We start from the raw sequence: 230,686 nt of genomic DNA, 5'->3' as shown, positions 1-230,686 counted from the left end.
TACGCCGGACGGCAGGTGTCTATGTGCGTCAGGCGACCGGCGTCACGCCCCAAACGTTGTGACGCCGGACACCGGCCGGCCGGAAAAGGGCGTCACAGACCGGGGAATCGGGTGCTACGGTCGCCGGCAACAGCGACGACGGAGCCGAGTAGCCCCCGACCCGCCAGTGCAGAGAGCCGCCGGTGCTGAGAGGCGGTCTGGCACCGGGGCGCGAAGACCCTCCCGAGCTGCGGGAAGAACGGCCGCGGGTCACCCGCGCCCAGTAGAGCCCGCCCGGCTGGCCCCGGTCATCAGGCGACGAACGAGGCCCCCGCTCCGGCGGGGGCGAAGGTGTGGTGGCACCGCGAGGTTCCCGCTCGCCCACACCTCCCTGGGGCTGATGCGACGCTTTCGCCACCCCAGGGCGGCGACGGCGTGGCGATCGACCGAGGAGCAGTCCGCCATGCAACGAACCCTGTCCCAGCAACTGCCCGCCAGAATCGGCACGACAGTGCGGATCGCCGGCTGGGTGCACCGCCGCCGACTGCTCAAGTCGGTGGCCTTCCTGATCGTGCGGGACGCCACCGGCCTGGCCCAGGTGGTCGTCACCGACCCGGCCGTCCGCGCCGAGCTGGAGAAACTCACCGAGGAGACGGTCGTCGAGGTCACCGCGACGGCCACCGCGAACGGCACGGCGCCCGCCGGGGTCGAGCTGACCGACCCGACGGTACGTCTCCTCGGGCCGCCCGCCGTGCCGCCACCGTTCGACCTGTACCGGCCGGCGCTCACCGCGAGCCTGCCCACCCAGCTCGACAACGCTCCCACCGCGCTGCGGCACCCCACCCGGTCGGCCGCGCTGCGGATCTCGGCGGCCGCGGTGTCCGGGTTCCGGACCGCACTCGACGCCCAGGACTTCGTGGAGGTCCACACGCCGAAGGTGGTCAGCTCCAGCACCGAGAGCGGGGCGAACGTGTTCTCGCTGGACTGGTTTGGCCGACCCGCGTACCTGGCCCAGTCGCCGCAGTTCTACAAGCAACTGATGGTCGGCGTCTTCGAACGTGTCTACGAGGTGGGGCCGGTCTTCCGGGCCGAACCGCACGACACCGTCCGGCACCTCGCCCAGTACACGTCGCTCGACGCGGAGTTGGGCTTCATCGCCGACCACCGGGACGTGATGCGGGTGCTGCGCGACACGGTGGCCGGGATGCTGGACGCGGTGAGCGGGCGGGCCGGCAGCGCCCTGGCGACGCTCGGCGTCACGCCGCCGCAGGTGCCGGCGGAGATCCCGGCGGTGCACTTCACCGAGGCGCTGACGATCGCCGAGGCGCCCGCCGACGAGCCGGACCTCGCGCCGGCCCACGAACGGGCGCTGGGCGAGTGGGCACTGCGCGAACACGGGTCGGACTTCCTCTTCGTCACCGGCTATCCGATGGCGAAGCGGCCCTTCTACACCCACCCGGACCCGGCGCGGCCCGCGTACTCGAACGGTTTTGACCTGCTCTTTCGGGGTCTGGAGCTGGTTACCGGCGGGCAGCGGCTGCACCGGCACGCCGACTACCTGGCGGCCTTGGCGGCCCGGGGTGAGCCGGTCGAGCCGTACGTCGGCTACCTGGACGCGTTCCGGCACGGCATGCCACCGCACGGTGGCTTCGCCATCGGCCTGGAACGGTTCGTGGCCCGGCTGGTCGGCGCGGCAAACATCCGGGAGGTCACCGCGTTCCCGCGTGACCTGCACCGACTGACGCCGTGAGCGAGGCGGCCCCCGGCGTCGCCGCCCGGGGGCCGCCGCTCAGACCTTGATGAGGGTGGAGAGCCGGCGCTCGACCACCGGCAGCACGTCGGCGACGCTGATCGGGCGGCCCAGCTCGGCGGTGAGCGAGGTGACGCCCGCGTCCCGGATGCCGCACGGCACGATCCGGTCGAAGTACGTCAGGTCGCAGTCGCAGTTGATCGAGAAGCCGTGCAGGGTGACGCCCCGGGCCACCCGGATGCCGATGGCCGCCACCTTGCGGGCCGGCCCCTGGTCGTCCTCGGGCACCCAGACGCCGCTGCGCCCCTCGACCCGGCCGGCGGTCAGCCCGAACTCGGCGCACACGTCGATGAGCAGCTCTTCGGTTCGGCGCACGTAGGCGACCACGTCCACCGGGTCGGGCAGGCGCAGGATCGGGTAACCGACGAGCTGACCCGGCCCATGCCAGGTGATCTTGCCGCCACGGTCCACGTCGACGACCGGAGTGCCGTCCATGGGCCGGTCCCACGGTTCGGTGCGCTTGCCCGCGGTGTAGACGCTCGGGTGCTCCAGCAGCAGCACCGTGTCGCCGCGCTCGCCAGCCACCACCGACTCGTGCAGGCGCCGCTGCTCGTCCCAGGCGGCCTGGTAGTCGAGCAGGCCGGCGCGGACGGCCGTCAGGCCGGGGGTCGTCGTCGTCACGGCAACAAGCCTAGTCCCGTCAGAGGCGATCATCCCTGGTGAGCCGCCTCACCAGGGATCTCGTCGTGGCCTATCGATCCGCAGGCGGGATGCGCCAGAGCCAGACGTCGTCGACCCGTTGCGGCTCGCCGAACAGGGCGGTGCCGGTACGCAGCAGCGCCTTCTCGTCGACCTCGAACTTCGCGCCGTGCACCTCGTCGGCGAGCACCACCGTCTCGATGCGCCAGTGCCGCAGGTCCGACTGGACCTCCCGGATCGTCCCGTCGGTGACGATGGGGACCAGCCCGGTGCGGCCGGCCTGGTCCATCAACGCGCTCAACGTGCGCGGCACCGGACCGATCCGGCCCCGCCCGTCCGGCCCGCCGGGGCCGAGGAAGAAGCCGCCCGGGATGGCGAACTCGCCCTGGCGGTGCGACAACGCGTACGCCTGCCAGCGCTGGCCGTCAGGGTAGATGTCCACAGTCAGCGGCACCGGGGTCAGCACCCCGTCGGGCGACACGTAGTCCCGCCACGTCCCGGAGGTGATGAAGCGCGGGATCGGCTCCCGCTCGTCGGTCAGCAGTGGGGTGGGCAGCAGCGGCACCAGGGCCACCGCGAACCCGAGCACCCAGGCCAGCTCAGTGGGGCGGTACCGGGGTGGCGCGGCGCGCAGCTGGTCGACGACGTACGCCAGCAACAGCCCGACCACCGGCGCGACCACCAGCGCCAGCCGGGCCGGCAGCGCGGCGTTCACCACCGGCAGTTGTCCGACCAGGTCGAACGGCATGGGTAGATCGGTGCGTCGGCCGTCGACCTTGGCGACCGGCCCGAAGGAGAGCACCGTGAAGATCAGCGCGAGCGCGCCCAGGGCCCAGAGGGTGGCCCGGCGGTGCCTGTCGGCCCGCCGCCAGAGCACGACGAAACAGATCACTGTGAGCACCAGCAGCGGGATGCCGAAGAACGAGTTCTCCTCCGTCGGGTTCGGCGCCAGCGAGGTGCCCAACCCGGCCTCGCCGGCCAGCGAGCGGCGCGGGAAGGCAGCGAACGCCGCGATGTCCTCCGAGTGGATCACCGGGTCGAAGCCGGTGCCGTGGAACCGTTGTGGCCCGGCGAAGTGCAACCACAGGGGGTACGACAGCAGCACGCCGGCGACCACTGCGGTCACCCCGAGCCCGCGCAGGAAGGTGGGCAGCGCGGCGCGGGCCTCCACCCGGTTGGCCGGGTGCAGCGCCCAGATGGCGACGAACACCCCCAGCGCCAGCGCGGTGAAGAAGAGCCCTTCGGCGGCGATCGAGAAGGCCACAGCGACCAGCACGCCGAGGATCACCCCGTCCCGAAGCCAGTGCCCGGCGCGGCGTAGCGCGAACAGCCGCCAGATCAGCAGCGGCACCAGCCAACCGGCGGTCCAGTTCAGGTGCGCGTTGGCGTGCGACACCATGCCCGGGGAGTAGGCGATGAACAGGGCACCGACCCCGGCGGCCAGCTGGCTGTGGACCAGGTGTCGGGAGAGCAGCCAGTACCAGACCAGCGCGGTGGCGAGCAGGTTCAGGGTGAGGATCACCAGGAACGTCGCCGGCGGCCCGATCAGGTACGTGAGCGGCGCGAAGACCACCGCGTACACGGTGATCGTCGTGTTGACCGCGAGGTTCACACCGTCCGGGACGTTGATCAGGTAGGTGAAGAGCGGGTTGTCCCAGTGGGTGACCGCGTGCCCACCGAAGGCCAACAGCCATTCGAAGAGCGCCTGGTCGCTGGAGTTGACGGTGATGGTGCGGCCGTTCGGGTCCCGCCACAGCCCACTGGTCACCCAGACGGCGAGCGCGAGCGCCACCAGCACGACGATCAGGTCGGCCCGGCGGTCCCGGACGGTGCGCGGCGGCGACACGGGTGCGGGCCCGGTGGCCAGCGACGGGGAGGACGGCACGCAGCGGACGTTACCAACCGGACCTGGACGGGCCGGTCAGACCTGCAAGGACGGGACCGTTGGGGACGGAATCGGTCCGCCACGGCGACGGTCTGACGTACACAGCGTCCGTCGTGAATGTGTGAGTGTGCCCCATGTCATAGCTGCGACACATCGTCGTAACGTCACGGCAACTCGACAGTGACCCAGTTCACAGTCTGCCCCTCAGGAGGCCGCCGTGCGCCGCTCCTCGTCCACCCTCACCCGGCTGCTCGGTGCGGTCGCCGGCCTCGCCCTCGCCGTCGCGGGCGCGGTCGCCGTCGCCGCACCCGCTCAGGCCGCCACCCTCACCCAGGTCACCGGGTTCGGCTCCAACCCCGGCAACCTCGCCATGTACGCCTATCGGCCGGACGGCCTGCCGGCCAACTCCCCAGCCGTCGTCCTGCTGCACGGCTGCACCCAGAACGCCTCCGGCTACTTCGCCAACTCCGGCTGGCAGAAGTACGCCGACCAGTGGAAGTTCGCCCTGATCGTCGCCCAGCAACCCTCCGGCAACAACGCCAACTCCTGCTTCAACTTCTTCGAGGCGGGGGACACCACACGAGGCCAGGGTGAGGCGCTGTCGATCAAGCAGATGGTCGACCACGCCAAGACGAATTACGGGGTCAACGGCTCCCGGGTCTACGTCAGCGGGCTCTCCGCGGGCGGGGCGATGAGCGCTGTCATGCTGGCCACCTACCCGGACGTCTTCGCCGCCGGATCGATCATCGCGGGGATCCCGTACCGCTGCGCCACCAGCATGGTCAACGCGTTCAGCTGCATGAACCCGGGTGCGGACAAGACCCCGGCCGCGTGGGGCGACCTGGTCCGCGGCGCGTACTCCGGCTACACCGGCCCGCGCCCCCGGGTGGCCATCTGGCACGGCACCTCGGACTACACGGTCACCCCGCTCAACGGCACCGAGTCCCGCGACCAGTGGACCAACGTGCGCGGCGTGTCGCAGACCCCGACCAGCACCTCGTCGCTGCCCGGCAACACCAACCTCGAGGTGTACGGCAACGACGACGTGCGCCTCTACCGGATCTCCGGGATGGGCCACGGCACCCCGGTCGACCCGGGCTCGGCGGCCGAGCAGTGCGGCACCGCTGGCGCGTACTTCCTGGACACCATCTGCTCGACGTACCGTGACGCGCTCTTCTTCGGTCTGAACGGCGGCGGGACCAACCCGACCCCGACCCCGACGGCCACCCCCACGCCGACCCCGACGGCCACTCCGACCACACCGCCGACCTGTGTGACGGCCAGCAACTACGCGCACGTGGCGGCCGGTCGCGCGTACCAGTCCGGCGGCTACGCCTACGCCAACGGCTCCAACCAGCGGATGGGCTTGTACAACACCTTCTACACCAGCGCCCTCAAGCAGACCGCCCCCAACCACTGGGTGGTCGGCTGCTGAGTCCCACCCTCCTTGCCCGTGTTGATCAAGAGGTTTGCGTCATCCGGAAGCCGGAATCTGACGCAAACCTCTTGATCAACGGGGTTGTCGGCGGGGGCTCAGGTTGGGCGGGCAGGACCGGAGCTAGCGGATCCAGCGCGTCGCTGCGGACCACGAACCGGGTCACCCCCCAGCGCCGTTCGTGTTCGGCGACCGCCGTGACGATCTCGTCCACAGTGCCGATCAGTACGAACGGGGTGGCCAGTAGTTCGGCGGCCGTCATGCCGTTGCGGCGGGCCTGTTCCGCGGCGGCAGCCTCCGCGTCGTCGGTGACCAGCACCGTCTGCACCAGCGCCTCCAGCGCCGGCGGGTCGGTTCGGCCGGCCGCGCCGGCGGCCACGCAGGCCACCTGGGCCTCGATCTGGTCGGCCCGCCAGCGCGCCTCATGCTGGTGGCCGTCGGCGAGGGTACGTCCGAACCCGGTCAGCCCGACCACGTCGGCGTGCGCGCCGGCCCAGCGCAGCAGCGTCGAGTTCGCCGTACCCATCGTCAGCGGGATCCGGTCCTGCACCGGCCGGGGTTCGCGCAGCACCGCCTCGCGCATCGTCAGCTCGGCCGAGTCGACGGTGACCGAGGCGCCGTCGAGCAGGGCGCGGACCGCCTCGGCGACGGCCACGCAACGGCGGACCCGGCCGGCCACGTCGGGGCGTTCCCGGCCCACCGCGCGCCACTCCGCCGGGGTGTGACCGGCGCCGACGCCGAGCCGGGCCCGACCGCCGGAGATCAGATCGAGGGTGGCCACGTCGGCCGCGAGCAGCATCGGTTCCCGTACGCCGAGGTTCGACACGTACGAGCCGAGCCCGATCGTCGAGGTGACCGGGGCGGCGGCGGCCAGCGCCACGAACGGTGACGTCACGTCGCCGGGGTGGTCCGCGGCGAGCAGAGCGTCGAAGCCGACGCTCTCGGCCCGACGGGCCAGCTCGGCCCAGCTCGCCGCGTCGGTCGGGGTGGCCTGGAGGGAGAAGGTCGCCATCGGTCCAGCATCGGCCCACGCTGGCCCACCGGCGACCCGCCGACAGCCGATTCTGCCAAGGGCCGAACCACCCCCGGGCGAACCCTGTCGATCATGAAGTTGTTGTTACGACACGCCGAGGCGAACGGCAAAAACTTCATGATCAACGCGAACGGGGGCGGGGGTGTGGGGTTAGGGGTTAGGGGGTTGGGGTTAGGGCTGTTTGGAGGGCTTGGGGGAGGGTGGGGTGCTGGTAGGGGTAGGCGGCTCTCGCCAGGACTCCGGGGAGGACTCGGGTGCTGGTGAGGGCCTCGTGGGAGAAGCCGCCGAGGACCACCTTGAGCGCCAGCGCGGGGATCGGGATGATCGCCGGCCGGTGTAGTTGCCGGGCCAGCTCGCGGGTGAACTCGGCGTTGGTGACCGGGTTCGGCCCCACCACGTTGACCGGGCCGGCGATGTCGTCGCGGTCGAGCAGGAAGCGTGTCGCGTCCAGCCAGTCGGCCATCGAGATCCACGGCAGCCACTGCCGGCCACTGCCCAGCCGGCCGGCGATGCCCAGCTTGAACGGCAGCAGTTGTGGCTTCAGTAGCCCGCCCTCGCGGTGCAGCGGCAGACCGGTACGCAGCCGGACCACGCGTACCCCGGCGTCCTCGGCCGGCCGGGTCGCGGCCTCCCACACCCGGCAGACGTCGGCCAGGAAGCCCTCGCCGGCCGGCGCGTCCTCCTCGACCGCGCGGTCGCCCGTGTTGCCGTACCAGCCGACGGCCGATGAGTTGAGCAGCACCCGGGGTCGGTCCGCGGCGGGGAGCCCGGCGATGGTGGTCGCCAGCGTGGTGGTGGTGTCCACCCGACTGGTGCGGATCAACCGCCGGTAGTCGTCGTTCCAGCGTTTGTCGCCGACACCCGCGCCGGCCAGGTTGACCACGGCGTCGGCCTCGGCGACCACGGCCGGGTCGAGCTGCCCGGCAGCAGGGTCCCACCGCCGCTCCTGCGGCCCGCCCGGCGCTCGACGGACCAACCGGGTGACCTCGTGCCCGTCGCTGACGAGCAGGTCGGCCAGCCGGGTGCCAAGGAAGCCGGACGCGCCGGCCAGAAGGATCCGCATACCCCCATCTTCGTCCAGAACGCCACCGGTGGATGCGTGGGGCTGCCAAAGGTGGGGGCGTTTCGGCGAACGAACGTGCGCGGAACCCTTGTGCGGCCTGAAAGCGCAGGTCAACGGCTGTTCCGGGTACCGAAAAAGGCTGTCGCGCGCATTCGGTGCCGGTCGCGTTTCCGCAGGTCAGAGCGAACGTGAATGCAATGTTCGCGATTGCTTCCGGCATCGATCTGGCTGACCATGAGCCATCCGAGAGCGCCCCGGAATGGCGGGGTCGGCTCGCCGTGCCCACCGTCGGGCGATCCCTGAGGAGGAACCATGCCGATCCTGGTGACGGGAGCGACCGGGACCGTCGGAGGCAGCCTGGTCCGGCAACTGGTGGCCGCCGGCCACGACGTACGCGCACTGACCCGCGATCCCACCTCGCCGGCGGCCACCGCGCTGCCCGGCCAGGTGGAGGTGATGGCCGGCGACTTCGCCAGGCCCCACACGCTGGTCCCGGCGCTGCGCGGCGTGACGCGGATGCATTTGGTCGCGATGGACGGGTACGGGCCGCTGAGCACCGGTGCGGAGATTCTGGAGCTGGCCCGTGAGGCCGGCGTCCACCGGGTCACCCACCTCGGCCACAACGATCCGAGCCGGGCCGACGACGACCCGCTCGAGGCGCCCCACCGGCCGCTGCACCGGGCCGTCGAGAACTCGGGCCTGGAATGGACGCACGTCTTCCCGGGCGAGTTCATGGCGAACACCCGCGAGTGGGCGGCCGGCATCCGCGCCGAGGTGGTGGTGCGGGCGCCGTTCGGGGACTGGAACAGCGCGCTGGTCCACGAGGCGGACATCGCCGCGGTCATCGTGGCCGCGCTGACCGAGGACGGCCACGCCGGCCGGGTGTACCAACCTACGGGGCCCGAGCCGGTCCGTCGCCGGGACGCGGTCCGGATGATCGGCGAGGCGATCGGCCGTCCGGTGCGCTTCGACGAACTGACCCCGGAGCAGGCCCGCGAGCACTGGAAGGACCACTATCCCGTTGAGGTGATCGAGTGGTTCCTGGAGATGGGGCGCTATCTCGACGGCAACGCCTGGGTCGCCCCGGACGTCGAGCAGGTGACCGGACGCCCCGGGCGCACGTTCCGGCAGTGGGCCGCCGAGCACGCTGACGACTTCCGGTGACAACGCCCGGGGCGTGGACCGGCCCGGCGGTCAGGCCGCGTGGGCCGGGCGCAGGTCGGCGAGCAGTCGCTCCACCTCGGCGTACGACTCGGGGCTCAGCGGGCCACGCTCCAGGGTGGCCAGGTTCTCGTCGGCCTGGGCCACCGTGCGCAGGCCGGGAATCGGCACGGTACGGGGGCTGCGCGCCAGCAGCCAGCCGAGCGCGCCCTGTGCGAGGGTGCGCCCGTCGGCGGTGAGCGCAGCGCGGACCTGATCGACCCGGGCCGCCCAGCGCGGTGTCGGCCGGCCGTCGGTGAACCATTCCAGCCACTCCGGTGCCCGTCCGCGCACGTCGTCCGCCCCGACCGCCCGGGTCGACCCGGTGAGCAGCCCCATCGCCAGCGGACCACGGTTGAGGCTGGCCAGGTCGTGCTTGTCGCAGACCGCCAGCACCGCCGCGTTGTCGCGCAGCACCGACTCGTCGTGCTGGATCGCTGCGCAGTGCGGGCCGGCGGCCGCGAACGCCTCCGCCGAGGCCGGGTCGTCGGTGCTCCAGCCGTACGCCCGGATCTTGCCCTGGTCGACCAGGGCCTCCAGGGTGTCGACCAGATCGAGCGCGGCGGGCACCGGCAGTGCGTTGATGTGCAGTTGATAGAGGTCGACGTAGTCGGTGCCGAGGCGGCGGAGCGAGTCTTCCAGGCTGCGCACCGCGAAGGCCGGGCCGGCGTCGGTGCCAAGCGCCCGCCGGGTGCTCTCCTCGCTGACGTTGCCGAACTTGGTGGCGATCACCACGCTGTCCCGTCGCCCGGCCACTGCTCGACCGAGGATCCGCTCGCTGTGTCCGGCACCGTAGTTGCTGGCGGTGTCGAACAGCGTCACCCCGAGATCGAGCGCCCGGTGGATGGTGCGGATCGACTCGTCGTCGTCCACCTCACCCCAGCCGAACGGCTGCCCGTCGTCACCCCACAGCGGGCCGCCGATGGCCCAGCACCCCATTCCGATCGCGCTCACAGTGATGCCGCTGCGTCCCAGCGTCCGTGTCGTCGTCATGGTCACCAGCCTCCAACCTGGAGCGCGCTCCAGGTCAAGCACTAGCATCTCGCGACATGAGCGGTTACGCCCCCTCGGAGGCCGCCCGCCGCAGCGGCTTCAGCCTGGACACCCTGCGGTACTACGAGAAGATCGGCCTGCTCGCGGACGTGGAGCGTACGGCGGGCGGACAGCGGGTCTTCACCGACGACGACCTCGGCTGGCTGGTGCTGTTCCGCTGCCTGCGCGACACCGGGATGCCGATCGCGCAGATGCGCCGCTACGCGCAACTGGCCCGCGATGGTGAGCACACCACCGACGAGCGGCACGAGTTGCTGTGCCACCACGCGGCGCGGGTCGAGGAGCAGATGCGCCTGCTCCAGCGCCAGTACGACCACCTGCGGGAGAAGATCCGCTTCTACGAGCGACTGCCCGGCACGGCACCGGGGTCGGAGCCCGGCTAGGGCCTGTTTCATGAGAACTGGCCGGCCTGCGGCGGGCCCGAACGACGACCGGCGGCGTTGCGGTTTCGTCCGGATACCACACCGGTATCCGAACGAAACCGCGCCTTGCCGGATCGCCGCCCGGACTCCGCCTCGGCTCGACCGCCCTGTTGAAATAGGCCCTAGGAGGGACCGGGCGCGGTCAGGCCGAGTAGTTCCTCGGTGGTACCGGTTCGACCGGTGAGCGCGTTCAGGGCGGTGACCAGCCGCTTCTCCTCGTAGCGGAAGTGCGACTCCAGCAGGGCGGCCAGCCCGCCCAGTTCGGCGCGCACCTGGTCGACCGGCACCGCCGCGTCGCCGCCCAGCAGTGCCTCGACCCGTTCCAGGATTCCCGCCACCACCTCGTGATCGGTGATCAGGTTGTCGATGACCGGGCGCAGCTCGGGGGCTTCCTCGGCCAGCAACCGGAACGCGCCCGCGTCCTCACCGCTGTGGTGTCGGCCCAGCGCGGCGCAGAAGGTCAGGCAGTGTGCCCGCAGGTCCCGGGACGGGCTGTCGAGGCTTGCCTGGAGCCGGGCCAGTTCCGCGCTGAGCCAGAGGTGAATCTCGATCATCTGATTGCCGACGGCGGCGAGCCGGCCGGCCGGTGAACCGGTTGGGTGCACGTTTCGTCCCATGCTGTCCCCGCGCCTCCATGCCCACGGCGGCCTTCGGGCCGGGTGCACTGCGACGCTGCGCCGAAGTCTAGGGCCGGCCGGTCATGCCGACAAACCCGGGAAACGCCGCGGTCACGGCGTGGTCGGTTCGTCGGTCTCCCGGACGTCGTGCCAGCGCGCCCGCCAGGCGGCCTCATGGGCCTCGTGGCTGGTCCGCTCCTGGAAGACGGCGGCCCGCAGGGCGTGCCGGGATTGCGCCATCACCATCACCTCCACGGCCACCAGCGCCACGCAGATCACTGTCGCGAGGGTGAGCGCGCCCAGCGCTGGCAGGTGCTGGCCGACCGGAAGGGCCGCCGTGAGCACCACTATGACGCCGACGCGGGTCCACGTGACGGTGTGCAGGGTGCGTAGCTGGAAGAGCAGGTTGACGGCGAAATAACAGATCAACCCGCCGAAGAGCATCGGCACCGCCGGCCCTTCGACCTTCTCGGCGATCCCGCCGGCCGGGTCGGTGATCTTGTGCAGGACCTCCTCGTTGCCAATCGAGAAGAGGATCACCCCGGCGATCATCGGCAGGTAGAGATACGCGTACGCGTCGCGGGCCATCGCCACCCGGGGAGCGCCCTCCGCCGCGTGCAGGGCGATCCGGGCGGCCGGCCCGATGAAGTCGAAGTGCGCCCACCAGAGGGCTGCGGTGACCACGATGCCGAGCGCGGCGGCGGCCACCGCCGGCCAGGTGACCGGCTTGCCGAGCAGGTTGCCGCCGACGCCCGTCGAGATGATCGACTCGCCCAGCGCGATGATCAGGATGAGGTCGTAGCGCTCGGTCCAGTGCTCGGCGCTGGTCACCCCCCAGCCCCAGGTCCCGACGATGAAGCCGGTGGCGTACTGCACCACCACCACGGTGATCCACAGCCCGTCGCGGACCAGGGCGGCGCGGTCGGGGTCGCTGATCTGGGGCGGGATGAGCGCGGCGGCCAGCAGCAGCACGATGCTCACCGCCAGCTCCGGCGCGAACCGCCGCAGCTGCCGCCGCTCCTGCGGGCTGTCCCGCACCACATGCTGATAGAGGATCATGTGTACGGCCCGGACCACGACGTAGCTGATGGCCACCAGCATCGGGCCGGCGGCGCTCCCCTTCGGGTCGTTGAACGCCTGCGGCAGCGCCAGCGCGAACGCGAACAGGGCGACCATCGCGATCACCATGAGCACCGGGACGTAGCCCTCGCCGAGCCGGACCCGGGTGGCGACCAGGCTGTGCACCACCCAGATCCACCAGAGCACGGCGAGCACCAGGCCGGCGTGCACCAGTTGCCGACCGGAGATGTTCGCGGCGGTGGCCCGGGTGATGATGAAGAACGAGAAGACGAAGACCAGGTCGAAGAAGACCTCGAACTTGTCCACCCGGGCGCCCGGGGCGATCGGGACGGCCGGTCCCAACTGTCCACCCCGCCGGTAGCCGCCCACGATCCCACTCTGGCAGCGTCCGGGCTGCTCGGAGGCCCGAACGGCGATGGCGGCGGGGCCCCGCGTTACCTCCGGCCCGGGTCGGGGAAACAGCGGGGCCACGGCCTCTCGCAGCGGGCCGGTCGGTCCGCCCACCCCGGACAAGGATGGACAATGACGACCAACAACCCGATCACCACTTCGTTCGCCCATCACTCCACGGCCATGGACGTGATCCGGGGCGTGGACCTCGTCGGGCGGCGGGCGATCGTCACCGGCGGGTCCTCCGGGATCGGCGTGGAGACCGCCCGCGCCCTGGCCAGCGCCGGCGCGGAGGTGACCCTGGCCGTTCGCAACCCCGACGCGGGTCAGCAGGCCGCCAACGACATCACCGCCACCACCGGCAACGACCGCGTCCTGGTCGCCCCGCTCGACCTCGCCGACCAGGGTTCGGTCGCCGACTTCGTGGCCAACTGGGACGGCCCGCTGCACATCCTGGTCAACAACGCCGGCATCATGGCCGCACCCCTGTCCCGCACCCCGCAGGGTTGGGAGATGCAGTTCGCCACCAACCACCTGGGGCACTTCGCGCTCGCCACCGGGCTGCGCCCGGCACTCGCCGCCGGCGACGGGGCCAGGATCGTCTCGGTCAGCTCCGCCGCCCACCTGCGCTCACCGGTGGTCTTCGAGGACATCCAGTACGACAAGCGGGAGTACGAGCCGTGGCAGGCGTACGGGCAGTCCAAGACGGCCAACGTGCTGTTCGCCGTGGAGGCCACCCGGCGCTGGGCCGACGACGGCATCCTCACCAACTCGCTGATGCCCGGCGCGATCCGGACCAACCTCCAGCGCTACGTGAGCGAGGAGGAGTTGGACCGGCTGCGGGCCGGCAACGCGGCGTCCTGGAAGACGGTCGAGCAGGGTGCCGCCACCTCAGTGCTGGTCGCCGCCTCGCCGCTGCTCGACGGCGTGGGCGGGCGCTACTTCGAGGACTGTCAGCAGGCCGCCCCCGCCCAGCCCGGTGGGCGGACGGGTGTCGCCGACTACGCGCTGGACCCGGATGCCGCCGAGCGGCTCTGGAAGGTCTCGACCGCGCTGCTCAAGAGCTGAGGACCGCAGACGAGAGGGCGCCCCGGTCGACGACCGGGGCGCCCTCTCGGCGTTAGCGGGCAGATCAGGCCAGGCCCAGCTCCGAATCGAAGTTGCCGGCCTCCAGCCGCTCCTTGACCGCGGTCAGGAAGCGGGCCGCGTCGGCGCCGTCGATCAGCCGGTGGTCGTAGGACATGGCCAGGTAGACCATCGACCGGACCGCGATGACCTCGCCCAGCTCCGGATCGTTGACAACGACCGGACGCTTCACCACGGCACCCGTGCCGAGCATCGCCGACTGCGGCGACGGCACGATCGGAGTGTCGAACAGCGCGCCCCGGCTGCCCGTGTTGGTCAGCGTGAAGGTCGCCCCGGCCATCTCGTCCGGGGTGATCTTGTTGGCCCGGGTGCGCTCGGCCAGGTCGGCGATCCGCTTGGCGATGCCGCCCATGTTGAGGTCACCGGCGTTGTGGATGACCGGCACGAGCAGCCCACGCTCGGTGTCCACGGCGATGCCGAGGTGCTCGGCGGCCGGGTAGGTGATCGTGCCGCCGTCCAGGTCCATGCTGGCCTGGATGATCGGGTGGGTCTGCAGCGCCTCGATGGCAGCGAGGGCGAAGAAGGGCAGGAAGGACAACTTCACGCCGTGCTTGGCCTGGAACGAGTCCTTCGCCTGAACCCGCAGCTTGGCGACCTTGGTGACGTCGACCTCGACGACGGTGGTCAGCTGCGCCGTCTCGTGCAGCGACTGCTGCATCCGCTTGGCGATCGTCGCCCGGATCCGCGGCAGCTTCTCCGTGGTGCCCCGCTTGGAACTCGGCTGGGGCTTCGCGGCCGGCTTGGCCGGGGGCGCGGCGGCGGCGGGAGCGGCAGCCGGAGCCGGAGCGGCCTTGGCGGCCTTCGCCTTCTCGGCGGCCTCCAGCACGTCCTGCTTGCGGATCCGACCACCCACGCCGGTGCCGTTGAGCGCGGACAGGTCGACGCCGTGCTCACTGGCCAGCTTGCGCACCAGCGGGGTCACGTAACCGGCGGCCTCCTCGCCGGCACCCGGCGCCGGGGCGGACGGGCGGGCCGGCGCCGAAGTCGACGCGGCCGGCTGCGCGGCCTGCTCGGTCTTCGCCGGCTGCGCCGAGCTCTCGGTCTCCGCGGCGGGCTCGCTGTACGAGGCGCCCTGCGTCGGCTCCTCGACCTTCGGCTCCGGCTTCGGCTCGGCCTTCGGCGCCGGCTTGGCCTCCGCCTTCGGCTCGGGCTTCGGCTCGGGCTGTGCCGGGGCGGGGGCACCGCCGGCAGCGCCGATGATCGCCAGGTCGGCGCCGACCGCGGCGGTCTCGTCCTCGGCGACCTTGATCTCCAGCACCGTGCCGGCGACCGGCGACGGGATCTCGGTGTCCACCTTGTCGGTGGAGACCTCCAGCAGCGGCTCGTCGACCTCGATGGTCTCGCCGACCTGCTTCAGCCAGCGGGTGACGGTACCCTCGGTGACGCTCTCGCCCAGGGCGGGCATCTTCACCGCGGTGCCCTCGCCCGACGAGGCGGCGGCCGGAGCCGGCGCCTCTGCCGGGGCCTCGTCCTGGGCCACCTCGTCGGCGGTGCCCTCGGCGGCGGCCGTCGGCTCGGCGGCCGGCTCGACCGACTCGGCCGGGGCCTGCTCCTGCGGGGCGGCCTCGCCACCGCCGGTCGACTCGCCCTCACCGGCGATGACGGCCAGCTCGCTGCCGACCTCGGCGGTCTCGTCCTCGCCGACCACGATCCGGCTCAGCACGCCGGCAGCGGGTGACGGGATCTCGGTGTCGACCTTGTCGGTGGAGACCTCGAGCAGGGGCTCGTCGACCTCGACCGTGTCGCCCTCCTGCTTGAGCCAGCGAGTGACGGTGCCCTCGGTGACGCTCTCGCCGAGCCGGGGCATGGTGACCGATACCGGCATTTTCTGAGACTCCTTCATTCCCCTGGTGGGATCTTCGCCCGTCGCCGGACGCCGCGGTTGTGGATGATCAGGCGTGCGCGTGCAGCGGCTTGCCGGCGAGGGCCAGGTGCGCCTCGCCCAGGGCCTCGTTCTGGGTGGGGTGGGCGTGCACGAGCTGGGCGACCTCCGCCGGGTAGGCCTCCCAGTTGTAGATGAGCTGCGCCTCACCGATCAGCTCACCCACCCGGGCGCCGATCATGTGTACGCCGACCACCGGGCCGTCCTCGACCCGGACCAGCTTCACGAAGCCGGTGGTCTTGAGGATCTGGCTCTTACCGTTGCCACCCAGGTTGTAGTTGTACGTCTTGACCTTGTCGGCGCCGTACTGCTCCTTGGCCTTGGCCTCGGTGAGACCCACCGACGCCAGCTCCGGGTCGCAGTAGGTGACGCGCGGGATGCCGACCTCGTCGATCACGGCGGGGGTCTGCCCGGCGATCTCCTCGGCCACGAAGATGCCCTGCTGGAAGCCCCGGTGCGCGAGCTGGAGGCCGGGCACGATGTCGCCGACCGCGTAGACGTTCGGCACGCTGGTGCGCAGCCGCTCGTCGGTCAGCACGTAGCCGCGGTCCATCTTGACGCCCTGCTCCTCGTACCCGAGGTTGGCGGTGTTCGGGCCGCGACCCACGGCGACCAGCAGCAGCTCGGCCTCGACGGTCTCGCCGCCGGAGATGGTCAGCTTGACGCCGCTCTCGGTCTTCTCGACCTTCTCGAACGGCTTGCCGACCTTGAAGTTGATCTTCCGCTTGCGGAACGCCCGCTCCAGCGCCTTGGACGACTCCTCGTCCTCGGCGGCGACCAGTCGGGGCAGCGCCTCGACGATCGTCACGTCGACGCCGAAGGACTTCCACACGCTGGCGAACTCGACGCCGATCACGCCGCCCCCGAGCACGATCACCGACGACGGCACCCGGTCCATCGTGAGAGCGTGGTCGCTGGTGATGATCCGCTCGCCGTCGACATCCAGGCCGGGCAGGCTCTTCGCGTACGAGCCGGAGGCCAGGACGATGTTGCGGCCGGTGTAGCGCTTGCCGTCCACCTCGACCACGTTCTTGCCGACCAGCTTGCCGGCGCCCTCGACGATCGTGATGCCCTTGTTGCCCTTCAACATGCCCTGCAGGCCCTTGTACAGGCGGGCGATCACGCCGTCCTTGTACGAGTTGACCCCGGCCATGTCGATGCCGATCAGCTCGGCCTTCACACCGAACTGCTCCGACTCGCGGGCCTGGTCGGCGATCTCGGCGGCGTGCAGCAGGGCCTTCGTCGGGATGCAGCCGTTGTGCAGACAGGTGCCGCCGAGTTTGCCCTTCTCGACCAGCGCGACCTTCAGGCCCAGCTGGACGGCGCGCAGCGCGGTCGCGTAGCCGCCGCTGCCACCTCCGAGAATGACAATGTCGAAGGTCGCTTCGTTCGGCTCGCTCACGTCCAACTCCCAGGTCGCGTCGCTGCATCGGGGGTCACAGAGGTGTAACAGGGACACACCCCACCTCGGTCATCTTGTCACCACTGGGCACAGGGTGCGTACCGAGGTGCCCAACGACACGTCATCGACACGTACCCTTGGCACCGTCGTCGATGACGCAACGTGGGGGAGAGATCCGGTGGGCTTGTTCCGGCGCCGCAAACAGGCGGCTGTGCCGAGCCATGACCGCGCCGCCAGTCGCGGCGATCTGGACCATTTGGAGAACTTCATCCGGAGTCGGCGCGGCGTCGAGGCGTACATCGAACCCCGTACGACGGTGACGGAGACCACCGTCATCCTGATCGCCGACGACGGGGAGTGGACCCGTCGGCGCATCGACGGCCCGGACGGCGCCCGGCGCTTCGCGTACCGGATGGGCATCCCGGTGTACGACGTCCGGCTGATGGGCTACCCACAGCGGATGCGCGACTTCAACGAGCGCCGCAAACGTCGCCCCGAGCGACACTGAGCAACGCGAAAGGGGCCCCCTGCTCAGGAGGCCCCTTCCGCATGTCCGTCAGCCGTTGGCGGCGACATCCTCGACGAGCTGCACCAGCGTGCGGACCGGAACGCCGGTGCCGCCCTTGGTCCAGTAGCCGGTCGGCTCGCCCGAGTGGTAGCCCGGACCGGCGATGTCGATGTGCGCCCAGGCCACGTCGTCGGTCACGAACTCGCGCAGGAACACGCCGCCCTGCAGCATGTGACCGGCCCGGTCCATCCCGGCGTTGACCTGCGAGATGTCCGCCACATCCGACTCCATGCCCTTACGGACGTCGTCGGGCAGCGGCATCGGCCAGGCCGGCTCGCCGACGGCGTCGCCGACCACCTTCACCCGGTCGCACAACTGCGGGGTGCCCATCACGCCGGCCATCCGCTTGCCCAGCGCGATGACCTGGCCACCGGTCAGCGTCGAGGTCTCGAACAGGTAGTCGGTGCCGTCCGCGCAGGCGCGGGCGATGGCGTCGCCCAGGATCATCCGGCCCTCGGCGTCGGTGTTGAGCACCTCGACCCGCTTGCCGTTGAACATGGTGATCACGTCGCCCGGCCGGTAGCTGGTGCCCGACGGCATGTTCTCCGCCATCGGCAGGTACGCGCTGACCGCCACCGTCGGCTTCAGCGCGGCGATCGCCAGCATGGCCGCGCCCACCGCGGCGGCGCCCGCCATGTCGGACTTCATCTCCCACATGCCCTGCGCCGGCTTGATCGAGATGCCGCCGGTGTCGAAGGTGATGCCCTTGCCGACCAGCGCTACCCGCTTGCCGTTGCCGCCGTCCTGCGGGGTGTAGGTCAGCTTCACCAGCCGCGGCGGAGCCTCCGAGCCCTGCCCGACCGCGACGATGCCGCCGTACCCGCCGGCGGCCAGCGCCGCCTCGTCCAGCACCTCGACGCCGAGGCCCGCCTCGCGCGCCGCGCTGGCTACCGCGTCGGCGAACGACGGCGGACGCAGCTCGTTCGGCGCCGTGTTCACCCAGTCCCGGCTGAGCCGGACCGCGCCCGCCACCGCCTGCGCCCGGGCGACCTCCGCCTGGGCTCCCGCGTCACTGGCGTCCGGCACCGCGATGAGCACCTCGGCCACCGGCTCGCGCCGGGTCGGCTGGGGCCGGGTCTTGTAACCGGCGAACCGGTACCCGCCGAGCAGCGCGCCCTCGGCGACCGCGCGCAGCTCGGCCGACGCGTCCGCGTCGTCCGGCAGCGGCAGCGCCAACGCGACCCGGGGTGCGCCGGCCAGGGCCCGGATCGCCGAACCGGCGGCCCGGCGCAGCGTCTCCGGGGCCGGGGCGGCGCCCGACGGCTCCGGGCCGAGCCCGACCGCGGTGACCAGCGGGGCGGTCACGGTGCCCAGCGTGGCCAGCTTGATGACCTCACCCGGCCCGCCGGTCGCGCCGAGCAGCGCGAGGGTCTCGGTCAGCTTGCCGTCGAACGCGGCCGCGATGCTCTCCGCGCCGCTGGCGAGCAGCAGGGTGCCGGCGAGGCCGCTGGTGGCGCCCTGCTCTCCGGTCTGGCTGTGCACGCCGATCACGATCGCGTCGACGGCGAGCTCGGCCGGGTCGGTGTCGACCAGGCTCAGGTTGGTGGTGCGGGGTGAAGTCACTGAAGCTACTCCGGGCGGGCCGGGCCGGTCGCGGCGTCGCGTACCAGCGGTGAAGGTCTCCGGCGGAACCTACCCGCCGGACGTCATGGCTGTCCCGCCGACAGCGCCAGCGGGCTCCCGCCGATGCTAACCAGCGACGTTGCCCCCGGTAAGTTGCCACCCATGACCGACGTGACCTCCGACGCCGCCGCGACCCGGCTGCGCCGTTCCCCGCTGCACGAGCGGCACACCGCCGCCGGAGCCAAGTTCGCCCCCTTCGGGGGCTGGGAGATGCCCCTGGAGTACGCCGGCGGCGGAGTGCTCAAGGAGCACACCGCCGTGCGTACGGCGGTCGGGGTCTTCGACGTGTCACACCTGGGCAAGGCCCGGGTGAGCGGCCCCGGCGCGGCCGACTTCGTGAACTCCTGCCTCAGCAACGACCTGGGCCGGATCGGCCCGGGCCGGGCGCAGTACACGCTCTGCTGCGACGACGCCAGCGGTGGCGTGGTGGACGACATCATCGCCTACCTGTACGCCGACGACCACGTCTTCCTCATCCCGAACGCGGCGAACACCGCCGAGGTGGTGCGCCGGTTGCGCGCCGCCGCTCCCGAGCAGGTGACAGTCACCGACGAGCACGAGGCGTACGCGGTGCTGGCCGTGCAGGGCCCCCGCTCGGCCGAGTTGCTGGCCGCCCTGGACCTGCCCACCGAACACGGCTACATGAGCTTCTCCGCAGCCAGCCTGGCCGGGGTGGAGCTGACCGTCTGCCGTACTGGCTACACGGGTGAGCTGGGCTACGAGCTGGTGGTGCCGGCGGAGCACGCGGTCGCCGTCTGGGATGCGCTCTTCGCCGCCGGCGCCGCGTTCGAGCTGCGCGCCTGCGGGCTGGCCGCCCGGGACACGCTGCGCACCGAGATGGGGTACCCGCTGCACGGGCAGGACCTCTCCCTGGACATCAGCCCGGTGCAGGCCCGCTCCGGCTGGGCCGTCGGCTGGGACAAGCCGGCCTTCTGGGGCCGCGACACGCTGCTCGCCGAGAAGGCCGCCGGCCCCCGGCGTACGCTGCGCGGCCTGGTGGCAGTCGACCGGGCCATCCCCCGCCCCGGCATGACGCTGCACGTGGGTGACACCCAGGTGGGTGTGGTGACCAGCGGCACCTTCTCCCCAACCCGCAAACAGGGCATAGCGCTGGCCCTGCTGAACACCAACGCCAACCTCACCGACGGCGACGAGGTAGAGGTCGACATCCGAGGCCGCCGAGCCCCCCTGAAGCTGACGAAACCCCCCTTCGTAACCCCCTCAGTGAAGTAACCCCACCGCCTTGCCCCGGTGATCAAGAGGTTTGCGTCAAGTTCGGACGAGATTCTGACGCAAACCTCTTGATCAACTAGGCCAGGGGGTTAGCGGGAGGGGGTTGGGGGTTCGCCTGAGTCCAGGACCGCTTGGGTCCAGCCGCCCTCTATGACGCCTGTGGCATCCAGGACGGCCCAGTCGACAACGTCGGACGCCTCCACGACCACTGGGGCGCCGATGCGCACGCTCTCGTCGGTGTTGGCGTCGCTGGCGCTCACGCCGACGATGCGTTCCGGGGTCTCCCACGAGGTGACGCCCGCCCAGACGTACTCCGGCCCGTCGTCTCCGGGCAGGCCGTACTTCACCACCAGTTGCGACTCGGCGGGGAGCTGGCCGGCGACGAACCGGGCCCGCGCGTCATCCAGCGCGGCCCGGGCGGTGGCGACCGCACGGCTCATCGCGTCACCGGAGCGGGCGTAGCGCACGTCCGGCTGGATCCCGGAGAACAGTGTCGCGCAGGCGGCGGCGTAGTAGCGCCCGTCCGGGCCGGGGTGCCCGGCAGGCGGACGCAGGCTGAGGAACGAGTCGGCCTCCGGGTCGGTCGCCGGGTCCAGTTCGAGGCGGAGCAGCACCGGAGCGGTGGCGCCGTGCTGCTCCGGGTTGCCGTACGCCACCGCGATGTCGTGCCCGGTGACAGTGGCCAGCACCGGGAGCTGCACGAACGCCGGCACCTCCTCGCCGGTGAGCCCGTCGGTCCAGTCCCGCAGCAGTCGGCGGGCCGCCCCGGTCATCACCGCACCCCAGGCGCGGGTGAGGTGGTCGGGCACCCCCTGGGTCTGCAACTCCAGCAGACCGAAGCGGCGCAGCCCCTTGGTGGTGAACCACAGGCCCTCGTTGTCCGAGGAGTACGGCACCAGCACCCAGTCGACAAGTCGGATGCGGCCCTGCTCGTCGGGGAGGGAGCGCAGCGCGGTCGCCGGGTCGAGGAACTGGAGGCCGAAGACGTCCACCACGTCGCTGTCGACGGATTCCGCCACGGCAGCCGCGACCGCCCGGGCGGCCCACTCGTGCGCGGGTGGCCAACCGGGCCGGTACTCGGCCTGTACGACCACCAGGTGCGTCGCCGCCGCCAGCCGGTCCAGCTGCTCCTTGGTGGCACCGAACGCGGTGAGCAGGTCCGGTGGCAGCTCGGGGAACTCGGCGATAGGCCGGGTGTCGACGCTCATCAGCGGGCTGTCGAGCATCTGCCGGGCCAGCCCGTGCACCGGCTCGGCCAGCCGGCCGGTCAGGGCCGCCACCGCTGTCTTCGCACTGACCTTCGGTAGCCCCGCCATCGGCACCAGGTAGGTCGCGCTGAGCGACTCCGGCACCGGTACGGGCAGGAAGTCGTCCGTGATGAGCATTGTGGGATCCCCCGGTGGCCGCGCCGGTGTTGTCGAGCCGAACGCTACCCGGCCCGCCGGGCCCGGTTCAGCCGGACAGCACCAGACCCAGGTAGACCAGCGTGGTGACCACCTCGACGGTCGCCCCGAGGACGTCGCCGGTGATCCCGCCGAGGCGGCGTACCACGTGGTTGAGCAGCGGTAGCGCGACGGCGATCGCGGCGACGACGGCCAGCGGCCCCTGCCACGGTCGGTCCGGCACCGCGGGCACCGCCAGCAGCACGACGGCGACCGCGCCGGCGGCCACCGCCACCGGGCCGACCGTGCCGGCGACGAGCGCGCCCAGCCCGTCGGGCCGGGCCGCCGGCACGCCCCGCCGGCAGGCCACAGTGACACCGAGCCGCCCGGCCGCGGTCGCCGCTACCACCGCCGCGAGGCACGCCGGCCAGGACCGACCGGCGAGGTCGGCGAGCGCCGCGGCCTGCACCAGGAGTACGACCACCAGGGCGACCACTCCGAACGGGCCGACGTCCGGCTTCTTCATGATCTCCAGGGCGGCAGCGCCCCGCCGGTACGAGCCGAGCGCGTCCACTGTGTCGGCCAGCCCGTCCAGGTGCAGCCCTCGGCTGAGCAGTGCGGCGACGCCGACTGTCACACCGGCCGCCACCAGCGGTGGGGCGAGCGCCCCGGCCAGCAGCAGCACACCGGCCAGCACTGCGCCGAGCAGCGCGCCGACCACCGGGGCGAGGGCCATCGCCGTGCCGGCGACCGGGCGGTCGATGCGCCCGGCCCGCACCGGCAGCGTGGTGAACGTGGTGACCGCCAGCCGGGCCCCCGCGAGCAGCCGTGGCTCAGCCGGCACGCCAGCCCGACGCCGGCTGCTCGTCCGCCCCGGTGCTGGCCGGGCCCGGCCCGGCCGGCTCCGGCTCGGCGAAGTCGGGCTCGGTCGAGTCGGGCTCGGTGAGATCCGGGTCGGCGTAGCTCGGGTCGGTGGACTCCGGCTCGTCGGCGACCGGTTCGGTGTCGTCGGTGCCGGCCAGCGACGGGTGCACCGGCAGCGCGGCGGACAGCGCCAACACCGAGCGCAGCAGCGGCAGCGCGACGAGCGCGTTCGCGCCCTCGCCGAGATCCATCCGCAGGTCGAGCAGCGGGGTGAGGCCCAGCACGTCGGCGGCGAGTCGTACGGCCGGGTGCCCGCCGTGGTCGGCCAGCAGGCACCAGTGCCGGGCCTGCCCGGCCAGGTCGCGGCTCACCATGCCGGCGGCCAACCCGACCGGCCCGTCGAGCAGTACCGGCACCCGGCGGGCGGTGGCGCCGAGCAGCACGCCGGTGGCCACCGCCACGTCGCCGCCGCCCAGCTCGGCCAGGATGTCCTTGGCGCCGCGCGACGAGCGTCTGGTGCGGTGCAGCGCGTCGCGCACCGCCGCGCAGCGGATCATCCACGCCGCGTCGTCGATCTCGCCGGAGTCGGTGATCACCCGGCCCAACACGGCGGGCGGCTCCGCGCCCGCTGTCGCCGCGAGCACCGCCGCGGCCGCCGCCTCGGTGCCGGCGCCGCACGCGCCGAGCACCAGCAGTTGTACGCCGGCGTCGGCGGCCTGCTCGGCCAACCGCCAGCCGTAGCGCAGCGCGGACTCCACCTGCTCCGGCGCGAGGGCCGGTTGGTCTTCGATCGGCGCGGAGGCAGGAGTGTCCACCACCTGGAGACTCGCGCCGCTTTCGGCGGCCAGCCGCGCCAACGCGCCCTGGCCGGCGCGGGCCTGCGCGGCGCGGCGCGCCGACTCACCGGCGACGGTGCCGGCCGCCGCCCCGCCGGCGTGGTCGCCGTGCAGCAGCAGCACCCGCACCGAGCCCCAGGGGGCGGGGGTCGAGGTGCCCTGGGTGGTGGCGGCGAAGCCCACCACCCGGTCCAGCACGCCCAGCCCGGCGCCCTGTACGTCAAGGGTGGTCAGCCGGTCGACCGCCTGCGGGCCGGCGTACTCGTCGGGCATCGGCAGCTCCATGCCGGGCTGAATGACCAGCCCGGTGGACACCATCGGCAGCGCCATTGTCGGCGCGGCCCACGGGTTGCCCGGCTCCGCGGTCGGGGCGGCCGGTGGCGTGGGGGTCAGCACGTCGGGCAGCTGAACCTCGGGGGTGGGCTCGGCGTCGGCCAGGCTGGCCACGATCGGTGCGGTGGCGGCGGCCGTCGGCGCGGTCACTGTGGCGGGAACGGACGGTTCGGTAGCGGTGGCGGCCGGCTTGAGCCAGACCGGCTGACCGGCGACGACCAGTACGACCGCGTCGCAGGCGTCGGCGACCGCGCGGTTGGCCGCGCCCAACGCGTCGGTGAACGCCCGGCCTAGCGGGGTGGTCGGCACCAGCGACAGCCCCACCTCAGGGCTCACCAGCACCACCCGCGCGGCACACCCGCGGATCGCCTCGGCCAACTCGGCGATGGTGGCTACGTCGTCGGCGGGCTGGTGATCCGGGTCGAGCAGCACCGTCACCCAGCCGCCCAGGTCGTCGACGAGCAGCATCTCGTTGGGCTCGGCGGACTCCAGCACGTCGGCCAGCCGGCGTGGGTCCTCCGTGGTCTCCTCGGTGGTCCAGCTGCCCGGCCGTCGGGCCCGATGCGCCGCCAGCCGGGTCGCCCACTCGGTGTCCTCCGGGTCGCCCTCGGGCGCGGTGGCGACGTAGCGGACCACCGGCGCGTCGGTGACCAGGGACTCGGCGAACTCGGACTTGCCGGACCGGATACCGCCGAGCACCAGGACCGTGTTCCACCCGTCTACGGACATGCCCGTACCTTAAGGCCGCCCAGGGTTGTGGTGCCTGCCGGCCCGTCGTTCAGTCGCAGTGTTCGAACCCGCTGCCGTAACTGACCCCGCCGGTGGAGCCGCCCCACTTGACGCACGTCCCAGCGGCGGTGGCCCGCACCGGTCCGGCGTAGTAGTCGAAGGACCCGCTGTCGGTGCTGCGTGCCCGCCCCTGCACCTCCAGGTACGCCGAGGCGGCCGACTTCGCACCGACCGCGGCGTCCTTGAGGGTCACCACGCAGTTGGTGCCGTTGCCCGAGTGGTACAGCAGGAAGACCCGGCCCTTGCGCTGCCCGTCCCCGCCGGTCAGCGTCGCCGAGTCGATCACCTGGTAGCCGCTGCCGCACGCCTGTGCGGCCGTGTACGGGTTGGGCCGGCTCGACGGGGTGCGGGTGGGCGTCGGTCGGCTGCTGGCCGTACCGGTCGGTGTGCTGCCCGGCGTCGTGGTGCGCGGGTCCGGCGCGTTGGTCGGCGCGTCGGGCTGTCCGCCGGAGACGGTCGGTGCGGCGGACGCGGTGCGGCTGGTACTCGGCGCGCCGCTCGGTGCGGGTCCCGAGGTGCTCGCACCTCCGTCGTCGAGTGCGCCGCCGTCCGGGGCCGCCGCCGACTCGCCGGCCAGCGCGGGTGGATGGTCCGCCCCACCCGGCTCCCCGTCGGGTCGTAGGGCCGCCACGGCCACCGCGATCAGTGCCAGGAGAGCGACAGCGCCGACGCCGACCAGCAGTTGCCGGCGTCGGCCGGACGACCCCGTCCGCAACACGTCCTCCCGGGTCGACCCCGGCCCGCTCACCGGCGAGGCCGCGAAGCCGGCCGGCGTGCGCACGGCGGCAGCCCCGACCGGCGCGGGCTGCCCGACCGGCGTCGGTCCGGCCGAGAGCGGCGGTGCGGCCGGCGGCACGGGGGCCGGTGCGGCCGGCGGCACGGGGGCCGGTGCGGCCGGCGGCACGGGGGCCGGTGCGGCCTGCGGGGCGGGGGGTGTGGCGGCTGGCGTGACCGGAACGGCCGCGGGCGTCCCCGGGGTGGGGGCGGCCAGCGCCCACGGTGGGCGGGCCGAGACCGGAATGCTGGCCAGTGTCGCGTCGCGGGCGTCGGCGGCGGCAGCGGCCAACTCGGCGGCGCTGCCGAACCGGTCCTCCGGACGCTTGGCCAGCGCGCGGCTCACCACGGCGGCGACCGCCGGTGGGGTGTCCGCCGGCAGCGGCGCCGGGTCCTCCTGCGCGTGCCGCAGCGCCACCGCGAGGGGGTTGTCACCGTGGAAGGGCGGCTGCCCGGCAAGGCAGAAGTACGCCACAGCGCCGAGCGCGTAGATGTCGGTGGCGGCCGAGACCGGCTGCCCGGTGGCCTGCTCGGGAGACATGTACGAGGCGGTGCCGAGCACCATGTTCGCGGCGGTGAGCCCAGCCATGGCGCGGGACCGGGCGATGCCGAAGTCGACGAGCACCACGGTGCCGTCGGCCTTGACCAGCAGGTTGCCCGGCTTCACGTCCCGGTGCACGATGCCGGCGAGGTGGGCGGTGTGCAGCGCGTCGGCGGCCTGGGCCAGCACCGACATGGCGGTGGCCGGGTCCAGCCGCCCGACCGCGCGCACTCGGGCGGACAGCGGCTCGCCGTCGACGTACTCCATCACCAGGTAGTCGACCTGGCTGCCGTCGTCGAGCGCGGCCTGCCCCACGTCGTGCACCGGCACCACTCCGGGGTGCCGCAGCGCGGCCAGCATCCGCGCCTCGGCCCGGAAGCGGGCGGTGAACTCCGGATCGGCGACCAGCGACGGCAGCAGAACCTTCACGGCGACCTCGCGTTCCAGCAGCACGTCAGTGCCGCGCCAGACCGCGCCCATCCCACCCGTCGCCACCCGCTCGCCCAGCCGGTATCGGTCGCCGAGCAGCACTCCCCGTGTCAGCACCGAGCCACCGTACCGGCCGGCGTCGATTGGATTGATCCACCCCGTGGGGCTCTGCCGGGGCGAGCGAGCGGCCGTTGCGCGTCGGGCCGACTACGCTGGCGAGGGTTCGTCCCACGGGGACTTCAGCGGCGAGGGGAGACGCGGCATGGCGTGGAGCTGGCGGTACGAGGGCACGGACGGCAAGACGGTCGAGGGGCCGGCGGAGTCGTTCAGCAGCCAGGCCGACGCCGAATCCTGGATCGGTCAGACCTGGCGGGAGCTCGCGGCGTCCGGCGTCACCTCGGTCGCGCTCGTCGAGGACGACCGGGTGGAGTACCGGATGAGCCTGCTGCCCACGGCCGAGTGATGGCCTACGACCGCCCGGGCGGTGACGGGCTGGTCCTCGGCGTGCCCAAGGCGGCGTTCCGGCCCAGCCCGGTCTTCCTCGGCCTGGTCGCGCTCTTCGCGGTCAGCGGGGTGCTGACCTGGAACGGGTACGGCAGCGTCCGGTTCAACGTGTTCCTCTTCGTGGTGTCCGGCTGGCTGGTGTCGCTCTGCCTGCACGAGTACGCCCACGCGGTGGTGGCCTACCGGGCCGGCGACCGGGACATCGCCCATCGCGGTTACCTGACGCTCAACCCGTTGAAGTACACCCACCCGTTGCTGTCGATAGTGCTGCCGGTGGTGGTGGTGCTGCTCGGCGGCATCGGCCTGCCCGGTGGCGCGGTCTGGGTGGACCGGCACGCCATCCCGGGTCGACTGCGGCACACCCTGGTCAGCCTCGCCGGCCCGGCGACAAACGTGCTGTTCACGCTGGTGTTGGTGGCGGCGGTGCGGCTCGGCACCCAGTCGGGTGGTCCGGTGGAGTTCTGGGCCGGGGTGGCGCTGCTCGCCTTCCTCCAGCTCACCGCGAGCTTCCTGAACCTGCTGCCGGTGCCTGGCCTGGACGGCGGCAACATGATCCAGCCGTGGCTCAACCCGCAGTGGCGCAAGATGTACGACCTGTTCGCGCCGTACGGCTTCATCCTGCTCTTCGCGCTGCTGTGGAACCCGCGCATCGGCGGCTGGTTCTTCTACGCTGTCTTCGCGGTCGGTGACCTGCTCGGTCTGCCGTCGTGGCTCTACGCCACCGGCCTGGAGCTGATTCGCTTCTGGCGGTGATCGGCGACCGGGCAGAGTTGACCTGAATCGGCTACCAGACGGACCTGACCTGACCCGGCCCGGTCGGCGCGAGGGTTTCGCGCCGGCCGGGCCGGAACGGCGTCAGGGACGCTGCGCGGGGGACTCGGTCTTCGCCGGGTCCCGCTCGGTGACCGGCCCGACGATGTCGTCGATCGCCTTGAGCAGGTCGGCGTCGAGCTTCACCCCGGCCGCCTTCACGTTGTCGTGCACCTGCTCGGGGCGGGACGCGCCGATGATCGCCGACGAGACGTTCGGGTTCTGCAGGACCCACGCCACGGCGAGCTGGGCCATGCTCAGCCCGGCCTGCTCGGCGATTGGCTTGAGCTGCTGCACCCGGGTGAGCACGTCGTCGTTCATGAACCGCGAGATGAAGCCCGCACCGGACTTCTCGTCGGTGGCGCGGGAACCGGCCGGCGGCGGCTGCCCCGGCAGGTACTTGCCGGAGAGCACACCCTGCGCCATCGGCGACCAGACGATCTGCCCGATGCCCAGCTCCTCACTGGCCGGCACCACCTCGGTCTCGATGACCCGCCAGAGCATCGAGTACTGAGGTTGGTTGGAGACCAGCGGGATGTGCAGCTCCCGGGCGAGCGGGTGCGCGGCGCGCAGCTGCTCGGCGGTCCACTCGGAGACCCCGATGTAGTGCGCCTTGCCGGAGTGGACGACGTCGGCGAACGCCTCCATCGTCTCCTCCAGCGGCGTGCTGTAGTCGTACCGGTGGGCCTGGTAGAGGTCCACGTAGTCGGTACGCAGCCGGCGCAGCGAGCCGTTGATCGACTCCATGATGTGCTTGCGGGACAGGCCACGGTCGTTGCGGCCCGGACCGGTCGGCCAGTAGACCTTGGTGAAGATCTCCAGGCCCTCCCGGCGCTCGTTCTCCAGCGCCCGGCCGAGCACGTCCTCTGCTCGGGTGCCGGCGTACACGTCGGCGGTGTCGAAGGTCGTGATCCCCGCGTCGAGTGCGGCCCGGACGCAGGCGAACGCGGCGTCCTCCTCGACCTGCGACCCGTGGGTGATCCAGTTGCCGTACGAGATCTCGCTGACCATCAGGCCGGAACGGCCCAGGTGTCGGAATTCCATGTACCGACCCTAACTCCAGTGGATCAAGACTGACGACCGGTGACTCAGAGCACCGGGTTGGCGTCGGTGAGTAGCCGGTCGATCTCCTCCAGCACCTCGGCGCGATCGCGGTGCACCGGATCGATGAGCGGCACGCCGCGCCGGTCCAGCGCGCCCCACCGCCCGTTGTCGCTCTCGATCAGGAACGCCACGGGGTGGATGACCAGCATCGGGTGCGCCGGCGGTACCAGCACCGTGCCGGTGCGGTCCACCACGCCCCGCCGTCCCGCGACGTCGACCACGGCGAGCCCCTCGTCGGTGAAACCGTCGATCTGCTGGCCGTCGGCCAACTCGGTGACGAAGCCGTGGTAGCGGGTGGGCACGATGACCCGACCGGTCCGGTCGACAGCCCCCCACCCCTCGCGCCGCACCGCGGCCAGCCCACGCCGGAACGGACGTACCTCGGCGAAGTTGGGCGCGACCTGCACCGCCCCGGTCGCGTCGATCGCCGTCCAACCCCCCTCGCCGACCACCCAGGCCAGGCCGTCGCTGAACGGCTGTGCGGCCCGGAAGGACGGCGGGATCACCGTCGTACCGAGCAGGTTGATCAGCGACCAGCGGTCGGTGTCCGGCCGGCGGACCCAGGCCAACCCGTCGTGGAAGGGCTGCGCCTCGGCGTACCGGGCGGGGACGACCACATCGCCGTCCTGGCTGGTGTAACCCCACAGCGACCCGTCCCGGTCCGGCAACGGGGGTCGGTCCCGGTCGAGCACCTCGTCCCGACCCCGGGGGTACGCCCCGAAACCATCGGCCTCGGCCCGGACGGTGACCGCGTCGAGGGCCACCCGGACCCGGTCCAACAGTTCGGCGTCGCCCGCGCCGCGCAGGTCGAGCGCCTTCTCGAAGTGTTCGCAGGCCTCCATGAGTCGTCCCTGGTCGTAACACGACCGCCCGGCGTGCTCGTGCAGCGCGGCGCGCAGCCGGTCGGGCAACTCGACCGAGTTGGCCTGGGCGAAGAGTTGGTCGGCCTCGGCGAAGTCGCCGCGCCAGCGCAGCACGTGGGCCAGCCGGGCCTGGGCCAGCGCCGTCCGGCGCAGCTCGCCGGTGGCCTCGGCGTAGGTGAGGGCGAGCCGACCGTCGGCCAGCGCGTCGTCCAGGTCGCCGAGAATCCGCGAGGCCACCGCCCGCAGGCTGAGCAGCCGGGCCCGGGCCCGGTTGTCGACCGCCGATCCCAACTTCTCGGTCAGCCGCCGCCGGATGGCCCGCAGGTCGTCCGGCTCCGTCAGTTCCTCGCGCAGGGTGACCGGGTCCAACCGCCACCGGTACGCGGCCAGCACCTGCTCCGGGTCGCCCGGATCGGCCAGCGACGGGCGGGTCAGCACCGGCGGTGCCTCGTCGGGTGGCGCGGACACCGGCCCGTTTTCCCCGTCCGAGCCGATCCTCGGGCCGGGCACGGCCGACGCGGGTGGCCCGGAGGTCGGCACTACCGACGCTGGTGGCCCGGATGTTGGCACGAGCGACGCTGGCGGCCCGGACGTCGGCACCACCGACGCTGGTGGCCCGGAGACGGGCGCTGCGGTGGGCGGTGGTGTCGAGGCCGGTGGCGCGGAGACGGGCGCCGGCGGTGCGGAGACCGGGGCTACGGGGTACGGCTGCGCCGGCGCGGGTGGCGCGGAGACGGGCGCTACGGAGTACGGCTGCGCCGAGGCGGGTGGTGCGGACACCGGGGCTGCGGTCGGCGCTGGCGGCGCGGAGATGGGCGCGATGGGGATGGGTGGCGCGGAGACGGGCGCTGCGGCGAGCGCTGGCGGCGCGGAGACGGGCGCTGGCGGCGCGGAGACGGATGCCGCGGGCGGTGCCGACACCGGCGGTGCCGGAGGAGCGGAGACCGGCGTGACCGAGGCGGGCGGCGCGGAGACGGGCGGGCTCGCGTCGTCCGCAGACCTGACGTGCGGTGCCGCGTCGCTCCGCCACTCGTCGATTCGCGGACCATCCGCCGGGTCCGCGTTCGGATCGTCTATCGCGTCCGTCGGCTCGTCGGGTGTCGCGAGTTCGTCCGTCGGGGCGTGCTCGACCGGATAGGTGTCGTCGCTGGGCGAAGCGGTGAAGGGCTGCTGGCCGGCCTCACCCTCGGCTTCGAGGTCGGGTTCGGTCCGCTGATCGGGCATCGCGACGACAGGTGCGCCAGAGACGGGCTGGTCGCCGTGCAACGTTCCCGTGTCGACAGCGGGCCGCGGATCGTCGTCCAGGTCGTCCGCCCAGATCCGAGGGGCACCGGAGACGGGGTGGGCGGGCGGTGCGGAGACCGGGTCGAACGCGTCGTCTGCTGTCGACCCGCTGGCCTGCTCGTCGGTCACGTCGAGGTGGGTGTCGGCCGCAGACGCCGACGTCTGCGCGTCCGGTTCGATCGGTGTCGCGGAGAGGTCGGGGTCGCCGGTCATCGACTCGTCGTCGACCGGGTCGACGGACCGCTGGTCGGTCGCGGGCTCGGCCTGGTCGGATTCGGCGGGCTGAGCGGGGCTGAACCACGCTTCCGGCCCGCGCGTGCCCGGAACGTCGTCCGGCTCGTGAACGGGCCCCACCGGCTCTTCCGAGGGCGGCGGGGGTACGTAGCGGCGCGGCGTGCCGGGGGCCGGCGGGAGCACCGGCGCCGGTGGCTGCGACGCCGCCGGAGCCGGAACCGCGGGCGTCGGGTCGGCCGGGGTCGGGTCGGGGCGGGTCGCCGGTGGCGGCGGTGCCTGCCAGGTGGGTGGCGGGGCCACCGACGGGCGCGCGTCCGCCGTCGGGGCCAGTCGCTCCGGCGAGTACGGGCGCTGCTGCGCGGCCGGGCGTTCCGGCGCGGCCGGGCGATCGGCGGGGTGCGGCCGCTCCCCGTGGGGCGAGCGGTCCGGGGAGGTCGGGCGGCGGTCGGTCGGTGGGGTGCCGGCCAACGGGTCGCCGACCCGACGGCGGTCCGGGCCCGGCTCCTCGCCGCGCCGCTGGTCCACCGGACGGTCCCCGCTGTCCGGGCCGGGGTAACGCGGCGGCGGGGCGGGATGCGCGCCAGACGCCGGCGGCGGTTCGGCCAGCGGCCGGCGTCCCGATGCTGGCTCGGCAGCCGAGCGCTCGTCGGCGCCGGGCGGGTCCACGGGCGCTGGCAGGTACTCCAGCCGCAGGCGCGCGGCGGGCGGCCCCGAGACGGGCCGGTCGGAGGCGGGGGAGACCGGGGCGGCTGACACCGGCCGGTCCCAGCCGCGGGTGGCGGGGGAGTCGGACGCTGGTGACACCGGCCGATCCGGCGAGGCGGGGGAGACCGGGACGGCCGACAGCGGTCGGTCCCAACCGGGCGAGACGGGGGCCGACGACACCGGTCGCTCCGGGGAGACCGGTGGGACCGGCATGGCACGGCTGGGCGCGGGCGGCGCCGAGGCGGCCGGGCGTACCGGTCGATCGTCGTACCGCGCCGGGGTGGCCGCCGGTCGCTCGTCGGGCCGGGACGGCGTGGTCGTCGGCCGTTCGGACCGGGCGGCCGGCCGCGACGCGATGCCCGGCTCTGCGCCGCGGTACGGGTCCGCGGTGCGGTGCGGATCGGGACCGCGGTGCGGATCGGGACTGCGGTGCGGATCGGGACTGCGGTGCGGGTCAGAACCACGGTGCGGATCGGGATCGCGGTGCGGATCGGTGCGTTGCGGGTCCGCGGTGCGGTGGTGGTCTCCGGTGCGGGGTGGATCGGTGCGGTGCCCCGGTTCCCGGGTGCGGTCCGGGGTGCGGTCCTGGCGCACCGGACCCGGTGCTGGCCAGGGCAGACTGCCGTCCGAGCGCTGGCCCGGCTGTGGCCGGGGCTCGCGGTACGCGTCCTCACGAGGCGCGTCCTCGCGGTACCCGTTGTCGCGGTAGGTGTCCGGGCGGGCCTGCTCGCGGGGCCGCCGATCCGGGTACGCCTCGGCGCGGGCCGCCGCCTCACGGGGCTGCTGCCGGTGCGGGTCGGTGTCGGGCCGTCGCCGGTCGTCGTCGAGGCGGGGCTGGTCGGGCAGGTCCGGCTCGGGGCGACGCCGTCGTCCCCCGTTGGGGGAGGGTGCGGCCCCGATCCCCTCGTCCGGGCGGTAGCGCGGCTCTGGGCGGCGCGGGTCGTCGGCGGCCCGGTCCGGGTACCCGTCGGCGCGGTATCGCGCGCGGCCGTCCACGGGTGCCCACGGGTCGACCCCGTCGGCGACGCGGCCGTCGTGGTCGCGGGTCGGTCGGACGCCGTACCCGTCGCCGGTGTGCCGTTCGTAACCTGCGGCCGGTCGTTCCGGTGCGCCGCGCCGACGTGGTGTGTCGTCCGACTCGGGCACCCAGCCGGGTTCGGGCCGGGGCGCGGGGGAGACCGGCGGAGAGCCCCGGTAACCCCGATCCCGCTCGGTGGGCTCCTGCCGGGGACGGCGGCTGTCGTACCGCTCGGGGGTGGGCTGGTCCCGGTGCCAGGCGGCTTCCCGCGCCGGCCCCCGCTCGTCGGCGGGGCGCCGGTCGGACCAGGCGGTACGTCGGTCCGACTCGGGCGAGCGGCGGTCGTCGCGGCGGGGTGGCTCGGGCAGCGGACGACGGTACGGCTCGTGGTCGTAGTGGCGGGAGTCGGCGTTGTCGGGCCGGCCGTAGGTGTCCGCCGAGAGCTCGTCGCTGCGGAGTCGGCTGTAGGCCGATGCCTCACCCGGCTCGTCGTCCACCCAGGAACGGCCGTGCGGTGCCTGTTCGGCCGGTGGTTCGTCGGACCAGGACCGGCCGAGGTAGGTGCCGTCCGGGCGGGTGGGCGCCAGCGGCGGCACCTCGGCGCGACCGGACACCGTCGCGCGGCCGCGCGGTGGCGGCTGGTGCGGCATGCCGATGTCGCCGGCGTACCGCTGGCCGGGGAACTGGGGGTGCCACTCGGTGGTCGGCTCGACCACCCAGGACGGTTCGTTCGGGTCTGACCACCGGTCGGTGTAGCGGCCGTTCATCCGTCGAGCCCGTCGCCACACCCGGCCGCTGGGCCGATTCTCGCCGGGGGTGAGGTGTCCGCAGCCGTCGTCGGGTGACCGCTGGGCGTCCGGTCGCCGCCTGCCACGCCCCGGTGGCCGGCTCGCGTCCGCTCGCTCACGCGTTGTCACCTCGTTGCAAATTGTCGCGCTGGGGCCGCCCGTGCCGGTCAGATCGCTGCTCCGGCAGGCCGTGGCTGCGGATGGAGGGTAACGGCGTGGGCTCGCTCACCGCCACTGTGGCGCCGCCCACCGGCGCAAACGTTATCCCATTGGTTTCGGACATTTGGTCCTATAAGCGAATCTGCTGTCCGACCATACCGCACTCGACGGCAACCCGGCTGCGGCGGGATCGCCGTCCTCGTTCAGGGGTGCTCCATGATGAGGACGGCGAACGTACCGGGAGCGAGCGCCTCGTAACGGTGCGGGGCGTCGCCGGGGAACGTGGCGTAGTCACCGGGTTCGAGGTCGACAGGTGCCGCCTCGGGCCCCACCCGCAGCCGGCCGGCAGCGACCACCACGTGCTCGATGCTGCGCGGGGTGTGTCCGTGCCCGGCTCGGACCGCGCCCGGCTCCAACCTGATCAGGTAGACGTCCCGGCGCAGGTGCGCCGCACCGGCGCTGAGCAGCGTTCCGCTGAAGTCGGCCCGTTCCGAGCGCACGCGCGGCCCGTCCCCGGCGCGGATGACCCGTACGCCGTCGTCGACGGGCTCCACCAGCCGGCTGAACGGCACACCGAGTGCGACGCCCAGCGCCCAGAGCGTCTCCACACTCGGGTTTCCGGTGCCCGACTCCAGCTGGGAGAGGGTCGACTTGGCCACCCCCGCCCGGCGGGCCAGCTCGGTCAGCGAGATGCCGACCCGTTCCCGCTCCCGGCGCAGAGCCGCGGCGATGGTGGCCAGGGGAGCAGCCGGTTCCGAAGGCATGCCTTCGCTCCATTGGTCAAATGTTCGGTCTGTCGAACAACGACCCGTTCAGCATGATGAACGCACGACGAGATCCGCGCAGTTACGGCGAAACTGCTGCCTCGGAGATGTCTGAGGCAGCAGTTTCGCTGATGTCGCGCGGATCTTGGAGATGCGGGAGTGGAGCCGGGGGTCAGACCTTGTCGCCCAGTTTGACCTGGGGCGCCGGAGCGCGCATCCGGCGGAAGGTGATCGACCGCATGACCGCGTAGAGGAAGAGCGAGCCCATCCGCTGGTCGGTCTTCGGGAAGCGTTCCCGGACCAGCTTGCTGATCTTGCGGCAGATCAGCACCGAGTCGACGACCACACCCAGCGCCAGCGCGCCCCAGAGCACGTTGGAGATCAGTCGGACCAGCGGCGGCATGGCGGCGTTCGACCCGACCAGCACGATCAGCGCGCCGCCGAAGAACCAGGTGCCGACGGTACGCCGGGAGTCGACCACGTTGCGGGCCAGCAGCCGCTCCGGGCCACGGTCGCGGGGGCCACCCTCACGGCGGAACTCCGACGCCGCCTCGGCGCGCAGTTGACGGCGACGCTCCCGCTCCTCCTCCTTGGTGAGGGGGCGAGTGGGGCCGGCCGGGCGACGGCCGACGGTCGGCCGCTTGGGCGTCTCCCGACCCTTGGCCGGGGTGTAACCCCGGGAACGCTCAGCGGTCTCCTCGGGGGTCACCGAGGTGACGGCCTCGTCGACGAGGTCGGTGGACTTGCGGCGAAAGAGCGACGGCACGCGGCAAGGGTAGCCAACGGTCCGCGCCCTGTGCACATCGCGGTACAGCGGCCGACGGCTCCAGGTCGCAGCGCGACCTGGAGCCGTCGTATCCGAACGATGAGTGACCGAGGTTACGGACGCTCGGCGTGCGCGCCCAGGTCGGCGAGCTTCGCCTCGAAGTCCTCGTAGCCCCGGTTGATCAGATCCACGCCGTACACCCGGGAGGTGCCCTCGGCCGCGAGCGCGGCGATCAGGTGGCTGAACCCGGCCCGCAGATCCGGGATCACCAGGTCGGCGGCGTGCAGCTTGCTCGGCCCGGCGATCACCGCGGAGTGCTTGAAGTTACGCCGGCCGAAGCGGCACGGGGTGCCGCCGAGGCAGTCCCGGTAGACCTGGATGTTGGCGCCCATCGAGTTGAGGGCCTCGGTGTAGCCCAGCCGCTGCTCGTAGACCGTCTCGTGGACGATCGACAGGCCACGGGCCTGGGTCAGCGCCACGACCAGCGGCTGCTGCCAGTCGGTCATGAAACCGGGGTGCACGTCGGTCTCCAGCGCCACAGCGTTCAGCTCGCCACCCGGGTGCCAGAAGCGGATGCCGCCCTCCTGGCCGGGGTCGCCCAGCTTCGGCGCGCGGGCGTCGGTGACCTCGTACTCGCCGCCGACCGAGCGGAAGATGTTCAGGAAGGTCATCATGTCGGCCTGCTGCGCGCCCAGCACCTCGACGTGACCACGGGTCGCCAGGGCGGCGGCCGCCCAGCTCGCCGCCTCGATCCGGTCCGGGATCGGCCGGTGGGTGTAGCCGTGCAGCTTGGGCACGCCCTGGATCTCGATCACCCGGTCGGTGTGGACCTTGATGATCGCGCCCATCTTCTGCAGGATGCAGATCAGGTCGATGATCTCCGGCTCCACGGCGGCGTTGCGCAGCTCGGTGACGCCCTCGGCCATCACGGCGGTCAGCAGCACCTGCTCGGTGGCGCCGACGCTCGGGTACGGCAGGGCGAACTTGGTGCCGTGCAGCCCGTTCGGCGCGGACAGGTGCAGACCCTCGGGCCGCTTCTCGACAGTGGCGCCGAACTCGCGCAGCGCCTGGAGGTGGAAGTCGATCGGGCGCGGGCCGATGTGGCAGCCACCCAGATCCGGGATGAACGCGTGCCCGAGGCGGTGCAGCAGCGGGCCGCAGAACAGGATCGGGATCCGGCTGGAACCGGCGTGCACGTTGATCTGGTCGGTGCTGGCGCTCTCCACGTTCGCCGGGTCGAAGACGAGCTCGCCGTCCTCGGTGCCGTCGGTGACCTTGACGCCGTGCAGGCCGAGCAGACCTCGCACCACCTCGACATCGCGGATCTTGGGCACGTCGAACAGCCGGCTCGGGCTGTCGCCGAGCAACGCGGCAACCATCGCCTTCGATACCAGGTTCTTCGCGCCGCGCACGCGGATCCGCCCTTCGAGCGGAGTACCTCCGTGCACAACCAGGACGTCGTCGGTCAACGCAACCTCCAGCGCGTCGGTGCTGCCGTGTTGATGGTGGGGAGCCTGAACGTTGTCGCTACCCCGGATGCGGCCATGTCGAAACGGCCCGCGTGTGTCGTCGCTTGGGCAGCATAGCCCTCGGTGACGAAAAAGGACTCGGTCACATCGGCGTGTGTGGCATTAATCGGTGATCCGGCACTTTTGCGTACCAAGAGCGCTACGGATCGTGATCAGGACACCGTCGGCGGCGGAGTGTCCGCGCCGGGCAGCGCGAGCATCTGATCAAGCGCGACCCGCGCGTGGTGCGCGGTGTCGGTGTCGACAGTGATCTGGTTGACGACCCGGCCCGCGACCAGCTCCTCCAGGGCCCAGACCAGGTGCGGCAGATCGATCCGGTTCATCGTCGAGCAGTAGCAGACGGCCTTGTCCAGGAACATGATCTGCTTGTCCGGGTGCGCCAGCGCGAGCCGGCGCACCAGGTTCAACTCGGTGCCGAGCGCCCACGCCGAGCCGGCCGGGGCCGCCTCGATGGTCTTGATGATGTACTCGGTGGACCCGACGTGGTCGGAGGCCGTGACCACCTCGTGCCGGCACTCCGGGTGGACCAGGACGTTGACCCCGGGCACCCGCTCCCGTACGTCGTTGACGCTCTCCAGGGTGAACCGGCCGTGCACCGAGCAGTGCCCCCGCCACAGGATCATCTTGGCGTCGCGCAGCTGTTCCGGGGTGAGCCCGCCACCGGGCTTGTGCGGGTCGTAGAGCACGCAGTCGTCCAGCGACAGGCCCATCTCCAACACCGCGGTGTTACGGCCCAGGTGCTGATCCGGCAGGAAGAGCACCTTCGACCCCTGCTCGAAGGCCCAGTCCAGGGCGCGCTTGGCGTTGGACGAGGTGCAGACCACGCCGCCGTTGCGGCCCACGAAGCCCTTGATGTCGGCCGAGGAGTTCATGTACGTCACCGGCACTGTGTCGCCGGCGATGCCCAGCTCGGTCAGCGTGTCCCACGCGGCCTCGACCTGGCCCAGCACCGCCATGTCCGCCATCGAGCAACCCGCCGCGAGGTCGGGCAGGATCACCCGCTGGGTGCCGGTGGTGAGGATGTCGGCGCTCTCGGCCATGAAGTGCACGCCGCAGAAGACGATGTACTCCGCGTCCGGGCGGGCCGCGGCCTCCCGGGCCAGCTTGAACGAGTCACCCGTCACGTCGGCGAACTGGATCACCTCGTCGCGCTGGTAGTGGTGCCCCAGCACGAAGACCTTGCTGCCCAGCTTCGCCTTCGCGGCGGTGGCGCGGGCCACCAGATCCGGATCGCTGGGCGCCGGTAGGTCGCCCGGACACTCGACGCCGCGCTCGGTGTCGGGGTCGCTGCCCCGGCCGAGCAGCAGCAGAGCCGTCGCCGTGTTGGAGGGTTCCACCCAGGTCGAAGTCACGTAGCCCATGGTCCCACAGCGCGAGCGCGACGCAGCCTCGCTCGGTGTGGGCTGCCACACTGCTCGGCATGCGCGTGCTGCTCTGCCCGGACAAGTTCGCCGGCACCCTGTCCGCACCGGAGGTGGCCGCCGCCGTCGCCGCCGGTTGGCGCACCGTCACCGACGGAGACGATCTGCTGATCCGGCCCCTCGCCGACGGCGGACCGGGCTTCGTGGAGGTGCTCGCCGAGGCCCTCGGCGGCCGGCGGGTGCAGGTGCCGACCGTCGATCCGCTGGGCCGTCCGGCGGCCGGTGAGATCCTGCTCACCGCCGACGGCGCGACCGCCTACCTGGAGAGCGCGCAGGCGTGTGGTCTGCATTTGCTCTCCGCGGCCGAGCGCGACCCGAAGGCCACCACCTCGTACGGGCTGGGTCTGCTGGTGACCGCCGCTGTGGAGAGCGGTGCCCGCACCGTGGTGATCGGGCTGGGCGGCTCCGGCACCAACGACGCCGGCGCCGGAATGCTCGCCGCGCTGGGCGTGACCCCCCTCGACCAGGGTGGCGCCGCGCTGCCGTACGGCGGGGCCGCGCTCGCCGCGGTCGACGCGTTGGACGGCGCGCCCCGGCTACGCGGCGTCCGGCTGGTAGCGGCCACCGACGTGGACAACCCCCTGCTCGGCCTGCACGGGGCCAGCAACGTGTTCGGGCCGCAGAAGGGCGCCGACCGCGCCGACGTGTTGCTGCTCGACGCGGCCCTGGAGCGTTTCGCGGCGGTGCTGGAACGGGACCTGGCCGGCTGCCCGGCGGGGCTCGGCGCGCTGCCCGGGGGCGGGGCCGCCGGTGGCATCGGCGCGGCGCTCCTCGCCCTGGGCGGCGACTGCGAGTCGGGGATCGGCCTGGTCACCCGCGCCACCCGACTCGACACCGCGCTGGACACCGCCGACCTGGTGATCACCGGTGAGGGGTCGTTCGACCACCAGTCGTTGCGCGGCAAGGTCGTCGCCGGGGTGGCAGGCGCCGCCCGTGACCGGGGAGTGCCCTGCGTGGTGGTGGCCGGGCAGGTGAGCACCGGTCGGCGGGAGGCCGCCTCGGCCGGGGTGACCGACGCGTACAGCCTGGTGGAGCACTTCGGCGGCGAGGAGGGCGGCGGGCTCGACGCGGCGCTGAGCCGGCCCGCGGAGGGGCTGCGCGAGCTGGGCGCCCGACTGGCCCGGCAGTGGAGCCGCTGAGCCTCCCGACCGCCCGTCAGTCCGCCCCGACCGAGGGCCTACCTGCGGCGGGGGTCACGCCACGCGGGTGAGCCCGGCCAAGGCGGCGTACGATCGGGTGAGGACCACAACCGGGAATCACTGGACGACGCGCGACGTTGGCCAGTGCGTCCGGACCCAAACCGCGCAGGGAGACTTCCACGTGACCACGCCAGCGCAGACCGAGTCGACCGAGGCCAAGGCCCCTACTTCCGTCGTCCTCACCGACGTCGCGGCGCAGAAGGTCAAGGCCCTGATCGAGCAGGAGGGCCGCGACGACCTGCGGCTCCGCGTCGCCGTGCAGCCGGGCGGCTGCTCCGGCCTGCGGTACCAGCTCTTCTTCGACGAGCGTTCGCTCGACGGTGACGTCGTGACCGACTTCGGTGGTGTCGAGGTCGTCGTCGACCGGATGAGCGCCCCGTACCTTTCCGGCGCGACGATCGACTTCGCCGACCGGATCGACGCCCAGGGCTTCACCATCGACAACCCCAACGCGGGCAGCTCCTGCGCCTGCGGTGACTCGTTCAACTGAGTCACACCACACACCAGCGACGATGGGGCCGTTCTTCGGGACGGCCCCATCGGCGTATTTGTCGGCGGTCGCACCCGTCCGGGAGCGGTCCCGAAGGGGGTCGTGGCGGCCTGATTGCCGTTGTCCGACCGAGCGGTGACCATCGGGTTGCCGTCCCGGTAGGCTGACCGCGCCCTGCTCCCGACCCCGAGGGTTGACATGAAGATCGCCGTCACCGGCTCGATCGCCACCGATCACCTGATGAGCTTCCCCGGTCGCTTCGCCGACCAGCTCATCGCCGATCAACTGCACAAGGTGTCCCTCTCCTTCCTGGTGGACGACCTGGTGCTCCGCCGTGGCGGGGTGGCGGCGAACATCTCCTTCGGGATGGGTCAGCTCGGGCTGCGCCCGGTGCTGCTCGGGGCGGTCGGCGCCGACTTCGCCGACTACCGCTCCTGGCTGGAGCGCCACGGCGTGGACTGCGACTCGGTGCACATCAGCGAGGTGGCGCACACCGCCCGCTTCGTCTGCACCACCGACACCGACATGTGCCAGATCGCGTCGTTCTACGCCGGTGCGATGAGCGAGGCCCGCAACATCGAGCTGGCCCCGGTCGCCGACCGGCTGGGTGGTTTGGACCTGGTGCTGGTCGGCGCGAACGACCCCGAGGCGATGCTGCGCCACTCGGCCGAGTGCCGCACCCGCGGGTACGCCTTCGCCGCCGACCCGTCCCAGCAGCTCGCCCGGATGCCCGGCGAGGACGTGGTGGCGCTGATCGAGGGCGCCGAGTACCTGATGACCAACGACTACGAGAAGTCGCTGCTGCAGAGCAAGGCGCAGCTCAGCGACGACCAACTGCTGGACCTGGTCAAGGTGCGGGTCACCACGCTGGGCAAGCACGGTGTGGAGATCGCCGGGCGCGGCATCGACCCGATCCACGTACCGATCGCGCGGGAGATCCGCGCGGTCGACCCGACCGGCGTCGGCGACGGCTTCCGGGCCGGCTTCTTCACCGCGCTCTCCTGGGGTCTCGGCCTGGAACGCGCCGCCCAGGTCGGCTCGCTGCTGGCCACGCTGGTCCTGGAGACCGTCGGCACCCAGGAGTACGACGTCCGCCGCGACCTGTTCGTCAAGCGGCTCGCCGAGTCCTACGGCGACACCGCAGCGGAAGAGGTCCGCCCCCACCTCCTCCCGGCGTAACCCCGCCCCCACCCTGGCGATCTTGCACTTTCTGTCGCCGTCTTGCGGCTTCTGCACCCCTTTGTCCACGCAGAAACTGCAAGATCGCGGGGGTGGCCGGGGTAGCGCCGGGGTAGCGCCGGGTTAGTGGGCGCGGCGGATGTCGTGGGCGGGGCCGTCTGGGCCGTTGACGGACCCTAGGAACTCCTGGCCGCGCATCCGGCACCAGGCGGGGATGTCGACCGCCGCCGCCGGGTCGTCGGCCAGCACCCGGACCACAGTGCCGACCGGCACCTCGGGCATCCGTCGTGCCGCCGCGATCACCGGCAGCGGACAGCGCTGCCCCCGGCAGTCGATCACCTCGTCCGGCGTCGTCACAGCCCCACGACCCCGGCCTCGGCCCGCAGCCCGGCGACGATCCCCGGCAGTTCGGTCAGGAACCGTTCCACGTCCGCCTCGGTCGTCTCCCGGTGCAGGCTGACCCGCACGTTGCCGTGCGAGAGCACCCCCATCGCCTCCAGCACGTGCGACGGACGCAACGTGGACGAGGTGCAGGACGAGCCGGACGACACGGCGAAGCCCCGCCGGTCCAGGGCGTGCAGCAGCGCCTCCCCGTCGACGTACAGGCAGGAGAAGGTCACCAGGTGGGGGAGCCGGAGCACCGGGTCGCCGACCACCTCCACGTCGGGCACCTCCGCCGCTACCCGCTCCCGGATCCGGTCCACCAGGGCGGCCAATCGGGTCGCCTCGGCCGCCGCGTCGGCCGCCGCCGCCCGCAGGCTCGCCGCCGCCGCCACGACCGCGGGCAGGTTCACCACTCCGGGGGTACGTCCGCTCTCCCGCTCGTCGGCCGGCCAGGGTGACTCCCAGCGAACGCCTTTTCGGACCGCCAGCACCCCCACGCCGGGTGGCCCACCCCACTTGTGGGCGCTCGCCGTGAGCACCGACCAGCCGGCCGGCAGGGGCACCCGGCCCACCGACTGCGCCGCGTCCACGTACAGCGGCACACCCACGTCGGCGCACGCGGCCGCCGCCTCGGCGACGGGCTGCACCGTCCCCACCTCGTGACTGGCGGTAATCAACGCGGCCAGCGCGACCCCCGGGGTCCGAACGGCTGTCGACCACGCGGTCAGGTCCAGCCGGCCCAACCGGTCGACCGGCACCGCGGTGGCCGTCCCGCCCGCGTTGACGTGCCGTTCCGCCGCGTGCAGCACCGCCGAGTGCTCGATCGCCGAGTGCACCAGCGTCGACCCGACCCGGCGCCGCCCCACCAGGCCGCCGAGCACCGCGCCGTGGGCTGCGGTCGTACCACTGGGGGTGAAGGAGACCTCGTCGGCGCGGACGCCGAGCGTCAGCGCGGTGGCCTCGCGGGCGGCGTCGAGTAGTTGCCGGGCCCGGCGGGCCTGCGTGTACAGCTTGCCCGGGTCGGCCCAGCCGTCGTCGAGGGCGGCCAGCAGGGCCTGCCGCGCGACCGGGTGCATCGGCGCGGCGGTCGCCGCGTCCAGGTAGACCGGGGATGCGCTCACAGACCTGCCTTCGTTCGCGGTCGCGGGGCTCGCGACCCCGGCTCGCTCCTCGCGCTCACAGACCAAACGCTATCGCGGCGGTATGCCTAGGATCCCCCCGATGGGGGTCGGACAGTGACCCCACCACGGCCGAGTCCGTCATGGTCGAGTAATCTGCGACCGTCGGTGACGCCTTTGCCGCGGGTGCTGAGGAAAGACGCACCGCGGCGCGCTAGGGAGGCAGGACCAGGTGGTCGCAAGGAGTTCGGAGGTACGGCCGTCGGCCGTACGGCACAGCGCTTCCCCAGGGGTTGGTGGACGCCGGGGGCGTGGTGCTGGTCGCCTGGCCGGGCTCGGTCTCGGTGGCGTGGCGTTGCTGGTTCTGCTCACGGGCTGTGACGTGGGTCAGACGTTCCACGGCTTCGGCTGGCCGCAGGGCGGCATCTCGCCGGAGTCCAAGCGGATGTACGACCTGTGGATCGCCTCCTGCATCGCCGCGCTCGCGGTCGGCGTCTTCGTGTGGGGCCTGATCTTCTGGTGCGTCGTGCGCTACCGCAAGCGTGGCAACGCGCTGCCGGTGCAGACCCGCTACAACATGCCGATGGAGTTCCTCTACACCATCGCGCCGATCCTGATCGTCTCCGTGCTCTTCTACTACACGGCGATCGTGCAGACCGACGTCGACAAGTTGTCGAAGAACCCGGACGTCACTGTCGAGGTCGTCGCGTTCAAGTGGAACTGGCAGTTCAACTACCGGGACGGCCAGGGCACTGAAGCCCGCACCACCGCGTCGACGCTCGGCACCAGTGAGGTCATCCCGGTGCTGGTGCTGCCGACCAACCGGTCCATCCGGTTCGAGGAGACCAGCCGCGACGTCATCCACTCGTTCTGGGTGCCCGAGCTGCTCTTCAAGCGGGACGTCATGCCGGGCAAGATCCGCAACGTGTTCGAGGTCTCGAGCCTGGACGCCGAGGGCGCCTACGTCGGGCGCTGCGCCGAACTGTGCGGCAGCTACCACGCGTTCATGAACTTCGAGCTGCGGGTGGTCTCGCCGGAGAAGTACGACCAGTTCCTCGCGGCCAAGCAGAGCGGCAAGTCGACCCAGGATGCGCTGTCCGCGATCGGTGAGCAGCCGTACGCGACGACCACGCAGCCGTTCGACACGCGGCGGACGCAGGACAACTTCAACCCGGACGACGTTCCGGCCCGCACGGGAAGCTGAGGCAGCCGCATGAAGACCGAGTGGCGTATCTTCCTGATCATCGCCGGGTTCCTCTTCGGCGCCACCATCCTCTACGGCGCCTGGACGAACGGTGCGTCGGGCGGCATCGAGTGGGTCGGCACCGTCGCCCTGCTGCTGTCGTTCCTGCTCTGCTCGATGTGCGGTGGCTTCTTCTGGTTCGTCTCCCGCCGCATCGACCTGCGCCCGGAGGACCGCCCGGACGCCGAGATCGCCGACGGCGCCGGTGAGGTCGGCTTCTTCAGCCCGGGCAGCTACTGGCCGTTCGGTCTGGCGCTGGCCGCCGCGATCGCCGCGCTCGGCATGGTGTTCTGGCAGTACTGGCTGATCGGCGCCGGTCTGCTGGCCGTCGTCTTCTCCGCCTGTGGGCTCCTGTTCGAGTACTACAGCGGCACCCGGCGTACCGCCGAGCACTGATCCGCCCGGTCGCCGTCGCGACCGACCCGGCACGACGAAGGCCCGTTCCCCGGAAGGGGAGCGGGCCTTCGGTCATGTTCCACCCCGCCGAGAGTGGCGCGGCGGTCAGGCGGCGCGGCGGGCGGGCTGGCGTCGGCGGGTGGCCAGCCGGGTGACCGGGAAGGCGAACGTGCCGACCACGATTGCGGCGCCGCAGTCGGTGCAGATCAGCTCTGGACAGTCGGTGCCGTGGCTGTCGACGCAGGGCGGCGCCTCGAACAGCGCCACGCCCTCGCAGACGTCGCAGTAGAGCTCGCGATGCGACACGGGCGTCTCCTCTCGGATACCAGGCGGACCGCCCCCGGATGCGACAACGACGCACCGACGGCAGCAGAGAACTACTCACCTGTAGTTTCCCAGACGGGTCCGACAAATCTCCGCGCACGGTCGCCCCCTGGTCGGCATCCGCGCGACGTCCACGAATCCGCCCGCGGACGACGCCGGCGATTCGGGTGGTGGTGAGGTCAGGCGGCGGCGGTCTCGATCCAGCGGTCCAGGGTCGCGGCGGCCGCGCCGGAGTCGATCGACTCGGCCGCGCGGGCCAGGCCGGCGCGGAGCGCCTCGGTCAGGTCGCCGTCCAGCGGGCCCTGGGTGGCCAGCGCCGCCGCCGCGTTGACCAGGACCGCGTCCCGGACCGGGCCCGTCTCGCCGGCCAGCAGGCGACGGGCCACGCCAGCGTTGTACGCGGCGTCACCGCCCCGCAGATCGGCGAGGGTGGACCGGGGTACCCCCAGGTCGGTCGCGTCCAGCACGACCTCGCGTACGGTGCCGCCCTGGGCCGCCCAGATTCGGGTGGGCGCGGCGGTGGTGAACTCGTCCAGCCCGTCCTCGCCGCGCATCACGATCGCCGAGTCGCCACGGGCCGCGAACACGCTGGCCATCACCGGGGCCATCCGCAGGTCGAAGCAGCCGACCGCGCCGGCCCGGGGGCGGGCCGGGTTGGTCAGCGGGCCGAGGAAGTTGAAGAAGGTGGGCACGCCCACCTCGCGGCGGACCGGGCCGGCGTGCCGCATCCCGGGGTGGAAGCGGGCCGCGAAGCAGAACCCGATGCCGGCCTCCTCGACACAGCGGGCAACCTGCTCCGGCCCGAGATCGAGCGGGATGCCGAGGAACTCCAGCAGGTCGGCGGTGCCGCACAGGGAGGAGGCGGCCCGGTTGCCGTGCTTCACGACACGGACGCCCGTGCCGGCGACCACCAGCGCCGTCATCGTGGAGATGTTCACCGTGTGGGCGAGGTCACCGCCGGTGCCGACCACGTCGAGCGCGGTACGGCGCAGCTCCTCGGGGAGCGCCACCGGGACCGCGCGTCCGAGCATCGCCTCCACCAGGCCGGCCAGCTCAGCGGGGGTCTCCCCCTTGGCCCGCAGCGCCACGGCGAAGGCGGCGATCTGCGCCGCGCTCGCCGAGCCGGTCATGATCTCGTCCATCGCCCAGGCGGTGTCGGCGGTGGAGAGTTCGTCACCGCGCAGCAGCGCGTTGAGCAGGTGCGGCCAGGTCCGATCGCCCATGGCGGGCCTCCCGAGCATGCGAAGTGCGGGTGGGCTGGAACCGGCGCCGAGGAGATCCGGCGCCGTGGGGGTGCCGGAGGAGCGTGGGACGTCAGGCGGGTGCGTGCGTCCGCAGCAGCTCGGCCACCGTGCCGCCGGTGGTCACCGGGTCGAGCGGGTGCACCAGCGTCGCGTCGACCTCGGCGTACGCGGCGAGCCATCGGTCGGCGGCGCGGGCGATCACCAGGCAGGTCGGGGGAGCGTCGTCCCGGTCGTCCTTGACCTGCCGCGCGATGCCGATGCCGCCGCCCGGGCTGGCCTCACCGTCGAGCAGCAGCAGGTCGATCTCGTAGTCGTCGACCAGCCGGATCGTCTCCGCGTAGGTCGACGCCTCGACGAACTCGATCTGCAGACCGGGAGCGGGCCGGGTGCCGACGGCCATCCGCATCCGATCACGGACCTGCGGGTCGTCGCTGTAGAGCAACACGGTGCAAAGACGATCGGTCATGCCGGAACTCCCACCTCGTAGCTGCCCGCAGATCGTACCGGTCGGCGTGACGTAGCCGACATCCCGCCCGGCGTCGCGCGTCGGGGCGTACCGTCCGGGCAGCTCAGGCGGGCGCGGCGTCGGCGGCGCGTTCGCGGGCCTCCTGGCGGTCCAGCTCGCGGTCCACCCGGCGGGCCTCCCGTTCGGACTGCTTGACCCACTGCACCACCAGCACCGCGAGCATCGTCACACTGACGAACTCGCCACCGGCCCAGAGGATGCCGCCGGCGACCACCTGGTCCTGCCACGGGTCGACCCAACCGAGGTTGAGCGACGGGTACCAGTCACCGCCGAAGAGCGTGCTGCTCTGCATGATGGTGAGGCCGAGCACTGTGTGGAACGGCACGGAGAGCAGCATCAGCAGCGCACGCGCCGGGTACGGCCAGCGGCCGGGCAGCGGGTCGAGGCCGAGCAGCGGCCAGAAGAACACGCAGCCGGTCATGATGAAGTGCGCGTGCACCAGCTCGTGCGCCCAGGCGTGTTCGAGGGTGTAGCGGTACAGATCACTGAAGTACAGCACGAACGGGTTGACCACGAAGATGGCGAACGCCACCAGCGGGAAGCTGTAGACCCGGGCGACGCGGCTGTGCACGATCGCGAGCAGGCGCTTGCGTGGCGCGACCGGCAGGGTGCGCAGGGCCAGGGTCATCGGCGCGCCCAGCGCCAGGAAGATCGGCGCCACCATGGAGAGCACCATGTGCTGGATCATGTGCACGGACAGCAGCGCGGTGTCGTAGGCGTGCAGCCCGCTGACCGTGACGAGCGCGATGCCGCCCAGGCCGGGGCCGAGGAAGAACACGGTTCGGGCGATCGGCCAACGGTCGCCCCGTAGGCGTAGCCGGTACACGCCGTAGAGGTACAGGCCGGCGGCGAGCACCAGGCCGAGGGCCAGCCAGCTGTCCAGCCGGGTCTCGGTCAGCACCGCGCCGACGGTGAACGGCGGCGGGGCCGAGGTGGCGGCGAAGATCGGATCGACGTGCAGCACGCTTTTCAGGCTAGGCCAGGCGAACCGGACCCTGACGCTCGGGCCACGGAAGGCGCGGGTTTGCCACCCCGCTGATCGGCGGCCCCGGTCAGGGGCAATAATGACGGCGTGACTGCGGCCCCAGCCATTGACAAGAGCCGGATCCACTCTCTGACCCGACCAAACATGGTCAGCGTCGGGACGATCGTGTGGCTCTCCAGCGAACTCATGTTCTTCGCGGCGCTGTTCGCGATGTACTTCTCCATCCGCGCGGCTGCGCCGGAGCAATGGGAGAAGCACACCGAGGCGCTGAACATCCCGTACGCGACCACCTTCACGGTGATCCTGGTGCTGTCCTCGGTGACGTGCCAGCTCGGCGTCTTCGCGGCGGAGAAGGGTGACGTGCACGCGCTGCGGCGCTGGTTCACCGTCACCTTCGTGATGGGCCTGATCTTCGTCCTCGGCCAGCTGAACGAGTACCGGCACCTGGTCGCCGACGGCATCAAGATCAACGAAGACGGGTACGGGTCGGTGTTCTACCTGACCACCGGCTTCCATGGCCTGCACGTGACCGGTGGTCTGATCGCCTTCATCATCTTCATGGTCCGTACGACCATGGGCCGGTTTACTCCGGCGCAGGCGACGTCGGCGATCGTCGTGTCGTACTACTGGCACTTCGTCGACGTCGTGTGGATCGGGCTGTACGCCATGATCTACTGGCTCCAGTGATCTTGCGCGTCACATTCCGCGCTGCTGCTCCGTCCCCTGAGACAGGTCCAACCGGTTAAGGACACCGCTCATGACTTCTGACAACGACCGCCGACGCGGTCTGCTCGCGCGGTTGCGCGAGCGGCCCGCCGCGCGCAGCAGGGGCCGCCGCCGGCTGGGCGCCGCGGTCCGGCTGATCGCCGCGCTGATGCTCGCCGGTGGCGCGTACACCGTCTTCGCCCCGGGCGCCCAGGCGCAGGACAACCCGCAGCTGACCGGCGCCGCCGCCGAGGGCAAGGCGCTGTTCGACGTGAGCTGCGTGACCTGCCACGGCCGCAACGCCCAGGGCGTCGAGGGCCGCGGGCCGAGCCTGATCGGCGTCGGCGCGGCGTCGGTCGAGTTCCAGGTCAGCTCCGGGCGGATGCCGCTGGCCCGCCAGGAGGCCCAGGCGCACCGCAAGCCCCCGGTCTTCACCGACGAGCAGACCCGTCAGCTGGCCCAGTACGTCCAGGAGCTCGGCGGCGGCCCGGTCGTGCCCGAGGGCGACGACCTCCGCGAGGACGGCAACATCGCCGCCGGCGGTGAGCTGTTCCGGATCAACTGCTCGCAGTGCCACGCCTTCGGTGGCGGCGGTGGTGCGCTCTCCTCGGGCAAGTTCGCCCCGAGCCTGCACCCCGCGACCGACCGCCAGATCTACGCGGCGATGTTGAGCGGCCCGCAGAACATGCCGGTGTTCGGCGACAACCAGCTCCGGCCGGAGCAGAAGGCCGACATCATCGCCTACATCCAGGAGACGCTGAAGCACGACCAGGACCCGGGTGGGTTGAACCTCGGGCGGTACGGCCCGTCCACCGAGGGCCTGGCGATCTTCCTGGTTGGCATCGTGGCGCTCGTCTTCGCTAGCCTGTGGATTGCGGGTAAGTCGTGATCGAGCAGGCCATCCGATTCAGTGCTGTGGTGCCGCTCGGCGCCACCCGTAGCGAGGTGACGGCATGAGCACCCACCCCGAGCACCGGGCCTCACAGGGTCCGGAGCCGCTCGATGTGAACGACCCCAAGCTGACCCGGTTCGACATCGTTCGTGAGGGCGCGCGTCGGGACGACATCGAGATCGTCCACTACGAGCCACAGGTGCTGCCGGGCACCAAGGCCGAGCGTCGGCTGACCCGGGTGGTCGCCGGTTTCTTCCTGATCACCGGCCTGGCCGCGACCGCGTTCCTGGCCATCTACATCTGGTGGCCCTGGCAGTACGAGGCGGGCCGGGGCGGCGACAAGTTCTACACCCCGCTGCTCGGCTTCACCCTCGGCGTGGCGCTGCTCGCCGTCGGCTTCGGCATCCTGACCTGGGGCAAGAAGCTGCTGCCCAAGGAGGTCTCGATCCAGGACCGGCACGAGGGCCAGGTGGACTCCGACGGCCGCACCATCACCGGCCAGACCATGCTCTACATGGCGGACGAGCTGGGCGTGAAGCGTCGTCCTCTGCTCGGCATCTCGCTGTTGGCCGGTCTCGCGCCGGTCGCCGCGGTCGCCGCGGCGCCGCTGGTCGGCGGCCTGATCTCGCAGCCGCACAAGAACAACCAGATGTTCACCACCGGGTTCGGCACGTCCGAGGGCGGCGAGCGGATCCGCCTGGTCCGCGAGGACGGCCGTCCGGTCCGCCCGGCGGACGTCAGCACCGGTGGCCAGATCACCGTCTTCCCCGGCATCGACCATGGTGTGAGCAACAAGCACGCCGACTCGCCGACGCTGCTGATCCACCTCCGCGACTCGGACGCACAGGAATCGCGCCGGGCCAACGAGAAGATCGGCCATGGCGACTACATGTGGGGCAACTACGCGGCGTTCTCCAAGATCTGCACGCACGCGGGATGCCCGGCCAGCCTGTACGAGCAGCAGACCAACCGGCTGCTCTGCCCGTGCCACCAGTCCCAGTTCCTGATCACCGACAACGCCCGGCCAGTCTTCGGCCCCGCCAGCCGGCGGCTGCCGCAGCTGCCGATCGAGGTGGACTCCGAGGGCTTCTTCGTGGCGAAGTCCGACTACACCGAGACCGTCGGGCCTGATTTCTGGGAGCGGCCATGAAGCGTCGAAAGTTTGACCTTGCGGCGACGCCGGGCAAGGCCGCGGTGGGAGTGGACGACCGCTTCCAGGTGGCCACCCCGCTGCGCAGGCTGCTGAACAAGGTCTTCCCGGACCACTGGTCCTTCCTGCTCGGCGAGATCGCGCTGTTCTCGTTCATCGTGCTGTTGCTGACCGGTGTGTTCCTCACCTTCTTCTACGAGCCGGCGATGACCGAGGTGGTCTACGACGGCAGCTTCGCACCGCTGCAGGGCACCCCGATGTCCGCCGCGTACGCCTCCAGCCTGGACATCTCGTTCGACGTCCGCGGCGGTCTGGTGATGCGGCAGATGCACCACTGGGCGGCGCTGCTGTTCATGGCCGCGATCGTCGTGCACATGCTGCGGGTCTTCTTCACCGGCGCCTTCCGCAAGCCGCGCGAGACCAACTGGATCATCGGCTCGCTGCTGTTCTGGGTCGGCTTCCTGGCCGGCTTCACCGGCTACTCGCTGCCGGACGACGGCCTGTCCGGCACCGGCCTGCGGATCGCCTCGGCGATCATGCTGTCCATCCCGGTGATCGGCTCCTGGGTCACCTCGTCGGTCTTCGCCGGCGAATTCCCTGGCACGATCATCATCAGCCGGTTCTTCATCGCCCACGTGCTGCTCATCCCGGGTCTGCTGGTCGCGCTGATCAGCGTCCACCTGGGTCTGGTCTTCAAGCAGAAGCACACGCAGTGGCCCGGCCCCGGCCGGACCAACAACAACGTGGTCGGCGAGCGGATGTTCCCGCGGTACGCGCTGAAGCAGGGCGGCTTCTTCATGGTCGTCTTCGGCGTCATCGCGCTGATGGGCGGTCTGTTCCAGATCAACCCGATCTGGTTGTTCGGCCCGTACGAGGCGTGGGTGGTCTCGGCCGCCAGCCAGCCCGACTGGTACGTCATGTTCCTCGACGGGTCGACCCGACTCATGCCGGCCTGGGAAATCAACATCCCGCTCGGCGACGGGTACGTCATCCCGCCGCTGTTCTGGCCGACTGTCGTGCTGCCCGGCATCCTGGTGGGCCTGTCGACGATGTACCCGTTCCTGGAAGCCCGGCATCTCAAGGACCGCAAGAGCCACAACCTGCTCGAGCGTCCCCGGGACGCTCCGGCCCGGACCGCCGTCGGCGCCATGGCCGTCTCGTTCTACATCGTGCTGACGCTCTCCGGCGCCAACGACGTGATCGCGGACAAGTTCCAGATCAGCCTGAACGCGATGACCTGGGCGGGCCGCATCGGCCTGCTGGTGGTCCCGCCGCTGGCGTACTACGTCACCTACCGGCTCTGCCTGGGTCTGCAGCAGCACGACCGGGAGGTGCTCGCGCACGGCGTGGAGACCGGCATCATCCGGCGCATGCCGGACGGTCGGTTCGTCGAGGTGCACCAGCCGCTCAGCGCGTCCAACGGGCACGCTGACGGTCACGGCCAGCTGGACTACGTCGGCTGGGTAGTGCCGAAGAAGATGAACCGGCTGGGGGCCCTCGGCCCGGCCATCCGGGGCTTCTTCTACCCGATCGAGAAGCCGGTCGAGGCACCGGTCTCGCCGGGGCACCCGCCGGTCGAGGCCCGACCCGAGCGCGAGGAGATCGGCAGCGGCGAAAGCCGCCGCTGACCGCCCAGTTACACGGTTACGGAGCGCCCGCCGGATTCCGGCGGGCGCTCCGTCGTATCCACACCCCCCGACCCATCCGACCAGGAGTCGGACGCCCCTGATGGGACCGGTCGACCCCGCGCGACGGGCGATCGCAGGAATAACCGCGGTGAGCCGGGTATCCGTGCGGTCCAACGTCTCAAGGGGGGGAAGCATGTTGGGTATCAAACGCCTCGGCCTGTTGGCCGCGCTGGTACTTGTCGGTGTCGCGCCGGCTGCGGCCGCGCAGGCCGCGGCACAGCCGTCAACGCAGGACACCCAGTACCTGCAGGCGGTACACCAGGTCAACCTGTTCGAGATCACCGCTGGTGACCTGGCTCAGCAGAAGGGTCAGGACCAGGGGGTCAAGGACCTGGGCGCGATGCTGAAGACCGACCACACCCAGCTGGACCAGACGGTGCAGCAGACCGCGTCGCAGCTCGGGGTGGAACTGCCGAACGAGCCCAGTGCCGATCAGCAGGCGGTCATCGACAAGCTGAACAACGCCAGCGGCACGGAGTTCGACCGGCTCTGGGTGACCAGTGAGCTGGCCGGCCACGTCCAGGCCATCCAGGCCACCCAGACGGAGATCTCGCAGGGCTCCGAGCAGTCGGTGGTCCAGTTGGCGCAGACGGCGCTTCCGACGCTGCAGACGCACTACGACGAGTTGGTGGCGCTCGCCAACAAGCTGGGCATCCCGGTTCCGCAGACCAGCGCCAGCGGTACGCCCAGCCCGGGCGGCACCGGCACTGAGTCCCCGGCTCCGGGCGGCACTGTCACCGAGTCGCCGGCTCCGGGCGGCACCGGCACCGAGTCGCCGGCTCCCGGCGGCGGCAGCACCGAGGTACCGGCTCCCAGCGAGAGCTGACGTAGCCACAGCAGACGGCCGGTCCACCCTCGTGGTGGGCCGGCCGCCCTGTGCGCGCTACGCGCCGCCGTGGGGCCCGGCGCGTGCCCCGCAACGGCGAGCGGGTCAGTCGGCGCTGGCCAGACCGATCGCGAACGCCTCCTCCAGGTCGTGCTGCGAGTACGCCCGGAAGGCGATGTGGGACTCGGTGTTGAGCACGCCCGGGACCTTGGAGATGCTGCCCGCGATGACCTGGGCGATCTGGTCGAACTCGCGGACCCGGACGATGGCGATGAGGTCGACGTGCCCGGCCACCGAGTAGACCTCGCTGACACCGGGAAGGTTGGCCAGGTTCTCCGCCACCTCGGGGATCGCATCGGTGGCGCAGTCGATCAGCACGATCGCGGTGATCACGGGGCATTTCTCCGTTCGTCGGCGTCGTCGCCCATGCTAGATGTTCCGCCCCCGGACCGGAGGCGGGAGCCGTCAGGGCTCAGCCCTGGGCGGGGCAGGGCACGGTCAGGTCGTTCCCGGCCCGGATCACGTTCCGCAGCCGCTCGTCGGCCCGTACGGTCGCGCCCGGCCACACCACGGTGCGGAACACGTCACCGTCCACCCGCGCGCCCGCGCCGACGACCGACTCCACACAGTGGCCGGTCACCGTCGCGGACTCCTCGACGAGAACGCCGCCGGCCGCGGCGTGCAGGTTGGCCGACAGGTAGTCGGCCGGGGTGCCGGTGTCGAAGAAGGTGCCCGGGTACGGCACCACCGTCAGAGCGCTCGCGGCCTCGGCCGGACGCCACACGGCGCGAACCAGGTCCGAGAAGACGACAGGCAGGTCCCGGACCAGCCGCCAGGGCAGCAGCGAGAACCCGGTGAAGCAGTGCCCGGCGAAGGTGCCCGGCGCCGCCGGGTCCGCGGCGGGCTGGCCGAGCAGGCGTACGGTGTGCCCGTCCCAGCCGTCGAGCAGGGCGGCCACGTCCGGGCCCGGGGGAGCAGCCGGGTCGGCGAGGTACGCGTCGGCGTTGCCGACCAGCACCGGCCGCCCGTCGATCCAGTCCCGCAGGTTGGCCACCCCGCCCGCGGTGCCCAGCGGGTCGCCCGGCTCCACCGACAGGTGTGCGCGGTCGCCGACGTGCGCCACCACCTGATCGCCGAGGTAGCAGGCGTTCACCGCCACCCGATCGGGACCGGTCAGGCCCAGGCCGGCCAGCCGCGCCAACGCCCGATCCAGCAGGGCGACGTTGCCTACCGGGCAGAGCGCCTTGGGCAGCCGTTCGGTGAGCGGGCGAAGCCGCGTGCCCTCGCCGGCGGCCAGCACCACCGCGCACAGCTCCGCCGGCACCCCGGCCGCCCCGGTCACGGGGTGTCGTCGGGCACCGGCGGCGGGAACTGCCCGGCCAACGGCCCAATGTCGTAGTAGGCGAGCAGCCGGGCCGTCGGCCAGGTCAGCTTGGGCAGGTCGTCCAGGGGGTGCCAGGCGGCCTCGAACACCTCCCCGCCGTCGACGGTCAGCTCGGTGCTGGACGCCGGAACCTCGGCCTCGAAGACCATGTCCACCCAGCCCTTGGCGTGCACGATCGCGTTCGGCACCGCCGGGCGCAGCCGCGACGGTGGGAGCCGGACGCCGGACTCCTCGAACAGCTCACGGGCCGCGCCCACCACCGGGGCCTCACCCCGATTGAGCAGGCCGGCGGGGAGTGACCAACCCTTGCCGGGCGGCTGGCGCAGCATCAGCAACCGACCCGCGCCCGTCGCCTCGGTGTCCCGGACCAGGGTCACCGCGCCAACGATGTACTTGGGCACGGCCAGCCGGACCAGCTGCCGACGCACCGGCAGCGGCAGCCGGTAGAAGGCCTGGTAGAAGAGGGCCCGACCGGTGGCGCGGGAGCGGGGGATCATGACTCCAGGCTAGTGGTCACGAATGTCCTTCGGTCGCGCTGGGGCCTGGCGGGTCACTGTCGATGGTCGACCAGGTCGATGAGCTGGCGGACCACGGTGTCCGGTTCGATCACCCGGTCGAAGACCGCTACCAACAGGGTCTCCAGGTCGGGGTAGCCCAACTCCTCCGAAAGGCGCAGCAGTGGCAGGTCACTGGCGAGGCCCCGGTTGTGCTGGCGCAGGGCGAGCCCGATGGTGGCCCGACCGAGGCGTACCTTGTCGCTGATCGTGATGCCGGGCTCGGTGTGCTCGGCGAACCACCTGTTGATCTGCATCTGCGCGTGCGGCGACTTGACGAAGGTCAGCCACTCCCGCCGGGGGCCGCGCGGCGCCACACCGGCCTCGAAGCCGTTGTCGCCGTCGTTCTCGGTGAAGATCTCCACCACGTCGCCCTCGTCCAGCTCCGAACTGAGCGGGGCCAGCCGACCGTTGATGCGTGCGGCGAGGCAGTGGTCGCCCCGGTCGTTGCCCAGCTCGTACGCGAGATCGACAGGCGTGGCACCGGCCGGCAGCACGACCTGCCGTCCGTCGGCGAACACCTGGATCTGCCCCTCGGCCAGGTCGCAGCGCAGCGACTCGTAGAACTGTGCCGGATCGGCGGCGTCCGGCTCCCAGTCGAGCACCCGGCGCAGCCAGTCCAACTGTTCGGCACGGGCCGCGGCGGTGCTGCCGGAGCGGGGGAACCGGAAGTCGGCAGCGATGCCGTACTCGGCCGAACGGTGCATCTCCTCGGTGCGGATCAGCACCTCCACCGTGCGGTCCTGAGGGCCGCAGACGCTGGTGTGCAGCGAACGGTAGAGGTTGTTCTTCGGTGAGGCGATGAAGTCCTTGAAACGGCCGGGCACCGGTCGCCAGGTGCCGTGGATCGCGCCCAGCGCCGCGTAACAGTCGGTGGCCGGGCCGTCGACCACCACCACGATGCGGGGCAGGTCGTACGGGGCGGTGTGGCCGCCGGCGATGGTGTCCTTCCAGATCGAGTAGAGGTGCCGGGGACGGGGGCTGACCTCGGCGTCGACCCGGCTGCGGCGCAGCGCCACCCGGGTCCGGGTGACGACCGAGTCGAGGTAGGAATCCCAGCCCGGCCGATCGTGCACGTGCCGGGCCAGCCGGGCGTGCTCGTCGGGCTCGAGGTGCAGCAGCACCACGTCGTCCAGCTCGCGTTTGAGCGTCTGGATGCCCAGCCGATCACAGAGCGGGACCAGTACCTCCTGGGTCTTGCGGGCGATCCGTTCCCGCGACGACGCGGAGCGCACTCCGAGCGTCCGCATGTTGTGCAGCCGGTCGGCCAGCTTGATGATCAGCACCCGGACGTCCTTGGCGGCCGCGACGATCATCTTGCGGACCGTCTCCGCCTCGGCGGCCTTGCCGTAGAACGCCTTGTCGAACTTGGTCACCCCGTCGACCAGGTGGGCCACCTCGCCGCCGAAGTCCTCGGAGAGCGCCTGGAGGGTGTAGCGAGTGTCCTCCACGGTGTCGTGCAGCAGCGCCGCGACCAGGGTGGTGGTGTCCATCCCCAGCTCGGCGCAGATCTGCGCCACCGCGAGGGGATGGGTGATGTACGGTTCCCCGCTCTTGCGGAACTGCCCGCGGTGCATGTTTTCCGCGATCGTGTAGGCACGGCGCAACACCGCGGGGTCGGTGCCGGCGTGGATGCCCCGGTGGGTGCGGACCAGTTGGGTGACCGGGTCCGAGTCGGTGGTCGGCCAGCTGAGCAGCGACCGCAGCCGGCGGGCGAGCGGCAGCTCACCCGGCTGTGTCGGCAGGGCGCCCCCCAGGGCGGCGCCGTGTCCGGCGTCGACGTCCACGAGGGACACCTCCTCACCCCGGCTCCGCACCGCCGGGACCCGGCGGGGGAGCAGGCCCACGAATCGGGCAGGACTGCACTTCTCTAACAGCCTAAGCGAGTCGACGTAGTCCGATCGGTCAGTTGGTCATGAGCGTTCGGTCGAGAGTTGGTGGGACGCGCCGCTCTCGGCCTTCGCCAGCAGGTCACGGAAGCGGCCCGCGCCACTCGCCGGAGAGGACCAACCGGAGGACATCTCGACGAGTCGGGTCTCCGGTCGCTCCAACCAGGACAGGATCCGCTCGGACTCCTCGGCGGTGGCGGCCGGCACCGGACCGTGCCCACCCGACACCGTCTCGGCGGTGGCCCGGATCGTGGTCAACGTGGGACGGGGGTGCACGCCCGGCGGGGACACCCCCGCGCCGGCCAGTCTGCCGTGCCGGACCAGCGCCAACTCCCAGCCGCCCCGGGCGGCCGGCCGGGCCGCGGCCAACTCGACGATCCCGGTCAGCGCGGCCAGCCGCTGCATCCGCACTGTGGCCCGCAGCACGGCGGCCAGCCGGAACCGCACCACGGCGGCCTCCTCGTAGCGCTGGTCGCGGGAGAGCACGTCGATCCGTGCGAGCAGCGCGTCCACCACCGGCTGCGGATCGCTGGCCGTCGCGGTGCGGAAGGGCGCGGCGGCCCTGTCGTCGTACTCCTCGGGCGTGATCTTGTGTTCGCAGGGCGCCGGGCAGCGACCCAGCTCGGCCAGCGCGCAGGCTGGCGTGACGGTGCGTAGGGAGAGCCGGTGCGTGCACTGGCGCAGCGGCACCGCGTCGTGGAAACCGGCGGCGGCCAGCTCGGCGGCCCGCCGGGAAGTGAACGGCCCGAGGTACGCGGTGTCGGTGGGGGAGAGGTCGCGGACGATCGACAGCCGAGGGTACGGACCGTCGGTCAGCTTGAGCCAGACCATTCGTTCCGGGTATTTGGAGCGGCGGTTGTACGGCGGGGCGTGCGCGGCGATCAACCGCAGCTCACGGACCTCAGCCTCCAACGAGTGGGCGCACTCCACCGCCTCCACCCGCTCGGCCGCGCCCAGCATCTCGGAGATCCGGGCGCGCTTCTCGCCGGCGGTGAAGTAGCTGCGCACCCGGGTGGCGATGTCGACCGAGGTGCCCACGTAGAGCGGCCGGTCGTCGGCGGCCCGGAAGATGTAGACGCCGGGGACCTTGGGCAGCCCTTCGGCCAGGTGCCGTTTGCGGCGCTGGGTCGGGGAGACAGCGCGGGCGAACTCGATGGCGTCGCCGACAGTGTCCACCCGGTGCCCGCCGAGCCGACCGATCAGCCCGTGCAGCACGTCGACAGTGGCCTTCGCGTCGTCCAACGCCCGGTGGGTGGGCTGGGTGGCGGTGCGGAAGTAGGCGGCCAGGGTGCCAAGCTTGCGGTTGGGCACCTCGTCGCGGGTCAGCACCCGGCGGGCGAGTGCCGCCGTGTCCAGGACCCGGGGGTTGGGCCAGCGGTAGCCGTGCTTGGCGCAGGCGGCCTTGAGGAAGCCCACGTCGTACGGGGCGTTGTGAGCCACCAGCACCGCGTCGTCGATGAACTCCAGGAAGCTCGGCAGCACCTGCTCGATCGGTGGCGCCGGCACCAGCATGGCCTGGGTGATGCCGGTCAGCACCGTGATGAACGGCGGAATCGGCTGGCCCGGGTTGACCAGGGTCGCCAGCACCCCCAACTGCTCGCCACCGCGCACCTTGACCGCGCCGATCTCGGTGATGCCGCCGCCGTCCGGCGCGCCGCCGGTGGTCTCCAGGTCGACCACCACGAACGTCGTCGCGTAGAGCGGCAGCGCCGGGTCCACCCCGCCCACCGCCGGGTCGAGACCGGCCAGTGACTCCTGGACGTACTCCGCCTGTGCCATCGGCGGCACGCTAGCGCCCCGGTCCGACACTCCCGTCGCAGCCGTCCCATCCGTCACCATGGGGCTAGGATGAGAGATCGGCTCACTCACCGGGCGGTGGGCCCGGTCGCGGTGGGAGACTTGCCACATGCCCCTCACCGAGCCGTACGACGACCACCTCCCGCAGGAGGATCCGGTCGCGCTCGACGGGGCCCTGGGCAACCCGGACGACAACGTAGTCACCGACACATCTGGCGCATCAGGCCCGACGACGACTGGTGACGGCCCCGCCGCCGAGCCGGAGCCGACCCTGCCCGAGCCGGTCCGGCAGCGGATCGTGACGCTGACCGCCGCGGTGCTGCCCACCCTTCCCACCGACGAGGTCCCGGTGCCGTTGCGCCGGGTGGCCAAGTTCGCCCCCAACCGACGCGCCCGACTCGGCGCGCCGGTCATCGCCGCCCAGCTGACCGCCGACCCGCTGTTCCGGCAGCGGGTCACCGCACGGGTCCTGGCCGACGCCGGCGACCTCGGCGCGGCAGTGGTCGAGGGCACCGCACCGGCCGCCGCCGACCCGGTCGAGGTGGCCGCGCTGGCCTACCTGGCCCGGCCCCGTGGCTGGCGGGAGCTGATCGACGCCAGCGGCGCGGCAGTGCGCGCCGAGGCGGACAGCGCGGTCGTCGCCGAGTTGGTCCGCGAGGCCGAGCAGCGGGCCACCCGGGCCGAGCACGACCGCGCGGTGGCCCGGGTCGAGGCCGAGAAGCTCCGCGACGAGTTGGCCCGCGTCCGCGAGGAGCTGGGTCAGCTCCGCGAGGAGTCCCGACAGGTGGCCCGCACCCTGCGGGAGACCCAGGCCCGCGAGCGGAAGGCCACCGAACTGCTGGCCACCGAGCGAGGCCGGGCCGCCCGCGCCAGCGCCGACGTGGACGCCGAACTCCGCCGCGCCCGGGCCCGGCTGGCCGAGGCCGAGGCCGCCGCCGGGGTGGCCCGGGCCAGCGCCAAGGAGGCCCGCTCGGTCGACGACGCCCGGCTCTGGCTGCTCCTGGAGACCATCGGCCAGGCCGCCGTCGGGCTGCGCCGGGAGCTGGCGCTCGACCCGGTGGACAAACTCCCCGCCGACTTCGTCGCCGACGCGTTCGCCGAGCAGCCGGGCACCGCCCCGGCCGGCCCCGCCGCCCGCGCCCGCGACACCGACGACCCGGCCCGGCTCGACCAGTTGCTCGCCCTGCCCCGGGCGCACCTGGTGGTGGACGGCTACAACGTCACCAAGCGTGGCTTCGGCGAGATGTCCCTGGAGCAGCAGCGCAAGCGCCTGATCACCGGGCTGGGCGGGATCGCCGCGCAGACCGGCGACGAGGTCACTGTGGTCTTCGACGGCGCCGAGCGGATGCACGGGCTGCCGCCCGCGCCGCGCGGCGTACGGGTGCTCTTCTCCCGCAAGGGTGAGACCGCCGACGAGCTGATCCGGCGACTGGTCCGTGCCGAGCCGGCGGGCCGGCCGGTGGTAGTGGTCTCGTCGGACCGCGAGGTCGCCGACGGGGTACGCCGGCACGGCGCCTACCCGCTGGGCGCGGACTCGCTGCTACGGCGGCTCGCCCGCTCCTGACCGCAGCGGGCCGACCCGTCGACGGGCCGGGTCCCGGCGAGGGTTGGTGAGCCCGGCCGGCGCGCCCCACGTCGCGCTGTGCCTCAACCTGTCCCACCCCGGCGCTAGCATCGCCGCGACCGCCGAGGGATGGGAGTCGCCATGGCACAGGACGACGTCAAGGACTTCGTCGACCGGGACCTGCGAGGTGCCCGGTTCAACAGGTCGACGCTGGCCGGTGCGGTGATGCGCGGCGTCGATGTGGATGCTCTGGACATCGACGCGCCGTGGCTGGCCGAGGGCACGTTCCTGATCAACGGCGTCGATGTCGTGCCGCTGGTCGAGGCCGAACTCAACAGGCGGTTTCCCGGTCGCGACCTCCGGCACGCCGACAATCCGGACGACCTCCGGGTGGCGTGGGCGGCACTCGAACGGGCCTGGGCGGCGGCGGTCGACCGGGCCGTGTCCATGCCCGAGGGTGCTGTCGACGTCTCGATCGACGGGGAGTGGTCGTTCGCGCAGACACTGCGCCACCTCGCGTTCGCCGCCGACACCTGGTTGGGCAAGTCGATCCTGCGCCTGCCGCAGCCCTTCCACCCGCTCGGGCAACCCCATGCCGAGTACGAGACGGAGGGCTTCGACGTGTCGATCTTCGCCGTCGAGCAGCCGACGTTCGCCGCGACCCTCGAGCTGCGGGCCGAGCGGCAGGCGATGGTGCGCGACTTTCTCGTGGCCGTCACACCGGAGCTGCTCGCCGAGACTCGGCCGGCCGCCTGGTGGCCCGAGAAGCAGGTGTCGGTCCTGCACTGCCTTCACGTCATCGTCGGCGAGGAGTGGCAGCACCTCCGCTTCGCCCTGCGTGACCTCGACGCGCAGGGCTGAGACCTCGCCCCAACGGCCGCTCGCCCCAACGGCCGCTCGGCGGCTCTGCGCCTCGGCGGCTCCGGTGCGCCGACGCTCCGGCGTTCGACCGCTCGGCATGGCCGGCGCTCGGGGCGGCCGCCGGTCAGGTGGTCGGCAGTCGCCGGGCCAGCTCACGACGCAGTGTGTCGGGGCCCGGCGTCATCCAGTTGAGCCGGACGACCAGCTCGTAGGGGCCGCGTCCGGGCGTCGACCACTGCCCGGGTCGCATGGGGGGCCGGGTCTGCTCCGGGTCGCGTGGCGTGACCACCAGCCGCGGATCCAGGCGGCCTCGGACCTGGGCGCTGGTCATGTTGACCCAGTCGATGCTGAGCCCGGTGCCGTTCGGTCCGGTCAGGTGCAGCGTCTCGTCGGTCAGCCGCAGCGGCAGACGAGGCTGCCGGCGCAGTTGCCAGTTGAGGACGAGCGCGACGACGGCGCCGATCCAGCCGAACCGCAGCGGTGCCTGCCACCAGGGCTCGTCGAACAGCGCCGCGTAGGCGGCCAGCAGAGCCGCGGCGCCCAGCACAGCGACGACCTTGGCGCGGCGGTGTCGGCGAGGGGAGTACCGGAAGTCCACGACGGACGAAGCATCGAGGTCGGCCACCGTCGCCCAGTGCCCGGGTGGCCGGTCGGCCAAACGACGCCCCTCCGTCGGTTGATCGGCATGAGTTCGTCGGGTTCCTCGGTGTCGGGGTTCCGGCCGGGTGGGATACCCCGATATCGCTGATCTGGAGTGGATCTAGCCCTGAAACGGGCGGTCGGACGGGGTTCCTGTCGTACCCGGTGGTTAGTGTCGATGTCACCGACGGTGCTCGGTCGGCGACGAAAGGGCGTCGACCGAGTGCCGAGAGCCGATCAGGAGGCACGATGCTCATCGACTGCGACGGGTGCGCGAAGCGGGCCGACGGCTGTTCCGGCTGCCCGCTGACCGCCCTGTTCGACGAGACGTCCCCGGCGGCCGGGTTGGTCGCCGCCGAGGTCGAAGCCATCGAGGTGTTTGCCCGGGCTGGCTTCGACGTGGAGGTGCTGGCCGCGCCCGCGCGCCCGGAGGCAGCTCGCCGTCGTGCCACCCGCCGCGTCGCCTGAGCGCGGCACCGCGCCCGGAAGCGGGCTTCTCGCGGGCCATAGGATGAGCGGTCACGGCAGGAGGAGCGGCGCGATGAACGGGGAACAACGGGCGGTGACGCGGTGACCCCGCGCGGCTGGGCGCTGCTGACCCTGGCCGGGCTCACCCTCGCGCTGGTCGTGCTGGCCGCGCTGCTCATCCCGTGGCACCGCCCGCCGGCACCCCGGGCCGACCAACTCGCCGCGCTACGCGACCTTCCGGCCGAGCAGGTGGCCAGGGGGCGGGAGTTCCGGGCCGCGCTGCGTCCCGGTGGCTATGCCGCACTCGCCGTCGGGCTGCTGATCGCCCTCGCGCTCGGGTTGACCCCGCTGGGCAGTCGCCTGGTCGAGCTGGTGGGCCGGCCGTTCGGTGGGCACTGGGCAGCACAGGCTGTGCTCGGCGGGCTGGCGGTGGTGCTCGTCGCCGACCTGGTGACGCTCCCGTTCGCCGCCTGGCGGCAGAGCGTGCTCACCCGCTACGGCTTGAGCACCAACGGCTGGAGCGGCTGGGCGGTCGACCTGCTCAAGTCGTACGCCGTCAGCGCGGTGATCGGCGCGGTGGCGCTGTTCGGCTTCTACGCGGTCATCCGGCTCGCGCCGCGCTGGTGGTGGGCGTTCGGTGCGGCCGGCGCGGCGGTGCTGGTGGTGCTGCTGTCGTTCGTGCTGCCGGTGCTGGTGGAGCCGGTGTTCAACCGGTTCACCCCGATGGAGCAGGGCCCGTTGCGCACCGAGCTGATGAGCATGGCCGCCCGCGACGGGGTGCCGGTGCGTGACGTGCTGGTCGCCGATGCCTCCCGGCGCACCAGGGCGGTCAACGCGTACGTCTCCGGTCTCGGGCCGACCCGACGGGTGGTCGTCTACGACACCCTGCTGCGGGAGGCGACCCCGGCCGAGGTGACCGCCGTCGTGGCGCACGAGTTGGGGCACGCGAAGGGCTCCGACGTGGCGGCCGGCACGCTGACCGGGGCGCTGGGCGCCGCGGCCGCCGTGGTGGCGCTCTACCTGCTCGGCTCGTGGGGGCCACTGCTGCGGCTGGCCGGTGTCGACTCGGTGGCCCAACCGCGTGCGTTCCCACTGCTGGTCGCCCTGGTCACGGTGGCCGGGCTGGTTGCCGCTCCGGTGCAGGCGCTGATGTCCCGACGGGTGGAGGCGCGGGCCGACGCGCACGCGCTCGCGCTCACCAACGACCCGGAGTCCTTCGAGTCGATGCAGCGCCGGCTCGGCTCGGTCAACCTCGGCGACCCCGACCCGCCCCGCTGGGAATACCTCTATTCGGCCTCACATCCGTCGACAGTGGAGCGGATGGCCGCCGCCCGCGCGTACGCCCGGGAGGCCGGCCGATGAACCGCACCCTGCTGATCACCAATGACTTTCCGCCCCGCCCGGGTGGGATCCAGTCGTTCGTGCACAACCTCGCGGTCCGTCAACCGGCCGGCTCGGTGGTCGTCTACGCGTCGAGCTGGCGCGGGGCCGCGAAGTTCGACGCCGACCAGCCGTTCGAGGTGATCCGGGAGCGTACCCGGGTGTTGTTGCCGACCCCGTTGATCGCCCGCAGGGCGGCCCGGTTGGCTCGCTCGTACGACTGCGACACCGTGTGGTTCGGCGCGGCGGCCCCGTTGGGCCTGCTCGCGGCCGGCCTGCGGCGTCGGGCCGGCATCCGCCGGGTGGTGGCGCAGACCCACGGGCACGAGGTCGGTTGGGCGGCGGTGCCGGCCGCCCGGCCGGCGCTGCGGCGCATCGGTCGGGGTGTGGACGTGACCACCTATCTCGGCGAGTACACCCGCAGCCGGTTGGCCCGGGTGCTGGACGGGGTGACCGAGCTGCGCCGCCTCGCGCCCGGGGTCGACGTGGACACCTACCACCCGAGCGTGGACGGTGAACAGGTCCGGGCCCGGCTGGGGTTGACCGACCGGCCGGTGGTCGTCTGTGTGTCCCGGCTGGTGCCGCGCAAGGGTCAGGACACCCTGATCCGGGCCCTGCCGGAGATCCGCCGCCAGGTGCCCGACGCGGCGCTGCTGATCGTCGGTGGCGGGCCGTACCGGGCGACCCTGGAGAAGCTGGCCCGCCAGACCGGTGTGGAACGAGATGTGGTGTTCACCGGCACCGTGCCGTCGGTGGAGTTGCCGGCGCACTACGCGGCCGGTGACGTCTACGCGATGCCGTGCCGCACCCGCAACCGCGGCCTCGACGTCGAAGGGCTGGGCATCGTCTACCTGGAGGCATCCGCGACCGGCCTGCCGGTGGTGGCCGGTGATTCCGGCGGCGCGCCGGACGCGGTCCGGGAGGGGGAGACCGGCTACGTCGTCCGCGGTCGGGACGTCGCCCAGCTTGCCGACCGGGTCGCCCGGCTGCTCGCCGACCGGGACCTGGCCCGTCAGCTGGGCGCGGCTGGCCGGGCGTGGGTGGAACGGGAGTGGCGCTGGGAGGCGCAGGCGGAACGCATGGCGGCACTGCTCGCCGGCTGATCGCCGCCGTCGTTCAGCTCTCCCGGGCGGGCGCGTAGTGCGGCACGTACTCCTGGCCGGTGAGTTTCTGGATCGCCGCCATCACCTCGTCGGTGACCGTCCGGATGTCGCGTGGCCCGTTGATCCGCTCGGCGACCGGGATCGGCGGGCCGAACCGCAGGGCGATCGGGTGTCGACGGGGCAGCCGCGCGTCGACAGGCAGCACCTCGGCGGTGCCGGTCACGCCGACCGGGATGATCGGCACTTCGGCGTCGCGGGCCAGCCGGGTCATCCCGACCCGGCCCCGGTAGAGCCGCCCGTCCGGGGAGCGGGTGCCCTCCGGGTAGACGGCGACCAGGCCGCCGGCGCGCAGCACCGGTACGGCGGCGTCGAGGGCGCGCAGGGCGGCCCGGCCATCGGCGCGGTCGACCGGGATGGCACCCATGCCGGCGACGATCCGCCGGTTCAGCCAGCCGCCCGGACCCCGCCCGTTGAAGTACTCGACCTTCGCCCAGAAGGTGACGTGTCGGGGCGTCGCGGTGACGAGGAACAACTCGTCGGCGACGGACAGGTGATTGCCGGCGAGGATCGCGCCGCCGTGTCGGGGCAGATGCTCCAGCCCTTCCACCCGGGGCCGCCAGCCAAACCGCAGCGCGGTGCCGACGGTCAGCTTGGTGACGTCGTACAGCAGGGGCACGTGTCCTCCGGGGTCGAGTTTCAGGCGGGCGCGGGGCCGAGGTGGGCCTCCAACGCGGCGCGCAGCAGGGCGTCGTCGTCGGTGGCGCCGGTGGCCAGCGGCAGGCTGCCCCAGGCCCAGAGTTGGGCGATGCCGTGCAGGTTCGCCCAGAGCGCGCCGGCCAGCACCGCCGCGGGCGCGTCGGTGGGCCGGCGCGCCTGCGCCACCAGGTCGGCCAGGACGGCGAACAGCGGCAGGCTCGTCTCGCGCAGCCGCAGTCGGCCGCTGTCCAGCAGGTCGTGGCGGAACATCAGCTCGAACATGCCACGGTGGTCCGCCGCGAAGTCCAGGTACGTCCGGGCCAGCGCGGTCAATCGGGTACGCGGGTCCGGGCCGAGGTCACGCAGCGTTCGCTCGACCCGGGCGGTGAGGTCGGCGAAGCCCTCCCGGGCGATGGCGGAGAGCAGGTCGACGTGGGTGGGGAAGTAGCGGCGCGGTGCGCCGTGCGAGACCCCGGCACGGCGGGCGATCTCCCGCAGCGACACCGCCGACTGGCCCTCGCGCAGCACCAGGTCAACACCGGCGGCCACCAACCGAGCCCGCAGCCCCGTCTCGTCCGCGCTCATAGACAGTGTCTACCAGCTTCCGTAGACGCCGTCTACCTCGGCGGTGGGGCCGCAGTTTGGGGGAGTGGGCGGGCCCGAGGGTCAGCGGATGCGGGCCAGGATGCGATCGGCGGGGGCCGGGCGGCCGAAGTGCCAGCCCTGCGCTGCGTCACAGCCGATCGCGCGTAGCCGCTCGGCCTGCCCGGCGGTCTCCACACCTTCGGCGGTGACGGTCAGGTCCAGCGCGTGCGCCAGCGAGACCAGCGAGGCGAGGATCCGCTCGTCGGTGCGGCCGACGGAGGGCGAGCGCAGGCCGGCCACGAACTCCCCGGCCACCTTCAGCTCGGTCACCGGCAGGTCCCGCAGGTACGCCAGGTTGCTGTAGCCGGTGCCGAAGTCGTCGATGGCGATGCGTACCCCGAGGTCGGCAAGGACCCGCAGGGCGCGGACCGGCTCCTCGGCGGTGCTCATCATCGTGCTCTCGGTGATCTCCAGTTGGAGCCGTTCCGGTGGCAGGCCGGTCTGCCGCAGCAGCGCGCGGACCTCCTGCACCAACCCGGGCCGGTGCACCTGCCGTACCGCCAGGTTGACGCTGACGAAGGGCGCGGTGACACCCCCGGCCGACCACGCCTCGGCCTCGCGGCACGCCTCGGCCAACACCCAACCGCCCAGCTGGACGATCAGGCCGGTCTCCTCGGCCAACCCGATGAAGCTGTCCGGGCGTAGCACCCCCAACTCGGGGTGCCGCCAGCGGACCAGCGCCTCCACGCCGACCAGGCGGCCGTCGCGCAGCGAGGTCAGTGGCTGGTAGTCGAGGTAGAACTCGCCCCGCTCCAACGCCGCCGGGATGGCCGCGGAGAGCGCGTAGCGGGCCAGTTCACGTTGGTTGCGCTCGGCGTCGTAGAGCGCCCAGCGCGCCCCACCGGCGGACTTCGCCCAGTGCAGGGTGCTGTCGGCGGCCCGCATCAGGTCGGTCGGGTTGGCCCCGGCCACCTGGCGCTCGACGATGCCGATGCTCGCCGAGATCTGCAGCTCGTGCCCGTCGACCAGCGCCGGTGTGCGTACCGCGGCGAGCGCGGTCTCGGCCACCGCCACCATGTCGTCGGTGCCGGCGGTGTGTTCCACCAGGATGACGAACTCGTCGCCACCGAGCCGGGCCACCAGGTGCTCGCCCATGGCCTTGCGCAGCCGCTCGGCCACAGTGGCCAGCAGCAGGTCGCCGATCTGGTGCCCCAGCGTGTCGTTGACCACCTTGAAGCGGTCCAGGTCCAGGAAGCACACCCCGACCCGCTGCGCGCCCCGGCCCGGCTCGTTGAGCGCCGCGGCGAGCCGTTCGGTGAACAGCGTCCGGTTGGGCAGACCGGTGAGCGGGTCGTGGGTGGCCTGATGCCGGAACCGGGCCTCGCTGGCCCGCAGCGCCCGCTCGGCCTGCGTACGTGCCCGCATGGCGGCGCGGCGGATCGACTCCTGCTCGTCGAGCGTCCGGTCGCGCAGCGCGCGGGCGTAGCCGGTCGCCACGGCCGCCAGCAGCCGGGCCATCCGGTCCTCGACGTCCTCGGCCACCAGGCCCAGGTCGCGCACCAGGCGGAGCTGGATGACCTCGACGGTACGACCCAGCCCTTCGGCGGAGGCGATGTGCGCGGCGACCAGCTCGGCGCCGACCCGGTGCCCGGCACGCAGGTCGAACGGCTCGGTGAGCAACGCCCCGGCCAGTTGCCCGGTGAGCCGGTCCAGCAGGGACTCCAACTGGGCCTGGGTCATCGGTAGGTAGCTGGTGCCGGAGACCGCCTTCGCCCAGGCCCGGGCGAACGTCCCCGGGTAGGGGTTCGCCCGGGGCGACTCAGTCACCGAGGCGCCCGACGCCGCCCATGAAGACCGCGCGCTCGGCGTCTTCCGCGCTCTCCGGAGTGTCCGGTCGCCACTCGGGCACCCAGACCACGCCGGGGTCGAGCAGCTCGAAGCCGTCGAAGAGCGCGGTCAGCTCGGCGCGGCTGCGCACCGACAGCGGGTTGTCGGTGCGCCGGTAGACCCGCTCCGCCTCGGCGCGTTCGTCCTCGCTGCGCCCGTCGTCGCTGGCCTGCGACAGCACCAGGTAGCTGCCGGGCGCCAACGCGTCCCGCAGCGTCCGCAGCAGCTCCGCCGGCCGGTCCTCGTCGGGGACGAAGTGCAGGACGGCCACTACCATCACGGCCACCGGTTGGCTCAGGTCGAGCAGCTTGCGGACGTCCGGATGGGCCAGGATCGCCTCCGGGTTACGCAGGTCCTCCTGCACGACCGCGGCCTGCTCGTTGCCGGCGAGGATCTCACGGCTGTGCGCCACCGCCACCGGGTCGACGTCCACATAGACCACTCGCGACTGCGGGTCGAGCTGCTGGGCGATCTCGTGCACGTTGCCGACCGTCGGGATGCCCGAACCGATGTCCAGGAACTGCCGGATCCCGGCGTCGGCGAGGTGGTGCACGGCACGGCGCAGGAACGCCCGGTTGGCCTGGGCCATCAACGGTGCCTCGGGCACCGCGGCGACCATGGCCTGCGCCGCGGCCCGGTCGGCGGCGAAGTTGTGTGAGCCGCCGAGGTAGTAGTCGTACATCCGCGCGACGCTCGGGCGCTCGATGTCGATGGTGTCGGGTGCCCAGTCCGGCCGCTGCATGCGTTTCACCCCTCGAATCCGCGACGCGAGCATCGTCGCCCGCGCGGGTATTGTGCACCCGCCACGCACGCCAGACCATAGCGCGCCGAAGGTTGCCCGCCGACGTCGGTCGATGCGCGACGGTCCGCGCCTGCCGAAGCTGGCGCGGACCGTCGGTCGCGTCGTCCCGCTGAACGAGCGGGAGGCAGGTCAGAACTTCGGCGCGTCCGGTGCCTCGAGCAGGCCCAGCCGGAGCGCGGTCATCAGGGCCTGAGCCCGGTTGGCCGCGCCGAGCTTCTCGTAGAGCTTCGAGATATGCGTCTTCGCCGTGGACTCGCTGACGAACAGCTGCTTGGCGATGCCCGCCACGCTCATCCCGTCGGCGAGCAGCCGCAGCACCTGCCCCTCCCGGGGAGACAACTGCGGGCCGGACGGGGCGAGCCGGCGCTTCATCGCCTCGGCCAGGTCGGCCGCGGTGAACGCGCTGGGGGAGGAGGCGGCGTGCCGTGCGGCGGCCACCACCTCGTCGGCCGGGGCGGTCTTCGGCACGAAGGCGCTCGCGCCGGCCTCCAGGGCGCCGAAGAGCTGGTCGTCGCCGGCGTACATGGTCAGCACCACGATGCCCATCGACGCGCTGGACTTCCGCAGTGCGCGGGTGGCCTCCAGGCCGCTGCCGTCGGGCAGCCGCAGATCCATGATCACCACGTCCGGCTGCAAGGCGCCGGCCTGGCGTACTCCCTCCGCCGCCGTGGCCGCCTCACCGACGACCTCGAACTGGCGGTCCCGCTCGAAGGCGTGCCGCAAACCCTTGCGAATCAGGTCATGATCGTCGACAAGGAGGACCTTGGTACGGGTGGCCGGTATCGGACTTGTGGTCATCCTCGGGTTACTCCCCTTCTGGTGCTGCGCTGCCGCGCACGTTATCGCGCCGGGCCGAGGTGCCGAGAACCACCGCCACAGTCGTGCCGCTGGGTTGCCGCGGCCTGATCTCCAACCGGCCCCGGATACGTTCCGCCCTCTCGGCCATGATCGCAAGACCGTACCGCCCGTCCGGGCGCTGGTCAGCCATCCCCTGACCGTCATCCGACACTTCTATTTGCGCGTACGGGGGGTCGACCTCACACGTGACCCACAAATTCGACGCCCCGGCGTGCTTGCGCGCGTTGGTCACCGCCTCCTGCGCGATGCGCAGCAACTCGGCTTCGGTGGCGGCCGGCAGCCGGGCGGTGGACTCGTCCAGCGAGAGGTGCACCCGCAGCCCGCCGGACGCGCCCACTGTGCGCGCGTACTCGGCGATCGCCGCGGCCAACCCACCCTGCCGGTCCACCTCGCTGCGCAGCTCGAAGAGGCTCAGCCGCAGCTCCTGGATCACCCGCGTCACCTCCCCGCGTAGCGTACGCAGGGCCTCGGCGGTCTCGTCGGCGTCGTCGAAGACGGTGGCCAGGGCGTTGTCGATGCCGTAGCCGACCATCACCAGTTCCTGGGCCACCCCGTCGTGGATCTCCCGGGCCAGCCGCTGCCGCTCCTCGTTGGTGGCCAGCGAGCGCACCTCGTCGAAGAGCAGCGCCGCCTCCAGCCGCAGTGCGGCCGGTCGGGTCAGTGCTGTCACCCGGGACACCACCGGCGGTGGGTACGCGTGCGCGGCATCGGCCTCCAGCACCACCAGCCCCACAGTGCGCACCCCGGCGACCAGGGGAATGATCAGCGCGGACACGTCGCCACCGCGGTGCGAGCGGGACTGCGACCTGGCGGCAGTGGTGGCCTGCTGGGTGGCCCAGGCGTCGGCGATCGCCGAGTCCGCGTCCAGCGTCGTCTCCCAGTCAACCCGGTCGACGCCGGCCTGGGCGAGCACCACGAGCCGACCTCCGCCGCTGGCCGACAGCACCGCGCCCCGGTCCGCGCGGGCCACGGTGCGCAGCTCCTCCAGCAGGTGCTCGGAGATGCCGCCGGGGTCAAGGGTCGCCCCGGGCAGCTGCCGGGCCACAGTCCGCAGCTGGGTCAGCAGCCGGGTCGCCTCGGCGTACGGCTGGGGTTTGCCCTCACCGCGGACCGCCATCACCCGGTGTAGCGTGCCGGCGGCGTAGAGCCCCAGCGCCGCCAGGATCAGCCACTGCGCGCAGACCGCGAGGTAACCCAGTTGGCCGAGCTGGAGATCACCGTCGACCCGGGTCAGCGCGCCGCTGAGCAGCAGGGTCGCGGCGGTGACCACGAGCAGCGCGGCGCCCTCCGGGAAGCGGCGGCGCAGCGCGGTGACGGTCACCGGGACCGCCAGGTAGGGCAGCACCGCCGAGGCGCCCAGGCCGTCGACTGTGCCACCGATGGACGCCACAGCGGCGACGTGGCTCGCGGCCAGCCCCAGCACCACCACCTCGGCCACCCGGCTCAGCGGGCCAACCAGCCGGTGCTGCGGTGCCAGCAGCGACGGCAGCCCGGCCACCGCCAGCAGCGCGATCCACCAGAGCTGGGTGACGTCGCGGGTGGCGAACAGGGTCAGGATGGCGATCAGCGCCAGCATCACCACGCGGGCGGCCGCGGCGAGGGGATGCGGGTGCGGGGCGGTGGCTGTGGATGCGGGCACGTGACGGATGGTAGTCAGCCTCGGTAGATATCGGCGATCTCCGCCGCGTACGTCTTGTGGACAACCTGGCGCTTGACCTTGAGCGACGGGGTCAGCTCGCCGGTCGCCTCGGTGAAGTCGTGGGGCAGGACCCGGAACACCTTGATCGCCTCGGCCTTCGACACGGCCTGGTTCGCGGCGTCGATCGCGGCCTGGATCTCCCTGCGGAGGCCCTCGTGCTCGCGCAGCTGCTCGATGGTGGTGTCGAGGGGCATGCCGGCGCTCTCCAGCCAGGTCGGCAGCGCCTCCTCGTCGACGGTGACCAGTGCCGCGATGAACGGCTTCCGGTCGCCGACCACGACACACTGACTGATCAGCGGGTGCGCCCGGACCAGGTCCTCCAGCACCGCCGGGGCGACGTTCTTGCCGCCGGCGGTGACGATCAGCTCCTTCTTGCGGCCGGTGATGCTCAGGTAGCCGTCGGAGTCGAGCTGGCCCAGGTCGCCGGTGCGGAACCAGCCGTCGGCGCTGATCGTCTCGGCGGTCGCTGTCTCGTTGCGCCAGTAGCCCTGGAAGACCAGCTCGCCGGAGATCAGGATCTCGCCGTCGTCCTCGATCCGCACTGTCACGCCGGGCAGCGGACGGCCGACGCTGCCCATCCGGGTGCCGCTGGGCAGGTTCGCGGCGGCGGCGGGCGAGGTCTCGGTGAGGCCGTAGCCCTCCAGGACCGTCACGCCGATGCCCCGGAAGAAGTGGCCGAGCCGGGCGCCGAGGGGAGCGCCGCCGGAGATCGCGTCCCGGCACCGTCCGCCGAGCGCGGCGCGCAGCTTGCGGTAGACCAGCCGGTCGAAGACCACGTGCTGGGCGCGCAGCGCCAGGCCGGGGCCGCCCGGGGTCTCCAGCGCCTCGCTGTACGCGATGGCGACCTGCTCGGCGCGGGCGAAGATGCCGCCCTTGCCGTCCGCCTCGGCCTTCTGCTTGGCGGCGTTGTAGACCTTCTCGAAGACCCGGGGTACGGAGAGCACGAAGGTCGGCCGGAACGCCTGTAGCTCGGCGACCAGGTTCCTGGTGTCGGCGCAGTGCGCCATGGTGGCTCGCGCCTGCACGACGCCGATCTGGATGAGTCGGGCGAAGGCGTGCGCCAGCGGGAGGAAGAGCAGGGTGCTCGCGCCGGCGTTGAACAGGTTCGGCAGCACCGGCACCGCGTTGGCGATGTCGGCGTACATGTTGCGGTGGGTGAGCACGCAGCCCTTGGGCCGGCCGGTGGTGCCGCTGGTGTAGATGATCGTGGCCAGGTCGCCGGCGCGGACGGCCTTGCGCCGCCGCTCGACCTCGGCCAGCTCGACGGTGGCACCGGTGGTGACCAGCTCGTCGACCCCGCCGCTGTCGATCTGCCAGACCTGGCCCAGCTCCGGCAGCCGGTGCCGGACACCGGCGATCAGGGCGGCGTGGGCCTCGCTCTCCACCACGACGGCGACCGCGTTGGAGTCCTCGAGGATCCACGCGGCCTGCTCGGCGCTGGACGTCTCGTAGATAGGCACCGTCACGGCGCCGACGGTCCAGATGGCGTAGTCGAGCAGCGTCCACTCGTAGCGGGTGCGGCTCATCAGCCCGACCCGGACACCGGGCTCGATGCCGGCGGCGATCAGCCCGCGGGCCACGGCGGCCACCTCGTCGCGGAACTGGAGGCAGGTCACCTCGGTCCATTCGGTGACGGTGCCGTCGGCGCGCGGGGTGGGGCGGGCGAACTGGACGGTGTCGGGCGCGACCTCGGCGTTGTCCCAGACCGGATCGGTGAGGTTGGCCGCGTCGCCAACGGTGACGATCGGCGGGACGGAGAACTCGCGCACCTGCACTCCTTCGTGCTCGCACTGGTTGGGCCGGCCGCCGCCGTGGCGTCGGCATGTGTCGAAACCTACCCGGCGGGCGGTCGGGGTGAGACAACCAGGAGGCGGGTAGCCTCCCCCCATGGCGGACTCCTCCACCCAGTCGATCATCATCGGCGCCGCACCGGATCGGGTGACGGCGGTCATCTGCGACTTCGCGCGCTACCCGGAGTGGACCGACGCGGTGCGTCGCGCCGAGGTCGTCGAGGAGTACGAGGACGGCTACCCCAGTCAGGTGCGTTTCACCATCGACGCCGGGGTGATGGCCGACGAGTACGTGCTCGCCTACGAGTACGCCGAGGACCTGTCCCGGATCGAGTGGCACCTGGTCGCCCCCTCGAAGATGCAGAAGGCCCAGCGTGGTTCGTACGACCTGGTGGGTAACCCGGACGGCAGCACGACGGTGACCTACACGCTGGAGGTCGACCTGTCGGTCGGCATGCTCGGGATGTTTCGGCGCAAAGCCGAAAAGATGATCATGGACACCGCGTTGAAGCAGCTCAAGCGCCGGGTAGAAGCAACCGGTGCGGCGCAGTGACGTGTCCGGTGGCACGGTAGAGGAGCCGACGGTGGGTGGAACGGATCCGGGTTCGGCCCGGGAAGAGGCGGAGCGACTGGTCGCCACCCTGCTGGCGGGGGCGCGACTGGCCTCCGCCGGCTCGGCGGGCGGCGCGTTCGGCTCGTTGGGCGGGATGCTGTCCGGTGTCCTCGGTCACAGCGCGGGCCCGGACGCCCGCTCCGGCGCCGGTGGTGCTTTCGCCACCGGTTCGGCCGAATGCTGCGTCTGCCCGGTCTGTCGGGGCATCGCCGCGTTGCGGGACCCGAGTCCGGAATTCGCCGAACGGCTCGCGACCGGCGCCGGTGACCTCGCCGCGGGCGTCGCCAGCCTGCTCCGCGCGTTCTCCCCGCCGGAACCGTCCGCGCCGAGCCCCGCCGAGCCGGCCGCCGAGCCGACCACCCCGCCCTCGCCGGCACCCGCCGCGAGCAGCGACGGCGTGCTCCCCGAGCCACCCCCGAGCGCCCCGCCCACAGCGACAGTCGACGACCACGTGTGGCGCGATGCCACCCGTACCGGGCATGATTCTCAGCCGGCGCCGGAGCGGGATGTCTGGTCGGTCGCCACCCGGACGGCGGACCCACTCGCCCCGGCCGCCGTACCACCCGTCGACGAGGCCGGGACGGCGACCGTACCGGCACCGACCACCCGTCCCGTGGTGCCCGCCTCGCGGGTGCCCGATGACGCCGACGCGGAAGCATCGGGCGACGGTGCCTGAGCGCGGGACCTTCCGACCCGGACCGGCACTGGGCCGGAACCTGGGCCGGACAGCACAGCAGAGGGGGGCGGTAGCGGTGACGCTGACCATCGGAGTCGACGTCGGTGGCACGAAGGTGGCCGGAGGTGTCGTGGACGACACCGGCACGGTCCTCGTGCAGACCCGACGGGACACTCCCGCCGATGACGTGGCCAAGACCCGCGACGTCATCATCGAGTTGGTCGGCGAGCTGGCTGCCGGGCGGACCATCGAGGCCGTCGGCATCGGCGCGGCCGGTTGGATCGACGCCAGCCGTTCGACTGTGCTCTTCGCCCCCAACCTGGCCTGGCGTGACGAACCGCTGCGCGAGTACGTCAGCGAGGCCGTCGGGCTGCCCGTCATCGTGGAGAACGACGGGAACGTCGCCGCGTGGGCCGAGTTCCGCTACGGCGCGGCCCGCGACGCCGACGACTCGATGATCATGTTCACCATCGGCACCGGTGTGGGTGGCGGCATCGTCCTCGGTGGCGACCTGATGCGCGGCGCGCACGGCATCGCCGCGGAGTTGGGCCACATGCTTGCCGTGCCGGACGGGCACCAGTGCGGCTGCGGCCGGCTGGGCTGCATCGAGCAGTACGCCAGCGGCAGCGCCCTGGTGCGGTTCGCCCGTGCCGGCGCCCGGCAGGAGCCCAACCGGGCCACCGCCCTGCTGAAGCTGGCCGGCGGTGAGGCCGAGGCGATCACCGGCCCGATGGTGACCGCCGCCGCGCAGGGCGGCGACCCGGTCTCCGCCGAGGCGTTCGCCCAGATCGGCCGGTGGCTGGGCACCAGCCTCGCCGACATGGCACAGATCCTCGACCCGCAGACCCTGGTGGTCGGCGGTGGCGTGATCGACGCCGGTGACCTGCTGCTCGGTCCCACCCGCCGCTCGTACCTCGACGCGCTCGCCCAGCGCGGTCGCCTGCCGGTGGCCGAGGTGCTCCCGGCGGAGCTGGGCAACAGCGCCGGGGTGATCGGCGCCGCTGACCTGGCCCGCCGGATCTGAGGCGGTCCGGGATGGGCGTGCCACTGCGCGTGGTGTCGTACAACATCCACAGCCAGCGCGACGACACCGCCGCGCTGGCTGCGGTGGTCCGGGCCGCGACGCCGGACGTGGTGATCGTGCAGGAGGGGCCGCGCCGGTTCCGGTGGCGGCAGAAGTCCGCCACGTTGGCCGAGTCGTTCGGCCTGGTGGTGGCCGCCGGTGGGCTGCCCGCCCTGGGCAACCTGCTGCTGACCAGTCTGCGGGTCCAGGTGCTGGGCACCCGATGCCAGCGTTTCCCGCTGACCCCCGGTCGGCACCTGCGCGGGGCCGCGTACGCCGACTGCCGGGTCGGTGACGCCCGGTTCACCCTCGCCGGCTCGCACCTGTCCACCGACCCGGCCGAGCGGCCCTCCCAGGCCACCGAGCTCAAGCGTGGCCTGGACGCGGCGACCAGCCCGGTGCTGGCCGGGGCGGACCTCAACGAGGGTCCGGACGGGCCCGCCTGGGCCACCGTGTCGCGCGGGTTGACCGACGCCGCGGTGGCGGCCGACCGGGCCGAGCGGCTCACCTACTCCTGCGCCGACCCGCGCCGACGTATCGACGCGCTCTTCGTCGACCCGCGGATCACAGTTGTCGACTACGACGTGGTGGACACCCCGCAGACCCGCCGGGCCAGCGACCACTTCCCGGTCCTGGTCGACCTGCTGCTACCCGCCACCGGCTGACCCCCGACCCCGGCTCGACCGTCGGCGCATCCGGCCCCAGGACTGGACATCCGGCCCGGTTGTGGAGAGGATTTCGCGGCGACCGGCACGCCTGCCGTACCAAAAGGAGATGTCCCCGGTGTCCACCTCCACCGACCACGGCCGGCCCGACCCGGAGGCGACCTCGCCCGCGGCGAACAGCGAGGGCCGCCCGGTCTCCGACCGGGGCGACACGGTCTGCGTCATCGGGGCCGGGGCCAGCGGCCTGACGGCCATCAAGAACCTGCGTGAGCACGGTTTCGGCGTGGACTGCTACGAGCGGGAGACGGGCGTCGGCGGCGCCTGGAACTGGCGGCACGACCGCAGCCCCGTGTACGCCAGCACCCACCTGATCTCGTCGAAGCCGTTCACCCAGTTCCCCGACTTCCCGATGCCGGACTCCTGGCCCGACTACCCGCACCACAGTCAGCTGCTGTCCTACTTCGAGCGCTACGCCGACCACTTCGACCTGCGATCACACATCTGGTTCGGCACCGAGGTGATCCGGGTCCAGCCCGTCGAGGGCGACCGGTGGGACGTGACCACCCGCTCCACCGGCGGGTACGGCCCCGAGCGCACCGCCCGGTACGCCGCCGTGGTGATCGCCAACGGCCACAACTGGTCGCCGAAGCTGCCCCGCTACGAGGGCCTCGAACAGTTCCGCGGCGAGATCATGCACGCCTCGTCCTACAAGGACCCGGCGCAGCTGCGCGGCAAGCGGGTGCTGGTCGTCGGCGCCGGCAACACCGGCTGCGACATCGCCGTCGAGGCTGCCCAGCAGGCATCGCGCTGCTGGCACTCCACCCGCCGGGGTTACTGGTACGCGCCGAAGTTCGTGCTCGGTCGCCCCGCCGACCAGGTCAACGACAGCCTGTTGGCGCTGCGGGTGCCGCTGCGGGTGCGGCAGTGGCTCTACCACTGGACGCTGCGGCTGACCGTCGGCGACCTGACCCGCTTCGGCCTGCCCAAGCCCGACCACCGGGTGTACGAGACGCACCCGATCGCGAACAGTCAGCTCGTCTACTACGTGGGCCACGGCGGGATCGGCCCGGTGCCGGACGTCGCCCGGTTCCACCCGTACGCGGTGGAGTTGGCCGACGGCCGCGAGATCGACCCCGAGGTGGTCGTCTTCGCCACCGGTTACCTGCCGCGCTTCGAGTTCCTCGACGCGTCGGTGTTCGGAGACAGCGCGGGCGCGGGTCGGCCCACGCTGTGGCTCAACGCGTTCACCCCGGGGCATCCGACCCTGGCCGTCGCCGGCCTGTTGCAACCGGACTCCGGGCTGTTCACCCTGTCGCACTGGCAGACGGTGCTGTTCGCCCGGCTGCTACAGGCCCGTCGGGACCGGCCGGAACGGGCTACGGCGTTCGCGCAGCGGGTACGGGACCGGGCGGGGGAGCGGTACTCCGGGCCGGTCAAGGACAGCAGCCGGCACTGGTTCGAGGTCGGGCACGCCGACTATCTGCGCGCCATCCAACGCGCCCTGGTCGAGCTGGAGGGCAAGTGAGCGCGAGTAGCGAGCTGCGGATCATGCGGGGCCGGGAGTGGTCCCGGCCGGTGCGGCCGGCCCGGCGGGAGGTGCTCAGCGCCGTCCCCGAGCTGGAGCAGGGGCGTCCGCCGCTGCTGTTCGTACCCGGGTTCGGGCATGGCGCGTGGGCGTTCGCCGAGCACTGGTTGGGTCACGTGGCGTCGCGGGGGTTCCCGGCGTACGCGGTGAGCCTGCGGGGGCACGGTGGCAGCGAGCCGGCGCCGGAGGCGACGCTGCGGGCGTACGCCCACGATGTGGTCCAGGTGGCCGCGAGCCTGCCTCGGCAGGCGGTGCTGGTGGGGCACGGCGCCGGAGCCCTGGTGGTGGCGCACGCGTTGGCCCGCTACCCGGCGCGGGGCGCGGTGCTGGTGGCGCCGGTCTTCGGCGGCTGGGGAGTGCTCGGCGCGGCGTTGCGCCGCAACCCGGCGGGCACGTTGCCGGCGGTGTTCGGCGGGCCGTTGCGGCTCAACCGGGGGCAGTTGTTCAGCCGCGAGTTGCCCGACGAGGAGGCCCGGCGGTATGTCGGACGCCTCGGTCGGGCGGGTCGGCGGGCCCAGTGGGCGCTGCTGGGTGAGCCGGAGGCCGAGCCGGCCGTTGGCGCGCCCCCGGTGTTGGTGCTGGGTAGCCCGGACGACCGGGTGGTGCCGGCGTCGACGTTGACCCGGGTGGCCCGCCGGTACGGGTCGGCCCCGCTGCTCTTTCCCGGAATGGGCCACGACCTGATGCTGGACGCGCGGTGGGCGGAGCCGATCGACGCGATCCTGGACTGGCTGGAGAAGGAGCCGGTGGCGCACTGACCAGCCGGGCCGCCGGCGGTCAGCCGCCGGCGGTCAGCCGCCGGCCTGGTGGACGGCCGGGCTGCCGGCCGGGGTGGCCGGTCGGGGCACCCGAGCGGCACCGTCGGAACCGGTGTCGGTGCTGGTCAGGCGACTGATCAGGCCGCCGCCCTCGTCCAGCGCGCGAAGGTAGGAGCGGGCCCAGGCTCGGATGTCGTGTTTGTGCAGGTGGGCGCGCATGCCGCGCATCCGCTGGGTGGTGTCGGCCGGGTCGGCCCGCAGCGCCGCGCGCAGGCCCTGCTTGAGCCCTTCCAGGTCGTGCGGGTTGACCAGGTACGCCTGGGACAGCTCGGCGGCGGTGCCGGCGAACTCGCTGAGCAGCAGCGCGCCGGTGTCGTCGACCCGCGCGGCCACGTACTCCTTGGCGACCAGGTTCATTCCGTCGCGCAACGGGGTCACCGCCATCACGTCGGCGACCCGGTAGAGCGCGGCCAGCTCGGCCCGGTCGAAGGGCTGGGTGAGGTAGTGGATCGCCGGCTCACCGACCCGGCCGAACTCGCCGTTGATCCGGCCGACTTCGCGTTCGATGCGCTCACGGAGGATCTGGTACTGGCCGACGCGTTCCCGGCTCGGCATGGCGACCTGCACCAGCACCGTGTCGCGGACCTTGACGTCGCCGCTGGCGAGCAACTCGCTGTACGCCTTGAGGCGCTGCTCGATGCCCTTCGTGTAGTCCATCCGGTCCACGCTGAGGACGACCTGCCGGGGATCGCCGAGGTCCTGACGGAGCCGGTGGGCCCGGGCGGCCACGTCCGGACGGTCGGCGAGCGCTGCCATCTCGGCGGTGTCGATGGAGACCGGGAACGCGCCGATGCGGACGACCCGGTCGTCGACGCCGATCCGCCGGTCGGTGGCCGGCAGGTCCAGCACCCGGGTCACCAACTGGGCGAAGTTGTGCGCCGCCTGCACCCGCTGGAAGCCGACCAGGTCGGCGCCGAGCATGCCGCGCAGCAGTTCGGCCCGGCGGGGCAGTTGCATGAACAGCTCCGGCGGCGGGAACGGCACGTGCAGGAAGAAGCCGATGCGCAGGTCCGGGCGGAGCGCGCGCAGCAGACCGGGGACCAGTTGCAGGTGGTAATCCTGCACCCAGACCACCCCGCCCTGCTCGGCCACCTCCGCTGTCGCCTCGGCGAAGCGCTGGTTGACCCGCTGGTACGCCTCCCACCACCGGCGGTGGTGCTGCGGCTGCTCAACGGAGTCGTGGTAGAGCGGCCAGAGGGTGGCGTTGGCGAACCCCTCGTAGTGGTCGCGCAGGTCTTCCGGGCTGAGCGCGACGGTGTGCATCCGCACGCCGTCGACGTCCGGCAGGGCGGGGGCAGGCCCGGTGCCACCGGCCCAGCCGACCCAGGTCGCCGGGGTGTGCCTCAGGAGCGGGTGCAGCGCGCTGACCAACCCGCCCGGGCTGCGCCGCCACTCGCAGGCCCCGTCGGGGGCCTGATTGTCGTCGATGGGGAGGCGGTTGGCCACCACCACGAGAGAACTCTGTCGCATCTCGGGCATTCCGATCAGCAGAGGACTGACCGCCGCGAGCAAGGAAAAACCGGTCAGTCAGCGGGGGAAGTGACGTACAGCGGTATTCCTACTGACAGTAAGTTACACCACTGTTACGCCCCCGGCGGGGCGCTGCTGTCCCGGGATGCGGGCCGACCCTCAGACGACCGCGCCGTTGTCCGGGTCGTCCTCGTCCTCGTCGCCGGGACGCAGCCGCCAGATCAGCGTGACGAAGCCGGCCAGGATGCCGGTGAACCCGAACAGCGTGACCGCGGAGCGGTCGATCGGGAGCAGCCACGGGAAGAGGAACAGCACGAACCCGACGACCACCCCGAGCACGCCGATCACCGCGTACTTGCTGACCCGCGGCAGCGGCGGCGGTGGCGGCGGGTGGTAGCCCTCGTCGTCCTCGTCGTCGGGCAGGTCGGCGCCGAAGGTGTCCAACCCGTCCAGCAGCGACGGCTCGTCCGGTCGGGTGCCCCGCCCCACGGAAATCCCGGAGATGTCCGTCGCGGACGGCAGCCGGCGAACGTCGGTGGCGGTCGGACCGGGTTCGTCGGTGCCGGATCGGGTCAGCGGCCCGGAGGTCGGCTCGTCCCGGCCGTCCCGTTCGTCCACGTCCTCCGAGGCCGGCCACGGGTGGTCACCGGGCGTGGAGGTGGTGTGGAAGCCCGCCACGATCCGCGCCCACTCGGCGTCGATGTCCGGTTCATCGCGAGCCGGCGGCTGCTCCGGAGCGGTCTCGTCGGCGAGTTGGGTCAGGTAGTCCCGTGCGGTGGTCAGGTGCGAGCGGTCGACGTAGAGCCGGTCGACCGGCCGGGCCGGCACCGTGGTGGTGCGGGTGACCGGGTTGAGGTCGGCCGAGGGCTGGAGGTAGGCGGCGATCCCGCCGGCGGCCAGCACGTCGAGCAGGTGCTCACCGACGCGCGGATCGACGTCGCCGACGACGGCGTACTCGTTCGCGTCGAGCCCGTTGTCCCGCCGTCCCCGGCGGGCCCCACCCGCTGACACCCGGACATCCCCCTTAACGCGCCTTCCGGCGCGGCCACCCCTGCCCTTCGGCGCCATCCGCACGCCGTGCTCTGAATCGTGACACGTCAGGGCATGGTTCCGGGAGTGCGTTGTGTCGCGTCTTCCAAAGTCACGGCTGCTTCCGCAGGTCGCGGCGGGGCTCCTTTGTCCGTTCTTGCGCGACAAGTGCGATCTCGGTGATCGCGGGAAGGCTCGATGCCTCGGCCCCCGAACGTCGTCCGTTGTGGTGAGAGCGCTCGCTTCGTAGGCTCGGCGGCGACGACGGCTGGCGCTGTCGCGGGCACACCACGGGAAAGGACGCCGGTGCTCTACTGGCTGCTGAAGTACGTCATCCTCGGTCCGCTGCTCAAGCTGATCTTCCGCCCGCAGGTGGAGGGCCTGCACAACGTGCCGGCGACCGGCCCGGTGATCCTGGCGAGCAACCACCTCTCCTTCTCCGACTCGATCTTCACACCGTTGATCACCGCGCGGAAGGTCACCTTCGTCGCCAAGGCCGAGTACTTCACCGGCAAGGGAATCAAGGGCTGGTTGACCAAGATGTTCTTCGTCGGCACCGGCACGATTCCGGTGGACCGCTCCGGTGGCCGGGCCGCGCGCGCCGCCCTGGACACCCAGTTGCAGGTGCTGCGGGCCGGGGGAGTGGCCGGCATCTACCCCGAGGGCACCCGCTCCCCGGACGGCCGGCTCTACCGGGGCAAGACCGGGGTGGCCCGGCTCGCCCTGGAGAGCGGCGCGGTGGTGGTGCCGGTGGCGATGCTCAACGCCGACGAGATCCAGCCGCCGGGCAAGCTCATCCCCAAGATCGACCGGGTGCGGATCCGGTTCGGGGCGCCGCTGGACTTCTCCCGCTACGCCGGGCTGGCCGGCGACCGGTTCGTCGAACGCGCGGTCACCGACGAGATCATGTACGAGTTGATGGAGCTCTCCGGTCGGGAGTACGTGGACGTCTACGCCCAGAAGCTCAAGCAGCCCGTCCCGACGCCACTGGCCGCCTGAGCCACCGCCGGCCCGGCCCGGTCGGCGGTCAGGGCAGGTGGAGCAGGGCGGGGGCGTGGTGACGGGTGGCGAAGTCGTGCAGGCGGGCGCGGGTCGCCACGGCGGCGGGTGGGTCGGCCTCGGCCAGCGGGCCGATGGCCAGCGCCAACGTGATGATCTCGTCGGTCACGTCGGTCATCCGGGCGTAGCTCGCCGCCGCCGAGCGCAGCAGGTTCGCCGCGGTCGAGGCGTCCCCGGCGTGCCGGGCCACCGTGGCGTCGGCGACCTGACCGGCCGCGTGAGCCCACGGGGTCGTCCGGGGCGCCCGGTCGAGCAACTGCCGGACCAGCCGGGCCGCGTCCGCGCCGAGCACCCCGGCGACGTGCCCGACGGCCGGCACCCACTCCGCGAACGGAATCATCCGGGTCCGTTGCCAGTCCTCGTCCAGTTCGGTGAGCAGCGCCATCGCCTCGTCACGGCGGCCCTGCACCGCCCGGCAGAGGGCGGCGTGCGCCAGGGTGGAGCGCAGCACCCGGTGGAAACCGGTGCGCCGCGCCGCGACCAGCGCCTGCTCGACCAGATCCCCACCCGATGCGGCCGGCCCCGCAGTTTCGTCGGGCCCGTCGGGGCCGGCCAGCTCGGCTCCGGCCAGCCCGCGCATCCAACCCGAGACCGCCACGATGTGCAGATCCCACTCCGCGGTCGGCCGTCGGGTCGACTCCGCCGCCATCGCCAGCGCCGCCGTCCAGTCACCCGCGTAGTACGACCGGGCCCACTGGTCGGCGAAGCTGGTGGCAAGGCTGTGCTCGCCGCCCAGGTCGAGGGTGAGCTGCTCGTCGACCAACCGGGCCGAGCCGGCCAGGTCGCCCTCCTCCTGCAACGCCCAGGCCAGGTTCTGCACCGCCCGACGCCGACTGGTCAGCCGCTCCACCCGGCAGTGCTCGGTCACCTCCGCCAGCTCCGGGAACGCCGAGGCGGAGCCGGCCAGGTAGCGCGCCACGGCCAGGGTGATCCGCGCGTTGGCCTGGACCTCGCGCAGCTGGAGCCGCTCGGCGAGCGACGCTGCCGCCCGCGCCGCGGTGCACGCCGGCTCGGTCTCCGCGTTGAGCATGTGCACCCGGGCCAGCTCGAGCAGGGCGCCCGCCTTCTCCTGACTGTCCGGCAGGTCCCCGTAGATGCCGATCGCCTGGTCCAGGCAGCGCAACGTCGCCGACCGGTCCGCCCGACTCCAGGCGGCGGTGGCGAGCAGCGTCCAGGCGCGCGCCGCCCCCGTCCGGTCGCCGCTCGTGGCGAGCCGCTCGGCCAGCCGGGTCAGGGTGTCAGTGCCCCCCGCCACCAGGAAGGCGTCCCCGTCCCGATAGAACGCCAGCTCGGCGTCGAACAGCTCCAGCGCCGGGTCTGGCCCGACGTCCAGGGCCAGCGCCCGGCCGACCAGCGCGGCGGCGGTGTCCAACGCGTGCAACTCGTACGCGCGGCGGGCCGCCCGGTGCAGCGCGGCCCGCGCCGACGGGGCGTAGGGGGCGGTGTCCAGCCCGACCGTCCGGGCGATCTCGTGGGCCGCCCAGCGATGGTTGGCCAGCACCTCGGCCAGGTCGTACTGCCGGCCGTCGGTGAGCTGTGCCATCCAGTCGGCGGTGCGTTGGTGGCGCAGCACCCGTTCGGCCCTGGGCAGCCGCTGGTAGCAGACGTCGCGCACCAGGATGTGCCGGAACCGGTACTCGGACTGACCGGGCATCGTCGACGTGCTCTGCTCGTACACCAGGTCGCGACGTTGCAGGCGGTCCAGCGCACGCTCCACCCACTCCACCGGCCGGCCCAACGCCATCGCCACCGGCGCGGCCCAGAACACCACGCCGACCACGGCGGCGGCCTGGAGCACCGCCCGGTCGGCCGGGTCCAGCAGGTCGAGCCGGTTGGCGATGACCGCCTGCACGGTGCGGGGCATCTCCGCGCCACCGTCGAGGTCGAGGCGGGCGGTCGAACCGACCGCGTCGAGCAGGCCGCCGTCCAGCAGCATCCGGGCGTACTCCTGGGCGTAGAGCGGGTTGCCGTCGGCGAACTCGATCAGCGGGGTACGCGAGCTGGACGGCAGCGTCGCCTGCCCGAGGAGCAGCGAGTAGAGCGCGTCGATGTCGGTGTCGTGCATCGGCGGCACCGAGATGGACATCGCGCCACTGATCGTGCCGGTCCAGGCCGGGTTCCGTTCCCGCAGCTCCGGTCGGGCCGTCGCGACGACAAGCAGCGGTACGCCGCGCGCTGACGCACCCAACTGCTCGACGAAGGCGAGCATCGCCTGGTCCGCCCAGTGCATGTCCTCGAAGACCAGCACTGTCGGGCCGGTGGTCGCCAGGGCGAGCAGGAACCGCCGCCAGGCGGCCTCGGTCTCGACAGGGGTGAGCCGTTCACCGGGTACGCCGATCAGCGGCCCGAGCGCCTCGGCCAGCCGGATCGCGTGCGGGTCGGCGAGCTGCCCCAGCCGGGACCGCAGCCGCTCGCGCAGCGCAACCGGGTCGTCGACCTCCGGCACGCCCACCCAGGTCTTCACGATGTCCGACAGGGCGGCCCAGGTGACGTTCTCGCCGAACGGCGGGCACTGGCCGACGAGCCAGGTGATCGGCGGGCCGGGCAGGCTGCCGGCGTGCCGGGCCAGCTCGCGCAACAGCCGGCTCTTGCCCACACCGGCCGGGCCGAACACCGTCACCAACTGGGAGGTCCGCTCGGTCACCATCCGGTGCAGCGCGTTGACCAGCAGGCCGCGTTCGTGCTCCCGGTCCACCATCGGGGTCAGTTCGGCGCCGCGCGGGTCCCGATGTGGTCGCACCTGGACGGCGAGCCAGATCCGGCTGACCGCGGACCGGCCGCGCAGGGTGACCGGTGGTTGGTCGGCGTACTCCATCTCGTTTCGGGTGGCCGACCAGGTGCTCTCGTCGACGACGACACCGCCAGGCGGGGCGAACCCCTGGAGGCGGGAAGCGGTGTTGACCACGTCCCCGGTCACGAAGGCCTGCCCCCCGTCGCGGGTGGCGGAGAGGTCGACCAGGGCCTCGCCGGTCGCGATGCCGACCCGGAAGCTCAGCGGCGGCTGCGGACCGGCGGGCTGGCGGGCCAGGTTCCGTTGCAGCTCCAACCCGGCGCGGACACATCGCAACGCGTCGTTGTCGGTGGCCACCGGCGCGCCGAACAGCGCCATCGCCGCGTCGCCGATGTACTTCTCGACCACCCCGCCGTACTGGTGCACGATCCGGCGCACCGTGGCGAAGTAGGTCTGCTGCAGACCGCGGGCCTGCTCCGGGTCGGCCCGCTCCGCGTAGCTGGTGAAGTCCACGATGTCGACGAAGAGCACGCTGACCTGACGCCGGTCCTCCTGCACCGCGACGGCGTTGTCCCGCAGCGGCTGACCACAACTGGTGCAGAAGTTGACCTCGGTGCTGTTGGCATGGCCGCAGTGCGCACAGTTGACCCCGAGCGGCTGGCCACACCCGCCGCAGAAGCGGTCGTCCGGCCCGGCCGCGCGTGCGCAGTGTCCACACTTGAGGTCGATGTTCAGCTCCGTGGGCGAAAGAGGTCAGTATCGCGGCCGGTCGGCCCAGTCGGGTACCCGACGTGCGGACGGGCAACGGCATCGATCGGTCGGGGTTAGTGTTCCGTACCAGGAAGTTTCATGTCAGGGAGAGTGCCGTGCAGGTACGACTGTCCGCCTCGTGGACCGATCCGGGTGGCACGCTGTGGGCGCCGGGGGACACGATCGACGTCGATGCGGTCACTCTCGCCGAACTGGAGGAGCAGGGCATGGTGGAAGAGCCTGAGGGTCAGTCGGGCGGGTCGGGGGAGACCACGACCACCTCGTCGAGCACGTCCACGGCTGGTAAGCCGACCGATCCGAAGAAGATCGGTCCGGGGCCGGGCGCGCCGCCGGCCGACAGCACGGAGAACTGATCGCCCAGGTGCGGTCGGCGGGCCATCGGTCCACCGGCCGCACCTGTCCGTCCTAAGCGTTCGCTGATGCCGGTTGCCAGTGGCGGCCGGCATCAGCCGTGCGTACGGGTGGGCCGGCGACCGGTGACGGACGTCCACACCGGAGCCCGGGTCGGTGACGAGGCCGGCGCGGGCCGGTCGGTCAGCGGTCGGCCATGCCGGCGCGGCGGCGCAGCGCGGCCACGTCGGTCACCACGATCCGGCGGCCCTCGGTACGCAGCCAGCCACGGCTGGCGAACGAGCCGATCGCCTGGTTGACGCTCTGCCGGGAACCACCGGCCATCTCGGCCAGTTGGCTCTGGTTGAGCTCGATCGTGATCATCGGTGCCTGGCTCTCGCCGGCCAACCGCACCAGCGTCTTCGCGACCCGACCGGGCAGGTCGAGGAAGACGTGATCGGCGTTCTGCTCGGTGAGTCGGCGGATCAGCCCGCCCAGTGAGCGCATCACCGCGTCCAGGATGCGGGGGTTGGAGTGCACCAACTCCATGAACGCACCCCGCGAGAGCGCGAGCGCCGCGCAGTCCTCGATGGCCTCCGCCGAGGCGGACCGGGTGGACGCGTCGAGCAGGGAGACCTCACCGAGCACGTCCGGTGGACGGATAACCGACAGCACGGCCCGCTCGCCGGTGGGAGCGGTGCGAAAGACCGCCACCGCGCCGCGGCGCAGCACGATCAGCGACTCGCCGGGGTCGTTCTCCACGAAGAGCAGTTGACCCTTGCGGTAGGTGCGCGGAACGGCGGCGGCGATGACACGCTGCCGCACCTCGGGCTCCAGCCCGGCGAACATCTCGACACCCGTGAGCGCGTCACCCGGCTCCGGCAGGCGAACCTCCACGGCCCAACCCCTCCCCCGGTCATGGACCACAACTCGCTCACCGGGCGAACCTGATGGGCCCCGACAAGGTGAACTGACACCGATTCGGCGTCCGGTAGCGGTACACATCAGATCATGACGGTCCGGTCGCTTGCTGTACACCCCTCGAAGCACTTCCGTGACCGTCACGAACTGCGACGTGCCGTTCACGAGGTGTCGTCGGGGTTCGGTCGACCTCCGGACGGGCCCCGCCGGGCGCGGCCGTGCGGCGGTGGGCGAGGATGCCCGGAATGGTCTACCGCTATTTCTACGACTGCGAGTTCATCGAGGACGGCACGACCGTCGACCTCGTCTCGATCGGTGTCGTCGACGAGTACGGCCGCGAGTTCTACGCGGTCTCCACCGAGTTCGACGACTCCCGCGCCGTGCCCTGGGTCCGACGCAACGTGCTGGACAAGCTGCCCTCCCCGGCGGACCGGGCGTGGCGCTCGCGTGAGCGCATTCGCGACGACCTGTACGACTTCCTGATGGAGCCGATCCGGGACCGGCCGGGGGAGCAGCTGGAGCTGTGGGCCTGGTTCGCCGCGTACGACCACGTGGTGCTCGCCCAGCTCTGGGGCGCGATGCCGGCGCTGCCCCGAGAGATTCCCCGCTACACCAAGGAGCTGCGGCAGCTCTGGGACGACCGGGGCCGGCCGCCCCTGCCTGACGCGGACGCGGCCCGGCACGACGCTCTGGTCGATGCCCGGCACAATCTGGCCCGCTGGCGGGCGATGACCGCTCGTTGAGTGGTGGCCACGCCGCCGCAGGTTTTGACCGGTTCTGTCCCGGGCAACGGTTCGACCAGCCGAGCCGAGGGAGATAGCCATGAGCGACCAGCCCAGCAGCGCAGCGGAGGCACGCGCCCGGGTCACCGGCCTGGCCCGGGCCGCGCGCATCTGCATGCTCACCACTACTGCTCTGGACGGGCGGCAGGTGAGTCGACCGATGGCCCTCCAGGAGGCCGAGTTCGACGGCGAGTTGTGGTTCTTCGCCTACGCCGACTCGGCCAAGATCCGCCAGATCCGGGTGAACCCGGAGGTCAACGTCGCCTTCTCCGACCAGAAGCACAACGCGTGGGTGTCGATCTCCGGCACCGCCACCGAGGGGTTCGACCGGGCCCGGGCCGAGCGGCTGTGGAGCCCGCTGCTCAAGGCGTGGTTCCCCGACGGGCTGGACACCTCCGGTCTCACGCTGATCAAGGTGCACGCCAGCTCCGCCGAGTACTGGGACTCGCCGAACAGCACGGTGGTGAACCTGCTCGACTACGCGAGGGCCGCGGTCACCGGCCGGCCACCGAAGGTCGGCGAGAGCCACGAGGTGACCTACTGACCGGGGGTGGGTGCCCGGGGCGCGCTGTCGTCGTACTGGCGGGCCGACTACAGTTCGCAGTGACGGCCCGCCCCGGGCCGGCAACGGCGCCGATGGTCTGACCTGACACATACCCTGGGGCATATCGGGCTTTACCTGATGCTCCAGGAGGATGAGCGGATCATGCGTATCGGCGTGCTCACCGGCGGCGGCGACTGCCCCGGTCTCAACGCGGTCATCCGGGCGGTGGTCCGCAAGGGCGTCGCCACTTACGGTCACGAGTTCGTGGGCTTCCGGGACGGCTGGAAGGGCCCGCTCGAGGGTCTGTCCCGCCCGCTGGACATTGCCGACGTTCGCGGCATTCTGCCCCGCGGCGGCACCATCCTCGGCTCGTCCCGTACCAACCCGTTCAAGATCGAGAACGGCGTCGAGCGGATCAAGGACAACCTCGCCGCCCAGGGCGTGGACGCGCTGATCGCGATCGGCGGCGAGGACACCCTCGGCGTTGCCACCAAGCTCTACGAGCTGGGCGTGCACGTCGTCGGCGTGCCGAAGACGATCGACAACGACCTCGGCGCCACCGACTACACCTTCGGCTTCGACACCGCTGTCAACATCGCGATGGAGGCCATCGACCGGCTGCACACCACAGCGGAGAGCCACCACCGCACCCTGGTCGTCGAGGTGATGGGCCGGCACGCCGGCTGGATCGCCCTGCACGCCGGCCTGGCCGGCGGCGCCAACGTGATCCTGCTACCCGAGCGTCAGTTCGACGTCGAGCAGGTGGCCGGCTACGTCGAGAAGCGCTTCCAGCACCAGTACGCCCCGATCGTCGTGGTCGCCGAGGGCGCCCAGCCGCTCGACGGCCAGATGGTCCTCGCCAACCAGGAGCTCGACTCGTTCGGCCACGTCCGCCTCGGCGGCATCGGCCAGTGGCTCGCCGAGCAGCTGGAGGCCAAGACCGGCAAGGAGGCCCGCACCGTGGTGCTGGGCCACATCCAGCGCGGTGGCACCCCGACCGCCTTCGACCGGGTGCTCGCCACCCGCCTGGGCCTGCAGGCCATCGACGCCGTCAACGACGGCGACTGGGGCAAGATGGTCGCGATGCAGAGCACCGACATCGTCCGGGTGCCCCTCGCCGAGGCCACCCGCGAGCTGAAGACCGTGCCGCTGGAGCGGTACGCCGAGGCCGAGGTGTTCTTCGGCAGCTGATCGATCGTCGGCGGCGCGGCGGGCCTGCGGGTCCGCCGCGCCGCGACCCGATGCGAGGGGGTACGGGCCGACATGTCCGCCGGAGTGCACACTGTCGCGGTGATCGGCGCGGGCAAGATCGGTGAGCTGATGCTCTCCGGGCTGCTGCGCTCAGGATGGCCGGTGGACCGGCTGCTGGCCACCGCCCGCCGACCCGCTCGCGCGGAGGAGTTGTCCGCCCGGTACGGCGTACGGGTGGTCGACAACCTCACCGCTGTGGACGAGGCCGCTGTGCTCGCGGTCTCGGTCAAGCCGCAGGACGCCGCCGCGCTCCTCGACGAGATCGGCCCCAAGGTGCCGGCCGACAAGCTCGTCATCTCGCTCTGCGCGGGGCTGCCTACCAGCTTCTTCAGCCGCCGGTTGCCCGAGGGCACCCCGGTGGTGCGGGTGATGACGAACACCCCGGCGCTGGTCGACGAGGCGATGACCGCGATCTCCGCCGGCGCGCACGCCACCGGGGCGCACCTCACGCTTGCCGAGGAGATGTTCAAGCCGCTCGGCCAGACGATCCGGGTGCCCGAGTCGCAGCAGGACGCCGTCACCGCGCTCTCCGGCTCCGGCCCGGCCTACTTCTACCTGCTGGTCGAAGCCATGATCGACGCGGGGATCCTGCTCGGGCTGCCCCGTCAGGTGGCGCACGAGTTGATCGTGCAGACGGCGATCGGGTCGGCGGTGATGCTGCGCGACTCCGGCGAGCACCCGGTCAAGCTGCGCGAGGCGGTCACCTCGCCGGCCGGCACCACCATCTCCGCGATTCGTGAGCTGGAGAAGCACGGCGTACGCGCGGCGCTGCTCGCCGCGCTGGAGGCCGCCCGGGATCGCGCCCGCGAGCTGGCGGCACAGGCCGACTGAGCGGTCGGGGCGCGTCGCGGGGCCGTGTGTGCCGCATACTGGCTCGGTGTTCACACTTGCCCAGGCCCGGCACCTGGTGGCCACCCTGCAACCGCGCGTCGACGAGTTGATCCGGGTCCGGGCCGACCTGGCCGAGCTGCGCGTCGACCTGGCCGACCACGGCGTGAGCGCGCTCGGCGGGCTGGCCGAGGTCAAGGCACTGGAAGCTCGACTGCACGCCGTCGTCGACGAGCTGCACCAGCACGACATCCAGGTCAAGGGCATCGCCCCGGTGCTGCTCGACTTCCCCGGCGAGCGGGCCGGCCGCGCCGTGCTCTGGTGCTGGCTGGAGGGCGACTCCGACGTGCGCTGGTACCACCGGGCCGAGTGCGGCTTCGCCGGCCGCCGTCCCCTCTGACTCAGCCTGCGGCGGACGTCGGCAGGACCGGGTCGGGGGCCTCGGTCACCGCGAACACCACCACGTTGTCGACGTAGTGGCCCCGCCGCCGGTCGAAGTCGCCCCCGCAGGTGACCAGGCGCAGCTCCGCCCCGGGCGTCGGGCCGTAGACCACGGCAGTCGGAAACTGGTCCTTGCGGGTACGCAGCGACCCGGTCACCCGGAACGGCAACCGCTGCCCGCCGCGCCACACCTCCACCAGGTCCCCGGGCCGTAGCTCGCCGAGCCGGGCGAAGACCGCCGGGCCGCGTCGTGAGTCCAGGTGCCCGGCGAGTACCGCCGGACCGGTGTCGCCCGGGGCCGGGCCGCCGCCGTACCAGCCAGCGGTGTGGAAGTCGGTCGGCGGAATCAGCACGCCAGCGCGGTCCAGACCCAGCACGGTGAGCGGTGAGTCGACGTCGATGCGCGGTACGCGTACCCGCGTGGGTGGACCGTGTGGCGTGGGCGCGGCGGCCACCGACGGGCAGTCGTCGCCGCAGCCGGGGTGCCAGGCCGCCACCGGCGGTGGCGAGCCGGTGGTGGCCAGCCCGACCCCGGTGCCGGCGGCCAGGCAGACCGCCGCGCCGGCCGCGACCAGCGCGGCCAGCGGTATCCGGCGCTCACGGTGCCGCCGGATCGACGGGTCCGGCCCGGCGCTCACCAGGTGGTGCGCGCCGCCGGCGCCAGAGCAGCAGGGCCACCGCGCCGGCCGCCGCGGCCAGACCGCCGGCCACCACTGGGTACGCGTCGAGCCCGGCTCCGGCGGTGCCACCGGCGCCGGTGTCCACCCCGCCGGCCGGCACGACGGTGCCGCCCTCGGCGTCGCGGCGCAGCTCGGCGGTGAGCCCGCCCTGTTTCGCGTCGAGCACCAGCAGCGAGTAGACCGCGCCGCCGGTGAGCCGCACCTCGGCGTCGGTGCTCGGCCCGCCGGCGCCCGTCAGCTTCAGCCGCCAACTGCCCGGCTCGACCTGCTGGTAGTCGGTAGTGGTGGCGAACTGCACCCCGTCGGCGATCATCGGGCCGTCGGCGGCGGCCACGTCGAGCACCGGGGTCCGCACCGACGCCTGCACGACCCGCACCTTGGCGCGGCCGTCGGTGGGGGCGCTGAGATCGTCGGTGAGCACCCGCAGGCCGAGGTCGGCGTGCCGGCCGACACCGGCCACAGTGAAGGCGTTCCCGCTGGTCACCGCGACCTCGGTGGTGAGCACCGGGGGGTCGCTGGCGGGGGCGCCGGCCTCGCGCATGGCCACCGCGTACCGGCCCGGCGCTAGTTCCAGGTAGTCGGAGACCACGCCGTAACCGACCCCGGGGAAGACCTGCGGCTTCGCAGCGCCCGGCGCGGCCAGGTAGACGTCCACCGCCGGGGTGTCCGGGGAGAGGTGCGCGAGTCGGACGTATCCGACGGTGTCCGCGCCGGTCGCGGCGTTGGCCGGAATCGGAACGGCGGCGGTGGCGAGGGCGGTGCCGAGCAGGAGCGCGCCGGAGCCGGCCAGCAGCCGGCGGGGCACGGTACGGAGCGTGTGCATGTCGCCTCCGGGGGGCACGTTCGGTGAGCGGGTGGCAACCCAGAGAACAGGGTCCCGTGAACAGGACTGTGGCGCAAGTTGCCACAGCGATGTTTTTGTCAGCTGTCGCTACCGATCGCGGAGGGCGACAAGCCCGAACAGGTCAGGGACTCCGTCCGGGCCCGCCTCGACGACCCGGACCAGCCGCAGGCCGACGACCACCGTCGCGTTGACCAGGTCGGCGAGGGGGAGATGCCAGGCACCCACCCGTACCCGCACGCCGTTGGCGTTCCAACTGTCGAAGCTGCGCGACCGGTCGGCGTACCGCTCGTCGACGACGACACGCGGATGCTGACCCCAGTCGGCGAACGCGCCCACGAAACACGGGTGCACACCCACGTGCACGAAACGTCCCCCGGGACGCAGCACACGGGCGACCTCGCGCACCACGGCCGGGTAGTCGGGCAGGTCGGTGCTGGCCAGCACGCACATCGCGGCCGGCAGCGACGCGTCGGCGACCGGCAGGGCACCCGCGTCACCCCTGACCACCGGCAACCGCCCTCGCGCGTGCCGCAACTGCCCGCCGGACAGGTCAACGCCCACCGGCGTCCAACCCAGACCCGCCGGCACCGAGGCGTGCGCACCGGTACCGCAGCAGATGTCGAGGCAGGGACCATCGCCCGCGCCGAGCAGGTCCGCCACCGTCGCGTGCACCCGCCGCAGATAGTCGCCGCCGCCGGAGATGAAGCCCTCGTACCAGTCCGCGTGGGCGTCGTACGCCGGGCTGCTCGCCGTTCTCATTCGTTGAGGCTACGAATCGACATCCAACCCGCGGCACCCGTTCTCCCGACGGCAGACATGGAGCTGGCCCGGGGCGTTTGCGTTCGCTCACGAACGGCTAATGGGCAGCAATGGTGACGGAGGTCGATGCAGAGGGCATCCGATTCCGGCGGTCCCGCAGGCGGGTGCTGGCCCGGGTGGCCTGCGCGGGGCTGGTGGTCCTGCCGGCCTTCGCGTTGCTCAGCGTCGCGTTCGGTAACCCCTGGTACTCCCCGCTTCCGCACGGGCCGATACTTCTGCTGGCGGCGGTCCGCTTCCCCGCGCAACTAGGGCGTCAGGCTGGGCTGCCGCTTCGGTTGACCCGCGACTTTCTCGAACTGACAGTGCCTGGCGGCGCGACGGTCCAGGTCGACTGGCCCGACCTGACCCGAGTCGAGGTACTGGGCCGGATCAGCCCAACCCTGGTCGTGGACATCGCCGATCGGGATCGGACCCGGCCGGTGTTGGACCGTTGGGAATGGGGCCGGGTGGGCCTCTGGAACAGGGCCCGCAGGCGGAGCCCGCAAGAGATCCACGTGTCAGTGGTCGCCACCACGCCGAACGTCCACCGACTGCGCACCGAACTGGCGCGCCGGGTGGCCCGCGTCGCCGACGAGCCGTCACCCGACCCTACGACCTGACCCGGCCGAAGCGCCGCGTCTGCCGTTACGGGGCCCACACGGACCAAGACGGTCGCCTATTCTCGGGCGATGCGGGATCGCCGGGTGGCGCTGGCGTGGGCGGCCTTCGTCGTCGTCGCGCTGGTGTCCTGTGTGCTCGTTCTACGCCGTCCGGATCGCCTATCCGACCTGCACATCTACCACGGTGCGCTGTCCGACCTGAACGCCGGCAAGCCGCTGTACGGATATGTGGCGGAGAACGGCGGCCCGTTCACCTATCCGCCGTTCGCCGCTCTCGTGCTGTGGCCGATCACCGCCGTCAGCGAGGGCGTACTCCAGGGGATCTGGCTGGTGGCGACGTGCGCGGCGGTCGTCGCCATCGCCGGGTCGGTGGGTGTCGCGCTGACCACCCGACGTTCCCGGCGCCCGCTCGTCGTGGCGCTGGCGGCCACCGCGCTGATGCTGTCCGCGCCGGTGCAGAGCAACCTACGCTTCGGGCAGGTCAGCATCTTCATCGTGCTGATGGCCCTTCTCGACGGGCTGGGCGTCGTCCCACCCCGACTGCGCGGAACGCTGGTCGGGGTGGCCGCGGCGATCAAGCTCACCCCGCTGCTGTTCGTGGTCTACTTCCTCGCCGTCGGGCGCTACCGGGACGCCGGCCGGTCGGCGGCCACGTTCGTGGCCTGCGCGGGGCTCGCCGCGATCGTGCTGCCCTCGGAGAGTTGGTCCTACTGGACCGAGACCGTGCGACAGACCTCGCGCATCGGCAATCTGTCCTCGTTGGGCAACCAGTCAGTGCACGGAATGTTGCTACGCGTCGGCGTCGAAGAGGCGGCGCTGCCAGTGCTCTGGGCCGGCATGGTGGCACTGATCTGCGGGGCGGCACTGCTGCGGGCCCGACAGTTGACGCGGCAGGGCCGACCCGGGCACGCCGCCGTCCTCGTCGGCTGCGCCACAGTGGCCGCGTCCCCGGTGTCCTGGACCCACCACCAGGTGTGGCCGGTGCTCGCCGCGATGCTGCTGGTCGGCGCGTCCGGCGTCACCCAGCGGGCCGCCGGCACGGCGCTGCTCGCCGCCATGGTCGTCTCGTTGGGCGCGGTGCTCAGCCCGATCTCGACGCGGCCGGGGGTGCAGTTCCTCTTCGAGAACGCCCGTGCCGTCGGGGTGTGCGTCCTGTGCCTCGTCGGTTTCGGCGGTGTCGCCGTCGCCGCCCACCGTACGAGCAGACGACCGGCCGCCGGCCGTGCCTGGCTGCGGGTGGGCGTCACGGCCACGGTGGCGGTCGCGTTCTTCGCCGTGCAGCCGCTGCCGGCCGGAGCCGACCCCACCTTCAAGGCGTACACCCTCGACGACGTGGTCAACCCGCGATACTTCTTCGTCTGCCGTGGTCCGGCCGAATGCGCCGCCTACGCCACCGACGTGCCGGTCACCTTCGGCACCCGCGCCGAGAAGACCAAGGTCCGGGTCAACGGCGTGGTCTCCCCGCAGGTGACCCGCCTGGAGTACTACTCCGCACCGGGTGGAGCACCCAGGGCCATCCCGCTGCTCGCCGCGTACCCGGGTTCGCGTACCTTCTCGTTCCGGTCAGCGACGATGGCCCACGGTCGGCTCGTCGCGTACGCCTCGGACGGGCAGCAGATCGCCAGCTACGACGACGAACTCGCCGCCGCCCTCCGTACGACCACCCGGTAGGAGGTTGGACGAGGTGTCAGACGGTGTACGGGTCCATGCGCCTAGGTCTCGGGGCGACAGGACCTGGGTCGACCTGGTCACGAATCCGCAGGGCCTCCGGGAGATTTTTCCGGAAGGGCCTCCGTCACTGAGTGGGGTCAGCCTGCACGGGTTGGTCGTCGAGCGTGAGGGACCTACTCTTCGGCTCAGACTGGACCTGCCCGCCTACCCGGCCAACCCGCCAGCCAAATGGCTTCGCGCCGGATTCAACACGGTTCAGGTCGAACTTCTCTTCGGCGGCGTCAGTGAGCTGCGGCTGGTCGGCATCTCCACCGAACTGGTCGCCGACCTGGAGATTCGAGCCGCAAGCGGGGTGAGCCTCGACGTTCGCTCCGCGTCGATGGTCGTATCGGCGTTCGCGGCTTCGGTCACGGTGTCCGAGCTGGTGGCGTACACGGACAGACAGTGGGCGGGAAGCTGACCGTTAGGCGGCTCGCCGCCGCCCTCCGTACGACCACCCGGTAGGTGATCGCCGGCTGGGCGGCGGCTGGCCTTGCTCAGCGGGTGGCGGCGGCCAGGGCGGCGCGCACCTTCGCGGCGTCGCCCGGGGCCGGGTGCTCCCAGTCGGTCGGGCTGGCGGAGTAGAGCGTGCCGTACGCCGGGGTGTCCGGCTGGTAGCGCCACCCCTCGGCCAGCGGGCCGACGTCCACCGCGTCGTAGCCGATCCGGTCCAGGAAGGCGGTCACCTCGGCCTTCGCGGCGGCGTCGTCGCCGGCGAGCGCGAGGGCGCTGCGGTCGGCCGCACCGGTTGGCCGGGGGAGGGCGGCCAGGCCCTTGAAGTTGATGTTGTTGAACACCTTGACCACCCGCGAGTCCGGCAGGTGGCGCTGGAGCAACTCGCTGCTGGTGGTCTCGCCGGAGTCCAGCTCCGGGAAGGTGCCATCACGCTGCGGGTAGTAGTTGTTGGTGTCGAGAACGACCTTGCCGGCCAGCGGTTCCACTGGCACCGCGCGGTACGCCTTCAGCGGCACACTGACCATCACCAGGTCACCGACCTGCGCCGCGTCCTGCGTGGTGCCGGCGCTGGCGTGCTCGCCCAGGGTCTCCACCAGGTCGGTGAGGGTCTCCGGGCCCCGCGAGTTGCTCAGCACCACGTCGTAGCCGGCGTCGACGGCCAGCCGGGCCACGGTGCCGCCGATGTTGCCACTGCCGATCAGTCCCACAGTTGTCATGCTCGTTCCCAACTTCGTTCACCCACGACGCATTCCCGACTAAACTGGTGGGTTATTCCGATTGCCCGCTGCCAGGTAGCTGCGCAGGCTGCTCGCGACCTTCGCCGTCGCGGCGAGTGCCTGGTGGCGGGCGAGCCCGTCCTGCACAACGTACTGCTCGCGCTGGTCGCCGACCGGCTCTCCGGGGACGTGCCACTCTCCGGTGGCGAGCGGTTCGGGCGGGTGGTCGATGTGGACCGCCGGTCGTCCTGCGATGCCGGCCCCCGGCAAGATCGCGCCCGATCCGGGATGTAGTGGCATCCGACAGTTGGCAGGCCACTGCATCCATGTTCGAGCGTGATCAAGGCGGTCCGGTGGAGCGCCCGGGCGTCAGGAGGTGGGGAGGGTCTTCTCGATGGCCGCGCGCAGGTCGTCGGAGTCGGGCGCGACAGTGGGGGCGAAGCGGGCGGCGACCGAGCCGTCCGGGGCCACCAGGAACTTCTCGAAGTTCCAGCGCACGTCACCGGTGTGCCCGTCGGCGTCCGGGGTGTCCACGAGCGCGGCGTAGAGCGGGTGCCGGTCGGGGCCGTTGACGTCGACCTTCTCGGTCAACGGGAAAGTGACGCCGTAGTTGACCTGGCAGAATTCGCTGATCTCGGCGGCGCTGCCCGGCTCCTGCCCGGCGAACTGGTTGCACGGCACGCCGAGCACCACGAGGCCCCGGTCGGCGTAGGAGTCGGCGAGCGTCTGGAGGCCGGCGTACTGCGGGGTGAGGCCGCAGCGGGAGGCCACGTTGACGACCAGCAACGCCTTGCCGCGGTGGCGGGCCAGGTCGGCGGGGCCGCCGTTGAGGGCGTCGATCGGGATGTCGAAGACGGTCATGGGCCGAGGCTACGCGCCGGCCGGGTGTCGACCCGGGGTGGGCGCAGCGTACGCACTCCGTGCACCAGGAGAAATCGAAACATGCGCATCTTGACGAACTGATGACGGCGTGAGTACCGTCTCACCATCTCTTTTGGAAAGTTTCCTAACAGTTCGGGAGACGCCTCATGAAAAGATCGCTCCGCCGGGCCCTCTGGGCCGGTGCCGTGGTCGCCGTGACCGTCGCAGCGGTGCCGGTGACCACCGCGTTCGGCGCCGGCACTGTCACCACCACCTTCACCAAGGCGCAGGACTGGGGGACCGGTCACGAGACGAGGGTGACCGTCACCAACGGCTCCAGCGCCACCGTCACCACCTGGCGCATCGAGTTCGACCTGCCGTCGGGCACCACCATCAGCAGCGCGTGGGACGCCGACGTCACCAGCAGCGGCAACCACTACGTCGCGGTCAAGAAGAGCTGGGCCGGCGGCATCGCCCCCGGCGCCTCGTTCAGCTGGGGCTACAACGGCAGCGGCGCCTACAAGGCACCACTGAACTGCACCATCAACGGTGCCGCGTGCGGCGGCGGGACGACCCCGCCGACCACCACTCCGCCGACCACCACCCCACCGACGACGACGCCGCCCACCACCCCTCCGCCCACCACGCCACCGCCGACCACCAACCCGCCGAACCCGGGCGGCAAGAAGATCGTCGGTTACTTCGCCGAGTGGGGCGTCTACGGGCGCAACTACCACGTCAAGAACATCCAGACCAGCGGCTCGGCCGCCAAGCTGACCCACATCCTGTACGCCTTCGGCAACACCACCGGTGGCCGGTGTGCCATCGGTGACAGCTACGCCGACTACGAGAAGGCGTACACGGCTGCGGAGAGCGTGGACGGCGTCGCCGACACGTGGGACCAGCCGCTGCGCGGCAGCTTCAACCAGTTGCGCAAGCTCAAGCAGCTGAACCCGCACCTCAAGGTGATCTGGTCGTTCGGTGGCTGGACCTGGTCCGGTGGCTTCACCCAGGCCGCGCAGAACCCGGCCGCGTTCGCCGAGAGCTGCTACAACCTGGTCGAGGACCCGCGCTGGGCGGACGTCTTCGACGGCATCGACGTCGACTGGGAGTACCCGAACGCCTGCGGTCTGACCTGTGACACCAGCGGCCCGAACGCGTTCAAGAACGTGATCAGCGCGTTGCGGTCGAAGTTCGGGTCCAGCGCCCTGGTCACCGCGGCCATCACCGCGGACGGCAGCAACGGCGGCAAGATCGATGCCACCGACTACGCCGGCGCCATCGGCAACCTCAACTGGCTGATGCCGATGACCTACGACTACTTCGGCGCCTTCGCCGCACAGGGTCCGACGGCACCGCACTCCCCGCTCACCTCGTACACCGGCATCCCGCAGCAGGGCTTCAACTCCGACGCGGCGATCCAGAAGCTCAAGAGCAAGGGCGTCCCGGCCAACAAGCTGCTGCTCGGCATCGGTTTCTACGGTCGGGGCTGGACCGGTGTCACCCAGGCCGCTCCGGGTGGCAGCGCCACCGGCGCGGCGCCGGGCACCTACGAGGCCGGCATCGAGGACTACAAGGTCCTCAAGAACACCTGCCCGGCCACCGGCACGATCGCCGGCACCGCGTACGCCAAGTGCGGCAGCAACTGGTGGAGCTACGACACCCCGTCGACCATCAACGGCAAGATGACGTACGCGAACAACCAGGGCCTCGGTGGCGCGTTCTTCTGGGAGCTCTCCGGTGACACGAGCAACGGCGAGCTCATCGGCGCCATCAAGGGCGGTCTCGGCTGAGCCGAGGGCCGACGCACCACCCACACGGCGGGAAGGGGCCCGCACCGTCCCTTCCCGCCCGTGACACAGCGGCCCGGCCGACGCCCAGCGTCGACCGGGCCGCCGCCATTGGGCTCGGTCAGCCGGATGTGGCAGACTCGCGGCTCGGCACGTCTCGATCTCACCGCCGACGGAGGTGATCATGCGCCCGACGCACCGCAGGCTCGCGGCGACCGCCGCCGGGCTGATGCTGCTGCCGGTCGCCCTCATCGGTTGCGGGATCGGCGACAAGGACGAGGAGAAGTCCGCCGCCAAGCCCGCCCGAGCCCCCGCCGACGAGGCCGCCACCCGCTCCCGTGAGCGCGTGCAGGCGTACCTCGACGCGATGGCGGCCAAGGACGTCGCCGCCGGCCGTAGCCAGCTCTGCGCTCTGCTGCACGACGGCTTCGACCTGGGCGCCACCGGCCCCAACGGTGACTTCGCCGATCACTTCCAGGTGCCGGAAGCGGCCATCACGGACATCCGGTCCGGTCCGCTCGGGCAGGAAGTCCGCGTCTCGGTCTCGGTCGCGGTCGGCAAGCGCACCGTCGTCCGGCCACTGGTCTTCACCGTCACCCGGGACGGCAGCGACTGGTGCATCGCCGCCGAAGCGCCGGGTGAGCCGGCCGCCCCGACGCCGGCCGGCGTCGCCCCTACCCCCGCGTCCTGACCAGCGCCCGGCAGATTGATCTCCCATCTGCCGGAACCGTCCCCCTCGCCGCCCGGTCACCCCGACCGTCGCCGTACGCTTTCTGTCATGCGCCATGAGTGGCATCAGCTGAGCCATCCCGCGGTGGGCAGCCCGGGCCTGCAGACCAGCCGACCGACCATCGACTCCGCCGAGGACGCCGCGCTCGGTCTGGACCGATGGCGGGAGCTGCCCCGCGAGCAGGTCCCGCCGTGGTCCGACCCGGCTGCCGTGGCGGCGGTCTGCAAGGTCCTCGACACCGTGCCGTCGGTCGTCGCGCCCTACGAGGTGGACCAGCTCCGGCAGAAGCTCGCCCTGGTCTGCGAGGGCAAGGCCTTCCTGCTGCAGGGTGGTGACTGCGCCGAGACGTTCGTGGACAACACCGAGAGCCACCTGCTGGCCAACGCCCGCACCCTGCTCCAGATGGCGATCGTGCTCACCTACGGCGCGTCGCTGCCGGTGGTCAAGGTCGCCCGGGTCGCCGGGCAGTACACGAAGCCCCGCTCGCTGCCGACCGACGCCCGCGGCCTGCCCGCGTACCGCGGCGACATGATCAACTCGCTGGAGGCCGACCCGGCCGCCCGGGTCGCCGACCCGCAACGCATGATCCGCGCGTACGCCAACTCGGCGGCGGCGATGAACATGCTCCGGGCGTACCTCGCCGGCGGGCTGGCCGACCTGCACGCCGTACACGACTGGAACAAGGGCTTCGTGAAGAACTCCCCGGCGGGGGAGCGTTACGAGGCGATCGCCCGGGAGATCGACCGGGCGCTGGCCTTCATCCGGGCCTGCGGCATGACCGACGACGAGGCGCTGCGCACCGTCACGCTCTACTGCTCCCACGAGGCCCTGGCCCTGGAGTACGACCGGGCGCTCACCCGGGTCTCCGACCGTCGGGCGTACGGGCTCTCCGGGCACTTCCTGTGGATTGGCGAGCGCACCCGGCAGATCAGCGGGGCGCACATCGACTTCATCTCCCGGATCGCCAACCCGATCGGGGTCAAGCTCGGCCCGACCACCTCCCCGGACGAGGCGATCGAGTTGTGCGAGAAGCTCAACCCGGACAACATCCCCGGCCGGCTCACACTGATCAGCCGGATGGGCAACCACCGGGTACGCGACGCGCTGCCGCCGATCGTCGCCAAGGTCACCGCCGCCGGGGCCAAGGTGGTCTGGCAGTGCGACCCGATGCACGGCAACACGCACGAGTCGTCGAACGGCTACAAGACCCGGCACTTCGACCGCATCGTCGACGAGGTGCTCGGCTACTTCGAGGTGCACCGGGGGCTGGACACCCACCCCGGCGGCCTGCACGTCGAGTTGACCGGCGAGGACGTCACCGAGTGCCTCGGCGGCGCCCAGGGGATCGAGGATCTCGACCTGCCCGACCGGTACGAGACCGCCTGCGACCCGCGTCTGAACACCCAGCAGTCGTTGGAGTTGGCCTTCCTCGTAGCGGAGATGCTGCGGGGCTGAGCTTGCGAGCCCGCAGCCGGCAAGTCAGAGGATGACAATGGCTGACGTGGGGAGCGAGCTTGCGAGCCCGCAGTCGGCAGTTGAAAGGATGACAGTGCCTGATCTGTTCGTGGACCTGCGGTCCGACACGGTGACCCGACCCACCGCCGGGATGCGGGAGGCGATGGCCGCCGCCGAGGTCGGTGACGACGTCTACGGCGAGGACCCGAGCGTCAACGCGCTGGAGGCCGAGGTCGCCGCGTTGTTCGGACACGAGGCGGCGCTGTTCGCCCCGAGTGGTTCGATGGCGAACCAGATCGCCCTGCAACTGCTGGTGTCGCCCGGCGACGAGTTGCTCTGCGATGCCGACGCGCACGTGGTCACGTACGAGATCGGCGCCGCGGCCGCGTACGGCGGGATCTCCTCGCGGACCTGGCCCGCCGTGGGCGCGGACATCGACCCGGAGATGGTGGCCGGGATGATCCGGCCGGACGGTTACTTCGCCGTCCCCACCCGCGCGGTCGCCGTCGAGCAGACCCACAATCGCGGCGGCGGCGGGGTGATTCCGCTGGCGACCCTGCGGGATCTGCGCGGGGTCGCTGACGAGGCGGGGGTCGCACTGCACTGTGACGGCGCCCGGATCTGGCACGCGCACGTCGCCGACCAGGTGCCGCTGATCGAGTACGGCCGGCTCTTCGACACGCTGTCGGTATGCCTCTCCAAGGGCCTCGGCGCGCCGGTCGGTTCGCTGGTGATCGGCAGCGCGGAGAAGATCGAACGTGCCCGGCTGATCCGCAAGCGGATGGGCGGGGGCATGCGCCAGGCCGGCATTCTCGCCGCCGCCGGCCGGTACGCGCTCGCGCACCACATCGACAGGTTGGCCGACGACCACGCGAAGGCGGCCCGGCTCGCCGAGGCGGTCGCGCCGTTCGGTGTGCTCGCCACCACGGTCCGTACCAACCTTGTCGCGCTGGATCTCACCAAGCACACCCTGGACGCGCGGGCGCTGGCCGCCGCGGCGCGGGCCGAGGGCGTACTGATCTCGGTGCTCGGCCCCCGTACCGCCCGCCTGGTCACCCACCTGGGCCTCAGCGACGCGGACGTCGACCGCGCCCTGGCAGCCCTACCCCGAATCCTCGCCGCAGCCTGAACCCCTGTTCACCTCGGTGATCAAGAGGTTCGCGTCAGATTCCGGTCGCCGGGTGACGCAAACCTCTTGATCAACGAGGTTGGGGTCAGGGGTGGGACAGGCGGGTGAGGGTGGCGATGTCGGCGGCGTGGCCCACGTGCTTCTCGCTGGGGGTTTCCACGACGGTCGGGACGCCAGCGGTCGCCGGGTGCGCCATCAGCTCGGCGAAGGCCGGCTCGCCGATGCTGCCCTTGCCGATGTTCTCGTGCCGATCCCGGGTGGAGCCGCACAGATCCTTCGAGTCGTTGGCGTGGACCAGCCGCAGCCGGTCCGCACCGACGGTGGCCACCAGGGTGTCCAGGGTCGCCGTCATGCCGCCCTCGGCCGCCAGGTCGTGGCCGGCCGCCCAGGCGTGGCAGGTGTCGAAGCAGACCCCGAGCATGGGGTGGCCGTCCACCGCGTCCAGGTAGGGGCCGAGCTGCTCCACCCGGGAGGCCAGTGACCGGCCACCGCCGGCGCTCGGCTCGACCAGCAACATCGGCCCACCAGCGTCGGCAGCCCAGTCGAGCAGCGGCAGCAACACTTCGCGGACCTGTCCCATCGCCGCCTCGGCGTGCCCCTCGTCCACCGAACTGCCCGCGTGGAACACCACCCCGCGCGCGCCGATCGCCACGCCCCGACGCAACGCGTGCGCCAGCGTCTCGGCCGACTTCTCGACAGTGGCCGGGGTGGGTGAGCCGAGGTTGACCAGCAGCGCGGCGTGGATGAACGCGGGAATGCCCCGCTCGGCGCAACCGTCGCGGAACAGCGCGTCCTGCACCGGGTCGCCGTTGGGCAGTGCCCAGCCTCGCGAGTTGGAGACGTAGACCTGCACCACCTGTGCACCGGTCGCGTCGGCGTACGGCAGGGCGGCCTTCGCCAGCCCACCCGAGGTCGGAGTGTGCGTGCCCACAGGGCGCGCGGGGATCGTCGGCATCAGAAGCACGTGAGGGTGACCGGGGTGCCGGGCGCCACCTGCGAATTCTCGCCCGGGAGCTGGATTCGGACCACGGCGTTCGGGTTGATCGCCATCGTCACCGGGAAGCCCTGACCCTCCAACGCCTGCTTGGCCTGCTGGCACGGCAGGTCGATCACCCGCGGCATGGCGACCAGCGGTGGCCCCTTGCTGACGTCCAGCTTGACCTCGGTGCCCTTCTCCACGCCAGCGCCATCGGCCGGGCTCTGGCCGAGGATCTCGTCCCTCGGTTTGTCGGAGTCCTTGTAGGTCTCCTTCAGCACCAGGTTGAGCTGGGCCAGGGTCGTCCGGGCGTCGGTCAGGCTCTTGCCCACCAGGTTCGGCACCGTCACCGGCGCCCTGCCACGGCTCAGAATGAGGGTGACCTTCGCACCGGGTTTGACCTCGGTGCCCACCTTGGGGGAGCTGTCCACCACGACCCCGGCCGGCAGGCTGTCGTCATAACGGGGGGTGCCCTTGGCCACCACCAGCTTCACGTTGACCAGGTCCGCCTCGGCGAGCTCGAACTCCTTGCCGATCACGTCCGGTACGGGGAAACGCTCCGGACCGAGGGAGAGGGTCAGGGTGATGGTGCCACCCTTGACGATCTTGGCAGCGGACGCCGGGCTCTGCTCCAGCACGCTGTCCTTCGGGGCCTTCTCATCGAAGCGCGGCTCAGCGTACGTGAGGAGGAGCCCGGAGCGGTCGGCCCGCGACTGCGCCTCGGCCTTGCTCAGGCTCACCAACTGCGGAGCGTCCGTGTAGCGGCCGACACCGAACCACCAACCCCCGATCGCGGCCACCAGGCCCAGCGTCACCACCACGGCCGCGACGGCCAGGCGGCCACGGGGGTTGCTCAGCACCGTGCTGCGCAGCGCGGCGAGCCGGGCGCCCAGGCCCTCCGCCGGCTCCGGGGCGGCCCGACGCCGCCCCGGCCCCTGGCTGCTGGCGCCCTCGGGCAGTCGTGCCCACGACGGGCGGTTGGGCGGCTGGACCGTCGCGACCATCATCGTCGGCTGGGAGAGCGACGGTGCGTCACTGATCGGGCGGAGCACGGCGGTGTGGCTGTTGGCGTCGCCCAGGCGATCCCGGGCCACCTGCACCTCGGCCAACAACGCGCCGGCGTCCGCGGGCCGGGCTCCCGGATCGCGGCGGGTGGCCCGCTGCACCAGGTCGTCGAGGACCGACGGGAGGCCCGGCACCAGCGTCGAGGGCGTCGGCACGTCCCGGTCGACGTGCTGCCAGGCGACGTCCACCGGGCGGTCCCCGTCGTACGGCACCCGACCGGTGAGCATCTCGAACAGCACGATGCCGGCCGAGTAGACGTCGGTGCGCGGATCGGCGCGGCCCTCGGTGACCAGCTCCGGGGCGACGTACGCCACGGTGGCCATCAGCTGGTTGCCCTGCTCCTCGTCGGCGCTCGCCTCGACCGCCCGGGCCAGCCCGAAGTCGGCCACCTTCACGACGCTGTCGACCAGGTTGGCGACGCCACCGGTAGGCGCCTCCGCGACCAGCACGTTCTCCGGTTTGACGTCGCGGTGCACGAGGCCGGCCCGGTGCGCGGCGGCGATCGCGGCGAGCATCTGCTCGGCGATGGCCAGTGCCTCGTCCGGGTTGAGCCGGCGTCGCTCGGCCAGCACGTCACGCAGCGTGCGACCCCGGACGTACTCCATCACCAGGTACGGAAGGCCGGCGTGCGTGCCCTGGTCGTAGACCGCCACCACGTTCGGGTGGGTCAGCCGGGCGATGGTCTTCGCCTCGTCGGTGAACCGGGCCACGAAGTTGGCGATCCGGGCCCGTGCCTCGCTGGCCTGGGTCGGGTGAATGATCTTGACAGCGACGGTGCGCTCAAGGCGTTCGTCGGTGGCGGTGTACACGGTCGCCATGCCACCACGGGCCACGCGACCGCGAATGCGGTAGCGCCCGTCGATCAGCGAGCCCAGCAACGTGTCGGCGACCTGAGTGTCCATCGGCAGGCAGTCTATGTGTCCAGAGGGTGAGGGATGAACAGGATGCTACAGCCGTATGCCGAACCGGGTCCGTCCCGCCGGGTTCCCCATCCCTTATCCGCTGGTCAGCGGCGATCAGGGAAGGGGGCGCAGATGGGTCGCCCGGGGTGCCGGTGGCCCGTCGCGGCGGCGGCGTGGCAGGGTGGTCGGGTGACCGAACCCGTACCCGACCAGGCCGCGCCCGGCCTGGAGCTCGCCGGCCCCACCGACCCGGCCGACTGGTTGACCCTGCCCGACGTCGCCGAACGCCTCGACGTGTCGATCAGCAAGGTGCACCAGATGATCCGTGACCGCGAGTTGTTGGCGGTCCGCCGCGACGGCGTCCGCCGGATCCCAGCGGACCTGGTCGCCAACCAGACAGTGCTCAAGCACCTGCCCGGCGTGCTCAATCTGCTCGCCGACAACGGCTACGACGACGAGGCTGTCCTGCGCTGGCTCTACGAGCCGGACGACACCCTCCCCGGCGCCACCCCCGCTGCCGCCCTCTCCGGCGACCAGGCCCGAGAGGTGAAACGCCGAGCCCAAGCCCAAGGCTTCTAACCCCGGCCCCGCCCCCCGGCCCTCCCGGACCCCGCCCCCCCGGACCCGGCCCCCGGACCCGGCCCCCCGCCTCGGTTGATCATGAAGTTATTGCCAGCCCGCTTGGCGTGTCGTGGCAATAACTTCATGATCAACGCCGGCGGGCGGGGGCGGGGGCGGGAGGAGGGTGGGGGTGGGGCAGGGTGGGGGGTTAGTCGGATCGGCGGGTTGCGACTATGGCCAGGTCTACCAGGGCTTGGCGGGCCTCGGTGTCGAGGCCGACGGCGGTCAGGGCGGCCAGGGCGGCGTCGGTGAGTGTGACGATCCGCTGTTCGGTACGGGCCAGCGCCCCGCTCCCCGAGATCACCTCGCGGAGCCGAGCCACCCCGTGCTCGTCCAGCTCCGGGTCGCCGAGCCGGCCGAGCAGCAGCTCGCGGCCCGCGTCGTCGGTGGCCTCCACGGTCGCCGCCACCAGGTAGGTGCGCTTGCCCTCGCGTAGATCGTCGCCGGCCGGTTTGCCGGTCAGCGACGGGTCGCCGAAGACCCCCAGCACGTCGTCGCGGAGCTGGAACGCCTCGCCCAGCGGCAGCCCGTACGCCGAGTAGGCCGTCCGCACGTCCTCCGGCGCGTCGGCCAGCGCGGCGCCGAGCAGCATCGGACGCTCGACGGTGTATTTCGCGGACTTGTACCGGGCGACCTTGCTGGCCCGCTCCACCGAGGTGTCCCCGGTGACCTGTGTGAGCACGTCGAGGTACTGCCCGACGGTGACCTCGGTGCGCATCTCGTCGAAGACCGGCCGGGCCCGGGCCAACGACCACAGGTCCAGGCCGGCGGAGTGCAGCAGCTCGTCCGACCAGACCAGGCACAGGTCACCGAGCAGGATGGCCGCGGCGTCGCCGAAACCGTCCGCGTCGCCGCCCCAGCCGGCCTCCCGATGCCGGGTGGCGAACCGTCGGTGTACCGCGGGCTCGCCGCGACGGGTGTCGGAACGGTCCATCAGGTCGTCGTGGATCAGGGCGCTGGCCTGGACGAATTCCAGTGCGGCCAGGGCGGTCAGCACCTGGTCGCCGTCCAGCCCGCCGGCTCCCCGGAACCCCCAGTACGCGAATGCGGGACGCAGCCGCTTGCCGCCGCCGAGCACGAACGCCTCGATCGCCTCGGCCACCGGACCCAGCGCGTCGTCCACGGCGGCGAGCCGGACCCGTTGGCCGGCCAGGAACTCGGTGAGAGCCTTGTCGACCCGCTGCCGCAGGCCGGCGCGGTCGACGGGGGACACGGGAGCAGCGTGGGTCACGCCCCGACGCTAGCCGGTCGCCCGTGCTCGTGCTCCACCGCCACGCGTAGTCCCGCCGGTGCGGCCGGGCCCCGTCCGCCTGGCCGGTCGCGCGCCGGCCGCCGTAGCGCGGCCCGGCCCGGTGGCCCGCGTCGAGCCGGCCCGACGGGTGGCCGCGGCAGCCTCGGCGAGCACCACCAGCGGCACGTCCAGGACGACGGCGAGCCAGCCGAGCCAGAACCCGCCCGGCACGCGACGCTGTCGTTCCCACCGGGAAATCTCGTGCCGACTGAGCGTCGGCACCCCGGCGGCGGCACACAACTCGGCGGCGGCTCGCTGTTGGCTCAAGCCCCGCTCCAGTCGGCACCGGGCCAGCAGCGGCCCGAGCTGCGCGGGGCGCGGCGATGCGAGCGGGATCATCTGTCCTCCTGGCGGGCGTCGGTGCGGTGACGACCCACCCGCCCGACCGGACGGGACCGGCGCCACCGCTCGGTTGCTGACCCCCGCGCGGGACCCGGGCCACCCCCGCCGCCCCTCCCGCACCGTCCCTTCCTACCTCGGAGGTACGACGCCTTTCCGCCGTCGGGTCGGGGAGCGCGGTGCGACATCGCCCGCCGGCTCACGACAGACCGGGCGACAGACCGAGCGACGCCGCCCCGGGCTCACGGCAGACCGGGGCGACACCGCCCACCGGACCGGCGACGCCGGCCGCTGGATGGGAAGGGCCTGGGTCCTGGTGCCATCGACCGCTAGAGTCGGGTCGTGGCGCTTGGTCTTCCCTCGACACTCCCCAATCCGCAGCCGGCGATCGGGGAGCTCATCCGTGAGCGCCAGCCGACCTTCTCGTTCGAGTTCTTCCCGCCCAAGACCGAGGCGGGGGAGCAGCTGCTCTGGCAGGCCATCCGCGAGTTGGAGTCGCTGCGCCCGTCGTTCGTGTCGATCACGTACGGGGCCGGCGGCTCGACCCGGGACACCACAGTGGCGGTGACCGAGCGGATCGCCACCGAGACCACTCTGCTGCCGATGGCCCACCTCACCGCGGTCAACCACTCCGTCGCCGAGCTGCGGCACGTGGTCGGTCGGCTCGCCGGGGTTGGGGTGCGCAACGTGCTGGCCGTTCGTGGTGACCCCCCGGGCAACCCGGGCGGTGAGTGGATCCGTCACCCCGAGGGCGTGGACTACGCCGAGGACCTGGTCCGGCTGGTGCGCGACGCCGGCGACTTCAGCGTCGGCGTGGCCGCCTTCCCGTACAAGCACCCGCGCTCGCCCGACGTGGCCACCGACACCGCCCAGTTCGTCCGCAAGTGTCGGGCCGGCGCGGAGTTCGCGGTCACCCAGATGTTCTTCGACGCCGACGACTACCTGCGGCTACGTGACCGGGTGGCCGCTGCCGGCTGTGACACCCCGATCCTGGCCGGCGTGATGCCGGTGACCCAGTTCAGCACCATCGAGCGGTCAGTGCAGCTGTCCGGTGCGCCGTTCCCACCGGCGTTGGCGGCCCGCTTCGAACGCGTCGCCGACGACCCGGACGCCGTCCGCCGGCTCGGCATCGAGCAGGCCAGCGAGATGTGCCGCCGCCTGCTGGACGAAGGCGTGCCGGGAATCCACTTCATCACCCTCAACCGGTCCACTGCGACCCGCGAGGTCTGGCAGAACCTGAAGGCCGGCGCCCGCGTGTGAACGATGCGCCTGCGACACCTGTTGCCCGGCACGACGGTTGATCCGTGGTGGGCACACAGCTGAACTGGGATCAGTACGCCACGGCGTGGGCGCGGTTGCACGGCGGGTTCGACCCGCGGGTCGCGGCGCCGGTGGTGCGCGCCTGGCTGCGATTCGCGTACCACGTCGGATATGTGCTGGGTCGGCTGCGGGTCAGCCCCACCGCGGTCACCGTGGCCGGGGTGCTGCTCTGCTTCTGCGTACCGTTGCTGGTGGGCCGGCCGGGGGACGGGCCGTTCCTCGGCGCGCTGTTCGTGCTGCTCGCCGCCGTGGCGGACAGCGTGGACGGCGCGGTGGCGGTCGCCACCGGCCGCACCACCCGGCTCGGCTACGTCTACGACTCGGTCGCCGACCGGCTCGGTGAGGTGGCGTGGCTGCTGGCCTTCTGGCTGGTGGGCGCGCCGGGTGGGCTGGTCGTCGCGGGCGGCGCGCTGTCCTGGTTGCACGAGTACGTCCGGGCGCGGGCGGTTGCCGCCGGCATGCGGGAGATCGGCGCGGTGACAGTGGGGGAACGCCCCACCCGGGTCTCGGTGGCGTTGGCCGGCCTGCTGGTTGCCGGGCTGGCCGGGCTGATCGAGCCGGACCTGGCCGCCGGCACCATCACCATGGCGACAGCGGTCTGGGTGCTGCTGGCTGGTTTCGGCCTGGGGCAACTGCTCTCCAGCATCCGCCGCGCACTGCTCGACGCCGACTGACCGGGCCAGCCCGACGCCGACCGAGACAGGCGCCAGCTGAGGGGGCCGAACAGGCGCCGGCCGGAGCAGGCCGGGTCTACCAGGCGGGGCCGATCTCGTCGGCGACGATCTGCGCGGAGAGGGTCACCATCGGCAACCCGCCGCCCGGGTGGGTGGAGCCACCCACCAGCCACAGCCCGTTCGCCGGGCCCCGGTTCGCCGGGCGGAGCAGCCCACCGGCGGTGCCGTAGATCGAGCCACCTGGCGCGCCGGTCGCCACGTCCAGGTCGGCCGGGGTGCGGATCTCGCGGAACAGCAGCCGGTCGCGCACGTCCACGCCGCGCCGCGCCAGCACGTCCAGGATCCGATCGGCGTACGCGTCGGCCAGCCCCGGGCGTCGCCAGTCGACAGCGCCCGCCGCGGTGCCCTGCCGGGCGGCGTTGACCAGCACGAACCACGCCTCGTGTCCGGCTGGGCGGACCATCGGGTCGTCGGCCACTGTGACGAACACCGCCGGGTCGGCCGCCGGCCGGGCCCGTACACCCCGCCCGGGGTCACCGAAGACCGCGTCGAACTCGGCGTCGTAGTCGGCCGGGAAGAAGACGTTGTGGTGGGCCACCCCGGTGCTGCCGGAGACGCCGAGCAGCAGCACGAAGCCGGCGAGGCTGCGGTCGGTCAGCGCGGCCAGCCGACGCGGGTGCGGCAGCAGGTCACGGTAGACGGTGAGCGCGTCCACGTTGGCCACCACCACGTCGGCGGGCACCGGGGTGGTGACGCCGGCGAGGCGTACCCCATGGACCCGGCCGCCGGTGGCGTCGATCCGGGTGACAGTGGTGTCGGTCTGCACTACCACGCCGAGGTCCAGGCAGCGGGTCAGCAGCGCGTCGGCGAGCGTGCCCAGCCCACCGCGCAGGTACCAGCCGCCGAAGGCCAACTCGGCGTAGGGGACCGCGACCAGCGCCGCCGGCGCCCGACGTGGGTCGGCGCCGGTGTAGGTGGCGTACCGGTCCAGCATCATCCGCAGCCGCGGGTCGGACAGGTGCCGGCGGCCCAGGCCGCGCAGGCTGCGGCCCGGGGCGATGGCGGCCAGGTCCCCGACGCGCCAGGCCAGCGACGCGAGGTCGCGGGGAGAGTCGACGGTACGACGCAGGATGTCCCGTGAGGAGGCCTGCCACACCCGCGCCGCCCGCCGCCACAGCCGCTGCCAGTCGGCTGCCGCCCGGTCACCGAACGCGGCCCCGATCCGGGCGGTGAACTCCGCCGGGTCGGCGCACGAGTCCAGGGTCGGGCCACCGTCGGGGAAGACGTGCCGGACGATCGGGTCCAGTGGGACGAGGTCCAGGTATTCGTCGAGCTTCGCCCCGGTCGCCTCGAACAGGTCGTGGAAGACCTCGGGCAGGGTGAGCAGGCTCGGCCCGGTGTCGAAGTGGAACGACCCGGCCGGGGTGTCGTGCGCGTACCGGCCGAGCTTGCCGCCGACAGTGTCGGCCCGCTCGAAGACGGTCACCTGGTGCCCGGTAGCGGCCAGCCGGGCGGCGGTGGCGAGGCCACCCACCCCGGCGCCGACGACCACGATCCGCGCCATGCCGCGTCCTCCCTAGCTGACCGGGCGGCCCCGCCAGGTCAGGCGGCGTCGCTTTCGCAGATGGTACGACCGCAGGGTCAGCCAACCGAGGACCACGACCGACACGGGGTGTGCGAGCGCGTCGGGCCACCACCGGCCACCGGTCGCGCGGGCGGTGAGCACCCGTCCGGCCACCCCGAGCACGTACGCGGCCAAGCCCACGGCGGCCACCCTCGGTGCGCCGGCCGCCGCACCCGTCAGCGCGATCAGTGGTGGGGCGGTGTAGAGCAGCAGCAGCGCCGCCACCACGGCTGCCGCCGCGCCCGGGTGCCCGAACGACGCCCAGAGCGACTTCGAGTACCCGTCGCGCAGTTGCGGCCAGTCGTCGTACATCCGGCAGGTGGCCAGCCGGGAGCCGTCGGCCAGGGCGATCCGCCCACCGGCCCGCTTGACCGCCCGGGCCAGCTCGACGTCCTCCAGGATCTTGTCGGCGACCGCGGCGTGCCCGCCGGCCGCGGTGTAGCCGGCCCGGTCCACCACCAGGAACTGCCCGCCCGCCGCGGCCAGCGACGGCCGCGACGAGCGCTCCATCGCGCGCAGCGGCAGAAAGGTCAGCCAGAGCCACTGCAACAGCGGCTGCACCAACCGGTCGCCGGCCGTCGCCACCACGATCCGGGGGTACGGCGACAGCAGCGTCGCCCGGGCCGCGCGCAACTCGGTGACGGCAGCGGCCACGGCGTGCGGGGCGAGCACCACGTCGGCGTCGACGAAGGCCAGCGCGGTGGCGTCCGGGTCGGCCCGGGTGGCCAGCTGCCAGCAGGCGTGCGGCTTGCCCAGCCAGCCCGGCGGTGGGGCGACCCCGGTGAGCAGCGTGACCCGGGGGTCGTCGCCGGCCACCGCGCGGACCACGTCGGCGGTGCCGTCGGTGGACCCGTCGTCGAGGACCACGACGCGCAGCCCGGGTACGCCGCGCTGGGCCAGCAGGGCGCGCAGGCAGGGCGTTACCCGGGTGGCCTCGTCGCGCAGCGGCAGCAGCACGGTGACGGGCTCGTCGACGTCGTCGGGCCGGTCGGTGGGTCGGCGCAGCCACCGGGTGGCGTTGAGCCAGGTGTGCCCGGTCAACGTGGCGACGGTGACGAGCAGGGCGAGCAGAACGGTCATCGGGTCGCGTCGACGCCGGGGCGGTGTGGCTGGGGATCCGCCGGCCGGAGGTGACTGTCGCGCCGGGCGCGGAGCACTGTCACCGCCAGGGGTACGGCGGTCACCGACATCCCGGCGGCGCCCCAGAGCGCCGAGGCGGGCAGGTCGAGGAAGACGGCGTGGGCCAGGATGCTGGAGAAGTACGTCCACAGGTAGAGCGCGACCATCGGGTCGTCCCGCCGGTCGGTGTGTTCGACTGCCGGCCCGGCCAGCGGGCGCAGCGCGCTCATCATCAGCACCGCGAAGAGCAGCCAGCCCAGGTAGTTGCTGATCGGGATGCCGGCCAGGCCGGGCAGGGCCGGGGTGGCGTCGCGCCAGACCCAGTAGCCCTCGGCCACCATCTGCGGGTCGAGGAAGAGGTCCCAGGCGGCCAGCCCCACGGTGGCCAGCGCGATCCGCCCCACCCAGCGACCCACCGTCGGCCCGCTGCCGCCGGCTGTCGACCCGCTGCCGCCGACCGTTGCGGCCCCGCCGCCGGTCAGTCGGACCGCTGCCAGCCAGGCCGGCCAGGCCATCCAGGTCCAGGCCAGCGGAATGATCAGTGGCACGCCGGCCAGCTTGGGGCCCAGCTCTCCGGAGTAGTCGTAGCTGCCGAACGGCACGCCGGTGGCCACCCCGATCGCCTCGATCGCGAACCCGCCGCCGGTCGCCACCGCGACCAGCGCCGCCGCCACCCGTGGGCCCCGGCTGAGCAGCGCGTGGCCGACCGAGAGCAGCCAACCGAGGACGACGGTGGCCACTGTGAGCCCGGCCCGGGTGGCGCCGGTGGTGAGCGGGTAGCAGATCTGGGCGAGCACCAGGACGGCGAGCAGCGTCCAGGAGATCCGCCGGGTCATGACGCCGGTGGCTCGAGCGGCAGATCCCGACCGAGTACGCCGAACGGTCGCTCGTCGCCGGGGAAGTGGAAGTCGCGCAGCACGTCGACGAAGCCGAACCGTCGGTACAGCCGCCACGCCCGCGAGGTCTGCTCGTCGGCCTCCGGGGTGGACAGCAGCACTGTGTCGCCCTCCGCCATGCCGAGCAGCGCGCGTAGCTGACCGGCGCCCAGGCCGTGCCCCTGCGCCGGTGGCCGGACGTGCAGCTCGACCACCTCGAAGCAGTGGGTGAGCCAGCGCGTGCGAGTTGGGGCGTCCAGCGCGCGGTGCACCTGGTCGTGCCACCACTGACCGGAGGCGCCCAGGTAGCCGTAGCCGAAGCCGGCGAGGTGACCCTCGCTGGTCAGGCTGGCGACCGCCCGGAAACCCGGCCGGCGGACGTGGGTGGCGATGTAACCGCGCCGGGCCTCCAACAGGTCGGTGCGGTACCCCATCGCCTCGCCGTAGACGGCCACCACGTCGTCCAGCCGCCGGACGAGATCGTCCGGCGTCCAGCGCACCAACCTCATGCCCGTCCACCCTTCACCGTTTCCGGGCCGCCGTCGGCGGCCCATCCGAGCACCGACCGGTCGCCGACCACGTCGCGCACCTCGAACCGGGCGAACAGCTCCTCGGCGTACCAGCCCGCGGTGGGGGTTCGCATGATCGCCGCCCGATGCTCCGGGTGACGGTACGCGAACGCCACCAGGTCCGTCGGGTCGCGCCACACGCTCACCGTGCCCTGCCAACCCAACGGGGCCTCTCCGACTCCGAACCGGGCCAGCATCCCGGGCGCGTCGCGCAGGGCGGCGGCCACCGGCGGGATCGCCCGCCAGAAGGTGGCCGCCCGGCGGGCCCGCAGCCGGGCCCGGGTCAGTGCCAGCACCGGGCCGGTGACTCGGCCGCCCGACGGGTCGCCGAACGGCCGCTGGCCGGACCACTCGCCCCGGCTGGTCAGCGGGCGGAGGTCGATTCGGGCCTGGGCGTGGGCGATGCGCGCCCAGGCCCGCCCGACCGGCGAGTCGTCGAAGCCGGCCGCCGCGGCGGGAAAGTCCCAGACGGTCAGCGCCGCCCACCGGGTCAGGTCGGCGTCCCGTGGCCCGAAGTCGGTGCCGGTCCCGGTGCCCAGCAGCTTGCCGAACCGAACGCCGGGGAGGGCCCGCAACCGGCGGGGGTCCACAGCCATCCGGGTCAGCGCCCGGGGCAGCGCGCCGGGGGAGGTCCGCCACACGTGCAGCGTGACCAGCTCCGGAGCCGCGCTGACGTCGCCGCTGGGCCCGCTGGTTCGCTCGCTCCGCTCGCTCACGCCACCTCGGCCGGGGTGCCGGCGGTGACCCGCAACAGCTCGGGGTAGGTGGTCGGGAAGACCGCCTGGGGTACGCCACCAGCGGCCCAGATCTCCGCGTACGCCGCCAGCGCCGTGTCCACCAGGGTGCGCAGTGGGTGCGGGTGCCCGAGTGGGGCGACCCCGCCGATCGGCTGCCCGGTGTGGGCCCGGACGAACTCCGGGGTGGCCCGGCGCAGTCGGGTGACGCCGATCGATGCCGCCAGGCCGGCGGTGTCGACCCGGTGTGCGCCGGAGGTGAGGACGAGCAGCGGGGTGTCGTCCGCGTCGAAGATCAGTGAGTTGGCGATCTGGCCGACCTCGACGCCGAGCGCCTCGGCGGCCGCCGCGGCGGTGTGCACCGCGTCGGGCAGCAGACGGACCATGCTGGGCTCACCGGCGCCGTCGAGAGTGCCGGCGGCGGTGAGCGCGTCCTGCACCGCCCGTACGTTCGGGTGTGGCTGCATCCCGCCATTCTTCCGGGTCCGCTGGTGGCCGGTTCAGCCGGCCGGCGCGCTCGGCGCGTCACACGTTGCATTTTCGTCGGAGGGGAGGTGTACTGTCAGCAGCAGTTAGAACGAGTGTTCGATTGCCTCGAACGCCCGTTCCAACCAGCCGGAGCGCGGCGTTTCGCGGCGCCACCTCCGGGCGGTGCGGCTCCGCGGGCCGCACCTGGGTTTCCGGGCAGTCGCGAGCCTGGTCCCAACAGGCAGGAGCGTTGCCCGCCGCCCACGACCCCCGGGCGGCGGGCGACGCACCCGCCGGTCCGCCGGCCGGGTGTGGTGTGGGGAAGCATCCACACCCGGCCGGCCACACCCGGTGCGTCTTCCTCCGCACCACCCCGACCTCGGCGTCTCGTCGGCGGCATCAGCCGCCGCGGTGACGTCTCGGCCACGTGGAGGAGAGACACCCATGCCGACCAACCCGGCTCAGGCACCGACGGTGCCGGCGCACGTGCTGCCGCACCGCACCCCCGCCCAACTCCTCACGTTGGCCCGCCGTGGGCTGGTCGAGGCCGGCCAGACCCGACCTGACGGTCTGCGCTACGCGGCTGCCCACCTGGCCGCCCTGCGCGCGGCGGCGGCCCTGCTCGCCGCCCGGGCCCGACCCGCGCCGAGTCGACGCAACCGGATCACCAGCGTCTGGGTTCTCCTCTGCGCCGTCGCTCCGGAGCTCGACGAGTGGTCCCGGTTCTTCGCCGCGGGGGCCAGCAAGCGCGCCGCCGCCGAGGCCGGCATCCCCCGGGTGGTCAGCGCCCGGGAGGCCGACGATCTGCTCCGCGCCGCCGAACAGTTCGTCACTGTGGTGGAAACCGCGCTCGGCGTGGCCCACCAACCGGCCCTGGACGGCCTCGCCGCCTGATCCCGCCTGCCACCGGCCGCCCTACCGGGGGGAGCCGGGCGGCCGGTGGCACGGCGTGCCGGTCCTGATCTGATCCACAGCAACGACGGGGGAGTTGGTCCAATGGCGGGCCGCATGGTGGTCGGTTCCGCCGCGCTGGCCGATCTGGTGCGCCCGGCGAGCGCATCCGACCCGGTCGGTGGCCACCGGGTGCTGCCGGTGGTGCCCGAGCTGACCGGTCTGCTGCCCAACCGGGGCCTGCGCCGGGGCAGCACCATAGCGGTCGCCGCCGGTCAGCCCCGCCGCAGCGGTGGCACCTCGCTGATGCTGGCCCTGCTCGCCGAGGCGTCCCGGGCCGGCTCGTGGTGCGCCGTGGTCGGGGTGCCGACGTTCGGCGCGGGCGCGGCGGCTGAGCTGGGCATCGCCCTGGACCGGCTGGCCCTGGTGCCGAACCCCGGCCCCGAGTGGGCCACAGTGGTCGCCGCGCTGATCGACGGGGTGGACGTCGTGGTCACCGCCGTGCCGGCCTCGGTCTCCGCCTCGGTCGCCACCCGGTTGGCCGCTCGGGCCCGGCAGCGCGGCAGCGTGCTCGTCCCGTACGGCCGGTGGGACGGCGCGGACGTGACGCTGCAGGTGGTCCGGGGAGTCTGGGAGGGTCTCGGGCTGGGCCGGGGGCGGTTGCGCCGCCGGGAGATCACCGTCTCGGCGCGCGGGCGCGGCGCGGCCGCCCGGCCCAAGGAGATCAAGGTCTGGCTCCCGGGGGACGAGCTGACCCGGGTGATCCCTCGTGCGCTGCCGTCGCCCGCGGGCCGATCGGCCGCGCCACTCGCGCTGGTCGGTCGGGGGTGACCGGCGCGCCGGCACGCACGCTGCTGCTGTGGTGCCCGGACTGGCCGGTGCTCGCCGCCGAGATCGTCGACGGGGTGCCGGCGACCGGCCCGGTCGCCGTGCTGCACGCCAATCGGGTGGTCGCCTGCTCCGAGCGGGCCCGCGCCGAGGGGGTGCGTCGAGGGCTGCGCAAGCGGGAGGCGCAGGGGCGCTGCCCGCAGCTCACCGTCGTGGAGTACGACCCCGGCCGGGACGCCCGTGCGTTCGAGCCGGTGGTCGCCGCGGTGGAGGAACTGGTAGCCGGCGTCGAGGTGGTCCGCCCGGGTGCCTGCGCGGTGGCCGCCCGGGGGCCGGGCCGTTACCTCGGTGGCGAGGAGGCGGCCGCTGAGCGGATCATCGAGCACGTGGCGCAGTCGTGCCTGGTGGAGAGCCAGGTCGGCATCGCCGACGGGGTGTTCGCGGCCGGGTTGGCCGCTCGCGCTGGCCGGGTGGTGGCACCGGGTGGGACACCGGAGTTCCTGGCCGGGTTGCCGGTCGAGGCGCTCGGCCGGTCGGCGCTGGCCGACCTACTGCGTCGGCTGGGGGTACGCACCCTCGGCGACTTCGCCGCCCTGCCGGCCGGCGACGTGCTGGCCCGGTTCGGGTTCGACGGTGCGCTGGCCCACCGGCTGGCCGCCGGGCGGGACCACCGCCCGCTCGCCGTCCGGCGGCCGCCGGCCGACCTGACGGTGACCGCGGAGCACGACGAGCCGATCGACCGGGTCGACGCGGCGGCGTTCGTGGCCCGGGCGCTGGCCGAGCGGCTGCACGAACGGTTGGCCGGGCACGGGCTGGCCTGCACCCGGCTCGGCATCGAGGCGGTGACCGAGCACGGGCAGGAGCTGCACCGGGTGTGGCGGCACGATGGCCTGCTCACCGCCGCGGCCATCGCCGACCGGGTGCGCTGGCAGCTCGACGGATGGCTCTCCGGCAGCAACGGCCGTGCCGGCGCCCGGCCGGCCCGACCAACGGCCGGCATCATCCGGCTGCGACTGATCCCGGACGGCGTGATCGCCCAGGCCGGTCTGCAGGCCGGCCTCTGGGGGGAGACCGGCGAGGAACGGGAACGCGCGCACCGGGCGTTGAGCCGGGTGCAGGGCATCCTCGGCCCGGAAGCGGTGGTCACCGCTGTGCTCGGTGGTGGGCGCTCCCCGGCCGACCAGGTGCGACTGGTGCCGTGGGGCGACGAACGCGTCCCCGCCCGTCCTGGCCCGCCGGCCGATGCCGGCGCCGATCCGGCCACCGGCCGGGGTGCAGTCGGGGCTCCGCCGTGGCCGGGCCGGCTGCCGGCACCCGCGCCGGCGGTGGTGCTGCCCAGTCCGCTCGCGGCGACGGTGCACGACGCCGCCGGTGAGCCGGTGGTGATCAGCGCGCGGTTGGCGGTGAGCGCCCCACCGGCTCGGCTGGTGGTCGGCACCGGCCAGCCGGCGGAGATCGTGGGCTGGGCCGGCCCGTGGCCGGTGGACGAGCGGTGGTGGGCGCCGGTCGAGGCCCGCCGCCGGGCCCGGTTCCAGGTCAGCCTGGCCGACGGTGCCGCCCTGCTGCTGGCCGTCGAGGCCGGGCAGTGGTTGGTGGAGGCGATCTATGACTGAGCCGGTGCTCCCCGGGTCGCAGGTGGAGGCTCGATGAGCTTCCACAACCCGAACATGCCCTGGTCGGAGCTGGAGCGGGTGCTCTCCGGGCGGGCCAGTGGCGGCTCCGGCCGGTCGGGCGGCGGTCGGTCGCGTGAGGAGCGGCACCTGCACGTGGTGGATCCGCTCGCCGTGGACGCCGATGGCGGCGACTCCCCGGCCTGGAGCCGCCGCCGCGAGCAGTACCAGCCACCGGAGCTGACCCGCCCCGACGGTGTGGTGCCCTACGCGGAACTGCACGCGCACACCAACTTCAGCTTCCTCGACGGCGCGAGCCACCCGGAGGAGCTGGCCGAGGAGGCGGCCCGGCTGGGGCTCACCGCGCTCGCTGTCACCGACCACGACGGCTTCTACGGGGTGGTCCGCTTCGCCGAGGCGGCTCGTACGCTGGGCCTGCCGACCATCTTCGGCGCGGAGCTGTCCCTCGGCCTGCCCGGCCCGCAGAACGGCGAGCCCGACCCGCACGGCGCGCACCTGCTGGTGCTCGCGCACGGCCACGAGGGGTACGCCCGGCTGGCCACCACCATCGCCCGCGCCCAACTGCGCGGCGGGGAGAAGGGCCGCCCGGACTACGGGGACCTGGAGGAGGTCGCCGCCGAGCTGCGTGACCATGTGCTGGTGCTGACCGGCTGCCGCAAGGGGCACGTGCCGGGGGCGCTGCTCACCGAGGGGGTGGACGCGGCGGCCCGCGAGTTGGACCGGCTGACAGCGCTCTTCGGCGCGGAGACGGTGGCAGTGGAGCTGACCGACCACGGCCATCCCATCGACGCCGACCGTAACGACGCGCTCGCCGAGCTGGCCGCCGCGGCCGGGTTGCCGACGGTGGCCAGCAACAACGTGCACTACGCGAGCCCTGGCCGGCGTCGACTGGCCACCACCGTCGCCGCGGTCCGGGCCCGCCGCAGCCTGGACGAGATCGACGGCTGGTTGCCCGCGGCGGCCACCGCCCACCTGCGCAGCGGCGCGGAGATGGCGGCCCGGTTCGCCGCGTACCCGGGTGCGGTGGCGCGGGCCGCCGAGTTCGGCACCGAGTTGGCCTTCGACCTCCAGCTCGTCGCGCCGCAGCTACCGGCGTACCCGGTGCCGCCGGGGCACACCGAGATGAGCTGGCTGCGGAAGCTGACAGCCGACGGGGCGCACGAGCGCTACGGGCCGCCGCAGGCGCACCCGACGGCGTACGCGCAGCTCGACCACGAACTGAACATGATCGAGGAGTTGGGTTTTCCCGGCTACTTCCTGGTGGTCTACGACATCGTCACGTTCTGCCGTGACCAGGACATCTACTGCCAGGGTCGGGGTTCGGCGGCCAACTCGGCGGTCTGCTACGCGTTGCGGATCACCAATGTGGACGCGGTCCGGCACCAACTGCTCTTCGAGCGGTTCCTCGCCCCGGAACGGGACGGCCCACCCGACATCGACGTGGACATCGAGTCCGACCGGCGGGAGGAGGTGATCCAGCACGTCTACACCCGTTACGGCCGGGAGCACGCCGCCCAGGTCGCCAACGTCATCTCCTACCGACCCCGGTCGGCGGTGCGGGACGTGGCCAAGGCGTTCGGCTACTCCCCGGGGCAGCAGGACGCCTGGAGCAAGCAGATCGACAGGTGGGGCTCGGTCGCCACTGTCGATGTCGAGAACATCCCCGAGCAGGTGGTGGAGTACGCCAACGAGTTGCAGACGTTCCCGCGGCACCTGGGCATCCACTCCGGCGGCATGGTGATCTGTGACCGGCCGGTGATCGAGGTCTGCCCGGTGGAGTGGGGGCGGATGCCCGGGCGCAGCGTCCTGCAATGGGACAAGGACGACTGCGCCGCGGTGGGCCTGGTCAAGTTCGACCTGCTCGGCTTGGGCATGCTCTCCGCCCTGCACTACGGCTACGACATGATCGGGTCCCGGCTCGACCTGGGCGACATGACCCTGGACGACCCGGAGGTCTACGACATGCTCTGCCGGGCCGACTCGGTTGGGGTGTTCCAGGTGGAGAGCCGGGCCCAGATGGCCACCCTGCCCCGGCTCAAGCCCCGCGAGTTCTACGACCTGGTGGTCGAGGTGGCGCTGATCCGTCCCGGCCCGATCCAGGGCGGTTCGGTGCACCCGTTCATCCGCCGCAAGAACGGCCAGGAGCCGGTGACCTTCGCGCATCCGCTGATGCGCAACGCCCTGGAGAAGACCCTGGGTGTGCCGTTGTTCCAGGAGCAGTTGATGCAGCTCGCCATCGACCTGGCCGGCTTCGACGCGGCCGAGGCCGACCAGTTGCGCCGGGCGATGGGCGCCAAACGGTCGGTCGAGCGGATGACCAGGATCGCCGACCGGCTCTATGCCGGGATGGCCGAGCGGGGCATCACCGGTGAGCTGGCCGACGACGTCTACCGCAAACTCACCGCGTTCGCCAGCTACGGCTTCCCGGAGAGCCACGCGATGAGCTTCGCCTACCTGGTCTACGCCAGCTCCTGGCTCAAGCGTTACCACCCCGCGCCGTTCCTGGCCGCGCTGCTCAACGCCCAGCCGATGGGTTTCTATTCGCCGCAGACCCTTGTCGACGACGCCCGCCGGCACGGGGTGGAGGTCCGTCGTCCGGACATCAACGCCAGCGGGGCGCTGGCGGTGCTGGAGTCCACCCCGGAGACCCGGTGGGGCAGCGGGCCGGGGGAGCCGCCGCACGCCTGGGGGCTGGGCGGCCCCGCCGTCCGGCTCGGCCTGTCCAGTGTGCGGACCCTCGGCGCCGATGTGGCCGAGCGGATCGAGGCCGAACGGGCCGCCGACGGGCCGTACCGGGACATGCCGGATGTGGCCCGGCGGCTCGGTCTCACCGCCGCGCAGCTGGAGGCGTTGGCCACCGCGGACGCCTTCGCCTGTTTCGGGCTGTCCCGGCGGCAGGCGCTGTGGGCCGCTGGCGCGGCGGCCCAGGACCGGCCGGGTCGGCTGCCCGGCACTGTGACCGGCGCGGCGGCGCCCACGCTGCCCGGGATGGAGGCGGTGGACCGGCTGGTCGCCGACGTGTGGGCCACCGGGTTGTCGCCGGAGAGTCACCCCGCCCGGTTCATCCGGGGTCAGCTCGACGTGCTCGGCGCGGTGCCGATCGCCCGGCTCGGCCGGGTGGAGCCGGGGCAGCGGATCCGGGTCGGTGGCATCGTCACCCACCGGCAACGCCCGGCGACGGCGGGCGGGGTCACCTTCCTCAACCTGGAGGACGAGACGGGGATGCTCAACGTCACCTGTTCGCCGGGGTTGTGGCAGCGCTACCGGCGGGTGGCGCGGACCAGCGCCGCGCTGGTGGTCCGGGGGCGGTTGCAGCGGCACGAGGGGGTGACCAACCTGGTCGCCGACCGGCTGGACGCCATCGAGCCACCGGTCAGCCCCGCATCCCGCGACTTCCGCTGATTCAGTGATCCACATTACGGTTTCCCGAACCGTCGAGCGGGAGACTCGTCCCGAGCGGGCAGAGCGGCCCGTGATTCGTGAGGGGGAACGACAGTGACGGGAAATCACGCGTACACCGGTGGAATCGCCAACGCCCGGCGGACCCGACTGGGCACCGGCTGGGTGCCGTCGCACCTCGCCGACCCCCGCGAGTACGAGGTGACGAACGGTCCGGTGGCCAACGAGCGCCGGTCCCGGGCGGAGGACGAGGCCGAGGGCACCGAGGCCTGACCGACCGCCGACCACGCACCGATCGGGCGTGTGGTGGGCGCCCCCGCCACACGCCCGCACCACCACCGGGCCGGGTGACTAGGCTCGACCGGGTGGAGCAGACCCGAGGCCGGTTCGCCGAGCCGCCGCTGACACCCCGTACCGCCGTGATCTGGTCGGTGCTCCGCGCCGAGCTGGACCGGCGCGGCGACGCCGAGCTCACAGTCCTGGACGTGGGCGGCGGCACCGGCGGTTTCGCCGTTCCGCTGGCCCGCGCCGGGCATCGGGTCACCGTCGTCGACGCCAGCCCCGACGCGCTCGCCGCGCTCACCCGCCGCGCCGCCGAGGCCGGGGTGGCCGACCGGATCGCCGCCGTGCAGGGCGACGGTGACGCCCTCGCCGGGCTGGTCGAGCCGGCCGGCGTCGACCTGGTGCTCTGCCACGCCGTCCTGGAGGTGGTCGACGACCCGGTGCCGGTGGTGACCGCGCTCGCCACCGCGCTGCGTCCGGGCGGGGCGGCAAGTGTGCTCGTGGCCGGCCGGGCCGCCGCCGTGCTGGGCCGCGCGATGAACGGCCACCTCGACGTCGCGACCACGCTGGCCGCCGATTCGGCCGGCACCGCCGGACCACGGGACACGCTGCGCCGACGCTACGACGCCCCCGGCGCCGCCGCGCTGCTCGGCGCCGCCGGGCTGGTGGTCGAGGAGATCCACGGGGTACGCGTGCTGGCCGACCTGCTGCCGGCCGCTGTCGCCGACGGGCAGTCCGCCGCCGTGGTCGAGCTGGAACGTGCGCTGGCCGCCCAACCGCCGTACCGGGACCTGGCCGCCCAACTGCACCTGTTCGCCCGCCGGCCGGCATGATCGCCGAGGCTGGCGCCCAGCCCGCGCCGCTGGAGATCCTCGGGCCGGGCCACGGCGGCGGCCGCCTCGCCGACGTGCTGCCCAGCGCGCTGGCCGTGCTCGGGGTGCCCGGCTCGACCGACCCGCTCGGGCTCCGGCCCGCGCTGGGCGGCGTACGCCGGATCGCCGTGCTGCTCGTCGACGGGCTCGGCTGGTACCAGCTACCTACCGCGGCGCCGTACGCGCCGACCCTCGCCGGGCTCGCCGCGACGGTGGCTCGGCCGCTCATCGCCGGTTTCCCGTCCACCACCCCGACCAGCCTGGTGTCACTGGGCACCGGTGTCGCGCCGGGCGCGCACGGGGTGCTCGGCTTCACAGTGCGGGTGCCTGGCACCGATCGGGTGCTCACCCACACCGATTGGGCCGCCGATCCGTCGCCGCTGCGCTGGCAGCCGGTGCCCACCCAGTTGGAGCGGGCCCGCGCCGCCGGCGTGACGACGACCGTGGTGAGTCGGCCGGAGTTCGGCGGCAGCGGGTTGACACTGGCCGCCAACCGGGGTGGCGACTTCCGGGGCGCCACCGGCGGGGACGCGGTGGCCACCGCCATGCTGGCCGCGCTGGCCGCCGGCACCGGGCCCACACTGGTCTCCGGCTATCACGCCGACCTGGACCGGCACGGCCACGTCAGCGGCGTCGACTCGGCACCCTGGCGGGTCGCCGCCACCGAGGTGGACGCCCTGGTCGCCCGACTGGTCGACGGGCTGCCGCCGGACGCGGCGCTGCTGGTGACCGCCGACCACGGGCAGCTCGACATCCCTGCCGCGCACCGCTTCGACCTGGACACCGATCCGCGACTGCGCGCCGGTGTGCGGCTGGTGGCCGGCGAGGCCCGGGTGCGCTACCTGCACGTCGAGCCGGGTGCTGTCGACGACGTGCGGGCCGCCTGGTCGGAGGTGCTGGGCGTCGCGGCCCGGGTACGCACTCGCGACGAGGTGGTGGCCACCGGCTGGTTCGGGCCGGTGCCCGAGGAGCACCTGGGCCGGGTCGGCGACGTGGTGGTGACCTGCAACGACACGTACGCGGTCATGGCCAGTCGCACCGAGCGGCCGATGGCGTCGAAGTTGGTGGCCTACCACGGGTCGGACACCGCCGCGGAGCTGACAGTGCCGCTGCTGGTCGTGCGGGGCTGACCCGGGGACGGTTCGGCCGGCCGGCCGATGGTGGTGTCGTACCCCGGGGTTAACCTGCCGGGATGGGCCGCAGCCAGTCGTTGCCCCGGGGCGACGATCCGCGCTTCGGGCCGGACGCCGACGACTCGGCCAGTCCGATCCTGCACGTCGACATGGACGCCTTCTTCGCCGCCGTCGAGGTGCGCCGCCGTCCCGAGTTGCGCGGCCGGCCGGTGGTCGTCGGCGGTGTCGGCCCGCGCGGGGTGGTCAGCTCGGCCAGCTACGAGGCCCGCCGGTACGGCGTCCGCAGCGCGATGCCGACCAGTCAGGCCCGGGCCCGCTGCCCTCACGCGGTCTACCTGCCGCCGGACTTCTCCGCCTACACGGCCGCCTCCCGGGCCGTCATGCAGATCTTCCGGGACGTCACGCCGCTGGTCGAGCCGCTCTCCCTCGACGAGGCGTTCCTCGACGTGACCGGCGCCCGTCGGCTGTTCGGCTCTCCGGCCACCATCGCCCGGCTGATCCGTCGCCGGGTCGCCGACGAGCAGGCGCTGACCTGCTCGGTCGGGGTGGCGCCGACCAAGTTCGTGGCCAAGCTGGGCTCCACCCGCGCCAAGCCGGACGGCCTGCTGGTCGTGCCCCCGGGGCAGGTGCTCGACTTCCTGCACCCGTTGCCGGTGGACGCCCTGTGGGGGGTGGGGGAGCGCGCCGCCGAGGCGCTACGCCGGCTTGGCCTGACCACCGTCGGGGACCTCGCCGAGGCGCCGGTGGGCATGCTCCGCCGGGCCGTCGGTGCCGCCTCGGCCTCCCACCTGCACGAGTTGGCCTGGGGGCGCGACCCGCGCGGGGTCAGCCCCGAGCACGTCGACAAGTCGATCGGCGCCGAGGTGACCTTCGACGTCGACGTGGCCGACCCGTTGGAGATCCGCCGTGCGTTGCTCGCGCTCAGCGCGAAGGTCGGTGTCCGGCTGCGCGGCTCCGGGCAGGTCGGGCGCACCGTCTCACTCAAGGTCCGGTTGGCCGACTTCCGCACCGTCAGCCGATCTCGCACCCTCGACGTGCCCACCGACACCGCCCGCGAGATGTTCGACACGGTTTGGGCGCTCTATACCGCGCTGGACCCGGCCGAGCGGATCCGACTCGTCGGTGTCCGGGTGGAAGGGCTCGCCCCGGCGCAGGGCGCTCACCGGCAGCTCACCCTCGGCGCGCCCGAGCATGGCTGGCGCGAAGCGGAAGCTGCCGCGGACGCCGCCGCTGCCCGTTTCGGGCGGTCCGTCATAGGTCCGGCCAGTCTGATGGCCGACCGTGATCCCCGTCGAAACGAAAATCCACCCCGCCCATAGGTCGTCCCGCTTTCCGACGCGCGACCCCCCTCGTAGACTTGCGGGTAAGCAGCCGGTTGGCTGCCACGGTCTGTCGGCCCGAGTGGGCCCGACCAACGTGACCGGGGAGGAGTGCCGTGCCGCTCTCGGAGCACGAGCAGCGGCTGTTCGAGCAGATCGAGCGGTCGCTTGCCGAGGACCCCAAATTCGCCTCGGCCGTGCGCGCCAGCGATCCGCGCTTCCATGCGCGGCGTCGCCTGCTCGTCGCCGCCGGCGTCATCATCGCTGGCTTGGCTCTACTGGTCTATGGCGCGGTGATCAAGACTCCACCACTGGCGGTGGCGGGCTTCGTCGTCATGCTGGCGTCGGCCGCGTTCGCGGTGCAGTCGCACCGGCGGGCGCAGTCACCCGACCTGCACGTGGTGGGCGGCACGACGAGTCGTCGTCGTCCCCGCGGTGGCCGATCCGGTCGCCGGTCGTCAATCCTGGACCGCATGGAGGACAGGTGGCGGCAGCGCCCGGAGGGGCACCGCTGAGCCGGTCCCGCCGCTGAGGCGGGCCGTACGCCGCGACGAGCGGTCGCCGGGCAACAGCCCCCGGCGACCTCCGTCGTATCCGCGCGCCCTCTACCGCTGCCCGCCCTCTCCCGCAAGATCGTGCTCGATCCTGGAAGTAGTGGCATCGTGTGCGAGGGGAAGGGCCTCCTCCCTGGATCGAGCACGACCTTGGGTGGTCCGGGACACCGCGACGTCACCGCACCACAGCGCAGACCCGATGTCGCCTCAGCCGAGGCCCCACTCGGACCGCGCGGTCTTCGACCTCGCGTCAACACGGTCCCGCTGCGCCTGACCCGCGTCGCCACCCCAGAGCGCCCATGATCACTTGATGATGAGTAGCTACCAGAAGCGGTCTGCAACTACTGGTCATCAAGTGATCATGGGCGGCGCCGGGTAGGTGGTGGCGGAGTGGGTGGGTCGGGTTTCGGTCAGCGAGCGGCCCGGTCGGCCAGCAGCCGTCGGGGGTTCCACCGCAGCAGTCGGTACCGGGCCTGCCCGGTGAGCGCCACCATCCGGCCGGACCTGTCCGCCGTTGTGGTGCGCCAACGCAGCAGCACCGAGGGCGGCAGCACGGCGGCGAGCAGGCGGGTCCGTCGGTCCGCCCGTGCCGCGAGTGCCGCACGGACCGCGCGTAGCGCCGGCAGCAACCGCTCACCGGTCAGCGGATCCCGCGCGTAGCGGGCCCGCTCCTCTGCCCGGCCCAACAGCCGCACGGACCCGATCGCGTCATCATCGTCGAGGGAGTCCCGGACAAGCCGGTCCGCGGTCGCCCTGGGCGTCTCGGTCAGATCGACCGGAACCCGGAAGTCCACAAGCGTGTCGAGCAGCTCCGCCCAGGCGGCGTGCGCGTCCGCGCGGGCCCGGTCGGCGTCCGCGCTGACCACCACCGGACGTGCCCCCGGCTCGCTGTCGCCGTCGACCCTCGCGGAGGGCATCGCCACGCTCGCCGCGCGGCCACTGCGTCGGCGCCGCAGGGCCATCCGGCGCAGCGCGGGCACCGCGAGCAACAGCAGCAGGGCCACCAGGCCCGCTGCCCACCACGGCCAGACCGGTGGCTGCTCGTTCGGGGTCGTCCCGCCGAGAGAGAGCCCGTCGTCGGTGTCCTGGTCGGCGTTGTCCGGGCCGGTCGGCGCCGTCGAGGCATCCGGGTCAGTCGGGGCGCTCGTAGCGCCGCTGCTCGGGCTGGGCTCCTCCGGCGCGTCAGTGTCCGGTGCCCAGGCCGACCGGGTGGAGCCGGGCACACCGTACGCCGGGGTGGCGTCGAACGGCACCCAACCAGCCCCGTCGAAGTAGACCTCGGTCCAGGCGTGCAGGTTGAGATTCGTCAGCGTGAAGGTGTCACCGTCGCGCTTGCTGCCGTTGGTGAACCCGAACGCCACCCGGGCCGGAATGCCGGCCGAGCGGACCAGCCAGGCCATCGCGGCGGCGTACTGCTGGCAGTAGCCGACCTTGTTGGTCAGAAAGTTGACGATGTCCTGACCGCTGCTGCCGCTCTCGGTGCTCAACCGGTAGCTGAAGCCGTTGTCCGCCGAGAAGTGCTGGTAGATCGACAGCACCTTGTCGTAGTCGGTGCGCTTGCCCTGGATCAGCCCCTTGACCAGCTCCTCCACCTCGGGCACCGGCCCGGGGGTGGCGGTCATCTGTCGGCGTACGGGGTGCTCGGTCGGCAGCGGCTTCGCGGCTCGCAACGCGTCGGGCGTAAAGGTCGAGCGGACGTAGTCGAAGGAGTACTTCCGACCGCGGGAGTTCTCCCGGTTGGAGAAGACGACCTGCTGGTTGGTGTCGTAGAGCCAGTTGTCGCTGAGGTCGTCGGCGCTGGTCGGTTCGGCGTACACGGGCATCAGCGACATGCTCAGGCTCTTGGTGACCTCGACGGTCGCCTGGTAGGTGGTCTGCCGCACGCCTGGGCCGGCCCGGTCGGCCGGGTTCGGTAGGTCTTTGTTGACCGACCGGCCGCTGGGGTTGCGCGCCTGGAAACCAGCGGGGCGCAGCTCGTCGGCGACCGCATAGCGCAGGTAGAACGGGTTCTGCTCGGACGTCTTCACCTTTACCAGGTCGGCCACCTGGGACTGGTTGAGCTGACCGGCGAGCGAGGCGAACAGGTCGATCCGACCCGACGTGCCGCCCGAGCCGGACCCGTTGCCGGTGCCGTTGCCCGGCCCTCGGCTGAGCGAGTCGAGCAGCCCGCTGGTCATGCCGGGCACCGCCAGCGGCAGCACCACAGCCAGGGCCACCCCGACCGCCGCGAGCCGACGGCCGGCGGACGCCAGCGGAGAGGCCTCCCACACGTCGACGTCGCGGCCATCACCGGTGAACCGGCGTCCGAAGCGGCGCACCCGGTCGACATTGTCGGTGACCAGCAGCCAGAGGTAACCGGCGGCGCCCACCACGAACGGCACCGCGGGGACGCTGTCCACGTAGACGGCGACCGGCACCGAGTAGATGGCGAGCATCGGCAGCCCCGCCAGCGCGGGCCGACGCAGGCCCACGGCCAGCACGTCCACCAGCACGGCGACCCCGCCGACACCGAGCACGGCGATGAACAGCAGCGGATCGGTGTCCGGGACCTCGACCCCGTACGAGCGCATGTCCTGCATGGAGCCGGCGAGCAGGTCGCCGAAGTACGCGAGCGTGCCCGGGGTGGGCAGGATCGCGAACAGCTCCTGGCCGCTGGGGAACAACCAGGTCAGGGCGAGCGTCAGGCCGGCCAGCATGCCCAGCACCTGACCCCACAAGGGTGCCCGGGCGAGGCGGGTCAGCGCGGCCACCCCGGCCACCACGGCGACCGCGATGATGGACTCGATCAACCACGTCCAGCCCTGGAAGATGGCCGACAGCGGCGCGGCGGCCAGCAGCGTGGCAGCGGCCGCCACCATGCCGATGTTCCGACTGCTGATCATGAGGGGAGCCTTCCGTTCATCGCACACCGCCGGCGACCGTCTCGGCCAGCGCGGCTCGCAGGGCGAACCCCTGGGCACCCCGACCGACCTGCGGCCACAGCGCCGGCAGCCGGCCGCCGTGGTCGACGCCGACCACCCGCCAGCCACTCTGCAACATGGCGAGGACGGCGGCGGCGTGGGCGTGCTCCGCCTCGGCCCGCGCCTTCTCCGGCAGGCTGAGCCAGGTGGAGCTGTTCAGGAGGAAGCCGACGCAGGTGGCGCCGTTGCCCCGCAGCCCGGCCAGCAGCTCCGCCTCGGCGATGCTCACAGTGCCGAACAGGCCGATGATGAGACCGCCGTCGGCGCGTTGGCGGACCCGCTGCACGAGGCCGGTGACCTCGGCGCGCTGATCCAGTCGGACCTCCGCGAGGTGATCGAGCAGCGCGCCGTCGCCGCCGGCCTCCGAGGCGTCCACATCTGCCCCCGAGCCGGTGACCAGGCGCAACTTGTAACCGGCCTGCCGCAGGTGGACGGCGATGCTCGCGGCGGCCGAGACCGACCACTCGAAACTGGCCGTCGGCCCCTCGCCCCGGTGGCCGTACGCCCGGGTGTCCAGGACGACTGTGGCCCGGCTCTCCCACGGTTGCTCCTCGCGGCGCACCATCAGCTCACCGGTGCGGGCGGTGGACTTCCAGTGCACCCGGCGCAGGTCGTCGCCGCGCCGGTACTCCCGGGTCGCGGCGTCGTCCTCACCGTGCACCGCCACCGAGCGGGCCCGGCTGTCGCCGCTGCCCGCGTACTCCCCGGGGAGCCGGACCGACGGCAGCGGGGTGACCTGCGGGATGACCGTCAGGTGGTCGGTGCTGGGGAAGGAGCGGGTGAGTTCACAGAGGCCGAACGGGTCGGTCATCCGGACGACCAGCGGGCCCACGTCGTAGCGGCCCCGCACGTCGGCCCGCACCGTGTACGCCACGGAGCTGGCCTGATGGGCGCCGAGCCGCTCCAACACCACCCGGGGCCGGCTGCCCAACGCGTAGGGCAGCCGGTCCTCCAGGAGCAGGGTGCCGGTCGGCAGCCGGGAGAGGTTCTGTAGGCGCAGCACCACCCGGGAGTTGGCGCCGACCGGAACCCGGTGCGGGTCCAGGGAACGGTTGCAGGCCAGCTTGTAGCGGCTCCGCCCGACGTAGGCGGCGGCCAGCAACGGCAGGATGGCCAACAGCACAGCCACCCGGAGCAGGTCCTTCTCGCCGAGGATGCCGGCGGAGATCGCCGCCGCGACCGCAGCGGCGAGGAAGGACCGCCCGCGGGTGGTCAGCCCGCGTAGCCCGGCACGCACGTCATGGCCTCCGCGGCTCGTAGGGCGCGCGACCGTTGCCGGTGGCGGGGGGCCGGGTGTCGTACGGGTTGCGCTGCCGGTCGTGTGGCAGCGGCAGGCGGTGCACCAGCTCGGAGACGATCGCGTCGGTGGTGCGCCGGGCGAGCTGCGCGTCGGCGGTCGGGATGATCCGGTGGGCGAGCACCGGAACCGCCAGGGCCTGCAGATCGTCGGGGAGGACGTAGTCGCGGCCCTCCAGGGCGGCGACCGCCCGGGCGGTGCGCAACAGCTGCAGGGTCGCCCGGGGGGACGCGCCGAGCCGCAGGTCGGGGGCCTCGCGGGTGGCGGTGACCAGGTCGATCGCGTACTGCTTGACCGCGTCCGCCACGTGCACCTGGCGGACGGTGGCGATCAGCTGCCGGACGATGGCCGCGTCGGAGACCGCGCGCAGCTCGTGCAGCGGGTCGGTGGCGCCGTGCCCGTCGAGCATGGCCAGCTCGGCGTGCGAGTCCGGGTAACCCATCGCGATGCGGGCGGTGAACCGGTCGCGCTGCGCCTCCGGCAGCGGGTAGGTCCCCTCCATCTCGATCGGGTTCTGGGTGGCGATCACCATGAACGGGGTCTGGAGCTGGTACGTCACCCCGTCGACGGTGACCTGCCGTTCCTCCATGCACTCCAGCAACGCCGACTGGGTCTTCGGCGAGGCCCGGTTGATCTCGTCGCCGACCACCAGGTTGGCGAACACGGCGCCGGGGCGGAACTCGAAGTCGTGCGTCTCCTGGTTGTAGACGCTGACCCCGGTGACATCGCTGGGCAGCAGGTCGGGGGTGAACTGGATCCGTCGCACCGTGCAGTCGATGGACCGCGCGAGGGCCTTGGCAAGCTTGGTCTTGCCGACACCCGGGACGTCTTCGATCAGGAGGTGACCCTCGGCGAGCAGGACGGCCAGGGCGAGCCGCACTGTGGCGGTCTTACCCTCGATGACCTGCTCGATGTTGGCCACGATGGCCTCGCTGGCGGCGCGGAACTCGTCGTGCGGCAACAGGCCGCCCACCTCGTCCCAGGTCTGTTGTGTCACGGGCCTCCTCCTCGTCGCCGTCACGGCAGCTCTCTAGAGAGCACCTGGACCCGCCGTTGGGTTCGCGACGTCGAGCCTCGTTTGCCGCAGGAATCTCACTAGTCTCTCAGGCTAACCATGTTTGTCGTTATCGCCGACCCCCGCAGGTAGTCCGTCGGTTACGCACCGATATTCGCCAGCTCGGGGGAACGGGTTCGACAACGCCCGGGGGCCGGCAGGGCGAACCGTGGAAGAGGTACACTGCGGGGCATGGCCGGAGTCTTCCTGCTTCTTACCGGGCCGTGCTGATGCGCTGAACCCAGCGACAGCACGGCGGCCCCTCCTGCGCGAGGGGCTTTTTTGTGCCCGCCGCCGGCCCGGCCCGGTGGTGCCGAGACGAAGCGAAGCGAAGCGAGGAGAGACGATGAGTGAGGCAGCCGCACCGGCGGGCGACATTCCCCCGTTCCGGTACACCGCGGCCCTGGCCGACGAGATCGAGATTCGTTGGCAGGACATCTGGGCGCGCGAGGGCACCTTCCACGCACCGAACCCGACCGGCCCGTTTGCCGACCCGACCCATCCACGCGCCGGCGCGGAGAAGCTGTACGTGCTGGACATGTTCCCGTACCCCTCCGGAGCGGGCCTGCACGTCGGCCACCCGCTGGGCTACATCGGCACCGACTGCTACGCCCGCTACCAGCGGATGGCCGGCCGCAACGTGCTGCACGCGATGGGCTTCGACGCGTTCGGCCTGCCCGCCGAGCAGTACGCGGTGCAGACCGGCACCCACCCCCGCACCACCACCGTCGCGAACATCGAGCGGTACAAGGCGCAGCTGCGCCGGCTGGGGCTGGCGCACGACGAGCGCCGCTCGGTGGCCACCATCGACACCGACTTCTACCGCTGGACCCAGTGGATCTTCCTGCAGATCTTCAACTCCTGGTACGACAGCGACGCCAACCGGGCCCGTCCGATCGCCGAGCTGATCGCCGAGTTCGAGGGCGGTAACCGGCCCACCCCGGACGGCCGCGCCTGGGCCGAGCTGAGCGTCGCCGAGCGCCGCCAGGTCGTCGACGACCACCGCCTGGCGTACGTCTCGCAGGCGCCGGTGAACTGGTGCCCGGGGCTGGGCACCGTGCTGGCCAACGAGGAGGTCACCGCCGACGGCCGTTCCGAGCGGGGCAACTTCCCGGTCTTCAAGCGCAACCTGAAGCAGTGGATGATGCGGATCACCGCCTACGGTGACCGGCTGCTGGACGACCTGGACAGCCTGGACTGGCCCGAGCCGATCAAGCTGATGCAGCGCAACTGGATCGGCCGCTCCACCGGCGCCCACATCGACTTCCCGACCAGCGCGGCGCCGGTGCGGGTGTTCACGACCCGCCCGGACACCGTCTTCGGCGCCACCTACATGGTGCTGGCGCCCGAGCACGAGCTGGTCGACACGCTGGCGCCGGCCAGCTGGCCGGACGGGACGAGGGACGCCTGGACCGGCGGGCACGCCGGCCCCCGGGAGGCCGTCGAGGCGTACCGCAAGGCGGCAGCCGCCAAGACCGACGTCGAGCGGCAGTCCGACAGCAAGGAGAAGACCGGCGTCTTCATCGGCGCGTACGCCACCAACCCGGTCACCGGTGGGCAGATCCCGATCTTCATCGCCGACTACGTGCTGGCCGGCTACGGCACCGGCGCGATCATGGCGGTGCCGGCGCAGGACGAGCGGGACTGGGCGTTCGCCGAGGTCTTCGAGCTGCCCATCGTCCGTACCGTGCAGCCGGCGGAGGGCTTCGACGGCAAGGCGTACACCGGGGACGGCCCGGCGATCAACAGCGCCGCGCCCGAGCGCGGCCTGGACCTGAACGGCCTGGGGGTCGCCGACGCCAAGGCGGCGATCATCGCCTGGCTGGAGGCGAATGGGCACGGCACCGGCGCGGTGACCTACCGGCTGCGCGACTGGCTGTTCTCCCGGCAGCGTTACTGGGGCGAACCGTTCCCGATCGTCTACGACGAGACCGGCGCGGCCATCGCCCTGCCAGAGGAGATGCTGCCGGTCGAGCTGCCGGAGGTCGACGACTTCTCCCCGAAGACGTTCGAGGCCGACGACGCCAACAGCAACCCGGAGACCCCGCTGTCCCGGCGGCGCGACTGGGTCGAGGTCGAACTGGACCTGGGTGACGGGCCGAAGCGCTACACCCGGGAAACCAACGTGATGCCGCAGTGGGCCGGCTCCTGCTGGTACGAGCTGCGCTACCTGGACCCGACGAACAGCGAGCGGTTCGTCGACGCGGAGAACGAGCGGTACTGGATGGGTCCGCGCGCCGACGGTGACTGCGGGGGCACCGACCTGTACGTCGGAGGCGCCGAGCACGCCGTGCTGCACCTGCTGTACGCGCGCTTCTGGCACAAGGTGTTGTTCGACCTGGGGCACGTGTCGTCGTTCGAGCCGTTCCGCAAGCTGTTCAACCAGGGCATGATCCAGGCGTACGCGTACACCGACTCGCGCGGCAGCTACGTGCAGGCCGAGGAGGTCTTCGAGCGCGACGGCGCCTACTACCTGGGTGACCTGGCGGTCAACCGCGAGTACGGCAAGATGGGCAAGTCACTGAAGAACGTGGTGACCCCCGACGACATGTGCGCCGCCTACGGCGCGGACACCTTCCGGGTGTACGAGATGTCGATGGGCCCGCTGGAGGTCTCCCGCCCGTGGGAGACCCGGGCTGTGGTCGGCTCGTACCGGTTCCTGCAGCGGGTGTGGCGGGCCGTCGTCGACGAGCAGACCGGTGCCCTGCGGATCACCGAGGACCCGGCCGACGAGGCGACCCGTCGGCTGCTGCACAAGGTGATCGACGGGGTCCGTGGCGACATGGACAACATCCGGTTCAACACCGCGATCGCCAAGCTGATCGAGCTGACCAACGGGCTGACCCGACTGTCGGCCACGCCCCGCGAGGTGGCCGAGCCGCTGGTGCTGATGGTGGCGCCGTTCGCCCCGCACGTGGCCGAGGAGCTGTGGCGCAAGCTGGGCCACGACACCTCACTGACGTACGCGGACTTCCCGATTGCCGACCCGACGCTGCTGGTGGCCGACACGGTTACCTACCCCGTGCAGGTCAACGGCAAGGTCCGTGGTCGCGTCGAGGTCCCCGCCGACGCCTCCGAGGAGAGCGTCCGCGCGGCGGCCCTGGACGCGGTGGCGGCAACTTTGAACGGCAAGGAACCGCGCAAGGTCATCGTGGTCAAGGGCCGGATGGTCTCGGTCGTCGCCTGACGGCGAGCGATAGGCACCGTGACGTCCACGCAGGTGGGCACCGCGTTGAGCGTTATGACTCAGAGGCATAAACATGCCTCTGAGTCATAACGTTCTCCGGCGCATCTCCGCCGGCCGCCGCACAGCCGGCTCGTGCAGTCGCCGGATCAGCCAGACCAGCCGCCCGGCGTTGCGCTCCGGTGCTCACGGGCAGGGCGGCAGTGGCGGTAGTCGGTCCGGGCGCAGCAGCGAGTACGCATGCTGCTGTGCGGGGTCCGAGTTGTTGTCCGGGTCCACCAGCAGCGCCTCGCCCGAGGCGACCGCGTGGGCGTGATCGGCGGTCAGCCGCACGTACGACCCGGTTCGCAGGTCGGCCACGTACCAACCCAGGTGGTACTGGAAGATCACCAGGTCCCCGACGGCAGTGGGCGTGGCAACCGTGTGGAAGGGGTCGACGGTCGGGGGCCTGGTGCCCGGTGGCAACGAGGTAGCGGCGGCCGTGGCCGGCGGAGAAGTCACCCGGAACGCGCGGACCGGCGCCGCCCAGTCCGGTCGCCAGACGGTAAGGGTGCGCTCGTCGCGGGACACCCAGGCGGTGGTCCGGCCGTCGGTGGTCACGTCGACCGTGGTGCCCGGTCCCGGGCTCGGCTGCGGCGCGGACCCAGCCTTACCGTCCGGACCGACAGCGTTCAGGCGACCCGTGGCCCGATCGAACCAGAGCAGGTCGGCGCCGTGGAACCCGACACCGCCCACCGGGCCGGTGGCCACCGTGCGGACCGTCCCGGCAGCCAGGTCGTGCAGGGTCAGCTCGTTCCGGTCCTCGCCGAGGATCCTGGTGACGGCGAGCTTCCCGTCGCGCAACGGGGGCCGGAAGAGGAAGTCCGCGGTGCCCAGCACCTGCCGTGGTGCGGTCCCCGACTCCGCATCCCAGGCAAACAGTTCGGAGCCGCCGCCGCCGTGGGGTGCCGCTCGCATGAGGCTGCTGCGCGCGTACACCAGCCAGCGCCCGTCGAAGACGCCCCACAGGGGGAAGGTGAACATGTCTGGCATGGTGGCCACCTCCCGCCGTCGGCCGTCCTTCTCCTGCCAGACCAGCGTCATCGAGCCGCCGCGCTGCACAGTGGCGAACGCGGAGCGACCATCCGGCGCCGGGGTGAGCGCCGCCCATCGTTCCCCGGGCTCCTGGGGAAGGCGACTGTCACGGATCGCGTCCTGCCAGCTCGGCGGCATGGCGACCGGGCAGAAGTCGGCCAGCGGTGGGGCGGTCACCCGTGTCGCGGGCGGTGCCTCGGCAGTGGCGGGCGGCGACGATGCGGCCGGTGGGTCGCCCGGCGTGCACGCCGCGAGCAGCGCCGCGGCGAGGGCCGCGACGAGGACGATGGCTCGGGAACCGATCCTGGCTCGAGGCAAGGGCATCATGGCCGCAGACGCTAGATCGCGCCGGCGCTGCCCGATGCCCTGCCGGCGGGATCGTCGTCCGGCCGTTACCACCGCCCAACCGACAGGATCCTGTCATCGACGTCAGCAGGTGGCAGGGGGTCCGCTCGGCTCTCCGCAGCGGGTCAGACCGGCATGGAGCGGCGGCGGCGTTCTGCGCGCCACCACTGGTGGATGAGCACCAGGCTGGCGATCAGACCGAGGCTGGCCGGGGCGGCGGCGTACCAGTTGACGTGCCCCGGGGAGCTGACCGCGGCGCCGATCGCCGCGTAGCCGAAGGCGGTCGGCGCGGACGCGATCACGCTGCCGGCCAGGAACGGCAGCACCCGGGCGCCGGTCGTGCCGTAGCCATAGCTGACCAGGCCGAAGCCGGCGATCGGCAGCAGTCGAACGGTGACCACACCGAGCACGCTCTGCCGGGCGAACCAGCCGTCGAGGCGGGCCAGGCGACCGCGGACCCGCTCGGCGACGAACTCCCGACCGAGCAACCGGCCGACAGTGAACCCGATCGCCGCCGCCACCAGCGCGGCGCCCAGGGCGTACGCGGCACCTTCCAGCGGACCGAAGATCGCACCTGCGGCGAGCGTGATGAAGGTCCGGGGCACCAGCGCGACAAGCAACAGCGCACCACCGAGGATCGCCGCCACCGGGGCGAGGTCGCCGAGCCGGTCGGCGACCAGCGGCAACTGCGCCGGATCCGGCCGGGGCACCAGCAGCAGCAGTAACCCACACCCGCCGATCAGCAGCACGAGCAGGGCGAACCGGGCGGCCGACGGCTGCCGGAGCAGCCGCCGGACGGCGCGGATCATGCCCGGGCGGCGGCCACCGCGGAGCGGCGCTCGTTGCGGAGCCGGTCCGACCAGGTGTCGTCCAACGGCGGGAGTTGGTGTGCCCCGGTGGCCCAGCGCAGCAGCAGGTCGGCCAGGGCCGGGTTGCGGGCCAGCGCCGGCCCGTGCGAGTAGGTGCCGAGCAACTTGCCGCGCCACGCGCCCTCGGTGGCGCCGTTGTTGCCCACGCCGGCGGTGACCCTTGCCAGCGGGGAAACCTCCGGGCCGAGGTGGGTGCGGCCGCCGTGGTTCTCGAAACCGGTCAGCGGGGGCAGGCCCAGCCGGGGGTCGATCTCACCGGCCAGCTCACCCACGGCTCGGCTCTCACCCCGGTCGGACTGCAGGTCGAGCAGCTCCAGCCCGCGGCACTGGACACCCTTGGCGAAGAACGAGGTGCCGAGCAGTTGGTAGCCGGCGCAGACGCCGAACACGACCGAGCCCTGGGCGACCGCGCGGTGCAGGCCGCCGTCGGCGAGCAGCCGCTGGGCGCCGAGCGCCTGCGGGCCGTCCTCGCCGCCGCCGACCAGGTAGATGTCGGCGGTCGCGGGCAGCCGCTGATCGGAGCGGACCTCCAGCACCTCGACCGGCATCCCACGCTGACGGGCGCGACGGGCGAGGATCAGGGCGTTGCCCCGGTCTCCGTAGGTGGAGAGCAGGTCGGGGTAGATCCAGACGATGCGCAGACTCTCAGATGACACGGTCCAACTCCGCTCGGATGTCCTGGAACGCGGTGTAGTTCGCGATGACCTCCAGCCGGCCGGGCGGGACCGACCGGAGTGCGTCGTCGAACGTGCGGACGTGCTGGAACGGCACGTCGTTGACGTCCAGTCGAACCGCCAGGTCGTATGCCCGGTCGCCGGTGATCAACACCTGCCGGCCGCGGAGCGGGGCGAAGTCGACGTCGTACAGCCAGGAGGTGTCCAGACCGTCGGGGTCGCGCGCGTTGATGGAGAGCAGGGTCGGCGCGTCGTCGGCCATGTCGAACGCCTCCAGCCAACTGGCCGGGTTCTTGGCCAGCAGCAGCCGGATGTTGCGCCCGTCCTTGTCGACCTGTGCGTAGCGGCCGGCCACCGACGTGACGATGCCGAGGCGGGACACCGCGTCGACAGGGCGTACGCCGAACTCGGCGGCCACGGCCAGCGCGGTCGCCGCGTTGCCGAGGTTGACCTTGCCGGGCAGTTGGAGCGAGACCTTGTGCCAGGCGCCGGTGGGGTCGAGCACGCCCTCGTCCTCGACGACCCAGTGCGGCTCCGGTCGGCGTAGCGGGCAGCCGGTGCACCACCACTGCTCGCCGGAGCGCTGGATGGTGGAGCCGCACTCCGGGCAGACCCAGGAGTCGTCGTGCCAGCGTTGGCCGGCACTGAACCACGTCACGTGCGGCGGGTTGATGCCCCGGGTGGGGTCGCCCGGTGGGGTGGCGGCCCACACCACCAGCGGGTCGTCGGCGTTGGCCACGACCCGTACGTTGGTGTGCCGGACCAGCGCCGCGCGCCAGAGCTGCGCCATCATGGCGACCTCCTTGGCGCGGTCGAGCTGGTCGCGGGAGAGGTTCAGCAGCGCGACCACGTGCGGCTCGGTCGCCTCCAGCACCTGGGCCAGGTAGTGCTCGTCGACCTCCAGCACCGCGTACGGGGTGCTGCCGGCCTTGGCCAGCGCCGAGGTGTGCCCGCTGGGCATGTTGGCGCCGAACGAGTTGGTGGCGACCCGGCCGAGCACGCCGACAGCGGCGGAGGTCAACCGGGTGGTGGTGGTCTTGCCGTTGGTGCCGGAGACGAGCGCGATAGCGCGCCCGGCCGACAGGTGGGCCAGCAGGTCCGGGTCGATCTTCAGGCCGATCCACCCGCCGATCACCGAACCGTCGCCACGGCCGGCGGCCCGGGAGAGCGCCGCGGCGGTCCGTGACACGGAGCTGGCCACCTTGGCCCGTAGGGGCATTTTCGCGTCCGTCACGCGAGCGAGGTTACCGGACCGCCGGCCCCACCAGATCGCCGCCGACTGTGAACCGTTCGGCCGTGGTGGCTGCGCGGGCGGCCGGGTCGGCGTCCCCCGGACGGAGTCGATCTATGTCGGAAAGCGGACCACGCCGAGGGGCGGCCGGAGCCCTCCACTCCGCTCCACCCCTCGTGACGTGCGGTTTTGTCGCCGGGTCAGGCGCGCCACGCGGGCGTATTTGGTTGCGGGTGGAGGGAAGTGGAGTAGAGTGGGGACCAATGGTGAGGCCGGGAGGGCTCACCGGCCCGGGGGGTCAGCGGCGCCGCGAACGCCGCTCAGGGGCGAGGGGGTTGGGCCGATGTTTCTCGGCACCCACACTCCGCGCCTGGACGAAAAGGGCCGGTTGATCCTTCCGGCCAAGTTTCGGGATGAGCTGGCGGGGGGTGTCGTGGTCACCAAAGGGCAGGAGCGCTGCCTCTACGTCTTCCCGACCCCTGAGTTCCAGCGGATCGCGGAGCAGTTGCGCGCACAGCCGATGACCCACAAGGCGGCCCGGGCCTACAGCCGGGTCTTCTTTGCCAGCGCGCACGACGAGGTTCCGGACAAGCAGGGCCGGGTGACCATTCCGGCTCACCTGCGGGCCTATGCCGCGCTGGACCGCGAGTTGGTGGTGATCGGCGCGAGCACGCGGGTGGAGATCTGGGACAAGGTCGCCTGGGAGGCCTACCTCGCCGAGAGCGAAGACGACTTCGCCGACATCGAGGAGGGGGTGCTGCCCGGCGGTCTGTAGGGCGGTAACGGCGCCCGACGTACTGCGAGATCTCCAGCCGCTTTCGAGTTCCTGGCATCACTTCCCCGGTGCCAGGCGCACGATCCAGTCATTGGGCGACGGTCCGGTGTCAGGCGGGAGCGGATGGGGATCTGGCGGTACGACGGCAGCGCCGTCCGACGACAGGCGCACGAGAAGAACGGACGTTTCAACCAGTGGGGGTCATCATGGGGGAGTTGCGCGGCACGCACGTGCCGGTGCTGCTCGAGCGGTGTCTCGAGCTGCTGGCCCCCGCGCTGGGTCGAGGCGGCCGGACGGTCTACGTCGACGCGACGCTCGGTCTCGCCGGGCACGCGGAGGCGGTGCTCGAGGCGCATCCGGAGACGGTCCTGATCGGGCTCGACCGGGACACCGAGGCGCTCGCTCACGCGCGGGTCCGGCTGGCGCGGTTCGCCGATCGGGTGCACCTGGAGCACGCCGTCTACGACGAGTTGCCGGACGTGCTCGACCGGCTGGGCTATCCGGCCATCGACGGCATCCTGTTCGACCTGGGTGTCTCGTCGTTGCAGTTGGACGCGCCCGACCGCGGGTTCGCGTACGCCCAGGACGCGCCGTTGGACATGCGGATGGACCAGACCCGGGGGGTGACCGCCGAAGAGGTGGTCAACACGTACGCCCATCCGGACCTGGCCCGGGTGCTGCGGGTCTACGGCGAGGAGAAGTTCGCCGGTCGGATCGCCTCGGCGATCATCCGGCAGCGGGAGCGGGCCCGGATCACCTCGTCCGCGTTGCTTGCGGAGCTGGTTCGGGACTCCATTCCGGCACCAGCCCGACGAACGGGTGGGCACCCGGCAAAGAGAACGTTTCAGGCTTTACGGATCGAGGTAAACAGAGAGCTGGCAGCGCTGGAGACAGCGTTGCCATCCGCACTCGACGCACTGACCGTGGGCGGTCGCATGGTGGTCCTGTCCTACCACTCGCTGGAGGACAGGCTCACCAAGGCGGCCCTCACGGACCGGGTCCGCAGTAAGGGCCCGATTGACCTCCCGGTCGAGCTTCCCGGGTCCGGTCCGACGTTCCGGCTGCTCAGCCGGGGCGCCGAACTGCCGGGGGAGGCGGAGGTCGCCGCGAACCCGCGGGCCGCCTCGGTGCGGCTGCGGGCCGCGGAGCGACTCGACCCGAACGCGACAGAACAGGGGCGGACCGACCGCGAACGGTCTCGCCGACGGGTGAAGGGAATGCACCAACCGGGCACGGGGTCCGCCTGATCCGTGGGGGGTCAGGGGCACCGGGACGGCTAGAGGGACGGACGTTGAGGGGGAGGGGACATGAGCATTGACAAGCGCGACCGCCGGGACGTCACCGGCGGCGGGCAGCGCGCACCGCGGTCGGGGGGCCGGATCGCGGCGGAGCGGGCTCCGCGCCTCGGAAACGGTACGCCACGCATCGATCGAACGAATCGGCAGGGGGAGACTCGCGCCCGGGGGGCGCGCGAGTTCCCGACTCAGGGCACGGCCGCGCTGCGACCGGTCGAGAAGGCCGCCAGCGCGACCAGCGCCCGGCCGCCACGGCTGCGGGTGGCGCCGCCACCGCCGATCTCGGTGCCGCGTGCGCCGTTCGCGGCGCTGATCGTGGTGCTGGTGGTCGGTGGGGTGCTGGGCATCCTGGCGGTCAACACCAAGATCAATGAGAACGCGTTCCGGCTGGAGCGGTTGCAGCAGCAGCAGGCTCGACTGGACCTGGAGAAGCAGCAACTGGACAAGCAGATCGCCGACGCCGAGGCACCGGGCAACCTGACCGCCAACGCGAAGCGGCTGGGCCTGGTCGACGCCGGCGAGCCGGGCTACATCCGGCTGCCGGACGGCAAGACCATCGGTGTGCCGCAGCCGGCGAACGGCCAGCCGTCGGTGACCAGCCAGGGTGCGGGAGGCTGACCGGTGCCACCAAGGTCGGACGAGCCGCGCCGGGACCCTACGGGGTCCCGGCGCGGTTCTGCACGTGATGCCGGGCCCGTCGACGGCGAGCCGCGCACCGGTGAGCCGGGCATCGGGGGCATCTCCGGCGCCCGGGCGTACACCCCGAGGGGTCGGACCGTCCGCGAGGAGCGCGGCACGCCGGCGCGCGGTCAGGGCGCCGAGCAGCGGCGTACGCCGCGCAGCACCCGGTCCGGTGACCCGTTCCGGCCGGCGTTGCAGGTGCTCGACGGCGGTCGGGCCGCCGCCCGGTCCGGCCGGCGCGACGCTCCGGCGGCCGGACGCGGTGGGGTGGTGCGCACCGTCGCGCCGCGAACCCCCGTGGCCCGGGTGGGGACGAGCCGCCGCCGCGCCGCCGGACCACGCCACGCGCGCCGCGGCGCACCGACCGACCGGCGGCCCGGCGGCCGTCGCGCAAGCCACGACGCCCGCCGAAGCTGGCCGACTCGCGGCTGCGGCTGCGGCTGGGCACCGTGCTCGCCCTGACGCTCTTCGCCACCATCGGGATCCGGCTGATCTTCCTCCAGGCGGTCGACGCTCCGGCGTACGCCGGGGGCGGCATCGCCGACCGACTCCGCACTGTCGAGCTGCCGGCGCCGCGGGGCGGGATCTACGACAGCACCGGCGCGCCGCTGGCCCGCAGTGTCGAGGCGCGGTACGTGTACGCCGACCCGACCGAGGTGGAGGACTCCGCCGCCGTCGCCAAGGCGCTCTCGCCGCTGCTCGGCATCCCGGTGTCGAAGCTGATGGAGTTGATGAAGCCGCGCAAGCTCGAGAACGGCAAGTCGTCCACGTTCGCCTACCTGGCCCGGGGCGTGGAGATCCCGACCGCCAAGCGCGTGCAGGCGCTGGAGCTGCCCGGCATCGGGGTGCACCGTGACGAGCGTCGCGAGGTGCCCGGCGGTGACCTGGCGGCCAACCTGATCGGCTTCACCAGCCAGGACATGGACGGGTTGGAGGGGCTGGAGGCCCGCTACGACGACGTGCTCGCCGGCCAGGACGGCAAGCGCGTGTACGAGGCCGGCCTCGGCGACCTCGCCGCGCCCATCCCGGGTGGCTACAGCCGGACCACTCCCGCCAAGCCGGGTAGTTCGCTCGCCCTCACCCTCAACCGCGACCTGCAGTTCCGGACGCAGCAGATCCTCAGCGCGGGCATGGCCCAGGCGCCGGGCGGCACCGGCGCCGCCGTGGTCATGGAGATTCCCACCGGCGCGGTGCTGGCCCAGGCCAGCAACCCCACCTACGACGCGGCGAAGCCGACGCCCAGCGACCCGGTCGCCCGGGAGGACGCCGCGACCAGCTTCGTGGTCGACCCCGGCTCGGTGCACAAGGCGATCACCTACGGCGCGGCGTTGCAGGAGGGAGTGATCACGTCGGACACCACGTTGCCGATCGCCAACAGCATCAAGAAGGGCGACACCTGGTTCTCCGACACGCACCCCGCCAACGGCAAACGGATGAGCGTGCCGGGGATGCTCGCCTTCTCGTCGAACGTCGGCACGATCACCATCGCCGACGAGCTCGGTCCGGACCGGCTGATCGACTACCAGAAGCGGTTCGGGCTGGGAAAGCCCACCGGCGAGGGGATGCCCGGGGAGGCCAGCGGGCGACTGCTGCCGGCCGACGAGTGGAGCGAATCCTCGCAGGGGTCGGTGCCGATCGGGCACAGCGTCGACGCCACCCCGCTGCAGATGGCCGCCGCGTACGCCGCCATCGCCAACAACGGCACGTACGTGCAGCCGCACCTGGTCAAGGAGGTGATCGGCCCGGACGGCAAGCGCACCCCCGGGCCGGCCCCGGTGACCCGGTCGGTGCTCAGCCCGCAGAACGCCGCGGCCCTGCGCACCATGCTGGAGGCGGTCACCACCGTCGACCACGCCACCGGCGTCACCGCCGCGGTCCCCGGTTACCGGGTCGCCGGCAAGACCGGCACCGGGTGGCGGCTGGTGAACGGCAAGAAGCAGCCCGGTGAGGTGTCCTCGTTCATCGGGATGGCCCCCGCCGAGAACCCCCGGTACGTGATCGCCGTCTTCGTCTACGCGCCCAACGGTGGGGGCGCGGCGATCGCCAATCCGGCGTTCCGCGACATGATGCAGTTCACTCTGCGTCACTACCGGGTGCCGCCGTCGACCGGCGGATCCGCGCCCAAGTTCGTGGTCTATCCGCGCTGAGCAGCAACGGCGGGACATCATCGGTGAGTGCCGACGAACCACCGGGGCGGCTGTGCGGCCGGAACCGGACGACCGGGTAGGGTCTGACGCCGTGCCCGGCAATCCACGTCCACGTACCGTGACCGGAGTCCGGCTCGGTGATCTCGCCGTCCGGCTCGCCGTCGACCTTCCGGCGGACGCCGCCGCGGTGGTCGTCTCCGGGGTCACCCACGCCAGCCAGGAGGTTCGCCCCGGCGACCTCTACGCGGCGCTGCCCGGTGCCCGTCGGCACGGTGCGGAGTTCGCCACCGGCGCCGTCGAGGCGGGTGCCGTGGCGCTGCTGACCGATCCGGCCGGCGCGGAGTTGGCGGCGGGAACCGGCCTGCCCACCCTGGTGGTGCCCGACCCGCGCGCCGTGCTCGGCGAGCTGGCCTCGGCCGTCTACGGCGACCCGACCGCCGACCTCACAGTGATCGGGGTGACCGGCACCGCGGGCAAGACGTCCACCGCGTACCTGATCGAGTCGGGGCTGCGGGCCGCCGGGCACACCACCGGGCTGGTCGGGACCGTGGAGACCCGGCTCGGTGATCTGGTGATCGACAGTGTCCGCACCACCCCCGAGGCGACCGACCTGCACGCCATGTTGGCCACCGCCCGCGAGCGGGGGGTCACCGCCGTGGTCATGGAGGTCTCCAGCCACGCGCTGGCCATGGGCCGGGTGGGCGGTGTGCGGTTCGCCGTCGGTGGTTACACCAACTTCGGCTCCGACCACCTGGACTTCCACGCCGACAGCGACGACTACTTCGCCGCGAAGGCCCAGCTCTTCGACGGGCGCTGCGCGGTCGAGGTGCTCAACCACGACGACCCGGCGTTGAAGCCGCTGCTCAAGCCGACCACTGTCACCTACTCGGCGGCCGGTGAGCAGGGCGCGACCTGGTGGGCCGACGGGGTGGGCGGCGAGGGGTACGCGCAGCGGTTCACCGCGCACGGCCCGAACGGCGTGGCAGTGTCCGCCGGTGTCGCGCTGCCCGGCCGGCACAACGTGGCCAACGCGCTGCTGGCCATCGCCGCACTGGTCGGGGCCGGGGTGGACCCGGTGACCGCGGCGACCGGTGTGGCCGCCTGCGGGGGCGTCCCGGGCCGGCTGGAGCTGGTCGACGTGGCCGCGCCGGTGCGCGGGGTGGTCGACTACGCCCACAAGTCTGACGCGATAGTGGCAGCGCTGGCCGCGCTGCGTGAGTTGAGTGCCGGCCGACTGATCTGTGTGATCGGCGCCGGTGGGGACCGGGACCGGGGCAAGCGGCCGGTGATGGGCGCCGCCGCGGCGGAGGGAGCCGACGTGGTGCTGGTGACCGACGACAACCCGCGCACCGAGGACCCGGGGGAGATCCGCGCCGAGGTGCTGGCCGGGGCGTACCGGGCCGGCACCGCCGCTCGGATCATCGAGGTGGCGGGCCGCCGTGCCGCGATCGACGAGGCGGTGCGGCTGGCCGAGCCGGGCGACGTGATCGCGCTGCTCGGCAAGGGCCATGAGCGCGGCCAGGAGGTGGCGGGCCAGGTGCTCCCGTTCGACGACAGCATCGAGTTGGCCGAGGCGCTGCGGGCCCGCTTCGGGGACCTGGCGGGTCAGCGGTGATCACGCTGAGCCTGGCCGAGGTGGCCGCGGCGGTCGACGGGCGGCTGGTGGCAGCCGACCCGGCCGCCACCGTCACCGGATCGGTGGAGTTCGACTCGCGCAAGGTGGGGCCCGGTTCGCTCTTCGTGGCCTTCCCGGGAGAGAAGGTCGACGGGCACGACTACGCGGCGACGGCGATCCAGGCCGGCGCGGTGGCGGTGCTCGGCAGCCGAGAGGTGCCCGGGGTGCCGATGGTGCTGGTCGACGACGCCCTGACGGCGATGGGCCGACTGGCCCGCGCGGCGGTGGACCGGCTGCCCGGGCTGACCGTGATCGGCGTGACCGGCTCGTCCGGCAAGACCACCACGAAGGACCTGATCGGTCAGCTCACCGCCCGACTCGGGGCCACCGTGGCGCCACCCGGCTCGTTCAACAACGAGCTGGGGCACCCGTACACCGCCCTGCGGGCCGACCCGGACACCCGCTACCTGGTGATGGAGAAGGGCGCGCGCGGGGTCGGGCACGTGCGGTACCTGTGCGAGCTGGTGCCACCCCGGATCTCCGTGGTGCTCAACGTCGGCACGTCGCACATCGGCGAGTTCGGCTCGCAGGACGCCATCGCCCTGGCCAAGGGCGAGCTGGTGGAGGCGCTGCCGCCGGACGGGCTGGCAGTGCTGAACGCCGACGACCCCCGGGTGGACGCGATGTCGAGCCGCACCCAAGCCCGGGTGGTCCGCTACGGCGAGGCGCCCGATGCCGACGTGCGCGCCGAGGACGTCACGCTCGACGAGCGGGGGCACCCGTCGTACACACTGGTCACCCCGGAGGGGCGCGCGCCGGTGCGGCTGCGGCTGGCCGGCCGTCACCAGGTCGGGAACACGCTCGCCGCGGCGGCGGTCGCCCGGGAGCTGGGCATGCCACTGACCGAGCTGGCCACGGCCCTCGGCGAGCTGGGGCTGGTCTCGACCCGACGGATGGACGTCTTCGACCGTCCCGACGGGGTGACAGTGATCGACGACTCGTACAACGCCAACCCGGCCTCGATGGCGGTCGCGGTGCGGGCGCTGGCCAGCATGGGTCAGGGGCGGCGTACCGTCGCGGTGCTTGGTTACATGGCCGAGCTGGGCCCGTTCGAGTACGACGGCCACGCCGAGGTCGGCCAACTCGCGGCCGAGCTGGGTGTCGACCGGCTGCTCGTGGTGGGTGAGCCGGCCGCGCCGATCCACGAAGGCGCGACAGCTGTAGCAAACTGGGGAGGAGAGTCGGTGCTGCTCACCGATCAGGCGGCGGCCGTCGAGGTGCTGCGGAGCGAACTACGACCGGGTGATGTCGTCCTGGTCAAGGGCTCCCGGTACCGCACCTGGGAGGTGGCCGACGCCCTGCGCGCCGACGCCGGTGGGGAGCCGACCCGATGAGGGCGGTCATCGTCGCCATCGGGGTGGCCTTCCTCGTCTCGCTCTTCTGCACCCCGATCGCGATCAAGGTGTTCACCCGGCTCAAGGCCGGTCAGCCGATCCGGTCCGACGGCCCCGCCATGCACCAGGGCAAGAAGGGCACGCCCACGATGGGTGGCGTGGTCTTCATCCTGGCCACTGTGATCGCGTACGTGGCCGGGCACCTTGCCCTGACCACCCTGCCGGACCAGCAGATCGCCCAGGTGGAGCCGACCATCACGGCGCTGGTGCTGCTGGGGCTGATGGTCTTCTCCGGCGCTGTGGGTTTCCTCGACGACTTCCTCAAGGTGCGCAAGCGCAACAGCGCCGGGCTGAACAAGCGCGGCAAGTTGCTCGGCCAGATCCTGGTCGGTGCGGTCTTCGGGGTGATCGCGCTGTGGTTCCCGAGCACGATGACAAACGGTTCGGGCCTGGCGACCAACACCGAGACGGTGGGCAGCACCACGCTGAGCTTCATCCGGGACATCGACTTCCTGGAGGTCAGCAAGGTCGGCGCGGTGATCATCTTCATCTTCGTGGTGATGGCCGCGACGAACGGCGTCAACCTCACCGACGGCCTGGACGGTCTGGCCACCGGCGCGTCGGTCATGGTGCTCGCCGCGTACGCGCTGATCGCGTTCTGGCAGTACCGGCACTGGTGTGCCGACCCGAACTACACCCAGCCGTACTGCTACGAGGTTCGCGACCCGCTGGAGATCGCGCTGATCGCCGGGGCGGCGGCGGGGGCCTGTGTGGGCTTCCTCTGGTGGAACACCTCCCCGGCGCGGATCTTCATGGGCGACACCGGGGCGCTGGGGCTGGGCGGTCTGATCGCCGGCATGGCGATGTCCACCCGCACCATCCTGTTGCTGCCGATCATCGGTGGGCTCTTCGTGATCATCACGATGTCCGTGGTGATCCAGATCATCTCCTTCAAGACCACCGGTAAACGGGTGTTCCGAATGTCTCCGCTCCAGCACCACTTCGAGCTGGCCGGCTGGAGCGAGGTCAACATCGTGGTGCGCTTCTGGATCATCGCCGGCATCGGCGTCGCCATCGCCCTGGGCCTGTTCTACAGCGAGTTCCTCGCCAACATGACCTAATCCGCAGGGCCTGCACCCCCGCGCCCACCCCCTCATCCGTCGATCTTGCACTTTCGGATGTCGAAACGTCCCTTTGTGGGTGTTTTGCCGGCACGGAAAGTGCAAGATCGACGCGGGAAGACGGCGTGGGGGCGGCGTGGGGGCGGCGGGAGGGCGGCGCGGGGACGGGTTCGACACGCCCGGTGGGGCGTTGTGGGGCGGTGGGGCGTGTTCAACGGTGATGATGTCGGGGTGGGGGAGGACATCGGCACTGAGGGCAGGACAGGCGGGCGGGCGCGTCGGTCGCCGGGCGCGTCGGGACGTACACCGTTGGCCACCGGGGCGCGCGGCCCGGAACCCGGCGCGGCGGCCCGCGAATCCGGGCCGGGGGCGCGGGAGCCCGGGCCGGCGGGACGCGAGCCGGAGGCCGTGGCGTCGACCCCGTTGCGCGGCATCGACGCGGCCGGAGGGCTCGCCGCGCTGCGCGGCCTGCTGGACCGGCCGCTGACCTCGTACTTCCTGCTGCTGTCCTGCGCCGGCCTGCTGCTGCTGATCGGGCTGACAATGGTCTTCTCGGCGACCAGCGTGAAGGACTACGCCGAGGACGGCAACGCCTCGGCCTCGGTGACCAAGCAGGCCATCTTCGCGGTGATCGGCATCGGCGCGTTCTGGGTCTGCCAGCGCCTGCCGGCCAGCACCTACCGCTCGCTGGGGCGGCCGCTGCTGTTCACCTCGATCGGGCTGCTGGTGGTGCTCAACCTGCTGGTCGCGTTCGCCCGGCTGACCGGTCAGGATTCGGCCAGCTTCGGGCCGGTCGAGGCGCGGCTGAACTGGCTGTTCGTCGGCGGGATCCAGCTTCAGCCATCCGAGCTGGCCAAGTTCGCGATGGTGCTCTGGGGTGCCCACCTGGTCGCCCGTAAGGGTGCCGCGCTGGGTTGGTGGCGCGAACTGGCCACCCCGCTCTTCCCGGTGGTCGGCCTGCTCTTCGTCCTGGTCGGTTACAACGACACCGGCACGATGCTCTGTCTGCTGGCCCTGGTCGTGGGCCTGCTCTGGGCCGCCGGGGTGCGGATGCGGGTCTTCGGCGCCCTCGCCACGGCCGGTCTGATCGGGATCGGCCTGCTCGTCGCGGTGGCCTCGCTGGGCGCCGGCTCCGGCGAGCGCGGCGCTGACAACTACCGCCTCGCCCGGCTGGACATGTTCTTCAACCCACCAGACCCGGAGACCTGCAAACTCAACGACTGCCTCCAGTTCTACCAGGGACGGCTGGCCATCGAGCACGGCGGCTGGTTCGGTGTCGGGCTCGGCAAGGGCAGCCTGAAGTGGGACTGGCTCCCCGAGGCGCACAACGACTTCATCTTCGCGATCATCGCCGAGGAGCTGGGCGTGATCGGGTGCGCCGTGGTGCTCAGCCTGTTCGCGGTCATCGCGTACACCGGGTTCCGGATCGCCCGGCGGGTCGACGACCCGTTCCGCCGGCTCGCCGCGACCGCCGTGACCACCTGGCTGGTCAGCCAAGCCGTGATCAACATCGGTGGGGTGGTCGGGCTGCTGCCGATCACCGGTCTGCCGCTGCCGTTCATCTCCGACGGCGGAAGTGCCCTGGTGGTGACGTTGGCCGGCATCGGCATGCTGGCGTCCTTCGCCCGCGCCGAACCCGATGCGGCCAGAGCACTGCATGCCCGTCCGCCGGCCCGGTGGGTCCGACTACTCTGGGCCCCGTTGCCGCCGCTTCCCGGCCGGCGTCGCCGACCGGCGACGCCGCCCGCTGGCCGAGGGTCCGTGCCCCGGTCCCGCGAGCGGCGCCATGACGATCAGGCCGCGCCGCGCGGGGTCCGACAGGACCGCAGCCGCAAGGGTACGGCGAGCGAGAGGAGACGCTGATGGGTCCGCTGCGTTCGGTGGTGCTCGCGGGAGGTGGCACCGGGGGGCACGTCTACCCGCTGCTCGCCTTCGCCGACTGCCTGCGCCGACACGACCCGGGCGTCCGGATCACCTGCCTCGGCACACCCCGGGGCATGGAGAACGACCTGATCCCGCCGCAGGGCTACGACCTGCGGCAGATCCCGGCGTACCAGCTGCCCCGCTCGGTCAACATGAACCTGGTCCGCACCCCGGGCCGGATGTGGACCGCGGCGCGCGCCGCGGGCAAGGTGATCGACGAGGTGCGCGCCGACGTGGTCGTCGGCTTCGGCGGGTACGTCTCGGTGCCGGCCTACCTGGCCGCGTGGCGTCGTGAGCTGCCCATGGTGATCCACGAGGTGAACGTGCCGCCGGGCGTTGCCAACAAGCTGGGCATGAAGTTCACCAAGAACGTGGCCGTCGGCTTCCCGAACCAGCCGAGCCAGGCCGAGTCGCTGCGGGACGCCACAGTCGTCGGTGTGCCGCTGCGCCGCAGCATCGCCGGTCTGGACCGGTACGCGCTACGCAACGCCGCCCGCGCCCACTTCGGGCTTCGCCCGGACCTGCCGGTGCTCTTCGTGTCCGGCGGCTCGTCCGGCGCCCGTTCGATCAACCTGGCGGTCTCCGGGGCGGCCAAGGAGTTGGCCCGCAACGGCGTGCAGGTGCTGCACGTGATGGGTGCCCGCAACGAGCCGGTGCCGATCCCCACCGACCTGCCGGTGCCGTACGTGACGCTGCCGTACCTGTCCGAGATGGAGCTGGGCTACGCCGCCGCCGACCTGATGCTGGCCCGGGGCGGGGCGATGACCGTCGCCGAGGTGTCCGCGATCGGGCTGCCCACGATCTACGTGCCGTACCCGCACAGCAACCAGGAGCAGCGGCGCAACGCGCTGCCGGTGGTGGAGGCCGGCGGTGGTCTGTTGGTCGACGACGCGGAGCTCACCCCGGACTGGCTGGAGCGCACGGTCATCCCCCTCATCCGCGACCCACAGCGGCTCTACAACATGGGTGCCGCCGCCGGGTCGTACGGCCGGCGCGACGGCGACGAGGCGCTGCGGTCCTTCGTGCTGGCGGCGGTGGCCCGATGACCGCGCAGTTCACCCCGGCCGGCACGCTCACCGCCGAGGACCTGGGCGCCGTCCACCTGATCGGAGTGGGTGGGGTGGGCATGCTCGGCGTGGCCCGGCTGCTGCTCACCCGCGGCATCCGGGTCTCCGGCAGTGACCTGCGGGAGTGGCCCTCGCTGGCCGGCCTGCGGGCGCTCGGCGGCACCATCCACCTCAGCCACGAGGTGACCAACCTGGACGGCGTCGACACCGTCGTCTACTCGTCGGCCATCCCCCAGGACCACCTGGAGCTGGTCGAGGCGCGTCGGCGCGGCCTGCGGGTGCTGCACCGCTCGGAGGCGCTCGCCGCGGCGATGACCGGCCGTCGGGCGGTGGCCGTCGCCGGCACGCACGGCAAGACCACCACCACGTCGATGGTGACGATGGTGCTCCAGCAGGCAGGTGTGGACCCGTCCTTCGTGATCGGTGGGGAGATCTCCGAGGTCGGCTCGGGCGCCCACCACGGCACCGGCGAGCACTTCGTGGTCGAGGCGGACGAGAGCGACCGCTCGTTCCTCATCTACCGCCCGTACGTCTCGATCATCACGAACGTCGAGGCGGACCACCTGAACACCTACGGCGACTACGCGACGCTGGAGGCGGCGTTCGTGGAGTTCGCCCGCCTCACCGACCCGGACGGGTTCATCATCACCTGCGCCGACGACCCGGGCGGTCGACGGTTGGCCGAGAGCCTGCGGTCCGAGGGGCGACGGGTGTTCACCTACGGCGAGGCTGCCGACGCCGACCTGCGGTTGACCGAGATGGTGTCCTCCGCGCGCGGGGTGCGCTACCTGGCCGCTGTCGACGGCCGGTCGCTGGGCGAGTTCCGGCTGCCGGTGCCGGGACGGCACATGGGGCTGAACAGCGCCGCCGCGGTGCTGGCCGCGTACCTGCTGGAACTGCCGCTGGAGGCGGCGGAGGCCGCGCTGGCGGTCTTCCCCGGGGTGCGACGGCGTTTCGAGCGCAAGGGTGTCGCGGACGGCGTGCTGGTCTACGACGAGTACGCCTACCACCCGACCTCGATGACCCTGGCGAACCAGACGTTGCGCGAGGTCGCCGGGGACGGCCGGCTGATCGTCGTCTTCCAGCCGTACCGGCTGTACCGCACCCGCGACAACCAGGCGGAGATCGCCGAGGCGCTGGCCATCGCCGACGAGGTGGTGCTCCTGGAGGTCTTCGGGCCGGGTGAGTTGCGTCAGCCCGGCGAGGGCTCGGCGGCGCTGATCGCGGCGGTGGATCTGCCCGCCGACCGCAAGGTCTTCGTGGAGTCGTGGGAGCAGGCGCCGGTCGAGGTGGCCCGTCGCGCCCGCTCCGGGGACGTGGTGGTCACCATGGGCGCCCCGCCGATCTCGCTGATGGGCGACGAGCTGCTGGCCGCCCTGGGTGAGCGTTCGGCCGGCTCGACACCGACCGCGACCGTCGACCCGGTGGCCACCACCCCGGCGATCGGTGATCCGGTGCCGGGTGGGGCGACGGCCGGCGGCGACGGCGCGGCTCTCGGTGGCACCGCCGTGCCCGGCGGCTCGGCGCCCGCGGCCGGATGAGTCCCGGTCCGGCTCGAGGGCGGACCAGCGCCGCCGACGGTGGCGCCCCGCGCCGCGGTCCGGCCCGGCGGTGGCAGTTGGTCCGGGCGGGCCGCGACGCGGTACCGCCCTCGACCCGCCGGTTCATGGCTCGTGCCCGGCAGCGTCGCATGCGTGCGGCGCTGCCGTGGGCGGTGGCCGCCGGGGTGCTCGCCCTGGCCGGGCTGGTCGCGTGGACGGTGCTCGGCACTGGGCTGTTCGGTGTGCGGGAGGTGCGCGTGGAGGGTGCCGACCTGGTCACTCCGGTGCAGGTGCACGACGCGGTCGGGGTGCCGGACGGTGTGCCGCTGGCCCGGGTGGACCTGGCCGCCGTCGCCCGTCGGGTCGGCGCGCTGCCGGCGGTGGAACGGGCCACCGTCTCCCGGGACTGGCCCGGCGCGCTGGTGGTGCGGGTGACCGAGCGGACCGCTGTGGCGGTGGTGCCGCAGGGCGAGGTGTTCGCCCTGATCGACCGGAGCGGAGTGGCGTTTCGGACGGTGGAGCGACGCCCCGCCGACCTGCCACAGGTGACTGTGGCCCGACCGGCCGCCGACGACCCGGGCACCCGGGCCGCGCTGGAGGTGCTCGTCGCGCTGACGCCGCAGCTACGCGCGGAGCTGGTGGACGTGAACGTGGCGGGTCTGGCCCGGATCAGTCTGCGGTTGCGAGGCGACCGGACGGTGGTCTGGGGCGACGCCACCCGGGGTACGGACAAGGCTCGGGTGGCCACCGCGCTGCTCGACGAGGACACCGACCGCATCGACGTGAGCGCGCCGGATGTGGTGACCTTTCGTTGACCGGTGAGCGTGCGCGGACGTGACCCGTGGCGCTCCGCGCGGCGACACGCCGTCCGGGTCCTTGGCTCATCGCGTGGTGGCGCTTACGTTGCCTCGAAGAGCTTCAGTGGTTGACATAACTGTAAGCCTCTAGTAGAGGGTTAGGGTTTACCCCTGATCCTCGTTGGTGACAGCTGTCGTCGGCCGCTGGTCTGGCCACGCCGTAACCGGTCGGCCGAAGCCAATCTCGAAGGAAAGGACCGGAGATGACACCTCCGCACAACTACCTGGCGGTCATCAAGGTCGTCGGCATCGGGGGTGGCGGCGTCAACGCCGTCAACCGGATGATCGAGGTTGGGCTCAAGGGCGTCGAGTTCATCGCGATCAACACCGATGCGCAGGCGCTGCTGATGAGCGACGCCGACGTCAAGCTCGACGTCGGTCGGGAGCTGACCCGTGGCCTGGGGGCCGGTGCCAACCCGGACGTCGGGAAGAACGCCGCCGAGGACCACCGCGACGAGATCGAAGAGGTGCTCAAGGGCGCCGACATGGTCTTCGTGACCTGCGGCGAGGGCGGCGGCACCGGCACCGGCGGCGCGCCGGTGGTGGCCAACATCGCCCGCAAGCTCGGCGCGCTGACCATCGGCGTGGTGACCCGGCCGTTCTCCTTCGAGGGCAAGCGTCGCCAGGTGCAGGCCGAGACGGGGATAGACGAACTCCGCAACCAGTGCGACACGCTGATCGTCATCCCGAACGACCGGCTGCTGGCCCTGGGCGACCGCAACATCAGCATGATGGACGCGTTCCGCACCGCCGACCAGGTGCTGCTCTCGGGTGTGCAGGGCATCACCGACCTGATCACCACCCCGGGTCTGATCAACCTGGACTTCGCCGACGTCAAGAGCGTGATGAGCGGCGCCGGCAGCGCGTTGATGGGCATCGGCAGCGCCCGCGGCGAGAACCGCGCGGTCGAGGCGGCCGAGGCGGCCATCTCCAGCCCGCTTCTGGAGCAGAGCATGGACGGCGCGCGGGGCGTGCTGCTGTCCATCGCTGGCGGCTCCGACCTGGGCCTGTTTGAGATCAATGACGCCGCCCAGCTGGTCACCGACGCGGCCCACCCGGACGCCAACATCATCTTCGGCGCGGTCATCGACGACGCGCTCGGTGACGAGGTGCGGGTGACCGTCATCGCGGCGGGCTTCGACGGCGGCACGCCCGCGTACAAGGCGGCCGAGCCGACCCGCAAGTCCAACACCAACCAGCCGGCACCGCAGAGCAGCCCGGCGCCGACGCCGGCCACCAACCCGACTCCGGCCCAGTCGCCGCGTCGCGTGCTCTTCGATGACGTGGACGTTCCCGACTTCCTCAAGAACGGGTCCTGAGCACCGCCGATGACCGACAGCTCAGCCACGGTACGTCCAGATCGGCACGCCGAACTCGCCGCCGGTCTGGCTCAGGTTCGGTCCCGGGTCGATGACGCCTGCGCGCAGGCCGGCCGGGACCGTGCCGAGGTAACCATGATCGCGGTGACGAAGACCTACCCGGCCAGCGACGTGTTGGCGCTGGCTGGGCTCGGGGTTACCGACATGGGGGAGAACCGCGACCAGGAGGCAGCCGGCAAGGCCGCCGAGGTGGCTGCCGCCGGGGTGCGTCCCCGCTGGCACTTCATCGGCCAGTTGCAGCGCAACAAGGCCCGCTCGGTGGTCCGCTACGCCGACGTGGTGCACTCCGTCGACAGTGTCCGGCTGGCCCGGGCGTTGGCCACCGCGACCGCCGACCGGCAGGAGCCGCTCGACGCTCTGGTCCAGGTGAGCATCGACGGCGACGCGGCCCGGGGCGGAGCCCTGCCCGGCTCGGCGGATCCGGCCGCCGGCCTGGAGCCGGTGGCCGAGGCGGTGGCCGACGCGCCGGGGTTGCGTCTGGTCGGTCTCATGGCGGTCGCTCCGCTGGGCTGGGAGCCGGAGCGGGCGTTCGCCCGGCTCGCGGAGGTCGCCGACGCGTTTCGGGCCGTCCATCCGGGAGCCACCGCGCTGTCCGCCGGTATGAGCGGAGATTTCGACATCGCGATCCGTTACGGCGCGACACATGTCCGCGTCGGTAGCGCGTTGCTCGGAATGCGTCCCACGCTGCGGTAGCCTGACCGCGAGACAAGCAAATTACATCAGTGTTGTTTCAGGGGCGGGCGTCTCCTAGTCGGGGGTCGTGGCGCGCGACGCGAATCGCGCGCTTGGGGGATTGCCGTTCCGGTCCGATGGGCATGGTTGTCCACTCGCGACGGGCGACATGGCACGGGGGCGCGTGCCGCACGGCGGACGGAAGGGCGCGGGATGGGTGCACTGCGCAAGGCGGGGGTCTGGCTCGGTCTGGTCGAAGAAGACGACGAGCGGGCCTACGACGACGGTGGCTACGACAAGGGTGGCTACCGCGACTCGCGTTACCGGCAGAGCCGGTACGCCGAGGAGTTCGCCGACGACGACGAGGATGACGCCGAGGAGCCGCCGGCTCCCCGGCCGCGCGACAGTGGGCGGGGTCGACTCTCCGAGCGGTCGAGCGGGCGGTTGAGCGAGTCCGAGCGCGGGGACGGTGAGCGGCCGGAGCGGATCGAGCGGTCCAGCGTCCGGTCGATCACCCGGTCGTCGGCGGGCGACACCTCCGGTGCGCTGACCTACCACACTCGGGACAACCTGGCCCTCGCGCCGCAGGTCACGTCGCGTGAGCGGGCCCTGCCCGAGGAGGAGCAGCGTTACCAGATCACCACGCTGCACCCCACCACCTACCGGGAGGCGCGCACGATCGGCGAGCACTTCCGCGACGGCGTCCCGGTGATCATCAATCTCACCGAGATGGATGAGGCCGATGCCCGCCGTCTGGTGGACTTCGCCGCCGGACTGGCGTTCGGCCTGCGCGGTACGATCGAGCGCGTGACCAATCGGGTGTTCCTGCTCTCACCGGCTAACGTCCAGGTCACCGCAGAGGACAAAGCCAAGATCGCTGAGGGCGGCTTTTTCAGTCTGAGTTGATCCCGCCCGACCCGAGGGACGTCGCTGACCGTGTTGTCGATCTTACTGCAAGTGCTGTATCTGATCCTTTATGTCTTCCTGCTCCTTCTTCTGTCCCGGTTCGTGTTGAGCGCCGTCCTGCAGTACGGCCGTCGCTGGCAACCGGGGCGTGGAGCATCGGCAGGATTGGAATCCGTGTGGAGCGTCACTGATCCCCCTCTCAACGCGTTGAGGCGTGTGATCCCTCCGCTGCGAATTGGTACCGTGAGCATCGACCTGGCCTCCCTTGTGCTCCTGGTTATCCTGTTCGTGCTGATGGAGTTCGTGTTAGGGCCGTCGATCAGGGCATCTGCCTGATGACCGACGCGCTTTCGCGGCCGCAACTGACCCGAGGAGTTTCGATGCCGCTGACCCCGGCCGACGTCCACAACGTCGCCTTCAAAAAGCCGCCGATCGGCAAACGGGGGTATGACGAGGAGGAGGTCGACGCCTTCCTCGATGAGGTCGAGCGCGAGCTCGCCCGTCTCATCGAGGAGAACAACGAGCTGCGCGCCCAGGTGGAGCGCGGCGGCCGTGGCGGTGCCCCCGCCGGCCCCGGCGGCGACGCCCGACTGGCGGCGGAGCTCAACGATGTCAAGGCCCAACTGGACCGGGTGCAGCGCGACAAGTCGGCGGCCGAGCAGGCTGCCCGCGCGATGCAGGCCGAGCTGGAGCAGGTCCGCGCGACCGGCGGCCCGGCCGGCGGCGTCACCGGTGACGGTGAGCAGCAGGCCCTGCGCGTGCTGATGATGGCCCAGCGCACCGCCGACGACCACGTGTCCGACGCTCGCCGCGAGGCCGACTCGCTGTTGTCCGAGGCTCGCAGCAAGGCCGAGGAGGTGACCCGGGAGGCGCGCGCCAAGGCTGACGCCCTTGAGCGGGACGCCCGCCAGCGGCACCAGGAGGCCATGGGCGGCCTGGACGCCAAGCGCACGGCTCTGCAGAAGCACATCGAGGAGCTCAAGCAGTTCGAGCGCGAGTACCGCACCCGGCTCAAGGCGTACCTGGAGAGCCAGCTGCGTGACCTCGACGGTCGTGGCCAGGGCCTCGAGGCCGAGATGACCCGCTCCGAAGCCGGCCGGGTCGCTGGCGGCAACGGGCTGGCCGCAGCAGGTCTCGCTGGTTCGTACGGCGGCGGCGGGCGTTCCGGCGCCCTCGAAGCCGGACGCTGAGCACCGGCCGGCGATCGCTGTCCGCCAATGGTGACGGTCGCCGGCCCGGCCTGGACGGTTCGACGCGGCGGGGGTGAGCCGTGATAGTCGCAAGTCTCCTGCTCATCCTCGTCGCGGTGGTGCTACTGGTGCTCGGCCTGGCCGGTGGTTCCAGCTTCTTGTTGGTCATCTCCATCGCGGCCAGTCTGCTGGCCGCCGTGGCGTTGGTGGTGGGCGCCCGCCAGGCAGCCGCCAACCGCGCCATGGCGGATCCCGGCCGGACCGACCGACGGCACCCCGACGCACCCCACACGGCCAGCCAGGCCACACCGGGTGTCGCGTACGGACCGCCGCTGGTCGAGCCGGAGGTGCCGGTCCAGCACGTGCCCACGACGTTTGGTACCGGCGGCACCGGGTGGCGGCAACCACCCGAGCCGCCGGTCGACCATGCGCCGCTGATCGACCATGCGCCGCCGATCGATGAGGCTTCGCCGGTCGACCCGCCGCACGTCGATGACGCGTCGCCGTTGGTGAGTGCGGCGGACGAGGCACCCGCGCGGGCCCGGCCGGTCAGCCCGGCGTCGCCGTTCGCGGCGTCGACCGACGACGTGTTCGACCCGGCGGTCGCGGCGGTCGACGAGCCGGCCGCCCAGCAGCTCACGGCCGCCGAGGCGGCCCGGGTGGCCCGACTGCTCGACGCCGTCGAGGTCGTCGACGGCCGCCCCCGATACCACCTGGACGGCTGTCCCCACCTGATCGGCTGGCAGCCCGAGACGTTGCCGGTCGCCGAGGCCGTGGAACTCGGCTTCACCCCGTGCGCGCACTGCGCGCCGGCGACCGCTCTCCTCGCCGACGCCCGGCCGATCTGAAGCGTTGCCGGTGCCCGCGCAGGACACGCTCACCGTGGCGGTACGGGTGAAGCCCGGCGCCTCCCGGGACCGGGTGGGTGGCCGGTTCGACGGCCCGCACGGGCCCGCCCTCGTGATCGCGGTCCACGACCCGGCCGTCGACGGTCGGGCAACCGAGGCCGCCCGCCGGGCGTTGGCCGGCGCGTTGGGCGTCCGACCGGCAGCGGTGTCACTGCGTGCCGGCGCGGCCAGCCGGGACAAGCTCTTCCTCGTCGATCGGCCCAGCCCGGAGTTGCCCGAGGTGCTGCGCCGCCTGCGCGACGGATCCGCCGAGTGAGGACAGCCCAGGCAAGGCAGCCGTGACGCCCGGGTTGGACATCGCGCTGCTGCTCGGTGCGGCAGTGCTGCTGGTAGCTGTCGGCGCTGTGCGACTCTCCACCCGGCTCGGTGTGCCCAGCCTCCTGGTCTACCTGGCCCTGGGCGTGGCGATCGGCGAGGGCGGGCTGGGCATCCGTTTCGACGACGTCGAGCTGACCCGGACTCTCGGCTTCTGCGCGCTGATCGTGATCATCGCGGAGGGCGGCCTCACCGCCCGGTGGACCACGCTGCGCCCGGTGCTCGGGCTGGCCTCCGCGCTCTCCACTGTCGGCGTGATCGTCAGCATCGTGGTGGTCGGCGTGGCCGTGCACCTGCTGCTGGGGCTGGACTGGCGGTTGGCGCTGCTCTACGGCGCGGTGCTCTCGTCCACCGACGCGGCGGCCGTCTTCGCCACCCTGCGCCGGCTGCGGTTGCCGCCCCGGCTGGTGGCGACCCTGGAGGCCGAGTCGGGGATGAACGACGCCCCGGTGGTGCTGCTGGTGGTGCTGCTCTCCCACAAGGGTTTCGCGCACCCGTGGTGGTACGAGGCCGCGCTGGTCTGTTACGAGCTGGGCGTCGGCGTGGCGGTGGGCGTCGCCGCTGGTGTCGCCGGCACCTGGGCGCTGCGTCGGGCGGCGCTGCCCTCGGCCGGGCTCTATCCGATCGCCGCGGTGGGCATCACCGTGCTGGCGTACGCGGCGGGGGCCGTTCTGCACGCCTCGGGCTTCCTCGCCGTCTATGTGGCCGGGGTGCTGCTGGGCAATGCCCGCCTGTCGCACCGGCAGGCGATCCTCGGTTTCGCGGACGGGCTGGCCTGGCTAGCCCAGATCGGATTGTTCGTGCTGCTCGGGTTGCTGGCCTCGCCGGGCCGGCTGGACGCGGCGGTGCTGCCCGCTGTGGTCGCTGGGCTGGCTCTGGTGCTCCTGGCCCGGCCGTTGTCGGTGGCCGTGTCGGCCTTGCCGTTCCGGGTCGGCCTACGAGAACAGGCGTTCCTGTCCTGGGCCGGGCTGCGCGGGGCGGTGCCGATCGTGCTGGCCACCATTCCGCTGTCCGAACGGGTGCCCGGCGCGGAGCGGCTCTTCGATGTGGTCTTCGTGCTGGTGGTGATCTTCACGCTGGTGCAGACCGGGACGCTGGGGCCGTTCGCCCGCCGGTTGCGGGTGACAGCGCCGGCCGAGGCCGCCGAGATCCACGTGGAGACCGCGCCGCTGGAGCGAATGCGGGCGGACCTGCTCCAGGTGGAGGTGCCAACGGGCTCGCGGCTGGCCGGCGTGCACGTCGACGAGCTGCGCCTTCCGCTGGGCGCGTCGGTGACCCTGGTGCTGCGCGACGGCGTGGGCTTCGTGCCCGCGCCGGACACCCGGTTGAAGACCGGCGACAGTCTGCTGATCGTGGCGACCGCCGGGGTGCGGGACGCGGCGGAACGGCGGTTGCGGGCGGTCAGTCGGCGGGGTCGTCTGGCCCGATGGTTTGGTGAGTACGGGGATGAGGTGCCCAACTGATCTGCTAGCGTTCCCTTTGCCCCAGTTAGGCAGGGCTAGGGGCTGTTAGACGGAGCGACGGTGCGGCACGTTGTCGGACGCCTGTACGTTCCGTATTCTTGCCAATCTCCGGAGTGCGCGGCCATCGTCGCCGTGCGCCCCTTTTCGTACATAGGGGACGCCTTGGTCGGCGCCCCCTGACCAGGCGCCGCGGACCGCGCGGCTCCCCGGCCGAGGGAGCGACCCATGGCGAAGCCATCCGACACCAGGACCGCCGGGCGCAAGCCGGCAGCGAAGGCCACCCGCAGCACCGCGGAGACCGAGAAGATCCGGGCGGCGCTGGCGGCGCGGCGGGACGAGCTTCGCGCCGAGTACGATCAGACGCTGAGTGAGATCACCGAGCTGCAGCGCGATCGGCTGACCGACTCGGCCGGGGACGACCAGGCCGATACGGGCACCAAGACGCTCGAGCGGGAGCAGGAGATCTCTCTCGCCAACAGCATTCTGGAACGGATCACGCAGGTGGAGCGCGCGCTGGAGCGCCTCGACGAGGGTGGTTACGGCTGGTGCGAGCGGTGCGGCAACCCGATCCCGGTCGAGCGCCTCGCCGCCTTCCCGTCGGCCACCCTGTGTGTGACGTGCAAGCAGCTGGAGGAGCGGCGCTGAGGTCCGTTCCCCGGCGGCGATGAGACGGTGAGCGATCACCGCCAAGACTGTCGATGGGGAGCGCATGACCGCAGTACCGTCCGCCGAACCCGGCCGCACCGATCCGGGCGGCGGGACCCGCCGGCCCCGGGCCGTCGCGATTCTCGCCGGAGTCGCCCTGGTGGCCTTGGTGGCCGACCTGGTCACCAAGCACCTCGCGCTGGCCGCGCTGACCGACCGGGAGCCGGTCCGCCTGCTCGGCGGGTTCGTCTACCTGAGCCTGACCCGCAACAGCGGCGCGGCCTGGAGCATCGGCGCGGACCACACCTGGGTCTTCCCACTGATCACCATCGGTGTGGTCGGCTGGATCGTCTGGATGGCACTGCGGCTGCGCTCGCTGCCCTGGGCGGTATCGCTCGGCCTGGTGCTCGGTGGCGCGTTGGGCAACCTCGTCGACCGGATCTTCCGGGCGCCGTCCCCGTTCCACGGGCACGTGGTCGACATGATCAGCCTCTTCGACCCGTACGGTCAGGTCTGGCCGGTGTTCAACCTGGCGGACAGTTCGCTGGTCTGCGGTGTGCTGCTGGCCGTCCTGTTGGAGCTGACCGGCCGCCAACGTGATGGCCGACGGGCGGGGCGCGACGGCGACCCGGCCACCACGGACGCCACGTCGGGCGCCGAGCAGCGGGAGCGGGCATGACCTCCGCGTTCGCCGCTGGCGGCGACCACCGTTCCCTTCCGGTTCCGGACGGCCTCGACGGCATGCGCCTGGACCAGGCCGTGTCCCGCCTGTTCGGGCTCTCCCGCACCGCCGCCGCGGCCCTTGTCGACGCCGGGGACGCGCTGGTCGACGGCTCCGCCCGGCCCAACTCGCACAAGGTGAAGGCCGGCTCCTGGCTGGACGTCACGCTGCCCGCTCCGGTGGCACCGCCGACAGTGGTGCCGCAGGCGGTGCCCGGCCTGCGGGTGGTCTACGCCGACGACGACATCGTCGTGGTCGACAAGCCGGTAGGGGTGGCCGCGCACCCGAGCCCCGGGTGGACCGGGCCGACGGTGATCGGCGCGCTCGCCGCGATCGGGCACCGCATCTCCACCAGTGGCGCCGCCGAGCGCCAGGGCGTGGTGCACCGACTCGACGTGGGCACCACCGGGATCATGGTGGTGGCCAAGAGCGAGCAGGCGTACACGGCGTTGAAGCGGGCCTTCAAGTACCGCGAGGTGGACAAGGGTTACCACGCGGTGGTGCAGGGTCACCTGGACCCGCTGCGGGGCACCGTCGACGCGCCGATCGACAGGCACCCCACCCACGACTACCGCTGGGCGGTGGTCTCCGGCGGCAAGCCGAGCATCACCCACTACGACACACTGGAGGCGTTCCCGGCGGCGAGTCTGGTCGACGTCCGGCTGGAGACCGGCCGGACCCACCAGATCCGGGTGCACTTCTCCACACTGCGGCACCCCTGCGTGGGTGACCTCACCTACGGCGCCGATCCGACCCTCTCGGCCCGTCTCGGCCTGGCCCGACAGTGGCTGCACGCCCGCGAACTGAGCTTTTTGCACCCCCGAACGGGGGACGAGGTCCGGTTCGTCAGCGACTACCCTGACGACCTGGACCGTGCGCTTCAGATCCTGCGTGACTGAGCGGCGACCGCCCGACACCGTTCCACAGAGGGGATCCCGCCCGTGCGCGCCGGCAACCTGCTGCGGCAGCTGGACCAGCGCTTGCTGCCGCCGCTGACCCGGGCCGTGGCCCGGCTGGGCGACCGGTCGGCGCGCTCCGGCGTGCTCAGCTGGGCGGCGGTCCTCTCCGCGGCGGCGGTGTTGGGCACCGCCGTCTGGGCCGTCGACGACACTCCGGTCGGCGACCGGACGGTCGGCGAGGTGACCCGGGTCGGCGTTGCCGACGGCGACTCCGTCCCCGGCTACCTGCGGTCCGCCGCGGCCGACCTGGCCGCGCTGCCCGCGTCGCCGCCGGCCGCCGAGGGCGGGACGTACGCGCTGGTCACGCTCGACGCGTACCTTCCTCCGCAGCGGCTGGCGACGGTGCTCGGCGACGTCGGGGTCTCGACAGTCTTCGGGCGGGTTCCGCTGCCCGGCCGGCAGACCGAGATCGTCAAGATCCCCGCGCTGCGAGTGCCCGACGACGTGGTCGCCGGAATGGAACAGGTGGCGGCGCGCAAGGAGACCGAGGCTGCCGACTATCGGGCCAGGGCCGCCGCGGTCGACGGCGACGGGGTGGGCGAGCGGGAGTTGCGGGAGCAGTACGTTGGCGGCGCCGAGGTGGCCGCCGCCGAGGCGGCCGCGTACCGCACCGGCTGCGCCTGCGTCTACGCGGCGGTGGTTCGCGCGACGCCGGTGGCGCTGCGTGGTGTCGCGGCCCGGCCGGATGTACGGGCGGTCGACCCGGCCCCCGAGGTGTACCGGCTGGACCGGACGGTCTTCACGCCGCCGCTGCCCGAGCAGCGTGACGTGGTGCGTCCGCCGGCCGACACCGGGCCGAGCCCCGCACCGACCCGGTCCGAGCGGCCGGCACCGATGATCAGCGCACCGGCGCCGTCGACCCCAGTGGGCGAATCGTCGGAACCCGCACCAGTCGTGACGATTCCGTCACCCGAACCGTCGAAGCCGGAGCCCACCGAGTCGGCAGCGCCGAGTGTCACCACCTCGCCGGACGCCACCCTCGCCGAGCCGTCGCCGCCATCGCCGTCGTCGTGATCTGCGCCGGCTGGTGTGCGCTCTGAGGTGTGGTCCGAATAGGGTTGGGTTCGTAGCCTGTCAGACAGAGATCGATGGCGCTGGGAGGGCGGGCCGTGGAGGGCAGTGAGACCGGCTGGGGCCGGCCGGCCGAACCAGCGCCGCGGTGGCGCGCGCTGTTGGACCGTGCCCGGCTGGGCGGTCGCGGCGCGGAGCAGACCGAGCCGGAGCGGCGCGGCGAGGAACCGCCGCCGGACCCGCTGCCACGGCGTGCGGCCCCGAACGGCTACGCCGGGCGGGCACCCGCCATCGGGCATCCGGCCGACCTGTCGTACGGCGCGGAGCCTGCTTACCGGGCTGAGGCGACCTACCGGGTGGACCCCGCCTACCGGGCCGAGCCGGACTACCGGGCCGAGCCGGACTACCGGGCCGAGCCCGCGTATCGGACCGAGCCGGGTTATCGGGCCGAGCCGGGTTATCGGGCCGAGCCCGCGTACCGGACCGAGCAGCCGGACTACCGCGCCGAGCCGGACCATCGGGCTGAGCCGGGCTACCGGGCCGAGCCGGGCTACCGCGCCGAGCCGGACTATCGGGCCGAGCCCGGCTACCGTGCCGAGCCGGGCTACCTCGCCCCGCCCGGCTATCGGGCCGAGCCCGACTACCGGGCCGAGCCCGACTACCGGGCCGAGCCCGACTACCGGGCCGAGCCGGGTTATCGGGCCGAGCCGACGTATCGGGCCGAGCCCGAGCCGCCGGCACGCGACCCCGACCCGGTCCCGTCGCGCTACGCGTTGCTGGACAACGGCTACCGACCGGGCGACCCGCCGTTGGAGTCGCGGTACGCCCTGCTGGAGACCGGCTACCAGCCGGAGACCGGCTACCCGGCCGCTCCGCCCCCGCCGGTTGCCCCACCGCCCGCGCCGCCGGTCGCCGTGCCGGTCACACCGCCCGTCCCGCCACCACCCGCCCCGGCGGTCGGCTCGGCGGTCGCCGAACGTGCCTACCCGACCCGGATCGAATGGCGCCCACCGGCCGTCGACCAGGAGCAGGAGCGCGCCAACGGGGTGCTCCAACGGGACCTGGGCACGCCCCGGGTGTTCGCCTTCGCCAACCCCAAGGGCGGGGTGCACAAGACGACAGCCACAGTGCTCGCCGCGGCGACGGTTGGCAGCGTCCGCGGCAAGGGCGTGCTGGCCTGGGACGACAACGAGCTGCGCGGCACCCTCGGCCTGCGCGCCGGCAGCGCCCGGCACGCCCGGACGATCCGGCACCTGATCAGCGACCTGGCCCAGATCGAGATCCTGGAGGGCGCGACCCTGCTGGACCGGCTGGACGACTACCTGCGGCACGCCTCCGACGGCTCGTACGACGTGCTGGCCGGCGAGGAGAGCCCGCGCTTCGCCCAGCGACTGGACCAGTTCACCGTCCGACGGGTGCTGGAACTGCTGCGGCGCACCCACGACGTGGTCTGCGTGGACACCGGCAACAACGTGGAGAGCCCCAACTGGCGCACTGTGATGCAGGCCGCCGACCAGCTGGTGGTGACCACAGTGCCCCGGGAGGACGCGGCGTTCAGCGCGGACTGGATGCTCGACCTGCTGCACGAGGAGGGCATGGGCGAGTTGGCGGACAACGCGATCACCCTCATCTCCTGCCCGACCCCGGGTCGCTCGACGCTCCAGGACGACCTGGAGCGGCACTTCGCCACCCGTACCCGGGGCGTGGCCGTCGTGCCGTACGACCCGGCTCTGGAGACCGGGTCGTCGATCGAGTACCACCAGCTCCAACCGGAGACCCGGCAGGCGTGGCTGCGGGCCGCGGCGATGATGGTGGAGCCGTTCGCCCGGTGAGCTGGTCTGCCGCCACCGGAGCCCGGCCGCGCACCGGGCCTGAGAGGATCATCGGGTGAGCCCGGACAACCCCGACCGTGAGCGGCCCGTCGACGAGCCCGACCAACCCGCGCCACCCCGTACGCCGCACGCGCAACAGCCGGAGGTCGACAGGTCGACCGGGACGGCGCCGGGCGAGTTCGGTGCGGGCCACCTGCCGGCGGCGTACCAGAGCTCGCTGGAGCTCCGGTTCGACGAGCCGCGTCGTCCGCTGCGTGCCCTGGCGGCGGTGCTGGGCGTCGTACTCGCGCTGGCCGCGCTGGGTGTTCCCCTCGGGCTGCTCTGGGCCGCGCTCGCGCCGGACACCCCGGTGCTCAAGACCGCCGAGGGGGCGATCTACGCCGAGCCGCAACCGGAGCAGCCGATCGCCGCCGACGGCTGGTTCAGCCTGCTCGGGCTCGCCTTCGGGCTGCTCGTGGCATTCGCCCTGTGGTTCGTGCTGCGTCGGTGGCGCGGCCCGGTCGGGTTGCTCGCCGCGGTGCTCGGCACCCTGGTCGCCGCGCCGGTGGCCTGGCAGGTGGGACGGCGGATCGGTCTGGCCGCCTTCGACCGGCTGCTGGCGACCGCCCCGGCCGGGCAGGCCTTCAGCAAACCCGCCGACCTGCGGGCCGGGGGAGTGGACTGGCTGCTCGGCGTGCTGCCGGTGCCGCACGGCAACCTGCTGCTGCCGGCGTTCGGTGCCGCGGTGATGTACACCCTGCTGGCCGGTTGGTCGCGGTGGCCGGGTTTACGCCCGGAGCCCGAGCCGGGGGAGTTCAGTTGGGTGTCGGCGGGGACGCCAGCTCCGACAGCGGCACCGGAACCGCCCGCACCTGACGCAGCAGAGCCGCCTCGCGGTTGAGCAACCGCAGCTCGGCGCGGAGCCGGGAGGCGGTGTCGTCGATGGCCAGCAGCCGTTGCCGGTCGTCGACGGTGAGCGCCGCGGTCGCCGCCACCAGGTGCGAGAGCACTGTCGGGTCCTCCGGCAACTGCTCGGAGATCTCCTCCGGGTCGGAGCGGATCAGGCCGAGGTACTGCCGGAAGACCGCGATCACCCGGGCGGCCAGCAGATCGGCCACCTCGTCCGGGCCGCCCGGGTCGGGCAGCCACTCGACGTCGGCGGTCAGGTAGGGCTCGGCGCTGTCGTCGATGTCGGCGATGCGGAACCGGCGGCGGCCGACAGTGACGATGTCGAAACCACCGTCGGTCAACTCGGTCACCTGGCGTAGCTCGGCGGTGCAACCCACCTCGTGCAGCGTCACCTCGCCGGCGCTCGACCCGGCCGGGGCGCCGGCGGGACCGGCGGGCGCGACCTCCCAGCCGGCCTGGATGGCCACCACGCCGAACTCGCGCGGGGCGCCGTCGGGCAGGCCGACCAGGTGCCGGACCAGCGCCCGGTAGCGCTCCTCGAAGATGTGCAGCGGCAGCACCAACCCGGGAAAGAGCACCGTTGCGAGCGGGAAAACCGGCAGCCGTGCGGTCACATGGTCGAGCCTAACCAATCTCGCCCCCGGGGGCGTGGCCCGGCTCACCGTCCCGGCGGACGGGCGGCTCGGGTGGACGTCGGGCCGGCCGCCTAGACTCGCAAGGGTGCTGAATCGGATCGACCTGCGCGACGGTCTCGGTGACCCGCGCCGCCTGCTGCCCCGTGCCCAGCTCGACGTGTCCGTCGCCGTCGAGCGCATCCGGCCCCTGGTGGAGGCGGTCCGTGAGCATGGCTACCCAGCGATCCGGGAGGCCAGTGAACGGTTCGACGGCATCTCCCCGGAGGTGCTGCGGGTGCCGGTCGAGGCGATCACCGAGGCGGAGGGGGTGCTCGACCCGGCGGTGCGTGCCGCGCTGCTGGAGTCCATCGCCCGGGCCCGTCGGGTGCACGACGACCAGCGGCGCACCGACCACACCACGAAGGTGGTGCCCGGCGGCACTGTCACCGAGCGGTGGCTGCCGGTCGACCGGGTCGGCCTCTACGTGCCCGGTGGCCTGGCGATGTACCCGTCGACTGTGGTGATGAACGTGGTGCCCGCCCAGGCGGCCGGGGTGCGCTCGCTGGTGGTGGTCAGCCCGCCGCAGAAGGACAACGGCGGCCTGCCCGATCCCCGGGTGCTCGCCGCGTGCGCGCTGCTCGGCGTCGACGAGGTGTACGCGGTGGGCGGGGCCCACGCGGTGGCGATGCTGGCGTACGGCGCGGCGGTGGACCCGGCGGGTGAGCTGCGGTGCGACCCCGTCGACCTGATCACCGGCCCCGGCAACATCTGGGTGACCGCCGCGAAGCGGCTGCTGCGCGGCGTGGTCGGCATCGACGCCGAGGCCGGGCCGACCGAGATCGCCATCCTGGCCGACGACACCGCCGACCCGGCGCACGTGGCCGCCGACCTGATCAGTCAGGCCGAGCACGACCCGCTCGCCGCGAGCGTGTTGGTCACCCCGTCGGTGGCGTTGGTCGAGGCGGTCGAGGCGGAGTTGGCCCGGCAGGTGCCGGCGACCAAGCACGCCGAGCGGGTCACCACGGCGCTGACCGGTGAGCAGAGCGGCGTGGTCCTGGTCGACGATCTCGAGGCGGGGCTGCGGGTGGTCGACGCGTACGCGGCCGAGCACCTGGAGATCCAGACGGTCGACGCCCGGGAGTGGGCGCTGCGGGTCCGCAACGCCGGGGCGATCTTCGTGGGCGCCTGGTCGCCGGTGTCGCTCGGCGACTACTGCGCCGGCTCCAACCACGTGCTGCCCACCGGCGGCTGCGCCCGGCACTCCTCCGGCCTGTCGGTGCAGTCCTTCCTGCGCGGCGTGCACCTGATCGAATACACCGAGGCCGCGCTGCGCGAGGTGGCCCCGCACGTGGTCACCCTTGCCAACGTGGAGGACCTGCCCGCGCACGGCCAGGCGGTCCAGGCCCGTTTCCCGGGAGGGGCGGCGTGACCAGCCTGGACGATCTGCCGATCCGGGCCGACCTGCGGGGGCTGTCGCCGTACGGGGCGCCGCAGTTGGACGTGCCGGTGCGGCTCAACACCAACGAGAATTCCCACCCGGTGCCGGAGCCGGTGGTCGAGGCGATCGGCAAGGCGCTCGCGGCCGAGCTGCGCGAGCTGAACCGCTACCCGGACCGGGACGCTGTGGCGCTCCGCGCCGACCTGGCCGAATATCTCGGGCACGGGCTCACCGTCGAGCAGGTGTGGGCGGCCAACGGCTCCAACGAGATCCAGCAGCAGCTGCTCCAGGCGTTCGGCGGGCCGGGGCGCACCGCGCTCGGCTTCGTTCCGGCGTACTCGATGCACCCGCTGCTGGCCCTCGGCACCGGCACCCGGTGGGTGCCCGCCGCGCGCGGCGTCGACTTCGGGTTGACCGCCGAGGAGGCGGTCGCCCAGGTCCGCGAGCACAGGCCGGACGTGGTCTTCCTCTGCTCGCCGAACAACCCCACCGGCACGGCACTGGACCCGGCGGTGATCGCCGCGGTGCTCGACGTCGCGCCCGGCATGGTGGTCGTCGACGAGGCGTACGCCGAGTTCGCCCGACCCGGGACGGTCAGCGCCCTCGCGGTGCTGCCCGGCCACCCACGGCTGGTGGTCACCCGGACGATGAGCAAGGCGTTCGGCTTCGCCGGTGGCCGGCTGGGTTACCTGGCCGCCGACCCGGCGGTCGTGCGGGCGGTGCAGCTCGTCCGTTTGCCGTACCATCTCTCCGCGCTCACCCAGGCCGCCGCACGCGCGGCGGTAGCCCACCGCGACGCCCTTCTCGGTACGGTGAGCGCGATCATGGCGCAGCGGGACCGGATCGTGGCGACGCTGCGCGAGCGGGGGTTGCGGGTCGCCGACAGCGACGCCAACTTCGTGCTCTTCGAGGTGGGCGGCGACCAGACCATCGTCTGGAACGCCCTGCTGGCGCAGGGGGTGCTGGTCCGTGACGTCGGCCTGCCCGGCTGGCTGCGGGTGACCGCCGGCACCGCCGCCGAGACCGACGCCTTCCTTTCTGCAATGGAGACTTCGCAATGAGTCGGACCGCCCGGGTGGAACGGATCACCAAGGAGACCAAGGTCCTCGTCGAGATCGATCTCGACGGCACCGGCGCCGCCGAGATCAGCACCGGCGTCGGCTTCTACGACCACATGCTGCACCAGATCGCCCGGCACGGCGGCTTCGACCTGACCGTGCGCACAGTGGGTGACCTGGAGATCGACGCGCACCACACGATCGAGGACACCGCGCTCGCCCTGGGTGCGGCGTTCGACCAGGCGCTGGGCGACAAGGCCGGCATCCGGCGGTACGGCTCGGCGACAGTGCCGATGGACGAGGTGCTGGTCAGGGCCGCGGTGGACCTCTCCGGTCGGCCGTACGTGGTGCACGACGAGCCGGTGCTCGCCCCGTACATCGGGCCGGTGTACGCGACCAGCATGACCCGGCACATCTGGGAGTCCTTCGGCCAGGCGGCCCGGGTCACGCTGCACGTCGACGTGCTGCGGGCGGCCCGGCCGGGTGGTCACCCGGACGCGCACCACGTGGTGGAGGCGCAGTTCAAGGCGGTTTCCCGCGCGTTGCGTGAGGCCACCTCGATCGACCCGCGGTCGGCCGGGGCCATCCCGAGCACGAAGGGCGCGCTCTGATGAGCGCGGGGAGTGCAGCGCAGCGGAGCCCCGCAGTCGCGACTGGAAGGTGGCTCTGATGGGTGCCGCGTTGCCGACGTTGCTGCTGATTCTGGCCGGGGTGCTGGTGGGCGGCACCTGGTCGCTCTACCGGCAGGGCGCGCCGAAGGCCGCCGTGCTGATCACCGCGGCGCTCGCGGTGCTCGCCACCGTCGCCGGGGTGCTGCGGCTGCTGCCGGAGAACGGGTGATCGGGGTGACGACATGAGTGGCGTGGTGGTGCTCGACTACGGCTCGGGCAACCTGCGCTCGGCGGAGCGGGCGCTGGCCGCCGCCGGAGCGGACGTCCGGGTGACCGACGACCTGGCCGCGGCGGCTGCCGCCGATGGTCTGGTGGTGCCGGGTGTCGGCGCGTACGCGGCGTGCATGGCGGGGATCGAGGCGCTGGGCGCTGGCCCGGTGATCGCCGAACGGGTGGCTGCCGGCCGGCCCGTGCTCGGCATCTGCGTGGGCATGCAGGTGCTCTTCGAGCACGGTGACGAGCATGGAGTGGTGACCAAGGGGCTGGGGTTGCTGCCCGGCGGGGTGACCCGGCTGGCCGCCACCCGGTTGCCGCACATGGGCTGGAACACGGTCCGGGCGCCGCGGGAGTCGGTGCTGTTCGCCGGGTTGACGGAGCGGAGCCGGTTCTACTTCGTCCACTCGTACGCGATGGGCGACCCGGCGGCCCTGGCGGCTGCCGGTGCCACGGTGACCACCGCCCACCACGACACGGATTTCGTCGCGGCGGTGGAGCGTGGCTCGTTGTCGGCGGCCCAGTTCCACCCGGAGAAGTCCGCCGACACCGGTGCCGCGCTGCTGCGCAACTGGCTCGCCACGTTGCCCAGTGGTGACTGAGCGCCGTCGCGCGGTGCCCGAGCGACGGGCGTCGCGGTGAGCCGGGAGCGCGCCCGCCGGCGGGCGGAGCGGGAGGCGGAGCAGGCCCGGGAACGGGCGGTCCGGCAGCGCCAGGTCGCCCGGCGGCAACGCCGCCGCGCCGTGGTCCGCACCTTGACGCCGCGGCTGCGGCGGGGTCGCTCCGGGCGGCTGGCCCGGCACACTCGGGGTGAGCGGGCCGCGATCGTGCTGCTCACCGGCGCGGCGTTGTTGCTGATCTGGACGTTCGTCGACAACCTGGCGTTGCGTATCGCGCTGATCGTGCTCTTGCTGCTCGTACTGCCGGCGATCGTGGTGATCGCCCTGGACCGTCGTACCTGATCGAGGAGAAGACCTTGAGCCTCACCCTGTTACCCGCCGTGGATGTCGCTGACGGCCGGGCCGTCCGGCTCGTGCAGGGCGCCGTCGGAAGCGAGAGCATCTACGGCGACCCGTTGGACGCGGCGCTGGCCTGGCAGCAGGACGGCGCGGAGTGGATCCACCTGGTCGACCTGGACGCGGCGTTCGGTCGGGGCACGAACGCGCACCTGCTCGCGGAGGTGGTGCGCCAGTTGGACGTGAAGGTGGAGCTTTCCGGCGGCATCCGTGATGACGAGTCGCTGCGTGCGGCGCTGGGCACCGGTGCGGCCCGGGTGAACATCGGGACCGCCGCGCTGGAGGACCCGGTCTGGTGTGACCGGGTGGTCGCGGAGTACGGCGACCGGGTGGCCATCGGGCTGGACGTGCGGGGTCACACCCTGTCGGCGCGGGGTTGGACCCGCGACGGTGGTGACCTGTACGAGGTGCTGGAGCGGCTGGACAAGGCGGGCGCGAGTCGGTACGTGGTCACCGACATCACCAAGGACGGCACGATGCGTGGGCCGAACCTGGATCTGCTGCGCGAGGTGTGTGCCCGTACGGACCGGCCGGTGATCGCCTCGGGTGGCGTGTCCACCCTGGACGATCTGCGGGCGCTGGCGACCCTGGAGTCGGCCGGGGTGGAGGGTGTGATCGCCGGCAAGGCGCTCTACGCGGGTGCCTTCACTGTGGCCGAGGCGCTGCGGACGCTGGCCGAGGCGTGACGACGACCCGGCTGGGGTCGGGCGGCCCGTGGGAGCAGCGCTACGGGTACTCCCGGGTGGTCCGGGCCGGTGAGCGGGCCTGGACGGCCGGTTGCACGTCGACTGTGGACGGCCGGGTGGTGCACGTCGGTGACGCGGCCGCGCAGACCGCGCAGGCGCTGCGGATCGGGTTGGCCGCGCTCGCCGAGGTGGGTGCGGAGCCGGGCGATGTGGTCCGGACCAGGATGTACGTGACGGACCGGCTGCACGCCGACGAGGTGGGCCGGGCGCACAACGTGGTCTTCGGCGCGGTCCGGCCGGCGGCCACCCTGGTGGTGGTGGCGGGTCTGCTGGACCCGGAGCACCTGGTCGAGGTGGAGTTGGAGGCGTACCTCGGCGATCGCTGAGGTGCTGCGGCGGGCGGCCTGCTGGGCCGTCCCTCGGCCCGATAAGTTGTGCACAACTTAATTGTGGGCTACGGTTCAGCGGTGACCGATGACCTGGTGCTGCGCCGGCAGGTGTGCTTCGCGCTCTACGCCGCGTCGCGCGCACTGACCGACGTCTACCGGCCGATCCTCGACGAGGTCGGGTTGACCTACCCGCAGTACCTGGCGCTGCTGGTGCTCTGGGAGCGTCCCGACGACGCCCCCACGGTGTCCGAGTTGGGCGCCGAGCTGCGGCTGGACTCCGGCACGCTCTCCCCGCTGCTCAAGCGGCTGGAGGGGGCGGGCCTGGTGGTGCGGCGGCGGTCGGCCCGCGACGAGCGGCGGGTCGAGGTGGGCCTCACCGAGCAGGGCCGGGCGCTGCGCGAGCGGGTCTGCGACGTCCCGCTGCGGATCGCGCAGGCCACCGGGCTGGGCTTCGACGAGCTCGTCGCGCTGCGCGACACCCTCACCCGGGTCACCGACACCATCCACCGACAGAAGGAGCAGTGACCACCATGCAGGTTGTCTACACCGCGTCCGCGACCGCCACCGGCGACGGCCGGGACGGCCACGTCGAGACCTCCGACGGCACGTTCACGCTCGACCTGGCCGTGCCGAAGGAGATGGGCGGCGCCGGTGGCGCGGCCAACCCCGAGCAGCTCTTCGCCGCCGGTTACGCGGCCTGCTTCCACAGCGCGCTGCGGCTGGTGGCCCGACGCGCCAAGGCCGACGTGACCGGTTCCGTGGTCGGCGCCGAGGTGGGCATCGGCCCGAACGGCAACGGCGGCTTCGGGCTCACCGTGCAGCTCGTCGTCGACCTGCCCGCCGCGCCCCGCGAGGTCGCCGAGCAGATCGTCGAGCAGGCCCACCAGGTCTGCCCGTACTCCAACGCCACCCGTGGCAACGTCGACGTCACCCTGACCGTCCGCGAGACCCTGTCCGCGTGACCTCGCGGCCCCAGGCACCCATCCGCGGACGAGAGGACGACCACCCCGTGACCAGCAACCGCGAGATCCACCTGGCCAGCCGCCCCCAGGGCTGGCCCACCGAAGACACCTTCCGGCTCGTCGAGACCGAGGTTCCGACGCCCGGACCGGGCCAGATCGTGGTCCGCAACCAGTACATGTCCGTCGACCCGTACATGCGTGGGCGGATGAACGACGTCAAGTCGTACGTGCCGCCGTTCGCGCTCGACGCGCCGCTCGACGGTGCCGCCATCGGTGAGGTGGTGGCCAGCGAGGCGGCGGACATCGCCGTCGGGACCACAGTCCTGCACGGGCTGGGCTGGCGGGAGTACGCGCTGCTCGACGCCACCGCGGCCCGCCCCGTCGACCCGAGCATCGCCCCGGTCAGCGCGTACCTGAGCGTGCTCGGCATGACCGGGTTGACCGCGTACGCCGGTCTGCTGGAGGTGGCCGCGATGAAGCCCGGCGAGACGGTCTTCGTCTCCGCCGCGGCCGGCGCGGTGGGCAGCCTGGTCGGCCAGATCGCCAAGCTCAAGGGCGCCGGCCGGGTGATCGGCAGTGCCGGCTCGCCGGCCAAGGTCGAGCGGCTGCGGGCGCTGGGCTTCGACGTCGCCTTCGACTACCACGACGGGGTCCGCGAGTCGCTGCGCGCGGCCGCCCCGGACGGCGTCGACGTCTACTTCGACAACGTGGGCGGTGACCACCTGGAGGCCGCGATCTCGGCCCTGAACCTGCACGGCCGGGTGGCCATCTGCGGCATGATCGCGCAGTACAACGCCACCGAGCCGCCGGCCGCCCCGCGCAACCTGGCGCTGGTCATCGGCAAGCGGCTCACCCTGCGCGGCTTCCTGGTCAACGACCACAACGACGTGCGGGCGGCGTTCGTGCGCGACGTCTCGGGCTGGCTGCGCGACGGCACGCTGTCCTACGACGAGACGATCGTGGACGGCATCGAGAACGCCCCGGAGGCGTTCATCGGCGTGCTGCGCGGCGACAACCTCGGCAAGATGCTCGTCAAGGTGTGACCCAGGCCTCTCTCGCGGCGGTCGACCCGATCGGGTCGACCGCCGTGCCGTGTGCGGAGGATAGGCTCGCGGCATGACGGTGGCGGTACGGGTGATCCCCTGTCTGGACGTGGACGCCGGGCGGGTGGTCAAGGGGGTCAACTTCCTCGACCTGCGTGACGCCGGCGACCCGGTGGAGCTGGCCGCCGCGTACGACCGGGCCGGCGCTGACGAGTTGACCTTCCTCGACGTCACGGCGTCCTCCAGCGACCGGGGCACCATGCTCGACGTGGTGCGCCGCACCGCCGAGTCGGTGTTCATCCCGCTGACCGTCGGCGGTGGGGTCCGGCAGGTCGCCGACGTGGACACGCTGCTGCGCGCGGGCGCGGACAAGGTCGGCGTGAACACCGCCGCCATCGCCCGTCCGGAGCTGATCGCCGAGATCGCCGACCGGTTCGGCCGGCAGGTGCTCGTGCTCTCCCTCGACGTGCGGCGCTCGCCGAACGGCGGCACGCCCAGCGGCTTCGAGGTCACCACCCACGGGGGTCGGCGTGGCACCGGCATCGACGCCGTGTGGTGGGCGCACCGGGGCGCCGAGCTTGGCGCGGGGGAGATCCTGCTCAACTCGATGGACGCCGACGGCACCAAGGCGGGCTTCGACCTGGAGTTGATCGCCGCGGTGCGCGCGGTGGTGGACGTGCCGGTGGTGGCCAGTGGGGGTGCCGGCGAGGTGGCCCACTTTCCGCCGGCGATCGGCGCCGGCGCGGACGCGGTGCTGGCCGCCAGCGTCTTCCACTTCGGCGAGCTGACCGTCGCCGAGGTCAAGGACGCACTGCGCCTCGGCGGCCATCCGGTGCGCTGAGCCGCTCAGCGCTCGCCGGAGTGCCCCTCCGGTGACCGCCGGGGCGACGGGATCGACCGCACCGCGTATTCCTGGACGGCAGCCGCGTGGTCGGCCTCGTCCAGGATCCAGTCCGCGCTGCCGGGCGCGTGCCGGCGGGTCAACACACCCTGCACCGTGTCCACCATGGTCGCCACCCCCGCGCGCGGGCGGGTACGCCAGAGCTGCTCACCCTCGGCGGTGATCCGGAACCAGCCGTCGGCGACGCTGACCAGCCCGGCGCCGACCAGCCGCTGGACCGCGGCTTCCACCTCGTGTCGCTGCGGAATCGCGTGGTTGAGGTGGTCGGCGGTGGAGAGCACGTCGGTCAGGCGGACGCCCTCCGGCCGTCGGCTTGTCGCCGATCGACGATGCCGTCCGGCCCCGCTCGCGATGACGAGCGACACGAAGATCCAGGCGTCGTTCCAGCGCCAACCGTTCTCCCCCATGCAGAGATGATGACGGCGCGCGTCACGGAAGGGAACACCCACCCACGAACCGGTGCGCGGCACCACCGCCACGTACCGGTTCGCGGACGGTCGGTGAGGGCTCAGCCGGCCGGGGCGGCCGGCGCGGGGTCGCCCGGCGGGGGCGCGGCGCTGTCCGCGGCGGTGCCCTGCGGCACGGCGAACAGCGGGATGAAGAACTGGGCCAGAGGGCCGATGGCCAGCGCGTACGCGACGGTGCCTACGCCGACAGTGCCGCCGAGCAGCGCGCCCAGCGCCAGCACGGTGACCTCGATGACGGTGCGCACCAGTCGGATCGACCGGCCGGGCCGGCGGGCCACGTACCCGGTCATCAGACCGTCGCGGGGGCCGGGCCCCAACCGGGCGCCGAGGTAGAGAGCGGTGGCGGCGCCGTTGGCGACGATTCCGATGATCAGCATCGCGATCCGGACGCTGAGCGGGCCACCCGCGGGCAGCAGGGCCAGTGTGGCGTCCACGACCAGGCCGATCACCACGACGTTGCTGACAGTGCCGAGGCCGGGCCGCTGCCGCAGCGGGATCCAGAGCAGCAGGACCAGCGCGCCGACGCCGATGGTGACGGTGCCGAAGGAGAGCCCGGTCAACTCGGAGAGCCCCTGGTGGAACACGTCCCACGGGTCGAGGCCCAGGTCGGAGCGGATCATCAGGGCCATGCTGACGCCGTAGACCGTGAGCCCGAGGTAGAGCTGGACCAACCGTCGAACCGGTCGGTGCCGCAGATTGCCAAGCAGTGCCATGCATGCCACCCTAGGTGCCAATCCTCGTCGAGGAAGAAGCCAATATTCGAGGAGTGGCTATGAGCGGGCAGGTTCGCGGCGTCCAATTGGCCCGTCTGCTCGGGCAGTGGCATTCCTTGCCCGGCCGCCGCCGCAGCCCCGACTACGCCGCGCTGGCCGGCTCGGTGCGCGGGCTGCTCGCCGACGGCCGGCTGCCGCTGGGCGTCCGCCTCCCGGCCGAACGGGAGCTGGCCGAGGCGCTGCGAATCAGCCGGACCACTGTCACCGCCGCCTACCGGCAGCTACGCGAGACCGGGCACCTCGCCAGCCGGCGGGGCGCCGGTAGCTGGACGATGCTGCCCGGCAACCACCGGGTGGCCAGCACCGGCCTGTGGACCCCGCTGGACGACCGGGAAATGCTCGACCTCGGCGTCGCCGCGCTGGCCGCACCGCCGCAACTGCTGTCGGCCGCGCGGGCCGCCGCCGAGGACCTGCCCCGCTACCTGAGCGGGGCCGGCTACCACCCGACCGGCATCATCGAGCTGCGCGAGGCGGTGGCCGACGCGTACACCGCCCGGGGTCTGCCCACCTCGGCCGACCAGATCATGGTCACCAGCGGCACCCAGCACGCACTGGATCTGGTGCTGCGGCTCGCCCTGGCCCCGGGCGGCACCGTGCTGGTCGAGTCCCCGACCTACCCCAACGCCCTCGCCGCGCTGGCCGGCCGGCGGGCCCGGATCAGCACCCACGGGCTGGCCGCCGACGCCGGCTGGGAGGCCGACCTCCTGCTGGGCAGCCTCCGACAGACCCGACCCAAGCTGGCCTACCTGATTCCCGAGTTCCAGAACCCGACGGGACATCTGATGCCCGCCCCACTCCGCGAGCGTGTGGTCGCCACCGCGCACGCGGTCGGCACCGATCTGATCATCGACGAGTCCTTCGTGGACCTGTCGATGGACGGCACCGAGGTGCCACCCCCGGTCGCCACCTACGACCGGCACAGCCGGGTGGTCAGCATCGGCGGGATGAGCAAGCCCTACTGGGGTGGTCTACGGATCGGCTGGGTGCGCGCGTCAGCGCCGCAGGTGCAGCGGCTGGCCGCCGTGCGGGTCGGGGTCGACATGGCCAGCCCGGTGCTGGACCAACTGGTGGCGGTGCACCTGCTCGCCGACGCCGAGGCCATCGTCGCCGACCGCCGCGTCCAGTTGGCCGTCCAGCGGGACGCCCTGCTCGGCGCGCTCGCGCACCAACTGCCGGAGTGGCGGGTCACAGTGCCACGCGGTGGCGTGACGCTGTGGGCCGAGTTGGACGGCCCGGTCTCGAGCGCACTGGCCCGGGCCGCGGAGGAGGTCGGCGTACGGCTGGCCCCCGGCCCCCGGTTCGGCCTGGACGGCACCCTGGAGCGTTTCCTGCGGCTGCCCTTCACCCTGCCCGCGGCGGACCTCGTGGAGGCCGTGGGGCGGATCGCGGCGATCCGCTACGACCTGGACCGGGCCGGCCGCCAGCGGTGGCGCGAGCCGGCCGTCATCGCCTGAGCGGCCTCGCTGCCACGAACGCCGGTGGCCCCGCACCCGCTCGGGTACGGGGCCACCGGCGACGCGTCAGAGCTCGGCGAGGGTGCCGGCGTACATCTTGTCGATCTCGGCGGCGAAGTTGCTCTCCACCCCACGCCGCTTGATCTTCAACGACGGGGTGATCTCGCCGTCCTCGATCGTCAGGTCGCGCGGCAGGATGGCCACCTTCTTGATCGTCTCCCAGCGGTTGAGCTTGGCGTTGAGCTGGGCGACGTACTCCTCGACCATCGTCTGGGCCTCAGCCGACGCGACGATCTCGGTGTAGCTGCGCCCTTCGAGAGGGCCGCCGGCGACCCAGCCCCGGATGGCGTCCGGGTCCAGGGTGACCAGCATCGTGCAGAAGTTGCGGGCCTGACCGACGACGACCGCCTGCGAGGTGTACGGGCAGATGGCCTTGAACATGCCCTCGATGTGCGACGGCGCGATGTACTTGCCGCCCGAGGTCTTGACCAGGTCCTTCTTGCGGTCGGTGATGCGGAGGTAGCCCTGCTCGTCCAGGCTGCCGATGTCACCGGTACGGAAGAAACCGTCCTCGGTGAACGAGGCGGCGGTCTCCTCCGGCAGGTTGTGGTAGCCGCGCATCACCGGCCGACCCCGCACCAGGATCTCCCCGTCGGTGTCGATCTTGCACTCCAGGTCGCCCATCGCCCGACCCACGGTGCCGATGCGCAGCCCGGCCGGGGGGTTGACGAAGTTGCCGGCGCTGGTCTCGGTCAGACCGTAGCCCTCGGAGATCGGCAGGTTCGCGGCGGCGAAGAAGGTGGCGATCTCCGGGCTGAGCGGCGCGGCGCCGGACACCAGCACCCGCATCCGCCCGCCCAGGCGAGCCTGGAGCTTGCTGAACACCAGCTTCTCGGCCAGCCCGTAGCGCAGCTTCAGCCCGGCCGGCACCGGCTTGCCGGCCTGCTCCAGGGCGACCTTCTCCTTGCCGACGCCGACGGCCCAGCCAAAGATCTTCGCCTTCGCGCCGCCGGCGCCCTGCGCGGTGGTCACTGCCTTGTTGTAGACCTTCTCGAACACCCGGGGCGCGCCGCACATCAGCGTTGGGCGGATGACCGAGAGAAGATCGACCAGCTTGTCCACCCGCCCGTCGACGTAGGTGGGCAGGCCGACGTGGATGGCACCACAGAGCAGGGTCTTGCCGAACGAGTGGGCCAGCGGCAGCCACAGGTACTGCAGGTCGTCGTCGCGCAGCAGCCCGACGTCGGCCTGGGCCACGGCCTCCCAGCACCAGCCGCCGTGCAGCAGTTCGACGCCCTTGGGTTGGCCGGTGGTGCCGGAGGTGTAGATCAGGGTGGCCAGGTGGTCCGGGCCGATGCCGGCCACCAGCATGTCGATCAGCTCCGGCTCGGCGGCCAGCGCCTGGGTGCCGCGTGCCTCCAGGTCGGCGAGTGTCAACTGCGCGATCGCGGCGTTCGGGTCGACGGCGCCGTCGAGGAGCACCACGTGGGTGAGCGCGGGCAGGGACGCCCCGCCGATCTTCGCCGCCTGGGCCGGGTTCTCCGCGAACAGCACCTTCGACCCGGAGTCGGCGATGATGTACGTCGCGTCGGCCGGTTCGGTGGTCGGGTAGACGGTGGTGGTCGCGCCGCCGGCGCACATGATGCCGAGGTCGGCGATCACCCATTCCAGCCGGGTGTTGGCGAGGATCGCGACCGGGTCCTCCTGGCCGACGCCCAGGCCGTGCAGGCCGGCGGCGACCGCCTTGGCGCGCTGGCCGACCTGTGCCCAGGTCAGCCAGACTGGTCCCGAGTCGTCGGAGTTCGGGGACGCGAACGCGAACCGGTCGGGGGTGGCCGCCACGCGCTTGAGGAACATGTCCGGGATGGAGCGGTACGGTACATCGAGAGCCATCGCTGTAGCCGCCTTCGGGGGTGGTGGCGTGACGGTCGTCACGTCATGATGGTTACCGAAGAGTATTGCCTGTTGCCGTGCATCGGCTAGCCCTGGTGATCGTCCGGCCGGCCCGTCCCATCAACCGGTACGGCCGATCAGGCGTACCGGGCGGCCACCACTGACCAGTCGTAGGTGGCCCGGACCCAGTTGCGCCGGGCGGCCAGGGCGTCGCGGATCCCGTCGTCGCCGGCGGCGCGCAGCGCCTCCTCCGCGTCCAGGTACGTCGCCAAACCCTGGTTGAACCGGTGTGCCGCACTGCGGAGCGCTGTCACCTCGTCCGCGTCGCTGTCCTGGGCGAGCACAGTGACGAGGTTGTGCGCGTCCGGGTCGGCCTGGCTCTCCTTGCCGTAGGAGAAGAGGTCGTTGCACCAGCAGACCAGGTCCACCGCCAGCAGGTCCAGGGCGACCAGCCCCGGGTTGGCGCGCTGGGTCGGCCCGGAGGGCCGCGTCGACGCCAGGTCGGTCAGGGTGAGGCAGGGATGCACGCCGCCGATGTGCCGGCGTAGCTGCACGTACTCCGCCACCTCGGGTACGCGCCGACGTTCCCGGTTGCCCGCCTCCCAGAGCAGCGCCAACAGGTACTCGCGCATCTGGCTGACGAACCGCAGCAGCAGTCCGGCGTGATCGTGCAGTCGGGTCCGGCGGCAGAGGTCGTGCAGCGCGTCACCCAGTGGCCCGACGGCGGGCGGCGCGACGTACGGGTCACCGCACCGGTCCAGCACGTCGAGCAGGGTGCTGATCGCCGGGCCCAGTCGGACCGGGTCGGCGCCGAGGCCGTCCTCGTCGCAGGCGTCGTCCATCACGAAAAGCCAGCTGATCAGGTCGGTGAGCAGCCGCAGGCCCTCGATTGAGCCGTCCGGGCAGGCGCGTCCGGCCAGTCCGGCGGCGTCGGCCCGCTCCAGGCGGTGCACGCGTTGGCTGGAATCGACCAGCCCGAACGTGCGCGCCCAGTCGATGCTCTCACTCGCCACCTGGTCCGTGGCCCCGTGGCGGCCCGTGGGAAACGGGGGTTCCCGCAGCGCCGAAATCGCGAAGTCCCGCACAGTGTGCCCCCACTCCGTGCCGCCCGGCGCGGAGCGGCGCGGTGAAGCGTACGGGAGGAGGTATCAGCATGTTTCGCTGGGTGTGGGAAATTCCACAGTCGTTCGGTGACCGTTTACGTACAGGTGGTTACATGCCCAGGTGGGCGGTGCGTAGCCGCTGAGCCGCCTCCGCCGAACCGTTCAGTTGGACCCGGGCCACCCGTTGCCGGCCGGAGAAGAACAGCACCAGCTCAGCCGGGGCGCCGACCAGGCGCAGTGGCTCACCACCGCGGCCGAGGGAGACCTCACCGTGGCCCGGCGCCTGCACGTAGAGGTCCGCCGGAAAACGCCGCAGCGCCAGCCGGGCCATCGGGGCCGCGCGCTTCCAGAGCGCGCTCTGCAGGCCGACCGGCAGATCGCGCGGCTGCCACCCGGAGCCGGCCCGCCGGACGTCCTCATGATGGATGAAGAACTCCATCGTGTTGGCCAACTCGTCGGTCAGCGGGTTGCTGACCGGGCTCCACACCGGCGGTCGGCGCACCTGTGCCACCAACCCGGGGTAGGGCCGTGCGGCGAGTCGCCGACGGACCCGCTCGGCGTAGCCGCGCAGCGGCGGCAGCACTATCCCACCCGCCGCGTCCGGACGGCGCTCCCGCAGCACCAGATGCGCGGCGAGGTCACGGGTCGCCCAGCCCTCGTTGATGGTCGGGGCGTCCGGCCCGAGGGCCAGGAGAAGATCGGCCAGCGCCTCGCGCTCGGCTCGGGCGTACCGCGGCATGGCCCGATCGTAGGCCCGGCGGCCCGTCGGCGCGCGACAGCGGACGCCGGTCGACGCCGACGGCACGCCGCCGTCCGGTACGTGATGGTCGACATATCCAGTCAGGGTCGGCGGCACTGGCCCCGACCGGTAAGGATGAGGGAGATAATTGCGGCTTACGGCGGGGGAGAGCGTGGCGAGCAAGACAAGTCGGGACGTTCTCAGTCGAGGGCTGGGGGTCCTGCGGCAGGCGATCCGTGAGCAACCGCGGATCTTCTCGGTGGCGGTCGTCGGCAGCGTGCTCTTCGGCGGGATGATCATTGTCAGCGCCCGGGTGGTCGGGTCGGTCATCGGTGAGGTGGCGCTTCCGGCCATCGAACGCGGCGAGGTGGGCGCCGGCACCCTGGCGTTGGCCGCGGCCGCGTTGTTCGGGATCAGCGTGCTGCGGGTGGCGGGCATCTTCGGCCGCCGGCTCGGCGCCGGCTACATGCAGTACCGCCTCCAGGCCTCCTACCGCCGCCGGGTGACCCGTCGGTACCTGGAGCTGCCGCTGTCCTGGCACCACCGCAACTCCACCGGCACCCTGCTGTCCAACGCCAACTCCGACGTGGAAGCGGCCTGGTACCCGATCGCGCCGCTGCCGTTCGCCGTCGGCACGTTGGTGATGCTTGTCGGCGCGATCGTGTCGCTCTTCGCCACCGACTGGGCGCTCGCCCTGGTCGGGCTCGCGGTCTTCCCCGCGCTGTTCGCGCTCAACGTCGTCTACTCCCGCCGGATGGCCCCCCGGCAGGCCCGGGCACAGCGCCTGCGCGCCGAGGTCAGCGGCATCGCCCACGAGAGCTTCGACGGCGCACTGGTGGTCAAGACGATGGGCCGCGAGGCCCAGGAGACCGCCCGGTTCGCGGGCCGCGCCGGTGAGCTGCGCGACTCGCTGATCGCTGTCGGCCGGCTGCGCGGCATCTTCGACCCGCTGCTGGAGACGCTGCCCAGCCTCGGCACCCTGGCCGTGCTGGTGGTCGGGGCGTTCCGGCTGCGCCAGGGCGCGATCAGCGTCACCGAGCTGGTCAGCGTGGCCTTCCTCTTCACTGTGCTGGCCTTCCCGGTGCGGGCCATCGGTTGGGTGCTGGCCGAGCTGCCGCGCAGCGTCGCCGGCTGGGACCGGGTGCGCCGGGTCCTCGACGCCACCGGCGAGATGCCGTACGGGCAGCGGGTGCTCGACCCGGCCGGCGCCGGCCCGGCCACCCTCACCTTCGACGACGTGCACTACTCCTACCCGCCGGCCGAAGCGCACCCGCCCGGCGCGCAGGTCCTCGGCGAGGTCGGCTTCACGGTGCCCGCCGGTCGGACGGTGGCCCTGGTGGGGCCGACCGGCGCCGGCAAGTCCACCATCGCCTCGCTGGCGGTGCGTCTCGTCGACCCGGACTCCGGCACTGTGAACCTGGACGGCGTGGACGTGCGCGAGCTGACCTCCGCGTCGCTGGCCGGCACTGTGGCACTGGTCGCCCAGGTGCCGTTCATCTTCGACGACACGGTCCGCGCCAACATCGCCCTCGACCGGCCCGGTGTCGACGACGAGGTGGTCTGGGCGGCGCTGCGGCTGGCTGAGGCGGACGGTTTCGTCGCCGCGCTGCCCGATGGTCTGGACACCATGGTCGGCGAGCGGGGCACCTCGCTCTCCGGCGGGCAGCGGCAGCGTCTCACCCTGGCCCGCGCGCTGGCCGGTCGCCCGCGCCTGCTGGTGCTCGACGACGCGACGAGCGCTGTCGATCCTCGAGTGGAAGCGGCCATCCTGGCGGGGCTGCGGTCGTCGACCACGGAGGCGGGAGTTCCGGCCGCGTCGATCCTGGTGGTGGCGTACCGCCGGGCCACCATCGCCCTCGCCGACGAGGTCATCTACGTGGAGCAGGGACGGGTGGTCGCCCGAGGCACCCACAGCGAGTTGTTGGCCACCGTGCCCGGCTACGTCGACCTGGTCACCGCCTACGAGCAGGCCGAGGTGGAGCGGGCACAGGAAAGTTCCTACGGCGACGACGTGGCACCGCTGCCGTCGGGCCTGGAGATCGAGGTGGACCGGTGAGCGCGAGGAGTGCAGCGCAGCGGAGCCCCGCAGTCGCGAACGAAAGGCCAGACCGGTGAGCGCGAGGAGTGCAGCGCAGCGGAGCCCCGCAGTCGCGAACGAAAGGCGGGCCCGGTGAGCGCGACGACGGAAACGAGTGACACGCCGGAGACCCGGCAGGAGACGACCTGGCAGACCCTGCGTCGGGGCCTGGCGCTCTCGCCGGAACTACGGATCGGTCTGGCCGGTACGTTGGCCCTGGCGTTGGTCTACATGGTCGGTCGGGTCGCCGTGCCGGTCGCCGTGCAGCAGGGCATCGACCGGGGCCTCGTCGGTGGTCTGAATCTGAACGTGGTCTGGACGGTGGTGGCGATCACCACGGCGATCCTGACGATCACCACGATCTGCGGCTACCTGATGATGCGCCGGCTCTTCACGGTCAGCGAGACGGCGCTGGCCAACGTGCGGACGCGCGCGTTCCGCCACGTGCACGACCTGTCGATGTTGCACCAGCAGTCGGAGCGGCGCGGTTCGCTGGTCTCGCGGGTCACCAGCGACGTGGACCAGATCACCCAGTTCCTCCAGTGGGGCGGGGTGATCCTGCTGGTCAACCTCGGTCAGCTGGTGGTCACCACCGCCGTCATGCTGGCGTACTCCTGGCAGTTGACACTTGTGGTGTTGGCCGCGTTCCTGCCGGCGGTGTTCGTGATCCGGCAGTTGCAACGTCGCCTCGGCAGCGCGTACGCGACTGTGCGCCAACGCACCGGGACGTTGCTCGGCGCGATCGGCGAGAGCGTGGTGGGCGCGCCCGTGATCCGGGCGTACGGAATCGCCGGGCGCACCGAGCGGCGGCTGGACGAGGCGATCGACCGGCAGCGGCTGGCGCAGCAGCGGGCGATCCGGATCAGCATCGTGGGCAGCTCGGTCGGCGAGTTGGCGGCGGGGCTGGCGCTGGCCGGTGTGGTGGTGCTCGGCGTGCTGTTGGGCGTCGACGGCACGCTGTCGATCGGCCAGCTGACCGCGTTCCTCTTCCTGGTGACGCTGTTCATCCAGCCGGTGCAGATCGCGACCGAGGTGCTCAACGAGGCGCAGAACGCGATCGCCGGTTGGCGTCGGGTGCTGGACGTGCTGGACGTCGCCCCGGACGTGGCCGACCCGGGGGAGCAGGGGCGGGAGCTGCCGGGCGGGCCGCTGGACATCCGGTTCTCCGGTGTGCGGTTCGCCTATCCGGGTGGTCCGCCGGTGCTGCACGACATCGACCTGGAGATCCCGGCGAAGAGCCGGGTGGCGGTGGTCGGTGAGACCGGCAGCGGCAAGACCACGTTCGCCAAGTTGCTGACCCGGCTGATGGACCCGTCGGCCGGGGCGGTGCTGCTGTCCGGGGTGCCGCTGACCGACGTCCGGTTCGGCTCGCTGCGCTCCCGCGTGGTGATGGTGCCGCAGGACGGGTTCCTCTTCGACGCGACGGTGGGGGACAACGTCCGGTTCGCCCGCCCGGAGTTGACCGACGAGCAGTTGAGCGCCGCCTTCACCGAGCTGGGCCTGTCGGACTGGCTGGAGGGTCTGCCGGCGGGCCTGGACACTCCGGTCGGGGAGCGCGGCGAGGCGCTCAGCGTCGGGGAGCGGCAGCTTGTCGCGCTGGCCCGCGCGTACGTGGCCGACCCGGACCTGCTGGTGCTCGACGAGGCGACCAGCGCTGTGGACCCGGCGACGGAGGTGCGGTTGCAACGCACGTTGGACGCTGTCACCCGGGGTCGGACCACCCTCGCCATCGCGCACCGGCTCTCCACGGCGCAGGCCGCCGACGAGGTGATCGTGGTGGACCGTGGTCGGGTGGTGCAGCGCGGCTCGCACGACGAGCTGGTTCGCGACGCCGACTCGGTGTACGGCCTGCTCTACGCCTCCTGGCTGGAGCAGACCCGGTGAGGTGCGGCGGTGTGGTGGACGCCGACGGGCGGGTGCTCTAGGCTCCGGTTAGGTAAGCCTAACCTTTGAAGGAGGTCGCGCCCATGCGGCCCAACTCCGCCGAGATCGTCCGTACCCTCGTCGCCGGGCGCCTGCCCGGCCTCGTGCACCTGGCCCACCGGCCGGGCCCGCACCACGCCCGGCACGTCACCGACTCGGACGGGCGGGTGCTGCTGCTGGTGCCGGTGGCCAGCCACCTGGCCGCCGCCCTGCAACCGGCCGCCGGGGGCAGCGACGTCGCCGTGGTGCTCGACGTGCTCGACCTGCCGCCCGCCGCCGGTGCGCCCGGCCTGGGTCGGGCCTGGGTGTCCGGCTGGGCGGCCGAACTGCGCGGCGACGAGGCCCGCCACGCGGCTGTCGAGTTCGCCGCTGTGGAGCCGACCGGCGACCTGCTCGACCTGGGCACCCGGTTCCGGCTGTTCCGCTTCGAGGTGGTCGAGGTCCGCTGGGAGCGGGCCGGCGTCGTGCACCGGATCGACCCGGTGGAGTACGCCGAGGCCGAGCCCGACCCGGTGCACCCGGTCGAGGCCCGCCTGCTCGCCGACCTCGCCGAGTGCCACGGCGCCCAGGTGACGGAGTACCTGCGCCGGCAGCTCGGGTTGACCGGGCAGACCCCGGACGGGCCGCCCCGGGTGGTGCGCATCGACCGCTACGGGCTGGTGGTGGCCCTCGGCCAACCCGGCGCCCGCCGTCGCGTCCGGCTGGCCTTCCCCGGCCCGGTGGACGACCCGGCCGAGCTGCCCCAAGTGCTGCCGCCGCTGCGACTAACAGCCGACGCCCGCCCCCCGCGCTAACCGCCCCGCCCCGCCCCGCACCGCCCCACCCCGCCGATCTTGCACTTTCGGTCGTCGGTACGCGTGGTATTTCCCTTTGGTCGGGACAGAAAGTGCAAGATCGCGTCGGGGTCGGGGTTCGGCGGCGCCGTCGGGTCAGCTCGGTAGCGGGCCGGTGAGGTAACGCTGGATCGTGGGGCCGATCGCGGCCACCAGGGTTTCCGGATCCGCCGAGGCGACCGGCTCAAGGCGCACCACGTGCCGCATCATGGCCAGCCCGATCATCTGGGTGGCCACCAGCGAGCCACGCAGCGGTAGCTCGACCGGGTCGACGTCGAGGTTCTCCAGCACCCGGCGCAGCACCTGGGTGGTGACGAACTCACGCAGCAGCCGAGCGGTCCACTCGTTGCTCACCGCGGAGCGCAGCAGTGCCTGTGCCGCGCTGCCGGTCGGAGAGTCCCAGACGCCGAGGAAGATGCGCACCATCCGCTCACCGACGCCGTCCCGGTCGCCGGCGAGCACCTTCGGCACCAGCTGACCGGGGTCGACCGGAAAGTTCATCGCGGCAAGGAAGAGCTGATCCTTGCTGCCGAAGTAGTGGTGCACGAGCGCCGGGTCGACCTGCGCCGTACCGGCGATGCCCCGGATCGAGGCGGCGTCGTAGCCACGTTCGGCGAACGCCGTCCGCGCCGCGTCGAGAATCGCCTCCCGGGTGCCCGGGTTGCCGGGTCGCCGGCCGGTCCGCCGCGTCATCGCCGCCCTTCGTTCGTCCGCCTCGGCCCGTCGTGGACCGGCCCGCCCACGCCGGGGTCGGCTGCCGCGCTGGCCGCCGCCCCCGACGTCGGCGGTCAGCCGCTGCGTCGCCGCAGGGTGGCCGCCGCGAGCACCAGCGCCAGCACGACCGCGCCGAACACCACAGCGACGTCGCGCCACAGCCGGCCGGTCGGTTCGGCGTGGGCGCCGACCTCCTGCAACGCCTCGATGGCGTACGACAGGGGGAAGGCGTCACTGAGCGCCTGGAGCCAGCCGGCCATCTGGTCGCGGGCCACGAACAGCCCGCAGAGCAGCAGTTGGGGGACCACCACGACTGGCAGGAACTGTACTGCCTGGAACTCGGTGCGCGCGAAGGCACTGCACAGCAGCCCGAGGGCGACGCCGAGCACGGCGTCGAGCACGGCGATCCCGAGCACCAGCCCGATGCTGCCGGCGGTCTCCAGATCGAAGATCCAGTACGCCACCGCGGCGGCGACGGCTGCCTGCACGGCGGCGGCCAGCCCGAACGCGATGCCGTACCCGAAGAGCAGATCGAGCTTGCCCAGCGGGGTGGTGAGCAGCCGCTCCAGCGTGCCCGAGGTGCGTTCCCGCAGCATGGCGATGCTGGTCACCAGAAACATGATCACGAAGGGGAAGATGCCGAGCATCACCAGCGCGATCCGGTCGAAGGTGGTCGGCTGGCCGGGCGGTGTCGGTTGGTCGGCGTACATGAAGTAGACAAGGGTGAGCAGGACGGCCGGCACCACCACGAGCAGCGCGATGGTCCGCCGGTCGTGCCGGAGCTGACGCAGGATGCGCCCGGTGGTGGCGGCGAGAATTCGCGCGTTCATGCTGTCTCCCGTGCGGCTGTCACGTCGGTGCTGGTGGAGGCGGCCTCGCCGGCCCGGATGAGCCGCAGGAACGCCTCGTCGAGGTCGTCCACTCCGGCGGCGGCGCGGATCGCGGCCGGGCTGTCGTCGGCGATCAACCGCCCCTGGCGGATCAGCAGCAGTTGGTCGCAGCGCGCCGCCTCGTCCATGACGTGGCTGGACACCAGCAGGGTGGTGCCGGCGGCGGCCATCGCGTGGAACCGGGCCCACAGGTCGGCCCGCAGCACCGGGTCCTGGCCGACTGTCGGCTCGTCGAGGATGACCAGCTCAGGCTCCCCGACCAGGGCACATGCCAGCGAGGCTCGGCTGCGTTGACCGCCGGAGAGGGTGCCGACCAGTTGACCGGCGGCCTCGGCCAGCCCGACGTCGCTGATCGCCCGGTCGGCCTCGGCGCGCCCACGCCCGTAGAGGGCCGCGAAGTAGCGGGCGTTTTCCCGGACGGTCAGGTCGGCGTAGACGCTCGGCGCCTGGGTCAGGTAGCCCACCCGGTGCCGCAGCGCGGGAGTGCCCGCCGGTTGGCCGAGCACGGTGACCGTCCCGCCGCTGACCACCTGCACCCCGACCACCGCGCGCATGAACGTGGTCTTGCCGCTGCCGCTGGGGCCGAGCAGCCCGGTGACCGCACCGCGCGGAACCCGGCAGCTGATGCCGTCCAGCACCCGCCGCCCACCCCGGTCCACGACCAGGTCTCGGACGGCTATCGCATCGTCCATCACACACCTCCACCTAAACTCATCACCTGTTGAACTCAACGCTAGATGAAATACCGGGTCGGGCGCAACGCCCGCACCGGTGTCCGGCTGGCCCGCCGTGGCGCGGAGCGCGAGAACGGGCAGTAGGCTCCGGACCGGACACGAAGTCCGCCAACGGGCATTGCGCGCCGATCGGACGTACGGCACGATGGCGCGGTGGGTCACGCTCCGTTACCGGATAGCGGTTTTCTTGAGGATTGGGCCGCGCGGTTGCGGCAGGCCGCCGAGCGGCCGGTCGTCGGCATCCTGTTGCGCGGCAGCCACGCCCGCCGTGCCGCCACCGCGCACAGCGACGTGGACCTCGACGTGTTGGTCGGCGGCGCCCCGTACGCGGCCCGCCGGGCCTACCTCGACGAGTCCGCAGGCCAGGTCACTCACGTCTCGGTGGCCGCCCGGGACATCCGGTCCTGGGTGGACCGCTTGGGCGAACCGGCCGACTGGGCGTTCGGGCTGCCGGTCACCGCGCCGGCGCGGCTGCTCTGGGCCGACCCGCACTGGCGGCCCCGGATCGACCTGCCGGTGCTCTGCCAGCCCGCCGAGCCACCCCGGCTGGAAGAGATGATCGCCACGCTGGGTAAGGCCGCCGCCGCCCGCGCGGCCAGCGACCGCCTCGGGGTCCGGCTCGCCGTCGCCGACCTGGCGCGGCTGTGCCCCTCGGTGCTGCGCCCGGCCAACCCTTCCGTGCGGGTCCACTCCCGCCGGGCGGCCTTCGCGGCGGCCCTGGAACTGCCTGTGGCTCCACCCGGCTACCGGACGGACATGCTGCTCTGCCTCGGGCTGCGCCCGGGCGCCACCGGGCAGCTCTGGGCCGCCGCCGTACGGCTGGTCGCCGGCACGCTGCCGTTGATCCGGCCGTACGCCGAGGAGATCGCCGACACGGCCGGCGCGGACCTGGCCGCCGCCCTGGTCGACGGCCGGCTGGATCGCTACGTCGCCCAGCTGGCCCGGCCGGCCGGGCCCCCGTCGCAGCCTCGGCCCTTGTCACAGCCCTGGCTCTCGGAGCCTTCGCCGCAGCCCTGGCGGGAGCGGTCGGCGGTGCCCGTGCCGCGTGCGGGAGAATTGGCGACTGTGCCCGTACCTGACTCGCCGGTGACCGGCGTCCCCAGCGATCCGAACGAGCTGGCCGCGCCCGCGCCGGCACGCCCGTCCCGGCTCGACCCGGCCATCGCGGCCCAGCTGCGCCGCACCGTCGACGGTCTGGTCGCCGCGGTGGTGCGCGCGCACGACTCCGGTGAGGTGCTGATGGTCGCCTGGATGGACGACGAGGCGTTGCACCGCACCCTCACCACCGGCCGGGCCACCTACTGGTCGCGTAGCCGCCGCGAATACTGGGTCAAAGGCGCCACCTCCGGGCACCACCAGTACGTGCGGTCGGTCGCCCTGGACTGCGACGGGGACGCGCTGCTGGTGACCGTGGAGCAGGTCGGCGCGGCCTGCCACACCGGGCACCGGACCTGCTTCTTCACCGAGCTGCCCGTGACCGGGACGGAGGCGCCGTGAGCACGCGGAGCGCAACCCGGCGAAGCACCGCAGTCACTACCGAAAGGCGGGTCGGCTGATGACCGACGGCACCCTCAGCCCCGACCTGGCCACCTTCACCGCGCTGGCCGCCGACTGGCGGGTGGTGCCGGTCACCCGGCGGCTGCTGGCCGACGCGGAGACCCCGGTCGGGGTCTACCGGAAGCTGGCCGGTGGGCCGGGCACGTTCCTGCTGGAATCGGCCGAGCAGGGCGTCGGCTCGGCCGGCATGGCCTGGTCGCGCTACTCGTTCATCGGCGTACGCAGCAGCGCGACCCTGATCGAGCGCGACGGTGTGGCGACCTGGCTCGGCCAGCCGCCGGCCGGGCTGAGCACCGAGGGTGACCCGGTGCGGATGCTGCGGGAGACGGTGGCGGCGCTGGCCGGCCCGGTAGGGGACCCGTCCGACGGTCTGCCGCCGCTGACCGGGGGCATGGTCGGCTACCTCGGCTACGACCTGATCCGGCGCTTCGAGCGGTTGCCCGAGTTGACCGAGGACGACCTGGGTGTCCCGGAGCTGGGCATGATGCTCGCCACCGACCTGGTGGTGCTCGACCACTACGACGGCTCGGCGATCCTGGTCGCCAACGCGGTGCTGCCGCCGTTGGACGCCCCGGACCGCGCCCCGCAGGTCGCCGCCGCCTACCACCACGCGGTGGGCCGGTTGGACGCGATGACCACAGCGCTGTCCCGGCCCATCCCGCCGATGATCTCCACGGTCGAGCGCCCGCCGGCCGGCGAGGTGCAATGCCGTACGCCCGACGGTGGTTACCCGAAGGCGGTGGAGGCGGCCAAGGAGGCGATCAGGGCCGGTGAGTGCTTCCAGATCGTGCTCTCCCAGCGGTTCGAGCGGACGACCCACGCCGACCCGCTGGACGTCTACCGGGTGCTGCGCACCAGCAACCCGAGCCCGTACATGTACCTGCTGCGCTTCGACGGGTTCGACATCGTCGGCTCGTCCCCGGAGGCGCACCTGAAGGTCACCGGGGCCGCGGACGGGCGGCGCCGAGCGTTGCTGCACCCGATCGCCGGCACCCGGCCGCGGGGTGGCACCCCCGCCGCCGACGCCGCGCTCGCCGCCGAGCTGCTCGCCGACCCGAAGGAACGAGCCGAGCACGTGATGCTGGTCGACCTCGGCCGCAACGACCTGGGACGGGTCTGTCAGCCCGGGAGCGTGGAGGTGCCCGAGTTCGCCACGATCGAGCGGTACAGCCACGTCATGCACATCGTCTCCACAGTCACCGGCACGCTGCGTGACGACCAGAGCGCCTTCGACGCGCTGGCCGCGACCTTCCCGGCCGGCACGCTCTCCGGGGCGCCCAAGGTGCGCGCCATGGAGATCATCGAGGAGTTGGAGCCGGTCCGTCGTGGCCTCTACGGCGGCACCGTCGGCTACTTCGGCTTCGGCGGCGACCTGGACATGGCGATCGCCATCCGGACCGCGCTGATCCGCGACGGCCGCGCCTACGTCCAGGCCGGGGCCGGGGTGGTCGCCGACTCGGACCCGGCCACCGAGGACCAGGAGACGCGGAACAAGGCCGCGGCAGTGCTGGCCGCGATCGCGGCCGCCGAAACCCTCCGGCCGGCACGGTGAGCGTGAGGAGTGCGGCGAAGCGGAGCCCCGCAGTCGCGAACGAAGGGCCAGTCCGGTGAGCGCGAGGAGTGCAGCGAAGCGGAGCCCCGCAGTCGCGAACGAAGGGCCAGTCCGGTGAGCGTGAGGAGTGCGGCGAGGCGGAACCCCGCAGTCGCGAACGAAGGGATGAGCTCGTGAGCGGCGGGGAGCGGTCCGTCGTCGGCCGGCGCGCGCTGACGTACGCCGTGCTGCTCTGCCTGGCCGGCGCGGGCCTGGCGCTGTGGGCCGCGACGCGCAGTTGGTCGGTCGAGCTGACGGTACGTCCGGCGCCGCTGCCGCCGGTGCGTGACACCCGCAGCGGTGCGAGCCTGCTGCCCTGGCTGCCGGCGTTGGCCCTGGTGACCTTGGCCGGGGGCGGCGCGGTGCTGGCCACCCGGGGCCGCCTGCGTCGGGTGCTCGGGGCGCTACTCGGCGTACTCGGTCTGGCCGTGGCGGCCGGCGGCGGGTATGGGCTGGTAGCCGACGTGGGCGGCGACGCGAGCCGGCAGTGGCCGGCGCTCTGCCTGCTCGGCGGCCTGCTGGCCGCCGGGGGAGGCTGGTGGACGGCGGTGCGTGGCGGTGACTGGCCGGCGATGGGCGCCCGGTACGAACGTCCGGCGCGGACCGCGCCGCAGGCCGCGCCGCCGCAGAGCGACCCGGCCGTGCCGCCGACGCCGTTGGCGGGGCGGCGGACCACCGAGGCGTGGGACGCGCTGGACCGGGGCGAGGACCCGACGGACGACTGACCCGACGGCTGGCTGACGCGACGGCTGGCTGACGCGACGGCCGCGACGGCCGGTTGACGCGACGGCCGGCGGGCGGGCGGTCAGCCGACCGGCTGGCGCTCCCACTCGGCGCGGCTACTGGCGGCGCGGGCGGCGGTCAGCTCGGCGACCAGGCGGTTCAGCTCGGCGCGTTGGTCGGCGCGAGCCCGGTCGGCGCAGACCGCCTCCCAGGCGTTGCCCCGTGCCGTCCGCATCCGCCCCTCGCCCACCACGGCCCGTTCCACGGTGTGCACCACTCCGACGGCGAGCGATGCCACAGTCCGCGAGATGGTGGTCAGTCCGATGCTCGGGTTCGACTCGGAAATGCTCATGGTCACCTCGCACGAGGAGTTGCTGCGGTCGGGGCAGGCGCGCCATCGAGTCTGCCCGAGGACGATGCTCGCCCGTCGACGTTTCGCCACGGTGACCGCCCGGTCAACTGTCTCGCCTCGGCCGTGACCAGGCACCGTCCGTTCGGCCTTGAGCTTGCTCACAGCATCGATCGACATCGCTGCGGCCGGGCGGCGAGCGGAAACTGGTGGCATGATCGATGGACCGGCCCGGTCTGACCGCGGCCGCCAGGCTCCATACCGCGTGACGGTGGTCGATACCGGAGGTGGCGCTGCGTGACAACCCCTTCACGGCAAGTCGGCCATTATGCCGCAGCCCTTTTCGTGAGCAGCGCCATACCCCCGGCATTCGGCGTCGGTCGGCTGCCCCTAGCATCGGCCCATGACGCCCGGAGAGGGGAGTCCGTTCGTGACTGCTGAGCATGCGCACGCGGAGGGGGACGAGGCCGGCCAGGCAGCGTCCGTAAGCGTGCTCGACGAGATTCTGGCCGGCGTGCGTGAAGACGTCGCCCGACGCCAGGAGCAGGTTCCGCTGGAGCGGATCCGTGAACTGGCAGCGGCGGCGCCGCCGCCCATGGACGCGTACGCGGCGCTGCGCAAGCCCGGCGTGGCCGTGATCGCCGAGGTGAAGCGTTCGTCGCCGTCCAAGGGCCGGCTGGCCGAGATCGCCGATCCGGCCGACCTCGCTGTCGACTACGCGGCCGGTGGGGCGCGGGCGATCAGCGTGCTGACCGAGGGCCGCTGGTTCGGCGGTTCGCTGGACGACCTGGCGGCCGTCCGTGCCGCGGTCACCGTGCCGGTCCTGCGTAAGGACTTCGTGGTCTCCAGCTATCAGATCCACGAGGCCCGCGCGCACGGCGCCGACCTGGTGCTGCTGATCGTCGCCGCCCTCGAGCAGAACGTCCTGATGGGCCTGCTGGAGCGGATCGAGTCGCTGGGCATGACCGCCCTGGTCGAGGTGCACGACGAGGAAGAGGCCGACCGCGCGCTGGAGGCCGGCGCGCAGGTGATCGGGGTCAACGCCCGTGACCTGCGTACCCTGGAGGTCGACCGGTCGGTGTTCGAGCGGATCGCGCCCGGCCTGCCCAGCAGCGTCGTCAAGATCGCCGAATCCGGCGTTCGCGGCCCGCACGACCTGATCCGGTACGCCTCCGCGGGCGCCGACGCGGTCCTCGTGGGCGAGGGCCTGGTCACCCAGAAGAGCCCCCGCGAGGCGGTCGCCGAGTTGGTCAACGCGGGCAACCACCCGGCAACGCCCCGGCCGGTGCGCTGACCCGCGCCGGTCTGACGTCCCAGCGAGAGGATTCCCGATGAGCGCCGACGCGCTGGCCCCGGTGGCCGGCCCGCAGCCCGACTCCGCCGGCCACTTCGGCCGCTTCGGCGGTCGGTTCGTTCCCGAGGCCCTGGTGGCCGCGCTGGACGAGCTCGACGGGGCGTGGCGTACGGCGATGGAGGACGAGTCCTTCCGGGCGGAGTTCGGCGCGTTGTTGCGCGACTACGCCGGCACGCCTTCGCTGCTGTACGAGGCCCGACGGTTCTCCGCGAAGGTCGGCGCGCGGGTGCTGCTCAAGCGCGAGGACCTCAACCACACGGGTGCGCACAAGGTGCGCAACGTGCTCGGCCAGGCGCTGCTCACCAAGCGGATGGGCAAGACCCGGGTGATCGCGGAGACCGGCGCCGGCCAGCACGGTGTCGCCACCGCGACCGCCGCCGCCCTGTTCGACCTGGAGTGCGTGGTCTACATGGGCCAGGTCGACACCGAGCGGCAGGCGCTCAACGTGGCCCGGATGCGGATGCTCGGCGCGACGGTCATCCCGGTCACCAACGGCTCGCGCACCCTCAAGGACGCGATGAACGAGGCGATGCGCGACTGGGTGGCCAACGTCGACGAGACGCACTACCTGATCGGCACCGCAGCGGGCCCGCACCCGTTCCCGGCGATGGTGCGCGACTTCGTCAGGGGCATCGGTGACGAGGCCCGTCAGCAGTGCCTGGACCTCACCGGCGGGCTGCCGGACGCCGTCACTGCCTGCGTCGGCGGCGGCTCCAACGCGCTGGGCATCTTCCACGCGTTCGTTGGTGACGAGGCCGTGCGGCTGTACGGCTTCGAAGCCGGTGGCGAAGGGGTGGCCACCGGCCGGCACGCGGCGAGCATCACCGGCGGGTCAGCCGGGGTCCTGCACGGCACCCGCACCTTCGTGCTCCAGGACGCCGACGGGCAGACCCTGGAGTCGCACTCGATCTCCGCCGGCCTGGACTACCCGGGCGTCGGGCCCGAGCACGCGTGGCTGCACGACACCGGCCGGGCGAACTACCTGCCGGTCACCGACGACGAGGCGATGGCCGCGTTCGAGCTGCTCTGCCGTACCGAGGGCATCATCCCGGCGATCGAGAGCGCACACGCGCTCGCCGGCACCGTCGCGCTGGCCCCGAAGCTCGCCGCGGAGCTGGGCCGGGAGCCCACCATCGTGGTCAACCTCTCCGGGCGGGGCGACAAGGACGTGCACACCGCCGGCGACTACTTCGGCATCCTCGACAAGGAGCGGTGAGATGAGCCGGATCGGGGTGGCCTTCGACAAGGCCCGCGCCGACGGACGGGCACTGCTGGTCGGTTGCATGCCGGCCGGTTTCCCCACCGTCGAGGGCAGCATCGCCGCGATGACCGCCATGGTCGAGGCCGGCGTCGACGTGATCGAGGTGGAGATCCCCTACTCCGACCCGGTGATGGACGGGCCGGTGATCCAGCGGGCCAGTGACATCGCGCTGGCCGGGGGCGTACGCACAGCGGACACGATGCGCATCATCGAGGCGGTGGCGGCCACCGGCGCTCCGGTGGTCACCATGACCTACTGGAACCCGGTCGAGCGGTACGGCGTGGACGTCTTCGCCCGTGACCTCGCCTCGGCCGGCGGCACCGGTCTGATCACCCCGGACCTCATCCCTGACGAGGCCGACGAGTGGCTGGCCGCCTCGGACGCGCATGGGCTGGACCGCACGTTCCTGGTTTCGCCGTCGTCCACCGACGCTCGGCTGGCCATGACGGTGCAGCACTGCCGAGGCTTCGTCTACGCGACAGCCGTGATGGGGGTGACCGGCGCTCGGGCGCGTACCTCCGACGCCGCCCCGACGCTGGTCTCCCGGGCCCGCGCGGTCACCGACCTGCCGATCGGTGTCGGCCTGGGTGTGGGTACCGGCGCGCAGGCCGGCACCGTCGCCGGTTACGCCGACGGGGTGATCGTGGGCAGCGCGCTGGTCCGGTGTGTGCTCGACGCGCCCACCGAGGCCGACGGGCTGGCCGCCCTGCGCACGCTCAGCGCCGAACTCGCCGAGGGCGTCCGTAACCCCAGCCGTTGAGCCCGGCCCCGCCTGATCGGGTGTGGCCGGCAGGTGGGGCTGTCAGTGACCACGCGGCGGACCTCGGGACGGGTTGCGGCCCGTCAGGGGCGCAGGGACCGTGCCGGGCGGCCGTCCTCGGCTGGACGAGCCGCCGGTAGTGGCGCGGAGGCGACCGTGCCGGGCCCGCAGGGGACGTCGCGGAGCACACCGGAGCGGCCGGCGGTCGCGTCGGTGACGGCGACCCGCGTGAGCGGGGTGACCACCTCGGGCAGCGCGTCGGGAGAGTGCCAGGACAACCGGCAGCCCGGCGGTGGGTCGCCGGCGGGTCCGACCCCGGCCGTGCGGGCCCGGAACACGTGCACGAGGACGTCCGGCAGTGGCCCGGCGCGGCCGGCGGCGGCCTCTCCCGGGGGGACGCTCAGGTGGTAGATCCCGACCAGGTCGATCAGCTCGATGTCCCAGCCGGTCTCCGCGCGAATGTCCCGTAGCGCCGCCCGCACCGGGTCCTCGGCCGGGCGCAGCCGTCCGCCGGGCAACGCGTAGCGGCGGGTCCCCCGGCCCTGCTGGCAGAGCAGCACCCGACCGGCGTCGTCGGTGACGACAGCGGCGACCGCCCAGGTGAGCGCGCTCATGGACAAAGAGCCTACGGCGGCGCAAACCAGAAGTCACCGGGATGCGCCCTCCAGCGGCCCGGGGTGCCGCTGCGGGGGTGTGCAGCGGTAGCGTGTGCACCCGTGACCCTCGCCTCGCTCTCCCCCCAGGCGGCCCTGCCCAGCCCCAGCACCGCGGTCTGGCAGCTCGGGCCGGTGCCGATCCGGGCCTACGCGCTCTGCATCATCGCCGGCATCGTGCTGGCCTGCTGGGTGACGGAGCGCCGGCTGCGGCAGCGCGGCGTCGCGCCCGGCGCGGTGCTCGACATCGCCGTCTGGGCGGTGCCCGCCGGCATCATCGGCGCCCGGATCTACCACGTGGTCACCTCACCCGAGAAGTACTTCGGCGCTGGTGGGGACCCGATGAAGGCATTCGCCATCTGGGAGGGCGGTCTCGGCATCTGGGGCGCGGTCGCCGGTGGCGCGCTCGGTGCCTGGATCGCGGCCCGACAGCTCGGCATTCCGTTCGGCGTGGTGGCCGACGCGCTGGCCCCCGGGCTGCCGCTGGCCCAGGCCGTCGGCCGGATCGGCAACTGGTTCAACAACGAGCTCTTCGGTGGCCGGACGACACTGCCGTGGGGTCTGGAGATCCACCGGATGGACCCGGACAATCCTGGGCACGCGCTGCGCGACGACGCCGGGCAGCCGATCCTCGAGCCGGGTCTCTACCAGCCGACCTTCCTCTACGAGGCGCTGTGGAACCTGGGCGTCGTAGCTCTGGTGCTGATCCTCGATCGTCGGCTGAAGCTGGGCCGGGGCCGGGCGTTCGCGCTCTACGTGATGGGTTACACAGTCGGCCGGTTCTGGATCGAGCTGATGCGCACCGACGAGGCCAACCAGATCCTCGGCGTTCGGCTCAACGTCTGGACCGCCGCCCTGGTCTTCCTCGGCGCCCTGATCTACTTCGTACGGGTGCGCGGCCCTCGGGACTACCTGATCCCGCTCGGCCCGGCGACGACGACCCCGCCCCCCACGTCCGACCTGTCCCAGGTCGACCTCTCCGAGCGGGAGACCCCCGCGCGGGCCGCCGCGCCGGAGGGCTACCGGGTGGTGAGTGAGGAGCAGTACGCGGCCTGGCAGGACACCGGCGTCGTGCCGCCAGCGAACGACGACGACTCCCGACCGGATGATGGCCAGCCGTCCGACGACACGGCAGCCGCCGACCTCACGTCCAGCGACGACGAGCCGGTTGACGATCCGTCCGCCGCTCGCACCGACCGGGCCGACGCCACGGGCGCGCGTCCCGCCGACCGGGACAGCTGAGCGGCACCGATGCGAAGCGCGGTGGTGGTCGGCGCAGGGGTCGGTGGCCTCGCGGTGGCCGGCGCGCTGGCCCGTTCCGGCTGGCAGGTCACAGTGTTGGAACGCGCCGAACGGGTCCGCCCCGAGCCGACCGCAGTGGTGCTCTGGCCCAACGGCGTCCGCGCGCTCCAGGCCCTCGGCCTCGGCGCCGGCCTGGCCGCCATCGCCACCCCGTTGCGCGACGGCGGGGTCCGTCGTCCGGATGGGCACTGGCTCGTGCAGCCCCGGCCCATCCCGGCCGACCGGATGCCGGTGGTGGTGCACCGGGAGGATCTGCACGACGCGCTGATCGCCGGCCTCGGCGAGCGGGTCGAGTTGCGGACCGGGGTGACAGTGCGCCACGTTCGCGTCGAGCCGGGCGAGCGGCCGGGAGTCAGCGACGGGCGGCACACCATCGAGGCCGATCTGGTGGTGGCCGCCGACGGCACGGACAGCGGCATCCGCCGCCAACTCGCGCCCGAGTCCCGGGTGGTCAGCTCCGGGTGCGCCGCCTGGCGGGCCGTCATCCCCTGGTACCAGGCACCTCGACTGCCCGACGATCAGCCGCTGGCCGGTGAGATTCTCGGCGCGGGTTACCGGTTCGTGGCCGCGTCGCTGGGCGAGCGGGGCTCCTCGGGCGGGTCCAGCCGGGGCGGCATCTACTGGGTGGCCACCGCCGCCGGCGCACCCCGCCCGGAACCACCGGAGACCCAGCTCGCCCTGCTGCGCCGCTGGTACGCGGGCTGGCCCGCGCCGGTCGGCGCGCTGCTCGACGCCACCGACCCGGCCGACCTGGTCCAACAGGAGGTTCGCGAGCTGCGCCCGCTGCCCCGGGCATACGGCTTTCCGGTCGGGCCCGGTGGGGTGGTGCTGCTCGGCGACGCGGCGCACGCCATGCCGCCGCACCTCGGGCAGGGCGCCTGCCTCGCGTTCGAGGACGCCGCCACGCTCGCGTCGCTGCTGCGGGAGGCCCGGCTGCCCGACGCCGTGCAGGCGTACGACCGGGTGCGCCGCCCCCGGGCCGCGACGGTGGTCCGGCAGACCCGGCGGATGTCGGCGGTGCTTCAGACCAGGGGCCGGTTGGCGCTGCGCGCCCGGGACGCCGCACTGGGCACGATCAACTCCCGACTGCTCTCCAGCGCCGTCGCCTCCGCCGCCCAGTGGCGCCCACCGACCTGACCTCGGCCGTGCGGCAGGTCAGCGCAGCGAGCCAGGTCAGGGGATGAGGGCGGCGGGTTCGGCGATGCAGGCGGTGCCGATCCGGCGGAAGCCGACCCGCAGGTAGACCCGCGCGATCTCCTCGCTGCCCGCGGAGAGGAAGACCAGCTCGGTGCCGGCCGCCAGCAGTTCCCGGGCCAGGGTGGCGGTGAGCGCGGCGCCCAGCCCGCGTCGTCGGGCGGACGGCAGGGTGGCCACCCCGGCGATCTCCGCGACGTCGTCCACCCGCATCGCCATGCCGCTGGCCAGCGCGCCCTCGGTCGGCGTGCCGGCCAGTGCGGAGATCCGTCGGCCGTCGGCGATCCGGACGCGCTCCTCGTCGAGCGCGGCCAGTTCGAGTTCGGTGACGGCCGCGTCGCGTTCGGCCGGGCCGGCGTCACCGGGGGCGGTGCCGGCGGCGGCGAACGCGACCGCTGCCACCGCACGCCGTGCGGCGACGTCGGCGGCGAAGCCGGGGGAGTCGGCCGCCAGCACCCGCACCGCCGCGTCGGACAGCGTCGCCGGGTCGGGCAGCGCGCTCGGGTCGAGCACCATCAGCGGTGCCTCCAGCACGCTGAGCCCCGCCGAGCGGGCCACCGCCAGCAGCTCGGGGGCCGTCTCGTGCACCCATTCGAAGGCTTCTGGCAGGCCCAGCTTCCGCTGGCGCTCGCGGACCGAGGTCACGTCGGCCAGCGACGGCGGCTCGGTGGCGTCGATCCGGGGGCGGGCGTAGAACGGCCAGCCGGCGCCTTCGCGGACGAACAGCACCAGCCCGCCATGATCCTCCGCACCGGAGACGTCGCGGGGCACCGCGTCGTAGAAGCGTTCCAACCGGTCGAAGACGTTCTTGTGTCGCGGATCCACCGCGCGAGACTACACGTCCCAGCCAGTGGACGGTGTGATCAATCTCGGGTGGCCGTGCGGCCCCGGCCCTAACGTAGACTCAATAGACCCACGGGCCGACGTCGTCCCCACCATGATCCAACCTGAGTGACGACAGGAGGCCCGGTGGCTCAGCCGTACGCGGACACAGAACAGCCGCATCCGCACAGCCCGCAGGCGTCCCCGACGCCCCACCCCCGTCCGTCCGCCCAGGGCCTCTACGACCCAGCGCAGGAGCACGACGCCTGCGGCGTGGCCTTCGTGGCGGACCTGCACGGCCGGCGTTCACACTCGGTCGTCGCCAACGGGCTCGGCGCGCTCTGTCGGCTGGACCACCGGGGCGCCCGTGGCGCGGAGCCGAACACCGGCGACGGCGCCGGCATCATGATCCAGGTGCCCGACGCGTTCCTGCGCGCGGTGGCTGACGTCGCGCTTCCCCCGGCTGGCGAGTACGCCACGGGGCTGGTCTTCCTTCCCGACGACGATGCCGCCGAGGCGCGTGCCCGCCGGGTGGTGGAGAAGTACGCGGTGGTCGAGGGCGCCGACCTGCTCGGCTGGCGGGACGTGCCGATCGACCCGAGTGACCTGGGCGAGACGGCCCTGGCGGCGATGCCCCGGGTTCGGCAGCTCTTCCTGGCCGCGCACCGGCTCACCGACACGCCCGACGGGCCCGCCGGCTCCCCGCTGCGCGGCATCGAGCTGGACCGGGTGGCGTTCTGCCTGCGCAAGCAGGCCGAACGGGAGACCGCCGAGCGCGGCGTCCCGGCGTACTTCCCGTCGCTGTCCAGCCGCACCATGGTCTACAAGGGCATGCTCACGCCTGACCAGTTGCCGGCGTTCTACCCGGACCTGCGCGACGAGCGGGTGGACAGCGCGATCGCGCTGGTGCACTCCCGCTTCTCCACGAACACCTTCCCGTCCTGGCCGCTGGCGCACCCGTACCGGTTCATCGCCCACAACGGCGAGATCAACACGATCCGGGGCAACCGCAACTGGATGCAGGCCCGCGAGGCGCTCCTGCGCTCGCCGAACGTGCCGGGCAACATCCGGCGGGTCTTCCCGGTCTGCACCCCGGCCGCCTCCGACTCGGCGAACTTCGACGAGGTCCTGGAGTTGCTGCACCTGGCCGGGCGGAGCCTGCCGCACGCGGTGCTCATGATGATCCCCGAGGCCTGGGAGAACGACCCGGGGATGGACCCGGCCAAGCGCGCGTTCTACCGCTTCCACGCCAGCCTGATGGAGCCGTGGGACGGTCCGGCGTCGGTGGCCTTCACCGACGGCGAGATCGTCGGCGCGGTGCTGGACCGCAACGGGCTGCGCCCCGGGCGCTGGTGGCAGACCGACGACGGGCTCGTGGTGCTCGGCTCCGAGGCGGGCGTCCTCGACCTCGACCCGGCCCACGTGGTCGCCAAGGGGCGCCTCCAGCCAGGCCGGATGTTCCTGGTCGACACAGTGGCCGGGCGGATCGTGCACGACGAGGAGATCAAGTCCGAGTTGGCCGCCGCCCAGCCGTACGGCGAGTGGCTGCACGCCGGGCTGATCGAGCTGGACGACCTGCCGGCCCGCGAGCACACCGTCTATACCCACGACTCGGTACGCCGCCGGCAGCAGACCTTCGGCTACACGGTGGAAGAGCTGAAGATCCTGCTCGGGCCGATGGCCCGCACCGGCGCCGAACCGCTCGGTTCGATGGGTACGGACACCCCGATCGCGCCGCTGTCCACCCGGCCGCGGCTGCTCTACGACTACTTTCACCAGCTCTTCGCCCAGGTCACGAACCCGCCGCTGGACGCCATCCGCGAGGAGTTGGTGACCAGCCTGGCGTCGACGATCGGGCCGGAGGGCAACCTGCTCGACCCGGGCGCCGCGAGCTGCCGGCAGATCGTGCTCCCGCACCCGATCATCGACAACGACGAGCTGGCGAAGATCCTCTCCATCGACGAGGACGGCGACCTGCCCGGCTTCAAGGCGGTCCGGGTCTCCGGGCTGTACCGGATCCGGGAGGGCGCCGCCGGGATCAAGGCGCGGCTGACCGAGATCTGCCGGCACGTCTCCGAGGCGATCGAGGACGGCGTGCGCATCCTGGTGCTCTCCGACCGGGACTCCAACGCCGACCTGGCGCCGATCCCGTCGCTGCTGCTCACCGCCGCCGTGCACCAGCACCTGGTCCGCGAGCAGACCCGTACGCGGGCGGCGCTGATCGTCGAGTCCGGGGACTGCCGGGAGGTGCACCACGCGGCGGTGCTGATCGGCTACGGCGCTGCGGCGGTCAACCCGTACCTGGCGTTCGAGTCGGTCGAGGACATGATCGCCACCGGCACACTGGCCGGGGTGGAGCCCGCCGCCGCGGTGCGCAACTACGCGAAGGCGCTCGGCAAGGGCGTCCTGAAGATCATGTCCAAGATGGGCATCTCGACGGTCTCCTCGTACTGCGGTGCGCAGGTCTTCGAGGCGGTCGGCCTGGACAGCCGGCTGGTCGAGCGCTACTTCCGGGGCACCCCCAGCCGCATCGGCGGGGTGGGTCTCGCGGGCGTGCACACCGAGGTGGCCGCGCGGCACGCGTTGGCCTGGCCGCCGGCCGGCACCGCCACCTCCGACCGGTTGGAGGTCGGTGGCGAGTACCAGTGGCGCCGCGAGGGTGAGCTGCACCTGTTCAACCCGGAGACGGTCTTCCTGCTGCAGCACGCCACTCGCAGCCGGCAGTACGACGTCTTCCGGCAGTACACCGCGAAGGTCGACGCGCTCGCCGCGCAGGCCGGCTCGCTGCGCGGGTTGTTCACACTGCGCACCGGGGTCCGTCCGGCGGTGCCGATCGAGGAGGTCGAGCCGGCCACCGAGATCGTCAAGCGGTTCGCCACCGGCGCCATGTCGTACGGGTCGATCTCGGCGGAGGCGCACGAGACGCTCGCCATCGCCATGAACCGGCTCGGCGGCAAGTCCAACACCGGCGAGGGCGGGGAGGACGTCGAGCGGCTGCACGACCCGGCCCGGCGTTCGGCGGTCAAGCAGATCGCCAGCGGCCGCTTCGGTGTGACTAGCGAATACCTGGTCAACGCCGACGACCTCCAGATCAAGATGGCCCAGGGCGCCAAGCCGGGCGAGGGCGGTCAGCTGCCCGGCAACAAGGTGTGGCCGTGGATCGCCAGGACCCGGCACGCCACCCCCGGCGTGGGTCTGATCTCGCCGCCGCCGCACCACGACATCTACTCCATCGAGGACCTCGCCCAGCTCGTGCACGACCTGAAGTGCGTCAACCCGGCGGCCCGGGTGCACGTCAAGCTGGTCAGTGAGGTCGGCGTCGGCACCGTCGCCGCCGGGGTGGCGAAGCTCAAGGCGGACGTCATCCTGATCTCCGGGCACGACGGCGGCACGGGCGCCTCTCCGATGAACTCGCTCAAGCACGCCGGCACCCCGTGGGAGCTGGGGTTGGCCGAGGCGCAGCAGACGCTGTTGCTCAACAAGCTGCGCGACCGGGTCACCGTGCAGGTCGACGGCCAGCTCAAGACCGGCCGGGACGTGCTGATCGCGGCGCTGCTCGGCGCGGAGGAGTTCGGCTTCGCGACCGCGCCGCTGATCGTCGAGGGCTGCGTGATGATGCGGGTCTGCCACCTGGATACCTGCCCGGTCGGCATCGCCACGCAGAATCCGGTGCTGCGGGAGCGCTTCACCGGCAAGCCGGAGTTCGTGGAGAACTTCTTCCTCTTCCTCGCCGAGGAGGTCCGGGGGTACCTGGCCGAGCTGGGTTTCCGGTCGATCGAGGAGGCGATCGGGCAGTCCGAGGTGCTCGACGTGGCCCCGGCGCTGACGCACTGGAAGGCGCACGGTTTGGACCTGGCGCCCGTCCTGCACCTGCCGGAGCTGCCGGCCGGCGCGGCCCGACGCGGGGTCCGCGCGCAGGATCACGGCCTGGATCAGGCGCTCGACAACGAGCTGATCGCGCTGGCCCGTCCGGCTCTGACGGACGGGGCGCCGGTGCGCGTCGAGGTGGCGGTGCGCAACGAGCACCGCAGCGTCGGCGCGATGCTCGGCGGTGAGGTGACCCGTCGCTTCGGCGGTGCCGGCCTGCCCGAGGACACCATCGAGTTCGTGCTGCACGGCACGGCTGGGCAGTCCTTCGGCGCGTTCCTGCCGCGCGGGGTGACCCTGCGCCTGCACGGCGACGCCAACGACTACGTGGGCAAGGGCCTCTCCGGGGGTCGGCTCGTCGTCCGTCCGGACGCCGCCGCGCCGTTCCTCGACCCGGACGCCGCGCCGGGGCAGCGGGCCGAGGATCAGATCATCGCCGGCAACACCATCCTGTACGGGGCCACGGCGGGCGAGGTCTTCCTGCGCGGCCGGGTGGGGGAGCGGTTCGCGGTGCGCAACTCCGGCGCTATCGCGGTGGTCGAGGGCGTCGGAGACCACGGCTGCGAGTACATGACCGGCGGCACCGTGGTGGTGCTGGGCGCGACCGGCCGGAACTTCGCGGCGGGCATGTCCGGCGGCACGGCGTTCGTGCACCACCTGGATCGGGCCCGGGTCAACGCGGAGCTGGTCGACCTGTTGCCGCTCGGCGAGCAGGAGCAGTCGCTGCTGCACGAGCTGATCCAACGGCACGTGGCCGAGACCGGGTCGGCGGTCGCCGAGGAGCTGCTCAAGCGGTGGCCGGAGGCGGTGGCCGAGTTCACCGCTGTGGTGCCCCGCGACTATCGCCGGGTGCTGGAGATCATGCGGGCCGCCGAAGCAGCCGGCCGCGACGTCGACGACGCGGTCATGACAGAACTGACCGCGCCCGCTGTGCCGGCGATGCCGGTGCCGCCCGCCCCGCGGGTGGCTGCCCAGGAGGTGGCACGTGCCTGACCCGAACGGTTTCCTGCGCTACGACCGGCGGCTGCCGGCCCGCCGCCCGGTGCCGGTGCGGATCAGCGACTGGCGGGAGGTGTACCCGCCGGCCGGCGAGGAGTTGGTCCGTGAGCAGGCCACCCGATGCATGGACTGCGGCATCCCGTTCTGCCACGACGGCTGCCCGCTGGGCAACCGCATCCCGGACTGGAACGACCTGGTGCGTACCGGCAACTGGGACGCCGCCGTGGAGTCGCTGCACGCCACGAACAACTTCCCGGAGTTCACCGGCCGGCTCTGCCCGGCGCCCTGCGAGGCGGCCTGCGTGCTCGGCATCTCCGGCGGTCAACCGGTGACCATCAAGCAGGTCGAGGTGGAGATCGCCGACGCCGCCGCGGCGCGCGGGTTCACCCCCCGTCCGGTGCCGGCGCCGTCGGGCCGGTCGGTCGCCGTCGTCGGCTCCGGGCCCGCCGGCCTCGCCGCCGCCCAGCAGTTGGCCCGCGCCGGTCACGCGGTGACGGTGTACGAACGCGACGACGCGATCGGTGGCCTGCTCCGGTACGGCATTCCCGACTTCAAGTTGGAGAAGCGGCACATCGATGCGCGGCTGGCCCAGCTCACCGCCGAGGGGGTGCGCTTCCGCACCGGCGTGAACGTCGGGGTGGACGTGACCGCCGAGCAGTTGCGCGCCGAGCACGACGCGGTGCTGCTGGCCTGTGGGGCGTTGCAGGGCCGGGACACGCCGGAGACCCCGGGGCGGGCGCTTCGGGGCGTACACCAGGCGATGGCGCACCTGGTCGCGGCGAATCACGCGGTCGCCACGGCGGCCACCGACCAGGCCGGCGTGGTGGCCACCGCCGAGCGTCGGCTGGCGCGGGCGGTGCTGCCGGACGGCACCCCGATCGACGCGGCCGGCAAGCACGTGGTGATCATCGGTGGCGGTGACACGGCGGCCGACTGTCTCGGCGTCGCGCACCGCCAGGGTGCCGCGGGCGTGCACCAGCTCGACCTGTACCCGCAGCCGCCGCAGGAGCGTGACGAGGCACGGGATCCGTGGCCGACCTGGCCGTGGGTGCTGCGCAGCTACCCGGCGCACGAGGAGGGTGGCGAGCGGGTCTTCGCCGTGGCGGTGCAGGAGTTCGTGGACGACGGCACCGGCCAGGTGCGGGCGGTGCGGATCGCCGAGGTGACGGTGGAGAAGCGCGACGGCCGGCGGGTCGTCACAGTGGTGCCGGGGTCGGAGCGGGAGTTGCCTGCCGATCTGGTGTTGCTGGCGATCGGTTTCGAGGGCACGGAGCCGCAGCCGTTGCTGGCCCAGTTCGGCGTGGAGCGCAACCCTCGGGGCGCCATCGATGCCCGCGACGACTGGCAGACCGACGCCGACGGGGTGTTCGTGGCCGGTGACATGCACCGGGGCGCCTCGTTGATCGTCTGGGCGATCGCCGAGGGACGGGCGGTCGCCGCCGCCATCCACGGCTATCTGGGCGGTGTTGGTGCGTTGCCAGCCCCGGTGGGCCCGGCAACGCAGGCTCTCGCCGCTCGCTGAGGTGCGGGCGTCCGGTCGGTGCGGTAGGTCCGCCGCCGCACCGGCCGGACATTCCCGGTGGTGAAGCCGCTCACAAATGTGGGCAAAAAGGTTTAAGCCGGCAAGACTTGCCGGCTGCCGAACCGCGCCGCGATCGGTGTGAATGATCATGCTGCCGATCGCTGGAGGTTCGTCGTGGCCAGAGGTGCCACCTTCGCCGCGTTGCGCCACCGCAACTACCGGATCTGGGCGCTCGCCGGCTTCGTCTCCGTCATCGGCACCTGGATGCAGGTCCTCGGGGTCAACTGGTACGTCCTGAAGGAAACCGGCTCGGCGACGTCCATGGGCTTCGCCGTGCTGCTCCAGGCGGCGCCCACGCTGCTGCTCAGCGTCTGGGGTGGCGTGCTGGCCGACCGGCTGCCCGCCCGCCCTTTGCTGATCGCCGCGCAGGGCGCCCACGCGGTGCTCGCCGCCGGACTGGCGGCGGTCGCCCTGACCGGGGTCGGCGGCCTGCCGCTGATCTTCGCGATCTCGCTGGCCACCGGTGCCGTCTCGGCCATCGAAGGGCCGGTGATGGGGCGCTGGGCCGCCAGCCTCGTCGACCGGGAGACGCTGGGCAACGCGCTGGCGCTCGGCTCGCTCACCAACTCCGCCGGCCGCATCCTCGGCATGAGCCTCGGCGCCGTGGTGGTGGCCGCCATCGGACCCGCCCTGCTGTTCGGCATCAACGCGGCCAGCTTCGCCGCCGTGGTGGTGGCGCTGTTCGCCGTACGCCCGGGAGCCGTGCCCGGCCTTCCGGTCCCGGACGCCGGCCGGGCCCGGGGCGGTGTCCGGGCCGGGTTCGCCTACCTGCGTGGGCAGCCGGTGCTGCTCCTCGCGCTCGCCCTGTCGTTCGTGCTCGGCAGCCTGGGCCGCAACTACCAGGTGACGATGGCCGCGATGAGCGACGGGCCGCTGAACGCCGGCGCCTCCGGGTACGGCCTGCTGTCGACGGTGTTCGCGGTCGGCACTGTGGTGGGCGCGCTCGTCGCGGCCCGGCGACGTTCCCTGGGCTACCGGACGCTCGTCGTCGCGGGCCTGTTCGCCAGCGGGTTGCAGATCGTCGCCGGCCTCGCACCGGGCACCTGGAGCTTCGCCGCGGTGATCCTGCCGATCGCCGCCGCCGCGGTGGTCATCGACACCACCGTCGGCACCCGCGCCCAGCTCGACACCGACGGCGCGATGCGGGGCCGGGTGCTCGCCGCCCTGGCGGTCACCGGCTCGGTCTCCGCCGCGGTCGGCGCCCCGCTACTCGGCTGGCTCGCCGAACACGCCGGGCCTCGGCAGACGCTCGTCCTCGCCGGAGCTGCGGCGGCGATCGCCACGACGGCGGCGGGCGTCGCCCTGGACCGGCAGCGCGGCCGCACGGCGACCCTCGCGCTTGTCGTCCCGCGACCCCGCCACCCGGTACGACGAGCGGCGTTCCGGGCCGCCCGAATCGTCCGACCCGCCGGTGCGGTCTGCGTCATCGGGCCCGCCGAAGCCGCGGCGGTGCGGTCGGGCGGGGTCCGGCTCCGGGAGTTGGTCACCGCCGGGCCGGTGGCGAACCGCTGAGACGGCGGTCACCCCCCGGCGGCCAGGGCGACCTGAAGATCATCGTTACGCTGCGATCATGGACATTGAGGAGCGGCTACGGCGAACCCGCCGATGGCTGTGGATCGTGCTGATCGGGCTCTTCCTGAGTGGTGTCACCGCGTTTCCGCTGGAGATCGAGGTGCGCTGGCTGCTGCGCGTACTGGATCCGCTCGCCGGCCAACTGCCCGCGCTGGTCGCCTGGATCGAGCGGGTGCACACCGGGCTCGTGACGGCCGGCGAGGACTACCCGTTCCTGCTCTACGGCACCGACTGGTTGGCCTTCGCCCACCTGGTGTTGGCGGTGGCCTTCTGGGGGCCGCTGCGCGACCCGGTGCGCAACGTCTGGGTGGTGCAGGTCGGCATGATCGCCTGCGCGGGCATCATCCCGCTGGCGCTGATCTGCGGCCCGATCCGGGACATCCCCTGGTTCTGGACGCTCATCGACCTGTCCTTCGCGGTCGGGGCGTTCCCGCCGCTCTGGTTCGCGTACCGGCACATCCGCGCCATCGAGGCGAGCACGGCGGCGGCGACAGGCGCCCCAGCGGTGCAGTGAGCGCGTCCCGGTAGGCGGCTGCACCTCGCGGCCGGAGACCCCCGCCTGCAGGGCGGGCGCCTCCGGCCGGCGTGGGATACTAGTGCGACATCAGGTGGTGCGACTCGCGGATCTTGGCCCAGGACTTGGGCTCCGCCGGCGGGGCGGCCTTACGGGCGGCGCTGGCCACATCGGGTCGGCCGGCGGTGAACAGCCAGGTGGTGAACAGGTCGTCCAGGTCCAGCCCGGAGATCCGCTCGGCCAGGGCCTGGAACTGCTCGATGGTGCCGTTGCCGTAGCGGCGCTCGGCGGTCCAGGTCGGCAGGATCTCGAAGAACGCGTCGTCGCCGACGGCCAGCCGCAGCTGGTGCAGGGTCATCGCGCCCCGGTCGTAGACGGCGTTGTCGAAGACCCGGGCGGCGCCCGGGTCGCCGGGCAGCACCTGCCAGAACCCGTCGTCGGCCGGGTAGCTGGCGTAGGTGAAGTCGAAGACCTCCTGCGCGGTGCCCTCGCCCTGCTCCTCCGACCAGAGCCACTCGGCGTACGAGGCGAAGCCCTCGTTGAGCCAGATGTTGCGCCAGTCGGCCACCGAGACCGAGTCGCCGAACCACTGGTGGGCCAGCTCGTGCGTCACCACGTAGGTGTTGGCGCCGCGTCGCCAGAAGCCCGGCCCGTACACCGGGCGGGTCTGCGTCTCCAGGGCGAAGCTGATGCCGTCGACCGGCCCGGCCACGCCGCCCTGCGCCTCGAACGGGTACGGGCCGAAGATCCCGCTCTCCCAGTCGACGATCTCGGCGGTCCGCTCGATGCTGGCCCGCGCGGCCGGCCCGAGGGCGCCCAGCGAGGTGCTGTACGCGTTGATCACCGGCTGGCCGCTCGGGGCGGTGTCGGTGACGATGTCGTACTGCCCGATGGCCATGAACGCCAGGTAGGTGGCGGTGGGGGAGGTGGTCCGCCAGATCCACCGGGTGCGGTTGCCGGCCTCGGCCAGCGGCGGCCTCGGCTGCACGCCGTTGCTGATCACCTCGACGCCGGTGGGCACCGACACCGAGATGTCGTAGGTGGCCTTGTCCAGCGGGTGGTCGTTGCTCGGGAACCACCACCATGCCGACTCGGGCTCGTTGACGGCGAGGGCGCCGTCGTCGGTGCGCGTCCAGCCGGTGTAGCCGTTGACCAGGGCCTCCGACGGGATACCGGAGTAGCGCACGACGATGGTGAGCTGCTGGCCCCGGGTAACGGTGCGGGCCGGGGTGACCACCAACTCGTGCGCACCAGCGGTGCTGGTGCTCGCCGCCCAACCGTTGACCCGGACCGACTCGACGTCGAGCAGGAAGTCCAGGTTGAACGTCGACAGGTCCGCAGTGGCGGTGGCGAGGATGGTGGTGGTGCCGGTGAGCAGGTCGGTGGCCGGTTCGTAGCGCAGCCGGACGTCGTAGTGCTCGACGTCGTAGCCGCCGTTGCCGTAGTCGGGGAAGTAACTGTCGCCCAGTCCGGGCGCGCCGGGTTGCGGCGCTGCCGAGACGACGGGACGGCCCCAGCCCGTCGGGGCGGCCTGGCCGGGGGTGCCGGCGAGCATGGTGCCGGCGGTGGTGAGGGTCAGGGCGGTGGTGGCCGCCGTGAGGACTCGTCGCACGGGGTGGACTCCCTCCATCGGGTGTTCGCCAGGTCAACCTAATCGACAACTGTGAACGTCGCCGGCCCGCCACACCCATCGGCGATCGTCGCGCTCTGGCGTGCCTTGCACCGCAAGGTCACACTGTGTTGATCGGAGGTGACACGTGCGGCGCTCGGAGTTGCCCAAGCGAGAGTTGATCGGCCAACGGCAGTCCACGGCGGGCCGGGAACGGCTGCCGGCCGGCGGCTTGGAGTTGTTCGCGCTGCTCGCCCGGCTGCTGCGGCGACCCCGTCGCGGTGACCGTCGGCTGCCGCTGCTGTGGCTGGTCCGCTCCGACACAGCGGATCTGATGGTGCCGCTGCGCCGGTTCCTCGGCCAGGGCCCCCGGCGGCGGGTTCCGCATGCCGTGCTGGACGCCGACGCGCCACCCGGCGCCGGGGACGTGCCGGCGCTGCTGCGCGAGCTGCACCGGCAGCTCTCCCTGGAGGCCTTCGGCGCCGCCCGGCTGCGCTTCCGGCACTATCCGCTCGCCGAATGGCTGATGCAGCAGAGCCTCAGCCTGGGCATCGACGCCGACGACAGCCGCGCCGCCCTGGTCCGCCGCCTGCGCGACCGCAGGGGCCCGCGCACGCCGGAGGCGTTGCCCTCCGGCGGCGACGCGGTCAGCATCGTCTCCCAGGTGCTGCTCTGGCTGGTCCGTCGGGCCGTGCCGGGGGTGGTCTTCCGGGCTGCCGTCTCCGGTCGGGTGCCGGTGCTCGGGCGGCACTACAACTGGTTCATGCGCCAGCAGTACCTGGCGCCCCGGCAGTCGGTCACCTTCCTCGGCTTCGCCGAGCGCCTCACCGCGGGCTGGCGCGACGGGGAGCAACCCGACCAGGTCAACAAACTGCTGCTGCACGCGTTCCTGGAGGACCTGCGGCAGGCGTACCGGCGTCGGCCGTGGCGCCCGTCGGACTGGCGGCGCACCGCGTACCCGGCTCTGCTGATCGACAACGTCGCCCCCGGCAACGTCGGCGGGGAGCTGGTCCGCCTGATCGGCGACGTCCGTACCGAGACCGGCCGCAACGACCCACTGCTCGTCATCGCGTCCGGCGGGCAGCCCCCACCGGAACTGCCCGAGCCGCACCCGTTGACCGAGGCCGACGAGGCGTTCGACGAGTGGGTCGACGCGCTGCCGGAGATGCGCCGCCTGCGCCGCCCGGCCGCCTGGCTCGTGGCGCTGCGCCCCGACGACACCGACAGCGGCCCACCCTCCCGCGCCGGAGTGCGGCCCTTCTCCGCGCCCGACCCGCCCTGGTGGTCACGGCGCTTCCTGCCGGCGGCTCTCTGCCTGCTGTTGGTGGCGGCGCTGGGCGTGTGGGTGGGCAGCCGGTGGGGGCCGGGCTGCCACCCGTCGCTCACCGGCGGCCGGATCTCGGTCGAGGTGGTCGGCAAGGGCGAGTGTGTCGGCTACAGCGACAGCGCCGCGCAGGTGTTCAACAACGACCCCGGCCAGGAGGGGCTGCGGACCGTCCAGCGGCGCATCTTCGCGCAGAACCGCGCCGCCGAGGAGGTCTGGCAGCGCAGCGACCAGCGCCGTCCCTTCCTCACCCTGGTCTACCTGGGCACCCTGACCGGCAATCTGACCCGCGCGGACGAGGAGTCGTACGTCTCCGAGCGGGAGGAGCTGGAAGGGATGGCCACCGCCCAGTACGCGTTGCTGAAGGAGTCGGCCGGCGCCGACGGCGCCGCGCTGCTGCGGATCGTGGTGGCCAACGGTGGCCGCCAGATGATCTACGCCGACCGGGCGGTGGCGATGCTGGCCGAGCTGGCCCGGGACGACCCCACGCTGCTCGGGGTGGTCGGGCTGGTGGAGAGCCGCACCAGCACCGCCCGCGCGCTGCGTGAACTGAACCAGGTCGGGTTGCCGGTGCTGGCGCCCACCCTCTCCGCCGACAAGATGGACGCCAACTCGCGCCTCTACCTCCAGATCTCCGCACCGAACAAGGACCAGGTGAAGCTTGTCGACGCGTACGCCAAGCAGGTGCTGAAGGTCAACGAGGCGCACGTCTTCTACACCACACTGGAGGGCAGCACACTCACCGAGGACCTCTACGTGGGCACCCTCGTCGACGGGCTCCGACAACAGTTCGGCCCCCGGATCACCCGCCTCGACGAGTGGCGCACCGGGCAGCGGCTGACCGACGAGTGCGGCTATGCCGGGATGCTCTTCTACGCGGGCCGATGGTCGGAGTTCGACGGTTTCCTACGGGCGCTGCGCGAGTGCGGCGGCAACCCGCCCCGACACCTCGTCGCCGACGACTCGGCCAACCGGTACATGGCCAACCCGGGGCTACGCGCCGCCGCGCCCGGCAACCTGCCCGTCACGTACGTCTCCAAGGCGTCCCTGGCCACCTGCGCGGCGCTGCGGGCCGCCCAGGACCGGCGCGACGACGACGCGCGGGCCAGTTTCCTGGCCTGGATCCAGGCCGACGACCTGCTCGACCCGCCACGCTGCCGGCCGGGTGCCGAGGAGGAGCAGGTCGGCGAGCGGGTCAGCCTCGCCTACGACGCGTCGATGATGCTGGTCCGGGCGGTGGAGAGTCTCGCCGCCCGGCTGCACCACGCCGACCCCCGGCAACGGTGGGAACCGGATTCGGTCAACCCGGTGGGCGTGCACGCGGAGGTGCTCCGGCAGAACGCCGGGCAGGGCTACCCGGGGGTGGCCGGGCTGATCCGGTTCACGCCCGACTCGGGGGAGCCGGTCGACAAGCGGCTGGCCCTGATGCGGGTGGAGCAGGTGCCCGACGTGGCGAGGGCGCCGGTGGAGGTGTTCCGCTGCGGGGCGGCCGACGCGTCCGGCCCGGCGGCGTGCGGCCCCGCCTGACCGGTCCGGCGTGACACGTCCTCGCAGGACTGTCCGGGTGCCGCCGGTGTCCGTTAGGGTTCCTGGGACCAGGCGGCCGTGGCGTTGGGGGCAGAGGGTGGGCAGGCTCGCGTCGGCGTACGGGCAGGCGGTCAACTCCCACCGGGCGGCTCGCGCGCATCTGGACACCGCCCGCAGCGCCCTGGGGGCGGCACCGACCACCGTCACCCCGGTCGGCGGGGACGACCTGGTCGCCCGCCTCGCCCGCCTCGGTGCTGCCCTGGCCACCCCCGCCCCGGGCGTCACGCCGCTGACCGACGAGCCGGCAGCGGTGCGGATCGGTGAGGCGACCACAGCGGACGGCTCCTTTCCGGTGCTGGTCCCGCTCGGCGGCGGCCACCACCTCGCAGTGGACACCGACGCCCGGGACCCGCAGGTCGCCGGGCTGCTGCGGGCGTTGGTGCTGCGGCTGGTCGCCACCGCGCCGCCCGGTCAGGTCCGCGTCGCCGGCATCGACACCGCCGCGCTCGGGGCCACCTTCGGCCCGCTGCGACCATTGCTCGACGCCGGGGTGCTCGACCCGCCGGCCACCAGCGAGGCCGAGGTGGCCGCGTTGGTGGACGCCGCCGAGCAGCACGCCCGCGCCGCGCAGCACGACCAGCCCACCGGCCGTCGCCTGTTGGTGGTGGTCGCCACCGCCGCGCCGCCGCCGCGCGAGCTGGCCCGCCTCGCCGCGCTCACTCACGCCGGCCCGGCCGCCGCCGTGTGTGTGCTGCTCGCCGGCCACCCGTCCCGGCTGCCCGGCGAGACCGCGCCGCCGCTGGGCGGCACCACAGCGGTGCGGCTCAACCAGGGGTACGCGCACGTCGGCGACCCGCCCGGCACGCCGTTCAGCGCCGACGGCAGCGGGCTCGCCGCACCCGTCCTGCTCGACGGCGACCCGCCGCCGGCCTCGGTACGCGCCCTCGCCGAGCACCTCGGCACCGCCACCCGGCGCGCCGACGCGTTGCCCTTCACCGACCTGCTGCCCGAGCAGCGCTGGGCTGAGTCCGCCGGCAACGGCCTGCGGACGGTGATCGGCCGGGCCGGCGGCACCGCGCTGACGCTCGCCTTCGACGACGCCACCCCGCACTGGCTGGTGGGCGGGCGCACCGGCGCCGGCAAGACGGTCTTCCTGCTCGACGTTCTCTACGGGTTGGCCGCCCGCTACTCGCCGGCCGAGTTGCAGCTCTACCTGCTCGACTTCAAGGAGGGCGTCAGCTTCACCGAGTTCGTGCCCACCGGCCGGGATCCGTCCTGGCTGCCGCACGCCCGCGCCGTCGGCATCGAGTCCGACCGAGAGTACGGTCTCGCCGTGCTGCGCGAGCTGCGCCGGGAGGCGCAGCGCCGGGCCACCGCACTCAAACGGCACGGTGTCACCAAGCTCGCCGACCTGCCCCCTGACAATCCGCTGCCGCGCATCGTGACTGTCATCGACGAGTTCCACGTGCTGCTCGCCGGCAACGACGCGCTGGCCCGCGAGTCGGTCGACCTGCTGGAGGAGTTGGCCCGTAAGGGCCGCTCGTACGGCATCCACCTGGTGCTCGCCAGTCAGAGCATGACCGGCATCGAAGCCCTCTACGGGCGGGCCGAGGCGATCTTCGGGCAGTTCGCGTTGCGGGTGGCGCTGCCCGGCGGCGGCGGGGTGCTCGACCAGCTCAACGACGCCGCCGCGGCCCTGCCGATCGGCTCCGCCGTCGTCAACACCGCTGCCGGCGCGGTCGGCGCCGACACCGTGCTGCGCTTCCCCGACGCGCACGCCGCCACTGCGGACCTCGCCGCCCTGCGCCACGACCTGTGGCAGGCCCGCCCGCCAGGCTCGCGGGCCCCAGCGGTCTTCAAGGGGTACGAAGCCGCGCGGATCGAGGACGACAGCACCTACGCCGGGTTGCGCCCCGGTGGTCGACGCCCGATGGCCCTGGTCGGCCGAACCGTCGACGTGCACGGCACCACAGCACTGTTCCTGATGGACACCACACCCGGCCGGCACCTCGCCGTGGTGGGCACCGCACCGACCGGCGCGGATGTGCTGCGCGCCGCGACGCTCAGCCTGGCCCGCCAGCACATCCCCGGCGACGCCCGCTTCCACCTGGCCTGCCTGGTCACCGCCGCCGACCCGGTCGCGGACGACACCGAGACGCTGCTGCGGGCCGCCGGTCACCCGGTGCAACGCCTCGACGCGGCCGGGCTACGCGACCGGATCGCCGCGCTCGCCGCCGAACCCACCGGCCGCGAATACCTTGTGGTGTTCGGCATGGACGCCGCCGCGCCCGTCCTCGCTGCCACCGACCCCGGCACGTTCCGCTCCGGCCTCGACGACCTGCGTACCGTCCTGCGCCAGGGCCCCGCGCACGGGGTGCACCTGCTCGGCTGGTGGCGGGGGCTGCGCCGACTCGCCGACGACCTCGGCGGCACCCATAACCGCGACGACGTCGCCTGCCTGGTCGCGCTCAACGTGCCCGGCGCCGAACTGGCCCTACACCTCGGAGCGCACGACCTGACCTACACGCCCCGCCCCGACCGGGCGCTGCTGATCGACCGGCACGACCAGCGCACCCGGCTGATCGTCCCGTTCGTCGGCGACGGGCACGACCCCGACGGGGAGCGGTGACAGTGTCCTTCGAGGAGTACGCGGCGCTGGCCCGGCAACTTTCCGCCCAGCACCGCGCCGGGGAACAGCACGCCGCCGCCGAGTCCGCGCGCCGCCGCGACCTGCACGCCGCCGTCGACTACCTCCAGCAGCGGCTGACCGCCCAGGGGCAGCGCCTCGACCAGCTCGGCCGAGCCATCGGAATCGACCAACCATCCCCTGCCCCCAGTGCGGGCCCCAGTGCGGGCCCAGGCCCAGGCCCGGGACAGGGAACGGGGACGCCAGGCGAGACCGCCGCCTGGCCCGGCCCGCCGTCCGGCGCCGGATCGTCCTCGGCTCCCAGCTCCGGTCCGTCTCCCGCTGCCGGCTTCGGCCCGCCCTCCGCTTCCAGCTCCGGCCCGCCCTTCGCTGCCGGCGCTCCCACAGTGCCCGGAACCGGGGACGGGGAACCCGCCGGCGCAGCCGGCGCGCCGGGGCGGGCGGGGGTCGGGGCGTACCCCCAGCTGCCGGCGGGGGAGGCGCGGCTGGCGCTGCCGACGGCGGTCAGCCCGGCGGGCGGCGGGGTGCCCGCGCAGCGCGCGGCGGCGGCCGACCCGGCGGTGGAGTTGGAACTGGCCCGGCGGATGGCCGACGAGGCCGACCGGCACGGGCAGCAGGCGGAGTTGCTGGCCCAGCGGCCGGCGCTGCTGCCGACGTGGTCGCCACTGGCGCGGGCGGTCGCCGTCTACGCCGGGTGCGGCGCGGCGGCCGGGGTGCTCGTGCTGATGCTGGTGCTCGCCTCCGGGGTCGGTCTGGTGGACGGGTTCACCCTCGGCGCGTGGATCTGCGCGGGGTTGCCGGCGGTGGCGTTCTTCGCCGGGTACCTGGTGCTGGGCCGCTGGGGGCGGCCGGCGATGGTCGCCGGCACCCCGCCGCGGTACCTGCCGCTCGGGTTCCTGATCTGTTTCCTGGTGGTGCCGATGGCCTACTGCGCGTACCTGCTGATGGTCCGCGGCCTGCGCTGATGACCGATCTGGCATCCGGTCTGCGCTTCGCCGCGCAGCCGGTGGTCAGCGTATTCGTGCCGGGCGTCCCAGCCGGGGTGCCGGAGTTCGCCGATGGTGGCACCGTGCCGCTCGACGTGCGCACGTATCCCCTTGAGCGGGACGATCCGTATGCCCGCGTCACCGAGTACGACCTGGTCTTCGACGAGCTGCCACCGCTCCTGCACCGCTATCTGGCCCACTGCCTGCGGGTCGCCTGCGCCGCCGGTGACACAGTGGTCTGGCTCGGCTTCGAAGGCTCGTTCCACTTCGAGCACCTCCTCACCGAGGCAGTCGCGCCGCAGGTGTACGGGGTCTGCGCGCCCGGCGCCGAACCTGTCGTAACCCCGGATCTGCGAACCCTCGGAACACCGGAGTGGCGACTGATCGTGACCGCCCACGGGAGCCTGCTGTAGGGCGAGAACTCTGCCGCGCCTACGCGTCGACCCCGGCTCGGCTGGTCCCGGGCATGATCCACTCGGCTTTCCGGAATTCACGTCCGGCGAACTTGCGCCGGGCGACAAACTGCCGTCGACGTCTGAGCTGTGCCGTCAGCACGACGTCTCGGCCATCGTCGTTCGTCAGGCCATCAACGCGCTCAAGATCGAGGGCTTGGTCGAGGGCTTGGTCGAGGGCGTCGGTGGCGTCGGCGTGTTCGTCGCCGAGCGCTGAACCGCCCCGATTTCGTGGCGTCACTCCAAATCTTGGACAGTTTCCGTTACGAGCTGACGGAAACTGTCCAAGATCTCGATCGGCACGCGTCCCAGTCAGGGTTCAGGGAACAGAATCCGTCGAAGCCCCTGGCTGGGGTGACCACTGTCCATGAGGTGACCCGGGAGCGAGTGGATGGTCGCGCTGGGTGCGCCGATCTCGTACGCTCCCATGTGGTCTCCGCCGGTGCGGTGGCGGAGGCGATGGTGGACCACGGGGAGGTGCGCGTGAGCGCAGCACAGATCATCGCGAGGTTGGCGGCGGCGTCGCAGAAGCTGGACGAGGCGAAGGCCAAGACCGCAGCGGCAGCACAGGACGCGGCCGAGGCGCGGGCACTCGTCGCCGGTGCGCTGGAAGGCGTAGCCGCCGGTCCGCTGGTCGGCATGATCGACTCGTACCGTCAGGCGCTCGCACAGGCTTCCCAGGGTGGCGACCCCGCCAAGCAGCATGTGCAGGAGACGATCGCCAAGGTTCGAGCGCTGGGAAACTGACCACGGGTGGTTCAACTACCTGGACAAGGTGGAGGCAGCCATTGAGGCGGCGGGGTGACCGGCGTGCCTGCGCGGGTCACCTGCGACGGTGGCGAGCTGGACGGGGTGTTGACCAGCGAGGTCAAGGCGTACGGCGATGGCGGCGACCTTCCGGCCATCCGCTTTCCTGACTGGAGCCCTCGACTTGCCGGTTCAGCGGGTGATGCGGAACGTCTGTTCGAACCGCGGTCCGCCACAGCCCACGTCGCCGCACAGGTCGAAGCCTCCGCTGATCAGGGCCACACCGGGCTTGATGACGAGGCCGCCACCCTCCACCCACGCCCGCCCGGTCGCGATCTGCGGCTGGCCGGTGCAGTGGACAGGACCCCAACCGGAGGCGTACGCGACCCTGTCGCCCGACCGTTGCCGAATGATCAGCTCGACGCCACCGGACAGGCCGGATTGGCAGGTCACGGCGACGCTGACGTCCACGGCGACGCCGCGCGCGACCAGGGTCGCGGACGTGACCTCGCCGTCACTTGCCGCGCTGGCCGGGGTGGGCGCCAGCACCACGAACAGTGACAGCCCGAGTAGTGCGATGGTGGTGATGATGCGGCGCACGACGGTTCTCCTTGCCGGAGTGGGTGCTTACCTGGAGTCACCCTAGCCCTCTCCGGCAGTGACGGAGATCAATTGGCGGGAGATTCTTCCCGAGGCGTCTGCTCGATGACGACGACCGGGATCTCGCGGTCGGTCTCCTTCGCGTAGCGGGCGTACGTCGGGAAGACCTTCGTCATCACCGGCCACAGCCGGACGCGCTCCTCGCCGGTCGCGGTCCGGGCCCGGCCCGTGATCCGCTCCGCGCCGACCTGGATCTCCACCGCCGGGTCGGCGCTCAGGTTCAGGTACCAGGCGGGGTGCGTGGCCGCGCCGCCGTTGGACGCCACCAGCAGGTAGTTGTCGCCGTCGCGCCCGTACATCAGGGCCGTGCGGCGCAGCGTGCCCGATCGGCGTCCGCGGGTGGTGAGCAGCAGCGAGGGTACGCCGTGGAAGGTGCCCCCATCCGCGCCGTCGGTCCGCACGTAGCGCCGGATGTGGCTGGCGACCCAGCCGACCGGGCTGTCCTCGACCGTCTCGTTCTGCTCGTGTGTGGTCACACCATCGCCTCCATCGTCGAGCCCGGACGGTCGAACGGGGTGTCGATCATACGCGGGGCTTGTGCGGTGGCCGGCGCTCAAGAGGGTGCCGGCGGTCGTGGTGGAACGTGATGCCTGTGAGTCATCGTGATGACTCACAGGCATCAGGCTCTCCAGGGACATGGCCTCCCGGAACCGCAGGGACCGAACCGGCGGGGAAGGGTCAGCCGCGTGAGCGCGGCAGGCAGCACTTCTTGTACTTGGCGCCGGACCCGCACCAGCAGGTGTCGTTGCGGCCGGGCGGCCAGGCTGTCACGCCCGACTCGTCGAGGCTGTCGGCGTACTCGTCGAGGGTTTCCTCGCTGGTGGGGTCGCTGCCGGTGCGTTCGGCGAAGGCAGCCAGGTCGGCGACGGTGCCGACGACCACGCCCAGGTCGGCGCCGCCCATCCCGGAGGCGTCGACGAGGGCGCGTTCGATCTGGGCGCGGTGCTCGTCCCAGGTGGCGGGGTAGCTGTCGACGAGGGTGGGCCAGCGCAGCAGCAGCGCGGTGAACTCCGCTTGCGGCCAGAACAGCAGCGTCGCCGGGCCGTCGTCGAGGGCGTCGAGCGCGTGGGTGCTCGCGGCGCGCAGCCGGTCGGCGAGGGTGTCGTAATCGTCGTGGGGTAGGCCCATTTCCTCGCGCAGGTTGTGCCGCCGCTGGGCCAGGCCGTAGATCATGGCGGCGGCCTCGTCCTGGGCGTCCTCGGATTCGTGCTGTTGGGTCCGGGTCCGTTCCAGGATGGCGTCCAGTGCCCCGGTGAGCCATTCCAACGCCGTGTCGCTGCGGTCGGACTCGGCCAGTTCGTCGACCACGTACGTGGCCGCGGGGTCGGTCTCCAGCAGCGGACGCAGGGCGGTCAGCTCGGCCATGCCCTCGTCCGTCCGGTCGAGGCGCAGCAGCAGACCGCCGCGCACCGCTCGGGCGTACGCGTTGTCGTCCGGCTGCTCGGCGATGGCGCGGGTGGCGAGGGCGAGTGCGTCGGCCAGGTCGCCGGCCTGTTCCAGGATGTCCGCCGCGACCAGCAGGGCGTACCCGGTGTCGGCGGGATCCGCGACCCGCCCCTCGTCGACGGCGCCCACCAGTTCGGCGACGAGCGTGGCCGGGTCGGGGCTCTCGAAGCCGAGGGCGCCGATCTCTTCGATGCGGTCGGCGGTCAGCAACTCGGACATGGGCGCATCCTGAAAGACGACTGTCGGTGGGTGGGGGAGCGGCCAGCGTACTCCCGGACAGGCAGCAGCCCGGGCGGCGAACCGCCCGGGCTGCTGCACGTTGCCTCAGCGGGTCGCTGGCATGGTGGCGAACTCGCCGGCTAGCTCCGACTCGACGATCGTCGCGGCGGACGGCCGGCGACCGGCCGACGGCCGCCGGGCGGACGGGACGGCGAGGGCCGCGAGCGCGGCGGCCAGGGCGATCGCCGTGAGGACGAGAAACCCCATGGTGAAGCCGGCCTCCCGGGGCAGGCCGTTGGCCTGCGGGTGGGCGGTGATCACGCCGCTGACCACTGCCGCGCCGATCGCGCCGCCGATGGTGCGGATGTTGGCGTTCATACCGGTCGCCACGCCGGTCTGGCTGGCCGGCACGCTGGCGACGATCAGGTTGGCCATCGACGCGAAGGCCAGGCCGATGCCGAGGCCGACCAGGCCACCGGCGATGGCGACCTCCCAGCGGGTGTCGTGTGCGGTGGCGAGCATCGCGGAGGCGGCCACGTTGAAGGTGGCACCGGTGGCGAGCTGCGCCTTGGCGCTGAAGACGGCCTGGAGTCGCCCGGCGATGACCCCGGCGACGAACATCGCGCTGACCATCGGGAGCATGAGCAGTCCGGCCTGGCTGATGCTCGCGCCGAAGCCGTAACCGGCGGCGGTCGGGGTCTGCAGGAACTGCGGGAGGAACGCGTACATGGAGAACATCGACGCGCCGTAGAGCAGGGCGACCAGGTTGGTGGTCCAGACGCCGGGCAGGCGCATCATCCGCATGTCGATCAGCGGGTTGTTGGACCGCAGTTCGGTGACCAGCCAGCCGACCAGCAGCACCACTGCCAGTGCCAGCAGACCGAGCACCCGGGTGGAGGTCCAGCCCCAGGCGGCGCCCTGGCTGATCGGCAGCAGCAACGCGACAAGCCAGCCGGAGAGCAGCAGTGTGGCGCGCCAGTCGATGCGACCGGGTGTACGGACCGGCGACTCGGGCACGAACAGGTGCGCGGCCACGGCGGTCAGCCCGACCACGACCATCGGGATCCAGAACAGCCAGCGGTAGTCCAGCGTGCTGACGATCGGACCGGCCAGCACGATGCCCAGGCCACCGCCGACGGCGACGATCGCCGAGATGGCGGCCACGGCGGTGGAGACCCGTGCGGCCGGGAACTCGTCGCGGATGATGCCGAAGGACAGGGGGAAGACCGCTCCGCCGATGCCCTGCACGACCCGGGCGAGGATGAGGATGCCGATGTTCGGCGCGATGGCGGCCAGCAGGCAGCCGAGGGCGAGGGCGGCGAGCGAGACGACGAGCATCCGCTCCTTGCCGACCATGTCGCCGACGCGTCCGAGGATCGGCGTGAAGATCGACGCGCTGAGCAGGTAGGCGGTCAGGACCCAGGTCACTGTGTTCTGGGAGGTGTGCAGGTCCTGCTGGATGGTCGGCAGCACCGGGGTGATCAGCGACTGGAGCATCGCGAAGAACCCGGCGCCGGCCGCGAGCACGGTGAAGGTGAGCCGACGCGAGCTGCGTCGGGAGGTCACTGCCACGAGAGAAAGCTCCCTGATTACGTACGGGAATGAAGTCTTGTCGCCCGTCGTCTGCGACGGGGTGGTCTGTCGGGGTCCGGGCGATCGGGTGGCCAGGCGGCGATCGGGCGGGTCCCGAGGTAGAGTAACCGGAGGCAGGCCTCCGGGATTCCGGAGGGGTGCCTCCGCTAAGCTAGCGGAGGGCATCCTCCGGATGCAAGTAGAGTGAGGTGACGCACGTCATGACCAGTGCGGGGCAGGCGCCCGAGGTCTTCGCCCAGCGGCCCAAGCGGGCCGACGCGCGGCGTAACTACGACGCCCTGATCGCGGCGGCACGTGAGGCGTTCGCCGAGAACGGCGCCGCCGCCTCCCTGGAGGACGTGGCCCGCCGGGCCGGCGTGGGCATCGGCACGCTCTACCGCAACTTCCCGACCCGCCGGCACCTGTTCGAGGCCGTCTACGTCGAGGAGGTCCGAGCGCTGTGCCACTCCGCCGAGGGGCTGGCCGAGCTGCCACCCTGGGACGCGCTCGTCGCCTGGCTGCACCGCTTCGTCGCGTACGTCGCCACCAAGCGGGCGCTCGCCGAGCAACTGCTGCACGACTCCGAGATCTTCACCAGCTGCCGGGCGGAGATCTTCTCCGCCGGTGAGCCGCTGATGCGCCGCGCACAGGCCGCCGGGGTGGTCCGGAACGACATCGGCTTCGACGACGTGGTGCGGCTGATCAGTGGTCTCACCATGGCCCAGTTCCCGTCGCCCGAGCAGCGTGACAGGGTCCTCGGCGTGGCCCTGGACGGCCTGCGCCCGCCAGCCACGCCACGCTGACGGCCCAGCCCGCCACGCCACACTGACGACCGGTCAGCGGTCGACCAGCAGCAGCCACTCGTCGTCGAGGCGTTCCACTGTCGTGCCCGCCGGCCAGCGGTGACCACTGTCGGCCACCGCCCGGGCCTGCTCGACCTGAGGTGGCCGGCTGAACTGCGTGTCACGGAAGCTGGCCATGCTGTGGAACCGGGCCCGGCCGAAGTTCGCGGCGTCGACGAAGCGGGCCCTGTCGAACAGTGCCTCCGCGCCGAACACCGTCCAGCGGAACAGCGCCATGTTCGTGAAACGGACCGAGTGGAAGGTGGCCGACCGACCGAACTCGGTGTGCTCCATCGACAGGGCGCCGTCGAAGACGGCGTCCCGGAACGTGGCCGCGTCCTCGAAGCGGGTGGCGTCGAAGCTGGTCGGCTGGCCGAAGGTCACCCGGCAGAACGAGGTCGGGCCGGTGAAGCTGGCTCGCCGGCAGGACAGGCCGCCGACAAACGCGGCGTCATCGACGTTGATCTCACCGCCGACGCGAACGCCGTCGAGCATGACCTCGTCCTCGGCCAGGAACCCTTCGAAGACCACGTCACCGAAGGTCGCCGCCCCGAGCAGGAGACGCCCCCGCGCCGTCGCTCCCGCGAAGGTGGTCGTACCGGTGAACACCGCCTCGGTGAAGGTCGCGTCGACGAGCGTGCAGCCCGCGGCGTCGAAGTCGACGAGCGTGGCGCCGGCCAGGTCGAGCCTCAGCTCCGGCCAGTGCGCCGCGTCGTCCGCGCGCAGGTGCCGGGTGAGCACGCGCTGCGCGCTGCGTCGGACCTCCGTCTCGCGCGGCTCGCCGTTTGGCGCCGGCATCCGCAGGTACGCGCAGAGCACCGCCGCGATCGTCGGGCGCTGCCCCGGGTTGTCCTGACCGAGGCGCTCCAACGCGTGCAGGCCGCCGAGGCGTACCGCAGCGCTGTCGTTGCCGAGCAGTTCGACCGCCCGGGTGTACAGCTCGGTCAGTCGACGCTCCGCCGCGTCGTGCTCGGCGGCCCCGGACTGCCGGTCCTGGTGGCGCTGCGCGGCCTCGGCCACCGCCTCGGCGTGCGCCTGCACCCGGTCCCGGTGCACCTGGTCCCGTGCGGCGACGCTCTCCTGGTGCCGCTGCGCGCGTTCGGTGATCCACTGGCGGCGGGCAGCGAGTAGCAGCGCGAGCCCTCCTCCCGTGCCGGCGACGACGGTCAGGCCGGTGCGGATCGCGTCGATGCGCAGTGTGGCGCGGGTGTCGGGTTGGCTGGCCCGGTCGGCCTCGGTGAGCAGCAGGTCGAGCACCAGCCAGCCCAGGGCGATGGCGACCAGCAGGCCGACCAGGACCAGCCACCACGGCATCACCCGCAGCTCGCGCTCGGTGGGTTCGTCGACAGCCACGGCCACAGCATGCCAGTCGGCGTTGGGCGTCCGATATGGAGCGTGACGGTATGACCGTTTACGCCTCCGCCGGAACAACGGGTTACCGGCGCGTAACAAGTCATTGACGTTTCTGAATTGTTGCGGGGATGATCGTCGCACGGTCGACCGGACACCCCCACCCACCTGCCCGGTTCGCCGGGTGCCTCCCCCGGAGGTGCAGCGATGCTGCTCCGAAAGACCGCCCTCGTCCTGGCCCTCGCCACCGCCGCGCTGCTCGCGTCCACCGCCTCGGCGACCGCCGCCCCCGCCGATCCCGTCCCGGCCACCGCCGCCCCCACCACACCCTTCGCCGCCGCGGCGGCCAACCCCGTCATCGTGGTCGGCGGGCTCAGCGGCGTCGCCGTCGCCTATGAGCCGATCGCCGCCCGCCTGCGCGCCGACGGCTACCGCACCTTCATCTACCAGCTGCCCGGACTGGGCCTCGGTGACATCCCCACCTCGGCCCGCGCGTTCGCCGGCTACGTCAACCAGGTCCGCGCCAGCACCGGCGCGGCGAGCGTCGACGTCGTCGCCCACTCCGAAGGGGGCCTGGTCAGCCGCTACTACCTCAAGCGGCTCGGCGGCACCACCACCGTCGGCCGCTACGTCAGCCTGGGCACACCGCAGTACGGCACGTACGTCGCCAACATCGTGGCGTTCCTGGGTCTGGGCAGCTGCGCCGGCGTCGTGGCCTGCCAACAGATGACCATCGGCTCGGCGTTCCTCGCCGACCTCAACGCCGGCGACGACACCCCGGGCGCGGTGCGCTACACCACCATCCGCACCCTGCAGGACGAGTTGGTCCGGCCGACCGGAAACGCCGCCGTCAACGACGGCGCGACGAACGTGCTGATCCAGGCGTACTGCCCGCTGCGGGTGGTGGGGCACCTCGGTCTGGTGCTCGACGGCACGGCGTACACCATCGTGCGCGGCGCCCTGGTCGACGGCCCGGTGCGACCCAACTGCCTCGCGCTCTGATCCGCTCCGGTGCGGCGGCCTCGGAGGGGGCCGCCGCACCGGACCCGCGACGGTGAGTGTCGGGTGCGCGACGATCCCTCCAAACGGTGTGGCAGACATCAGATGTCCTCGATAGCCTGCTCCGGCTGTCCAATCCCGACAGTGGACGCCATCCTCCGAGAAGGAGCAGGTCTCATGGCCGAGCCGCCCGCAGTGCCGCCGGAGAACACCCCGCCGACCGTGCCGCAGCTCGACGTCCGGGCCGCCCAACCGCCGTCGGCCGACACGCCGCCGCCCACCGGCGGGTTCGCCGACCGCCCACCGGGCTACCCCAGCGCGCTGGTCTGGCTGCGTGCCGGGATCCTGCGGGACTGGCGCGGCGTGCTCGGCGCGTTCCTCGCCACCTGGTTCTACCTGCCCGTCGCGCTGCTCCTGGCGTTCTGGGGCGGCCTCACGTTCGGCATCGTCGGGCTCTTCGCCGTCGGGACCGGCGCCGACGACCAGGTGCCCCAGGTGCTGCGCGACGCCCCGCTCATCGGCTCCCTGGTCGAGGCGTTCCTGACCCGCTCCGGCGGGTTGCTCGGCGGCGTCGCCGGTTTCGCCATCGGCTTCCTGGTCGGCTTCCTCGCCGTGCTGGCCCTGCCCTGGATGGGCGTCGCCGACGAGCCCTTCGCGCTGCTCACCGGCCTGATCGGCACTGTCGCCGCAGCGGCGCTGATCGGGGTCCTGTACACGCTCTACCGGGTGCTGCTCGAACCCCGCCTGCTGGTGGTTTCGGGCGCGCGCCAGCCCAGCCGTCGCGAGTACGCGCGGCTGCGCCCCATCCTCGACGACTGCGCCCGACGGCTCGGCCTGCCCAGCGTGCCCCGGCTGCTCATGGAGGACGACCCGGTCCTGAGCAACGCCCGCACCTACGCCCGACACGTGGTGGTCACCACCGCCGTGCTGACCGAACCCGACGACGAGGTGGCCGCGCTGCTCAGCCACGAGCTGGTGCACTGGCGCACCGGCGACGAGATCACCAGCGCCTTCGTCCGCGGTGTCGGCCTGCCGCTGACCCTCGCGCACGCCCTGCCGACCTGGCTGATGCGGACGTTCCCGCACCCGGGCACCAACTTCGTGGTCTTCGTGTTCTTCTGGCCGGTGCTGCTCACCATGCGGTACGTGGTGCTGCCGCTGCACGCCCGTGACGTGCGGGCCGCCGAGTACCGGGCCGACCTCGGCGCCGTGCTCACCGGGCACGTCGACGGCCTGCGGCGCATCCTGGAACGGCGGCTGTCCTTCGAGACCGGGCGCAGCGGCTGGGACGAGGCGGTCTGCGCCACCCACCCGCCGCACGAGCTGCGGCTCGACGCGTTGGAGCGCGCGTCGCTGACCGGTGCGCCCGCCGGGGCGGGCCAGCCTGTGACAGTCGACGGGCTGTTCAACTCCGCCCGCCCGGTCGGCACCCGCCGCACCTGGCTGCTGGTCGGCGCCCTCACAGTGGTCGCCTGCCTCGGCACCAGCGGACTCGGCGTGGTGCAGTGGGCGTTCTTCCGGCCCCAGGCGGCGATCGACGGCTACTTCGATGCGCTCGGCGACCGGGACAGCGACGCCGCGCTCGGCTACCTGACCGACCAGGGCAGCGACGCCGACACCAGGCTGCTCGCTCAACTGCTGCGCGGCAAGGGCTACCAACCACCGACCGACGTCGAGATCAGCAAGCTGGAGCGCGACGGTGACAGCGCCACCGCCACTGTGGCGTACCGGCTGGGTGACGCGAGAGAGACCACCACCCTCACCCTGCGCCGCGAGGACGAGAGCACCGCCGGCCTGTTCCACGGCTGGCGGTTGAGCGGCGGTCCGACCCCGCTCAACGCCGCGATCGCCGACCCCGGGGTACGGCTCAACGGGGTGGAGCTGCCGGTCGCCACCGAGGGCGCCCCGCTGGTGCTGTTGCCCGGCGGCTACACCGCTACCGGCCCGTCCAGTGCGCTCAGTGAGACGCCGAGCACGACAATGCTGGTCGGCCCGGGGGAGACCGCCGCCGTCCTGCAACTGGCGCCGGTGCTCAAGCCGGCGGCGACCGAGGCCGTCGAGGCGCAGGTACGCGCCTGGTTGGACGAGTGCGCCAAGCAGGCCGTCGCCGCCCCGCCGGGTTGCCCGTTCCGCTACTACGGCGGCGCCACCCAGAAGATCACCTGGAAGATCCTGGAGTACCCGAAGCTCGCCGTCGAACTCACCGGCCCGGCCAGCGCCCAGGTCTCCACCCCGACCGAGACCCAGGGCAGGGTGGAGGCCAGTGGCACTACCACCTACTTCGGCGGCAGCTCACCGTTCAAGGACGACAACGCGTTCACCGTCACGGGCGTCGCCACCGCCGACGGGGACGACGTGTCGTTCCGACCCGCCGCCGACTGACCGGGAGACAGACAGTGACCGACAGCGACACCGCAGCCCGGCTGCCCGTCCGGCTGACCATCAACCCCCGGCAGCGGCAGCCCCCGTCGGTCGACCTGCTGACGTGGATCCACCGCCGCCCCGAGTACCGGCCGGGAGTCCGCCCGGCCGGCGGCGGCGGAGGCCGGCCGGGCTTCAGCGACGCGGTGATCATCGCGGTGCTGGCTCAGGGGTTGCTTCCGGGGCTGTTCAACCTGTTGCAGTCCTGGGTGGACCAGCAGCGCACCGAGGCCAGCATCCGGATCCAGACCGGGGACACCGAGGTGGAACTACAGGTCAGCGGGCGCACCGACTCCGCTCGCCTGCTGGCCCAGGCGACCGAGGCGCTACGCGCCGCCCGAGAGCCCGGTCCGGACGGCCCCCGGGAGCCCGGTCCGGACGCCGCCCCGTAGCCCGGTCCGGACGCCGCCGGCTGACCCGACGGCGTCCGGAGCGGCTGGTCAGCTCGCCTTGGCGAGCGCCTCGAACTCGTCGTCGGTGAGCCGCACGTCGGCCGCGCCCACGTTCTCCTCCAGGTGCGCCACCGAGGACGTGCCCGGGATCGGCAGCATCACCGGCGAGCGGCGCAGCAGCCAGGCCAGCGCAAGCTGCGCTGGCGACGCGCCGTGCGCGGTGGAGATGGCGTCTAGCGGGCCACCCGGGCGGGCCAGCTCACCGGTGGCGATCGGGAACCACGGGATGAACGCGAGGTCGTTACGCTCGCAGAACTCCAGCACGTCCTCGGCGCTGCGGTTGGCGAGGTTGTACAGGTTCTGCACCGACGCGATCGTGGTGATCGCCCGGGACTCCTCGATCTGCGCGACGCTCACCTCGGACAGCCCGATGTGCTGGATCTTGCCTTCCTCGCGCAGCAGGGCCAGCTCACCGAGCTGGTCGGCGAGCGGCACCTTCGGGTCGATCCGGTGCAGCTGGTACAGCGGGATGCTGTCCAGGCCGAGGTGACGCAGGCTCAGCTCGCACTGCTGGCGCAGGTACTCCGGGCGGCCCAGCGCACGCCAGTCGCCGGGGCCGGAGCGGCTCAGCCCGGCCTTGGTCGCGATCACCAGGTCATCGGCGTACGGGTGCAGCGCCTCCCGGATCAGCAACTCCGACACGAACGGCCCGTACGAGTCGGCGGTGTCGATGAACGTCACGCCCAGCTCGACCGCACGGCGCAGCACGCGAACCGCCTCGGCCGGGTCCTTCGGGTCACCCCAGACACCCGGGCCGGTGATCTGCATGGCCCCGTAGCCGAGCCGGTTGACTGTGACATCGCCACCGATCCGGTACGTGCCGGACGCCTTCGCGGGCTGCTCACTGATGTTTGTCGCCATTGCCCGATCCCCAATCGTCTCGTCGTGGCGGGCGTGGACAGCGCGGGCATGAAGAGCCCACCCGCCACCGATGGATCATCCCCCGGAACCTCGCCGCCATGCCGCCGGTCGGCCGACTGTGGGCGCTGACACGCCGTCAGCGCGCCGAACCGAGTTGCCGGGAAGCGCCCGGTACGACCGGGGTGTCCGTGCGACGCTGGCCGGAGCCGGTGCGTTCCGGCGCGACGGCGAAGGGAGCACCCATGGGAGTGCCGCAGGTCAACTTCGCGCTCGACACGTACGAGTGCATCGTGATCTATCCCGGCGCGGCCGGGCGGGCCCTGCCCGCGGAAACCGTGCAGCGGTTGCAGGCCGAGCACGCCGAACACATGCAGGCGTTGCAGCGACGCGGCATCGTCCTTGTCGCCGGCTCGGTGGACGGGCCGGCGCGCGAGCCGGATCCGCCGATCGGCTTCGGGCTGGCCCGTACCGGCAGCGTCGACGATGTCCGCAGCGTGCTGGAGGCCGACCCGGCGGTGCAGGCCGGGCTCTACCGGGTGGAGGTGCTGACCTTCCTGTGCCCGGCGGGTTCCCTGGAGTTCCCGCTGGTCAAGGCGGGCAGCTGAGCCGCGGCTCCATCGGTGGCTGTCGTGATGGTGACGGCGCTCGCCCGCCTGCCGGTGTTACGGTCGCGCCCAGCGCGGGCCGCCGCCGGGGCGTACCCGGTGTCGTGGGTCGGCCCCGGTCGAGGAGTCGCCATGATCTCCGCCGCCACCCCCGATGTCGCGTCGGCCGCCGCCCGACTGCGTGCCCTGCTCGGCGACCGGCTGCACGAGCCGGGCGACCCCGGTTACGCCACCACCACCCGGCTCTGGAACGGCGCTGTGGCGCGCACGCCCGCGCTGGTCGCCAGGTGCCAGGACGCCGACGAGGTGGCCGAGGCGGTCCGCATCGCCAACCGGTGCCACCTGCCCCTCTCGGTCCGCTCCGGAGGGCACGACTGGGCCGGCCGGGCGCTGCGCGACGGCGCTCTGGCGCTCGATCTGACCGGGCTGCGCTCCGTTCTGGTCGACCCGGACGCGGCAACGGTGACCATCGGCGGCGGCACCACGGCGGCCGATCTGCTCGCCGCCGCCCGCCCGTACGACCTGGTGGTCCCCACCGGCGTGGTCGGCGCCGTGGGGATGGCCGGGCTCACCCTCGCCGGCGGGTACGGCCCGCTGTGCGGCCGGTTCGGTCTGGCGCTGGACAGCCTGCTCGGCGCGGAGGTGGTTCTCGCCGACGGCCGCCGGGTCACCGCCGACGCCCGGCACGACGCCGAGCTGTACTGGGCGCTGCGTGGCGGCGGTGGCAACCTCGGCATCGTCACCGAGCTGCGCTTCCGCGCGCACCGGCTGCCCGGCGTGCTGGCCGGCATGATCATGTTCGCGCTCTCCGAGGCGCCGGCCGTGCTGCGCGGCTACGGCGCGCTGGTCGCCGAGGCGCCGGACGAGCTGACAGTGATGGCCGGCTTCCTGCCCGGCCCGGCCGGCGAGCCGGTGATCTTCGTCTGCCCGTTCTACAGCGGCTCCGACCTGCACGCCGGGGCGCCGTGGATCGACCGGCTGCGCGCGCTGGGCACCCCGCTGGTCGACCAGATCGGCCCGATGCCGTACGCGGACGCGCTGCGGATGTTCGACGGTGGGATGGTCGACGGCAACCACTACCTGCTGCGGACCCGGTGGTTGCCAGCGCTCACCGACGGCACGGTGGACACGCTCGTCGACGCGGCCCGGCAGGTCACCTCGCCGTTCTCCGCGCTGGCCGTGCACCACTTCCACGGCGCGGCCACCCGGGTCCGACCCGCCGACACGGCGTTCGGGCTGCGCACCGATCACCTGATGGCCGAGATCATCGCGGTGTGGGCGCCCGGCGACCAGGCCGGCCCGCACCGCGAGTGGGCCGAGCGGGCCTCGGCGGCGCTCGCCCCGCACGCCCTGCCCGGTGGTTACCCCAACCTGCTCGCCCCGGAGGAGACCGACCGGGTCCGACTCGCCTACGGCGCGAACTGGGCGCGGCTGCGCCACGCCAAGCGCCGCTACGACCCCCGCTACCTGCTGCACGCGGTGCCCACCCTGCCACCCCCGGAGCACCCGGAGTGAGCTGCCGCCCGCGGCCACGGAGCATCCGAAACGAGCCGCCGCCTGCCGCCCTCGGGGCACCCGGAGTGAGCCGCCGCCGGGAGCACCCCGACAGCGCACGCCAACAGAGGCGTACGATTCCCGGCGCGCGGTCGCTGATGCCCGTCGCCACAACGTTCCCGGTGCGGTTCCGCCCGCCGGCCCGACGCGCACCGCGCGTCGTTGGACACCTGTTCCACTGCCTGCAAGGGGTCGGCCCCGAGTCCGACCTGAAG

Annotated in this window: 205 protein-coding genes and 3 pseudogenes; 124 read left to right on the top strand and 84 right to left on the bottom strand. The window is 72.6% G+C overall.

Annotated features, from left to right (window positions below; genetic code table 11):
- The first annotated feature begins 442 nt into the window (after positions 1–442).
- Positions 443–1,729: an aspartate--tRNA(Asn) ligase gene (gene aspS, locus OHB44_RS25665; protein ID WP_330438475.1), complete on the top strand. Its 1,287-nt coding sequence runs from the start codon at positions 443–445 to the stop codon at positions 1,727–1,729.
- Positions 1,730–1,768: 39 nt separating this feature from the next.
- On the opposite strand, the gene lipB is transcribed toward aspS, so the two are convergent.
- Positions 1,769–2,410 (bottom strand): lipoyl(octanoyl) transferase LipB, encoded by a 642-nt coding sequence (lipB, locus tag OHB44_RS25660; RefSeq protein ID WP_330438474.1) that lies wholly within the window; start codon positions 2,408–2,410, stop codon positions 1,769–1,771.
- Positions 2,411–2,480: 70 nt separating this feature from the next.
- Positions 2,481–4,313: a DUF2079 domain-containing protein gene (locus OHB44_RS25655; RefSeq protein ID WP_330438473.1), complete on the bottom strand. Its 1,833-nt coding sequence runs from the start codon at positions 4,311–4,313 to the stop codon at positions 2,481–2,483.
- Between the two features lie 217 nt (positions 4,314–4,530).
- Between OHB44_RS25655 and OHB44_RS25650 the strand changes: the two genes are divergently transcribed.
- Positions 4,531–5,748 (top strand): extracellular catalytic domain type 1 short-chain-length polyhydroxyalkanoate depolymerase, encoded by a 1,218-nt coding sequence (locus OHB44_RS25650; protein ID WP_266304841.1) that lies wholly within the window; start codon positions 4,531–4,533, stop codon positions 5,746–5,748.
- Positions 5,749–5,773: 25 nt separating this feature from the next.
- Here the strand turns inward: OHB44_RS25650 and OHB44_RS25645 are convergent, their stop codons facing one another.
- Entirely contained in the window at positions 5,774–6,760 is a 987-nt protein-coding gene (locus OHB44_RS25645; protein ID WP_330438472.1) for an LLM class flavin-dependent oxidoreductase, read from the bottom strand.
- A gap of 178 nt (positions 6,761–6,938) precedes the next feature.
- Positions 6,939–7,844: a TIGR01777 family oxidoreductase gene (locus tag OHB44_RS25640; RefSeq protein ID WP_238686646.1), complete on the bottom strand. Its 906-nt coding sequence runs from the start codon at positions 7,842–7,844 to the stop codon at positions 6,939–6,941.
- Positions 7,845–8,156: 312 nt separating this feature from the next.
- Between OHB44_RS25640 and OHB44_RS25635 the strand changes: the two genes are divergently transcribed.
- Positions 8,157–9,008 carry an NmrA family NAD(P)-binding protein gene (locus OHB44_RS25635; RefSeq protein ID WP_330438471.1) on the top strand — a complete coding sequence of 284 codons (852 nt, stop codon included), beginning with the start codon at positions 8,157–8,159 and terminating at the stop codon, positions 9,006–9,008.
- A gap of 30 nt (positions 9,009–9,038) precedes the next feature.
- On the opposite strand, the gene OHB44_RS25630 is transcribed toward OHB44_RS25635, so the two are convergent.
- Positions 9,039–10,037 carry an aldo/keto reductase gene (locus OHB44_RS25630; RefSeq protein WP_330438470.1) on the bottom strand — a complete coding sequence of 333 codons (999 nt, stop codon included), beginning with the start codon at positions 10,035–10,037 and terminating at the stop codon, positions 9,039–9,041.
- A gap of 56 nt (positions 10,038–10,093) precedes the next feature.
- Between OHB44_RS25630 and OHB44_RS25625 the strand changes: the two genes are divergently transcribed.
- Positions 10,094–10,480, top strand: coding sequence for a MerR family transcriptional regulator (locus OHB44_RS25625; protein WP_238686649.1), 387 nt, complete (start codon positions 10,094–10,096; stop codon positions 10,478–10,480).
- Between the two features lie 161 nt (positions 10,481–10,641).
- Here the strand turns inward: OHB44_RS25625 and OHB44_RS25620 are convergent, their stop codons facing one another.
- Positions 10,642–11,136 carry a hemerythrin domain-containing protein gene (locus OHB44_RS25620; protein WP_238686650.1) on the bottom strand — a complete coding sequence of 165 codons (495 nt, stop codon included), beginning with the start codon at positions 11,134–11,136 and terminating at the stop codon, positions 10,642–10,644.
- A 111-nt stretch (positions 11,137–11,247) separates the two neighbouring features.
- Positions 11,248–12,585: a low temperature requirement protein A gene (locus OHB44_RS25615; protein ID WP_238686651.1), complete on the bottom strand. Its 1,338-nt coding sequence runs from the start codon at positions 12,583–12,585 to the stop codon at positions 11,248–11,250.
- 153 nt (positions 12,586–12,738) lie between these two features.
- Between OHB44_RS25615 and OHB44_RS25610 the strand changes: the two genes are divergently transcribed.
- A complete protein-coding gene (locus OHB44_RS25610; protein WP_238686652.1) occupies positions 12,739–13,674 on the top strand; it encodes an SDR family NAD(P)-dependent oxidoreductase in 936 nt (311 codons plus the stop codon).
- Positions 13,675–13,738: 64 nt separating this feature from the next.
- Here OHB44_RS25610 and sucB read toward each other — a convergent pair whose 3' ends face one another.
- A complete protein-coding gene (gene sucB, locus OHB44_RS25605; RefSeq protein ID WP_266304844.1) occupies positions 13,739–15,577 on the bottom strand; it encodes a 2-oxoglutarate dehydrogenase, E2 component, dihydrolipoamide succinyltransferase in 1,839 nt (612 codons plus the stop codon).
- Positions 15,578–15,644: 67 nt separating this feature from the next.
- A complete protein-coding gene (lpdA, locus tag OHB44_RS25600; RefSeq protein ID WP_238686654.1) occupies positions 15,645–17,036 on the bottom strand; it encodes a dihydrolipoyl dehydrogenase in 1,392 nt (463 codons plus the stop codon).
- A 178-nt stretch (positions 17,037–17,214) separates the two neighbouring features.
- Here lpdA and OHB44_RS25595 point away from each other — a divergent pair, with 178 nt between their 5' ends.
- Positions 17,215–17,544, top strand: coding sequence for a hypothetical protein (locus OHB44_RS25595; RefSeq protein WP_238686655.1), 330 nt, complete (start codon positions 17,215–17,217; stop codon positions 17,542–17,544).
- Between the two features lie 48 nt (positions 17,545–17,592).
- On the opposite strand, the gene OHB44_RS25590 is transcribed toward OHB44_RS25595, so the two are convergent.
- Positions 17,593–19,167 carry a leucyl aminopeptidase gene (locus OHB44_RS25590; RefSeq protein ID WP_330438469.1) on the bottom strand — a complete coding sequence of 525 codons (1,575 nt, stop codon included), beginning with the start codon at positions 19,165–19,167 and terminating at the stop codon, positions 17,593–17,595.
- A gap of 162 nt (positions 19,168–19,329) precedes the next feature.
- Here OHB44_RS25590 and gcvT point away from each other — a divergent pair, with 162 nt between their 5' ends.
- Positions 19,330–20,460 (top strand): glycine cleavage system aminomethyltransferase GcvT, encoded by a 1,131-nt coding sequence (gene gcvT, locus OHB44_RS25585; protein ID WP_330438468.1) that lies wholly within the window; start codon positions 19,330–19,332, stop codon positions 20,458–20,460.
- A gap of 89 nt (positions 20,461–20,549) precedes the next feature.
- On the opposite strand, the gene OHB44_RS25580 is transcribed toward gcvT, so the two are convergent.
- The 4 genes from OHB44_RS25580 to OHB44_RS25565 form a co-directional block, all read right to left on the bottom strand.
- Positions 20,550–21,845 (bottom strand): DUF2314 domain-containing protein, encoded by a 1,296-nt coding sequence (locus OHB44_RS25580; RefSeq protein ID WP_330438467.1) that lies wholly within the window; start codon positions 21,843–21,845, stop codon positions 20,550–20,552.
- A 67-nt stretch (positions 21,846–21,912) separates the two neighbouring features.
- Positions 21,913–22,686: an adenosylcobinamide-GDP ribazoletransferase gene (locus OHB44_RS25575; protein ID WP_238686659.1), complete on the bottom strand. Its 774-nt coding sequence runs from the start codon at positions 22,684–22,686 to the stop codon at positions 21,913–21,915.
- Positions 22,676–24,604 carry a bifunctional adenosylcobinamide kinase/adenosylcobinamide-phosphate guanylyltransferase gene (locus OHB44_RS25570; protein WP_330438466.1) on the bottom strand — a complete coding sequence of 643 codons (1,929 nt, stop codon included), beginning with the start codon at positions 24,602–24,604 and terminating at the stop codon, positions 22,676–22,678. The genes OHB44_RS25575 and OHB44_RS25570 overlap by 11 nt, the downstream gene beginning before the upstream one ends.
- Positions 24,605–24,653: 49 nt before the next feature.
- Positions 24,654–26,525 carry a serine/threonine-protein kinase gene (locus tag OHB44_RS25565; protein ID WP_330438465.1) on the bottom strand — a complete coding sequence of 624 codons (1,872 nt, stop codon included), beginning with the start codon at positions 26,523–26,525 and terminating at the stop codon, positions 24,654–24,656.
- A 145-nt stretch (positions 26,526–26,670) separates the two neighbouring features.
- Here OHB44_RS25565 and OHB44_RS25560 point away from each other — a divergent pair, with 145 nt between their 5' ends.
- A complete protein-coding gene (locus OHB44_RS25560) occupies positions 26,671–26,871 on the top strand; it encodes a hypothetical protein (RefSeq protein ID WP_238686661.1) in 201 nt (66 codons plus the stop codon).
- Entirely contained in the window at positions 26,871–27,665 is a 795-nt protein-coding gene (locus tag OHB44_RS25555) for a site-2 protease family protein (RefSeq protein ID WP_330438464.1), read from the top strand. The genes OHB44_RS25560 and OHB44_RS25555 overlap by 1 nt, the downstream gene beginning before the upstream one ends.
- A gap of 102 nt (positions 27,666–27,767) precedes the next feature.
- On the opposite strand, the gene OHB44_RS25550 is transcribed toward OHB44_RS25555, so the two are convergent.
- The 6 genes from OHB44_RS25550 to nadA form a co-directional block, all read right to left on the bottom strand.
- Positions 27,768–28,766, bottom strand: a complete 999-nt coding sequence (locus tag OHB44_RS25550; protein ID WP_238686663.1) for an aldo/keto reductase family protein — start codon at positions 28,764–28,766, stop codon at positions 27,768–27,770.
- A 44-nt stretch (positions 28,767–28,810) separates the two neighbouring features.
- On the bottom strand, positions 28,811–33,697 hold the full coding sequence (locus OHB44_RS25545; protein ID WP_330438463.1) for a WG repeat-containing protein: 4,887 nt from the start codon (positions 33,695–33,697) through the stop codon (positions 28,811–28,813).
- 383 nt (positions 33,698–34,080) lie between these two features.
- Complete coding sequence (locus OHB44_RS25540; RefSeq protein ID WP_238682808.1) at positions 34,081–34,641, bottom strand: helix-turn-helix domain-containing protein; 561 nt, start codon at positions 34,639–34,641, stop codon at positions 34,081–34,083.
- A 172-nt stretch (positions 34,642–34,813) separates the two neighbouring features.
- A complete protein-coding gene (locus tag OHB44_RS25535; protein ID WP_091407492.1) occupies positions 34,814–35,407 on the bottom strand; it encodes a DUF3043 domain-containing protein in 594 nt (197 codons plus the stop codon).
- Between the two features lie 113 nt (positions 35,408–35,520).
- Positions 35,521–36,876: a UDP-N-acetylglucosamine 1-carboxyvinyltransferase gene (gene murA, locus OHB44_RS25530; protein ID WP_110564159.1), complete on the bottom strand. Its 1,356-nt coding sequence runs from the start codon at positions 36,874–36,876 to the stop codon at positions 35,521–35,523.
- Positions 36,877–37,088: 212 nt separating this feature from the next.
- On the bottom strand, positions 37,089–38,288 hold the full coding sequence (nadA, locus tag OHB44_RS25525) for a quinolinate synthase NadA (protein ID WP_330438462.1): 1,200 nt from the start codon (positions 38,286–38,288) through the stop codon (positions 37,089–37,091).
- 68 nt (positions 38,289–38,356) lie between these two features.
- Between nadA and OHB44_RS25520 the strand changes: the two genes are divergently transcribed.
- From OHB44_RS25520 to OHB44_RS25510, 3 genes are all read left to right on the top strand, one after another.
- On the top strand, positions 38,357–39,496 hold the full coding sequence (locus tag OHB44_RS25520; RefSeq protein WP_238682871.1) for a glycerate kinase family protein: 1,140 nt from the start codon (positions 38,357–38,359) through the stop codon (positions 39,494–39,496).
- 181 nt (positions 39,497–39,677) lie between these two features.
- On the top strand, positions 39,678–40,046 hold the full coding sequence (erpA, locus tag OHB44_RS25515) for an iron-sulfur cluster insertion protein ErpA (RefSeq protein ID WP_091407494.1): 369 nt from the start codon (positions 39,678–39,680) through the stop codon (positions 40,044–40,046).
- Between the two features lie 198 nt (positions 40,047–40,244).
- The gene (locus tag OHB44_RS25510) at positions 40,245–41,225 is read left to right on the top strand and encodes a carbohydrate kinase family protein (RefSeq protein ID WP_124820724.1); all 981 of its coding nucleotides are present in this window, start codon (positions 40,245–40,247) and stop codon (positions 41,223–41,225) included.
- Between the two features lie 123 nt (positions 41,226–41,348).
- Here OHB44_RS25510 and OHB44_RS25505 read toward each other — a convergent pair whose 3' ends face one another.
- Both OHB44_RS25505 and OHB44_RS25500 read right to left on the bottom strand, forming a co-directional pair.
- A complete protein-coding gene (locus OHB44_RS25505; protein ID WP_330438461.1) occupies positions 41,349–41,582 on the bottom strand; it encodes a sulfurtransferase TusA family protein in 234 nt (77 codons plus the stop codon).
- A complete protein-coding gene (locus OHB44_RS25500) occupies positions 41,579–42,730 on the bottom strand; it encodes a cysteine desulfurase family protein (protein WP_330438460.1) in 1,152 nt (383 codons plus the stop codon). Before OHB44_RS25500 ends, OHB44_RS25505 begins: the two co-directional genes overlap by 4 nt.
- 229 nt (positions 42,731–42,959) lie before the next feature.
- On the opposite strand from OHB44_RS25500, the gene ctaC reads away from it, so the two are divergent.
- Together ctaC and OHB44_RS25490 are read left to right on the top strand one after the other, a co-directional pair.
- The gene (gene ctaC, locus OHB44_RS25495) at positions 42,960–43,931 is read left to right on the top strand and encodes an aa3-type cytochrome oxidase subunit II (RefSeq protein WP_266304854.1); all 972 of its coding nucleotides are present in this window, start codon (positions 42,960–42,962) and stop codon (positions 43,929–43,931) included.
- Between the two features lie 9 nt (positions 43,932–43,940).
- Positions 43,941–44,366, top strand: a complete 426-nt coding sequence (locus OHB44_RS25490) for a cytochrome c oxidase subunit 4 (protein ID WP_091407506.1) — start codon at positions 43,941–43,943, stop codon at positions 44,364–44,366.
- Between the two features lie 105 nt (positions 44,367–44,471).
- On the opposite strand, the gene OHB44_RS25485 is transcribed toward OHB44_RS25490, so the two are convergent.
- The 4 genes from OHB44_RS25485 to OHB44_RS25470 all read right to left on the bottom strand — a co-directional run bounded on the left by OHB44_RS25485 (position 44,472) and on the right by OHB44_RS25470 (position 47,424).
- A complete protein-coding gene (locus OHB44_RS25485; RefSeq protein WP_238682813.1) occupies positions 44,472–44,672 on the bottom strand; it encodes a hypothetical protein in 201 nt (66 codons plus the stop codon).
- A 197-nt stretch (positions 44,673–44,869) separates the two neighbouring features.
- Positions 44,870–45,913 (bottom strand): anthranilate phosphoribosyltransferase, encoded by a 1,044-nt coding sequence (trpD, locus tag OHB44_RS25480; RefSeq protein ID WP_238682814.1) that lies wholly within the window; start codon positions 45,911–45,913, stop codon positions 44,870–44,872.
- 91 nt (positions 45,914–46,004) lie between these two features.
- Complete coding sequence (locus tag OHB44_RS25475; RefSeq protein ID WP_091407513.1) at positions 46,005–46,400, bottom strand: hypothetical protein; 396 nt, start codon at positions 46,398–46,400, stop codon at positions 46,005–46,007.
- Between the two features lie 103 nt (positions 46,401–46,503).
- Positions 46,504–47,424 carry a cytochrome c oxidase assembly protein gene (locus OHB44_RS25470; protein WP_372488269.1) on the bottom strand — a complete coding sequence of 307 codons (921 nt, stop codon included), beginning with the start codon at positions 47,422–47,424 and terminating at the stop codon, positions 46,504–46,506.
- Between the two features lie 108 nt (positions 47,425–47,532).
- On the opposite strand from OHB44_RS25470, the gene ctaE reads away from it, so the two are divergent.
- From ctaE to OHB44_RS25445, 5 genes are all read left to right on the top strand, one after another.
- Positions 47,533–48,132 (top strand): aa3-type cytochrome oxidase subunit III, encoded by a 600-nt coding sequence (gene ctaE / locus OHB44_RS25465; protein ID WP_112582810.1) that lies wholly within the window; start codon positions 47,533–47,535, stop codon positions 48,130–48,132.
- A gap of 70 nt (positions 48,133–48,202) precedes the next feature.
- On the top strand, positions 48,203–49,039 hold the full coding sequence (gene qcrC, locus OHB44_RS25460; protein ID WP_238682815.1) for a cytochrome bc1 complex diheme cytochrome c subunit: 837 nt from the start codon (positions 48,203–48,205) through the stop codon (positions 49,037–49,039).
- 64 nt (positions 49,040–49,103) lie between these two features.
- Positions 49,104–50,192, top strand: a complete 1,089-nt coding sequence (gene qcrA, locus OHB44_RS25455; RefSeq protein WP_238682816.1) for a cytochrome bc1 complex Rieske iron-sulfur subunit — start codon at positions 49,104–49,106, stop codon at positions 50,190–50,192.
- On the top strand, positions 50,189–51,820 hold the full coding sequence (gene qcrB / locus OHB44_RS25450; RefSeq protein ID WP_238682817.1) for a cytochrome bc1 complex cytochrome b subunit: 1,632 nt from the start codon (positions 50,189–50,191) through the stop codon (positions 51,818–51,820). The genes qcrA and qcrB overlap by 4 nt, the downstream gene beginning before the upstream one ends.
- Positions 51,821–52,013: 193 nt before the next feature.
- Positions 52,014–52,706, top strand: a complete 693-nt coding sequence (locus tag OHB44_RS25445) for a DUF4142 domain-containing protein (RefSeq protein ID WP_330438459.1) — start codon at positions 52,014–52,016, stop codon at positions 52,704–52,706.
- 105 nt (positions 52,707–52,811) lie between these two features.
- Here OHB44_RS25445 and OHB44_RS25440 read toward each other — a convergent pair whose 3' ends face one another.
- From OHB44_RS25440 to OHB44_RS25420, 5 genes are all read right to left on the bottom strand, one after another.
- Positions 52,812–53,099 carry an Lrp/AsnC family transcriptional regulator gene (locus OHB44_RS25440; protein WP_074313163.1) on the bottom strand — a complete coding sequence of 96 codons (288 nt, stop codon included), beginning with the start codon at positions 53,097–53,099 and terminating at the stop codon, positions 52,812–52,814.
- Between the two features lie 79 nt (positions 53,100–53,178).
- The gene (locus OHB44_RS25435; protein ID WP_330438458.1) at positions 53,179–54,048 is read right to left on the bottom strand and encodes a nucleotidyltransferase family protein; all 870 of its coding nucleotides are present in this window, start codon (positions 54,046–54,048) and stop codon (positions 53,179–53,181) included.
- A complete protein-coding gene (locus OHB44_RS25430; RefSeq protein ID WP_238682819.1) occupies positions 54,045–54,587 on the bottom strand; it encodes an NUDIX hydrolase in 543 nt (180 codons plus the stop codon). The genes OHB44_RS25435 and OHB44_RS25430 overlap by 4 nt, the downstream gene beginning before the upstream one ends.
- A gap of 53 nt (positions 54,588–54,640) precedes the next feature.
- Entirely contained in the window at positions 54,641–56,431 is a 1,791-nt protein-coding gene (locus tag OHB44_RS25425; protein WP_238682873.1) for a RelA/SpoT family protein, read from the bottom strand.
- A 126-nt stretch (positions 56,432–56,557) separates the two neighbouring features.
- A complete protein-coding gene (locus OHB44_RS25420; protein ID WP_238682820.1) occupies positions 56,558–58,312 on the bottom strand; it encodes a DEDD exonuclease domain-containing protein in 1,755 nt (584 codons plus the stop codon).
- Between the two features lie 127 nt (positions 58,313–58,439).
- Here OHB44_RS25420 and OHB44_RS25415 point away from each other — a divergent pair, with 127 nt between their 5' ends.
- Both OHB44_RS25415 and OHB44_RS25410 read left to right on the top strand, forming a co-directional pair.
- Positions 58,440–59,894, top strand: a complete 1,455-nt coding sequence (locus tag OHB44_RS25415) for an NYN domain-containing protein (protein ID WP_238682821.1) — start codon at positions 58,440–58,442, stop codon at positions 59,892–59,894.
- Between the two features lie 141 nt (positions 59,895–60,035).
- Positions 60,036–60,755, top strand: a complete 720-nt coding sequence (locus OHB44_RS25410; RefSeq protein WP_238682822.1) for a DinB family protein — start codon at positions 60,036–60,038, stop codon at positions 60,753–60,755.
- Positions 60,756–60,879: 124 nt separating this feature from the next.
- Here OHB44_RS25410 and OHB44_RS25405 read toward each other — a convergent pair whose 3' ends face one another.
- Positions 60,880–61,413: a hypothetical protein gene (locus OHB44_RS25405; RefSeq protein ID WP_238682823.1), complete on the bottom strand. Its 534-nt coding sequence runs from the start codon at positions 61,411–61,413 to the stop codon at positions 60,880–60,882.
- 230 nt (positions 61,414–61,643) lie between these two features.
- Between OHB44_RS25405 and OHB44_RS25400 the strand changes: the two genes are divergently transcribed.
- From OHB44_RS25400 to OHB44_RS25390, 3 genes are all read left to right on the top strand, one after another.
- Positions 61,644–61,862, top strand: coding sequence for a hypothetical protein (locus OHB44_RS25400; protein WP_196918964.1), 219 nt, complete (start codon positions 61,644–61,646; stop codon positions 61,860–61,862).
- A 102-nt stretch (positions 61,863–61,964) separates the two neighbouring features.
- Entirely contained in the window at positions 61,965–63,224 is a 1,260-nt protein-coding gene (locus tag OHB44_RS25395) for a M48 family metalloprotease (protein WP_238682824.1), read from the top strand.
- Positions 63,221–64,345 (top strand): glycosyltransferase family 4 protein, encoded by a 1,125-nt coding sequence (locus OHB44_RS25390; RefSeq protein ID WP_238682825.1) that lies wholly within the window; start codon positions 63,221–63,223, stop codon positions 64,343–64,345. Before OHB44_RS25395 ends, OHB44_RS25390 begins: the two co-directional genes overlap by 4 nt.
- 13 nt (positions 64,346–64,358) lie before the next feature.
- Here OHB44_RS25390 and OHB44_RS25385 read toward each other — a convergent pair whose 3' ends face one another.
- From OHB44_RS25385 to OHB44_RS25355, 7 genes are all read right to left on the bottom strand, one after another.
- Positions 64,359–65,021 carry a lysophospholipid acyltransferase family protein gene (locus OHB44_RS25385; RefSeq protein WP_238682826.1) on the bottom strand — a complete coding sequence of 221 codons (663 nt, stop codon included), beginning with the start codon at positions 65,019–65,021 and terminating at the stop codon, positions 64,359–64,361.
- Positions 65,022–65,041: 20 nt separating this feature from the next.
- Entirely contained in the window at positions 65,042–65,626 is a 585-nt protein-coding gene (locus OHB44_RS25380) for a TetR/AcrR family transcriptional regulator (protein WP_330438457.1), read from the bottom strand.
- 81 nt (positions 65,627–65,707) lie between these two features.
- Complete coding sequence (locus OHB44_RS25375; RefSeq protein WP_330441279.1) at positions 65,708–67,366, bottom strand: putative bifunctional diguanylate cyclase/phosphodiesterase; 1,659 nt, start codon at positions 67,364–67,366, stop codon at positions 65,708–65,710.
- 79 nt (positions 67,367–67,445) lie between these two features.
- Complete coding sequence (locus OHB44_RS25370) at positions 67,446–68,255, bottom strand: SAM-dependent methyltransferase (RefSeq protein WP_238682875.1); 810 nt, start codon at positions 68,253–68,255, stop codon at positions 67,446–67,448.
- Positions 68,256–68,444: 189 nt separating this feature from the next.
- Positions 68,445–69,113, bottom strand: a complete 669-nt coding sequence (locus OHB44_RS25365) for a response regulator transcription factor (protein ID WP_030337723.1) — start codon at positions 69,111–69,113, stop codon at positions 68,445–68,447.
- Positions 69,114–69,120: 7 nt separating this feature from the next.
- Positions 69,121–70,812: a sensor histidine kinase gene (locus tag OHB44_RS25360; protein ID WP_238682828.1), complete on the bottom strand. Its 1,692-nt coding sequence runs from the start codon at positions 70,810–70,812 to the stop codon at positions 69,121–69,123.
- A gap of 14 nt (positions 70,813–70,826) precedes the next feature.
- Positions 70,827–72,641 carry an AMP-dependent synthetase/ligase gene (locus OHB44_RS25355; protein ID WP_330438456.1) on the bottom strand — a complete coding sequence of 605 codons (1,815 nt, stop codon included), beginning with the start codon at positions 72,639–72,641 and terminating at the stop codon, positions 70,827–70,829.
- Between the two features lie 118 nt (positions 72,642–72,759).
- Between OHB44_RS25355 and OHB44_RS25350 the strand changes: the two genes are divergently transcribed.
- The 6 genes from OHB44_RS25350 to OHB44_RS25325 all read left to right on the top strand — a co-directional run bounded on the left by OHB44_RS25350 (position 72,760) and on the right by OHB44_RS25325 (position 78,022).
- On the top strand, positions 72,760–73,215 hold the full coding sequence (locus tag OHB44_RS25350; protein WP_238682830.1) for an SRPBCC family protein: 456 nt from the start codon (positions 72,760–72,762) through the stop codon (positions 73,213–73,215).
- A gap of 31 nt (positions 73,216–73,246) precedes the next feature.
- Positions 73,247–73,951, top strand: a complete 705-nt coding sequence (locus OHB44_RS25345; protein WP_238682831.1) for a hypothetical protein — start codon at positions 73,247–73,249, stop codon at positions 73,949–73,951.
- A gap of 76 nt (positions 73,952–74,027) precedes the next feature.
- Positions 74,028–74,975 (top strand): ROK family glucokinase, encoded by a 948-nt coding sequence (locus tag OHB44_RS25340; protein WP_091407561.1) that lies wholly within the window; start codon positions 74,028–74,030, stop codon positions 74,973–74,975.
- Positions 74,976–74,986: 11 nt separating this feature from the next.
- Entirely contained in the window at positions 74,987–75,679 is a 693-nt protein-coding gene (locus OHB44_RS25335; protein WP_442932625.1) for an endonuclease/exonuclease/phosphatase family protein, read from the top strand.
- A gap of 118 nt (positions 75,680–75,797) precedes the next feature.
- Positions 75,798–77,204 (top strand): flavin-containing monooxygenase, encoded by a 1,407-nt coding sequence (locus tag OHB44_RS25330; protein WP_266304865.1) that lies wholly within the window; start codon positions 75,798–75,800, stop codon positions 77,202–77,204.
- 23 nt (positions 77,205–77,227) lie between these two features.
- Positions 77,228–78,022: an alpha/beta hydrolase gene (locus tag OHB44_RS25325; protein ID WP_266305295.1), complete on the top strand. Its 795-nt coding sequence runs from the start codon at positions 77,228–77,230 to the stop codon at positions 78,020–78,022.
- A gap of 33 nt (positions 78,023–78,055) precedes the next feature.
- Here OHB44_RS25325 and OHB44_RS25320 read toward each other — a convergent pair whose 3' ends face one another.
- Both OHB44_RS25320 and OHB44_RS25315 read right to left on the bottom strand, forming a co-directional pair.
- Complete coding sequence (locus tag OHB44_RS25320; protein WP_266305296.1) at positions 78,056–79,552, bottom strand: alpha,alpha-trehalose-phosphate synthase (UDP-forming); 1,497 nt, start codon at positions 79,550–79,552, stop codon at positions 78,056–78,058.
- Positions 79,553–79,711: 159 nt separating this feature from the next.
- Positions 79,712–80,563: a DUF308 domain-containing protein gene (locus OHB44_RS25315; RefSeq protein WP_238682834.1), complete on the bottom strand. Its 852-nt coding sequence runs from the start codon at positions 80,561–80,563 to the stop codon at positions 79,712–79,714.
- A 324-nt stretch (positions 80,564–80,887) separates the two neighbouring features.
- Between OHB44_RS25315 and OHB44_RS25310 the strand changes: the two genes are divergently transcribed.
- Complete coding sequence (locus tag OHB44_RS25310) at positions 80,888–81,580, top strand: lysophospholipid acyltransferase family protein (RefSeq protein WP_238682835.1); 693 nt, start codon at positions 80,888–80,890, stop codon at positions 81,578–81,580.
- 28 nt (positions 81,581–81,608) lie between these two features.
- Here OHB44_RS25310 and OHB44_RS25305 read toward each other — a convergent pair whose 3' ends face one another.
- Positions 81,609–85,100, bottom strand: a complete 3,492-nt coding sequence (locus tag OHB44_RS25305) for an adenylate/guanylate cyclase domain-containing protein (protein WP_330441278.1) — start codon at positions 85,098–85,100, stop codon at positions 81,609–81,611.
- Positions 85,101–85,237: 137 nt separating this feature from the next.
- Here OHB44_RS25305 and OHB44_RS25300 point away from each other — a divergent pair, with 137 nt between their 5' ends.
- Positions 85,238–85,495, top strand: a complete 258-nt coding sequence (locus OHB44_RS25300) for a hypothetical protein (RefSeq protein ID WP_084597913.1) — start codon at positions 85,238–85,240, stop codon at positions 85,493–85,495.
- A 181-nt stretch (positions 85,496–85,676) separates the two neighbouring features.
- On the opposite strand, the gene OHB44_RS25295 is transcribed toward OHB44_RS25300, so the two are convergent.
- Positions 85,677–86,369, bottom strand: a complete 693-nt coding sequence (locus OHB44_RS25295) for a Crp/Fnr family transcriptional regulator (RefSeq protein WP_091407574.1) — start codon at positions 86,367–86,369, stop codon at positions 85,677–85,679.
- Positions 86,370–86,638: 269 nt separating this feature from the next.
- Between OHB44_RS25295 and OHB44_RS25290 the strand changes: the two genes are divergently transcribed.
- The 5 genes from OHB44_RS25290 to OHB44_RS25270 all read left to right on the top strand — a co-directional run bounded on the left by OHB44_RS25290 (position 86,639) and on the right by OHB44_RS25270 (position 90,198).
- Positions 86,639–87,136 (top strand): polyadenylate-specific 3'-exoribonuclease AS, encoded by a 498-nt coding sequence (locus OHB44_RS25290; protein WP_091407578.1) that lies wholly within the window; start codon positions 86,639–86,641, stop codon positions 87,134–87,136.
- 79 nt (positions 87,137–87,215) lie between these two features.
- Complete coding sequence (locus OHB44_RS25285; protein ID WP_238682836.1) at positions 87,216–87,719, top strand: pyridoxamine 5'-phosphate oxidase family protein; 504 nt, start codon at positions 87,216–87,218, stop codon at positions 87,717–87,719.
- A gap of 162 nt (positions 87,720–87,881) precedes the next feature.
- Positions 87,882–88,910: a 6-phosphofructokinase gene (locus OHB44_RS25280; protein ID WP_088949424.1), complete on the top strand. Its 1,029-nt coding sequence runs from the start codon at positions 87,882–87,884 to the stop codon at positions 88,908–88,910.
- Between the two features lie 72 nt (positions 88,911–88,982).
- Positions 88,983–89,801, top strand: a complete 819-nt coding sequence (gene proC, locus OHB44_RS25275; protein ID WP_266304868.1) for a pyrroline-5-carboxylate reductase — start codon at positions 88,983–88,985, stop codon at positions 89,799–89,801.
- Between the two features lie 46 nt (positions 89,802–89,847).
- Entirely contained in the window at positions 89,848–90,198 is a 351-nt protein-coding gene (locus OHB44_RS25270) for a DUF2203 domain-containing protein (RefSeq protein WP_091407586.1), read from the top strand.
- A gap of 1 nt (position 90,199) precedes the next feature.
- Here the strand turns inward: OHB44_RS25270 and OHB44_RS25265 are convergent, their stop codons facing one another.
- The 3 genes from OHB44_RS25265 to OHB44_RS25255 all read right to left on the bottom strand — a co-directional run bounded on the left by OHB44_RS25265 (position 90,200) and on the right by OHB44_RS25255 (position 92,522).
- Positions 90,200–90,877 (bottom strand): class F sortase, encoded by a 678-nt coding sequence (locus tag OHB44_RS25265; RefSeq protein WP_266304869.1) that lies wholly within the window; start codon positions 90,875–90,877, stop codon positions 90,200–90,202.
- Entirely contained in the window at positions 90,837–91,742 is a 906-nt protein-coding gene (locus OHB44_RS25260; protein ID WP_330438455.1) for a DUF4397 domain-containing protein, read from the bottom strand. Before OHB44_RS25260 ends, OHB44_RS25265 begins: the two co-directional genes overlap by 41 nt.
- 108 nt (positions 91,743–91,850) lie before the next feature.
- On the bottom strand, positions 91,851–92,522 hold the full coding sequence (locus tag OHB44_RS25255) for a class I SAM-dependent methyltransferase (protein WP_330438454.1): 672 nt from the start codon (positions 92,520–92,522) through the stop codon (positions 91,851–91,853).
- Positions 92,523–92,635: 113 nt separating this feature from the next.
- Between OHB44_RS25255 and OHB44_RS25250 the strand changes: the two genes are divergently transcribed.
- From OHB44_RS25250 to OHB44_RS25240, 3 genes are all read left to right on the top strand, one after another.
- Positions 92,636–93,181 carry a hypothetical protein gene (locus OHB44_RS25250; protein WP_330438453.1) on the top strand — a complete coding sequence of 182 codons (546 nt, stop codon included), beginning with the start codon at positions 92,636–92,638 and terminating at the stop codon, positions 93,179–93,181.
- 69 nt (positions 93,182–93,250) lie between these two features.
- The gene (locus OHB44_RS25245; RefSeq protein ID WP_330438452.1) at positions 93,251–94,852 is read left to right on the top strand and encodes a glycosyltransferase 87 family protein; all 1,602 of its coding nucleotides are present in this window, start codon (positions 93,251–93,253) and stop codon (positions 94,850–94,852) included.
- 13 nt (positions 94,853–94,865) lie between these two features.
- Positions 94,866–95,312, top strand: coding sequence for an Imm50 family immunity protein (locus OHB44_RS25240; RefSeq protein ID WP_238682840.1), 447 nt, complete (start codon positions 94,866–94,868; stop codon positions 95,310–95,312).
- Between the two features lie 76 nt (positions 95,313–95,388).
- Here OHB44_RS25240 and OHB44_RS25235 read toward each other — a convergent pair whose 3' ends face one another.
- Positions 95,389–96,063: an NADPH-dependent F420 reductase gene (locus OHB44_RS25235; RefSeq protein WP_330438451.1), complete on the bottom strand. Its 675-nt coding sequence runs from the start codon at positions 96,061–96,063 to the stop codon at positions 95,389–95,391.
- A 123-nt stretch (positions 96,064–96,186) separates the two neighbouring features.
- On the opposite strand from OHB44_RS25235, the gene OHB44_RS25230 reads away from it, so the two are divergent.
- On the top strand, positions 96,187–96,357 hold the full coding sequence (locus OHB44_RS25230) for a hypothetical protein (RefSeq protein ID WP_330438450.1): 171 nt from the start codon (positions 96,187–96,189) through the stop codon (positions 96,355–96,357).
- A gap of 75 nt (positions 96,358–96,432) precedes the next feature.
- Here OHB44_RS25230 and OHB44_RS25225 read toward each other — a convergent pair whose 3' ends face one another.
- Positions 96,433–96,924 (bottom strand): glutathione peroxidase, encoded by a 492-nt coding sequence (locus tag OHB44_RS25225; protein WP_330438449.1) that lies wholly within the window; start codon positions 96,922–96,924, stop codon positions 96,433–96,435.
- A gap of 167 nt (positions 96,925–97,091) precedes the next feature.
- Here OHB44_RS25225 and OHB44_RS25220 point away from each other — a divergent pair, with 167 nt between their 5' ends.
- The 4 genes from OHB44_RS25220 (at position 97,092) to OHB44_RS25205 (ending at position 102,028) form a co-directional block, all read left to right on the top strand.
- A complete protein-coding gene (locus OHB44_RS25220; RefSeq protein WP_238682843.1) occupies positions 97,092–98,717 on the top strand; it encodes a glycosyl hydrolase family 18 protein in 1,626 nt (541 codons plus the stop codon).
- Positions 98,718–98,898: 181 nt separating this feature from the next.
- A complete protein-coding gene (locus OHB44_RS25215; protein ID WP_238682844.1) occupies positions 98,899–99,405 on the top strand; it encodes a nuclear transport factor 2 family protein in 507 nt (168 codons plus the stop codon).
- A gap of 87 nt (positions 99,406–99,492) precedes the next feature.
- Positions 99,493–100,899 (top strand): class II 3-deoxy-7-phosphoheptulonate synthase, encoded by a 1,407-nt coding sequence (locus OHB44_RS25210; RefSeq protein WP_091407607.1) that lies wholly within the window; start codon positions 99,493–99,495, stop codon positions 100,897–100,899.
- A gap of 88 nt (positions 100,900–100,987) precedes the next feature.
- Complete coding sequence (locus OHB44_RS25205; RefSeq protein WP_274530561.1) at positions 100,988–102,028, top strand: threonine aldolase family protein; 1,041 nt, start codon at positions 100,988–100,990, stop codon at positions 102,026–102,028.
- A gap of 85 nt (positions 102,029–102,113) precedes the next feature.
- Here the strand turns inward: OHB44_RS25205 and OHB44_RS25200 are convergent, their stop codons facing one another.
- Together OHB44_RS25200 and pknB are read right to left on the bottom strand one after the other, a co-directional pair.
- Positions 102,114–102,983 carry a deoxyribonuclease IV gene (locus tag OHB44_RS25200; RefSeq protein WP_238682846.1) on the bottom strand — a complete coding sequence of 290 codons (870 nt, stop codon included), beginning with the start codon at positions 102,981–102,983 and terminating at the stop codon, positions 102,114–102,116.
- A complete protein-coding gene (gene pknB / locus OHB44_RS25195) occupies positions 102,983–104,971 on the bottom strand; it encodes a Stk1 family PASTA domain-containing Ser/Thr kinase (RefSeq protein ID WP_238682847.1) in 1,989 nt (662 codons plus the stop codon). The genes OHB44_RS25200 and pknB overlap by 1 nt, the downstream gene beginning before the upstream one ends.
- Before the next feature lie 189 nt (positions 104,972–105,160).
- Here pknB and OHB44_RS25190 point away from each other — a divergent pair, with 189 nt between their 5' ends.
- A complete protein-coding gene (locus OHB44_RS25190; RefSeq protein WP_091408069.1) occupies positions 105,161–105,550 on the top strand; it encodes an Rv2175c family DNA-binding protein in 390 nt (129 codons plus the stop codon).
- 190 nt (positions 105,551–105,740) lie between these two features.
- On the opposite strand, the gene OHB44_RS25185 is transcribed toward OHB44_RS25190, so the two are convergent.
- Positions 105,741–106,823 carry a polyprenyl synthetase family protein gene (locus tag OHB44_RS25185; protein WP_238682848.1) on the bottom strand — a complete coding sequence of 361 codons (1,083 nt, stop codon included), beginning with the start codon at positions 106,821–106,823 and terminating at the stop codon, positions 105,741–105,743.
- Positions 106,824–106,832: 9 nt separating this feature from the next.
- A complete protein-coding gene (locus OHB44_RS25180; protein ID WP_238682849.1) occupies positions 106,833–107,222 on the bottom strand; it encodes a helix-turn-helix domain-containing protein in 390 nt (129 codons plus the stop codon).
- A gap of 342 nt (positions 107,223–107,564) precedes the next feature.
- Here OHB44_RS25180 and metF point away from each other — a divergent pair, with 342 nt between their 5' ends.
- Together metF and OHB44_RS25170 are read left to right on the top strand one after the other, a co-directional pair.
- Complete coding sequence (gene metF, locus OHB44_RS25175; protein ID WP_238682850.1) at positions 107,565–108,482, top strand: methylenetetrahydrofolate reductase [NAD(P)H]; 918 nt, start codon at positions 107,565–107,567, stop codon at positions 108,480–108,482.
- 44 nt (positions 108,483–108,526) lie between these two features.
- Positions 108,527–109,216: a CDP-alcohol phosphatidyltransferase family protein gene (locus OHB44_RS25170; RefSeq protein ID WP_112582773.1), complete on the top strand. Its 690-nt coding sequence runs from the start codon at positions 108,527–108,529 to the stop codon at positions 109,214–109,216.
- 76 nt (positions 109,217–109,292) lie between these two features.
- Here OHB44_RS25170 and OHB44_RS25165 read toward each other — a convergent pair whose 3' ends face one another.
- The 6 genes from OHB44_RS25165 to OHB44_RS25140 are packed head-to-tail and all read right to left on the bottom strand — an operon-like array spanning position 109,293 to position 114,604.
- Positions 109,293–110,780, bottom strand: coding sequence for a phytoene desaturase family protein (locus OHB44_RS25165; RefSeq protein WP_238682851.1), 1,488 nt, complete (start codon positions 110,778–110,780; stop codon positions 109,293–109,295).
- Positions 110,781–110,792: 12 nt separating this feature from the next.
- On the bottom strand, positions 110,793–111,920 hold the full coding sequence (locus tag OHB44_RS25160; protein ID WP_330438448.1) for a glycosyltransferase: 1,128 nt from the start codon (positions 111,918–111,920) through the stop codon (positions 110,793–110,795).
- On the bottom strand, positions 111,917–112,795 hold the full coding sequence (locus tag OHB44_RS25155; RefSeq protein ID WP_330438447.1) for a carotenoid biosynthesis protein: 879 nt from the start codon (positions 112,793–112,795) through the stop codon (positions 111,917–111,919). Before OHB44_RS25155 ends, OHB44_RS25160 begins: the two co-directional genes overlap by 4 nt.
- Complete coding sequence (locus OHB44_RS25150; RefSeq protein WP_091407634.1) at positions 112,792–113,343, bottom strand: GNAT family N-acetyltransferase; 552 nt, start codon at positions 113,341–113,343, stop codon at positions 112,792–112,794. Before OHB44_RS25150 ends, OHB44_RS25155 begins: the two co-directional genes overlap by 4 nt.
- Positions 113,340–114,119 (bottom strand): monooxygenase, encoded by a 780-nt coding sequence (locus OHB44_RS25145; protein WP_330438446.1) that lies wholly within the window; start codon positions 114,117–114,119, stop codon positions 113,340–113,342. The genes OHB44_RS25150 and OHB44_RS25145 overlap by 4 nt, the downstream gene beginning before the upstream one ends.
- Positions 114,116–114,604 (bottom strand): YbaK/EbsC family protein, encoded by a 489-nt coding sequence (locus OHB44_RS25140; protein WP_266304876.1) that lies wholly within the window; start codon positions 114,602–114,604, stop codon positions 114,116–114,118. The genes OHB44_RS25145 and OHB44_RS25140 overlap by 4 nt, the downstream gene beginning before the upstream one ends.
- Positions 114,605–115,049: 445 nt before the next feature.
- On the opposite strand from OHB44_RS25140, the gene OHB44_RS25135 reads away from it, so the two are divergent.
- The 9 genes from OHB44_RS25135 to OHB44_RS25095 all read left to right on the top strand — a co-directional run bounded on the left by OHB44_RS25135 (position 115,050) and on the right by OHB44_RS25095 (position 125,475).
- On the top strand, positions 115,050–115,499 hold the full coding sequence (locus tag OHB44_RS25135; protein WP_007463070.1) for an SAV_6107 family HEPN domain-containing protein: 450 nt from the start codon (positions 115,050–115,052) through the stop codon (positions 115,497–115,499).
- A gap of 102 nt (positions 115,500–115,601) precedes the next feature.
- Entirely contained in the window at positions 115,602–116,327 is a 726-nt protein-coding gene (locus OHB44_RS25130) for a hypothetical protein (RefSeq protein ID WP_238682856.1), read from the top strand.
- Positions 116,324–117,937 (top strand): DNA polymerase Y family protein, encoded by a 1,614-nt coding sequence (locus tag OHB44_RS25125; RefSeq protein ID WP_266304877.1) that lies wholly within the window; start codon positions 116,324–116,326, stop codon positions 117,935–117,937. Before OHB44_RS25130 ends, OHB44_RS25125 begins: the two co-directional genes overlap by 4 nt.
- A gap of 33 nt (positions 117,938–117,970) precedes the next feature.
- On the top strand, positions 117,971–121,357 hold the full coding sequence (locus OHB44_RS25120) for an error-prone DNA polymerase (protein ID WP_330438445.1): 3,387 nt from the start codon (positions 117,971–117,973) through the stop codon (positions 121,355–121,357).
- Positions 121,358–121,450: 93 nt separating this feature from the next.
- A complete protein-coding gene (locus OHB44_RS25115) occupies positions 121,451–121,627 on the top strand; it encodes a hypothetical protein (protein WP_167492956.1) in 177 nt (58 codons plus the stop codon).
- Between the two features lie 74 nt (positions 121,628–121,701).
- Complete coding sequence (locus tag OHB44_RS25110) at positions 121,702–122,469, top strand: methyltransferase domain-containing protein (protein WP_266304879.1); 768 nt, start codon at positions 121,702–121,704, stop codon at positions 122,467–122,469.
- Complete coding sequence (locus tag OHB44_RS25105; protein ID WP_266304880.1) at positions 122,466–123,638, top strand: alkaline phosphatase family protein; 1,173 nt, start codon at positions 122,466–122,468, stop codon at positions 123,636–123,638. Before OHB44_RS25110 ends, OHB44_RS25105 begins: the two co-directional genes overlap by 4 nt.
- A gap of 62 nt (positions 123,639–123,700) precedes the next feature.
- Complete coding sequence (locus tag OHB44_RS25100) at positions 123,701–124,960, top strand: DNA polymerase IV (protein ID WP_266304881.1); 1,260 nt, start codon at positions 123,701–123,703, stop codon at positions 124,958–124,960.
- A 116-nt stretch (positions 124,961–125,076) separates the two neighbouring features.
- Positions 125,077–125,475, top strand: a complete 399-nt coding sequence (locus tag OHB44_RS25095) for a DUF3040 domain-containing protein (RefSeq protein ID WP_030334542.1) — start codon at positions 125,077–125,079, stop codon at positions 125,473–125,475.
- Positions 125,476–125,924: 449 nt separating this feature from the next.
- Here OHB44_RS25095 and OHB44_RS25090 read toward each other — a convergent pair whose 3' ends face one another.
- From OHB44_RS25090 to OHB44_RS25080, 3 genes are read right to left on the bottom strand one after another with little or no spacing between them, the layout of a single operon-like run.
- Positions 125,925–128,396 carry a transglutaminase TgpA family protein gene (locus OHB44_RS25090; protein ID WP_238682862.1) on the bottom strand — a complete coding sequence of 824 codons (2,472 nt, stop codon included), beginning with the start codon at positions 128,394–128,396 and terminating at the stop codon, positions 125,925–125,927.
- 16 nt (positions 128,397–128,412) lie between these two features.
- Positions 128,413–129,711: a DUF58 domain-containing protein gene (locus OHB44_RS25085; RefSeq protein WP_238682863.1), complete on the bottom strand. Its 1,299-nt coding sequence runs from the start codon at positions 129,709–129,711 to the stop codon at positions 128,413–128,415.
- A gap of 1 nt (position 129,712) precedes the next feature.
- Positions 129,713–130,768: an AAA family ATPase gene (locus tag OHB44_RS25080; RefSeq protein WP_238682864.1), complete on the bottom strand. Its 1,056-nt coding sequence runs from the start codon at positions 130,766–130,768 to the stop codon at positions 129,713–129,715.
- Positions 130,769–131,171: 403 nt separating this feature from the next.
- On the opposite strand from OHB44_RS25080, the gene leuS reads away from it, so the two are divergent.
- Positions 131,172–134,012, top strand: coding sequence for a leucine--tRNA ligase (gene leuS / locus OHB44_RS25075; protein ID WP_330438444.1), 2,841 nt, complete (start codon positions 131,172–131,174; stop codon positions 134,010–134,012).
- 183 nt (positions 134,013–134,195) lie between these two features.
- Here leuS and OHB44_RS25070 read toward each other — a convergent pair whose 3' ends face one another.
- The 4 genes from OHB44_RS25070 to OHB44_RS25055 form a co-directional block, all read right to left on the bottom strand.
- The gene (locus OHB44_RS25070; protein WP_330438443.1) at positions 134,196–135,410 is read right to left on the bottom strand and encodes a hypothetical protein; all 1,215 of its coding nucleotides are present in this window, start codon (positions 135,408–135,410) and stop codon (positions 134,196–134,198) included.
- A gap of 143 nt (positions 135,411–135,553) precedes the next feature.
- On the bottom strand, positions 135,554–136,237 hold the full coding sequence (locus OHB44_RS25065; RefSeq protein ID WP_238682867.1) for a TVP38/TMEM64 family protein: 684 nt from the start codon (positions 136,235–136,237) through the stop codon (positions 135,554–135,556).
- Positions 136,234–136,953: a type 1 glutamine amidotransferase gene (locus OHB44_RS25060; protein WP_238682868.1), complete on the bottom strand. Its 720-nt coding sequence runs from the start codon at positions 136,951–136,953 to the stop codon at positions 136,234–136,236. Before OHB44_RS25060 ends, OHB44_RS25065 begins: the two co-directional genes overlap by 4 nt.
- Positions 136,943–138,190: a MurT ligase domain-containing protein gene (locus OHB44_RS25055; RefSeq protein WP_266305298.1), complete on the bottom strand. Its 1,248-nt coding sequence runs from the start codon at positions 138,188–138,190 to the stop codon at positions 136,943–136,945. Before OHB44_RS25055 ends, OHB44_RS25060 begins: the two co-directional genes overlap by 11 nt.
- A 355-nt stretch (positions 138,191–138,545) precedes the next feature.
- On the opposite strand from OHB44_RS25055, the gene mraZ reads away from it, so the two are divergent.
- From mraZ to OHB44_RS24930, 25 genes and pseudogenes are all read left to right on the top strand, one after another.
- Positions 138,546–138,977, top strand: a complete 432-nt coding sequence (mraZ, locus tag OHB44_RS25050) for a division/cell wall cluster transcriptional repressor MraZ (protein ID WP_238682869.1) — start codon at positions 138,546–138,548, stop codon at positions 138,975–138,977.
- A gap of 206 nt (positions 138,978–139,183) precedes the next feature.
- Positions 139,184–140,221: pseudogene (rsmH, locus tag OHB44_RS25045) on the top strand (16S rRNA (cytosine(1402)-N(4))-methyltransferase RsmH); the annotation flags it as partial.
- A gap of 63 nt (positions 140,222–140,284) precedes the next feature.
- A complete protein-coding gene (locus tag OHB44_RS25040) occupies positions 140,285–140,890 on the top strand; it encodes a hypothetical protein (RefSeq protein ID WP_210785713.1) in 606 nt (201 codons plus the stop codon).
- 512 nt (positions 140,891–141,402) lie between these two features.
- Complete coding sequence (locus tag OHB44_RS25035) at positions 141,403–143,100, top strand: peptidoglycan D,D-transpeptidase FtsI family protein (protein WP_442932624.1); 1,698 nt, start codon at positions 141,403–141,405, stop codon at positions 143,098–143,100.
- Between the two features lie 52 nt (positions 143,101–143,152).
- A complete protein-coding gene (locus OHB44_RS25030) occupies positions 143,153–144,715 on the top strand; it encodes a UDP-N-acetylmuramoyl-L-alanyl-D-glutamate--2,6-diaminopimelate ligase (protein WP_238685991.1) in 1,563 nt (520 codons plus the stop codon).
- Positions 144,712–146,109, top strand: a complete 1,398-nt coding sequence (locus OHB44_RS25025) for a UDP-N-acetylmuramoyl-tripeptide--D-alanyl-D-alanine ligase (protein ID WP_238685992.1) — start codon at positions 144,712–144,714, stop codon at positions 146,107–146,109. Before OHB44_RS25030 ends, OHB44_RS25025 begins: the two co-directional genes overlap by 4 nt.
- Entirely contained in the window at positions 146,106–147,230 is a 1,125-nt protein-coding gene (mraY, locus tag OHB44_RS25020) for a phospho-N-acetylmuramoyl-pentapeptide-transferase (RefSeq protein WP_030334519.1), read from the top strand. Before OHB44_RS25025 ends, mraY begins: the two co-directional genes overlap by 4 nt.
- 432 nt (positions 147,231–147,662) lie before the next feature.
- Positions 147,663–149,093 (top strand): FtsW/RodA/SpoVE family cell cycle protein, encoded by a 1,431-nt coding sequence (locus OHB44_RS25015; protein ID WP_442932711.1) that lies wholly within the window; start codon positions 147,663–147,665, stop codon positions 149,091–149,093.
- Positions 149,093–150,199: an undecaprenyldiphospho-muramoylpentapeptide beta-N-acetylglucosaminyltransferase gene (murG, locus tag OHB44_RS25010; RefSeq protein ID WP_266304885.1), complete on the top strand. Its 1,107-nt coding sequence runs from the start codon at positions 149,093–149,095 to the stop codon at positions 150,197–150,199. Before OHB44_RS25015 ends, murG begins: the two co-directional genes overlap by 1 nt.
- Positions 150,196–151,761: a UDP-N-acetylmuramate--L-alanine ligase gene (gene murC / locus OHB44_RS25005; RefSeq protein ID WP_238685994.1), complete on the top strand. Its 1,566-nt coding sequence runs from the start codon at positions 150,196–150,198 to the stop codon at positions 151,759–151,761. The genes murG and murC overlap by 4 nt, the downstream gene beginning before the upstream one ends.
- Complete coding sequence (locus tag OHB44_RS25000; RefSeq protein ID WP_238685995.1) at positions 151,758–152,576, top strand: cell division protein FtsQ/DivIB; 819 nt, start codon at positions 151,758–151,760, stop codon at positions 152,574–152,576. Before murC ends, OHB44_RS25000 begins: the two co-directional genes overlap by 4 nt.
- A gap of 245 nt (positions 152,577–152,821) precedes the next feature.
- Positions 152,822–153,937, top strand: a complete 1,116-nt coding sequence (gene ftsZ, locus OHB44_RS24995; protein WP_266304888.1) for a cell division protein FtsZ — start codon at positions 152,822–152,824, stop codon at positions 153,935–153,937.
- A 9-nt stretch (positions 153,938–153,946) separates the two neighbouring features.
- On the top strand, positions 153,947–154,690 hold the full coding sequence (locus tag OHB44_RS24990; RefSeq protein WP_266304889.1) for a YggS family pyridoxal phosphate-dependent enzyme: 744 nt from the start codon (positions 153,947–153,949) through the stop codon (positions 154,688–154,690).
- A 192-nt stretch (positions 154,691–154,882) separates the two neighbouring features.
- Positions 154,883–155,575, top strand: a complete 693-nt coding sequence (locus OHB44_RS24985; protein ID WP_266304890.1) for a cell division protein SepF — start codon at positions 154,883–154,885, stop codon at positions 155,573–155,575.
- Between the two features lie 30 nt (positions 155,576–155,605).
- A complete protein-coding gene (locus tag OHB44_RS24980) occupies positions 155,606–155,911 on the top strand; it encodes a YggT family protein (RefSeq protein WP_030334503.1) in 306 nt (101 codons plus the stop codon).
- Between the two features lie 44 nt (positions 155,912–155,955).
- On the top strand, positions 155,956–156,765 hold the full coding sequence (locus OHB44_RS24975) for a DivIVA domain-containing protein (protein ID WP_145795168.1): 810 nt from the start codon (positions 155,956–155,958) through the stop codon (positions 156,763–156,765).
- Positions 156,766–156,881: 116 nt separating this feature from the next.
- Positions 156,882–157,613: a hypothetical protein gene (locus tag OHB44_RS24970; RefSeq protein ID WP_442932710.1), complete on the top strand. Its 732-nt coding sequence runs from the start codon at positions 156,882–156,884 to the stop codon at positions 157,611–157,613.
- Positions 157,614–157,617: 4 nt separating this feature from the next.
- Positions 157,618–157,929, top strand: coding sequence for a DUF167 domain-containing protein (locus OHB44_RS24965; protein ID WP_274531436.1), 312 nt, complete (start codon positions 157,618–157,620; stop codon positions 157,927–157,929).
- A 22-nt stretch (positions 157,930–157,951) separates the two neighbouring features.
- Positions 157,952–159,451: a potassium/proton antiporter gene (locus tag OHB44_RS24960; RefSeq protein ID WP_238686000.1), complete on the top strand. Its 1,500-nt coding sequence runs from the start codon at positions 157,952–157,954 to the stop codon at positions 159,449–159,451.
- 225 nt (positions 159,452–159,676) lie between these two features.
- On the top strand, positions 159,677–160,096 hold the full coding sequence (locus OHB44_RS24955) for a TraR/DksA family transcriptional regulator (protein ID WP_124854350.1): 420 nt from the start codon (positions 159,677–159,679) through the stop codon (positions 160,094–160,096).
- A 64-nt stretch (positions 160,097–160,160) separates the two neighbouring features.
- Complete coding sequence (lspA, locus tag OHB44_RS24950) at positions 160,161–160,775, top strand: signal peptidase II (protein WP_238686001.1); 615 nt, start codon at positions 160,161–160,163, stop codon at positions 160,773–160,775.
- Positions 160,772–161,716, top strand: a complete 945-nt coding sequence (locus OHB44_RS24945; protein WP_091407730.1) for an RluA family pseudouridine synthase — start codon at positions 160,772–160,774, stop codon at positions 161,714–161,716. The genes lspA and OHB44_RS24945 overlap by 4 nt, the downstream gene beginning before the upstream one ends.
- A 42-nt stretch (positions 161,717–161,758) precedes the next feature.
- On the top strand, positions 161,759–162,790 hold the full coding sequence (locus tag OHB44_RS24940) for a hypothetical protein (protein ID WP_266304892.1): 1,032 nt from the start codon (positions 161,759–161,761) through the stop codon (positions 162,788–162,790).
- Between the two features lie 95 nt (positions 162,791–162,885).
- A complete protein-coding gene (locus OHB44_RS24935) occupies positions 162,886–164,619 on the top strand; it encodes a MinD/ParA family ATP-binding protein (RefSeq protein ID WP_330438440.1) in 1,734 nt (577 codons plus the stop codon).
- A 55-nt stretch (positions 164,620–164,674) separates the two neighbouring features.
- Entirely contained in the window at positions 164,675–165,499 is an 825-nt protein-coding gene (locus tag OHB44_RS24930) for a DUF2567 domain-containing protein (protein WP_330438439.1), read from the top strand.
- On the opposite strand, the gene OHB44_RS24925 is transcribed toward OHB44_RS24930, so the two are convergent.
- Positions 165,414–166,121, bottom strand: coding sequence for an LON peptidase substrate-binding domain-containing protein (locus OHB44_RS24925; RefSeq protein WP_330438438.1), 708 nt, complete (start codon positions 166,119–166,121; stop codon positions 165,414–165,416). The two genes, OHB44_RS24930 and OHB44_RS24925, sit on opposite strands and share 86 nt — an antisense overlap.
- A 106-nt stretch (positions 166,122–166,227) precedes the next feature.
- Here OHB44_RS24925 and hisD point away from each other — a divergent pair, with 106 nt between their 5' ends.
- From hisD to hisF, 12 genes are all read left to right on the top strand, one after another.
- Positions 166,228–167,550 (top strand): histidinol dehydrogenase, encoded by a 1,323-nt coding sequence (hisD, locus tag OHB44_RS24920; protein ID WP_330438437.1) that lies wholly within the window; start codon positions 166,228–166,230, stop codon positions 167,548–167,550.
- Positions 167,547–168,620 (top strand): histidinol-phosphate transaminase, encoded by a 1,074-nt coding sequence (locus OHB44_RS24915; protein WP_238686007.1) that lies wholly within the window; start codon positions 167,547–167,549, stop codon positions 168,618–168,620. The genes hisD and OHB44_RS24915 overlap by 4 nt, the downstream gene beginning before the upstream one ends.
- Entirely contained in the window at positions 168,617–169,228 is a 612-nt protein-coding gene (gene hisB / locus OHB44_RS24910; protein WP_030334475.1) for an imidazoleglycerol-phosphate dehydratase HisB, read from the top strand. Before OHB44_RS24915 ends, hisB begins: the two co-directional genes overlap by 4 nt.
- Before the next feature lie 58 nt (positions 169,229–169,286).
- Entirely contained in the window at positions 169,287–169,457 is a 171-nt protein-coding gene (locus tag OHB44_RS24905) for a hypothetical protein (protein ID WP_167362522.1), read from the top strand.
- A 13-nt stretch (positions 169,458–169,470) separates the two neighbouring features.
- The gene (gene hisH / locus OHB44_RS24900; RefSeq protein ID WP_238680159.1) at positions 169,471–170,103 is read left to right on the top strand and encodes an imidazole glycerol phosphate synthase subunit HisH; all 633 of its coding nucleotides are present in this window, start codon (positions 169,471–169,473) and stop codon (positions 170,101–170,103) included.
- A gap of 36 nt (positions 170,104–170,139) precedes the next feature.
- Complete coding sequence (locus tag OHB44_RS24895) at positions 170,140–170,463, top strand: hypothetical protein (RefSeq protein ID WP_238686008.1); 324 nt, start codon at positions 170,140–170,142, stop codon at positions 170,461–170,463.
- Positions 170,464–170,477: 14 nt separating this feature from the next.
- On the top strand, positions 170,478–171,203 hold the full coding sequence (priA, locus tag OHB44_RS24890; RefSeq protein WP_091407754.1) for a bifunctional 1-(5-phosphoribosyl)-5-((5-phosphoribosylamino)methylideneamino)imidazole-4-carboxamide isomerase/phosphoribosylanthranilate isomerase PriA: 726 nt from the start codon (positions 170,478–170,480) through the stop codon (positions 171,201–171,203).
- Positions 171,200–171,589, top strand: coding sequence for a RidA family protein (locus OHB44_RS24885; protein WP_238686009.1), 390 nt, complete (start codon positions 171,200–171,202; stop codon positions 171,587–171,589). Before priA ends, OHB44_RS24885 begins: the two co-directional genes overlap by 4 nt.
- An 81-nt stretch (positions 171,590–171,670) precedes the next feature.
- Positions 171,671–172,117: a MarR family winged helix-turn-helix transcriptional regulator gene (locus tag OHB44_RS24880; protein WP_091407758.1), complete on the top strand. Its 447-nt coding sequence runs from the start codon at positions 171,671–171,673 to the stop codon at positions 172,115–172,117.
- A gap of 5 nt (positions 172,118–172,122) precedes the next feature.
- On the top strand, positions 172,123–172,554 hold the full coding sequence (locus OHB44_RS24875) for an organic hydroperoxide resistance protein (RefSeq protein WP_330441276.1): 432 nt from the start codon (positions 172,123–172,125) through the stop codon (positions 172,552–172,554).
- 47 nt (positions 172,555–172,601) lie between these two features.
- Positions 172,602–173,597: an NADP-dependent oxidoreductase gene (locus OHB44_RS24870; protein ID WP_330438436.1), complete on the top strand. Its 996-nt coding sequence runs from the start codon at positions 172,602–172,604 to the stop codon at positions 173,595–173,597.
- Positions 173,598–173,670: 73 nt separating this feature from the next.
- Positions 173,671–174,438 carry an imidazole glycerol phosphate synthase subunit HisF gene (hisF, locus tag OHB44_RS24865; RefSeq protein ID WP_112582731.1) on the top strand — a complete coding sequence of 256 codons (768 nt, stop codon included), beginning with the start codon at positions 173,671–173,673 and terminating at the stop codon, positions 174,436–174,438.
- A 5-nt stretch (positions 174,439–174,443) separates the two neighbouring features.
- Here hisF and OHB44_RS24860 read toward each other — a convergent pair whose 3' ends face one another.
- Both OHB44_RS24860 and yczE read right to left on the bottom strand, forming a co-directional pair.
- On the bottom strand, positions 174,444–174,905 hold the full coding sequence (locus tag OHB44_RS24860) for a hypothetical protein (protein ID WP_196924558.1): 462 nt from the start codon (positions 174,903–174,905) through the stop codon (positions 174,444–174,446).
- 101 nt (positions 174,906–175,006) lie between these two features.
- The gene (gene yczE, locus OHB44_RS24855; RefSeq protein ID WP_330438435.1) at positions 175,007–175,678 is read right to left on the bottom strand and encodes a membrane protein YczE; all 672 of its coding nucleotides are present in this window, start codon (positions 175,676–175,678) and stop codon (positions 175,007–175,009) included.
- Positions 175,679–175,737: 59 nt separating this feature from the next.
- Here yczE and yczR point away from each other — a divergent pair, with 59 nt between their 5' ends.
- Positions 175,738–177,192 carry a MocR-like transcription factor YczR gene (yczR, locus tag OHB44_RS24850; protein ID WP_238686013.1) on the top strand — a complete coding sequence of 485 codons (1,455 nt, stop codon included), beginning with the start codon at positions 175,738–175,740 and terminating at the stop codon, positions 177,190–177,192.
- 66 nt (positions 177,193–177,258) lie between these two features.
- Here yczR and OHB44_RS24845 read toward each other — a convergent pair whose 3' ends face one another.
- From OHB44_RS24845 to OHB44_RS24835, 3 genes are all read right to left on the bottom strand, one after another.
- Positions 177,259–179,085 carry an AMP-dependent synthetase/ligase gene (locus OHB44_RS24845; RefSeq protein WP_330438434.1) on the bottom strand — a complete coding sequence of 609 codons (1,827 nt, stop codon included), beginning with the start codon at positions 179,083–179,085 and terminating at the stop codon, positions 177,259–177,261.
- A 137-nt stretch (positions 179,086–179,222) separates the two neighbouring features.
- Complete coding sequence (locus OHB44_RS24840) at positions 179,223–180,098, bottom strand: terpene synthase family protein (RefSeq protein WP_238686015.1); 876 nt, start codon at positions 180,096–180,098, stop codon at positions 179,223–179,225.
- Between the two features lie 199 nt (positions 180,099–180,297).
- A complete protein-coding gene (locus OHB44_RS24835; protein WP_330438433.1) occupies positions 180,298–180,927 on the bottom strand; it encodes a TIGR03085 family metal-binding protein in 630 nt (209 codons plus the stop codon).
- Between the two features lie 172 nt (positions 180,928–181,099).
- Between OHB44_RS24835 and OHB44_RS24830 the strand changes: the two genes are divergently transcribed.
- The 3 genes from OHB44_RS24830 to OHB44_RS24820 all read left to right on the top strand — a co-directional run bounded on the left by OHB44_RS24830 (position 181,100) and on the right by OHB44_RS24820 (position 185,721).
- The gene (locus OHB44_RS24830; protein WP_330438432.1) at positions 181,100–182,983 is read left to right on the top strand and encodes an ABC transporter ATP-binding protein; all 1,884 of its coding nucleotides are present in this window, start codon (positions 181,100–181,102) and stop codon (positions 182,981–182,983) included.
- Between the two features lie 114 nt (positions 182,984–183,097).
- Complete coding sequence (locus tag OHB44_RS24825) at positions 183,098–184,888, top strand: ABC transporter ATP-binding protein (protein ID WP_238686018.1); 1,791 nt, start codon at positions 183,098–183,100, stop codon at positions 184,886–184,888.
- Positions 184,889–184,971: 83 nt separating this feature from the next.
- Positions 184,972–185,721 carry a DUF2470 domain-containing protein gene (locus OHB44_RS24820; protein ID WP_266304900.1) on the top strand — a complete coding sequence of 250 codons (750 nt, stop codon included), beginning with the start codon at positions 184,972–184,974 and terminating at the stop codon, positions 185,719–185,721.
- A gap of 135 nt (positions 185,722–185,856) precedes the next feature.
- Here OHB44_RS24820 and OHB44_RS24815 read toward each other — a convergent pair whose 3' ends face one another.
- From OHB44_RS24815 to OHB44_RS24805, 3 genes are all read right to left on the bottom strand, one after another.
- Complete coding sequence (locus OHB44_RS24815) at positions 185,857–186,453, bottom strand: TetR/AcrR family transcriptional regulator (protein WP_238686020.1); 597 nt, start codon at positions 186,451–186,453, stop codon at positions 185,857–185,859.
- Positions 186,454–186,548: 95 nt separating this feature from the next.
- Positions 186,549–187,304, bottom strand: a complete 756-nt coding sequence (locus OHB44_RS24810) for an ABC transporter permease (RefSeq protein WP_266304901.1) — start codon at positions 187,302–187,304, stop codon at positions 186,549–186,551.
- The gene (locus OHB44_RS24805) at positions 187,301–188,056 is read right to left on the bottom strand and encodes an ABC transporter ATP-binding protein (protein WP_238686022.1); all 756 of its coding nucleotides are present in this window, start codon (positions 188,054–188,056) and stop codon (positions 187,301–187,303) included. The genes OHB44_RS24810 and OHB44_RS24805 overlap by 4 nt, the downstream gene beginning before the upstream one ends.
- Positions 188,057–188,653: 597 nt before the next feature.
- Here OHB44_RS24805 and OHB44_RS24800 point away from each other — a divergent pair.
- The 4 genes and pseudogenes from OHB44_RS24800 to OHB44_RS24785 form a co-directional block, all read left to right on the top strand.
- Positions 188,654–188,890: pseudogene (locus OHB44_RS24800) on the top strand (phosphoribosyl-AMP cyclohydrolase); the annotation flags it as partial.
- Between the two features lie 273 nt (positions 188,891–189,163).
- The gene (gene hisI / locus OHB44_RS24795) at positions 189,164–189,595 is read left to right on the top strand and encodes a phosphoribosyl-AMP cyclohydrolase (RefSeq protein WP_330441275.1); all 432 of its coding nucleotides are present in this window, start codon (positions 189,164–189,166) and stop codon (positions 189,593–189,595) included.
- A 58-nt stretch (positions 189,596–189,653) separates the two neighbouring features.
- The gene (locus OHB44_RS24790) at positions 189,654–191,207 is read left to right on the top strand and encodes an anthranilate synthase component I (RefSeq protein WP_330438431.1); all 1,554 of its coding nucleotides are present in this window, start codon (positions 189,654–189,656) and stop codon (positions 191,205–191,207) included.
- A 173-nt stretch (positions 191,208–191,380) separates the two neighbouring features.
- Positions 191,381–191,971: a Trp biosynthesis-associated membrane protein gene (locus OHB44_RS24785; protein WP_238686024.1), complete on the top strand. Its 591-nt coding sequence runs from the start codon at positions 191,381–191,383 to the stop codon at positions 191,969–191,971.
- A gap of 80 nt (positions 191,972–192,051) precedes the next feature.
- Here OHB44_RS24785 and OHB44_RS24780 read toward each other — a convergent pair whose 3' ends face one another.
- Positions 192,052–192,321: a hypothetical protein gene (locus OHB44_RS24780; RefSeq protein WP_238686025.1), complete on the bottom strand. Its 270-nt coding sequence runs from the start codon at positions 192,319–192,321 to the stop codon at positions 192,052–192,054.
- A gap of 487 nt (positions 192,322–192,808) precedes the next feature.
- Between OHB44_RS24780 and trpC the strand changes: the two genes are divergently transcribed.
- Genes trpC through trpA form a run of 3 tightly spaced genes read left to right on the top strand, consistent with a single transcriptional unit; the run spans position 192,809 to position 195,693 of the window.
- Positions 192,809–193,612 carry an indole-3-glycerol phosphate synthase TrpC gene (gene trpC, locus OHB44_RS24775; RefSeq protein WP_030334428.1) on the top strand — a complete coding sequence of 268 codons (804 nt, stop codon included), beginning with the start codon at positions 192,809–192,811 and terminating at the stop codon, positions 193,610–193,612.
- A gap of 37 nt (positions 193,613–193,649) precedes the next feature.
- A complete protein-coding gene (gene trpB, locus OHB44_RS24770) occupies positions 193,650–194,888 on the top strand; it encodes a tryptophan synthase subunit beta (RefSeq protein ID WP_330438430.1) in 1,239 nt (412 codons plus the stop codon).
- Position 194,889: 1 nt separating this feature from the next.
- Positions 194,890–195,693 carry a tryptophan synthase subunit alpha gene (gene trpA, locus OHB44_RS24765; protein ID WP_330438429.1) on the top strand — a complete coding sequence of 268 codons (804 nt, stop codon included), beginning with the start codon at positions 194,890–194,892 and terminating at the stop codon, positions 195,691–195,693.
- An 83-nt stretch (positions 195,694–195,776) separates the two neighbouring features.
- Here the strand turns inward: trpA and OHB44_RS24760 are convergent, their stop codons facing one another.
- Positions 195,777–196,307 (bottom strand): NUDIX hydrolase, encoded by a 531-nt coding sequence (locus OHB44_RS24760; protein ID WP_330438428.1) that lies wholly within the window; start codon positions 196,305–196,307, stop codon positions 195,777–195,779.
- A 102-nt stretch (positions 196,308–196,409) separates the two neighbouring features.
- On the opposite strand from OHB44_RS24760, the gene lgt reads away from it, so the two are divergent.
- Both lgt and OHB44_RS24750 read left to right on the top strand, forming a co-directional pair.
- The gene (gene lgt, locus OHB44_RS24755; RefSeq protein WP_238686028.1) at positions 196,410–197,588 is read left to right on the top strand and encodes a prolipoprotein diacylglyceryl transferase; all 1,179 of its coding nucleotides are present in this window, start codon (positions 196,410–196,412) and stop codon (positions 197,586–197,588) included.
- Positions 197,589–197,597: 9 nt separating this feature from the next.
- On the top strand, positions 197,598–198,785 hold the full coding sequence (locus OHB44_RS24750) for an FAD-dependent oxidoreductase (protein ID WP_330438427.1): 1,188 nt from the start codon (positions 197,598–197,600) through the stop codon (positions 198,783–198,785).
- A gap of 36 nt (positions 198,786–198,821) precedes the next feature.
- Here the strand turns inward: OHB44_RS24750 and OHB44_RS24745 are convergent, their stop codons facing one another.
- Positions 198,822–199,667 carry a GNAT family N-acetyltransferase gene (locus OHB44_RS24745; RefSeq protein ID WP_266304905.1) on the bottom strand — a complete coding sequence of 282 codons (846 nt, stop codon included), beginning with the start codon at positions 199,665–199,667 and terminating at the stop codon, positions 198,822–198,824.
- 144 nt (positions 199,668–199,811) lie between these two features.
- Here OHB44_RS24745 and gltB point away from each other — a divergent pair, with 144 nt between their 5' ends.
- From gltB to OHB44_RS24725, 4 genes are all read left to right on the top strand, one after another.
- Positions 199,812–204,524, top strand: a complete 4,713-nt coding sequence (gene gltB, locus OHB44_RS24740) for a glutamate synthase large subunit (RefSeq protein ID WP_330438426.1) — start codon at positions 199,812–199,814, stop codon at positions 204,522–204,524.
- A complete protein-coding gene (locus OHB44_RS24735) occupies positions 204,517–206,052 on the top strand; it encodes a glutamate synthase subunit beta (RefSeq protein WP_330438425.1) in 1,536 nt (511 codons plus the stop codon). Before gltB ends, OHB44_RS24735 begins: the two co-directional genes overlap by 8 nt.
- Before the next feature lie 174 nt (positions 206,053–206,226).
- The gene (locus tag OHB44_RS24730; protein WP_238686033.1) at positions 206,227–207,624 is read left to right on the top strand and encodes an MFS transporter; all 1,398 of its coding nucleotides are present in this window, start codon (positions 206,227–206,229) and stop codon (positions 207,622–207,624) included.
- A 58-nt stretch (positions 207,625–207,682) separates the two neighbouring features.
- The gene (locus OHB44_RS24725; RefSeq protein WP_266304908.1) at positions 207,683–208,198 is read left to right on the top strand and encodes a hypothetical protein; all 516 of its coding nucleotides are present in this window, start codon (positions 207,683–207,685) and stop codon (positions 208,196–208,198) included.
- Positions 208,199–208,277: 79 nt separating this feature from the next.
- On the opposite strand, the gene OHB44_RS24720 is transcribed toward OHB44_RS24725, so the two are convergent.
- On the bottom strand, positions 208,278–209,810 hold the full coding sequence (locus OHB44_RS24720) for a M1 family metallopeptidase (RefSeq protein ID WP_330438424.1): 1,533 nt from the start codon (positions 209,808–209,810) through the stop codon (positions 208,278–208,280).
- Between the two features lie 145 nt (positions 209,811–209,955).
- On the opposite strand from OHB44_RS24720, the gene OHB44_RS24715 reads away from it, so the two are divergent.
- The 6 genes and pseudogenes from OHB44_RS24715 to OHB44_RS24690 all read left to right on the top strand — a co-directional run bounded on the left by OHB44_RS24715 (position 209,956) and on the right by OHB44_RS24690 (position 217,490).
- Complete coding sequence (locus OHB44_RS24715; protein WP_330438422.1) at positions 209,956–212,658, top strand: hypothetical protein; 2,703 nt, start codon at positions 209,956–209,958, stop codon at positions 212,656–212,658.
- Positions 212,659–212,755: 97 nt separating this feature from the next.
- Positions 212,756–215,287 carry an FtsK/SpoIIIE domain-containing protein gene (locus OHB44_RS24710; RefSeq protein ID WP_330438421.1) on the top strand — a complete coding sequence of 844 codons (2,532 nt, stop codon included), beginning with the start codon at positions 212,756–212,758 and terminating at the stop codon, positions 215,285–215,287.
- Positions 215,284–216,270, top strand: coding sequence for a hypothetical protein (locus OHB44_RS24705; protein ID WP_330438420.1), 987 nt, complete (start codon positions 215,284–215,286; stop codon positions 216,268–216,270). Before OHB44_RS24710 ends, OHB44_RS24705 begins: the two co-directional genes overlap by 4 nt.
- Positions 216,270–216,704 carry a hypothetical protein gene (locus tag OHB44_RS24700; RefSeq protein WP_330438419.1) on the top strand — a complete coding sequence of 145 codons (435 nt, stop codon included), beginning with the start codon at positions 216,270–216,272 and terminating at the stop codon, positions 216,702–216,704. Before OHB44_RS24705 ends, OHB44_RS24700 begins: the two co-directional genes overlap by 1 nt.
- 82 nt (positions 216,705–216,786) lie before the next feature.
- Positions 216,787–216,960, top strand: a pseudogene (locus OHB44_RS24695) (GntR family transcriptional regulator); the annotation flags it as partial.
- 266 nt (positions 216,961–217,226) lie between these two features.
- Positions 217,227–217,490 carry a DUF6244 family protein gene (locus OHB44_RS24690; protein WP_030489032.1) on the top strand — a complete coding sequence of 88 codons (264 nt, stop codon included), beginning with the start codon at positions 217,227–217,229 and terminating at the stop codon, positions 217,488–217,490.
- A gap of 192 nt (positions 217,491–217,682) precedes the next feature.
- Here OHB44_RS24690 and OHB44_RS24685 read toward each other — a convergent pair whose 3' ends face one another.
- The 4 genes from OHB44_RS24685 to OHB44_RS24670 form a co-directional block, all read right to left on the bottom strand.
- A complete protein-coding gene (locus tag OHB44_RS24685; protein ID WP_238686039.1) occupies positions 217,683–218,090 on the bottom strand; it encodes a hypothetical protein in 408 nt (135 codons plus the stop codon).
- 68 nt (positions 218,091–218,158) lie between these two features.
- Complete coding sequence (locus OHB44_RS24680; protein WP_266304912.1) at positions 218,159–218,626, bottom strand: nitroreductase family deazaflavin-dependent oxidoreductase; 468 nt, start codon at positions 218,624–218,626, stop codon at positions 218,159–218,161.
- Positions 218,627–218,828: 202 nt separating this feature from the next.
- Positions 218,829–219,815: an SEC-C metal-binding domain-containing protein gene (locus OHB44_RS24675; protein ID WP_266304913.1), complete on the bottom strand. Its 987-nt coding sequence runs from the start codon at positions 219,813–219,815 to the stop codon at positions 218,829–218,831.
- A 105-nt stretch (positions 219,816–219,920) separates the two neighbouring features.
- Positions 219,921–221,387 carry an MFS transporter gene (locus OHB44_RS24670; protein ID WP_238686042.1) on the bottom strand — a complete coding sequence of 489 codons (1,467 nt, stop codon included), beginning with the start codon at positions 221,385–221,387 and terminating at the stop codon, positions 219,921–219,923.
- Between the two features lie 221 nt (positions 221,388–221,608).
- Between OHB44_RS24670 and OHB44_RS24665 the strand changes: the two genes are divergently transcribed.
- Positions 221,609–222,190, top strand: a complete 582-nt coding sequence (locus OHB44_RS24665; protein ID WP_266304914.1) for a TetR/AcrR family transcriptional regulator — start codon at positions 221,609–221,611, stop codon at positions 222,188–222,190.
- Between the two features lie 33 nt (positions 222,191–222,223).
- On the opposite strand, the gene OHB44_RS24660 is transcribed toward OHB44_RS24665, so the two are convergent.
- Positions 222,224–223,582 (bottom strand): pentapeptide repeat-containing protein, encoded by a 1,359-nt coding sequence (locus OHB44_RS24660; protein WP_330438418.1) that lies wholly within the window; start codon positions 223,580–223,582, stop codon positions 222,224–222,226.
- A gap of 204 nt (positions 223,583–223,786) precedes the next feature.
- On the opposite strand from OHB44_RS24660, the gene OHB44_RS24655 reads away from it, so the two are divergent.
- The 3 genes from OHB44_RS24655 to OHB44_RS24645 all read left to right on the top strand — a co-directional run bounded on the left by OHB44_RS24655 (position 223,787) and on the right by OHB44_RS24645 (position 227,391).
- Entirely contained in the window at positions 223,787–224,581 is a 795-nt protein-coding gene (locus OHB44_RS24655; RefSeq protein WP_330438417.1) for an esterase/lipase family protein, read from the top strand.
- 174 nt (positions 224,582–224,755) lie between these two features.
- A complete protein-coding gene (locus OHB44_RS24650) occupies positions 224,756–226,960 on the top strand; it encodes a M48 family metalloprotease (protein ID WP_330438416.1) in 2,205 nt (734 codons plus the stop codon).
- Between the two features lie 14 nt (positions 226,961–226,974).
- Positions 226,975–227,391, top strand: a complete 417-nt coding sequence (locus OHB44_RS24645; protein ID WP_330438415.1) for an effector-associated constant component EACC1 — start codon at positions 226,975–226,977, stop codon at positions 227,389–227,391.
- Positions 227,392–227,439: 48 nt separating this feature from the next.
- Here OHB44_RS24645 and OHB44_RS24640 read toward each other — a convergent pair whose 3' ends face one another.
- Positions 227,440–228,312: an aldo/keto reductase gene (locus tag OHB44_RS24640; protein WP_091407870.1), complete on the bottom strand. Its 873-nt coding sequence runs from the start codon at positions 228,310–228,312 to the stop codon at positions 227,440–227,442.
- Positions 228,313–228,554: 242 nt separating this feature from the next.
- Here OHB44_RS24640 and OHB44_RS24635 point away from each other — a divergent pair, with 242 nt between their 5' ends.
- Together OHB44_RS24635 and OHB44_RS24630 are read left to right on the top strand one after the other, a co-directional pair.
- Positions 228,555–228,917, top strand: coding sequence for a YciI family protein (locus OHB44_RS24635; protein WP_091407872.1), 363 nt, complete (start codon positions 228,555–228,557; stop codon positions 228,915–228,917).
- A gap of 132 nt (positions 228,918–229,049) precedes the next feature.
- Complete coding sequence (locus OHB44_RS24630; protein WP_330438414.1) at positions 229,050–230,432, top strand: FAD-binding oxidoreductase; 1,383 nt, start codon at positions 229,050–229,052, stop codon at positions 230,430–230,432.
- Positions 230,433–230,686: the final 254 nt, after the last annotated feature.

Source organism: Micromonospora sp. NBC_00821 (assembly GCF_036347035.1).
Taxonomy (GTDB): Bacteria; Actinomycetota; Actinomycetes; order Mycobacteriales; family Micromonosporaceae; genus Micromonospora; species Micromonospora hortensis.
This window is presented reverse-complemented; position numbering and strand designations above follow the sequence as displayed.

Excerpts from the sequence above, each read along its gene's own strand:
- aspS (WP_330438475.1), top strand. The coding sequence starts at position 443 with ATGCAACGAACCCTGTCCCAGCAACTGCCCGCCAGAATCGGCACGACA.
- OHB44_RS25645 (WP_330438472.1), bottom strand. The coding sequence starts at position 6,760 with ATGGCGACCTTCTCCCTCCAGGCCACCCCGACCGACGCGGCGAGCTGG.
- OHB44_RS25640 (WP_238686646.1), bottom strand. The coding sequence starts at position 7,844 with ATGCGGATCCTTCTGGCCGGCGCGTCCGGCTTCCTTGGCACCCGGCTG.
- OHB44_RS25635 (WP_330438471.1), top strand. The coding sequence starts at position 8,157 with ATGCCGATCCTGGTGACGGGAGCGACCGGGACCGTCGGAGGCAGCCTG.
- OHB44_RS25630 (WP_330438470.1), bottom strand. The coding sequence starts at position 10,037 with ATGACGACGACACGGACGCTGGGACGCAGCGGCATCACTGTGAGCGCG.
- OHB44_RS25625 (WP_238686649.1), top strand. The coding sequence starts at position 10,094 with ATGAGCGGTTACGCCCCCTCGGAGGCCGCCCGCCGCAGCGGCTTCAGC.
- OHB44_RS25620 (WP_238686650.1), bottom strand. The coding sequence starts at position 11,136 with ATGGGACGAAACGTGCACCCAACCGGTTCACCGGCCGGCCGGCTCGCC.
- OHB44_RS25610 (WP_238686652.1), top strand. The coding sequence starts at position 12,739 with ATGACGACCAACAACCCGATCACCACTTCGTTCGCCCATCACTCCACG.
- sucB (WP_266304844.1), bottom strand. The coding sequence starts at position 15,577 with ATGCCGGTATCGGTCACCATGCCCCGGCTCGGCGAGAGCGTCACCGAG.
- gcvT (WP_330438468.1), top strand. The coding sequence starts at position 19,330 with ATGACCGACGTGACCTCCGACGCCGCCGCGACCCGGCTGCGCCGTTCC.
- OHB44_RS25580 (WP_330438467.1), bottom strand. The coding sequence starts at position 21,845 with ATGCTCATCACGGACGACTTCCTGCCCGTACCGGTGCCGGAGTCGCTC.
- OHB44_RS25570 (WP_330438466.1), bottom strand. The coding sequence starts at position 24,604 with ATGTCCGTAGACGGGTGGAACACGGTCCTGGTGCTCGGCGGTATCCGG.
- OHB44_RS25560 (WP_238686661.1), top strand. The coding sequence starts at position 26,671 with ATGGCGTGGAGCTGGCGGTACGAGGGCACGGACGGCAAGACGGTCGAG.
- OHB44_RS25555 (WP_330438464.1), top strand. The coding sequence starts at position 26,871 with ATGGCCTACGACCGCCCGGGCGGTGACGGGCTGGTCCTCGGCGTGCCC.
- OHB44_RS25550 (WP_238686663.1), bottom strand. The coding sequence starts at position 28,766 with ATGGAATTCCGACACCTGGGCCGTTCCGGCCTGATGGTCAGCGAGATC.
- OHB44_RS25545 (WP_330438463.1), bottom strand. The coding sequence starts at position 33,697 with ATGAACGGCCGCTACACCGACCGGTGGTCAGACCCGAACGAACCGTCC.
- OHB44_RS25540 (WP_238682808.1), bottom strand. The coding sequence starts at position 34,641 with ATGCCTTCGGAACCGGCTGCTCCCCTGGCCACCATCGCCGCGGCTCTG.
- OHB44_RS25520 (WP_238682871.1), top strand. The coding sequence starts at position 38,357 with ATGCGCGTGCTGCTCTGCCCGGACAAGTTCGCCGGCACCCTGTCCGCA.
- OHB44_RS25510 (WP_124820724.1), top strand. The coding sequence starts at position 40,245 with ATGAAGATCGCCGTCACCGGCTCGATCGCCACCGATCACCTGATGAGC.
- OHB44_RS25490 (WP_091407506.1), top strand. The coding sequence starts at position 43,941 with ATGAAGACCGAGTGGCGTATCTTCCTGATCATCGCCGGGTTCCTCTTC.
- trpD (WP_238682814.1), bottom strand. The coding sequence starts at position 45,913 with ATGGGCGATCGGACCTGGCCGCACCTGCTCAACGCGCTGCTGCGCGGT.
- OHB44_RS25475 (WP_091407513.1), bottom strand. The coding sequence starts at position 46,400 with ATGACCGATCGTCTTTGCACCGTGTTGCTCTACAGCGACGACCCGCAG.
- qcrC (WP_238682815.1), top strand. The coding sequence starts at position 48,203 with ATGACTTCTGACAACGACCGCCGACGCGGTCTGCTCGCGCGGTTGCGC.
- qcrA (WP_238682816.1), top strand. The coding sequence starts at position 49,104 with ATGAGCACCCACCCCGAGCACCGGGCCTCACAGGGTCCGGAGCCGCTC.
- qcrB (WP_238682817.1), top strand. The coding sequence starts at position 50,189 with ATGAAGCGTCGAAAGTTTGACCTTGCGGCGACGCCGGGCAAGGCCGCG.
- OHB44_RS25445 (WP_330438459.1), top strand. The coding sequence starts at position 52,014 with ATGTTGGGTATCAAACGCCTCGGCCTGTTGGCCGCGCTGGTACTTGTC.
- OHB44_RS25430 (WP_238682819.1), bottom strand. The coding sequence starts at position 54,587 with ATGATCCCCCGCTCCCGCGCCACCGGTCGGGCCCTCTTCTACCAGGCC.
- OHB44_RS25420 (WP_238682820.1), bottom strand. The coding sequence starts at position 58,312 with ATGGCACAGGCGGAGTACGTCCAGGAGTCACTGGCCGGTCTCGACCCG.
- OHB44_RS25415 (WP_238682821.1), top strand. The coding sequence starts at position 58,440 with ATGCCCCTCACCGAGCCGTACGACGACCACCTCCCGCAGGAGGATCCG.
- OHB44_RS25410 (WP_238682822.1), top strand. The coding sequence starts at position 60,036 with ATGGCACAGGACGACGTCAAGGACTTCGTCGACCGGGACCTGCGAGGT.
- OHB44_RS25400 (WP_196918964.1), top strand. The coding sequence starts at position 61,644 with ATGCTCATCGACTGCGACGGGTGCGCGAAGCGGGCCGACGGCTGTTCC.
- OHB44_RS25390 (WP_238682825.1), top strand. The coding sequence starts at position 63,221 with ATGAACCGCACCCTGCTGATCACCAATGACTTTCCGCCCCGCCCGGGT.
- OHB44_RS25380 (WP_330438457.1), bottom strand. The coding sequence starts at position 65,626 with ATGAGCGCGGACGAGACGGGGCTGCGGGCTCGGTTGGTGGCCGCCGGT.
- OHB44_RS25375 (WP_330441279.1), bottom strand. The coding sequence starts at position 67,366 with ATGACCCAGGCCCAGTTGGAGTCCCTGCTGGACCGGCTCACCGGGCAA.
- OHB44_RS25370 (WP_238682875.1), bottom strand. The coding sequence starts at position 68,255 with ATGCAGCGGCCGGACTGGGCACCCGACACCATCGACATCGAGCGCCCG.
- OHB44_RS25365 (WP_030337723.1), bottom strand. The coding sequence starts at position 69,113 with ATGACCACAAGTCCGATACCGGCCACCCGTACCAAGGTCCTCCTTGTC.
- OHB44_RS25350 (WP_238682830.1), top strand. The coding sequence starts at position 72,760 with ATGGCGGACTCCTCCACCCAGTCGATCATCATCGGCGCCGCACCGGAT.
- OHB44_RS25335 (WP_442932625.1), top strand. The coding sequence starts at position 74,987 with ATGGGCGTGCCACTGCGCGTGGTGTCGTACAACATCCACAGCCAGCGC.
- OHB44_RS25325 (WP_266305295.1), top strand. The coding sequence starts at position 77,228 with ATGCGGGGCCGGGAGTGGTCCCGGCCGGTGCGGCCGGCCCGGCGGGAG.
- OHB44_RS25320 (WP_266305296.1), bottom strand. The coding sequence starts at position 79,552 with ATGCGACAGAGTTCTCTCGTGGTGGTGGCCAACCGCCTCCCCATCGAC.
- OHB44_RS25290 (WP_091407578.1), top strand. The coding sequence starts at position 86,639 with ATGGTCTACCGCTATTTCTACGACTGCGAGTTCATCGAGGACGGCACG.
- OHB44_RS25285 (WP_238682836.1), top strand. The coding sequence starts at position 87,216 with ATGAGCGACCAGCCCAGCAGCGCAGCGGAGGCACGCGCCCGGGTCACC.
- OHB44_RS25280 (WP_088949424.1), top strand. The coding sequence starts at position 87,882 with ATGCGTATCGGCGTGCTCACCGGCGGCGGCGACTGCCCCGGTCTCAAC.
- proC (WP_266304868.1), top strand. The coding sequence starts at position 88,983 with ATGTCCGCCGGAGTGCACACTGTCGCGGTGATCGGCGCGGGCAAGATC.
- OHB44_RS25260 (WP_330438455.1), bottom strand. The coding sequence starts at position 91,742 with ATGCACACGCTCCGTACCGTGCCCCGCCGGCTGCTGGCCGGCTCCGGC.
- OHB44_RS25255 (WP_330438454.1), bottom strand. The coding sequence starts at position 92,522 with ATGAGAACGGCGAGCAGCCCGGCGTACGACGCCCACGCGGACTGGTAC.
- OHB44_RS25245 (WP_330438452.1), top strand. The coding sequence starts at position 93,251 with ATGCGGGATCGCCGGGTGGCGCTGGCGTGGGCGGCCTTCGTCGTCGTC.
- OHB44_RS25235 (WP_330438451.1), bottom strand. The coding sequence starts at position 96,063 with ATGACAACTGTGGGACTGATCGGCAGTGGCAACATCGGCGGCACCGTG.
- OHB44_RS25225 (WP_330438449.1), bottom strand. The coding sequence starts at position 96,924 with ATGACCGTCTTCGACATCCCGATCGACGCCCTCAACGGCGGCCCCGCC.
- OHB44_RS25220 (WP_238682843.1), top strand. The coding sequence starts at position 97,092 with ATGAAAAGATCGCTCCGCCGGGCCCTCTGGGCCGGTGCCGTGGTCGCC.
- OHB44_RS25215 (WP_238682844.1), top strand. The coding sequence starts at position 98,899 with ATGCGCCCGACGCACCGCAGGCTCGCGGCGACCGCCGCCGGGCTGATG.
- OHB44_RS25210 (WP_091407607.1), top strand. The coding sequence starts at position 99,493 with ATGCGCCATGAGTGGCATCAGCTGAGCCATCCCGCGGTGGGCAGCCCG.
- OHB44_RS25205 (WP_274530561.1), top strand. The coding sequence starts at position 100,988 with ATGACAGTGCCTGATCTGTTCGTGGACCTGCGGTCCGACACGGTGACC.
- OHB44_RS25200 (WP_238682846.1), bottom strand. The coding sequence starts at position 102,983 with ATGCCGACGATCCCCGCGCGCCCTGTGGGCACGCACACTCCGACCTCG.
- pknB (WP_238682847.1), bottom strand. The coding sequence starts at position 104,971 with ATGGACACTCAGGTCGCCGACACGTTGCTGGGCTCGCTGATCGACGGG.
- OHB44_RS25180 (WP_238682849.1), bottom strand. The coding sequence starts at position 107,222 with ATGATCCCGCTCGCATCGCCGCGCCCCGCGCAGCTCGGGCCGCTGCTG.
- OHB44_RS25165 (WP_238682851.1), bottom strand. The coding sequence starts at position 110,780 with ATGGCGCGGATCGTGGTCGTCGGCGCCGGGGTGGGTGGCCTCGCCACC.
- OHB44_RS25160 (WP_330438448.1), bottom strand. The coding sequence starts at position 111,920 with ATGACCGTTCTGCTCGCCCTGCTCGTCACCGTCGCCACGTTGACCGGG.
- OHB44_RS25155 (WP_330438447.1), bottom strand. The coding sequence starts at position 112,795 with ATGACCCGGCGGATCTCCTGGACGCTGCTCGCCGTCCTGGTGCTCGCC.
- OHB44_RS25150 (WP_091407634.1), bottom strand. The coding sequence starts at position 113,343 with ATGAGGTTGGTGCGCTGGACGCCGGACGATCTCGTCCGGCGGCTGGAC.
- OHB44_RS25140 (WP_266304876.1), bottom strand. The coding sequence starts at position 114,604 with ATGCAGCCACACCCGAACGTACGGGCGGTGCAGGACGCGCTCACCGCC.
- OHB44_RS25135 (WP_007463070.1), top strand. The coding sequence starts at position 115,050 with ATGCCGACCAACCCGGCTCAGGCACCGACGGTGCCGGCGCACGTGCTG.
- OHB44_RS25130 (WP_238682856.1), top strand. The coding sequence starts at position 115,602 with ATGGCGGGCCGCATGGTGGTCGGTTCCGCCGCGCTGGCCGATCTGGTG.
- OHB44_RS25120 (WP_330438445.1), top strand. The coding sequence starts at position 117,971 with ATGAGCTTCCACAACCCGAACATGCCCTGGTCGGAGCTGGAGCGGGTG.
- OHB44_RS25105 (WP_266304880.1), top strand. The coding sequence starts at position 122,466 with ATGATCGCCGAGGCTGGCGCCCAGCCCGCGCCGCTGGAGATCCTCGGG.
- OHB44_RS25100 (WP_266304881.1), top strand. The coding sequence starts at position 123,701 with ATGGGCCGCAGCCAGTCGTTGCCCCGGGGCGACGATCCGCGCTTCGGG.
- OHB44_RS25090 (WP_238682862.1), bottom strand. The coding sequence starts at position 128,396 with ATGATCAGCAGTCGGAACATCGGCATGGTGGCGGCCGCTGCCACGCTG.
- leuS (WP_330438444.1), top strand. The coding sequence starts at position 131,172 with ATGAGTGAGGCAGCCGCACCGGCGGGCGACATTCCCCCGTTCCGGTAC.
- OHB44_RS25070 (WP_330438443.1), bottom strand. The coding sequence starts at position 135,410 with ATGATGCCCTTGCCTCGAGCCAGGATCGGTTCCCGAGCCATCGTCCTC.
- OHB44_RS25065 (WP_238682867.1), bottom strand. The coding sequence starts at position 136,237 with ATGATCCGCGCCGTCCGGCGGCTGCTCCGGCAGCCGTCGGCCGCCCGG.
- OHB44_RS25055 (WP_266305298.1), bottom strand. The coding sequence starts at position 138,190 with ATGCCCCTACGGGCCAAGGTGGCCAGCTCCGTGTCACGGACCGCCGCG.
- mraZ (WP_238682869.1), top strand. The coding sequence starts at position 138,546 with ATGTTTCTCGGCACCCACACTCCGCGCCTGGACGAAAAGGGCCGGTTG.
- OHB44_RS25040 (WP_210785713.1), top strand. The coding sequence starts at position 140,285 with ATGAGCATTGACAAGCGCGACCGCCGGGACGTCACCGGCGGCGGGCAG.
- mraY (WP_030334519.1), top strand. The coding sequence starts at position 146,106 with ATGAGGGCGGTCATCGTCGCCATCGGGGTGGCCTTCCTCGTCTCGCTC.
- murG (WP_266304885.1), top strand. The coding sequence starts at position 149,093 with ATGGGTCCGCTGCGTTCGGTGGTGCTCGCGGGAGGTGGCACCGGGGGG.
- murC (WP_238685994.1), top strand. The coding sequence starts at position 150,196 with ATGACCGCGCAGTTCACCCCGGCCGGCACGCTCACCGCCGAGGACCTG.
- OHB44_RS25000 (WP_238685995.1), top strand. The coding sequence starts at position 151,758 with ATGAGTCCCGGTCCGGCTCGAGGGCGGACCAGCGCCGCCGACGGTGGC.
- ftsZ (WP_266304888.1), top strand. The coding sequence starts at position 152,822 with ATGACACCTCCGCACAACTACCTGGCGGTCATCAAGGTCGTCGGCATC.
- OHB44_RS24990 (WP_266304889.1), top strand. The coding sequence starts at position 153,947 with ATGACCGACAGCTCAGCCACGGTACGTCCAGATCGGCACGCCGAACTC.
- OHB44_RS24985 (WP_266304890.1), top strand. The coding sequence starts at position 154,883 with ATGGGTGCACTGCGCAAGGCGGGGGTCTGGCTCGGTCTGGTCGAAGAA.
- OHB44_RS24975 (WP_145795168.1), top strand. The coding sequence starts at position 155,956 with ATGCCGCTGACCCCGGCCGACGTCCACAACGTCGCCTTCAAAAAGCCG.
- OHB44_RS24955 (WP_124854350.1), top strand. The coding sequence starts at position 159,677 with ATGGCGAAGCCATCCGACACCAGGACCGCCGGGCGCAAGCCGGCAGCG.
- lspA (WP_238686001.1), top strand. The coding sequence starts at position 160,161 with ATGACCGCAGTACCGTCCGCCGAACCCGGCCGCACCGATCCGGGCGGC.
- OHB44_RS24945 (WP_091407730.1), top strand. The coding sequence starts at position 160,772 with ATGACCTCCGCGTTCGCCGCTGGCGGCGACCACCGTTCCCTTCCGGTT.
- hisB (WP_030334475.1), top strand. The coding sequence starts at position 168,617 with ATGAGTCGGACCGCCCGGGTGGAACGGATCACCAAGGAGACCAAGGTC.
- OHB44_RS24905 (WP_167362522.1), top strand. The coding sequence starts at position 169,287 with ATGGGTGCCGCGTTGCCGACGTTGCTGCTGATTCTGGCCGGGGTGCTG.
- hisH (WP_238680159.1), top strand. The coding sequence starts at position 169,471 with ATGAGTGGCGTGGTGGTGCTCGACTACGGCTCGGGCAACCTGCGCTCG.
- OHB44_RS24875 (WP_330441276.1), top strand. The coding sequence starts at position 172,123 with ATGCAGGTTGTCTACACCGCGTCCGCGACCGCCACCGGCGACGGCCGG.
- hisF (WP_112582731.1), top strand. The coding sequence starts at position 173,671 with ATGACGGTGGCGGTACGGGTGATCCCCTGTCTGGACGTGGACGCCGGG.
- OHB44_RS24860 (WP_196924558.1), bottom strand. The coding sequence starts at position 174,905 with ATGGGGGAGAACGGTTGGCGCTGGAACGACGCCTGGATCTTCGTGTCG.
- yczE (WP_330438435.1), bottom strand. The coding sequence starts at position 175,678 with ATGGCACTGCTTGGCAATCTGCGGCACCGACCGGTTCGACGGTTGGTC.
- yczR (WP_238686013.1), top strand. The coding sequence starts at position 175,738 with ATGAGCGGGCAGGTTCGCGGCGTCCAATTGGCCCGTCTGCTCGGGCAG.
- OHB44_RS24845 (WP_330438434.1), bottom strand. The coding sequence starts at position 179,085 with ATGGCTCTCGATGTACCGTACCGCTCCATCCCGGACATGTTCCTCAAG.
- OHB44_RS24835 (WP_330438433.1), bottom strand. The coding sequence starts at position 180,927 with ATGCCGCGGTACGCCCGAGCCGAGCGCGAGGCGCTGGCCGATCTTCTC.
- OHB44_RS24820 (WP_266304900.1), top strand. The coding sequence starts at position 184,972 with ATGCGGCCCAACTCCGCCGAGATCGTCCGTACCCTCGTCGCCGGGCGC.
- OHB44_RS24815 (WP_238686020.1), bottom strand. The coding sequence starts at position 186,453 with ATGACGCGGCGGACCGGCCGGCGACCCGGCAACCCGGGCACCCGGGAG.
- OHB44_RS24810 (WP_266304901.1), bottom strand. The coding sequence starts at position 187,304 with ATGAACGCGCGAATTCTCGCCGCCACCACCGGGCGCATCCTGCGTCAG.
- OHB44_RS24805 (WP_238686022.1), bottom strand. The coding sequence starts at position 188,056 with ATGGACGATGCGATAGCCGTCCGAGACCTGGTCGTGGACCGGGGTGGG.
- OHB44_RS24790 (WP_330438431.1), top strand. The coding sequence starts at position 189,654 with ATGACCGACGGCACCCTCAGCCCCGACCTGGCCACCTTCACCGCGCTG.
- OHB44_RS24780 (WP_238686025.1), bottom strand. The coding sequence starts at position 192,321 with ATGAGCATTTCCGAGTCGAACCCGAGCATCGGACTGACCACCATCTCG.
- trpB (WP_330438430.1), top strand. The coding sequence starts at position 193,650 with ATGAGCGCCGACGCGCTGGCCCCGGTGGCCGGCCCGCAGCCCGACTCC.
- trpA (WP_330438429.1), top strand. The coding sequence starts at position 194,890 with ATGAGCCGGATCGGGGTGGCCTTCGACAAGGCCCGCGCCGACGGACGG.
- OHB44_RS24760 (WP_330438428.1), bottom strand. The coding sequence starts at position 196,307 with ATGAGCGCGCTCACCTGGGCGGTCGCCGCTGTCGTCACCGACGACGCC.
- OHB44_RS24750 (WP_330438427.1), top strand. The coding sequence starts at position 197,598 with ATGCGAAGCGCGGTGGTGGTCGGCGCAGGGGTCGGTGGCCTCGCGGTG.
- OHB44_RS24725 (WP_266304908.1), top strand. The coding sequence starts at position 207,683 with ATGGACATTGAGGAGCGGCTACGGCGAACCCGCCGATGGCTGTGGATC.
- OHB44_RS24700 (WP_330438419.1), top strand. The coding sequence starts at position 216,270 with ATGACCGATCTGGCATCCGGTCTGCGCTTCGCCGCGCAGCCGGTGGTC.
- OHB44_RS24675 (WP_266304913.1), bottom strand. The coding sequence starts at position 219,815 with ATGTCCGAGTTGCTGACCGCCGACCGCATCGAAGAGATCGGCGCCCTC.
- OHB44_RS24665 (WP_266304914.1), top strand. The coding sequence starts at position 221,609 with ATGACCAGTGCGGGGCAGGCGCCCGAGGTCTTCGCCCAGCGGCCCAAG.
- OHB44_RS24655 (WP_330438417.1), top strand. The coding sequence starts at position 223,787 with ATGCTGCTCCGAAAGACCGCCCTCGTCCTGGCCCTCGCCACCGCCGCG.
- OHB44_RS24650 (WP_330438416.1), top strand. The coding sequence starts at position 224,756 with ATGGCCGAGCCGCCCGCAGTGCCGCCGGAGAACACCCCGCCGACCGTG.
- OHB44_RS24640 (WP_091407870.1), bottom strand. The coding sequence starts at position 228,312 with ATGGCGACAAACATCAGTGAGCAGCCCGCGAAGGCGTCCGGCACGTAC.
- OHB44_RS24635 (WP_091407872.1), top strand. The coding sequence starts at position 228,555 with ATGGGAGTGCCGCAGGTCAACTTCGCGCTCGACACGTACGAGTGCATC.
- OHB44_RS24630 (WP_330438414.1), top strand. The coding sequence starts at position 229,050 with ATGATCTCCGCCGCCACCCCCGATGTCGCGTCGGCCGCCGCCCGACTG.